Source organism: Streptomyces sp. NC-S4 (genome assembly GCF_054353315.1).
Window position 1 is genome coordinate 675249 of the sequence record NZ_CM135937.1, and the last position, 230686, is coordinate 905934.

At 72.4% G+C, this 230686-nt stretch carries 155 protein-coding genes, 2 pseudogenes and 1 riboswitch (2 of these 158 only partly in view); of the genes and pseudogenes, 63 read left to right on the forward strand and 94 right to left on the reverse strand.

Annotation, left to right across the window (positions count from 1 at the left end; all coding sequences use genetic code 11):
- From ACXNSR_RS02850 to ACXNSR_RS02885, 8 genes are all read right to left on the reverse strand, one after another.
- A protein-coding gene (locus tag ACXNSR_RS02850; protein WP_458643545.1) for a type I polyketide synthase crosses the window boundary here: on the reverse strand, positions 1–2299 show its beginning. Its footprint begins 13334 nt before the window's first position; only the first 2299 of its 15633 coding nucleotides appear in the window; its start codon is at positions 2297–2299; its stop codon lies beyond the left edge, outside the window.
- Positions 2300–2570: 271 nt separating this feature from the next.
- The gene (locus ACXNSR_RS02855; protein ID WP_458643546.1) at positions 2571–7610 is read right to left on the reverse strand and encodes a type I polyketide synthase; all 5040 of its coding nucleotides are present in this window, start codon (positions 7608–7610) and stop codon (positions 2571–2573) included.
- 123 nt (positions 7611–7733) lie between these two features.
- Positions 7734–27794 (reverse strand): type I polyketide synthase, encoded by a 20061-nt coding sequence (locus tag ACXNSR_RS02860; RefSeq protein WP_458640545.1) that lies wholly within the window; start codon positions 27792–27794, stop codon positions 7734–7736.
- Positions 27795–27818: 24 nt separating this feature from the next.
- A complete protein-coding gene (locus ACXNSR_RS02865) occupies positions 27819–38159 on the reverse strand; it encodes a type I polyketide synthase (protein WP_458640546.1) in 10341 nt (3446 codons plus the stop codon).
- A 90-nt stretch (positions 38160–38249) separates the two neighbouring features.
- Positions 38250–72761, reverse strand: coding sequence for a type I polyketide synthase (locus ACXNSR_RS02870; RefSeq protein ID WP_458640547.1), 34512 nt, complete (start codon positions 72759–72761; stop codon positions 38250–38252).
- Positions 72762–73025: 264 nt separating this feature from the next.
- On the reverse strand, positions 73026–74576 hold the full coding sequence (locus tag ACXNSR_RS02875) for a PH domain-containing protein (protein ID WP_458640548.1): 1551 nt from the start codon (positions 74574–74576) through the stop codon (positions 73026–73028).
- Positions 74573–75073: a PH domain-containing protein gene (locus tag ACXNSR_RS02880; protein ID WP_376161986.1), complete on the reverse strand. Its 501-nt coding sequence runs from the start codon at positions 75071–75073 to the stop codon at positions 74573–74575. The genes ACXNSR_RS02875 and ACXNSR_RS02880 overlap by 4 nt, the downstream gene beginning before the upstream one ends.
- A gap of 64 nt (positions 75074–75137) precedes the next feature.
- Positions 75138–75653 (reverse strand): hypothetical protein, encoded by a 516-nt coding sequence (locus ACXNSR_RS02885; RefSeq protein ID WP_458640549.1) that lies wholly within the window; start codon positions 75651–75653, stop codon positions 75138–75140.
- 166 nt (positions 75654–75819) lie between these two features.
- Here ACXNSR_RS02885 and ACXNSR_RS02890 point away from each other — a divergent pair, with 166 nt between their 5' ends.
- On the forward strand, positions 75820–77118 hold the full coding sequence (locus tag ACXNSR_RS02890; RefSeq protein WP_458640550.1) for a sensor histidine kinase: 1299 nt from the start codon (positions 75820–75822) through the stop codon (positions 77116–77118).
- On the forward strand, positions 77111–77743 hold the full coding sequence (locus ACXNSR_RS02895; RefSeq protein WP_328786500.1) for a response regulator transcription factor: 633 nt from the start codon (positions 77111–77113) through the stop codon (positions 77741–77743). The genes ACXNSR_RS02890 and ACXNSR_RS02895 overlap by 8 nt, the downstream gene beginning before the upstream one ends.
- A gap of 52 nt (positions 77744–77795) precedes the next feature.
- Here ACXNSR_RS02895 and ACXNSR_RS02900 read toward each other — a convergent pair whose 3' ends face one another.
- The 4 genes from ACXNSR_RS02900 to ACXNSR_RS02915 all read right to left on the reverse strand — a co-directional run bounded on the left by ACXNSR_RS02900 (position 77796) and on the right by ACXNSR_RS02915 (position 83985).
- On the reverse strand, positions 77796–80699 hold the full coding sequence (locus tag ACXNSR_RS02900; protein WP_458640551.1) for a helix-turn-helix transcriptional regulator: 2904 nt from the start codon (positions 80697–80699) through the stop codon (positions 77796–77798).
- Between the two features lie 206 nt (positions 80700–80905).
- Positions 80906–81670, reverse strand: a complete 765-nt coding sequence (locus tag ACXNSR_RS02905) for a thioesterase II family protein (protein ID WP_458640552.1) — start codon at positions 81668–81670, stop codon at positions 80906–80908.
- 477 nt (positions 81671–82147) lie between these two features.
- On the reverse strand, positions 82148–82813 hold the full coding sequence (locus tag ACXNSR_RS02910) for a response regulator (protein WP_458640553.1): 666 nt from the start codon (positions 82811–82813) through the stop codon (positions 82148–82150).
- On the reverse strand, positions 82810–83985 hold the full coding sequence (locus tag ACXNSR_RS02915; protein WP_458640554.1) for a sensor histidine kinase: 1176 nt from the start codon (positions 83983–83985) through the stop codon (positions 82810–82812). Before ACXNSR_RS02915 ends, ACXNSR_RS02910 begins: the two co-directional genes overlap by 4 nt.
- 401 nt (positions 83986–84386) lie before the next feature.
- Between ACXNSR_RS02915 and ACXNSR_RS02920 the strand changes: the two genes are divergently transcribed.
- A complete protein-coding gene (locus ACXNSR_RS02920; protein WP_458640555.1) occupies positions 84387–84671 on the forward strand; it encodes a hypothetical protein in 285 nt (94 codons plus the stop codon).
- A gap of 110 nt (positions 84672–84781) precedes the next feature.
- On the opposite strand, the gene ACXNSR_RS02925 is transcribed toward ACXNSR_RS02920, so the two are convergent.
- The 10 genes from ACXNSR_RS02925 to ACXNSR_RS02970 all read right to left on the reverse strand — a co-directional run bounded on the left by ACXNSR_RS02925 (position 84782) and on the right by ACXNSR_RS02970 (position 98629).
- On the reverse strand, positions 84782–85681 hold the full coding sequence (locus ACXNSR_RS02925) for an alpha/beta hydrolase family protein (protein WP_458640556.1): 900 nt from the start codon (positions 85679–85681) through the stop codon (positions 84782–84784).
- Positions 85678–86637, reverse strand: coding sequence for a ferritin family protein (locus ACXNSR_RS02930; RefSeq protein ID WP_458640557.1), 960 nt, complete (start codon positions 86635–86637; stop codon positions 85678–85680). The genes ACXNSR_RS02925 and ACXNSR_RS02930 overlap by 4 nt, the downstream gene beginning before the upstream one ends.
- Positions 86638–86741: 104 nt before the next feature.
- Positions 86742–87734 (reverse strand): phosphatidylglycerol lysyltransferase domain-containing protein, encoded by a 993-nt coding sequence (locus ACXNSR_RS02935; protein ID WP_458640558.1) that lies wholly within the window; start codon positions 87732–87734, stop codon positions 86742–86744.
- Positions 87731–88219, reverse strand: a complete 489-nt coding sequence (locus ACXNSR_RS02940; RefSeq protein ID WP_458640559.1) for a hypothetical protein — start codon at positions 88217–88219, stop codon at positions 87731–87733. The genes ACXNSR_RS02935 and ACXNSR_RS02940 overlap by 4 nt, the downstream gene beginning before the upstream one ends.
- The gene (locus ACXNSR_RS02945; protein WP_458640560.1) at positions 88219–88665 is read right to left on the reverse strand and encodes a type II toxin-antitoxin system RatA family toxin; all 447 of its coding nucleotides are present in this window, start codon (positions 88663–88665) and stop codon (positions 88219–88221) included. The genes ACXNSR_RS02940 and ACXNSR_RS02945 overlap by 1 nt, the downstream gene beginning before the upstream one ends.
- 1 nt (position 88666) lies before the next feature.
- The gene (locus tag ACXNSR_RS02950) at positions 88667–89941 is read right to left on the reverse strand and encodes an aspartate aminotransferase family protein (protein ID WP_458640561.1); all 1275 of its coding nucleotides are present in this window, start codon (positions 89939–89941) and stop codon (positions 88667–88669) included.
- A gap of 43 nt (positions 89942–89984) precedes the next feature.
- Entirely contained in the window at positions 89985–91163 is a 1179-nt protein-coding gene (locus ACXNSR_RS02955) for an acyl-CoA dehydrogenase family protein (protein ID WP_458640562.1), read from the reverse strand.
- Positions 91160–92767, reverse strand: a complete 1608-nt coding sequence (locus ACXNSR_RS02960; RefSeq protein WP_458640563.1) for an aldehyde dehydrogenase family protein — start codon at positions 92765–92767, stop codon at positions 91160–91162. The genes ACXNSR_RS02955 and ACXNSR_RS02960 overlap by 4 nt, the downstream gene beginning before the upstream one ends.
- Before the next feature lie 5 nt (positions 92768–92772).
- Entirely contained in the window at positions 92773–95511 is a 2739-nt protein-coding gene (locus ACXNSR_RS02965) for a beta-ketoacyl synthase N-terminal-like domain-containing protein (protein WP_458640564.1), read from the reverse strand.
- Positions 95504–98629 carry a non-ribosomal peptide synthetase gene (locus tag ACXNSR_RS02970; protein WP_458640565.1) on the reverse strand — a complete coding sequence of 1042 codons (3126 nt, stop codon included), beginning with the start codon at positions 98627–98629 and terminating at the stop codon, positions 95504–95506. The genes ACXNSR_RS02965 and ACXNSR_RS02970 overlap by 8 nt, the downstream gene beginning before the upstream one ends.
- 724 nt (positions 98630–99353) lie before the next feature.
- Between ACXNSR_RS02970 and ACXNSR_RS02975 the strand changes: the two genes are divergently transcribed.
- The 3 genes from ACXNSR_RS02975 (at position 99354) to ACXNSR_RS02985 (ending at position 102285) form a co-directional block, all read left to right on the forward strand.
- Positions 99354–100193, forward strand: a complete 840-nt coding sequence (locus ACXNSR_RS02975; RefSeq protein ID WP_458640566.1) for an alpha/beta fold hydrolase — start codon at positions 99354–99356, stop codon at positions 100191–100193.
- Positions 100194–100202: 9 nt separating this feature from the next.
- On the forward strand, positions 100203–100976 hold the full coding sequence (locus ACXNSR_RS02980; protein ID WP_458640567.1) for a thioesterase II family protein: 774 nt from the start codon (positions 100203–100205) through the stop codon (positions 100974–100976).
- A gap of 133 nt (positions 100977–101109) precedes the next feature.
- Positions 101110–102285 (forward strand): PucR family transcriptional regulator, encoded by a 1176-nt coding sequence (locus tag ACXNSR_RS02985; protein ID WP_458640568.1) that lies wholly within the window; start codon positions 101110–101112, stop codon positions 102283–102285.
- Between the two features lie 24 nt (positions 102286–102309).
- On the opposite strand, the gene ACXNSR_RS02990 is transcribed toward ACXNSR_RS02985, so the two are convergent.
- Positions 102310–102555, reverse strand: a complete 246-nt coding sequence (locus ACXNSR_RS02990) for a DUF1272 domain-containing protein (protein WP_458640569.1) — start codon at positions 102553–102555, stop codon at positions 102310–102312.
- Between the two features lie 46 nt (positions 102556–102601).
- The gene (locus ACXNSR_RS02995) at positions 102602–104077 is read right to left on the reverse strand and encodes an aldehyde dehydrogenase family protein (RefSeq protein WP_458640570.1); all 1476 of its coding nucleotides are present in this window, start codon (positions 104075–104077) and stop codon (positions 102602–102604) included.
- Between the two features lie 497 nt (positions 104078–104574).
- On the opposite strand from ACXNSR_RS02995, the gene ACXNSR_RS03000 reads away from it, so the two are divergent.
- Positions 104575–105195 carry a TetR/AcrR family transcriptional regulator gene (locus tag ACXNSR_RS03000; protein ID WP_458640571.1) on the forward strand — a complete coding sequence of 207 codons (621 nt, stop codon included), beginning with the start codon at positions 104575–104577 and terminating at the stop codon, positions 105193–105195.
- A 239-nt stretch (positions 105196–105434) separates the two neighbouring features.
- Here ACXNSR_RS03000 and ACXNSR_RS03005 read toward each other — a convergent pair whose 3' ends face one another.
- Positions 105435–106751 (reverse strand): ABC transporter permease, encoded by a 1317-nt coding sequence (locus ACXNSR_RS03005; protein ID WP_458640572.1) that lies wholly within the window; start codon positions 106749–106751, stop codon positions 105435–105437.
- Between the two features lie 203 nt (positions 106752–106954).
- Here ACXNSR_RS03005 and ACXNSR_RS03010 point away from each other — a divergent pair, with 203 nt between their 5' ends.
- Genes ACXNSR_RS03010 through ACXNSR_RS03020 form a run of 3 tightly spaced genes read left to right on the forward strand, consistent with a single transcriptional unit; the run spans position 106955 to position 109094 of the window.
- Complete coding sequence (locus ACXNSR_RS03010) at positions 106955–107596, forward strand: TetR/AcrR family transcriptional regulator (protein ID WP_458640573.1); 642 nt, start codon at positions 106955–106957, stop codon at positions 107594–107596.
- A gap of 46 nt (positions 107597–107642) precedes the next feature.
- Complete coding sequence (locus ACXNSR_RS03015) at positions 107643–108308, forward strand: hypothetical protein (RefSeq protein WP_458640574.1); 666 nt, start codon at positions 107643–107645, stop codon at positions 108306–108308.
- A gap of 45 nt (positions 108309–108353) precedes the next feature.
- Positions 108354–109094, forward strand: a complete 741-nt coding sequence (locus tag ACXNSR_RS03020) for a DUF1775 domain-containing protein (RefSeq protein ID WP_458640575.1) — start codon at positions 108354–108356, stop codon at positions 109092–109094.
- A 69-nt stretch (positions 109095–109163) separates the two neighbouring features.
- On the opposite strand, the gene ACXNSR_RS03025 is transcribed toward ACXNSR_RS03020, so the two are convergent.
- From ACXNSR_RS03025 to ACXNSR_RS03035, 3 genes are all read right to left on the reverse strand, one after another.
- A complete protein-coding gene (locus ACXNSR_RS03025) occupies positions 109164–111098 on the reverse strand; it encodes a copper resistance CopC/CopD family protein (RefSeq protein WP_458640576.1) in 1935 nt (644 codons plus the stop codon).
- 269 nt (positions 111099–111367) lie between these two features.
- Complete coding sequence (locus ACXNSR_RS03030; RefSeq protein WP_458640577.1) at positions 111368–111733, reverse strand: darcynin family protein; 366 nt, start codon at positions 111731–111733, stop codon at positions 111368–111370.
- A complete protein-coding gene (locus ACXNSR_RS03035; RefSeq protein ID WP_458640578.1) occupies positions 111723–112640 on the reverse strand; it encodes an NAD(P)H-binding protein in 918 nt (305 codons plus the stop codon). The genes ACXNSR_RS03030 and ACXNSR_RS03035 overlap by 11 nt, the downstream gene beginning before the upstream one ends.
- A gap of 106 nt (positions 112641–112746) precedes the next feature.
- Here ACXNSR_RS03035 and ACXNSR_RS03040 point away from each other — a divergent pair, with 106 nt between their 5' ends.
- On the forward strand, positions 112747–113694 hold the full coding sequence (locus ACXNSR_RS03040; protein WP_458643547.1) for a LysR family transcriptional regulator: 948 nt from the start codon (positions 112747–112749) through the stop codon (positions 113692–113694).
- Positions 113695–113743: 49 nt separating this feature from the next.
- On the opposite strand, the gene ACXNSR_RS03045 is transcribed toward ACXNSR_RS03040, so the two are convergent.
- Both ACXNSR_RS03045 and ACXNSR_RS03050 read right to left on the reverse strand, forming a co-directional pair.
- Entirely contained in the window at positions 113744–115282 is a 1539-nt protein-coding gene (locus tag ACXNSR_RS03045; protein ID WP_458640579.1) for an SDR family NAD(P)-dependent oxidoreductase, read from the reverse strand.
- 70 nt (positions 115283–115352) lie between these two features.
- Positions 115353–115769, reverse strand: coding sequence for a hypothetical protein (locus ACXNSR_RS03050; protein WP_458640580.1), 417 nt, complete (start codon positions 115767–115769; stop codon positions 115353–115355).
- 224 nt (positions 115770–115993) lie between these two features.
- Here ACXNSR_RS03050 and ACXNSR_RS03055 point away from each other — a divergent pair, with 224 nt between their 5' ends.
- Together ACXNSR_RS03055 and ACXNSR_RS03060 are read left to right on the forward strand one after the other, a co-directional pair.
- Positions 115994–116446, forward strand: coding sequence for an acyl-CoA thioesterase (locus ACXNSR_RS03055; RefSeq protein WP_458640581.1), 453 nt, complete (start codon positions 115994–115996; stop codon positions 116444–116446).
- Positions 116447–116470: 24 nt separating this feature from the next.
- Positions 116471–117409 (forward strand): hypothetical protein, encoded by a 939-nt coding sequence (locus ACXNSR_RS03060; protein ID WP_458640582.1) that lies wholly within the window; start codon positions 116471–116473, stop codon positions 117407–117409.
- A 4-nt stretch (positions 117410–117413) separates the two neighbouring features.
- On the opposite strand, the gene ACXNSR_RS03065 is transcribed toward ACXNSR_RS03060, so the two are convergent.
- The 3 genes from ACXNSR_RS03065 to ACXNSR_RS03075 form a co-directional block, all read right to left on the reverse strand.
- On the reverse strand, positions 117414–120044 hold the full coding sequence (locus tag ACXNSR_RS03065; RefSeq protein ID WP_458640583.1) for a helix-turn-helix transcriptional regulator: 2631 nt from the start codon (positions 120042–120044) through the stop codon (positions 117414–117416).
- An 85-nt stretch (positions 120045–120129) separates the two neighbouring features.
- The gene (locus ACXNSR_RS03070) at positions 120130–120624 is read right to left on the reverse strand and encodes a hypothetical protein (RefSeq protein ID WP_458640584.1); all 495 of its coding nucleotides are present in this window, start codon (positions 120622–120624) and stop codon (positions 120130–120132) included.
- A 6-nt stretch (positions 120625–120630) separates the two neighbouring features.
- A complete protein-coding gene (locus ACXNSR_RS03075) occupies positions 120631–120909 on the reverse strand; it encodes a hypothetical protein (protein WP_458640585.1) in 279 nt (92 codons plus the stop codon).
- Positions 120910–120919: 10 nt separating this feature from the next.
- Here ACXNSR_RS03075 and ACXNSR_RS03080 point away from each other — a divergent pair, with 10 nt between their 5' ends.
- Positions 120920–121699, forward strand: coding sequence for a DUF6461 domain-containing protein (locus ACXNSR_RS03080; protein ID WP_458640586.1), 780 nt, complete (start codon positions 120920–120922; stop codon positions 121697–121699).
- Positions 121700–121719: 20 nt separating this feature from the next.
- Here ACXNSR_RS03080 and ACXNSR_RS03085 read toward each other — a convergent pair whose 3' ends face one another.
- A complete protein-coding gene (locus tag ACXNSR_RS03085) occupies positions 121720–122706 on the reverse strand; it encodes a DUF5937 family protein (protein ID WP_458640587.1) in 987 nt (328 codons plus the stop codon).
- A gap of 64 nt (positions 122707–122770) precedes the next feature.
- Here ACXNSR_RS03085 and ACXNSR_RS03090 point away from each other — a divergent pair, with 64 nt between their 5' ends.
- The gene (locus ACXNSR_RS03090) at positions 122771–124024 is read left to right on the forward strand and encodes an MFS transporter (RefSeq protein ID WP_458640588.1); all 1254 of its coding nucleotides are present in this window, start codon (positions 122771–122773) and stop codon (positions 124022–124024) included.
- A 76-nt stretch (positions 124025–124100) separates the two neighbouring features.
- Here the strand turns inward: ACXNSR_RS03090 and ACXNSR_RS03095 are convergent.
- Positions 124101–124313: pseudogene (locus ACXNSR_RS03095) on the reverse strand (DUF3291 domain-containing protein); the annotation flags it as partial.
- A 272-nt stretch (positions 124314–124585) separates the two neighbouring features.
- On the opposite strand from ACXNSR_RS03095, the gene ACXNSR_RS03100 reads away from it, so the two are divergent.
- The 6 genes from ACXNSR_RS03100 to ACXNSR_RS03125 all read left to right on the forward strand — a co-directional run bounded on the left by ACXNSR_RS03100 (position 124586) and on the right by ACXNSR_RS03125 (position 133005).
- On the forward strand, positions 124586–126025 hold the full coding sequence (locus ACXNSR_RS03100; RefSeq protein ID WP_458640589.1) for a purine-cytosine permease family protein: 1440 nt from the start codon (positions 124586–124588) through the stop codon (positions 126023–126025).
- Between the two features lie 135 nt (positions 126026–126160).
- Positions 126161–128107 (forward strand): hypothetical protein, encoded by a 1947-nt coding sequence (locus ACXNSR_RS03105; RefSeq protein WP_458640590.1) that lies wholly within the window; start codon positions 126161–126163, stop codon positions 128105–128107.
- A 64-nt stretch (positions 128108–128171) separates the two neighbouring features.
- Positions 128172–129224 (forward strand): GRAS family protein, encoded by a 1053-nt coding sequence (locus tag ACXNSR_RS03110; RefSeq protein WP_458640591.1) that lies wholly within the window; start codon positions 128172–128174, stop codon positions 129222–129224.
- Between the two features lie 148 nt (positions 129225–129372).
- Positions 129373–131145: a protein kinase domain-containing protein gene (locus ACXNSR_RS03115; RefSeq protein WP_458640592.1), complete on the forward strand. Its 1773-nt coding sequence runs from the start codon at positions 129373–129375 to the stop codon at positions 131143–131145.
- Positions 131123–131761: a hypothetical protein gene (locus tag ACXNSR_RS03120; RefSeq protein ID WP_458640593.1), complete on the forward strand. Its 639-nt coding sequence runs from the start codon at positions 131123–131125 to the stop codon at positions 131759–131761. The genes ACXNSR_RS03115 and ACXNSR_RS03120 overlap by 23 nt, the downstream gene beginning before the upstream one ends.
- A 161-nt stretch (positions 131762–131922) precedes the next feature.
- Positions 131923–133005 carry a lytic polysaccharide monooxygenase auxiliary activity family 9 protein gene (locus ACXNSR_RS03125; RefSeq protein ID WP_458640594.1) on the forward strand — a complete coding sequence of 361 codons (1083 nt, stop codon included), beginning with the start codon at positions 131923–131925 and terminating at the stop codon, positions 133003–133005.
- A gap of 24 nt (positions 133006–133029) precedes the next feature.
- Here ACXNSR_RS03125 and ACXNSR_RS03130 read toward each other — a convergent pair whose 3' ends face one another.
- A complete protein-coding gene (locus tag ACXNSR_RS03130) occupies positions 133030–133512 on the reverse strand; it encodes a hypothetical protein (RefSeq protein WP_458640595.1) in 483 nt (160 codons plus the stop codon).
- Positions 133513–133923: 411 nt separating this feature from the next.
- Between ACXNSR_RS03130 and ACXNSR_RS03135 the strand changes: the two genes are divergently transcribed.
- Complete coding sequence (locus ACXNSR_RS03135) at positions 133924–134475, forward strand: ribosome-inactivating family protein (RefSeq protein WP_458640596.1); 552 nt, start codon at positions 133924–133926, stop codon at positions 134473–134475.
- A 78-nt stretch (positions 134476–134553) separates the two neighbouring features.
- Here the strand turns inward: ACXNSR_RS03135 and ACXNSR_RS03140 are convergent, their stop codons facing one another.
- Together ACXNSR_RS03140 and ACXNSR_RS03145 are read right to left on the reverse strand one after the other, a co-directional pair.
- Complete coding sequence (locus ACXNSR_RS03140; RefSeq protein WP_458640597.1) at positions 134554–135342, reverse strand: rhomboid-like protein; 789 nt, start codon at positions 135340–135342, stop codon at positions 134554–134556.
- A gap of 80 nt (positions 135343–135422) precedes the next feature.
- On the reverse strand, positions 135423–135947 hold the full coding sequence (locus ACXNSR_RS03145; RefSeq protein ID WP_458640598.1) for a MarR family winged helix-turn-helix transcriptional regulator: 525 nt from the start codon (positions 135945–135947) through the stop codon (positions 135423–135425).
- A 19-nt stretch (positions 135948–135966) separates the two neighbouring features.
- On the opposite strand from ACXNSR_RS03145, the gene ACXNSR_RS03150 reads away from it, so the two are divergent.
- Complete coding sequence (locus ACXNSR_RS03150) at positions 135967–136986, forward strand: EamA family transporter (protein WP_458640599.1); 1020 nt, start codon at positions 135967–135969, stop codon at positions 136984–136986.
- 19 nt (positions 136987–137005) lie between these two features.
- Here ACXNSR_RS03150 and ACXNSR_RS03155 read toward each other — a convergent pair whose 3' ends face one another.
- Positions 137006–137455 (reverse strand): DUF4259 domain-containing protein, encoded by a 450-nt coding sequence (locus ACXNSR_RS03155; protein ID WP_458640600.1) that lies wholly within the window; start codon positions 137453–137455, stop codon positions 137006–137008.
- A gap of 213 nt (positions 137456–137668) precedes the next feature.
- Between ACXNSR_RS03155 and ACXNSR_RS03160 the strand changes: the two genes are divergently transcribed.
- Entirely contained in the window at positions 137669–138817 is a 1149-nt protein-coding gene (locus ACXNSR_RS03160) for an FAD-dependent oxidoreductase (protein ID WP_458640601.1), read from the forward strand.
- Between the two features lie 60 nt (positions 138818–138877).
- Here the strand turns inward: ACXNSR_RS03160 and ACXNSR_RS03165 are convergent, their stop codons facing one another.
- On the reverse strand, positions 138878–139756 hold the full coding sequence (locus ACXNSR_RS03165; protein WP_458640602.1) for an MBL fold metallo-hydrolase: 879 nt from the start codon (positions 139754–139756) through the stop codon (positions 138878–138880).
- 11 nt (positions 139757–139767) lie between these two features.
- Positions 139768–139835: riboswitch (guanidine-III (ykkC-III) riboswitch) on the reverse strand.
- Between the two features lie 271 nt (positions 139836–140106).
- On the opposite strand from ACXNSR_RS03165, the gene ACXNSR_RS03170 reads away from it, so the two are divergent.
- The gene (locus tag ACXNSR_RS03170; protein ID WP_458640603.1) at positions 140107–140622 is read left to right on the forward strand and encodes a F0F1 ATP synthase subunit B family protein; all 516 of its coding nucleotides are present in this window, start codon (positions 140107–140109) and stop codon (positions 140620–140622) included.
- A gap of 100 nt (positions 140623–140722) precedes the next feature.
- Positions 140723–141907 (forward strand): FAD-dependent oxidoreductase, encoded by a 1185-nt coding sequence (locus tag ACXNSR_RS03175; RefSeq protein ID WP_458640604.1) that lies wholly within the window; start codon positions 140723–140725, stop codon positions 141905–141907.
- Between the two features lie 24 nt (positions 141908–141931).
- On the opposite strand, the gene ACXNSR_RS03180 is transcribed toward ACXNSR_RS03175, so the two are convergent.
- The 3 genes from ACXNSR_RS03180 to ACXNSR_RS03190 form a co-directional block, all read right to left on the reverse strand.
- Positions 141932–142819, reverse strand: coding sequence for a polysaccharide deacetylase family protein (locus tag ACXNSR_RS03180; protein WP_458640605.1), 888 nt, complete (start codon positions 142817–142819; stop codon positions 141932–141934).
- Positions 142820–143018: 199 nt separating this feature from the next.
- Positions 143019–144005: an MsnO8 family LLM class oxidoreductase gene (locus tag ACXNSR_RS03185; RefSeq protein ID WP_458640606.1), complete on the reverse strand. Its 987-nt coding sequence runs from the start codon at positions 144003–144005 to the stop codon at positions 143019–143021.
- A 93-nt stretch (positions 144006–144098) separates the two neighbouring features.
- Positions 144099–145319 carry a serine hydrolase domain-containing protein gene (locus ACXNSR_RS03190; RefSeq protein WP_458640607.1) on the reverse strand — a complete coding sequence of 407 codons (1221 nt, stop codon included), beginning with the start codon at positions 145317–145319 and terminating at the stop codon, positions 144099–144101.
- 302 nt (positions 145320–145621) lie between these two features.
- Between ACXNSR_RS03190 and ACXNSR_RS03195 the strand changes: the two genes are divergently transcribed.
- Positions 145622–146155, forward strand: coding sequence for a hypothetical protein (locus ACXNSR_RS03195; RefSeq protein ID WP_458640608.1), 534 nt, complete (start codon positions 145622–145624; stop codon positions 146153–146155).
- Positions 146156–146534: 379 nt separating this feature from the next.
- On the opposite strand, the gene ACXNSR_RS03200 is transcribed toward ACXNSR_RS03195, so the two are convergent.
- The 10 genes from ACXNSR_RS03200 to ACXNSR_RS03245 form a co-directional block, all read right to left on the reverse strand.
- The gene (locus tag ACXNSR_RS03200; RefSeq protein ID WP_458640609.1) at positions 146535–147131 is read right to left on the reverse strand and encodes a hypothetical protein; all 597 of its coding nucleotides are present in this window, start codon (positions 147129–147131) and stop codon (positions 146535–146537) included.
- A 50-nt stretch (positions 147132–147181) separates the two neighbouring features.
- Positions 147182–147748: a DUF3291 domain-containing protein gene (locus ACXNSR_RS03205; protein ID WP_458640610.1), complete on the reverse strand. Its 567-nt coding sequence runs from the start codon at positions 147746–147748 to the stop codon at positions 147182–147184.
- A 31-nt stretch (positions 147749–147779) separates the two neighbouring features.
- Positions 147780–148499 carry a helix-turn-helix transcriptional regulator gene (locus ACXNSR_RS03210; protein ID WP_458640611.1) on the reverse strand — a complete coding sequence of 240 codons (720 nt, stop codon included), beginning with the start codon at positions 148497–148499 and terminating at the stop codon, positions 147780–147782.
- Positions 148500–148508: 9 nt separating this feature from the next.
- Positions 148509–149759 (reverse strand): anhydro-N-acetylmuramic acid kinase, encoded by a 1251-nt coding sequence (locus ACXNSR_RS03215; protein ID WP_458643548.1) that lies wholly within the window; start codon positions 149757–149759, stop codon positions 148509–148511.
- 5 nt (positions 149760–149764) lie between these two features.
- Entirely contained in the window at positions 149765–151093 is a 1329-nt protein-coding gene (locus ACXNSR_RS03220) for an MFS transporter (RefSeq protein ID WP_458640612.1), read from the reverse strand.
- Between the two features lie 83 nt (positions 151094–151176).
- Entirely contained in the window at positions 151177–152109 is a 933-nt protein-coding gene (locus tag ACXNSR_RS03225) for an ABC transporter permease (protein ID WP_458640613.1), read from the reverse strand.
- Complete coding sequence (locus tag ACXNSR_RS03230) at positions 152106–152996, reverse strand: ATP-binding cassette domain-containing protein (protein ID WP_458640614.1); 891 nt, start codon at positions 152994–152996, stop codon at positions 152106–152108. The genes ACXNSR_RS03225 and ACXNSR_RS03230 overlap by 4 nt, the downstream gene beginning before the upstream one ends.
- Positions 152993–153382, reverse strand: a complete 390-nt coding sequence (locus ACXNSR_RS03235; protein ID WP_458640615.1) for a GntR family transcriptional regulator — start codon at positions 153380–153382, stop codon at positions 152993–152995. Before ACXNSR_RS03235 ends, ACXNSR_RS03230 begins: the two co-directional genes overlap by 4 nt.
- A 76-nt stretch (positions 153383–153458) precedes the next feature.
- A complete protein-coding gene (locus tag ACXNSR_RS03240) occupies positions 153459–154139 on the reverse strand; it encodes a cytochrome b/b6 domain-containing protein (protein WP_458640616.1) in 681 nt (226 codons plus the stop codon).
- Positions 154081–154746 (reverse strand): molybdopterin-dependent oxidoreductase, encoded by a 666-nt coding sequence (locus tag ACXNSR_RS03245; protein ID WP_458643549.1) that lies wholly within the window; start codon positions 154744–154746, stop codon positions 154081–154083. The genes ACXNSR_RS03240 and ACXNSR_RS03245 overlap by 59 nt, the downstream gene beginning before the upstream one ends.
- A gap of 256 nt (positions 154747–155002) precedes the next feature.
- Here ACXNSR_RS03245 and ACXNSR_RS03250 point away from each other — a divergent pair, with 256 nt between their 5' ends.
- The 3 genes from ACXNSR_RS03250 (at position 155003) to ACXNSR_RS03260 (ending at position 158521) form a co-directional block, all read left to right on the forward strand.
- Positions 155003–156229, forward strand: a complete 1227-nt coding sequence (locus ACXNSR_RS03250) for a cytochrome P450 (protein ID WP_458640617.1) — start codon at positions 155003–155005, stop codon at positions 156227–156229.
- A 151-nt stretch (positions 156230–156380) separates the two neighbouring features.
- Entirely contained in the window at positions 156381–156632 is a 252-nt protein-coding gene (locus ACXNSR_RS03255) for an EF-hand domain-containing protein (protein ID WP_392574610.1), read from the forward strand.
- A gap of 137 nt (positions 156633–156769) precedes the next feature.
- Positions 156770–158521, forward strand: coding sequence for a serine/threonine-protein kinase (locus tag ACXNSR_RS03260; protein ID WP_458640618.1), 1752 nt, complete (start codon positions 156770–156772; stop codon positions 158519–158521).
- An 85-nt stretch (positions 158522–158606) separates the two neighbouring features.
- Here ACXNSR_RS03260 and ACXNSR_RS03265 read toward each other — a convergent pair whose 3' ends face one another.
- Complete coding sequence (locus tag ACXNSR_RS03265) at positions 158607–158873, reverse strand: hypothetical protein (RefSeq protein WP_458640619.1); 267 nt, start codon at positions 158871–158873, stop codon at positions 158607–158609.
- 112 nt (positions 158874–158985) lie between these two features.
- Here ACXNSR_RS03265 and ACXNSR_RS03270 point away from each other — a divergent pair, with 112 nt between their 5' ends.
- The gene (locus tag ACXNSR_RS03270; protein WP_458640620.1) at positions 158986–159903 is read left to right on the forward strand and encodes an immunity 49 family protein; all 918 of its coding nucleotides are present in this window, start codon (positions 158986–158988) and stop codon (positions 159901–159903) included.
- Positions 159904–159945: 42 nt separating this feature from the next.
- On the opposite strand, the gene ACXNSR_RS03275 is transcribed toward ACXNSR_RS03270, so the two are convergent.
- Positions 159946–160587 (reverse strand): GNAT family N-acetyltransferase, encoded by a 642-nt coding sequence (locus tag ACXNSR_RS03275; RefSeq protein WP_458640621.1) that lies wholly within the window; start codon positions 160585–160587, stop codon positions 159946–159948.
- A gap of 387 nt (positions 160588–160974) precedes the next feature.
- On the opposite strand from ACXNSR_RS03275, the gene ACXNSR_RS03280 reads away from it, so the two are divergent.
- The 3 genes from ACXNSR_RS03280 to ACXNSR_RS03290 all read left to right on the forward strand — a co-directional run bounded on the left by ACXNSR_RS03280 (position 160975) and on the right by ACXNSR_RS03290 (position 163246).
- Positions 160975–161637 carry a deoxynucleoside kinase gene (locus tag ACXNSR_RS03280; RefSeq protein ID WP_458640622.1) on the forward strand — a complete coding sequence of 221 codons (663 nt, stop codon included), beginning with the start codon at positions 160975–160977 and terminating at the stop codon, positions 161635–161637.
- 149 nt (positions 161638–161786) lie between these two features.
- Positions 161787–162158, forward strand: coding sequence for a hypothetical protein (locus ACXNSR_RS03285; protein WP_458640623.1), 372 nt, complete (start codon positions 161787–161789; stop codon positions 162156–162158).
- 104 nt (positions 162159–162262) lie between these two features.
- The gene (locus tag ACXNSR_RS03290) at positions 162263–163246 is read left to right on the forward strand and encodes an IS481 family transposase (protein ID WP_458640624.1); all 984 of its coding nucleotides are present in this window, start codon (positions 162263–162265) and stop codon (positions 163244–163246) included.
- A 24-nt stretch (positions 163247–163270) separates the two neighbouring features.
- Here the strand turns inward: ACXNSR_RS03290 and ACXNSR_RS03295 are convergent, their stop codons facing one another.
- Both ACXNSR_RS03295 and ACXNSR_RS03300 read right to left on the reverse strand, forming a co-directional pair.
- The gene (locus ACXNSR_RS03295; protein WP_458640625.1) at positions 163271–164989 is read right to left on the reverse strand and encodes a hypothetical protein; all 1719 of its coding nucleotides are present in this window, start codon (positions 164987–164989) and stop codon (positions 163271–163273) included.
- Between the two features lie 50 nt (positions 164990–165039).
- Positions 165040–165297, reverse strand: coding sequence for a hypothetical protein (locus tag ACXNSR_RS03300; protein ID WP_458640626.1), 258 nt, complete (start codon positions 165295–165297; stop codon positions 165040–165042).
- Positions 165298–165497: 200 nt separating this feature from the next.
- On the opposite strand from ACXNSR_RS03300, the gene ACXNSR_RS03305 reads away from it, so the two are divergent.
- Positions 165498–165854 (forward strand): hypothetical protein, encoded by a 357-nt coding sequence (locus ACXNSR_RS03305; protein WP_458640627.1) that lies wholly within the window; start codon positions 165498–165500, stop codon positions 165852–165854.
- A 58-nt stretch (positions 165855–165912) separates the two neighbouring features.
- Here ACXNSR_RS03305 and ACXNSR_RS03310 read toward each other — a convergent pair whose 3' ends face one another.
- The 8 genes from ACXNSR_RS03310 to ACXNSR_RS03345 all read right to left on the reverse strand — a co-directional run bounded on the left by ACXNSR_RS03310 (position 165913) and on the right by ACXNSR_RS03345 (position 171284).
- Positions 165913–166239 carry a hypothetical protein gene (locus ACXNSR_RS03310; protein ID WP_458640628.1) on the reverse strand — a complete coding sequence of 109 codons (327 nt, stop codon included), beginning with the start codon at positions 166237–166239 and terminating at the stop codon, positions 165913–165915.
- 139 nt (positions 166240–166378) lie between these two features.
- Entirely contained in the window at positions 166379–166672 is a 294-nt protein-coding gene (locus tag ACXNSR_RS03315; protein WP_327732956.1) for a DUF6342 family protein, read from the reverse strand.
- A 235-nt stretch (positions 166673–166907) separates the two neighbouring features.
- Positions 166908–167852, reverse strand: a complete 945-nt coding sequence (locus ACXNSR_RS03320) for a nucleoside hydrolase (RefSeq protein ID WP_458640629.1) — start codon at positions 167850–167852, stop codon at positions 166908–166910.
- Positions 167853–167999: 147 nt separating this feature from the next.
- A complete protein-coding gene (locus ACXNSR_RS03325) occupies positions 168000–169343 on the reverse strand; it encodes an MFS transporter (protein ID WP_458640630.1) in 1344 nt (447 codons plus the stop codon).
- Positions 169340–169987, reverse strand: coding sequence for a helix-turn-helix domain-containing protein (locus ACXNSR_RS03330; RefSeq protein ID WP_458640631.1), 648 nt, complete (start codon positions 169985–169987; stop codon positions 169340–169342). Before ACXNSR_RS03330 ends, ACXNSR_RS03325 begins: the two co-directional genes overlap by 4 nt.
- Positions 169988–170135: 148 nt before the next feature.
- Entirely contained in the window at positions 170136–170459 is a 324-nt protein-coding gene (locus ACXNSR_RS03335; protein ID WP_458640632.1) for a hypothetical protein, read from the reverse strand.
- Between the two features lie 245 nt (positions 170460–170704).
- Positions 170705–171001 carry a hypothetical protein gene (locus tag ACXNSR_RS03340; protein WP_458640633.1) on the reverse strand — a complete coding sequence of 99 codons (297 nt, stop codon included), beginning with the start codon at positions 170999–171001 and terminating at the stop codon, positions 170705–170707.
- A complete protein-coding gene (locus ACXNSR_RS03345) occupies positions 170994–171284 on the reverse strand; it encodes a hypothetical protein (RefSeq protein ID WP_458640634.1) in 291 nt (96 codons plus the stop codon). The genes ACXNSR_RS03340 and ACXNSR_RS03345 overlap by 8 nt, the downstream gene beginning before the upstream one ends.
- Positions 171285–171549: 265 nt before the next feature.
- Between ACXNSR_RS03345 and ACXNSR_RS03350 the strand changes: the two genes are divergently transcribed.
- Entirely contained in the window at positions 171550–172155 is a 606-nt protein-coding gene (locus ACXNSR_RS03350) for a hypothetical protein (protein WP_458640635.1), read from the forward strand.
- Between the two features lie 19 nt (positions 172156–172174).
- Here ACXNSR_RS03350 and ACXNSR_RS03355 read toward each other — a convergent pair whose 3' ends face one another.
- The 4 genes and pseudogenes from ACXNSR_RS03355 to ACXNSR_RS03370 all read right to left on the reverse strand — a co-directional run.
- Entirely contained in the window at positions 172175–172798 is a 624-nt protein-coding gene (locus ACXNSR_RS03355; protein ID WP_458640636.1) for an ABC transporter permease, read from the reverse strand.
- A gap of 72 nt (positions 172799–172870) precedes the next feature.
- Positions 172871–174355, reverse strand: coding sequence for an MFS transporter (locus ACXNSR_RS03360; protein ID WP_458640637.1), 1485 nt, complete (start codon positions 174353–174355; stop codon positions 172871–172873).
- Positions 174356–174539: 184 nt separating this feature from the next.
- Positions 174540–175118 carry an RlpA-like double-psi beta-barrel domain-containing protein gene (locus tag ACXNSR_RS03365; RefSeq protein WP_458643550.1) on the reverse strand — a complete coding sequence of 193 codons (579 nt, stop codon included), beginning with the start codon at positions 175116–175118 and terminating at the stop codon, positions 174540–174542.
- 99 nt (positions 175119–175217) lie between these two features.
- Positions 175218–175469, reverse strand: a pseudogene (locus ACXNSR_RS03370) (hypothetical protein); the annotation flags it as partial.
- 788 nt (positions 175470–176257) lie between these two features.
- Here ACXNSR_RS03370 and ACXNSR_RS03375 point away from each other — a divergent pair.
- The 5 genes from ACXNSR_RS03375 to ACXNSR_RS03395 all read left to right on the forward strand — a co-directional run bounded on the left by ACXNSR_RS03375 (position 176258) and on the right by ACXNSR_RS03395 (position 183600).
- Positions 176258–177508 (forward strand): esterase/lipase family protein, encoded by a 1251-nt coding sequence (locus tag ACXNSR_RS03375; RefSeq protein ID WP_458640638.1) that lies wholly within the window; start codon positions 176258–176260, stop codon positions 177506–177508.
- Between the two features lie 470 nt (positions 177509–177978).
- Positions 177979–179454 (forward strand): xanthine dehydrogenase small subunit, encoded by a 1476-nt coding sequence (locus tag ACXNSR_RS03380; RefSeq protein WP_458640639.1) that lies wholly within the window; start codon positions 177979–177981, stop codon positions 179452–179454.
- Entirely contained in the window at positions 179451–181865 is a 2415-nt protein-coding gene (xdhB, locus tag ACXNSR_RS03385) for a xanthine dehydrogenase molybdopterin binding subunit (protein WP_458640640.1), read from the forward strand. The genes ACXNSR_RS03380 and xdhB overlap by 4 nt, the downstream gene beginning before the upstream one ends.
- A gap of 1 nt (position 181866) precedes the next feature.
- Positions 181867–182829 (forward strand): xanthine dehydrogenase accessory protein XdhC, encoded by a 963-nt coding sequence (gene xdhC / locus ACXNSR_RS03390; protein ID WP_458640641.1) that lies wholly within the window; start codon positions 181867–181869, stop codon positions 182827–182829.
- A 264-nt stretch (positions 182830–183093) separates the two neighbouring features.
- A complete protein-coding gene (locus ACXNSR_RS03395) occupies positions 183094–183600 on the forward strand; it encodes a hypothetical protein (RefSeq protein WP_458640642.1) in 507 nt (168 codons plus the stop codon).
- A gap of 43 nt (positions 183601–183643) precedes the next feature.
- On the opposite strand, the gene ACXNSR_RS03400 is transcribed toward ACXNSR_RS03395, so the two are convergent.
- Complete coding sequence (locus ACXNSR_RS03400) at positions 183644–184345, reverse strand: GNAT family N-acetyltransferase (RefSeq protein WP_458640643.1); 702 nt, start codon at positions 184343–184345, stop codon at positions 183644–183646.
- A gap of 127 nt (positions 184346–184472) precedes the next feature.
- A complete protein-coding gene (locus ACXNSR_RS03405; protein WP_458640644.1) occupies positions 184473–184838 on the reverse strand; it encodes a hypothetical protein in 366 nt (121 codons plus the stop codon).
- A 361-nt stretch (positions 184839–185199) separates the two neighbouring features.
- Here ACXNSR_RS03405 and ACXNSR_RS03410 point away from each other — a divergent pair, with 361 nt between their 5' ends.
- Positions 185200–185736 carry an NUDIX hydrolase family protein gene (locus ACXNSR_RS03410; protein ID WP_458640645.1) on the forward strand — a complete coding sequence of 179 codons (537 nt, stop codon included), beginning with the start codon at positions 185200–185202 and terminating at the stop codon, positions 185734–185736.
- 95 nt (positions 185737–185831) lie between these two features.
- On the opposite strand, the gene ACXNSR_RS03415 is transcribed toward ACXNSR_RS03410, so the two are convergent.
- Complete coding sequence (locus ACXNSR_RS03415; RefSeq protein ID WP_458640646.1) at positions 185832–186404, reverse strand: TetR/AcrR family transcriptional regulator; 573 nt, start codon at positions 186402–186404, stop codon at positions 185832–185834.
- Positions 186405–186550: 146 nt separating this feature from the next.
- On the opposite strand from ACXNSR_RS03415, the gene ACXNSR_RS03420 reads away from it, so the two are divergent.
- Complete coding sequence (locus ACXNSR_RS03420; RefSeq protein WP_458640647.1) at positions 186551–187342, forward strand: SDR family NAD(P)-dependent oxidoreductase; 792 nt, start codon at positions 186551–186553, stop codon at positions 187340–187342.
- A 71-nt stretch (positions 187343–187413) separates the two neighbouring features.
- Here ACXNSR_RS03420 and ACXNSR_RS03425 read toward each other — a convergent pair whose 3' ends face one another.
- The 3 genes from ACXNSR_RS03425 to ACXNSR_RS03435 all read right to left on the reverse strand — a co-directional run bounded on the left by ACXNSR_RS03425 (position 187414) and on the right by ACXNSR_RS03435 (position 189811).
- A complete protein-coding gene (locus ACXNSR_RS03425) occupies positions 187414–188583 on the reverse strand; it encodes an alanine--tRNA ligase-related protein (protein WP_458640648.1) in 1170 nt (389 codons plus the stop codon).
- 229 nt (positions 188584–188812) lie between these two features.
- Complete coding sequence (gene cutA, locus ACXNSR_RS03430) at positions 188813–189142, reverse strand: divalent-cation tolerance protein CutA (protein ID WP_458640649.1); 330 nt, start codon at positions 189140–189142, stop codon at positions 188813–188815.
- 54 nt (positions 189143–189196) lie between these two features.
- Entirely contained in the window at positions 189197–189811 is a 615-nt protein-coding gene (locus ACXNSR_RS03435; RefSeq protein ID WP_458640650.1) for a dihydrofolate reductase family protein, read from the reverse strand.
- A gap of 167 nt (positions 189812–189978) precedes the next feature.
- Between ACXNSR_RS03435 and ACXNSR_RS03440 the strand changes: the two genes are divergently transcribed.
- Together ACXNSR_RS03440 and ACXNSR_RS03445 are read left to right on the forward strand one after the other, a co-directional pair.
- The gene (locus ACXNSR_RS03440) at positions 189979–191238 is read left to right on the forward strand and encodes a DUF2716 domain-containing protein (protein ID WP_458640651.1); all 1260 of its coding nucleotides are present in this window, start codon (positions 189979–189981) and stop codon (positions 191236–191238) included.
- Positions 191239–191364: 126 nt separating this feature from the next.
- A complete protein-coding gene (locus ACXNSR_RS03445; RefSeq protein ID WP_458640652.1) occupies positions 191365–191931 on the forward strand; it encodes an HPP family protein in 567 nt (188 codons plus the stop codon).
- Positions 191932–192095: 164 nt separating this feature from the next.
- On the opposite strand, the gene ACXNSR_RS03450 is transcribed toward ACXNSR_RS03445, so the two are convergent.
- Positions 192096–193421, reverse strand: coding sequence for a hypothetical protein (locus ACXNSR_RS03450; protein WP_458640653.1), 1326 nt, complete (start codon positions 193419–193421; stop codon positions 192096–192098).
- 473 nt (positions 193422–193894) lie between these two features.
- On the opposite strand from ACXNSR_RS03450, the gene ACXNSR_RS03455 reads away from it, so the two are divergent.
- The 6 genes from ACXNSR_RS03455 (at position 193895) to ACXNSR_RS03480 (ending at position 201234) form a co-directional block, all read left to right on the forward strand.
- The gene (locus ACXNSR_RS03455) at positions 193895–195115 is read left to right on the forward strand and encodes a cytochrome P450, cyclodipeptide synthase-associated (RefSeq protein ID WP_458640654.1); all 1221 of its coding nucleotides are present in this window, start codon (positions 193895–193897) and stop codon (positions 195113–195115) included.
- 100 nt (positions 195116–195215) lie between these two features.
- Positions 195216–195608 (forward strand): nuclear transport factor 2 family protein, encoded by a 393-nt coding sequence (locus ACXNSR_RS03460; RefSeq protein ID WP_458640655.1) that lies wholly within the window; start codon positions 195216–195218, stop codon positions 195606–195608.
- Between the two features lie 53 nt (positions 195609–195661).
- On the forward strand, positions 195662–197659 hold the full coding sequence (locus ACXNSR_RS03465) for an AAA family ATPase (protein WP_458640656.1): 1998 nt from the start codon (positions 195662–195664) through the stop codon (positions 197657–197659).
- Between the two features lie 113 nt (positions 197660–197772).
- Positions 197773–199299 (forward strand): MFS transporter, encoded by a 1527-nt coding sequence (locus tag ACXNSR_RS03470; RefSeq protein WP_458640657.1) that lies wholly within the window; start codon positions 197773–197775, stop codon positions 199297–199299.
- Between the two features lie 64 nt (positions 199300–199363).
- A complete protein-coding gene (locus tag ACXNSR_RS03475) occupies positions 199364–199804 on the forward strand; it encodes an SRPBCC family protein (protein ID WP_458640658.1) in 441 nt (146 codons plus the stop codon).
- Between the two features lie 65 nt (positions 199805–199869).
- Positions 199870–201234: a carotenoid oxygenase family protein gene (locus tag ACXNSR_RS03480; RefSeq protein ID WP_458640659.1), complete on the forward strand. Its 1365-nt coding sequence runs from the start codon at positions 199870–199872 to the stop codon at positions 201232–201234.
- Between the two features lie 122 nt (positions 201235–201356).
- On the opposite strand, the gene ACXNSR_RS03485 is transcribed toward ACXNSR_RS03480, so the two are convergent.
- The 4 genes from ACXNSR_RS03485 to ACXNSR_RS03500 form a co-directional block, all read right to left on the reverse strand.
- A complete protein-coding gene (locus ACXNSR_RS03485) occupies positions 201357–202730 on the reverse strand; it encodes a M20/M25/M40 family metallo-hydrolase (protein WP_458640660.1) in 1374 nt (457 codons plus the stop codon).
- Positions 202723–203172, reverse strand: coding sequence for a hypothetical protein (locus ACXNSR_RS03490; RefSeq protein ID WP_458640661.1), 450 nt, complete (start codon positions 203170–203172; stop codon positions 202723–202725). The genes ACXNSR_RS03485 and ACXNSR_RS03490 overlap by 8 nt, the downstream gene beginning before the upstream one ends.
- Positions 203169–204644, reverse strand: coding sequence for an APC family permease (locus ACXNSR_RS03495; RefSeq protein ID WP_458640662.1), 1476 nt, complete (start codon positions 204642–204644; stop codon positions 203169–203171). The genes ACXNSR_RS03490 and ACXNSR_RS03495 overlap by 4 nt, the downstream gene beginning before the upstream one ends.
- 160 nt (positions 204645–204804) lie before the next feature.
- Positions 204805–205161, reverse strand: a complete 357-nt coding sequence (locus ACXNSR_RS03500; RefSeq protein WP_266600693.1) for a carboxymuconolactone decarboxylase — start codon at positions 205159–205161, stop codon at positions 204805–204807.
- A 185-nt stretch (positions 205162–205346) separates the two neighbouring features.
- On the opposite strand from ACXNSR_RS03500, the gene ACXNSR_RS03505 reads away from it, so the two are divergent.
- Complete coding sequence (locus ACXNSR_RS03505; protein WP_458640663.1) at positions 205347–206186, forward strand: alpha/beta fold hydrolase; 840 nt, start codon at positions 205347–205349, stop codon at positions 206184–206186.
- Here the strand turns inward: ACXNSR_RS03505 and ACXNSR_RS03510 are convergent.
- Positions 206183–207061 (reverse strand): NmrA family NAD(P)-binding protein, encoded by an 879-nt coding sequence (locus tag ACXNSR_RS03510; RefSeq protein WP_458640664.1) that lies wholly within the window; start codon positions 207059–207061, stop codon positions 206183–206185. The two genes, ACXNSR_RS03505 and ACXNSR_RS03510, sit on opposite strands and share 4 nt — an antisense overlap.
- Positions 207058–207498 carry a nuclear transport factor 2 family protein gene (locus tag ACXNSR_RS03515; RefSeq protein WP_458640665.1) on the reverse strand — a complete coding sequence of 147 codons (441 nt, stop codon included), beginning with the start codon at positions 207496–207498 and terminating at the stop codon, positions 207058–207060. Before ACXNSR_RS03515 ends, ACXNSR_RS03510 begins: the two co-directional genes overlap by 4 nt.
- 94 nt (positions 207499–207592) lie before the next feature.
- Between ACXNSR_RS03515 and ACXNSR_RS03520 the strand changes: the two genes are divergently transcribed.
- Positions 207593–208204, forward strand: coding sequence for a TetR/AcrR family transcriptional regulator (locus ACXNSR_RS03520; protein ID WP_458640666.1), 612 nt, complete (start codon positions 207593–207595; stop codon positions 208202–208204).
- Between the two features lie 69 nt (positions 208205–208273).
- Here ACXNSR_RS03520 and ACXNSR_RS03525 read toward each other — a convergent pair whose 3' ends face one another.
- Positions 208274–209191, reverse strand: a complete 918-nt coding sequence (locus tag ACXNSR_RS03525; protein WP_458640667.1) for a LysR family transcriptional regulator — start codon at positions 209189–209191, stop codon at positions 208274–208276.
- A 72-nt stretch (positions 209192–209263) separates the two neighbouring features.
- Here ACXNSR_RS03525 and ACXNSR_RS03530 point away from each other — a divergent pair, with 72 nt between their 5' ends.
- Positions 209264–210766, forward strand: a complete 1503-nt coding sequence (locus ACXNSR_RS03530) for an aminotransferase class I/II-fold pyridoxal phosphate-dependent enzyme (RefSeq protein WP_458640668.1) — start codon at positions 209264–209266, stop codon at positions 210764–210766.
- Between the two features lie 16 nt (positions 210767–210782).
- On the opposite strand, the gene ACXNSR_RS03535 is transcribed toward ACXNSR_RS03530, so the two are convergent.
- From ACXNSR_RS03535 to ACXNSR_RS03545, 3 genes are all read right to left on the reverse strand, one after another.
- Positions 210783–211097, reverse strand: coding sequence for an SHOCT domain-containing protein (locus ACXNSR_RS03535; protein WP_458640669.1), 315 nt, complete (start codon positions 211095–211097; stop codon positions 210783–210785).
- A gap of 24 nt (positions 211098–211121) precedes the next feature.
- Positions 211122–211595, reverse strand: a complete 474-nt coding sequence (locus ACXNSR_RS03540) for a DUF6325 family protein (protein ID WP_458640670.1) — start codon at positions 211593–211595, stop codon at positions 211122–211124.
- A gap of 120 nt (positions 211596–211715) precedes the next feature.
- Positions 211716–212369, reverse strand: a complete 654-nt coding sequence (locus tag ACXNSR_RS03545; RefSeq protein WP_458643551.1) for a GAP family protein — start codon at positions 212367–212369, stop codon at positions 211716–211718.
- Positions 212370–212642: 273 nt separating this feature from the next.
- Between ACXNSR_RS03545 and ACXNSR_RS03550 the strand changes: the two genes are divergently transcribed.
- From ACXNSR_RS03550 to ACXNSR_RS03560, 3 genes are all read left to right on the forward strand, one after another.
- On the forward strand, positions 212643–213443 hold the full coding sequence (locus ACXNSR_RS03550; RefSeq protein ID WP_458640671.1) for a YhjD/YihY/BrkB family envelope integrity protein: 801 nt from the start codon (positions 212643–212645) through the stop codon (positions 213441–213443).
- 91 nt (positions 213444–213534) lie between these two features.
- Positions 213535–214962 carry a DUF2252 domain-containing protein gene (locus ACXNSR_RS03555; protein WP_458643552.1) on the forward strand — a complete coding sequence of 476 codons (1428 nt, stop codon included), beginning with the start codon at positions 213535–213537 and terminating at the stop codon, positions 214960–214962.
- Positions 214963–215052: 90 nt separating this feature from the next.
- Complete coding sequence (locus tag ACXNSR_RS03560; protein ID WP_458640672.1) at positions 215053–216699, forward strand: MFS transporter; 1647 nt, start codon at positions 215053–215055, stop codon at positions 216697–216699.
- Here ACXNSR_RS03560 and ACXNSR_RS03565 read toward each other — a convergent pair.
- Complete coding sequence (locus ACXNSR_RS03565; RefSeq protein WP_458640673.1) at positions 216694–217998, reverse strand: hypothetical protein; 1305 nt, start codon at positions 217996–217998, stop codon at positions 216694–216696. The genes ACXNSR_RS03560 and ACXNSR_RS03565 overlap by 6 nt on opposite strands.
- A gap of 333 nt (positions 217999–218331) precedes the next feature.
- On the opposite strand from ACXNSR_RS03565, the gene ACXNSR_RS03570 reads away from it, so the two are divergent.
- The gene (locus ACXNSR_RS03570; RefSeq protein WP_458640674.1) at positions 218332–218964 is read left to right on the forward strand and encodes an alpha/beta hydrolase family protein; all 633 of its coding nucleotides are present in this window, start codon (positions 218332–218334) and stop codon (positions 218962–218964) included.
- A 52-nt stretch (positions 218965–219016) separates the two neighbouring features.
- Complete coding sequence (gene helR, locus ACXNSR_RS03575) at positions 219017–221179, forward strand: RNA polymerase recycling motor ATPase HelR (RefSeq protein WP_458643553.1); 2163 nt, start codon at positions 219017–219019, stop codon at positions 221177–221179.
- Here helR and ACXNSR_RS03580 read toward each other — a convergent pair.
- A complete protein-coding gene (locus tag ACXNSR_RS03580; protein ID WP_458640675.1) occupies positions 221166–222638 on the reverse strand; it encodes a glycosyltransferase 87 family protein in 1473 nt (490 codons plus the stop codon). The genes helR and ACXNSR_RS03580 overlap by 14 nt on opposite strands.
- Before the next feature lie 112 nt (positions 222639–222750).
- On the opposite strand from ACXNSR_RS03580, the gene ACXNSR_RS03585 reads away from it, so the two are divergent.
- Together ACXNSR_RS03585 and ACXNSR_RS03590 are read left to right on the forward strand one after the other, a co-directional pair.
- A complete protein-coding gene (locus ACXNSR_RS03585; RefSeq protein ID WP_458640676.1) occupies positions 222751–223893 on the forward strand; it encodes a molybdopterin-dependent oxidoreductase in 1143 nt (380 codons plus the stop codon).
- Complete coding sequence (locus ACXNSR_RS03590; RefSeq protein WP_458640677.1) at positions 223893–224312, forward strand: hypothetical protein; 420 nt, start codon at positions 223893–223895, stop codon at positions 224310–224312. Before ACXNSR_RS03585 ends, ACXNSR_RS03590 begins: the two co-directional genes overlap by 1 nt.
- A gap of 55 nt (positions 224313–224367) precedes the next feature.
- On the opposite strand, the gene ACXNSR_RS03595 is transcribed toward ACXNSR_RS03590, so the two are convergent.
- Genes ACXNSR_RS03595 through ACXNSR_RS03605 form a run of 3 tightly spaced genes read right to left on the reverse strand, consistent with a single transcriptional unit; the run spans position 224368 to position 226354 of the window.
- Complete coding sequence (locus tag ACXNSR_RS03595; RefSeq protein WP_458640678.1) at positions 224368–225024, reverse strand: class I SAM-dependent methyltransferase; 657 nt, start codon at positions 225022–225024, stop codon at positions 224368–224370.
- A complete protein-coding gene (locus ACXNSR_RS03600) occupies positions 225021–225641 on the reverse strand; it encodes a TIGR04282 family arsenosugar biosynthesis glycosyltransferase (protein WP_458640679.1) in 621 nt (206 codons plus the stop codon). The genes ACXNSR_RS03595 and ACXNSR_RS03600 overlap by 4 nt, the downstream gene beginning before the upstream one ends.
- Entirely contained in the window at positions 225638–226354 is a 717-nt protein-coding gene (locus ACXNSR_RS03605) for a glycosyltransferase family 2 protein (protein WP_458640680.1), read from the reverse strand. Before ACXNSR_RS03605 ends, ACXNSR_RS03600 begins: the two co-directional genes overlap by 4 nt.
- Positions 226355–226477: 123 nt before the next feature.
- Here ACXNSR_RS03605 and ACXNSR_RS03610 point away from each other — a divergent pair, with 123 nt between their 5' ends.
- Together ACXNSR_RS03610 and ACXNSR_RS03615 are read left to right on the forward strand one after the other, a co-directional pair.
- Positions 226478–227368, forward strand: a complete 891-nt coding sequence (locus ACXNSR_RS03610; protein WP_458640681.1) for a response regulator transcription factor — start codon at positions 226478–226480, stop codon at positions 227366–227368.
- Positions 227361–228473: a sensor histidine kinase gene (locus tag ACXNSR_RS03615; RefSeq protein WP_458640682.1), complete on the forward strand. Its 1113-nt coding sequence runs from the start codon at positions 227361–227363 to the stop codon at positions 228471–228473. The genes ACXNSR_RS03610 and ACXNSR_RS03615 overlap by 8 nt, the downstream gene beginning before the upstream one ends.
- Before the next feature lie 13 nt (positions 228474–228486).
- Here ACXNSR_RS03615 and ACXNSR_RS03620 read toward each other — a convergent pair whose 3' ends face one another.
- The 3 genes from ACXNSR_RS03620 to ACXNSR_RS03630 all read right to left on the reverse strand — a co-directional run.
- Entirely contained in the window at positions 228487–228720 is a 234-nt protein-coding gene (locus tag ACXNSR_RS03620) for a hypothetical protein (RefSeq protein WP_458640683.1), read from the reverse strand.
- Positions 228721–228879: 159 nt separating this feature from the next.
- Positions 228880–229944: an NAD-dependent epimerase/dehydratase family protein gene (locus tag ACXNSR_RS03625; protein WP_458640684.1), complete on the reverse strand. Its 1065-nt coding sequence runs from the start codon at positions 229942–229944 to the stop codon at positions 228880–228882.
- Positions 229945–230040: 96 nt separating this feature from the next.
- Positions 230041–230686 carry the final stretch of a serine hydrolase domain-containing protein gene (locus ACXNSR_RS03630; RefSeq protein ID WP_458640685.1) on the reverse strand. The gene runs 767 nt beyond the window's last position, so 646 of the gene's 1413 nt are visible here — the last part of the coding sequence; its start codon lies beyond the right edge, outside the window; it ends in the stop codon at positions 230041–230043.

The following is a 230686-nucleotide window of genomic DNA, read 5'->3' on the forward strand; positions in this document are numbered from 1 at the left end:
TGAGCGGCGAGTGGAAGGCGTGGCTGACGGTGAGGCGCTTGGACTTGCGATCGGGGAAGGCCTCCAGGACGGCCGTCGCGGCGTCCTCGTCACCCGCGATGACCACGGACTGGGGGCCGTTGACGGCCGCGATGCCGACGCGCTCGGTCAGCAGCGGCAGGACCTCGTCCTCCGACGCCTGGACGGCGATCATCACGCCACCTGCGGGCAGCGCCTGCATCAGACGACCGCGGGCAGCGACCAGCGTGCAGGCGTCGTCGAGCGAGAGCACCCCGGCGACGTGTGCGGCCGCGATCTCACCGATCGAGTGACCGGACAGGAAGTCCGGCTTCAGGCCCCAGCTCTCGACGAGGCGGAACAACGCCACCTCGACCGCGAACAGCGCCGGCTGGGTGTACTCCGTACGGTCCAGCACGGCCGCGTCGTCCCCGAACAGGACTTTCTTCAGGGGCAGTTCGAGCTGCGCGTCGAAGTTCGCACACACGGCGTCCAGGGCCTGCGCGAATACCGGGTAGGCGTCGTACAGTTCGCGCCCCATGCCGAGGCGCTGGCTGCCCTGTCCCGTGAACAGGAACGCCAGCTTGCCCTCGGTGGCGCTCCCCTCGACCACGTCGGGGGACTGGCGGCCCTCGGCGAGCGCCGCGAGCCCGGCCAGCAGTTCGCCCCGGTCCTGGGCGACGACCGCCGCACGGCGGTCCAGGGCGGCCCGGGTGAGCGCCTGCGCGCAGGCGACGTCCTCGAGACGGAGGCCGGGCCGGGTCGTGAGGTGGGCGTGCAGTGCGGCTGCCTGCGCCCGCAGCGCGGGCTCGGTCTTGCCGGACAGGACGACGGGCAGGACGGGCGGCACGGCAGCCGGCTCGCTCCCGGGGAGGACGCCTTCGGCGGCGTCGGCGTCGGCGTCGGTCTGCCGGTCGTCAGCGGCTCCGGCAGGGGCCTCGGCACCCTCGAGGATGATGTGCGCGTTGGTGCCGCTCATACCGAACGAGGAGACGCCGATCCGGCGCGGCCCGCCGTGCTGCGGCCAGGGGCGCGCCTCGGTGAGCAGCGACACCTCGCCCGCCGACCAGTCGACGTGCGGGGTCGGCTCGCTCACGTGCAGGGTGCGCGGCAGTACGCCGCTGCGCATCGCCATGACGCTCTTGATGACTCCGGCGACGCCGGCGGCGGCCTGCGCGTGGCCGATGTTGGTCTTGAGGGAGCCCAGCCACAGCGGCCGGCCCTCGGGACGGTCCTGGCCGTAGGTGGCGATGATGGCCTGCGCCTCGATGGGGTCTCCGAGGCCGGTTCCGGTGCCGTGCGCCTCGACGGCGTCCACGTCGGCGGGCGTGAGCCGGGCGTTGGAGAGCGCCTGGAGGATGACGCGCTGCTGCGAGGGGCCGTTGGGCGCGGTCAGACCGTTGCTGGCGCCGTCCTGGTTGACGGCCGAGCCGCGGATCACGGCCAGCACGTGGTGGCCCTTGCGGCGGGCGTCGGAGAGCCGCTCCACGAGGAGGACGCCGACGCCTTCGGCGAGGCTGAAGCCGTCGGCGTCCGGCGAGAACGCCTTGCAGCGGCCGTCGGTGGCCAGACCGCGTTGCTTGCTGTAGTCGATGAACGTGCCGGGCGCGGACATCAGGGTGGCGCCGCCGGCGAGGGCGAGCGAGCACTCTCCGTTGCGCAGCGCCTGCACCGCGAGGTGCAGGGCGACGAGCGAGGAGGAGCAGGCGGTGTCGACGGTGACGGCCGGGCCTTCGAGGCCGAAGGTGTACGAGAGCCGGCCGGAGGCGACGCTCGCCGCGTTGCCGGTTCCCAGGTAGCCCTCGACGTTCTCGGAGGAGCTCAGCAGGGCCGTCAGGTAGTCGTGGTTGCTCGTGCCGACGAACACGCCGACCTGCTTGCCGCGCATCGAGGTCGGGTCGATGCCCGCGCGCTCGAAGGCCTCCCACGAGGTTTCCAGGAGGAGCCGCTGCTGCGGGTCCATGGCGAGGGCCTCGCGCGGGGAGATCCCGAAGAGCGACGGGTCGAACCGGGCGAAGTCCTGGACGAAGCCGCCCTGGTTGGCGTAACTGGTGCCCGGGTGCTCGGGGTCCGGGTGGTAGACGGTCTCCATGTCCCAGCCGCGCTCGACCGGGAAGCCGGTGATGGCGTCGACGCCGTCGACGACCAGCTGCCACAGCTCCTCCGGCGAGGTCGCGCCTCCGGGATAGCGGCAGCCCATGCCGACGATGGCGATGGGGTCCTGGTTCCGGGCCTCGATCTCGCGCAGCCGCTGACGCGTCTGCTGCAGATCCGCTGTCGCCAGCTTCAGGTAGTCCCGCAGCGTCTCTTCATTCGCCATTTAACGCAACCACCCATTTGCAGCAGACGGCATCAGAAAACTGAGTGCAGAGCCGAGAATGACATCGGAAATGCGGCCGCTCCACTTTGCCGATGGAAGCGACTGCTCGGTGGCAGGCTATTTCCGCTTCAATCTCCCCTACAACCCCTAACTGCCCCCTACGCACCCCTGGGTGGAGGAGTGCGTAGGGGGCAGTCGACCCCCGGTCAATTAATCAGGGGGCGGGCCATCTTCACCAATATTCAGCAAGCCGTCAATAACGTCCGAGGCCCTCATTGATGAACGCGAAAAGCTCCTCGTCGCTGGCGTCCTGGAGCTGCTCCGCATCGTCGCGGGCGGCGTCCGGTGCGCCGGCCGCGCCGTCGGGGCCCAGGCCGGTCGCGGGGCCGTCCGCGGCGGTCGTGCCGGAGTGCCGCCCGGCCGGGTCGTCACTGTCGTTCCACCTGGCCAGCATCGACTGGAGCCGCATCGTCACCCGGGCCCGTACGACGTTGTCGGCGGTGCCGCGTTCGAGTACGGCCTCCAGCTTGTCGAGCTCCTCCAGCAGCGGGGCCCCTCCCGCCACGGCGTCGGGCACGATCCCGGCGCGCAGGAACGCGGCGACGGCGGCGGGGGTGGGGTGGTCGAAGACCAGGCTGGCCGGCAGCTTCAGGCCGCTCACCGCGCCCAGGCGGTTGCGCAGCTCGACGGAGGTGAGGGAGTCGAAGCCCAGCTCCTTGAAGGCCCGGCCGGCCTCGACGGCCGTGAGGTCGGCGTGTCCGAGGACGGCGGCCACGGCCGTACGGACCAGGTCGAGCAGCAGGCGCTCCTGCTCGACGTCGGGCAGCCCGGCGAGCTGCGCGCTGAGCGGCACTCCCCCGGCCAGGTCCTCGGCGGACTCCCGTTCCGCGCTCTCGACGACCCGCCGGGCCTCGGGGAGCTCCAGGAGCAGCGGCCGCGGCCGGTCGGCGGTGAAGGCGAGCGTGAACCGCTTCCAGTCCATGTCGACCAGGGTCAGCGTGGTCTCGTCGCGGTCCAGGGCGTGCCGGAGCGACGCCAGCGTCCGCTCGGGCGCCATCGCGATGATGCCGTGGCGGCGCATCCGGTCGCCCGCCGCGCTGTCGTCCCCGGCCGCGCTGCCCCAGGGGCCCCAGGCGAGGGAGGTGGCGGGCAGCCCGGCGGCGCGCCGGTACTCGGCGAAGGCGTCGAGGAACGCGTTGCCGGGTGCCTGGTTGCCCTGGCCGGGGGCGCCGAAGGTGGCGGCGAAGGAGGAGAAGAGGACGAACGCGGACAGGTCGAGGTCGCGGGTCAGCTCGTGCAGATGCCGCGTCGCGTCCACCTTGACCCGCAGGACGGCGGCCACCCGCTCGGGCGTGAGCGTCTCGATGATGCCGTCGTCGACGACCGCCGCGGCGTGGATCACCGCGGTGAGCGGCTGGTCGGCGGGGACGGAGGCGAGGAGGCCGGCGAGGGCTTCGCGGTCGCCGACGTCGCAGGCGGCGAGCGTGACCCGGGCGCCGAGGGCCGTCAGTTCGTCGCGCAGCCCGTCCGCGCCGGGCGCGTCGGCCCCGCGGCGGCTGGTCAGGATCAGGTGCTCGGCACCGTTCTCGGCCAGCCAGCGCGCCACCTGCGCGCCGACGACGCCCGTACCGCCGGTGACCAGCGTCGTCCCGGCCGGACGCCACTCGCGCACCGCCGGGGTCTCCGCCAGCCGGGCCCGCACGAGACGTCGTACGAACAGGCCCGAGGCCCGCACTGCCACCTGGTCCTCGGCGGCGTCCCCGGCGAGGACCCCGGCCAGCCGGTCGAGGATCCGGTCGTCCACGGCGTGTTCGGTGCCGGGCAGATCGATCAGGCCGCCCCAACGGCCCCCCTGCTCCATGGAGGCGACGCGGCCGAGGCCCCAGATGAGCGCCTGGTCCGGGTCCGCGATCCGGTCGGTCCGCCCGGCGGCGACCGCGCCCCGGGTGACGCACCACAGCGGCGCGGCCACCTCGGCGTCACCGAGTGCCTGGGAGAGCGCGAGCCCGGCGGCAAAGGCCCCGTCGTCGCCGAGGGCGAGGAGGGACAGCACCCCGGCGGGGGCGGGCGCCCCGTCCGTGGCGGCCTTCAGGGCGTCGGTCAGCGCGTCCCGGGAGGCCGCGTCGGCGGCGGCGGTGACGGTACGGACCTCCGCGCCGCGCTCGGCGAGCGTACGAAGGACAGCGGCGGCCGTGTCACCTGCCCCGGCCCCGGCCTCGGGCACGACCACGAGCCAGGACCCCGAGAGCCGGGGCTTGGCCGCGGCATCGGTCTGCGGCTTCCAGGTGACCCGGTAGCGCCAGCCGTCGACCGTGGACTGCTCACGGCTCTGCCGCCGCCACGAGGACAGGCCGGGCAGGACCGTGCCCAGCGAATGGATGGCGTCGGGGGTGTCAAAAGCCAGGGCCTCGGCCAGCGCCGTGACGTCCTCGCGTTCGACGGCGTCCCAGAAGCGGGCGTCCATCACGCTCTCGCCGGTCACTTCACCGACTTCTGCCGGCGCGGCCTCGGGCCAGAACCGCTGCGACTGGAAGGCGTAGGTGGGCAGGTCCACGCGCCGGGCGCCGGTGCCCGCGAAGACGGCGTCCCAGTCGACGGTCACGCCACGGACGTACGCCTCGCCCAGGGAGATCCAGAACCGCTCCAGACCGCCCTCGTCACGGCGCAGGGAACCCAGGACAGCGGCCTCGCGACCCGCGTCCTCGACGGTCTCCTGCATACCCACGGTCAGCACCGGATGCGGACTCGACTCGATAAACACACCGAAGCCCTGGTCGAGGAGGCTGCGAGTCGCCCGCTCCAGCTCGACCGTCTGACGCAGGTTGCGGAACCAGTAACCGGCGTCCAGCTCGGTGCCGTTGACCCACTCCCCCGTCACGGTCGACAGGAACGGAACCTCCGCCGCCCGCGGCACGATCGGGGCGAGAAGGGTGTCGAGCTCCTCGCGGAGGAGTTCTACCTGGGCGGAGTGCGAGGCGTAGTCCACGGCGATCCGCTTGGCACGGACCCCATCCGCCTCGCACGCGGCGAGCAGCTCGTCCAAGGCCTGGGCCTCACCGGAGACCACCACGGAGGAGGGGCCGTTGACGGCGGCCACGGAGATCCGCTCCTCACCCCACGGCGCGATCCGCTCCCGGACCTCGGCAGCGGGCAGCGGGACGGAGACCATGCCGCCCAGACCCGCCAGCACCCGGCCGATCGCCTGACTCCGCAGAGCCACCACCCGGGCCGCATCCTCCAGGGACAGGATCCCCGCCACACACGCAGCCGCGATCTCACCCTGCGAATGCCCGATCACCGCACCCGGACGCACACCAGCCGACCGCCACACCTCCGCGAGGGACACCATCACCGCGAACAGCGCCGGCTGCACCACATCCACCCGGTCAAGGGAAGGCGCGCCATCGGCGGCCCGGAGCACATCCACCAACGACCAGTCGGTGAAGGGCTCCAGCGCCTTCGCACACTCCCCCACCCGGGCAGCGAACACCGGCGAGGACTCCAGCAGCCCCGCTGCCATGCCCAGCCACTGCGAGCCCTGACCCGGGAACACGAGCGCCGCCTTCCCACCGACGGCAGCCCCGGTGACCACACCGGCCGCCAGCGCACCCGAGGCCACCGCGGCCACACCGGCCGCGTGATCGCCGAAGACGACCGCCCGGTGATCCAGCCCCGCACGCGTCGACGCCAACGACCAGCCCACGTCCACCGGATCAATGTCCGGCGTCTCCGCCAGCCAGCCCGACAGCCGCTCCGCCTGCCCCCGCAACGCCCCCGCACTCTTGCCCGACAGCACCCACGGCACCACCGGCATACCAGAGCGTGCAACCGGCTCAGCCGCCTCCGCATCCGCCTCGGGGGCCTGCTCGACGATCACGTGCGCGTTCGTCCCGCTGAACCCGAACGACGACACACCCGCACGACGCGGGTGCGTCGTCTCGGGCCATGCCGTCTGCTCCGTGAGCAGCGCGACCGTGCCGGACTCCCAGTCCACGTGGGGCGACGGCTCGTCGATGTGAAGGCTCTGCGGGAGCACACCGTGCCGCATGGCCAGCACCATCTTGATCACACCGGCCACGCCAGCCGCGGCCTGCGTGTGCCCGATGTTCGACTTCACCGACCCCAGCAGCAGCGGCTGCTCGGCCGGGCGGCCCTGCCCGTAGGTGGCCAGCAGCGCCTGCGCCTCGATCGGGTCACCCAGCGACGTGCCCGTGCCGTGGGCCTCCACCACGTCCACCTGATCGGCGGACAGCCGGGCGTTGGCCAGGGCCTGGCGGATCACGCGCTGCTGGGACGGGCCGTTCGGCGCCGTCAGGCCGTTGCTCGCACCGTCCTGGTTGATCGCCGTACCCCGGACCACGGCCAGCACCGGACGCCCGTTCCTGCGCGCGTCGGAGAGCCGCTCCAGGAGCAGGACGCCCACGCCCTCCGCCGGACCGAAGCCGTCGGCTCCCGCCGCGAACGCCTTGCAGCGGCCGTCCGTGGACAGTCCGCGCTGCTTGCTGAACTCCACGAAGAGCCCAGGGGTGGACATCACGTGTACGCCGCCCGCGACGGCCAGCGAGCATTCCCCGGCCCGCAGCGCCTGCACCGCCAGGTGGAGGGCGACGAGCGAGGCCGAGCAGGCGGTGTCGACGGTGACGGCGGGGCCTTCGAGGCCGAAGGTGTAGGAGAGCCGCCCGGACAGCACGCTGGAGGCGTTGCCGGTGCCGAGGTGGCCCGCGTAGTCCTCCGCCGCCTCCAGGAGCGGGGTGAGGTAGTCCGAGCCGTTCATACCGACGAACACGCCGCACTGGCTGCCGCGCAGCAGGTTCGGGTCGATGCCGGCCCGCTCGAACGCCTCCCAGGAGGTCTCCAGGAGCAGCCGCTGCTGCGGGTCCATCGCCATGGCCTCTCGCGGGGAGATCCCGAAGAAGTGGGCGTCGAACGCGGAGGCGGCGCTGAGGAACCCGCCCTCGCGAGTGGTCGAGGTGCCCGGGTCGTCGGGGTCTTCGGAGAAAAGGTGGTCCAGGTCCCAGCCGCGGTCCGTGGGGAATTCGGTGAGGGCGTCGCCGCCGGTGGCCAGCAGGTCCCACAGTTCCTCGGGCGAGCTCACGCCGCCGGGGAACCGGCAACTCATGGCCGTGATGGCGATGGGCTCGTGTGCCTGGCTCTCGATGTCCCGAAGACGTCCGTACGCCTCATCGAGATCCATCGTGACCTTCTTGAGGTATTCGCGGAGCTTTGCTTCGTTCGCCACTGGCGCTTCACCTATTCGCGTGATCGAGACCGTGGAGGACTCAAGAGAATTCAGGGGAGTTCAGAGGAGTTCAGGGGAGTTCAGAGGAACCCGAGGATATTTGAGGAAATTCGGGAAGCCGGTGGCCGTACCGCCGGAACAGGGGTTCCGGCGGTACGGCCTGGGGGTGGCTGGGGTTCAGCCCTGGCCGAACTTCTTGTCGATGAGGGCGAACAGTTCGTCGTCGCTCGCGTCCTCGATCGCGTCGGCCGCGCTGTCGCCGTCCGTCCGGCGGGCGTCGTTCCACTGCGCCAGCAGGGTCTGCAGGCGCACCGCGACGCGTGCGTGGGCCGCGTCGTCGCCGGCCGCGTCGGACAGTTCCGTCGGGTCGAGCGAGGCGAAGGTGCTCTCCAGGCGGTCGAGTTCCTCCAGTACGGAGAGCTTGCGCCCGCCCGTGTCCTCGGGTGCGACCTCGCTCAGCAGCTGCCGGGCGAGGGCGGCCGGGTTCGGGTAGTCGTAGACGAGGGTGGCCGGCAGCCGGAGCCCGGCGGCCGCGCCGAGCCGGTTGCGCAGTTCGACCGCGGTCAGCGAGTCGAAGCCCAGCTCCTTGAACGCCTGCTCCTCGCCGACGTGTTCCGCCGACTTGTACCCGAGGACGGCGGCCACCTGGCCCCGCACCAGGTTCAGTACGGTCCGCTCCCGTTCGGCGGCCGACAGCTCGGCCAGCCGCTGCGCCAGTGTCGGCTCGCCCGCCCCGGTGGCCGCGGTGGCCTCCCCGGCACGGTGCGCGCCGGGTGCCGTGGCCGCCGCCCGCCGCTGCCGTACCGGGGTCCGGACCAGACCTCGGAACATCGGCAGGATCCCGCCGTCCGCGGCCCGGGCCCGCAGGGTCGGCAGGTCGATCCCGACCGGCAGCAGGACCGGCTCGTCGTCCGCCGCGAGGGCCCGGTCGAAGAGTGCCAGGCCCTCCCGCGCCGACAGCGGTGCGACACCGCCGCGTGCGGCGCGTGCCCGCTCCGCCTCGGTGAGGCGACCCGCCATGCCGCGTTCCTCGGCCCACATGCCCCACACCAGGGACAGCGCGGTGAGACCGTGGGCCCGCCGGTGCCGGGCGAGGGCGTCGAGGAAGACGTTCGCCGCCGCGTAGTTGGCCTGACCCGCGCCGCCGAGGGTGCCGGCGGCGGCGGAGAAGAGGACGAACGCCGACAGGTCGAGGTGCCGCGTCAGCTCGTGCAGGTGGAGCGCCCCGTCGACCTTGGGCCGCAGGACCCGGTCCACCCTCTCGGGGGTGAGCAGGTCCACCACGCCGTCGTCCAGGACGGCCGCGGTGTGCACGACCGCCGTCAGCGGACGCTCGGCCGGTACGGAGTCCAGCAGCGCGGCCAGCGCGTCCCGGTCGGCTACGTCGCACGCCGCCCACGTGACCTCGGCACCCAGCGCGCCGAGCTGCTCGGTGAGTTCGGCGGCGGTGTCGGTGTCGGCGCCCCTGCGGCCCGTGAGCAGCAGGTGCCGTACCCCGTGTTCGGCGACCAGGTGGCGGGCGAGGAGCCCGGCGAGTCCACCGCCGGCCCCGGTGACCAGAACGGTGCCGCGCGTGTCGATGCGGGACACCGCGTCGCCGTCGGCCGGCGACTGGGCGCCGACCCGGGCGAGACGGGGTGCGTACAGCGCTCCGCCCCGTACGGCCAGTTCGGGTTCGTCGGACGCGAGGGCGCCCGCGAGGGCCCGGCCGGAGACGTCCGCGTCATCGAGGTCGACGAGGACGAACCGGTCGGGGTGCTCGGTCTGCGCGGCGCGCAGCAGGCCCCACACCGGGGTGTGGGCGAGGTCGCCGGCCTCGGCGTCGGTGTGGGCGGCCACGGCGCCCCTGGTGACGACGGCCAGCCGCGCGCCTGCGAACCGGCCGTTGTCCAGCCAGCCCTGCACGGCCGCGAGCGCCCGGTGCGTCACGTCGCGTACTTCCTGCGCGAGGAGGGCGCCGGCCTGCTCGGCCGTGCTGCCGGTGGCCGTCATGAACGGCAGGACCACGGTGTCGGGCGCCGGCTGCCGCCCGGCCGTGACGGCCTCGTCGAGTGCGGCGAGGTCCTCGTACGTCGCGACGGGGACGCCCGCGCCCCCGAGGGCAGCGGCGAGGAGCGACTGGCCGACGGCGTCGCCACCGTCGGCGTCGCCGATGACCACCAGGGTCGCGGCGGCCGGCCGGGCCGGCACCGGCGTACGCATCCAGTCGAGCCGGAACAGTGCGTCGTGCGCGCCTCGCGGGGCCACCGTGAACCGCTCGACGTCGATGTCCCGGGTCACCAGGGCTTCGACCGACGCGACGGGCGCACCCTGCTCGTCGGCCAGCTCGACGGACACGGTGTCCGTGCCGTCGGGGGTGATCCGCAGGCGCAGCGTGTCCGCGCCGGCCGCGTGCAGCCGTACTCCGTGCCAGGCCAGCGGCTCGCGACCGGCGGCGCCCACCGCCGCCAGCGCCTGCACGGCGGTGTCGAGCAGCGCCGGGTGAAGGGCGAACCCGCCCGCCGGGGGCTGCGGTTCGCCGGACAGCCGTGCCTGCGCGAAGACCTCCTCGCCCCGCGCCCAGACCCGGGTCAGGGTCCGCAGAGCGGGCCCGTGGTGGAGCCCGGCCGCCGTGAGCCGGTCGTAGAGCGCCTCGGCGGAGACCTCCTCGGCGCCGGTGGGCGGCCACGGCCCGGTGGCGGCGGTGTCGGCCGTTTCACCGGTCGCCGTGAGGAAACCGGTGGCGTTCCGGGACCAGGCTGCGCTGTCCGGGCCGTCGCCGGCGGCCGCCTCCGGGCGGCTGTGCACCTGTACGGAGCGGCGTCCGTCGTCGTCCGCGCCGCCCACGGTGAGCCGGAGCTGTACGGCCCCGTCCTCGGGGAGCACGAGCGGCGCCTCCAGGGCCAGCTCCCGCACCTGCCCGCATCCGGCCTCGCCTCCGGCCCGCAGGGCCAGTTCGACGAAGGCCGCGCCGGGCACGACGACCGAGTCGGCCACGACGTGATCGGCCAGCCACGGGTGCGTACGGCGGGAGAGCCGGCCGGTGAAGAGGAACCCGCCCGTGTCCGGCAGCTCGACCGCGGCGCCGAGCAGGGGGTGCCCGGCCGGCTCGACGCCGAGCGAAACGGCGTCCTCCGGCACGACGAACGAGTCGACCCAGTAGCGCTCGTGCTGGAAGGCGTACGTGGGCAGGTCGACGCGCCGGGCGCCGGAACCGGAGTAGAAGGCCGGCAAGTCGACGGTGACGCCGTGGGCGTGGGCCCGCCCGAGGGCGGTGACAAGCGTCTCGGCTTCCGCCCGACCCTTGCGGAGCAGGGGCACGAAGGCGGCGTCCTGCGTGACGCAGTCCTGGGCGAGGGCGGAGAGCACCCCGTCCGGGCCGAGCTCGACGTACGTGGTGACTCCGGCGGCCTCCAGGACGCGGATGCCGTCCAGGAAGCGGACCGCCTCGCGGACGTGGCGGACCCAGAAGTCGGCGGAGCCCATCTCGTCGGTGACGAGGGCACCGGTCAGGTTGGAGACGACCGGGATACGGGGGCTGCAGTACGCGATCCCCTCGGCCACCTTGCGGAAGTCGGCCAGCATGCCGTCCATGTGCGGCGAGTGGAACGCATGGCTGACCGTGAGCCGCTTGCTCTTCCGGTCGGGGAAGACCTTGGCGACGGCCTCCGCCGCGTCCCCGTCACCGGCCACCACGACCGACTCCGGACCGTTGACCGCCGCGATGCTGACACGGTCGTTGAGCAGCGGCAGGATCTCGTCCTCCGACGCCTGCACCGCGATCATCACGCCGCCGGAAGGCAGCGCCTGCATCAGGCGCCCACGAGCCGTGACCAGCGCGCACGCGTCCTCCAGGGACAGCACGCCCGCCACATGGGCAGCGGCGATCTCACCGATGGAGTGACCGGACAAGAAGTCCGGCCGCACACCCCAGCTCTCCACGAGCCGGAACAACGCCACCTCGACCGCGAACAACGCCGGCTGGGCGTACTCCGTACGGTCCAGCAGCTCCGCTTCCACGTCGAACAGTACGTGCTTCAAAGGCAGTTCGATGTGCGCGTCCATGTGGGCGCAGATCGCGTCCAGCGCGTCCGCGAACACCGGGTAGGCGTCGTAGAGCTCGCGGCCCATCCCGATCCGCTGGCTGCCCTGCCCGGTGAAGAGGAACGCCACCTGCTGTTCGGCGCCCGCCACGCCACGGATGAGTGCGGCGGCGGAGTCGCCCGTCGCCAGCGCGGTCAGGGCCTCGCGGTACTCCTTCCGCTCCCCCGCCACGATCACGGCGCGGTGGTCGAGCAGCGCCCGGCCGGTCGCGAGCGAGTGGCCGACGTCCACCGGACGCGGCTCGCCGTCCCCGGCGAGGTGGGCCAGGAGTCGAGCCGCCTGGTCGCGCAGGGCGGCTTCGGTCCTGCCCGACAGGATCCACGGCCACGTGCCGGGGCTCGTGGCCTCCACCGTCTCGGGGGCCTCCGGTGCCTGCTCCAGGATGGTGTGCGCGTTCGTACCGCTCACGCCGAAGGAGGAGATGCCGGCCCGGCGCGGACGGCCGGTCTCCGGCCATGCGCGCTGCTCGGTGAGGAGGGCGATGTCGCCCGCCGTCCAGTCGACGTGCGGGGTGGGCTCGTCCACGTGGAGGGTCTGCGGGAGCACCCCGTGCTGCATCGCGAGCACCATCTTGATGACACCGGCGACACCGGCAGCGGCCTGCGTGTGCCCGATGTTGGACTTGATGGAGCCCAGCAGGAGCGGCTGGTCGCCCGGCCGGTCCTGGCCGTAGGTGGCCAGAAGGGCCTGCGCCTCGATCGGGTCACCGAGCCGCGTACCCGTACCGTGGGCCTCCACTGCGTCCACGTCCGCCGCCGACAGACCGGCGCTGGCCAGGGCCTGGCGGATGACCCGCTGCTGGGAGGGGCCGTTGGGCGCGGTCAGACCGTTGCTCGCACCGTCCTGGTTGACGGCCGAGCCACGTACGACGGCCAGGACCGGGTGACCGTTGCGCCGGGCGTCCGACAGCCGCTCCACGAGCAGCATGCCGACACCCTCACCCCAGCCCGTACCGTCCGCCGCCGACGCGAAGGCCTTGATACGACCGTCTGCTGCGAGCCCGCCCTGTCGGCTGAACTCGACGAACGCCCCAGGCGTGGACATCACGGTGACACCGCCGGCCAGAGCGATCGAGCACTCGCCGCTCCGGAGCGCTTGCACCGCGAGGTGCAGGGCCACGAGCGAAGCCGAGCACGCGGTGTCGACGGTGACGGCCGGGCCTTCGAGACCGAACACGTAGGAGAGCCGCCCTGAGACGACGCTCGCAGAGTTGCCGGTGCTCATGAACCCGTCGCCGCCGTCGGCGGAGTTGAGGACGAGCGACAGGTAGTCCTGGCCGTTCGTCCCGACGAACACGCCGGCCTGCGTACCGCGCATCGACGACGGGTCGATCCCGGCCCGCTCGAAGGCCTCCCAGGAGGTCTCCAGCAGCAGGCGCTGCTGCGGGTCCATCGCGAGGGCCTCGCGCGGCGAGATCCCGAAGAAACCGGGGTCGAACTGCGCGACGTCGTAGAGGAATCCACCCTCACGGGCGTACGAGGTGTCCTGCTCGGACCTCGTCCCGAACAGTGACTCGGCGTCCCAGCCGCGGTCGGCCGGGAACTCGCCGATGGCGTCGCCGCCGGTGGCCAGCAGCTGCCAGAGGTCCTCGGGGGTGCGGACACCGCCGGGGAAGCGGCAGCTCATCGCGACGATCGCGATCGGATCGTCTTCCACAGCCCTCGCCACCGGGGCGAGGGCCGCCACCTCGGCTTCCGTGCCGAGCAGTTCGCCGAGCAGGTGTTCCGCCAGGTCGGCGGAGGTCGGGTAGTCGTAGATCAGCGTGGCCGGGAGGCGGAGCCCGGTGGCCGCACCCAGGTGGTTGCGCAGCTCGACGGCCGTCAGGGAGTCGAAGCCGAGCTCCTTGAACGCCCGTCCCGCGCCGACGCTCTCCGCGCCGGCGTGGCCGAGGACCGCGGCGACCTCCTTGCGCACGAGATCGAGCAGCGCCCGGTCCCGCTCGGCGGCGGAGAGGCCCGCCAGCCGCCGCCCGAGGGAGTGGCGGCCATCGGGCGTCCTGTCGCCGGGCCGGCTTTCGTCGCCTTCGCCCACGCGCGGGGCGAGGACGTTGCGGGCCTCCGGCAGTTCGGCGAGGAGGCTGCTGGGGCGCACGGCGGTGAAGCCGGGGGCGAATCGGCCCCAGTCCACGTCCACGACGGTGATGGCGGTGTCGTTCGCGCCGAGGGCCCGGTGAAGGGCCTCGATGGCCGACTCGGCGTTCATGGGCGGCACGCCACCCCGCCGCATCCGGGCATCCAGCGCACCGTCGGCGGCCATACCGCCTTCGGCCCAGGGACCCCACGCGATCGAGGTCGCGGCCAGCCCGGCGGCGCGCCGCTGCTCGGCGAGGGCATCGAGGTAGGCGTTGGCCGCGGCGTAGTTGGCCTGACCGGCGGTACCGATGGTGCCGGTCATGGAGGAGAAGAGTACGAATGCGGAGAGCTCGATGCCGAGCTCGACGGTCAGCTCGTGCAGATTGAGGGCGGAGGTCGCCTTCGCGCGCAACACGCTCTCGAAACGCTCGGGCGTGAGGGCGTCGAGGACACCGTCGTCAAGGATCCCGGCGGTGTGGACGACCGCCGTCAGCGTGTCGGCCTCGGCTTCCAGGAGCGCGCGCAGAGCGTCACGGTCGGAGGCGTCACACGCCACGACCGACACCTCAACACCCAGCCCGGACAGCTCCGCCACCAGCTCAGCGGCACCCGGAGCGTCAAGACCACGACGGCTCGTCAGCACCAGACGCTCGACACCCGCACCCGCCAGCCAACGTGCAACCCGGCCACCCAGAGCACCCGTACCACCCGTCACCAGAACCGTGCCGGACGGCGTCCACGAGTCCGTGCTGCTGCCGCTCGCGGCGCGGACCAGCCTGCGCCCGAACACCCCGGACGACCGCACAGCAACCTGATCCTCACCAGAGCCGGCCAGCACAGCCACCAGACGGGACATGGCCCGCTCGTCCCACACCTCGGGCAGATCGACCAGACCACCCCAACGCTCGGGCAGTTCGAGGGCGGCCACACGGCCCAGGCCCCACACCTGCGCCTGAACCGCCGACACCAGATGATCCGACCGGCCGACGCTGACCGCACCACGGGTCAGGCACCACAGCGGCGCCTCCACCCCCGCATCACCCAACGCCTGCACCAAACAGGCAGACGCCACGACACCCGCAGTCTCATCCAGAGCCAGCAGCGACACCACACCCGCAACAGAACTCACACCGGACAACAGCCGAGCCAGAGACGCACGATCGGCGTCAGCCGCGACAACAACTCGCCGGACCTCAGCCCCACCCGCAGCCAGCGCATCCACCACACCAGCAGCCAGGGACTCGTCCTCGCGCGCGACGACTACCCACTCGCCGCCCAGCGTCCCGCCCGACACAGTCAGAGGCTTCCACGACACCCGGTAGCGCCAGCCATCGATGTCCGACCGAGTGCTCACGTCACTGCGTCGCACGAGAGCCGTCTCCGGCCAGTACCGCCGACGCTGGAAGGCGTACGTCGGCAGGTCAACGCGCCGCGCACCCGTTCCGTAGACCGACTGCCAGTCGACGGCGATCCCACGGACATGGCTCTGTGCCAGAGCGGCCATCGCCGTCTCGGTCTCAGGACGGCCCCTCCGTACGACGGGAGCGAACGCCGCCTCGCCGGCGCTGAGGCACTCCTGGCCGAGAGCCGAGAGCACCCCGTCGGGGCCGAGCTCGACATACGTCGTCACTCCCGCGCCCTCCAGGACGCTCATGCCGTCGAGGAAACGGACGGCCTCGCGGACGTGTCGCACCCAGAAGTCGGGCGAGGCCATCTCGTCGGTGACGAGGGCACCGGTCAGGTTCGACACGACCGGGATACGCGGGGCGCCGAACGACAGCCCCTCCACGACCTGCTGGAAGTCGGCCAGCATGCCGTCCATGTGCGGCGAGTGGAAAGCATGGCTGACCGTCAGCCGCTTGGACTTGCGATCGGCGAACGACTCCACCACGGCCGTAGCGGCGTCCTGGTCACCGGCGATGACCACCGAGCGCGGGCCGTTGACCGCCGCGATGCTCACCCGGTCCGTCAACAGCGGCAGGACCTCGTCCTCCGAAGCCTGGACGGCGATCATCGCCCCACCACCCGGCAGCGCCTGCATCAGCCGTCCGCGAGCCGCGACCAGCACGCACGCGTCCTCCAGCGAGAACACCCCGGCGACGTGCGCGGCAGCGATCTCACCGATCGAGTGACCGGACAGGAAGTCCGGCCGCACACCCCAGCTCTCCAGGAGCCGGAACAACGCCACCTCGAGGGCGAACAGCGCCGGTTGCGTGTACTCCGTACGATCCAGCAGCGCCGCGTCGTCCCCGAACAGGACCTCCTTCAGCGGCAGTTCGAGGTCGAACCGCTCGCACACCGCGTCGAGGGCCGCCGCGAAGGCCGGGTGGGCCTCGTACAGCTCACGCCCCATACCCAGCCGCTGACTGCCCTGCCCCGTGAACAGGAAGGCGACCTTCCCACCGACCGGAGAGCCCTTCACCACGCCCGCCGACGCGTCCCCCGCCGCCAGCGCCGCGAGGCCGGCCAGCAGACCCTCACGGTCCGCCGCCACCACCGCCGCACGGTCCTCGAAGGCGGTCCTGCCGACCGCCAGCGACCGGCCGACGTCGACCGGACGAAGAGCGGGGTCCGCGAGCAGTCGCTCGCGGAGGCTGTGGGCCTGGGCGCGGAGTCCCGCGTCGCTCTTCGCCGAGATCACCAGCGGCAGGGGTCGGAGGGCCGGATCGACCGCCCCGGCGTCCTCGGACACTTCCTCCGCCTGCGGCAGCGGCGCCTGCTCGATGATCGTGTGCGCGTTGGTGCCGCTGAAGCCGAACGAGGAAACACCGGCCCGGCGCGGGCGCCCGGTCTCGGGCCACGCGCGCTGCTCGGTGAGCAGCGTGATGTCACCCGCGGTCCAGTCCACCTGCGGCGACGGCTCGTCAATGTGGAGGCTCTGCGGAAGCACCCCGTGCTGCATGGCCAACACCATCTTGATCACGCCCGCCACACCGGCCGCGGCCTGGGTGTGACCGATGTTGGACTTGATGGAACCGAGCAGCAGCGGCTGGTCCGCGGCGCGGTCCTGGCCGTAGGTGGCCAGCAGCGCCTGCGCCTCGATGGGGTCACCCAGGGTCGTGCCCGTGCCGTGGGCCTCGACCGCGTCGACCTCGGCGGCCGACAGACCCGCACTCGCCAGAGCGGCGCGGATCACGCGCTGCTGCGAGGGGCCGTTGGGCGCGGTCAGACCGTTGCTCGCACCGTCCTGGTTGATCGCCGAACCCCGCACCACCGCCAGCACCGGATGCCCGTTGCGCCGGGCGTCCGACAGCCGCTCCACGAGCAGCATGCCGACACCCTCACCCCACCCCGTACCGTCCGCCGCCGCCGCGAACGCCTTGATACGGCCGTCTGCGGCCAGGCCGCGCTGGCGGCTGAACTCGATGAACGTGCCGGGGGTCGACATGACGGTGACGCCACCGGCCAGCGCCAGCGAGCACTCGCCGTTGCGCAGCGCCTGGATCGCCCAGTGCAGGGCCACCAGCGACGACGAACACGCCGTGTCGATCGTCACCGCCGGGCCCTCCAGCCCGAACACGTACGACAGTCGGCCGGACACGACACTGGCGGCGTTGCCCGTGCCCAAGTGCCCCTCGAGGCCCTCCGGTTCCTCCAGCAGGACGGAGAGGTAGTCCTGGCCGTTGGTGCCGACGAACACACCGGCCTGGCTGCCGCGCAGCATCTCGGGGTCGATCCCGGCCCGTTCGAAGGCCTCCCACGAGGTCTCCAGGAGGAGCCGCTGCTGCGGGTCCATGGCGAGGGCCTCGCGCGGCGAGATCCCGAAGAAGTCGGCGTCGAAGTCGGCGGCGTCGTAGAGGAAGCCGCCCTGACGGGCGTACGAGGTGCCCTGCGCGCTCGGGTCGGCGTCGTACAGGGCGTCGAGGTCCCAACCGCGGTCGAGGGGAAGGTCCGAGATCGCGTCGGAGCCGGACGCCAGCAGCTGCCAGAGGTCTTCGGGGTTGCGCACGCCGCCGGGGAAACGGCAGCTCATCGCGACGATCGCGATGGGGTCGTCGGCGGTTGCCGTGGCCACCGGGCCGGTCGCCACCACCTGTGCGCCGAGGAGCTCTGAGAGCAGGTTGGCGGCGAGTGCGGCCGGGGTCGGGTAGTCGTAGACGAGTGTGGCCGGCAACCGCAGTTCGGTGACCGCGCCGAGGCGGTTGCGGAGTTCGACGGCGGTGAGCGAGTCGAATCCGATCTCGCGGAAGGCCCGTCCCGGCTCGACGTCCTGGGCACCGGAGTGCCCGAGGACCTCGGCGACCTGCGTGCGCACGAGGTCGAGGAGGAACGGCTCGCGGTCGCCGTCCGACATGCTCCGGAGGTGCGCGGCGAGCGACGAACCCGAACGCTCGGTACGGGTGCCCGTGGGCTCGGAAGCGCGGATGACGGCCTCGGCCTCCGGCAGATCGGTGAGCAGCCTGCCGGCGCGTACGGCCGTGAACCCGGGCACGAACTTCGCCCAGTCGAAGTCGACGATCGTCAGCGCCGCGTCGTCGGAGCCGACGGCCTGTCGGAGCGCGGTGATCGCGAGATCGGCGTTCATGGGCGGGACACCGCCCCGGCGCAACCTGGCCTCGAGGGCCTCGTCGGCGGCCATACCGCCGTCGGCCCAGGGACCCCACGCGATCGAGGTAGCGGCCAGCCCGGCGGCACGACGCTGCTCGGCGAGGGCGTCCAGGTACGCGTTCGCGGCAGCGTAGTTCGCCTGACCAGCCGCGCCGATCGTGCCGCTCATGGAGGAGAACAGCACGAACACGGAGAGCTCGATACCGAGCTCGACGGTCAGCTCGTGCAGGTTCAGCGCCGAGGCCGCCTTCGCGCGCAGCACGCTCTCGAAACGGTCGGGGGTAAGGGCGTCGAGGACACCGTCATCCAGCACACCAGCCGTGTGCACGACCGCCGTCAGCGTGCCGGCCTCGGCCTCCAGCAGCGTACGCAGGGCGTCACGGTCGGAGGCGTCACACGCCACGACCGACACCTCAACACCCAGCCCCGACAGCTCCGCCACCAGCTCGGCGGCACCCGGAGCCTCAAGGCCCCGACGGCTGGTCAGCACCAGACGCTCGACACCCGCACCGGCCAGCCAGCGCGCGACCCGGCCACCCAGAGCACCCGTACCACCCGTCACCAGAACGGTGCCGGACGGTGTCCACGAGTCCGTGCTGCTGCCGCTCGCGGCACGGATCAGCCGACGCCCGAACACCCCGGACGACCGCACAGCAACCTGATCCTCACCAGAGCCGGCCAGCACAGCCACCAGACGGGACATCGCCCGCTCGTCCCACACCTCAGGAAGGTCAACCAGACCACCCCAACGCTCGGGCAGTTCGAGGGCGGCCACACGGCCCAGACCCCACACCTGAGCCTGAACCGCCGACACCAGACGATCCGAACGACCCACACTCACCGCACCACGGGTCAGGCACCACAACGGCGCCTCCACCCCCGCATCACCCAACGCCTGCACCAAACCAGCCGTCGCCGCAACAACCCCGACCGACTCGTCCAACGCGAGCAGCGACACCACACCAGCAACAGAACCCACACCGGACAACAGCCCAGCCAGAGAAGCACGATCAGCGTCGGCCTCAACGACCACCCGGCGGACCTCAGCGCCGCGCCCGGCGAGCGCACCCGACACAGCCGCGTCATCCGCGCCATCGGAAGGAACCACCACCAGCCACAGCCCCGACAACCGCGCACCAGCGCCCATGGCATCCGTCAGCGGCTTCCACGACACCCGGTAACGCCAGCCATCGATTTCGGACTGCTCCTGGCCCTGCCGACGCCATGCCGACAGCGCGGGAACGAGGTCGCTGAAGCGTGCGTCGCCGTCCACCTCCAGTTCGGACGCCAGCGAGGTGAGATCGCCGCGCTCCACGGCCTCCCAGAACCTGCTGTCCACCGCGTCCACGGCGGGCGCGGCGGCCACGACCGCGCCGGACAGGATCGTCTCCGGCCAGTAGCGCTGCCGCTGGAAGGCGTACGTCGGCAGCTCCACCCGCCCGGCGCCCGTACCGGCGAAGAAGGCGGACCAGTCCACCTCCACACCCCGCACATGAGCCTGCGCCACGGCAGTGACCACCGTCTCCGGCTCACCACGCCCCGAACGCAGGACAGGTACGAAGGCGATGTCCGCGTCACCGGTCAGACAGTCCTGGACGAGCGCGGACAGCACGCCGTCCGGGCCCAGCTCCATGAACGTCGTCACGCCGGCCGCCTCCAGCGCGCGGACGCCGTCGAGGAAGCGGACCGCCTCACGGACGTGCCGCACCCAGAACTCCGCCGAACCCATCTCGTCCGAGACGACCGCACCGGTCAGGTTCGACACGACCTGAATACGCGGGGCCTCGAACGACAGCCCGTCGACCACCCGGCGGAAGTCCTCCAACATGCCGTCCATGTGCGGCGAATGAAAGGCGTGACTGACCATCAACTTCTTGGACTTGCGGTCGGCGAACGCCTCTACGACTGCCGTTGCGGCGTCCTCGTCACCGGCGATAACCACCGCCCGGGGGCCGTTGACGGCCGCAATGCTCACCTGGTCCGTCAGCAGCGGCAGGACCTCGTCCTCCGACGCCTGCACCGCGACCATCACACCACCGGCCGGGAGCGCCTGCATCAGTCGGCCACGCGCCGCCACCAGCGCACACGCATCGTCCAGCGCGAACACACCGGCCACGTGCGCGGCGGCGATCTCACCGATCGAGTGACCGGACAGGAAGTCCGGCCGCACACCCCACGACTCGATCAGCCGGAAGAGCGCCACCTCAACGGCGAACAGGGCCGGCTGGGTGTACGCGGTCTCGTCCAGCACGGCAGCGTCCGAGCCGAACAGGACGTCCTTCAGCGGCAGTTCGAGGTGGGTATCCATGCGGGCGCAGATCGCGTCCAGCGCGTCCGCGAACACCGGGAAGGCGTCGTAGAGTTCACGGCCCATCCCCAGCCTCTGGCTCCCCTGCCCCGTGAACAGGAACGCCAGTCCACCACCCGACACCGCGCCCCGCACCAGCCCCGGCACCTGCTCGCCGGCGGCCAGGGCCGCCAGGCGCCCGAGGAGGGTCTCGCCGTCCGACGGTGCGCCGATGAGGACCGCTCGGTGTTCCAGCGCGGCGCGGTGCGTCGCGAGGGAGAGGCCGAGGTCGAGTGCGCCCCGGGTGCCGGACTCCGCCAGTGCGTCGGCCGCGGCCGGGTGCAGGCGTTCCGCCTGGGCCCGCAGGGCGGACGCGGTGCGGCCGGAGACGAGCCACGGCAGCACCGGGAGCCCCGGCCCGGCCGGGGGCGCGGGCATCGGTTCGCCCGTGGGCAGCGGTGCCTGCTCGATGACGGCGTGGGCGTTGGTGCCGCTGTAGCCGAAGGACGAGATGCCCGCCCGCCGCGGGCGCCCGGTCTCGGGCCACGCGCGCTGCTCGGTGAGGAGCTCGATGTCTCCGGCCGACCAGTCCACGTAGGGGGTCGGCTCGTCGATGTGGAGCGTCTGCGGGAGGATGCCGTTCCGCATCGCCATGACCATCTTGATCACACCGGCGACACCGGCCACGGCCTGCGTGTGCCCGATGTTCGACTTCACGGAGCCGAGCAGCAGCGGCCGGTCCGCCGGCCGGTCCTGCCCGTACGTGGCCAGCAGTGCCTGCGCCTCGATCGGGTCCCCGAGCCGCGTACCCGTGCCGTGTGCCTCGACGGCGTCCACGTCCCCGGCGGTCAGACCGGCGTCGGCGAGGGCTTCGCGGATGACGCGCTGCTGGGAGGGGCCGTTGGGGGCGGTCAGGCCGTTGCTGGCGCCGTCCTGGTTGACCGCCGTGCCGCGGACGACCGCGAGGACGGGGTGGCCGTTGCGGCGGGCGTCCGAGAGCCGCTCCAGGAGCAGGAGGCCGACGCCCTCGGACCAGATCGTGCCGTCGGCGGCCGCGGCGAACGCCTTGATGCGGCCGTCCGAGGCGAGTCCGCGCTGGCGGCTGAACTCGGTGAACGCGCCCGGCGTGGACATGATGGTGACGGCGCCCGCGAGGGCCATCGCGCACTCGCCCCGGCGCAGCGACTGGGCCGCGAGGTGCAGGGTGACGAGCGAGGAGGAGCAGGCCGTGTCGAGGGTGACCGCCGGGCCCTCCAGGCCGAAGGAGTAGGAGATGCGGCCGGAGACGACGCTGGCCGCGTTGCCGGTGCCGAGGTGGCCTTCGAGGCCGTCGCCGTCGTTCAGCCAGAGCTGCAGGTAGTCCTGGGCGTTCGAGCCGATGAACACGCCCGTGCGGCTGCCGCGCAGGCCGGTGGGGTCGATGCCGGCGCGCTCGAAGGTCTCCCAGGTGGTCTCCAGGAGGAGCCGCTGCTGGGGGTCCATGGCGAGGGCTTCGCGCGGGGAGATCCCGAAGAAGGCGGCGTCGAAGTCGGCGGCCTCGTGGAGGAAGCCGCCCTCGCGGACGTAGCTGGTGCCCTCGCGGTCGGGGTCGTCGCTGTAGAGGGTGTCGAGGTCCCAGCCGCGGTCGGCGGGGAAGGCGGTGATGCCGTCGCGGCCTTCGGCGAGCAGACGCCACAGGTCCTCTGGGGAGGTGATGCCGCCGGGGAAGCGGCAGCTCATCGCGACGACGGCGATCGGGTCGTCGTCGTCCGCGGCGCGCCCGTTCGCGGCGGCCGGGCGCCGGGCCGGGAGGCCGCCCCGGCCGGCGTCGGCGCCCGGGTCGGCCGCGAGGTCGCCGACCAGCTCCTCGCGGAGGTACTGCGCGAGGGCGGTCGCCGTCGGGTAGTCGAAGACGAGGGTGGCGGGCAGTCGGCGGCCGGTGGCCTCGCCGAGCAGGTTGCGCAGTTCGACGGCGGTGAGCGAGTCGAAGCCCAGCTCCTTGAAGGACCGGCCCGGCTCGACGGCGGCGGCGCCCGGGTAGCCCAGGGCCGCGGCGACCTGCTTGCGTACCAGGTCGAGCAGCGTACGGTCCTGCTCGGCGGCGGGAAGCCCCGCCAGGCGCTGCCTCAGGCCGGACGCGTCGGCCGCGGCGGCCGCACCGCCCGCGTGCCGGCGGGTGGGCACCCGTACGAGTCCGCGCAGCAGCGGGGACAGGGTGCCGGCCTGGGCCTGCGGGCGCAGCCATGCGAGGTCGACGCGCATCAGGACCGGGGCGGTCTCGTCGAGCCGGTGCGCGAGGTCGAAGAGGTCGAGGCCCTCCGCGGAGGTGAGCGGGGGCAGTCCGCCGCGGGTCATGCGGCTGATGTCGGCGTCGGTGAGGCTGCCGGCCATGCCCGCGCCGTCGGCCCACAGGGCCCAGGCCAGGGAGGTGGCGGGGAGCCCCAGGGACCGGCGGTGCTGGGCGAGCGCGTCGAGGAAGACGTTGGCGGCCGCGTAGTTGCCCTGACCGGCGCCGCCGAAGACGCCGCCGATGGACGAGAACAGCACGAAGGCGGAGAGGTCGAGGTCGCGGGTCAGTTCGTGGAGGTTGACGGCCGCGTCGGCCTTGGGCCGCAGGACGGCCGACAGGCGCTCGGGGGTGAGGGAGGTGATCACGCCGTCGTCGAGCACACCGGCGGTGTGGATGACGGCGCCGAGCGGGTGCTGGGCGGGTATCGCCGCCAGTACGGCCGCCAGCGCGTCCCGGTCCGCCACGTCGCAGGCGGCCCAGGTCACCGAAGCGCCTTCGGCGGCGAGTTCGGCGCCGAGCCGCTGTGCCTCGGGGGTGGATCCGCCCCGGCGGCCGACGAGGAGCAGGTGCCGTACGCCGTGCTCGGCGACGAGCCGGTGGGCGATCAGGCCGCCGAGGAGGCCGCCGGCGCCGGTGATCAGCACGGTCGACTCCGGCGCGTACGCCGGGCCGGAGCCGGCCGCGCTCGGCTGGTCGGGGGTCTCGCGGGCCACGCGGGCGAGACGGAGCGCGTGGAGGGTGCCCGCGCGTACGGCGAGCTGCGGCTCGCCCGCGGCGAGGGCGGCGGGCAGGGCGCGTACGGAGTCCTCGGCGCCGTCGGTGTCGATCAGCAGGAGCCGGTCGGGGTGCTCGGACTGCGCGGAGCGCAGCAGGCCCCGGACGGCCGCGTGGACCGGGTCGCAGGCCGTTGCGGCGTCGGCGCCGGCCGCGACGGCGCCCCGGGTGAGGACGACGAGGCGGGTGCCGGCGAACCGGTCGCCCGTGAAGGGCTCCTCGCCGAGCCAGGTGCGGGCGAGGGCGAGGGCCCGGTGCGTGGCCCGGTGCACGGCCTCGGCGGAGAGCTCGGGGGTGGCCGGGCCGTCCGCGTCCGCGTCGGCGGCGGTGGCGGTGGCCTGCCCGAAGCCGACGAAGACGGCCTCCGGTACGGGCGCTCCGGCCTCGACGGCCGCCGCCAGCTCGGCCAGGTCGGCGTAGCCGGGGATCGCGTCGGCCGTGGGAAGGAGGGCGGCCGGGAGGAGGGCGGCCGGGGCCATCGGGCCAAGAGCGGCCCACCGGCCGCCGGCCGGCGTACCCGGGGCGTCCGCGGCGGCGGGCAGTGCGGTCCACTCGGTGCGGAACACCGACTCGTGGTAGGCGGTGCGCGCCGCCTGGACCTGTTCGGCCGACACGGCCCGCAGGACGAGCGAGTCGACGGTCGCGACGGGCCCGCCCGTGGAGTCCGCGATCTCCAGGCGGACGCCGTCGGTCCCCCGGGGCGTGAGGCGCACGCGCAGGGCGTCGGCCCCGGTGGCGTGGAGGGTCACTCCGCTCCACGCGAACGGGAGGCGGCCCTCGCCCTCGGTGCCGCCCAGGACGCCGAGGCCCAGCGTGTGGAGCGCGGCGTCCAGCAGGGCGGGGTGGAGGCCGAAGTCCCGTGCTGCGGAGGCGGTTTCCTCGGGCAGGGTGACCTCGGCGTAGACGCTGTCGCCCTGCCGCCAGGCCGCGGTGAGGCCGCGGAACGCCGGGCCGTAGCCCATGCCGACGTCGGCGAGGTCGGTGTAGAGGCCGTCCGTGGCAAGGGGCTCGGCGCCGGCCGGGGGCCACTGCACGGGCGCGAAGCTCGGCGGGGCAGAGGCGGGCGTGTGGGCCAGTACGCCGCCGGCGTGGCGCGTCCAGGGCTCGTCGGCCGCGCTGTCCTTCGGGCGGGAGGAGAGGCCGAAGGCGCGTCGGCCCGTGCCGTCGGCGTCGGGCGCGCTCACGTACATCTGGAGCTGGACGCCGCCGCGTTCGGGCAGGATCAGCGGCGCTTCGAGGGTCAGCTCCTCGACGAGGTCGCAGCCGACCTGGTCCCCGGCCCAGATCGCCAGGTCGACGAAGGCCGTGCCGGGCAGCAGGACGCTGCCCATGACCTGGTGGTCCACCAGCCAGGGATGGGTGGTCGGCGAGAGCAGGGCGGTGAAGACGAAGCCCTCGGAGTCGGCGAGCGCGACGGTCGCGCCGAGGAGCGGGTGTGCGGCCTCGTCGAGCCCGGCCGCGCCCACGTCACCGGCCCGGGTGCCCGGCTCGATCCAGTAGCGCTGCCGCTGGAAGGCGTAAGTGGGCAGGTCGTCGACTCGCTGGGCCTCGGGGGCGGAGAAGAAGGCCTGCCAGTCGACCCGGATCCCGTGGGCGTGGGCCCGGGCGAGTGCGGTGACGAGGCTCTCCGCCTCGGGGCGACCCTTGCGCAGCACGGGGACGAGGACGGCGTCCTGCGTGACGCAGTCCTGGGTGAGGGCGGAGAGGACGCCGTCGGGGCCGAGCTCGACATACGTCGTCACTCCCGCGCCCTCCAGGACGCTCATGCCGTCGAGGAAGCGGACCGCCTCGCGGACGTGTCGCACCCAGAAGTCGGGCGAGGCCATCTCGTCGGTGACAAGGGCACCGGTCAGGTTGGAGACGACCGGGATGCGCGGGGTTCCGAACGACAGCCCCTCCACGACTTGCCGGAAGTCGGCCAGCATGCCGTCCATGTGCGGCGAGTGGAACGCGTGGCTGACCGTCAGCCGCTTGGACTTGCGGTCGGCGAACGCCTCCAGCACCGCCGTAGCGGCGTCCTCGTCACCCGCGATGACCACCGAGCGCGGACCGTTGACCGCCGCGATGCTCACCCGGTCCGTCAACAGCGGCAGGACCTCGTCCTCCGAAGCCTGCACCGCGACCATCACACCACCGGACGGCAGCGCCTGCATCAACCGGCCACGCGCCGCGACCAGCACGCACGCGTCCTCCAAGGACAGCACACCGGCGACGTGCGCGGCCGCGATCTCACCGATGGAGTGACCGGACAGGAAGTCCGGCCGCACACCCCAGCTCTCCAGGAGCCGGAACAACGCCACCTCGAGGGCGAACAGCGTCGGCTGCGTGTACTCCGTACGATCCAGCAGCGCCGCGTCGTCCCCGAACAGGACCTCCTTCAGCGGCAGTTCGAGGTCGAACCGCTCGCACACCGCGTCGAGGGCCGCCGCGAAGGCCGGGTGGGCCTCGTACAGCTCACGCCCCATCCCGAGACGCTGGCTCCCCTGCCCCGTGAACAGGAAGGCGACCTTCCCACCGACCGGAGAGCCCTTCACCACCCCCGCCAGCGCCTCGCCCGCCGCCAGCGCCGCGAGGCCGGCCAGCAGACCCTCACGGTCCGCCGCCACCACCGCCGCACGGTCCTCGAAGGCGGTCCTGCCGACCGCCAGCGACCGGCCGACGTCGACCGGGCTCTGCCCGGGGTGCTCCCCGGCGTGGGCCAACAGGCGCTCCGCCTGCTCGCGCAGGGCGTCCTGGCCCTTGGCCGACAGGAGCCAGGGCACGACCCTCGGCTCCGGTCCCGCGTCGCCGTCGGTCCGCTCCAGGGCCCGGTCGGCCTCCGGCGCCTGCTCGATGATCGTGTGCACGTTGGTGCCGCTGACGCCGAACGCGGAGACACCGGCCCGGTACGGGCGGCCGGTCTGCGGCCACGCCCGCTGCTCGGTGAGCAGCGAGACCGCGCCCTCCGACCAGTCGACGTGCGAGGTCGGCCGGTCCACGTGCAGGGTCTTGGGCAGCACTCCGTGCCGCATCGCCATGACCATCTTGATGATGCCCGCGATGCCGGCGGTGTTCTGGGTGTGTCCGAGGTTCGACTTCAGCGAGCCCAGCCACAGCGGCCGGTCCGCCGGGCGGTCCTGGCCGTACGTGGCCAACAGCGCCTGCGCCTCGATCGGGTCGCCCAGGGTCGTGCCGGTGCCGTGTGCCTCGACGGCGTCGACGTCGGCGGGGGTCAGGCGGGCGCTTTCGAGGGCCTGGCGGATGACGCGCTGCTGGGCGGGGCCGTTGGGCGCGGTCAGTCCGTTGGAGGCGCCGTCCTGGTTGACGGCCGAACCGCGTACGACGGCCAGGACGCGGTGTCCGTTGCGGCGGGCGTCGGAGAGGCGTTCCACCAGCAGGACGCCGACACCCTCGGACCAGCCGGTGCCGTCGGCCGCCTCGGCGAAGGACTTGCAGCGGCCGTCGGCCGACAGTCCGCGCTGGCGGCTGAACTCGACGAAGACCTCCGGGCCGGCGAGGACGGTGACGCCGGCGGCGAGGGCCAGCGAGCACTCCCCCTGGCGCAGGGCCTGGACGGCCATGTGCAGGGCGACGGAGGAGGACGAGCAGGCCGTGTCGACGGTGGCGGCGGGACCTTCCAGGCCGAAGACGTAGGCGAGGCGGCCGGAGACGACGCTGGAGGCGGTACCGGTGAGGAGGTGCCCCTCGACCCCGTCGGGCAGCTCGTCCGAACCGGCGCCGTAGGCGTTGGCGGACGCGCCGACGAACACGCCGGCGCGGCTGCCGCGCAGGGTCGCCGGGTCGATGCCGGCCCGTTCGAAGACCTCCCAGGTGGTCTCCAGCAGCAGGCGCTGCTGCGGGTCCATGGCGAGGGCCTCGCGCGGGGAGATCCCGAAGAAGGAGGCGTCGAACTCGGGTGCCTCGTAAAGGAATCCGCCGTGGCGGGCGTAGGTCGTGCCGGGGTGGTCGGGGTCCGGATCGTACAGCGACTCGACGTCCCAGCCGCGGTCGGCGGGGAAGCCCGATATGGCGTCACCGCCGCTCTCGACGAGCTTCCACAGGTCCTCGGGCGAGCTGATTCCGCCGGGGAACCGGCAGCTCATGCCGACGATGGCGATCGGTTCGCGGGAGGCGTCGGTGAGCTCCTGGTTCCGGCGGCGCAGCCGCTCGGTTTCCTTGAGGGAGGCCCGCAGCGCTTCAACGACTTTTTCGTTCGGGGTGGTCATCACTTACTCCGCACTTCGGGCACGTCAGAAGTTGCTGTTGCTGGTGGTGTTGCCGGGGGTGTCCTCGTCGAGGCCGCCACCGCCGTCGAGGGCGAGGTCGAGGAGGTCCTGGAGGTCCATCTCGTCGATGGACCCGCCCGGGTCGGCGGTGGCGCCCGCACCGGTGTCGGTGTCGGGGGCGTCGGGTCCGGCGAGCCGCAGGAGGGTGTCGAGGAGTCCCGCTTCGCGGATCCGGCCCATCGGAATGGTGGCCAGGGTCCGGCGCAGTTCCACGTCCTGCGGGTCGGTGTCGAGGTCCGGGGCGGCCGCGGCGCCGCCGCCCTCGGGGAAGAGGGTGCGCAGCAGGTGGCGGGTCAGGGCCTCGGGGTTGGGGTAGTCGAAGACGAGGCTGTACGGCAGCCTCAGGCCGCACGCGGCGCCCAGGCGGTTGCGCAGTTCGACCGCCGTGAGGGAGTCGAAGCCGAGGTCCTTGAAGGCCCGGTCGGCCGCGACGGCGTCCGCGGACGGGTGGCCGAGTGCTGCCGCCGCGTGCTCGCGCACGAGGTCGAGGAGCGCCGCGCCGCGATCGTCCCCGGACAGTTCGGTGAGCTTGCGGAGTACGGCCGCGGACGGGTCGGCGGTCGCGGACGTGGCCGTGCCGGGGGCCTGCTCGCGCAGGGCGGCGCGTACCTCGGGCAGGTCGCCGACGAGCGGGCGGGGCCGTGCGGCGGCGAACACCGCGGCGAACCGCTCCCAGTCGACGGAGGCCACGGTCACCGCCGCGTCCCGGCCGACGAGGGCGCGTTCCAGGGCCAGCAGGTTCGTCCGGGGGTCCACGGGCGTCAGTCCGCGGCGGCTGAGCTGCTCCTCCGCGTCGCCCTCGGTGGCCATGCCGGCCTCGGCCCACGGTCCCCAGGCGATCGCCGTGGCGGCGAGGCCGCGGGCCGCGCGGCGTTCGGCGAGCGCGTCGAGGAAGGTGTTGGCGGCCGCGTACGCCCCTTGGCCGCCGCTGCCCCAGACACCGGCGATGGAGGAGAACAGGACGAACGCGTCGAGGGAGTCCGGTGCGTCGAACAGCGCGTCGAAGTGGACGGCGCCTGCGGTCTTGGCGGTGACGACCCGGGCGAACCCGGGCAGGTCGGTGCCCGTGCCGGGCGGCTGGGAGGCGCCCGCGGCGTGTACGACCGCGCGGACGGGGGTGCCGTCGGCGGCCAGGCCCGCGACGAGTGCTTCGAGCGCGTTCCGGTCGGTGACGTCGCAGGCTGCCAGGGTCACGGCCGCGCCGAGCGCTTCGAGTTCCGCGCGGATCTCGCCGGCTCCGGGCGCGTCGGCGCCGCCGCGGCTGACGAGGACGAGCCGCTGGGCACCGCGTTCGGCGAGGCGGCGTGCAACCTGGCGGCCGAGCGCGCCGGTGCCGCCGGTGATGAGCACGGTGCCGGCCGGGGTCCACCGCGGTGCGGGGCCGACGCCGGTCGACGGGGCGTGGACGAGGCGTCGTACGAACGGGCCCGCGGCGCGGAGGGCGAGCTGGTCCTCGTCGCCGGCGCCGGTGAGTACGGCCGGGAGCCGGGACAGGGCGCGCCCGTCGCTCGCCTCGGGGAGGTCCACGAGTCCGCCCCAGCGGTCGGGGTGCTCCAGGGCGGCGACCCGGCCCAGGCCCCAGACCTGGGACTGGGCGGCGCCGCCGAGCGTGTCGCCGGGGACGGCGGCGACGGCGTCACGGGTGACGCACCACAGGGGTGCGTCAGCGCAGCCGGCCGGACCGTCGGGGCCGGTGAGTACCGAGACGAGGGCGGCCGTGAGGGCCAGGCCGACGGGGACGGCCGGGTGCTCGGGGTGCGGGCGCTCGTCCAGTGCCAGGAGCGACAGGACGCCGGTGACCGGTCCGTCGGCGGCCGCCCCGCGCAGCGCCTCGTCCAGGTGCGTACGCAGCGCCGCCGGGTCGCCGTGGGCGACGTCGAGCGGGAACGGCAGGATCCGGGCTCCGTCGCTGCTGATGCGGTCGGTCAGCGCGCGGACCCACGGGTCCGCGGCCTGCGCGGCGGGTACGGGCACGAGCCAGGTGCCGCCGACGGTCGCGGGGGTGCCCCGGTCCTCGCCGGACCACGGCTGCCAGGTGACGCGGTACAAGAGGGAGTCGGCCCGTTCCTGTGCCCGCTGCTCGCGCCGCCAGGCGGACAGGGCGGGCAGTACGGCGCTGAGCGGCTGGTCACCGTCGATGGCGAGCTCGTCGGCGAGCGCTGTCAGGTCGGCCCGCTCGACGACGTCCCAGAACCGGGCGTCGGTCTCGTTTCCGGCGGAGCCGTCCTGGGCCGGGCCGGTGCGCGCGGTGGCGGGCTCGGGCCAGTGGCGGCGGGACTGGAAGGGGTAGGTGGGCAGGTCGACGCGGTGGGCTCCGGCCGCGGTGGCGGCGAAGTACGCCCGCCAGTCGACGGTGACGCCGTGGGCGTGGGCCTGCGCGAGGGCCGCAGTAACGGCCTCCGCCTCGGCGCGGCCCTTGCGGAGCGCGGGCACGAAGGCGGCGTCCTGCGTGACGCACTCCTGGGCGAGGGCGGAGAGCACCCCGTCCGGGCCGATCTCGACGTACGTGGTGACTCCGGCGGCCTCCAGGGCACGGATGCCGTCCAGGAAGCGGACCGCCTCGCGGACGTGTCGCACCCAGAAGTCGGCGGAGCCCATCTCGTCGGTGACGAGGGCACCGGTCAGGTTGGAGACGACCGGGATCCGGGGGCTCCCGTACGCGATCCCCTCGGCCACCTTGCGGAAGTCGGCCAGCATGCCGTCCATGTGCGGCGAGTGGAACGCATGGCTCACCGTCAACCGCTTGGACTTGCGATCGGGGAACGCGGCCGCGATCGCGGTCGCCGCGTCCTCGTCACCGGCCACCACGACCGACTCCGGACCGTTGACCGCCGCGATGCTCACCCGGTCCGTCAGCAGCGGCAGGACCTCGCCCTCCGACGCCTGGACTGCGATCATCACGCCGCCGGAAGGCAGCGCCTGCATCAGACGCCCACGAGCCGTGACCAGCGCGCACGCGTCCTCCAGGGACAGCACGCCCGCCACATGGGCAGCGGCGATCTCACCGATCGAGTGACCGGACAGGAAGTCCGGCCGCACACCCCAGCTCTCCACGAGCCGGAACAACGCCACCTCGACCGCGAACAACGCCGGCTGGGCGTACTCCGTACGGTCCAGCACAAGGGGGTCCGACCCGAACAGGACTTCCTTCAGGGGGAGTTCCAGCTTGCCGCACACCTCATCCAGCGCGGCGGCGAACACCGGGTACGCGTCGTACAGTTCACGGCCCATCCCGATCCGCTGACTGCCCTGGCCCGTGAACAGGAACGCCAGCCCGCCCCCGGAGAGCGTCCCGCGGATCAGCCCCGGCGTCTGCTCGTCGGCCGCGAGGGCGGCGAGCTGGCGCAGCAGACCGGTACGGTCGCCTGCGGCGAACGCCGCCCGGTGTTCGAGGCCCGCTCGGCCGGTGGCCAGGGAGTAGGCCAGGTCCGGGAGGCCGGAGCCGTCCTCGGCGACGGTCTCCTCGACGACGGTCAGCAGTCGGGCCGCCTGGGCGCGGAGCGCCTGCGGGTTCCTGGCCGACAGGACGTACGGAACCGGTCCGGCGGCCGAAGCCGGCGCCGTCGGGCGGTCCGTGGGCTCCGGGGCCTGCTCGATGATCGTGTGGGCGTTGGTGCCGCTGATGCCGAACGAGGACACCGCCGCGCGCCGCGGTCGACGGGTCTCGGGCCACGCCGTGGTCTGCGTCAGCAGGGCGATGTCACCGGCCGTCCAGTCGACGTGCGGGGTGGGCTCGTCCACGTGCAGGGTCTGCGGGAGCACCCCGTGGCGCATGGCCAGCACCATCTTGATCACGCCCGCCACTCCGGCCGCGGCCTGGGTGTGACCGATGTTCGACTTCACCGAGCCCAGCAGCAGCGGCTGTTCGGCCGGCCGGTCCTGGCCGTACGTCGCCAGCAGGGCCTGCGCTTCGATCGGGTCGCCGAGACGGGTACCCGTGCCGTGGGCCTCGACCGCGTCGACCTCGGCGGCCGACAGACCCGCGCTCGCGAGGGCGGCGCGGATCACGCGCTGCTGCGAGGGGCCGTTCGGAGCCGTCAGACCATTGCTCGCACCGTCCTGGTTGATCGCCGAACCACGCACGACCGCCAGCACCGGATGCCCGTTGCGCCGGGCGTCCGACAGCCGCTCCACGAGCAGCATGCCGACACCCTCACCCCAGCCCGTACCGTCCGCCGCCGCCGCGAACGCCTTGCAGCGGCCGTCGGGGGCGAGCCCGCCCTGGTGGCTGAACTCGCTGAACGTCCCGGGCGTCGACATCACCGTCACCCCGCCCGCGAGCGCGAGGGTGCATTCACCGCCCCGCAGTGCCTGGATCGCCCAGTGCAGGGCGACCAGCGACGAGGAGCAGGCCGTGTCGACGGTGACGGCGGGGCCCTCCAGGCCGAGGGCGTAGGAGACGCGGCCGGACATGACGCTGCCCGCGTTGCCGGTCATCACGTGGCCGAGGACGCCGTCCGGGTCGTCGGAGCGCTCCAGCTGGGCGTCGTAGCCGCCGTACGAGGCACCGACGAACACGCCGGCCCGGGTCCCGCGCAGCGACGAGGGGTCGATGCCCGCCCTCTCGATGGCCTCCCAGGAGGTTTCGAGGAGCAGGCGCTGCTGCGGGTCCATGGCGAGGGCCTCGCGCGGTGAGATGCCGAAGAAGTCGGCGTCGAAGGAGTCCGCGTCGTGGACGAATCCGCCCGCGAAGGTGCGACGGTCGTCCTGTCCGGCGTACAGCTCGGCGGTGTCCCAGCCCCGGTTGCCGGGGAGTCCGGCGATCGCGTCGCCGCCGGTCTCGACGAGGTGCCACAGCTCCTCGGGGCTGCGGACGCCCCCGGGGTAGCGGCAGCTCATGGCGACGATCGCGATGGGGTCGTCGGCGAGGGCCGCGGCGGCGCCGGGCATGGCGCCCGCATCCACGCCCGCGTCCGCGTCCGCGTCGTCGGTGGCTCCGAGGAGTTCGGTCCGCAGCTGCCGGGCGAGAGCGGTGGGCGTGGGGTGGTCGAAGACGAGCGTGGTGGCCAGGCGCAGCCCGGTGGCCGCGCCGAGGCGGTTGCGCAGTTCGACGGCGGTCAGCGAGTCGAAGCCGAGGTCCTTGAACGCCTTGGCGGGCTCGACCTGTTCGGCCGAGGCGTGGCCGAGCACGGAGGCGACCTGCGCTCGTACCAGGTCCAGCAGGGCGCGGTCCTGTTCGGGGCGGGTGAGGCCGGTCAGCCGTTCGGCGAGCGGGGTGCCCGCGTCGGTACGGGTACGCGCGGTGCGGCGTCCGGCCGCGCCGAGGAGTTCGCGGAACACGGGGGCGACGGGGCCGGGTGCGGCGGCGTCGCGCAGGGCGGCGGGGTTGAGGCGGGCGGGGACGAGGGCGGGCCGGCCGCAGGCCAGCGCCGCGTCCAGCAGGGCCATGCCGTCGGTGGCGGTCAGGGCGCCCACGCCGTGCTGCTCCATGCGTCGCAGCTGCGTCTCGTCGAGGCCGGCGGTCATGCCGCTGGCGTCGGCCCACAGGCCCCAGGCGAGGGCCGTGGCCGGCAGGCCCTGGTGGTGGCGGTGCTGGGCGAGGGCGTCCAGGAACACGTTGGCGCAGGCGTAGTTGGCCTGGCCCGCGCTGCCGAGGGTGCCGGCGATGGCGGAGTAGAGGACGAACGCCGTCACCGGCAGGTCGCGGGTGAGCTCGTGCAGGTGGAGGGCGGCGACGGCCTTCGGCCGCAGGACGGTGTCCAGGCGCTCGGGGGTGAGGGATCCGAGCACGCCGTCGTCGAGGACGCCCGCCGTGTGGATCACCGTGGTGAGCGGGTGCCCGGCGGGGATTGCGGCCAGGACGGCGGCGAGGGCGTCACGGTCGGCGGCGTCGCACGCCGCCCAGGTGACCTCGGCGCCCAGCGCGGCCAGTTCCGCGGTGCGTGCGGCCGCGCCGGGCGCGTCGGCGCCGCGGCGGCTGAGCAGCAGCAGGTGGCGTACGCCGTGGGTGGTGACGAGGTGGCGGGCGACGATCCCGGCGAGGCTGCCGGAGCCACCGGTGATCAGGGCGGTGCCGTCCGGGTCGATGACGACGGCGTCGGCCGCCGGGGCGGCGGCGGGCGGGGTGCGGCGCAGCCGCGGTACGTGGACGGCCCCGTCGCGCAGCAGTAGCTCGGGCTCGCCGGAGGCGAGGGCCGCGGCGAGGAGAGCGGTCTCGTCCGGGTTGGCGGCCGGGTCGGCGAGGCCGGCCGGGTCGTGGACGTCGGCGAGGAGGAAACGGCCGGGGTTCTCGGTCTCCGCCGAACGCAGCAGCCCCCGGACGGCGGCGTACGGGAGGTCCTCGCCGCCTTCGCCGGGCCCGGCGACCGCGCCGCCGGTCACGACGACCAGGCGGGACGCCTCGAACCGGGTGTCGTCGGACCAGGCGCGCACGAGGGCGAGCGCCCGGTGCGCGGCCTCGCGCAGGGTGTCCTCCGTGAGGGGGCCGCTCCGGCGCGGGAACGGCGCCAGGACGTACGCCGGTACGCGCAGGCCCGCGTCGACCGCCGCGCCCAGCTCGGCCAGGTCTGCGTAGCGGGCGGCCGGGCCGAAGCCGGTGGGGCCGAGGACGGCCCAGCCTCCGGGGGGCTCGGCCGCGACGGCGTCCGACCGGAGCGGCAGCGGCAGCGGCAGCGGCACCCAGTCGAGCTGGAACAGCGCCTCGCGCAGGACGGCCGGTACCAGCAGCGGGGCGCCGGTCGTCCCGGTGGTCCCGCCCGTGAACGGCTGCGGGGCCAGTCGGCCGACCGTCGCGACCGGGTCGCCGAGGTCGTCGGCGAGGTCCAGGGCGAACGCGCCGTCGGCGGCGGGCCGGATACGGACGCGCAGGGCGCCCGCGCCCTGCGCGTGCAGGGTCACGTCCGACCAGACACTGCCCGGCCCGACACCGGGGCCCGGGCCCGGGCGGTCGGCGTACGGGAGTGCGAGGGTGTGCGCCGCGTGCGCGGCGGCGTCCAGCAGCGCCGGGTGCAGGCCGAAGTCGGCCGCGTGCGGCCGCTCCTGCGGGTCGCTCTCCGGCAGGCGCACCTGGGCGAAGTACGCGCCGTCGAGGTGCCAGGCCGCCTCGACGGTGGTGTGGAGGTCGTCGGCGGCGATGGCTTCCGCCCCGGCGGGCGGCCACGCGGCCAGGTCGAAGGCGGTGGCCCGCGCGGCGGGCGCGAGGGTGCCGTGGGCGTGGCACGTCCACCCGGCGTCGCCGGTGGCGTCGTCCTCCGGCCGGGCGGACACGGTGAAGGTACGGCGGCCCTGCTCGTCGGGGCTCTCGACGAGCACCTGGACGCGGACGCCGCCGTCGGCGGGCAGCGCGAGCGGCGCGTCGAGCACCAGCTCCTCGACGTGCCCGCAGCCGGCCTGGTCGCCCGCGCGTACGGCGAGTTCGACGAACGCGGCGCCCGACAGGACGGCCGTACCGGCCACGGTGTGGCCGGCGAGCCAGGGCTGGGTGCGGAGCGAGAGCCGGCCGGTGCACAGGACCTGCTCGGAGCCGGCCAGGGTGACGGCCGCGCCGAGCAGCGGGTGCGCGGCCGGGTCGAGTCCGGCGACGCTGACGTCACCGGCGGGCGCGGCGCCGGGCTCCAGCCAGTAGCGCTCGTGCTGGAAGGCGTAGGTGGGCAGGTCGACGCGCTGGGCGCCGGTGCCGGCGAAGTACGCCTGCCAGTCGACGGTGGCGCCGTGGGCGTGGGCTCGGGCGAGGGCGGCGAGGGCCGTCTCGGGTTCGGGCCGGCCGGCGCGCAGCGCGGGGACGAAGGCCGCGTTCTCGCCGGTGACGCAGTCCTGGGCGAGCGCGGACAGCACGCCTTCCGGGCCGAGTTCGACGTAGGTGGTGACTCCGGCGGCCTCCAGGGCGCGGACGCCGTCGAGGAAGCGGACGGCGTCGCGGACGTGGCGGACCCAGAAGTCGGGCGAGGCCATCTCGTCGGTGACGAGGGCGCCCGTCAGGTTGGAGACGACCGGGATGCGGGGGCTGTCGTACGTCAGCCCCTCCACGACCTGGCGGAAGGCTTCGAGCATGCCGTCCATGTGGGGCGAGTGGAAGGCGTGGCTGACGGTGAGGCGCTTGGTCTTGCGGCCGGCGAACGACTCGGCGATCGCCGTCGCGGCGTCCTCGTCACCGGCGATGACGACCGACTGCGGGCCGTTGACGGCGGCGATGCCCACCCGGTCGGTGAGCAGCGGCAGGACCTCGTCCTCCGAGGCCTGGACGGCGATCATGGCGCCGCCCGCGGGCAGCGCCTGCATCAGACGGCCGCGGGCCGCCACCAGCGTGCACGCGTCGTCCAGGGAGAACACGCCTGCGACGTGCGCGGCGGCGATCTCGCCGATGGAGTGGCCGGAGACGAAGTCCGGCCGCAGGCCCCAGGACTCGAGGAGCCGGAACAGCGCCACCTCTACGGCGAAGAGCGCGGGCTGGGCGTACTCCGTACGGTCCAGCAGTGCCGCGTCGGCCCCGAACAGGACTTCCTTCAGAGGGAGTTCCAGCCGTGCGCACACCGCGTCGAGGGCGTCCGCGAACACCGTTTGGGTCTCGTACAGTTCGCGGCCCATGCCGGGGCGCTGGCTGCCCTGGCCCGTGAACAGGAACGCGGTGCGGCCCTCGGCGACGCTGTCCGTGACCAGGCCGGTGGCTTCCTGGCCGGCGGCGAGCGCGGCGAGGGCGGCGGCGAGGTCGTCGTCCGTGCGGCCGAGGAGCACCGCGCGGTGTTCGAGGGCGCCGCGCGTGGTGGCGAGGGAGTAGCCGAGGTCGAGGGCCGGGGCGGCGCTGTCCTGGGCGCGGGCGGCGATCAGGCGGGCGGCCTGGGCGCGCAGGGCAGCGGCGCTGCGGGCCGACAGCGTCCAGGGGAGCACGGCGGGCCTTGCGGCGGCCGGGGCGGGGGCCTGGGAGGGGGCCGGGGCGGGCGTCTCGCCCTCCGGGGCCCCACCCTCCGCTCGCTCCTCCTGCGGGGCCTGCTCGATGATGGTGTGCGCGTTGGTGCCGCTCACGCCGAAGGCGGAGACGGCCGCGCGGCGCGGGGCCCCGGTCTCGGGCCACGCCATGGACTCGGTCAGCAGCGACACCGCTCCGCTCGACCAGTCGACGTCGGGGGTCGGCTCGTCGATGTGCAGGGTCCGCGGCAGCACCCCGTGGCGGATCGCCATGACCGTCTTGATGATGCCGGCGACACCGGCGGCGGCCTGCGTGTGGCCGATGTTGGACTTGAGGGAGCCCAGGCGCAGCGGCCGGCCCTCGGGGCGGTCCTGCCCGTACGTGGCCAGCAGGGCCTGCGCCTCGATGGGGTCCCCGAGCCGGGTGCCCGTGCCGTGGGCCTCGACGGCGTCGACCTCGGCGGCCGACAGCCGGGCGTTCTCCAGGGCCTGGCGGATGACGCGCTGCTGGGAGGGGCCGTTGGGGGCGGTCAGGCCGTTGCTGGCGCCGTCCTGGTTGACGGCGGAGCCACGGACCACGGCGAGCACGGGGTGCCCGTTGCGGCGGGCGTCCGAGAGGCGCTCCACCAGGAGGACGCCGACGCCTTCGGACCAGCCGGTGCCGTCGGCGGCCGCCGCGAACGACTTGCAGCGCCCGTCGGCGGCGAGGCCGCGCTGGCGGCTGAACTCGACGAACACGTCCGGGGTGGGCATCACGCACACGCCGCCGACCAGGGCGAGCGTGCACTCGCGCTGGCGCAGGGCCTGCCCGGCCAGGTGCAGGGCCACGAGGGAGGACGAGCAGGCCGTGTCGATGGTCGCGGCGGGCCCTTCCAGGCCGAGGACGTAGCTGACCCGGCCCGACAGCACGCTCGTCGCGCCACCCGTCAGGAGCAGCCCTTCGAGCCCCTCCGGGACCTCCCGCAGGTCGGCCCCGTACCCCATCGCGCCCGCGCCGACGTAGACGCCGGTACGGCTGCCGCGCACGGACGCCGGATCGATTCCGGCCCGCTCGAACACCTCCCAGGAGGCTTCCAGGATCTGGCGCTGCTGCGGGTCCATGGCGAGGGCCTCGCGCGGCGATATGCCGAAGAATCCGGGGTCGAACACGGTGGCGTCGGTGAGGAATCCGCCGCCGGTGTTGTAGAAGGTGCCCTTGCGGTCGGGGTCGGGGTCGGCGAGGGAGGCAATGTCCCAGCCTCGGTCCCCGGGGAATCCGGTGATGGCGTCACCGCCCTCGGCGACCAGCCGCCACAGGTCCTCGGGGGAGCCCACTCCGCCGGGGAAACGGCAGCTCATCGCGACGATGGCGAGGGGCTCGTGGGCGTCCTGCTCGACCTCCTGGAGACGGCGGCGGGCCCGCCGCAGCTCCGTGGTCATCCACTTCAGGTTTTCGAGAAGCTTTTCTTCGTTCGCGCCGGCCACTGGAACGTCACCTCCTGGAGAAATGCGGAATGCATACGGGATTCGGAATCGGCTGGGAAAGCCGATCGGGCATCGGATCGGGCATCAGGTTCAGGCTTTTCCGAATTCGTTGTTGATGATGTCGAAGAGGTCCTCGGCGGACGCCGATTCGATGGCGTCCTCCTCGTCCTCCAGGGCGTGGGCCGCGGCCCGGTCCGTCCCGTGCCAGTTCGCCAGGAGCGCTTCGAGGCGCGCCGTCACACGGGCGCGTTCGGCGGCGTCGTCCTCGGGGACCGACGTCAGGAGGAACTCCAGCTTGTCGATCTCCGCGAGCGCCGGGAGCGCGGGCGCCGTGTCCCCGCCGAGGAGTTCCGCGCGCAGGTGCGCGGCCAGGGCGGCGGGCGTCGGGTGGTCGAAGACGAGGCTGGCGGGCAGCCGCAGTCCGGTGGCGGAGCCGAGGCGGGTGCGCAGTTCGACCGCGGTGAGCGAGTCGAAGCCGAGCTCCTTGAAGGCGCGCCCCGCCTCGACCGAGGCCGCCCCGTCGTGCCCGAGGACCGCGGCGACGTGCGTACGGACCAGGCCGAGCAGGCTCCGTTCGGCCTCGTCGGTGCCCATGCTCCGCAACTCGGCCACCAGACGGGCCGGTTCACCGGCGCCGTCTCCCGCGGTGGCGGCATCGGCGCCGATGCCGGAGCCGACGCCGTGCTGCTCCGCCGCGAGTACGCGGCGTACCTCGGGGAGGTCCGCGATGAGCGGGCGCGGCCGGGCCGCCGTGAAGGCCGGGACGAACAGCTCCCAGTCGACGTCGGCGACGGTCACGGTCGTGTCGTCCGCGTCCAGCGCCTGCTGGAGGGCGGCGATCGACAGCTCCGGGGCCATCACCGGCAGGCCGCGGCGACGCAGTTGCAGGGCTGCCTCGTCGTCGGCGACCAGCCCGCCCTCGCCCCACGGACCCCAGGCCACGGCCGTGGCCGTCAGCCCGCGGTCCCGGCGCCGCTGCGCCAGGGCGTCGAGGTGGGCGTTGGCGGCCGCATAGGCGGCCTGGCCGCCGCTGCCCCAGACGCCGGCGATGGAGGAGAAGAGGACGAAGGCGTCCAGCTCCGTGTCCGCGAGCAGCTCGTCCAGGTGCTCGGCCCCGGAGACCTTCGCGGAGAGGACGGCGGCGACATCGCCCGCGCCGGCCTCGGCGAGCGGCGCGAACTGGCCGACGCCCGCCGTGTGGAAGACGGCCGTCAGGCCGGGGCCGGAGGTGTCGTCGCGGAGCGCGGCGAGCAGTTCGCCGACGGACTCCCGGTCGGCCACGTCGCACGCGACGGCCGTGGCCCGCGCACCGAGCGCGGAGACCTCCGCGACCAGGGCCTCGACCCCGGGCGCGTCGGCGCCGCGGCGCCCGACCAGCACCAGGTGCTCCGCGCCGTGTGCGGCGAGCCAGCGGGCCACGTGCGCGCCGAGGGCGCCCGTACCGCCGGTGACCAGGACGGTGCCGCGGGGCCGCCAGGGCGCCCGCTCCCCCGCTCCGTCGCCGCTGCCGGCGGCCGCCGGGGCGGCGGCGTGCCCGATGCGGCGTGCGAGGAGACCGGCGGACCGAACGGCGAGCTGGTCCTCGTACGCGTCCTTCCCGCCCGCGAGTACGGCGAGCAGCCGGTCCAGCGCCCGCGCGTCCGGGCTGCCGGGCAGGTCCACCAGACCGCCCCAGCGCTCGGGGTGCTCCAGGGCGACCACCCGGCCGAAGCCCCAGGTCTGCGCCTGGGCGGCGCTCCGGACCCGGTCGGACGGGCCGGTCGCGACGGCCCCGGTGGTCACGCACCACAGCGGGGCGTCGACCCGGGCGTCACCGAGGGCCTGTACGAGCGCCCCGGCCAGCAGCAGCCCGGCCGGCGCCGCCGGATGGGCCGGGTGCGGGGCCTCGGCGAGCGCCAGCAGGGACAGCACCCCGTCGGCGCGGTTCCCGGCGAGGGCCGTACGCAGCCGGTCGGCCACTGCGGCCCGGTCAGTTGTGGCCGGGTCCAGCGCGACTTCCCGTACGTCTGCGCCGCGCGCCCGGAGGGCGTCCGCGATCCCGGGGAGCGCGGAGCCGGCGCCGGCGCTGGCCGCCGCGGTGACGACCAGCCAGGTGCCGGTGGGGCGAGCGGTGGCGTCCGGATCGCCGAGCGGCTTCCAGGTGACCCCGTAGCGCCAGCCGTCGACGAGCGACCGCTCGGCGCGCCGGCGCCGCCAGGCGGACAGCGCCGGCATCAGCGCGCTCAGCGGCTGGTCGGCATCGATCTCAAGGGTTGCCGTGAGGGCGGCGAGGTCCGCGTTGTCGACGGCCTCCCAGAACGCGGCGTCCACCGCACCACCGGCCGTGCCGACATTGGACTCGACCGCCGCGGGACGGGGAGCCTCCTCCAGCCAGTAGCGCTTGCGCTGGAAGGGGTAGGTGGGCAGGTCGACGCGGCGGGCTCCGGCCGCGGTGGCGGCGAAGTACGCCCGCCAGTCGACGGTGACGCCGTGGGCGTGGGCCTGCGCGAGGGCCGTGGTGACGGCCTCCGCCTCGGTGCGGCCCTTGCGGAGGGCGGGCACGAAGGCGGCGTCCTGCGTGACGCAGTCCTGGGCGAGGGCGGAGAGCACCCCGTCCGGGCCGAGCTCGACGTACGTGGTGACTCCGGCGGCCTCCAGGACGCGGATGCCGTCCAGGAAGCGGACCGCCTCGCGGACGTGGCGGACCCAGAAGTCGGCGGAGCCCATCTCGTCGGTGACGAGGGCACCGGTCAGGTTGGAGACGACCGGAATACGGGGGCTGCAGTACGCGATCCCCTCGGCCACCTTGCGGAAGTCGGCCAGCATGCCGTCCATGTGCGGCGAGTGGAACGCATGGCTCACCGTCAGCCGCTTGCTCTTCCGGTCGGGGAAGACCTTGGCGACGGCCTCCGCCGTGCCCTCGTCACCGGCCACCACGACCGACTCCGGACCGTTGACCGCCGCGATGCTCACACGGTCCGTCAGCAGCGGCAGGACCTCGTCCTCCGAAGCCTGGACGGCGATCATCACGCCGCCACCCGGCAGCGCCTGCATCAGACGCCCACGCGCTGCCACCAGCGCACACGCATCGTCCAGCGAAAGCACCTCGGCAGCGTGAGCGGCCGCGATCTCACCGATCGAGTGACCGGACAGGAAGTCCGGCCGCACGCCCCACGACTCGATGAGCCGGAAGAGCGCCACCTCGACGGCGAACAGGGCCGGCTGGGTGTACGCGGTCTCGTCCAGCACGGCAGCGTCCGAGCCGAACAGGACGTCCTTCAGCGGCAGTTCCAGGTGGGCATCCATGCGGGCGCAGATCGCGTCCAGCGCGTCCGCGAACACCGGGAAGGCGTCGTAGAGCTCGCGGCCCATCCCCAGTCGCTGGCTGCCCTGTCCGGTGAACAGGAACGCCGTGCCACCGGAGGCCGCCGCCGTTCCGCGCACCAGGCCTGCTGCCTGCTCGCCGGTCGCGAGGGCCTTCAGCGCGGCGATGAACTCTTCCCGCTCCCCCGCGACGACGACGACCCGGCGCTCAAGGCCCGACCTCGACGTCGCCAACGAGTAGCCCACGTCGCTGGGTTCGAGCAGCTCGTCCGACGCAAAGTGCGCCTCCAGACCCTCGGCCTGGACCCGCAGAGCCGCCTCACTCTTTGCAGACAGCACCCACGGCACGTGGCCGGAACGCTGCTGCGCGTCGGCGTGCGCAGACTGCTCGACGTCCGGTGCCTGCTCGATGATCGTGTGGGCGTTGGTGCCGCTGAAGCCGAAGGAGGAGATGCCGGCCCGGCGCGGACGGCCGGTCTCGGGCCACGCTCGCTGCTCGGTGAGGAGGGCGATGTCGCCCGCCGTCCAGTCGACGTGCGGGGTGGGCTCGTCCACGTGCAGGGTCTGCGGAAGCACCCCGTGCTGCATCGCGAGCACCATCTTGATGACACCTGCCACACCTGCAGCGGCCTGCGTGTGCCCGATGTTGGACTTGATGGAGCCGAGCAGGAGCGGCTGGTCGCCCGGCCGGTCCTGGCCGTAGGTGGCCAGCAGGGCCTGCGCCTCGATCGGGTCGCCAAGACGGGTACCCGTGCCGTGGGCCTCGACCGCGTCGACCTCTGCGGCCGACAGACCCGCGCTCGCGAGGGCGGCACGGATCACGCGCTGCTGCGAGGGGCCGTTCGGAGCCGTCAGACCATTGCTCGCACCGTCCTGGTTGATCGCCGAACCCCGCACCACCGCCAGGACCGGGTGACCGTTGCGCCGGGCGTCCGACAGCCGCTCCACCAGCAGCATGCCGACACCCTCACCCCAGCCCGTACCGTCCGCATCAGCCGCGAACGCCTTGATCCGGCCGTCCGCCGCCAGCCCCCGCTGACGGCTGAAGTCGATGTAGGCACCCGGAGACGACATCACGGTCACACCACCGGCCAGCGCCAGCGAGCACTCACCGCTGCGCAGCGCCTGGATCGCCCAGTGCAGGGCCACCAGAGAAGCCGAGCACGCCGTATCCACCGTGACCGCCGGGCCCTCGAGACCGAAGGCGTACGAGAGGCGACCGGAGACGACGCTCGCCGCGTTACCCGTACCGAGGAAACCCTCGATGCCGTCCGGAACGGTGTTCAACGTCGTTCCGTAGTCCTGCCCGTTGGTGCCGATGAACACGCCCGCCTGGCTGCCGCGCACCGAGGACGGAGCGATACCGGCCCGCTCGAAGGTCTCCCAGGTGGTCTCCAGGAGGAGCCGCTGCTGGGGGTCCATGGCGAGGGCCTCGCGGGGCGAGATCCCGAAGAAGTCGGCGTCGAAGTCGGCCACGTCGTACAGGAAGCCGCCCTCGCGGGCATAGAACGTGCCCTGCTGGTCCGGGTCCGGACTGTAGAGGCGGTCCAGGTCCCAGCCACGGTCGACCGGGAACTCACCGATGGCATCGCCACCGGTCGACAGCAACTGCCACAGGTCCTCGGGGGTACGGACACCACCGGGGAAGCGGCAGCTCATCGCGACGATCGCGATCGGATCGTCATCGACGGTCTTGACCGTCGATGTCACCGGACCGGTGATCTGGGCCTCGGTCCCCAGGAGTTCGTCCCGGAGGAATCCCATGAGGGCGGAGGCGGTCGGGTAGTCGAAGATCAGCGTGGCCGGCAGGCTCACACCCGTGGCCGCACCCAGCCGGTTGCGCAGCTCGACCGCCGTGAGCGAGTCGAACCCGAGCTCCTTGAAGGCACGTTCGGCACCGACGGCGTCAACGCCGTCGTGCCCCAGGACCGCCGCCACGTGAGTACGGACCAGACCGAGCAGCTCCCGCTCCAGCTCCGCCGCACCCAGACCGGCGAGCCGGCCGACCGGCGATGCGGTGTCGCCCGCGGCACGAGCCGTGGGCCCGGCGGGCCGGATCTCGGACAGCTCGGCGAAGAGCGAGCTGGGACGCACGACGCTGAAGGCGGGTGCGAAGCGCTCCCAGTCCACGTCCGCGACCAGCAGGGCCGCGTCGGCGGATGAGGCAACGCTCTGTCGCAGCACGGCCATCGCCGTGTCCGGGGCCATCGGCGGCAGACCCTCACGCCGCATCCGCGCGTCCAGCGCCTCATCAGCGGCCATGCCGCCCTCGGCCCACGGACCCCAGGCGATCGAGGTCGCGGCCAGCCCCGCGGCACGACGCTGCTCGGCGAGGGCGTCCAGGTACGCGTTCGCGGCAGCGTAGTTCGCCTGACCAGCAGCACCGGTCACGCCGCTCATCGAGGAGAACAGCACGAATGCGGAGAGCTCGATGCCGAGTTCGAGGGTCAGCTCGTGGAGGTTGAGCGCCGAGGTCGCCTTGGCCCGCAGCACGCTCTCGAAACGCTCGGGCGTGAGGGCGTCGAGGACACCGTCATCCAGCACACCAGCCGTGTGTACGACCGCCGTCAGCGTGCCGGCCTCGGCCTCCAGCAGCGCACGCAGGGCATCCCGGTCGGAGGCGTCACACGCCACGACCGACACCTCAACACCCAGCCCGGACAGCTCCGCCACCAGCTCAGTGGCACCCGGGGCGTCAGCGCCGCGGCGGCTGGTCAGCACCAAGCGCTCCGCACCGGCCCCGGCCAGCCAACGAGCCAACCGGCCGCCCAGAGCGCCCGTACCGCCCGTGACCAGAACGGTGCCGGAAGGCGTCCAGGAGTCCGTGCTGCCGCTCGCGGCGCGGACCAGCCTGCGCCCGAAGACACCGGACGACCGCACCGCAACCTGGTCCTCACCAGCAGAGGCCAGCACACCCACCAGGCGGGACATCGCCCGGTCATCCCACACCTCGGGCAGATCGACCAGACCACCCCAACGCCCCGGAACCTCCAGAGCGGCCACACGCCCGAGACCCCACACCTGAGCCTGAACCGCCGACACCAGACGATCCGACCGGCCGACGCTGACCGCACCACGGGTCAGGCACCACAACGGCGCCTCCACCCCGGCATCACCCAACGCCTGCACCAAACCAGCCGTCGCGATGACCCCAGCCGACTCATCCAGAGCCAGCAGCGACACCACACCAGCAACAAAACCCGCACCAGACAGCAGCTCAGCCAGAGCCGCACGGTCCGTACCAGGCTCTACGACAACCCGCCGAACCTCGGCACCACGCGCGGCCAGCGCATCCGCCACAGTCGTGTCATCCACGCCCGCAGCAGCAACGACCAGCCACAGCCCCGACAACGGCGCACCGGTCCCGGCATCCGTCAACGGCTTCCACGACACCCGGTAGCGCCAGCGGTCCACCTCGGACTGGGTCCGCAGGCCACGGCGCCAGGCCGAGAGGGTCGGCAGGGCCGGCAGGACCTTGTCCCAGGCGTTCTCGCCATCCATCTCCAGCGTGGCGGCGAGCGACTCCAGGTCCTCGCGCTCCACGGCGTCCCAGAAGCGAGAGTCCACCTCGTCGGCGGCGCCGCTCCGCGCCGGCCCCGCCATCGGCAGCCAGTAGCGCTGCCGCTGGAAGGCGTACGTCGGCAGATCGGCGTGTCGGGCACCCGAACCGGCAAAGAACGCCTGCCAGTTCACCTCAAGGCCCCGAGTATGCGTCTGCGCCACTGCCGCGACCGTCGTTTCGGTCTCGGGACGTCCTGCGCGCAGGACCGGCAGGAAGGCAACGCCCTCGCCGGCTACGCACTCCTGGCCCATGGCCGAGAGCACACCATCCGGACCGAGTTCGAGGTACGTCGTGACCCCGGCGTCCTCCAGTACGCGCATGCCGTCGAGGAAGCGGACCGCCTCGCGGACGTGTCGCACCCAGAAGTCCGCCGAGCCCATCTCGTCGGTGACGAGGGCACCGGTCAGGTTGGAGACGACCGGGATGCGCGGGGCGCCGAACGACAGCCCCTCCACGACCTGGCGGAAGTCGGCCAGCATGCCGTCCATGTGCGGCGAGTGGAACGCGTGGCTGACCGTCAGCCGCTTGGACTTGCGATCGGCGAACGACTCCACCACGGCCGCAGCGGCATCCTCGTCACCGGCGATGACCACCGACCGCGGACCGTTGACCGCCGCGATGCCCACCCGGTCCGTCAACAGCGGCAGGACCTCGTCCTCCGACGCCTGGACGGCAATCATCACGCCACCACCCGGCAGCGCCTGCATCAGACGGCCACGGGCCGCCACCAGCGTGCACGCGTCGTCCAGGGACAGCACCCCGGCCACGTGCGCGGCCGCGATCTCACCGATCGAGTGACCGGAAAGGAAGTCCGGCCGCACACCCCACGACTCGACCAGGCGGAAGAGCGCCACCTCGACCGCGAACAGCGCGGGCTGGGTGTACTCGGTCCGGTCCAGCACAGCCGCGTCATTGCCGAAGAGGACTTCCTTCAGCGGCAGTTCGATCCGCTCGCAGATCGCGTCCAGCGCCGCGGCGAACACAGGGAAGGCGTCGTACAACTCGCGCCCCATCCCGAGGCGCTGGCTCCCCTGGCCGGTGAACAGGAAGGCGATCTTCCCGCCGGCCGTCGAACCGTTCACCACGGCTGCGGTCGAGCGGCCCTCGGCCAGCGCCTCCAGTGCGGCCAGCAGGCCCTCACGGTCCGCGGCGACCACCGCCGCGCGGTCCTCGAACGAGGCCCGGTTGGCCGCCAGCGACCACGCGACGTCGACCGGGCGCGCATCGGGCGCGGCCAGTACGTGGGCCTGGAGCTGACGCGCCTGCGCCCGAAGGGCGTTTTCACCCTTCGCCGAGAGCACCCAGGGCACGACCGGCAGCGGCGTGACGTCGGCAGGTGCCTCCGCCGGCTCCGTGGTGGTCGGGGGCTGTTCGATGATGGTGTGGGCGTTGGTACCGCTGATGCCGAACGACGAGATGCCCGCGCGGCGCGGACGGCCGGTCTCCGGCCAGTCGGTCGCGTCGGTCAGCAGGCTGACGTCACCGTCCTCCCAGTCCACCTGGGGCGACGGTGCGTCCACGTGCAGCGTCTGCGGAAGCACCCCGTGCCGCATCGCCATGACCATCTTGATCACACCGGCAACACCGGCCGCGGCCTGCGTGTGCCCGATGTTCGACTTGATGGAGCCCAGCAGCAGGGGCCGGCCCTCGGGGCGGTCCTGGCCGTACGTGGCCAGCAGCGCCTGCGCCTCGATCGGGTCACCGAGCCGGGTACCCGTGCCGTGCGCCTCCACCGCGTCCACGTCGGCGGCCGTCAGACCCGCGCTGGCCAGGGCCTCGCGGATCACCCGCTGCTGCGACGGACCGTTCGGGGCCGTCAGGCCGTTGCTGGCGCCGTCCTGGTTGATCGCGGAGCCCCTGACGACGGCCAGGATCGGGTGCCCGTTGCGGAGGGCGTCCGACTGGCGCTCGACGAGCAGCATGCCCGCGCCCTCGGCCCAGCCCGTACCGTCCGCGGCCGCCGCGAAGGACTTGCAGCGGCCATCGGCCGACAGGCCGCGCTGACGGCTGAAGTCAACGAAGGTCTCCGGAGTCGCCATGATCGCGACGCCACCCGCGAGAGCCATGTCGCACTCGCCCTGGCGCAGCGCCTGGATCGCCCAGTGCAGGGCCACCAGGGACGACGAACACGCCGTGTCCACCGTCACCGCCGGGCCCTCAAGACCGAACGCGTACGAGACGCGGCCCGAGGCGATGCTGCCCGAGTTTCCGGTACCGAGGTAGCCCTCGACGCCCTCCGGCAGCTCCTCGCCGTTTCCGTAGCCCGTCGCGTAGTCGTGGTACATGACGCCGGCGAAGACGCCGGTACGGCTGCCGCGCAGGGTGGCCGGGTCGATGCCGGCCCGCTCGAAGGCCTCCCACGAGGTCTCCAGGAGGAGCCGCTGCTGGGGGTCCATGGCGAGGGCCTCGCGCGGCGAGATCCCGAAGAACGCCGGGTCGAACTCGGCAGCGTCGTGCAGGAAGCCGCCTTCGCGGGTGTACGAGGTGCCCACGTGGTCGGGGTCGGGGTGGTAGAGCGCCTCGACGTCCCAGCCGCGGTCGGACGGGAAGGCGGTGATGCCGTCGCCGCCGGCGGCGACGAGCTGCCACAGCTCCTCGGGGGTCCGCACGCCGCCGGGGTAGCGGCAGCCCATGCCGACGATGACGATCGGGTCGTCGGTCAGGCCCACAGCGGCCCGAACGGGCGTCGACAGCCCGCGCGCACCCGCCGCATCAGCGGAACCATCGGTCACCGCGAGCTCGGAGAGCAGGTGCCGGGCCAGAGCGGCGGGAGTCGGGTAGTCGAAGATCAGCGTCGGAGGAAGCCGCAGTCCGGTCTCCGTCTTGAGTACGTTGCGCAGTTCCACGGCCGTGAGGGAGTCGAAGCCGAGGTCCCGGAAGGCCCGTTCGGCGTCGACCGCCTCGGCGCCGGTGTGGCCCAGGACAGCGGCCACGCGCCCGCACACCAGGTCGAGCAGCACGCCCTCGTGCTCCTCGACCGGCAACGCCAGCAGACGGGCCACCAGGGGCGAACCGGTCTCGGAGCCGCCGCCTCGCCGCTCCACGGTGCGCCGCACGGGCACTCGTACGAGGGCACGGAGCAGGGCCGGCGTCGAACCCGCCGAGACCGCCTGCGCCCGCAGCACCGCGAGGTCGAGGCGGATCGGCAGGGTCACCGCCGAATCCACCGTCATCGCGGTGTCGAAGAGAGCGAGCCCCTCGTCGGCGGCAAGTCCATCGACGCCGTCGCGGGCGATGCGTCGGAGGTTGGCGTCGTCAAGGCTCGCCGCCATGCCACCGGTACTACCGCTGCCACTGTCCTCCTGCGGGGCCCACAAGCCCCAGGCCAGCGCCGTGGCCGCCAGGCCCTCGGCCCGTCGCTGCTCGGCCAGGGCCTCCAGGAACGCGTTCGCGGCAGCGTAGTTCGCCTGCCCCGCCGCACCGAACGCGGCAGCAGCACCCGAGAACAGGACGAACGCAGACAGGTCCAGCTCCCGGGTCAGCTCATGCAGGTTCCAGGCCGCATCCACCTTCGGCCGCAGCACGTTCGCGACCCGCTCCGGCGTCAGGGCGGACACAACACCGTCGTCCAGAACGCCCGCGGTGTGCACCACGGCCGTCAGCGGGTGCTCAACCCGAACCGACGCCAGCAGCGCAGCCACCGCATCCCGATCCGCGAGATCACAGGCGGCAAACTCCGCCCGAGCACCCAACTCCGCCAACTCCGCAACCAGCGCGTCTGCACCTTCGGCAGCAGCACCCCGCCGGCTCACCAGCAGCAGACGCTCAACACCATACGAAGTCACCAAGTGCCGAGCGAACAACCGCCCGAGACCACCCGTCGCACCGGTCACGAGAACCGTCCCCGACGGGTCGCCGAGCTCCACCGGCGCCTCGGCCACACTGTCCGCCGACGGCACGCGCACCAGACGCGGCACGCTCACCACACCCGCGCGGACCGCCAGCTCCGGCTCACCAGCCGCCAGCGCGGCAGGAATCGCCACCACCGACACCGCGTCCAGATCCGGATCCAGATCCAGCATGACGAGCTGGCCGGGGTTCTCCGACTGCGCCGAACGCAGCAGACCACGCACCGCGCTCCCCGCCAGATCCCGGACACCCGAACCGGCACCGACAGACACCGCACCCGACGAAACCCACACCAGCCGCGAACCCGCGAACCGGTCATCCGCCAGCCACCCCTGCACAAACGCCAGCGCGCCATTGACCGCGCCGTGCACCGACCCGACGGTGTCCTCGTCCACGTCGGCCGCGGACGGCAGGACGAACACCGCATCCGGAGCAGGCTCACCCGCCTCCAGCGCCGAACCGAACGCCGCCACATCGGCGTACTCGGTCACCTGAACACCACCCGCGCCGCCCAGGCCGACCTCGTCCCGGCCCAGTACCGCCCACCGCAGACCAGCGGACGTTACCGAACCGATCGCGGCCGGCTCCCATTCCACGCGGAACAGCGACTCCAGATGACCGGCGCCCACCACATTGACCTGATCGGCGGAAGCCGGGCGAAGCGTCAGCGACTCCACGGCCGCCACCGGCCGCCCCGTCTCATCCGCGACCAGCAGGCCCAGGGTGTGCCGGTCGTCCGGCGAGTGCGGAGTCAGGCGCATCCGGAGCGAGTGCGCGCCCACGGCGTACAGCGAGACACCAACCCAAGAGAAGGGCAGCATCGCGCCGACGCCTTCCGCGGCGGACTCGCCGTGGCCGATGGCATGCAGACCCGCGTCGAGCAGCGCCGGGTGCAGCCCGAACCGCGCCGCATCCCCACGCCCGTCCTCCGGCAGCACCACCTCGGTGAACAGCTCGCCACCACGCCGCCAGGCCGCCTTCAGGCCCTGGAACAGCGGCCCGTAGGCCATTCCGTTTTCGAGCAGCTCCGCGTACAGCCCGTCGACGTCCACGGGCACGGCGCCCGACGGCGGCCACACCGCCAGCTCACCGAACTCCAGCGAGGCCTCCGGACGCGCACCAGCCGCAAGCACACCCGACCCGTGACGCGTCCACGGCTCCTCAGCCAGCGCGTCCTGACGTCGGGAGTACACGCTGAACGCCCGACGCCCGGGCGCCATGGGCGCCTCGATCACGAGCTGGAGCTGCACGCCTCCCCGCTCGGGCAGAACGAGCGGCGCCTCCAGCGTCAGCTCCTCCACCACATCGCAGCCGACCTCGTCGCCGGCGCGGATCGCCAGCTCCACGAAAGCCGTGCCCGGCAGCAGCACGCCGCCGTGGATCGTGTGATCGGCGAGCCACGGGTGGGTCTCCACGGACAGCCGACCGGCGAGGAGCACTCCCTCGGAGTCGGCGAGCGTCACCGCCGCGCCCAGCAGGGGGTGCCCGGCGTCACCCAGCCCCATCGCCTCCGGATCCCCGGACGCGAACGCGGCCGCACTGGGCCAGAACCGCTGACGCTGGAACGCGTACGTCGGCAGGTCAACCCGCCGCGCACCCGTGCCGACGAAGTACGCCGTCCAGTCGACGGTGACGCCGTGAACGTGAGCCTGCGCGAGGGCCGCCGTGACGGCGTCGGCCTCGGGGCGGCCCTTGCGGAGGGCGGGGACGAAGACAGCGTCCTGCGTGACGCAGTCCTGGGCGAGGGCGGAGAGGACGCCGTCGGGGCCGAGCTCGACATACGTCGTCACTCCCGCACCCTCCAGGGCGCGGATGCCGTCGAGGAAGCGGACCGCCTCGCGGACGTGCCGGACCCAGAAGTCCGCCGAACCCATCTCGTCGGTGACGAGGGCACCGGTCAGGTTCGACACGACCGGGATACGCGGGGCGGCGAACGACAGCCCCTCCACCACCTGGCGGAAGTCGGCCAGCATGCCGTCCATGTGCGGCGAGTGGAAAGCATGGCTCACCGTCAGCCGCTTGGACTTGCGATCGGCGAAGAACTCCGTAATCGCGACCGCCGCGTCCTCGTCACCGGCGATGACCACCGACCGCGGACCGTTGACCGCCGCGATGCTCACACGCTCGGTGAGCAGCGGCAGGACCTCATCTTCCGACGCCTGGACGGCGATCATCACGCCGCCGGCCGGGAGCGCCTGCATCAGCCGGCCACGCGCCGCCACCAGCGCACACGCATCGTCCAGCGAAAGCACCTCGGCAGCGTGCGCGGCCGCGATCTCACCGATCGAGTGCCCGGACAGGAAGTCGGGCTTCGCACCCCAGCTCTCCACGAGCCGGAAGAGCGCCACCTCAACGGCGAACAGGGCCGGCTGGGTGTACGCGGTCTCGTCCAGCACGGCAGCGTCCGAGCCGAACAGGACGTCCTTCAGAGGCAGTTCGAGGTGGGCATCCATGCGGGCGCAAATCGCGTCCAGCGCGTCCGCGAACACCGGGTGGGTGTCGTAGAGCTCGCGGCCCATCCCCAGTCGCTGGCTGCCCTGGCCGGTGAACAGGAACGCCGTGCTGCCAGGGGCGGCCGGCGTTCCGCGCACCAGGCCTGCTGCCTGCTCACCTGCGGCGAGGGCGCGCAGCGCGGCGAGGAACTCTTCCCGTCCCTCCGCGACGACGACGGCCCGGCGCTCCAGGGCCGACCTCGATGTCGCCAACGAGTAGGCCACATCGGCGGATTCGATTAGCTCATCCGACACGAGCAGCGACTCAAGGCGCTCGGCCTGGACCCGCAGGGCCGCCTCAGTCTTTGCGGACAGCACCCACGGCATGACCCCACCGGGCCGCTCCTGCAACTGCGCGGACGCCTCGGCGTCGGGCGCGTCCGGTGCCTGCTCGATGATCGTGTGGGCGTTGGTGCCGCTGAAGCCGAAGGAGGAGATGCCGGCCCGGCGCGGACGGCCGGTCTCGGGCCATGCGCGCTGCTCGGTCAGGAGCTCGAGGTCACCCGCCGTCCAGTCGACGTGCGGGGTGGGCGCGTCCACGTGCAGGGTCTGCGGAAGCACCCCGTGCTGCATGGCCAACACCATCTTGATGACACCCGCCACACCGGCCGCGGCCTGCGTGTGCCCGATGTTCGACTTGATGGAACCCAGCAGCAGCGGTCGTCCGTCGACACGCTCCTGGCCGTACGTCGCCAGCAGGGCCTGCGCCTCGATCGGGTCACCGAGCCGCGTACCCGTACCGTGCGCCTCCACCGCGTCGACCTCTGCGGCCGACAGACCCGCACTCGCGAGGGCGGCGCGGATCACGCGCTGCTGGGAGGGGCCGTTGGGCGCGGTCAGGCCGTTGCTCGCACCGTCCTGGTTGATCGCCGAACCCCGCACGACCGCCAGGACCGGGTGACCGTTGCGCTGCGCGTCCGACAGCCGCTCCACGAGCAGCATGCCGACACCCTCACCCCAGCCCGTACCGTCCGCGTCGGCGGAGAACGCCTTGATACGGCCGTCCGCCGCCAGCCCCCGCTGACGGCTGAAGTCGATGTAGGCACCCGGAGACGACATCACGGTCACACCACCGGCCAGCGCCAGCGAGCACTCACCGCTGCGCAGCGCCTGGATCGCCCAGTGCAGGGCCACCAGAGAAGCCGAGCACGCCGTATCCACCGTGACCGCCGGGCCTTCGAGACCGAAGGCGTACGAGAGGCGCCCGGAGACGACGCTCGCCGCGTTACCCGTACCGAGGAAACCCTCGATGCCCTCGGGAATGGATCGGAACGTCCCGTCGTAATCCTGGCCGTTGGTGCCGATGAACACGCCCGCCTGGCTGCCGCGCACGGCGGCGGGATCGATGCCCGCCCGTTCGAAGGTCTCCCAGGTGGTCTCCAGCAGCAGACGCTGCTGGGGGTCCATGGCGAGGGCCTCGCGGGGCGAGATTCCGAAGAAGTCGGCGTCGAAGTCGGCCACGTCGTAGACGAAGCCGCCCTCACGGGCATAGAACGTGCCCTGCTGGTCCGGGTCCGGGCTGTAGAGGCGGTCCAGGTCCCAGCCACGGTCGACTGGGAACTCACCGATGGCGTCGCCGCCGGTCGACAGCAGCTGCCAGAGGTCCTCGGGGGTACGGACACCACCGGGGAAGCGGCAGCTCATCGCGACGATCGCGATCGGATCGTCGTCCACCACCGTGGCCACTGGACCAGTGATCAGGGCCTGAGTCCCCAGCAGTTCATCGCGAAGGTAGGCCATGAGGGCGGAGGCGGTCGGGTAGTCGAAGATCAGCGTGGCCGGCAGGCTCACACCCGTGGCCGCACCCAGCCGGTTGCGCAGCTCGACCGCCGTGAGCGAGTCGAACCCGAGCTCCTTGAAGGCACGCTCCGCACCCACCGCGTCAACGCCGTCGTGCCCCAGGACCGCCGCGACGTGCGTACGGACCAGACCGAGCAACTCCCGCTCCAGCTCCACCGCGCCCAGACCGGCAAGCCGGCCGACCGGCGATGCGGAGTCATGTGAGGCGGGGTCGGCGGAGCGGGTCTCGGCCAGGTCCGCGAAGAGCGTGCTGGGGCGTGACACGGTAAATGCGGGCCCGAAGCGCTTCCAGTCCACGTCCGCGACCAGCAGGGCTGCATCCCCAGAGACAGCGCTCTGTCGCAGCACGGCCATCGCCGTGTCCGGGGCCATCGGCGGCAGACCCTCACGCCGCATCCGCGCGTCCAGCGCCTCGTCGGCGGCCATGCCGCCCTCGGCCCACGGGCCCCAGGCGATCGAGGTAGCGGCCAGCCCCGCAGCACGCCGCTGCTCGGCGAGGGCATCCAGGTAGGCGTTCGCGGCAGCGTAGTTGGCCTGACCGGCCGCACCCGTCACGCCGCTCATGGAGGAGAACAGCACGAACGCGGAGAGCTCGATACCGAGCTCGACCGTCAGCTCGTGCAGGTTCAGCGCCGAGGTCGCCTTGGCCCGCAGCACGCTCTCGAAACGCTCGGGGGTAAGGGCGTCGAGGACACCGTCGTCGAGGATCCCGGCGGTGTGCACGATCGCCGTGAGCGTGTCGGACTCGGCCTCCAGCAGCGCACGCAGGGCGTCACGGTCGGAGGCGTCACACGCCACGACCGACACCTCAACACCCAGCCCCGACAGCTCCGCCACCAGTTCGGCGGCACCCGGAGCCTCAAGACCACGACGGCTCGTCAGCACCAGACGCTCGACACCCGCACCGGCCAGCCAACGCGCGACCCGGCCACCCAGAGCACCCGTACCACCCGTCACCAGAACCGTGCCAGACGGCGCCCACGAGTCCGTGCTGCCGCTCGCAGCACGGACCAGCCTGCGCCCGAAGACACCGGAGGCCCGCACCGCAACCTGATCCTCACCAGAGCCGGCCAGCACAGCCACCAGACGGGACATCGCCCGCTCGTCCCACACCTCGGGCAGATCGACCAGACCACCCCAACGCTCGGGCAGTTCGAGGGCGGCCACACGGCCCAGACCCCACACCTGCGCCTGCACGGCAGAGACGAGACGGTCGGAACGACCCACACTCACCGCACCACGGGTCAGGCACCACAACGGCGCCTCCGCCCCCGCATCACCCAACGCCTGCACCAGACAAGCCGTCGCCGCAACAACCCCGGCCGACTCGTCCAGGGCGAGCAGCGACACGACACCTGCGACGGCGCCCGCGCCGGACAGCAGATCCGCCAGAGCCGCACGATCCGTACCCGACTCGACAACAACCCGGCGGACCTCAGCCCCACCGCTGACCAGTGCATCCACCACACCAGCAGCCAACGACTCGTCCTCGCGCGCGACGACGACCCACTCACCGCCCAACACCGCCCCGCCAGACACGGTCAGCGGCTTCCACGACACCCGGTAACGCCAGCCATCCACCTCGGACTGGGTCCGCAGGCCACGGCGCCATGCAGAGAGGGCCGGCAGGACCGTGCCCCAGGCGTTCTCGTCGTCCATGTCCAGCGTGCCGGCGAGCGACGTGAGATCCTCGCGCTCCACCGCGTCCCAGAAACGGGAGTCCGCGTCGAAGCCGGAGGTGTTCCGCGCCGCGCCCGCGATCTGGAGCCAGTAGCGCTGCCGCTGGAAGGCGTACGTCGGCAGCTCCACCCGCCCGGCGCCCGTACCGGCGAAGAAGGCGGACCAGTCCACCTCCACACCCCGCACATGAGCCTGCGCCACGGCAGTGACCACCGTCTCAGACTCACCACGCCCCGAACGCAGGACAGGTACGAAGGCGATGTCCGCGTCACCGGTCAGACAGTCCTGCGCGAGCGCGGACAGCACACCATCGGGACCGATCTCGACATACGTCGTCACTCCCGCGGCCTCCAGGGCGCGGACCCCGTCGAGGAAACGGACCGCCTCACGGACGTGCCGGACCCAGAAGTCGGCGGAGCCCATCTCGTCGGTGACGAGGGCGCCCGTCAGGTTGGAGACGATCGAAATGCGGGGAGCCTCGAAGGTCAGCCCCTCCACGACCTGGCGGAAGTCCTCCAGCATGCCGTCCATGTGCGGCGAGTGGAACGCATGGCTGACCGTCAGACGCTTGGTCTTGCGGCCCTGCGCCTCGAACGCCTCCGCGATCGCGACCGCCGCGTCCTCGTCACCCGCGACCACAACGGCCTGCGGGCCATTGACCGCCGCGATGCTCACCCGGTCCGTCAACAGCGGCAGGACCTCGTCCTCCGACGCCTGCACCGCGACCATCACACCACCGGACGGCAACGCCTGCATCAAACGCCCACGCGCCGCCACCAACGCACACGCGTCCTCCAGCGAGAACACACCGGCCACATGCGCGGCCGCGATCTCACCCACCGAGTGACCGGCCACGAACGCCGGCTTCACACCCCACGACTCCACCAGCCGGAACAACGCCACCTCAACCGCGAACAACGCCGGCTGGGTGTACGCAGTCTGGTCCAGCACAGCGGTGTCGCTGCCGAACAGGACTTCCTTCAGAGGCATTTCGAGATCGAACAGCTCGGACACCGCGTCCAGCGCGGCCGCGAACACCGGGAAAGCGTCGTACAGCTCACGCCCCATCCCCAACCGCTGGCTGCCCTGCCCCGTGAACAGGAACGCCATCTTCCCGGGGACGGGCGAGCCCTTGATCAGCGCGGCCGAGCGGCCCTCGGCCAGCGCCTCCAGTGCGGCCAGCAGGCCCTCACGGTCCGCGGCGACCACCGCCGCGCGCTCCTCGAACGACGCCTTGCCGACCGCCAGCGACCACGCGACGTCGACCGGCCGCACATCCGGCGCGGCCAGTACATAGGAACGGAGCTGACGCGCCTGCGCCCGGACCGCGTCCTCGCCCTTCGCCGAGAGCACCCAGGGCACCGCCGGAAGCAGCACGGCCGCTTCAGGTTCCGCCGGCTCTGTGGTGGCCGGGGGCTGTTCGATGATGGTGTGGGCGTTGGTACCGCTGATACCGAACGACGAGATACCCGCGCGGCGCGGACGGCCGGTCTCCGGCCACTCCACCGCCTCCCTCAGCAGGCTGACGTCACCGTCCTCCCAGGCCACCTGGGGCGACGGCGCGTCCACGTGCAGCGTCTGCGGGAGCACCCCGTGCCGCATCGCCATGACCATCTTGATCACACCGGCGACACCGGCCGCGGCCTGCGTGTGCCCGATGTTGGACTTGATGGAGCCCAGCAGCAACGGCCGGCCCTCGGGGCGGCCCTGCCCGTACGTGGCCAGCAGCGCCTGCGCCTCGATCGGGTCACCGAGCCGCGTACCCGTGCCGTGCGCCTCCACCGCGTCCACGTCCGCCGCCGACAGACCCGCGCTCGCCAGGGCCTCGCGGATCACCCGCTGCTGCGACGGACCGTTCGGCGCCGTCAGACCATTGCTCGCACCGTCCTGGTTGATCGCCGAACCGCGCACCACGGCCAGGATCGGGTGCCCGTTGCGGAGGGCGTCCGACTGACGCTCGACGAGCAGCATGCCCGCGCCCTCGGCCCAGCCCGTACCGTCCGCAGCCGCCGCGAAGGACTTGCAGCGACCATCGGCCGACAAACCGCGCTGACGGCTGAAATCGATGAATGTCTCCGGGGTTGCCATGATCGCCACGCCACCGGCCAGTGCCATGTCGCACTCGCCGTTGCGAAGCGCCTGGATCGCCCAGTGCAGGGCAACCAGGGACGACGAACACGCCGTGTCCACCGTCACCGCCGGGCCCTCAAGACCGAAGGTGTAGGCAATCCGGCCGGAGGCGATGCTGCCGGCGTTGCCGGTGCCGAGGTAGCCCTCGACACCCTCCGGCAGCTCGTCCCCGCTACCGGCACCGTCCCCGATGCCGACGCCCGTGACGTAGTCGTGGTACATGACACCTGCGAAGACGCCCGTACGGCTGCCGTGCACGGACACGGGGTCGATGCCGGCCCGCTCGAACGCCTCCCACGAGGTCTCCAGGAGCAGGCGCTGCTGCGGGTCCATGGCGAGGGCCTCGCGCGGCGAGATCCCGAAGAACGCCGGGTCGAACTCGGCCGCGTCGTGCAGGAAGCCGCCCTCACGCGTGTACGACGTACCGGCATGGTCGGGGTCGGGGTGGTAGAGCGCCTCCACGTCCCACCCGCGATCGGACGGGAAGGCGGTGATGCCGTCGCCGCCGGCGGCGACGAGCTGCCACAGCTCCTCGGGAGTCCGCACACCGCCGGGGTAGCGGCAGCCCATGCCGACGATCACGATCGGGTCGTCCGCGACGTCCAGGGCGGACCGGACGGGCGTCAGCCGCCCGCGCACACCGCCCCGCTCGGCGGACTCGGCCGACTCGGCGGTCACTGCGAGCTCAGCCAGCAGGTACCGGGCCAGCGCCACCGGCGTCGGGTAGTCGAAGACCAGGGTCGGCGAGAGTCGAAGCCCGGTCTCGGACTTCAGTACGTTGCGCAGTTCCACGGCCGTGAGGGAGTCGAAGCCGAGGTCCCGGAAGGCCCGTTCGGCGTCGACCGCCTCGGCACCAGTGTGGCCCAGGACAGCGGCCACACGCCCGCAGACCAGGTCCAGCAGCACGCCCTCGTGCTCCTCGACCGGAAGCGCCAGCAGACGGGCCACCAGCGGCGAACCGGCCTCCGAGCCACCGGCTCGCCGCTCCACCGTCCGGCGGGCCGGCATCCGGACGAGAGAACGCAGCAGGGCCGGGGTCGAACCCGCCGAGACCGCCTGCGCCCGCAGGGCGGCGACATCGAGGCGGATGGGTAGCATCACCGCCGAATCCACCGCCATGGCGGAGTCGAAGAGGGCGAGCCCCTCATCGGCGGCCAGCGCCCCGACGCCGTCGCGGGCAATACGTCGGAGGTTGGCGTCGTCAAGGCTCGCCGCCATGCCACCGGTACTACCGCTGCCAGTGCCCGCCTGCGGAGCCCACAGACCCCAGGCCAGCGCCGTGGCCGCCAGGCCCTCGGCCCGTCGCTGCTCGGCCAGGGCCTCCAGGAAGGCGTTCGCGGCAGCATAGTTCGCCTGCCCCGCCGCACCGAACGCAGCCGCCGCACCCGAGAACAGCACGAACGCCGACAGGCCCAGATCCCGGGTCAGCTCATGCAGGTTCCAGGCCGCATCCACCTTCGGCCGCAGCACGTTCGCGACCCGCTCCGGCGTCAGGGCGGACACAACACCGTCGTCCAGAACGCCCGCGGTGTGCACCACGGCCGTCAGCGGGTGCTCAACCGGAACCGACGCCAGCAGCGCAGCCACCGCATCCCGATCCGCGAGATCACAGGCGGCAAACTCCGCCCGAGCACCCAACTCCGCCAGCTCCGCAACCAGCACGTCTGCACCTTCGGCAGCAGCACCCCGCCGGCTCACCAGCAGCAGACGCTCAACACCATACGAAGTCACCAAGTGCCGAGCGAACAACCGCCCGAGACCACCCGTCGCACCGGTCACGAGAACCGTCCCCGACGGGTCGCCGAGCTCCACCGGCGCCTCGGCCACACTGTCCGCCGACGGCACGCGCACCAGACGCGGCACACTCACCACACCCGCGCGGACCGCCAGCTCCGGCTCACCGGCCTCCAGCGCGGCAGGAATCGCCGCCACCGACACAGCGTCCAGATCCGGATCCAGATCCAGCATCACGAGCTGGCCGGGGTTCTCCGACTGCGCCGAACGCAGCAGACCACGCACCGCGCTCCCCGCCAGATCCCGGACACCCGAACCGGCACCGACAGACACCGCACCCGACGAAACCCACACCAGCCGCGAACCCGCGAACCGGTCATCCGCCAGCCACCCCTGCACAAACGCCAGCGCAGCGTTCACCGCCGTATGAACGGAGCCCGCGGCGTCGTCGCCACCCAGCACGTCAGCAGACGGCAGGACGAACACCGCATCCGGAGCGGGCTCACCCGCCTCCAGCGCCGCACCGAACGCCGCCACATCGGCGTACTCGGTCACCTGAACACCACCCGCGCCGCCCAGACCGATCCCGTCCCGGCCCAGTACCGCCCACCGGAGCCCCGCGGGAGCGGCAGGAACCGTCGGCTCAGACACCCATTCCACGCGGAACAGCGACTCCAGATGACCGCCGCCCGCCGCATTGACCTGGTCAGCGGAAGCCGGGCGAAGCGTCAGCGACTCCACGGCCGCCACCGGCCGCCCCGTCTCATCCGCGACCAGCAGGGCCAGCGTGTGCGGATCGTTCGCGGAGTGCGGGGTCAGGCGCATGCGCAGCGAGGACGCGCCCACGGCGTACAGCGAGACACCTGCCCAGGCGAACGGCAGCAGCGCACCGGAGCCGGCCTGCTCGCCGGGCTCGCCGTGGCTGATGGCGTGCAGACCCGCGTCGAGCAGCGCCGGGTGCAGCCCGAACCGCGCCGCATCCCCGCGCCCGTCCTCCGGCAGCACCACCTCGGTGAACAGCTCGCCACCACGCCGCCAGGCCGCCTTCAGGCCCTGGAACAGCGGCCCGTAGGAGACACCCTCCTGAGCCAGGTCCGCGTACAGCCCGTCGACGTCCACGGGCACGGCGCCCGACGGCGGCCACACCGCCAGCTCACCGAACTCCAGCGAGGCCTCCGGACGCGCACCAGCCGCAAGCACACCCGACCCGTGACGCGTCCAGGACTCCTCGGCGAGGGCGTCGCGGCGACGCGAGTACACGCCGAACGGACGACGGCCGGGCTCGATGGGCGCCTCGACGACCAGTTGGAGCTGCACGCCTCCCCGCTCGGGCAGAACGAGCGGCGCCTCCAGCGTCAGCTCCTCCACCACATCGCAGCCGACCTCGTCGCCGGCGCGGATCGCCAGCTCCACGAAGGCCGTGCCCGGCAGAAGCACGCCGCCGTGGATCGTGTGATCGGCGAGCCACGGGTGGGTCTCCACCGACAGCCGACCGGCGAGGAGGACGCCTTCCGAATCGGCGAGCGTCACCGCCGCGCCCAGCAGGGGGTGCCCGGCGTCACCGAGCCCCATCGCCTCCGGATCCCCGGCCGCGAACGCAGCCGCACTGGGCCAGAACCGCTGACGCTGGAACGCGTACGTCGGCAGGTCAACCCGCCGGGCGCCGGTGCCAGCGAAGTACGCCGTCCAGTCGACGGTGACGCCGTGAACGTGAGCCTGCGCGAGGGCGGTGACGAGAGTCTCGACCTCGGGACGGCCGCTCCGGAGGACCGGGGCGAAGACGGCGTGGTCGATCTCGACCAGGCAGTCCTGGGCGAGGGCGGAGAGCACCCCGTCCGGGCCGAGCTCGACGAATGTCGTGACCCCAGCGGCCTCCAGGGCGCGGATGCCGTCGAGGAAACGGACCGCCTCACGGACGTGCCGCACCCAGAAGTCCGCCGAACCCATCTCGTCGGTGACGAGGGCACCGGTCAGGTTGGAGACGACCGGGATGCGCGGGGCGCCGAACGACAGCCCCTCCACGACCTGGCGGAAGTCCTCCAGCATGCCGTCCATGTGCGGCGAGTGGAAAGCATGGCTCACCGTCAGCCGCTTGGACTTGCGGTCGGAGAACGACTCGGCGATCGCCGTCGCGGCGTCCTCGTCACCCGCGATGACCACCGACCGGGGGCCGTTGACGGCCGCGATGCTCACCCGGTCCGTCAGCAGCGGGAGGACCTCGTCCTCCGACGCCTGGACGGCGATCATCACACCACCGGCCGGCAGCGCCTGCATCAGACGCCCACGCGCCGCCACCAAGGCGCACGCGTCGTCCAGCGAGAACACCCCGGCCACGTGCGCGGCGGCGATCTCACCGATCGAGTGACCGGACAGGAAGTCCGGCCGCACACCCCACGACTCGACGAGCCGGAACAGTGCCACCTCGACCGCGAACAACGCCGGCTGCGTGTACTCCGTACGGTCCAGCCCAGCCACGTCGTCCCCGAACAGGACCTCCTTCAGCGGCCTGTCGAGCACCGCGTCCATCTGTGCGCAGACGGCGTCCAGCGCGTCCGCGAACACCGGGAAGGCCGCATACAGCTCACGGCCCATCCCCAGCCGCTGGCTCCCCTGCCCCGTGAACAGGAAGGCGGTACGGCCGTCGCCGGCCGTGCCCGTGGTGATCCCGGGCGCGGACTCGCCGTTGGCGACGCGTCCGAGTGCGTCCCGCAGGACCTGGGCGTCTTCGGCGGGCAGGACGAGGGCGGCGCGCTGGTCGAGGTGCGCGCGGCTCGCGGCGAGGGAGTACGCCAGGTCGACCGCGTCCACGCCGTCGTCCTCGGCGGCGTCCAGGTACGCGGTGAGAGCCGCCGCCTGCGCACGGAGGGCGCCCTTGGTCTTGCCGGAGAGGAGGTACGGCAGGACACGGCCCGGTCGTACGGTCGGCTGCGCGTCGGCGCGCGCCGGCTCCTCGGACTCGGCGTCGGCGTCGGGCGCCTGCTCGATGATGGTGTGGGCGTTGGTGCCGCTGATGCCGAAGGAAGAGACGCCGGCTCGGCGCGGGCGCCCGGTCTCGGGCCATTCCACCTGCTCGGTCAGGAGCTCGACCTCGCCCGCCGTCCAGTCGACGTGCGGGGTGGGTGCGTCCACGTGGAGGGTCTGAGGAAGCACCCCGTGCCGCATGGCCAGCACCATCTTGATGATGCCCGCGACACCCGCCGCGGCCTGGGTGTGCCCGATGTTCGACTTCACGGAGCCGAGCAGCAGCGGCCGGTCCGCCGACCGGTCCTGCCCGTACGTCGCCAGCAGCGCCTGCGCCTCGATCGGGTCACCGAGACGGGTACCCGTACCGTGCGCCTCCACCGCGTCCACGTCCGCCGCCGACAGACCCGCACTCGCCAGAGCCTGGCGGATCACCCGCTGCTGCGACGGACCGTTCGGCGCCGTCAGACCGTTGCTCGCACCGTCCTGGTTGATCGCGGAACCACGGACCACCGCCAGCACCGGGTGCTCGTTGCGGCGCGCGTCCGACAGACGCTCCACGAGCAGCATGCCGACACCCTCACCCCAGCCCGTGCCATCGGCGGCCGCGGCGAACGCCTTGATCCGGCCGTCCACCGCCAGCCCCCGCTGACGACTGAAGTCGACGAAGTTCTCGGGCGTCGACATGACGGTGACGCCACCGGCCAGCGCCAGCGAGCACTCGCCGTTGCGCAGGGCCTGGATCGCCCAGTGCAGGGCGACCAGCGACGACGAGCACGCCGTGTCGACCGTCACCGCCGGGCCCTCCAGCCCGAACACGTACGAGACGCGGCCGGACATGACGCTGCCCGCGTTGCCCGTGCCGACGTGGCCCTCCAGGCCGTCCTGTTCGCGGGCGACGAGCGAGAGGTAGTCCTGGCCGTTGGTGCCGACGAACACCCCGGCCCGGCTGCCGCGCAGCGACGACGGGTCGATACCGGCCCGCTCGAAGGCCTCCCACGAGGTCTCCAGCAGCAGCCGCTGCTGCGGGTCCATGGCCAGGGCCTCGCGCGGCGAGATCCCGAAGAAGTCGGCGTCGAACTCCGCCGCTCCGGCGACGAAACCGCCCTCGCGGGTGTACGAGGTCCCCGGCTGGTCCGGGTCGGCACTGTAGAGGCGGTCAAGGTTCCAGCCGCGGTCGGCCGGGAACTCGGCGACCGCGTCCGTACCGTGCGCGAGTAGCTGCCACAGGTCCTCGGGGGACGCGATGCCACCGGGGAACCGGCAGCTCATGGCCACGATCGCGATCGGGTCGCCGTCGACGGCCGCGGCGACGGGCAGCAGGGCTCCGGAGACGGGGACACTGCCGACCAGTTCGTCACGGAGGTGGTCGGCCAGCGCGGCGGACGTCGGGTAGTCGTAGATGAGCGTGACGGGCAGCCGCAGCTCCGTGGCCGCGCCGAGGCGGTTGCGCAGCTCGACAGCGGTCAGGGAGTCGAACCCGAGCTCCTTGAAGGCGCGTTCGGCGCCAACGGCGTCCACACCGCCGTGTCCGAGGACGGCCGCCACATGCGTACGGACGAGGTCGAGCAGCTCCCGCACCTGCTCGGCGGGGGCGAGCGCGGCAAGTCGCCCGGAGAGCGTGCCCGGAGCGTCCGCGTGGGCGGTCGCCCGGGCGGCGTCGGCCTCGGCCGCCGCGCGAGCGGCGCGTACCTCGCTCAGCTCGCTGAACAGTTCACTGCGGCGTACGGCCGTGTGGCCGGCGAGATACCGCTCCCACTCGACATCGGCCACCGTGATCGAGGCGTCCTCGGCAGCAACGGCCTGCCGGAGCGCACGGATCGCCGGCCGGGCGCTCATGGGCGGCACACCGTCCCGGCGCATCCGGGCCTCAAGGGCCTCGTCGGCGGCCATGCCGCCGTCGGCCCAGGGACCCCAGGCGATCGAGGTAGCGGCCAGCCCGGCGGCGCGCCGCTGCTCGGCGAGGGCGTCCAGGTACGCGTTCGCGGCAGCGTAGTTGCCCTGGCCGGCGGTACCGATGGTGCCGGTCATGGAGGAGAACAGGACGAACGCGGAGAGCTCGATGCCGAGTTCGAGGGTCAGCTCGTGGAGGTTGAGCGCCGAGGTCGCCTTCGCCCGCAGCACGCTCTCGAAACGCTCGGGCGTGAGGGCGTCGAGGACACCGTCATCGAGGACCCCTGCGGTGTGGACGACACCCGTCAATGTGTCGGCCTCGGCTGCGAGCAGTGCCCGCAGGTCGTCCCGGTCAGCCACGTCACACGCGACGACCGAAACCTCGATTCCCAGTTCCGCCACCAGCTCGGCCGCACCCGGAGCATCAAGACCACGACGGCTCGTCAGCACCAGACGCTCGACACCCGCACCGGCCAGCCAGCGCGCGACCCGGCCGCCCAGAGCACCCGTACCACCCGTCACCAGAACGGTGCCGGACGGCGCCCAGGAGTCCGTGCTGCCGCTCGCGGCGCGGACCAGCCTGCGCCCGAAGACACCGGACGACCGCACAGCAACCTGGTCCTCACCAGCAGAAGCCAGCACACCCACCAGGCGGGACATCGCCCGCTCGTCCCACACCTCGGGAAGGTCAACCAGACCACCCCAACGCCCCGGAACCTCCAGAGCAGCCACACGGCCCAGACCCCACACCTGCGCCTGCACGGCAGAGACGAGACGATCCGAACGACCCACACTCACCGCACCACGGGTCAGGCACCACAACGGCGCCTCCACCCCCGCATCACCCAGCGCCTGCACCAGACCAGCCGTCGCCGCAACAACCCCGGCCGACTCGTCCAGGGCGAGCAGCGACACGACACCTGCGACGGCGCCCGCGCCGGACAGCAGCTCCGCCAGAGCCGCACGATCCGTACCCGACTCGACAACAACCCGGCGGACCTCAGCCCCACCGCTGGCCAGTGCATCCACCACACCCACGGCCAACGACTCGTCCTCGCGCGCGACGACGACCCACTCACCGCCCAACGCCGCCCCGCCAGACACGGTCAGCGGCTTCCACGACACCCGGTAACGCCAGCCATCCACCTGCACCTGCTCCTGCTGCTGTCGGCGCCATGCCGACAGAGCCGGGACGAGTTCGCTGAGGCTCGTGTCGTCGTCCACGTCCAGTTCCGCCCGCAGAGACGGGAGATCTCCCCGCTCCACCGCGTCCCAGAACCGGGCATCCACTGCGTCGGCAGCCGGCTCTGAGGCGACGGCGGCGGACAGGATCGTCTCCGGCCAGTAGCGCTGCCGCTGGAAGGCGTACGTCGGCAGCTCCACCCGCCCGGCGCCCGTACCGGCGAAGAAGGCGGACCAGTCCACCTCCACACCCCGCACATGAGCCTGCGCCACGGCAGTGACCACCGTCTCAGACTCACCACGCCCCGAACGCAGCACCGGAAGGAACGCAACGTCCGCGTCACCGGTCAGACAGTCCTGCGCGAGCGCGGACAGCACACCATCCGGACCGATCTCGACATACGTCGTGACCCCGGCGGCCTCCAGGGCGCGGATGCCGTCGAGGAAGCGGACGGCGTCCCGGACGTGTCGCACCCAGAACTCCGCCGAACCCATCTCGTCGGTGACGAGGGCGCCGGTCAGGTTCGACACGACCTGAATATGCGGGGCCTCGAACGACAGCCCCTCAAGCACCCGGCGGAAGTCGGCCAGCATGCCGTCCATGTGCGGCGAGTGGAACGCGTGGCTGACCGTCAGCCGCTTGGACTTGCGATCGGCGAACGACTCCACCACGGCCGCAGCGGCATCCTCGTCACCGGCGATGACCACCGAGCGGGGACCGTTGACGGCCGCGATGCTCACGCGGTCCGTCAGCAGCGGGAGGACCTCGACCTCCGACGCCTGGACGGCAATCATCACGCCACCACCGGGCAGCGCCTGCATCAGACGGCCACGGGCCGCCACCAGCGTGCACGCGTCGTCCAGGGACAGCACCCCGGCCACGTGCGCGGCCGCGATCTCACCGATCGAGTGACCGGACAGGAAGTCCGGCCGCACACCCCACGACTCGACGAGCCGGAACAACGCCACCTCGACCGCGAACAGCGCGGGCTGCGTGTACTCCGTACGGTCCAGCCCAGCCGCCTCGTCCCCGAACAGGACCTCCTTCAGCGGCACTTCAAGCTCGGAGTCAAAGCGCGCGCAAGTCTCGTCCAGCGCATCCGCGAACACCGGGAAGGAGTCGTACAGCTCACGCCCCATACCGAGGCGCTGGCTCCCCTGCCCCGTGAACAGGAACGCCAGTCCACCACCCGACACCGCACCCCGCACCAGCCCCGGCACCTGCTCGCCCGCGGCCAGGGCCGCCAGGCCCGCCGTCAGCGACTCACGGCTCTCGGTGTCCGCGACCAGGACCGCGCGCGTCTCGAACGTGGACCGGCCGGAGGTAAGGGAGTACGCGATGTCGGCGGAGGCGGCCTGCGGGTTCTCGGCGAGCCAGGAGGCGAGCTGCTGGGCCTGGGCCCGCAGCCCGGCAGGGTCCTTGCCCGAGACGGAGAAGGGCAGGACCGGGGTGGCGGAGCCGGTGCCGTGACCGGCTGCCGGCGCCACCTCCTCCGCCGTCGGCGCCTCTTCGATGATCGTGTGCGCGTTCGTACCGCTCAGGCCGAAGGAGGAGACGCCGGCTCGGCGCGGGCGCCCGGTCTCGGGCCATTCCACCTGCTCGGTCAGGAGCTCGACCTCGCCCGCCGTCCAGTCGACATGCGGGGTGGGCTCGTCCACGTGCAGGGTCTGCGGAAGCACCCCGTGCCGCATGGCCAGCACCATCTTGATGATGCCCGCGACACCCGCCGCGGCCTGCGTGTGACCGATGTTCGACTTCACGGAGCCGAGCAGCAGCGGCCGGTCCGCCGACCGGTCCTGCCCGTAGGTGGCCAGCAGCGCCTGCGCCTCGATCGGGTCACCGAGACGGGTACCCGTACCGTGCGCCTCCACCGCGTCCACATCCGCGGCCGACAGACCCGCGCTCGCCAGAGCCTGGCGGATCACCCGCTGCTGCGACGGACCGTTCGGCGCCGTCAGACCATTGCTCGCACCATCCTGGTTGATCGCCGAACCACGCACCACCGCCAGCACCGGGTGACCGTTGCGGCGCGCGTCCGACAGCCGCTCCACGAGCAGCATGCCGACACCCTCACCCCAGCCCGTGCCATCGGCGGCCGCGGCGAACGCCTTGATCCGGCCGTCCACCGCCAGCCCCCGCTGACGACTGAAGTCGACGAAGGCATCAGGAGTGGACATCACGGTCACGCCACCGGCAAGCGCCATGGTGCACTCGCCCTGCCGCAGGGCCTGAACGGCCAGGTGCAGGGCGACGAGCGACGACGAACAGGCCGTATCGACCGTGATCGCGGGGCCTTCGAGGCCGAACACGTACGAGAGACGGCCGGAGACGACGCTCGCCGCGTTGCCCGTGCCGACGTGCCCCTCCAGGCCGTCGGCTTCACCCGCGACCAGGGAGAGGTAGTCCTGGCCGTTGGTGCCGACGAACACCCCGGCGCGGCTGCCGCGCAGCGACGACGGGTCGATACCGGCCCGCTCGAAAGCCTCCCACGAGGTCTCCAGCAGCAGGCGCTGCTGCGGGTCCATGGCCAGGGCTTCGCGGGGCGAGATCCCGAAGAAGCCTGCGTCGAACTCGGCGGCGTCGTAGAGGAAGCCGCCTTCGCGCGTGTACGAGGTCCCCGGCTGGTCCGGGTCCGCATCGTAGAGGTGGTCCAGATCCCAGCCGCGGTCCGCCGGGAAGTCGGCGACCGCGTCCGTGCCCTGGGCGAGAAGCCGCCACAGGTCTTCCGGAGTCCGTACCCCGCCGGGGAAACGGCAGCTCATCGCCACGATCGCGATCGGATCGCCGTCGGCCGCCACGGAGACACCCTGGGGAGCGTCGGCCTTCGGCGCGCTGCCCACCAGCTCCCCGCGCAGGTACTCCGCGAGGGCCATGGAGGTCGGGTAGTCGTACACGAGGGTGGTGGGGAGCCGCAGCGCGGTGGCCGCGCCCAGCCGGTTGCGCAGGTCCACGGCGGTCAGGGAGTCGAACCCGAGCTCCTTGAAGGCGCGTTCGGCCCCGACGGCGTCCGAGCCCTCGTGCCCGAGGACGGCGGCGACGTGGGTACGGACGAGGCTCAGCAGCTCCCGCTCCTGCTCGGCGCGAGGCAGCTCGGCCAGCTTCGCGAACGCGGCACCGGCGACGTCGGCACCCGTGACCAAAGTCCCCTGTCCGGTGGCGGCGGTACCTTCCGGGCCGCCGGTGACGAAGTCGTCGACCAGCGGGTTGGGGCGGGCTCCCGCCACGATCGCGGAGAAGCGGTCCCAGGTGATGTCAGCGACGGTCAGGGCGGTCTCTTCGGCGCCAACGGCTTGAGCCAGCGCGGCGATCGCGGCGTCGGGGGCCATCGGCGGCACACCCTCACGCCGCATCCGCGCGTCCATGGCTTCGTCGGCGGCCATGCCGCCGTCGGCCCACGGGCCCCAGGCGATCGAGGTCGCTGCCAGCCCTGCGGCACGCCGCTGCTCGGCGAGCGCGTCCAGGTAGGCGTTCGCGGCGGCGTAGTTGGCCTGACCGGCCGCGCCGATCGTGCCGCTCATGGAGGAGAACAGCACGAATGCGGAGAGCTCGATGCCGAGCTCGACGGTCAGCTCGTGCAGGTTCAGCGCCGAGGTCGCCTTCGCCCGCAGCACGCTCTCGAAACGCTCGGGGGTAAGGGCGTCGAGGACACCGTCATCCAGCACACCAGCCGTGTGCACGACCGCCGTCAGCGTGCCGGCCTCGGCCTCCAGCAGCGTACGCAGGGCATCCCGGTCGGAGGCGTCACACGCCACGACCGACACCTCAACACCCAGCCCGGACAGCTCCGCCACCAGCTCGGCGGCACCCGGAGCCTCGAGGCCACGACGGCTCGTCAGCACCAGACGCTCGACACCCGCACCGGCCAGCCAACGCGCGACCCGGCCGCCCAGAGCACCCGTACCACCCGTCACCAAAACGGTGCCAGACGGCGCCCACGAGTCCGTGCTGCCGCTCGCGGCGCGGACCAGCCTGCGCCCGAAGACACCGGAGGCCCGCACCGCAACCTGATCCTCACCAGAGCCGGCCAGCACACCCACCAGGCGGGACATCGCCCGCTCGTCCCACACCTCGGGCAGATCGACCAGACCACCCCAACGCTCGGGCAGTTCGAGGGCGGCCACACGGCCCAGACCCCACACCTGCGCCTGCGCGGCAGAGACGAGACGGTCGGAACGACCCACACTCACCGCACCACGGGTCAGGCACCACAACGGCGCCCCCACCCCCGCATCACCCAACGCCTGCACCAGACCAGCCGTCGCAACAACCCCGGCCGACTCGTCCAGAGCCAGCAGCGACACCACACCAGCAACAGAACCCGCATCAGACAGCAGCCCAGCCAGGGCGGCACGGTCGGCGTCGGCCTCAACGACAACGAGGCGGACCTCAGCCCCACGCCCAGCCAGCGCATCCACCACACCCGCGGCCAGGGACTCGTCCTCGCGCGCGACGACGACCCACTCGCCGCCCAACGCCGCCCCGCCCGAGACGGTCAGCGGCTTCCACGACACGCGGTAACGCCAGCCGTCCACCTCCGACTGCGTCCGCACCCGTCGGCGCCATGCCGACAGGGCCGGGACGACCTCGCTCAGCGGCTGTTCGCCGTCCGCGTCCAGTTCGAGCGCGGCGGCGAGCGCGGCCACGTCCTCGTGCTCGACCGCGTCCCAGAAGGCGCTGTCGGCCGGGTCCGCCCGGTGCGCGGGCGCCGTCTGCGACTCGGCTGCGGGGGTGCGGGCGTTCATCCAGTAGCGCTGCCGCTGGAACGCGTACGTCGGCAGCTCCACGCGCTCCGCGCCCGTACCGGCGAAGCAGGCGGACCAGTCGACCTCCGCGCCCCGGACGAACATGCGGGCGACGGCGTCGAGCAGTGTGGCGTTCTCGGGGCGGCCGGCGCGCAGCGCGGCGGCGAAGGCGAGGTTGGCGGGGTTGGCGGGGTTGGCGGGGTTGGTGGTGTCCTGCGGGTCGGTGACCAGGCAGTCCTGGGCCATGGCGGTGAGGACGGGGTCGGGACCGAGTTCCAGGAAGGAGTCGGCGCCACGGGCTTCGAGGGTGCGTACGCCGTCGAGGAAGCGGACGGCGTCGCGGACGTGCCGGACCCAGTGTTCGGGGTTGGCCAGTTCGGCGGCGGTGGCGGTGGTCCCGGTGAGGAGGGAGACGACGGGCAGGGTGGGCGTGCCGTAGGCCAGGACCTGCGCCACGCGGCGGAACTCGTCGAGCATGCCGTCCATGTGCGGCGAGTGGAACGCGTGGCTGACCGTCAGGCGCTTGGTCTTGCGGCCCTGCGCCTCGAACGCCTCCGCGATCGCGACCGCCGCGTCCTCGTCACCCGCGACCACAACGGCCTGCGGGCCATTGACCGCCGCGATACTCACCCGGTCCGTCAACAGCGCCAGGACCTCGTCCTCCGACGCCTGAACCGCGACCATCACACCACCGGACGGCAACGCCTGCATCAGACGCCCACGCGCCGCCACCAACGCACACGCGTCGTCCAGCGAGAACACCCCGGCCACATGCGCGGCCGCGATCTCACCCACTGAGTGACCGGCCACGAACGCCGGCTTCACACCCCACGACTCCACCAGCCGGAACAACGCCACCTCGACCGCGAACAACGCCGGCTGGGTGTAGGCGGTCTGGTTGAGGAGAGCGGCCTCGGGGGTGTCCGCCTCGGCGAACAGGACGTCGAGCAGCGGGTGTTCGAGCTGTTCGTCGAGGTACCAGGCGGCGTCGTCGAGGGCGTCGGCGAACACCGGGTGGGTCTCGTACAGTTCGCGGCCCATGGCCAGTCGCTGGCTGCCCTGACCGGTGAAGAGGACGGCGAGGCGTCCCGCGGCGGGGGCTCCCTGGACGACGGCGGGGGCGTCGGATCCGTCGGCGAGGGTGTGCAGACCGCGCTGGAGGGCGGTGCGGTCGTCGCCGAGGACGACGGCGCGGTGTTCGAAGCGGCCGCGGGTGGCGGCGAGGGAGTGGCCGATGTCGTGGGGGGTGGCGTCCGGGTGGGCGTCGAGCCAGTCGCCGAGGCGCCGGGCCGTGGCGCGCAGGGCTTCCGGGGTCTTGGCGGACAGTGCCCAGGGCAGCGGACCGGACAGCGGGCCTGACAGCGGACCGGCGGCCTCGTCCCCGGGTTCCTGCGAGCCCTCCGTCGCGGATGCGGACGGCTGGTCGGCCGCGTCCTGTGCGTCGTCCTGCGCACGGTCCTCGGTCGGCGGCTCCTCGATGATGGCGTGGGCGTTGGTGCCGCTCATGCCGAAGGAGGAGACTCCCGCGCGGCGCGGGGCGTCGGACGTCGGCCAGTCGACGGCCTCGGTGAGGAGGGAGACGGCTCCGGCCTGCCAGTCGACGTGCGGGGTCGGCGCGTCGACGTGCAGGGTCCTGGGCAGGACGCCGTGGCGCATCGCCATGACCATCTTGATGACGCCGGCGACGCCGGCGGCGGCCTGGGTGTGGCCGATGTTCGACTTCAGGGAGCCGAGCCACAGCGGCCGGTCGGCCGGGCGGTCCTGGCCGTAGGTGGCCAGCAGTGCCTGTGCTTCGATCGGGTCACCGAGCCGCGTACCCGTGCCGTGTGCCTCGACCACGTCCACGTCGGCGGACGTCAGGCGGGCGTTGGCCAGCGCCTGGCGGATGACGCGCTGCTGGGCGGGGCCGCTGGGCGCGGTCAGGCCGTTGCTGGCGCCGTCCTGGTTGATGGCGGTGCCGCGGACGACGGCGAGGACGTGGTGGCCGTTGGCGCGCGCGTCGGAGAGGCGTTCCACGAGCAGCATGCCGGCGCCCTCGCCCCACGCCGTTCCGTCGGCGCCCGCCGCGAAGGGCTTGCAGCGGCCGTCGGGGGCGAGGCCGCGCTGGCGGCTGAAGGAGACGAACGAGCCGGGGCTGGCCATGATCGCGACGCCGCCGGCGAGCGCGAGGGAGCACTCGCCGCTGCGCAGGGCCTGGACGGCGAGGTGCAGGGCGGCGAGCGAGGAGGAGCAGGCGGTGTCGACGGTGACGGTGGGGCCTTCGAAACCGAAGGTGTACGCGATGCGGCCGGAGGCGACGCTCGCGGCGTTGCCGGTGACGAGGTAGCCCTCGAATCCGTCGGCGGCGTCTTCGAGCCGGGGGCCGTATTCCTGCGTCTCCGCGCCGACGAACACGCCGACCTGGCCGCCGCGGAGTCCGGCGGGGTCGAGGCCGGCCCGGTCGAACGCCTCCCAGGAGGTTTCGAGGAGCAGGCGCTGCTGGGGGTCCATGGCGAGCGCTTCGCGCGGGGATATCCCGAAGAACGCGGCGTCGAATTCGTCGGCGTCGTGGAGGAATCCGCCTTCGCGGGCGTACGTGGTGCCGGCCCGGTCGGGGTCCGGGTCGTAGAGCGAATCGAGGTTCCAGCCGCGCCCGGTGGGGAATTCGGAAATGGCGTCGATGCCGGCGGCGACGAGTTCCCAGAGCGCTTCGGGGGAATGTACGTCGCCGGGGAAGCGGCAGCCGATACCGACGATGGCGATCGGTTCGTCGCTGCTGACGGCGGCGGTGACGGGTGCCTCGGCGGGGGTGGTCAGGCCCAGGAGCAGGGCGTGGATCCGGCGGGCGAGGTGGACGGGGGTGGGGTGGTCGAAGGCCAGGGTGACGGGCAGGCGCAGGCCCGTGCCGGCGACGAGGCGGGCGTGCAGGTCGACGGCGGCGAGCGAGTCGAAGCCGAGGTCGAGGAAGGAGCGGTGCGGGTCGAGGGTGGCGGGTGCGGTGTCCCGCAGGGAGGCGGTGACCAGGGAGGACACCCAGTCGAGCAGCGCGGTGTGCTGTTCGTCCCCGGTGAGCCCGGCGAGGCGCTCCCGCCACTGATCGCCATTGTCCGAGGCGTTGTCCGAGGCGTTGGCCGTGGTGTCGTCCGTGCCGTCGTCCGTCGCGTTGCCCGTGGTGTCGTCCGCGATGCCGTCCGTAGCGCTGTCGGCGCAGCCGGATTCGGATTCGCCCTGGGTTTCGCCGGCCTCGGAGGCGCCGTCGATTTCGGCAGCGAAATCCTGGGAATCGTTCAACATCGCGCGCTCCATCACTCCGTGCAGAGAAACCTAAGACCAGAGTTGACCCTGGCACGGGAGAGCTTCCACAGAAACCCCTAACGCCCCCCTAGGGGCCCCTATGCGGTGGCCCTTCGGAAGGCGTCGTCATTCTGCGAGCGCGATCAATCATATTGCCCTCGACGTACGGGCAATTGCAAGGATTCTGTTGTCGTACGAAGACGGAGGGGCGGTCGTCAGGACCGCCCCTCCGTCTCCCGGGGGTGCGCCAGTTGGTTCTTGGGGTCAGTGGCCGGCGGGCACCCGTTCGATGAACGGGGCGAGCAGGCCGGGCACCGTCTCCTCGGCGAAGGCGAGGCCGTCGCCGACGCGTACGTCGCGGACCTTGTAGACGCCGTTGCCGACGGCGGTGGCGGCTCCCAGGGTGAGCAGGCCCGCGCGGCGCTGGAAGACCGAGCGCGTGATGGACCAGCCGATGATCCCGTCCCGCTGCACGGCGACGGTGCGGCGGGTGAAGGTGCCCGCCCGGGTGACCAGGTAGGGGCCGTGGACGGCGTGGCCGAGGTTGCGGTAGGCGTCGAAGGCGAAGGCCACTCCGGCGGCGAACAGCACGACCGCGGTGATCCAGCCGGTGTGCACGAGGACCGGGGTGAGCCACAGGCCGAGGCCGACGAAGGGCGCGGCGAGCAGGACGGACCAGATCAGGGCGCGGTTGATCCTGCGGCGCAGGGCGGCGCGGGGGTGCGGCGCGAGCTCCGCCGCCGTCGTCGGGGAGACGGTCTCGCCGAGGACGTCGGCGGCGATCCGGCGGGCCAGGGCCAGGGGTACGGGCGGGGTGAGCCGGCTGCGGCTGCTGTTCTCGTCCTCGTCGCCGAGGCCGCTGGCGACGGCCTTCAGGCGGGCTCCCCCGGCCCAGCGCAGCAGCAGGGGTTCGGCCACTTCGGCGCCGCGCAGCCGCTGTTCCTCGATGCTGACGGAGCGGGTGACGAGCAGGCCGCGGCGGACGCGGAGCAGGCCGGTCTCCGGGCGGTCGAGGCGGTAGCCGCCCCAGCCCTCTATGAAGGTGGCGGTCGATCCGGCGACGCCGATCACGACGATGACGAGGAGGGTCACGAGGATTCCGTACCAGAGCGGTACGGACCCGAAGCGGTCCTCGATGTCCTTGACGATGCCGAGTTCCAGGGGGTCGATCTTCATCTCGTGCAGCGTGCGGTAGACGCTGCCGACGGCGATGAAGACACCGCCGACGCCCCAGAGGGTCAGCGGCGCGTACCGCAGCCACGCCCAGTCGAGTTCGGCGAGGGTGGCGTCGGTGTCGGGGTCGGCGGTCGCCAGGCCCTGGCGGGCGTGGCGCAGTTCGCTCAACTGACTGCGCAGCGCTTCGGCGTCGCGGACGCTGAGGCCGTCCAGGGACAGGCCGCCGCCGGAGGTGGCCTGGTCACCGGTGGCGACCTTCAGGGAGGTGAGGCCGAAGATCCGGTGGAGGGGGTTGGCGGTCAGGTCGACGCTGCGGATGCGGTCGACGGGGATCGAGCGCTCGCTGCGGAAGAACCATCCCTTGTGGAGCTCCACGCGGTCGTCGGTGACGCGGTACCGGGTGGTGAGGAGGCGCATCGTGCTGATGCCGGAGATGACGAGGCAGGTGATGAGGAACGAGGCGAGGGTGATCAGGACCTGGAGGTTGATCTCGCCGCCGGTGATGACGGTGGTGGCGGCGAAGGTGGCCAGCGGTGTGGCCACCACGCTCAGGTTGACGAGGAACAGGCGCGGGTTGAGCCGTCCCCACGCGTCGTGGTCGGCGTGGTCCTGGTGTCGGACCGCGGTGTCCGGTGTCACGTGGCGTCTCCCGGTACGGCCTGGGTGGACCGGGTCAGCTGCTCCACGAGTTCGGTGGCGGTCCGGTGGTCCAGTCCCTTGATCTTCACGGCGCCGGCGGAGGACGCGCTGGTGACGGTGATCCCGGAGAGGCTGAACAGCTGCTGGAGCGGGCCGCGGAGCATGTCGACGGTCTGGACGCGGGACAGGGGGACGACCCGCCACCGCTGCCAGAGCCATCCCGAGGCGGCGTAGACGGCCTCGTCGGTCATCTCCCAGCGGTGCACCCGGTAGCGCCAGATGGGCATGATGCCCATGTAGAGGAGTCCGGGGACGAGCGCGACGAGGAAGAGGGGGCCGAAGACGAAGCGCGCCGGGGAGATGGTGAGCCAGAGCACGCCGAACACGAGCGGGAGCGGCAGGGCGAAGAGGGACGACTGGAGGGTCCACCAGCCGATGGCGCGGCTTTCGACGCGGTTGCGAGGCGGACGGAGCCTCAGTTCTTGGTTGTCTAGCACTGCTTCACCCTGGTTCCTGAAGGATCTTGAATCGTCGCGGGATCGTCGCGGAGTCGTCGTGGGGTCATCGTGTGATCGTCGCGGTCCGTACGGCACGCAGCCGGGACAGGAGGACGGCTGCCCGGGCCGTCACCATCGACAGGGACAGCAGGGCGAGCGAGCTGATGAGGACCTCGCTGCCACTGAGTTGGTAGTCGGTGGTGAAGCGGTTGATGCGTGCGCCGAACCAGTGCTCGCAGCCGTAGGCGAAGAGGATCTGGGCTCCGCAGAGGCAGACCCAGACCGCCGCCTGGCCGGACCCGCCGGTGGTGCGGATGTCGCCCGCGGGGTCCCGGTGGGCGGTGAGCGGGGAGCTCGCGACGAGTCCGCAGATGACCCCTACACCTATGGCGGCGAGGTGCAGCGACGTGTCGTTGCCCGCCGTCGGAAAGGATCGGACGCACGCGCCGGTGACGATGGCGGCCACCAGTGTGGGGCCGGCGATCCTCACGGCGGTGATGCGCCGGTTGCCGGAGTCGGTCGCGAGGATGACGGCCAGGATGGTCCCGCAGGTGATGAGTGCCGTCGTGAACTGCCCCACGTGACCGAACCCGCCCTTTCCGCACTGCCTCGAAGTCCGTTGTCGCGGTTCTCCTTCCGCTGGTTCCAACGTAGGCGGGGCGGCCCGGCCGGGGGACGACCGATCGGTGGGACCGGCTGTCAACCGATCGACGGACACCGGCGAAGCTCGTGGTAGGACTGGTTCCGTGCACATAGAAACTCAGCCGGAGGTCGCGCGGACGGCCGCGAACTACGGTCCCGACTCGGGAAGCCGCTGGTTCGGTCTGTGGGACGGCTATTTCGCCGTCTCCTACCTCGTCACCGTCATTCTGCTGTTCACCTCGGCGGAAAGCCAGACCCACCGGGCCCTCGCCGTCGGTGCGCTGACGCTGATCGTGCCCTGGTACGCGGGGCTCGGCCGGAGGCTGATGGTCCACCGGACGTCGGGCCGGCGGAACATCGTCTTCTCCGCCGGGCTCCTGCTGTTGTTCGCCTCGTCCACCGTGCTCGATCTCGCGGGTTCCTTCGCGCTGTTCGCGGTGGTCCCCATGCTCATGATGAGTCTGTCGGTGCCGCCCGCGATCGTGCTGGTGGTGCTGGCCAACCTGTGGCCGGTGACGGTGGTGTGGCTGCGGGGCGGGGAGTTCGATCCGCACATCCTGTCGGTGCTGCCCATCTCGCTGCTCGGCATCGGTGTGTCGGTCCTGCTCGGCCTGTGGATCACCCGGGTGGTGCGGCAGAGCGCAGACCGGGGCGAGCTGATCAACGAGTTGCGGCGCAGTCGGGAGCGGGAGGCCCGGCTGTCGCACCAGGCCGGCATCTCGGCCGAGCGGGAGCGGCTGGCCCGGGAGATCCACGACACCCTGGCGCAGAGCCTGACCAGCATCATCAGCCTGGTGCAGGCGGCCGAGTCTGAGGTGGTGGACAACCCCGAGCGGGCGCGGTCCCGGCTCGGGCTGGCCGGCCGGGTCGCGCAGGACAGCCTGGCCGAGGCCCGCGGTTTCGTCTCCGCGCTGACGCCGCCGTCACTGCGGGAGAGCTCGCTGGTGCAGGCCGTACGCCGGCAGGCCGACCTGCTGATGGAGGAGACGGGGCTGGCGGTGCGGTGCACGGCCCGCGGCGAGGAGCAGCCGCTGCCGATGGCGGTCAGCGTGGTGCTGCTGCGTTCGGCGCAGGAGGCGTTCGCCAATGTGCGCAAGCACGCGACGGACGCCCGTAGGGTGGACGTCCTGGTGGCGTACGCGCCGGAGGCGGTGCGGCTCGTGGTGCGTGACGACGGCGCGGGTTTCCGGGCCGGCGACGGGCCGCGGGACCAGGAGCCGGCGGACGGCGCGCCGGAGCGCGAGCCGGACGGCGGGCGGAACGGTTTCGGGTTGCGCGGGATGCGCGCCCGGGTGGAGGAGATCGGCGGAATGGCACAGGTCAGCAGCAGCCCGGGGGCGGGCACGGTCATCGAGGTGACGGTGCCGCTCGCCCCGGTGGAGCGGGGGTCGGCCGATGAGTGAGCGCGAACCGATCGGGGTGTTGCTCGCCGATGACCACCCGGTGGTCCGGGAGGGCCTGAGCGCCATGCTGGAGCTGGACGAGGGCATCCGGGTGGTGGGACAGGCCGGTTCCGGTGAGGAGGCGGTGCTGCAGGCCGCACGGCTGAAGCCGGACATCGTCCTGCTCGACCTGCGGATGGGTGCGATGGACGGGGTGGCCGCGACCGGGCACATCCTGCGGGAGTCGCCGCGCAGCCGGGTGGTCATCGTGACCACGTACGAGGACGACGCGGACATCCTGCGCGCGGTGGAGGCGGGCGCGGCGGGCTACCTGCTCAAAGGCAGCTCCCGTGAGGAGCTGGTGCAGGCGGTGAAGGCGGCGGCGCGCGGTGAGACGGTGCTGACGCCGTCGCTGGCGCCGAAGCTGTTCCGGGCCCGGGTGGTGGAGGCGCCGGTGCTGTCCGAGCGGGAGCGCGAAGTGCTCCAGCTGGTCAGGCAGGGCATGACCAACGCGGACATCGGGCGCCGGCTGTTCATCAGCGAGGCGACGGTCAAGACGCACCTGCTGCGGTCGTTCAAGAAGCTGTCGGTGTCGGACCGCACGGCGGCGGTGATGGCGGCCCTGGAACGGGGCCTGCTGTCCTGAGGGGTGGGCCGGCCCCGGCCGCCCCCTGGCCTGTCCGGGGGCGGCCCGGCTGTCAGGCGATGCCCGGCAGGCTCAGGTCCCACAGCCGGGCGGGCAGGTCCCGGCGGCGCTTGACCTGCAGCTTTCGGTAGATCCGGGTCAGGTGCTGCTCGACCGTCGAGACGGTCACGTACAGCTTTGTGGCGATCTCCCGGTTGGTGTGGCCGCGCGCCGCGAGCAGCGCAACCCGTGCCTCGGCCTCCGAGAGCGACTCGGACAGGGTCTCGGCCTCCCGGGCGGGTTCGGCCTCGCGTCCGGCCGGCGCGGCGACCGCCTCTCCGTCGCCCTGCCCGGGGGTGAACTCCTGGCACAGCGGCTGCGCCCCGCAGGACTTGGCGACGTGCCAGGCCTTGCGTACGAGCATCCGGGCCCGGTTGAAGTCCCCGGCGGCGCGGTAGCCGCTGCCCAGCTCCCCCAGCGCGCTGGCGAGCTGGAGCCGGTCCTCGCCCTGCTCCAGGGCCTCCACGGCCTCGGTGAGGCGCTTGAGGCGGTACGTGAGGTCACCGCTGGTGCGGGCGAGCGCGTACAGCAGGGCGCCGCGCGGCCGGCTGCCGGCCGGGCCCGCTTCGCGCTGCCGCTGCTGCTCCACGTACTCGCGGGCGCGCGGCATGTTGCCGATGGCCAGCCACGCCTCGGCGGCGTCCAGGCGCCAGGGCGCCAGTTCCACGGCGTCCATGCCCCAGGCCTGCATCAGTTCCCCGCAGGTGAGGAAGTCGCGCAGGGCGGCGTGGTAGCGGCCGGTGGCGAGGTGGCAGCGGCCGCGTGCCCGCAGGTAGTGGAGGCCGAACTGGGTCTCCAGCATCTTCTCGGGCAACGGCTGTTCGAGCAGGCTCATCGCCTCGTCGAGGTTGCCCATCCGGGTCTCGGCGTCGATGAGGACGGCCAGCGGCAGCGCGATGCCGACGCCCCAGCACTGCACGGATATCAGGGACATGGCCTGGCGGGCCTGGGCGGCCGCGCCCGGCAGGTCGCCCTGGCGCAGGGCGACCTCGGCCCGGACCACGCCGAGCGCCGCCTGCCAGGTCGGTGTGTTGCGGGCGGAGCACTCGCCGAGGAGCCGGTCGGTCCAGGTGAGCGCGAGGTCGAGGCGGCCGGCGTAGACGAGGGTCAGCGCGGCGATGACGAGGGGGGTGAGGGTGCGGTCGCTGAGGTGGTAGCGCTGGAGCACCCGGGTGGCTTCGGCGACGGCCGCCTCGCCCTGGCCGCCGCGCAGCGCGGTGCGCATGGCCTCGACGGCCGGGACGTGGGCGTCGTCGGGCATGTCGTAGGAGGCCGTGCCCGGCGCCGTGACGGTGGCGTGCGTACGCGGGTCACCGGGCCGGGAGGGGTGCGCGGGCCCGTCGGTCGCGAACACCTCGCGGACCGGGGGGCTGACGAGCGAGAGCCAGCTCTGCGCGGCGGCGAGGGTGCCCGTCTCGTACGCGAAGGGCTGCCCGGCGTCCAGGGCCTTCTGGGCGGCGCTCTGCAGGCGGCGGACGGCTTCGCCCGCCTGCCGGGCCTCGCCCATCCAGGCCAGGCAGGTCACGGCGTGGAGGAGGTCGCGGTCGGTGAGCCGGCCGGCGAGGAACTCCCGGGACAGCTGGCGCAGGTGGCCTTCGGCGGCGACGGGGCTGCTGCGCCAGACGATGCTGACCAGGCGGGATTTCAGCGCGGTGCGGCTGGGGCCTTCGGGGCTGGAGTCGACGGCCAGTTCCCCGCAGCGCAGTGCGAGTTCGGGGTCGTCCTCGACGAGGGCGTATTCGGCGGCCTCCTGGAGGACGGGGATCGCCCACTCCTCCACCTGTTTGCGGGCGGCGAGCAGGTGGCGGGCGACGTCGAGGGCGGCGGCCCCCTCCTGGTGGAGCAGTCGTGCGGCGCGCTGGTGGAGCACGGACAGCGCCCCGGGCGGGGTCGCGGCCAGCACCGCGGTACGGGTCGCGCTCTCGCGGAAGGCGTCGCCGCGCAGGATTCCGCAGCGGCCCAGGTCCTGGACGGCCAGTTCGGCGGTCTTGATGTGGACGTCGGTGATGCGGCTGAGCAGGAGGGGCGGGCAGGCGTCGCCGAGGACGGCGATGCCCCGGGCGACGGCCAGCATCTCGGGGTCGCCCCGGTGGAGGCAGTCCAGCACGGCGCGCTCGAAGGTCTCGGCGGGGACGAGCGGCTGGAAGGGCTCGCTGTCGCCCAGGGCCGCGACGCCGTCCTCCAGCAGTGCCTTGATGAGCAACGGGTTTCCGCCGGTGGTCTCCTGGCAGTCGGCGGTGACCCGCTGGGCGGCGGCGGTGGAGAAGTGGCCGGCCAGCATGCGTGCGGTTCCGTCCGCGCTGAGCAGGGACAGCCGGATGCTGGTGCAGTTGGGCTGGCGCTGGAGTTCGGCGTGGAAGGCGAGCTGGGCGGGCAGCAGCCGTACGGCCTCGGTGAGGACGATGAGGACGCCGGCCTGCCGGACCCTTCGGGCGAGGCACAGCAGGAACGCGCGGGAGAGTTCGTCGCCGTGGTGGACGTCGTCGACGGCGATGACGACGGTGCGGTCGCGGGCGATCCGCAGGAGCGAAGCGCAGACGTACGGGAGGATCCGCATCCCGGCCTCGACGCCGCCGGCGGTTCCGGTCGCCGGGTCCTGGGTGTCCGTCACCGTGGTGCCGAGGCTGTCGAGCAGGGCGGTGGACTCGGCGTGGACGCCGGGCTCCAGGGGGGCGATGCTGTCGAGGATGCGGCGCAGGATGCCGAAGGGGAGGTAGCGCTCCGCGCGGGAGCCGGCGGCCTCCAGGACCAGAGCGCCGTCCGCGATGGCCTGTTCGGTGAAGTGTTCCAGCAAGGTCGTCTTGCCGGCGGCGATGGGCCCGCTGATGACGGCGACGCGTCCGCGGCCCCGCCGGGCGCTGGCGAGCAGGTCGTTCAGTGTCTCCCACTGCTTCTCGCGCTCGGCGAGCCTTGCCACCACTGCGTTCCCTTCCCCCGGGATGTCTGAACTTGCCCTGCACTGCACTGCGTCGCGCCTCCTTGGGCCCCTGCCCCTCGGGCGGGGACGGGTCCGGGGCGGGTCTGCTCCTCCGGTGCGGGGAGGGCTCTTCGACCCGGCCTCGGGCCCCTCTCGTGCGTTCACTGCCGGGTCGGCCGCCGGTCGTGCGGCGTCCCGGCGGCGGCTCAGCCCTTTCGGGTGGCCGCTGCGAGCTCCTCAGAAACGATCTTCAGGATCTGCGCCTGGTGCTGGGCGAGGAAGAAATGGCCTCCGGGGAAACGGCGGATGTCGAATCCGCCGAGGGTGTGCCCTTCCCAGGCTTCCGCTTCCTCGCCGCTGGTCCGCGGGTCGGACTCGCCGGTCAGCACGGTGATCGGGGTGTTCACCGTGTCCTGCGGCGTGGCGCGGTACTTCTCGATCGCGGTGTAGTCACTGCGAATGGCGGGGAGCACCATGCGCAGGATCTCTTCGCTGCCGAGAATCGCGGCCTCGGTTCCGCTGAGTTCCCGCATTTCGGCCACGATGCCGTCGTCATCGCGCAGATGCACGGTTTCGGGGCGGAAACTCGACGGTGCACGGCGGCCGGAGGCGAAGACACGGACGGGGGTGATGCCGTGGTCGCGTTCCAGCCTGCGCGTCACCTCGAAGGCGAGGACGGCGCCCATGCTGTGGCCGAAAAGGGCCAGCGGGCGGTCCACCCAGGGAAGAATTGCGCTGGTCAGGGCGTCGGCGTAGACGCCGATGTCGGTGATCCCCGGCTCGTGCCGGCGGTCCTGGCGTCCGGGGTACTGGACGGAGAGGACGTCCACCGCCGGGGCCAGCGCCTGTGACATGGGGAAATAGAAAGAGGCGGATCCGCCGGCGTGCGGCAGGCAGACCAGTCGTATCGGGCTTTCGTCCGCGGCGTGATAGCGACGGATCCAGCCATCGGCATTCTGCTTGTCGATCAAGGGGATGAAGACTCCCTGTTCCGGTGCGGAAGTGGCATGCGGGTTCGAAGGTTCGAACTCTTTCACCACTTCCGTACGCGCGTGCTCCGTTGCCCCCATGTCTAGCAGAGCGTCAATGCCGCCAGTACCCCTACATTGGACCCCTAGCCCGTCCGTTTCCCGTGGGCGGCCCTCATCATTTGCCGACAGACCCCGGGCAGTACGGGTCAGTTGCCCGCTCGTAGGTGCCGGTCCGGCACTGGGCCGCTACGCGCACGTCTGCCTGGCCGGGCTGCGCTCCCATGCCGAAGATGACCTGGATGCGGACGGCCTGGCCGCACTGGACACCCTCCTGGACCGGAACCACCCGCTCGGCATCACGCGCCGCGGCGACCTGAGCGTCCGTACGAGGCGCACCACCCGGATCGCCCGCCGCCCGTAGGCCGACCGGCCCGAGCGCCTTGCCGCGCCCGGGGTGGCGGCCGGTCCCGCGTCGTGTCAGGCGAGCTGGGCGTCGTGGGCGATGATGGCCACCTGGGTGCGGTTCGCCGCCTCGAGCTTGGTCATGATCCGTCCGATGTGGACCTTCACGGTCGACTCGCTCAGGTACAGGTCGCCGGCGATCCCGGCGTTGCTCAGGCCCCGCGCAACCGCAGCGGCGACCTCGCGTTCCCGGTCGGTGAGCACGGTCAACCGGCGACGGGCCGTCTCCGCGGCGTCGTTGCCGGAAAAGGTGCTGAGCAGCCGCTTGGTGATACGCGGCGACAGCATCGCCTCGCCGCGTGCCAGGACGTGCACGGCACGGGCCAGTTCCCGGGGCGGCGTGTCCTTGATCAGGAAGCCCGCCGCGCCCGCGCGCAGCGCCGCGTGGACGTACTCGTCGAGGTCGAACGTGGTGAGCACGCCGACGGCGGGCGGGTCGGGTGTGGCGAGCAGTCGTCTGGTGACCTCCAAGCCGTCGACGCGGGGCATCTGGATGTCGGTGAGCACTACGTGCGGGCGGTGCCGGGCCACCAGGTCCACGGCGGTGTCCCCGTCGCTGCCCTCGGCGACCACTTCGATCTGCGGGTCGGCGTCGAGGATCATCCGTACGCCGCTGCGGACGAGTTCCTCGTCGTCCAGCAGGACCACCTTCACCGAAGCGCCGGGCTGGTCATCCATCATGCGGGCTCCTTGGCGACGGTGGATACGAGCGGGAAGGCTGCGTGGACACGGTAGCCGCCCTCCGGGGTCGGGCCGGTATGGAGCGTGCCCTGGACGAGTGTGACGCGTTCCCGCATGCCGAGCAGGCCGTAACCGGATCCGGGCACGGCATGGCCGGCCGGGCGCTTGCCGCCGCGTCGATTGGTCACGGTGAGCTGCAACTCGTCCTGCTCGTGCACGAGACGGACGTCGACGCGGGCGTGCGGTGCGTGTTTGGCGGCGTTGGTGAGGGCTTCCTGGGCCACCCGGTGGACGGCGCGGCGCACTGCCCCCGCGACCAAGGGGAGTTCCACGGCCGTGTGCAGGTGGATGTTGCCGCCGGCGGCAACGCAGTCGCGCACCAGCGCGGAGACGTCCGCCTGCACGGAGCCGTCCGCCTGCACCCCTCGCACACCGTCCGACGACTCTTGCCGGTCGTGGCGCAGGACGTTCAGGATCTCGCGCAGCTCCGTCAGGGCTTGGGCGCCGACATGCCGGATGACCTCGGCGATCTCGATCGTGCGCTCATCCGTGGCGGTCACGCTCAGCGCGCCCGCCTGCAGGGCCATGGTGCTGACGCGGTGGGCGACCACGTCGTGCATCTCCCGGGCTATTCGCCGGCGCTCGGCGGAGACCGCCCGCTCGGCGAGCAGGTCGCGCTCCCGCTCGGCCTGCCGTGCGCGTTCACGCAACGCGGTCAGCAACGTCTGCCGCTGGCGCATCCACAGCCCGCCCAGAACAGGGAGGGCCAACCAGGTGGGTGGAAGCAGGAGTTGGTAGAGGACACCGTCCTCCGGCGTCGGATCCCAGGCAACGGTCACCGTGCCGGCCGCGGTGAAGAGAAAGGACAGCAGGGTACGCAAGCGCCATCCCCATTGCCGGGCCACCGTGTAGCACACCACCATGGCCGGGAAAGCTCCCCAGCTCCAGCAGAACAGCGGCATCGCCACCACGGGCAGCCACGGGAAGCGACGGCGTACCAGCAGGGTCGGCAGAGCGACGAAGAAGACCAGGAGCCTCCAGGGGCTGCCTCCGGCGGCAAGAGCCGGCACCGTGCATCCGGCCACCACCCCGATGTCGAGGGCGAGATACGCGGGTCTGCTCTCCCACCAGGACAGCCAAGGGCGGTCCGGTCGGGCGGCGAAGATCTTCACCGGACCGGATCCTAGCCGGACGCGCCGGACCGTCACACGTCCCGTCGGCAGAACAGGACGCCAAGGCGATCGACAGCGTCGCGTTCCGTGTCACCCCGGCCAGCGCCAGACCCACCGGTGCGCACAGCACCGCGCTGCTGCGCCGACGCACTCGGCGGCGGGACCGGTGAGGAGGCGAGCACGCTCATCGGGGCATCGATCGGCCGGGCAGGACCGGTACGACTTTCGGGTGACCCGCAACGAGCTGAAAGAAGAACGTGAACGGCGACATCGCCGGGTGACGATACGGCGGTCGAACGGAATGGCCCGGCTCAACGCCCAGCACCGACCGACACGCACCAATGCCTGGTCAACACTCCATGGAGACCGGCACGCAGCACGAAGACAAGGAGTCAACCCCCATGCGTCATCGCCTTGCCGCCATCACCCTGACCGCCGCCCTGGCCGGCGGTGCCCTGCTCGCGGCAGTACCCGCACAGGCCACCCCCACCCAGCAGACCGGCACCGCAGCCGCAGCCGCCAAGCCCCGCCACGACATACCCGCGCTGCTCCATCACCTGGAGTACCTGTACAACAAGGCCGTACACCTGGACCAGCTCGGCCAGCACGCAGACGCCGAGCGCACCCGCTCCGAAGCCGCGCTGCTGAAGGCCCTGATCGACAACCTCATCAAGTCGGGCGGCTGACCCGGCGCCGGTCCCGGCAGCGGGGTGGGGCCTCGCATACGGTCACCGCTCTGTGTGTCCGCGCACCACACCGCGGGCGCGGACCCCGGCCGGGGTCCGCACCCGCCGGGTCAGGCCGGACCGGGGTGCTCGGAGGTACGGCGCAGCCAGGTGGTGAGGTGCTGTGCCATGCCCTTCGCGTCGCGTGCCCAGCGGGTGTGGCCGCGCAGGGCCGGATCGGCCGGGGTGTGGTGGACGCGTTCGACCGCGCAGTCCGCGAGGCGGTCGCACAGGGCGTCGACCGCCGTCGGCGGGGCCAGGGTGTCGGCGGCGACCGACACCGCGAGCACGGGCAGCCGGACCTTGGCGAAGGCCGCCTCGTAGTCCATGTCGGCGCCGGTCGGCTCGAACCTGCCGGTGCGTCCGATCCTGGCCCAGTCGCGCATCACGGCGCCGGACTGGCGGCCGCCGAAGCCGAGCCGGTGCCCGGGGTAGTAGCCCAGGACGACACCGAGGAGCGCGGCCAGTTGGGTGCCCAGGAGGACGCCGACCCGACGCAGGCCCCGGAAGCTCCGGTGGTGCACGGTTCCCGAGGCGACCAGGATCAGCCCGTCCACGTCGGCCTCCGGCCGGGCGACGTACAGCAGGGACACCTGGCCGCCGATGCTGTGGCCGAGGAGGTGCACGGGCGTGCCGGGCGCGAAGAGCTCCCGGGCCGTCCGCACGAGCCGCGGCCAGTCCTGGGCGGCGAAGTCCTGGTACCCGTGGCGCGTGCCGCGCCCGGAGCGCGGGACGGACTTCCCCTGGCCGCGCAGGTCGGTGGCGACCGTCGCGCAGCCCTGCCGGGCCAGTTCCCCGGCCAGCGGCGCGTAGTACGACGCGGAGACGCCGAGGGCCGGCCAGAGCAGCACCACGGCCTGCACCGGGCCGGACTCCGGGCGGGTCACCTGCGCGACGATCCGGCCCCGGCCGCCGGAGTCGTCCGTCCAGGGGACGACGAGCTCGTCGGTGGTGGTCCGCCGCTCCGTCATCCGACGGCCCCGTCGAGGAGCATGTACCGCAGCCGGGTGTCCTGGGTGCGCGCCGACCAGGACTCGGCCATGACCATGCGCTCCTCGACGGTGGTGTCGACGAGCCGCCGGCCCTCCCAGACCTCGTAGTCGCCGAGGAGTCCGGCCGCGTCCCTCAGGCCCTCCTGGAAGAGGGTTTCGCGCCGGTGCAGGACGCGCTCCATGGGCAGGTTCTCCCACAGCCGGCGGCCGCGGCGGATGATGTCGAGGAGCCGGCCCTGCTCCTCGGGGTGGTCGGTCAGGTGCTGCCGGACGATCGCACTGCCCACCGCCAGGTGCCGGATCTCGTCCATGTTGGCGCCCCGCTCCACGAGGGCGGCGCCCGGGTCGAGCCGGCGCCACTTGCGCTCGCTGAGCTCGGCGGCGGGTGCCAGGACGCCCTCGACCAGCACGGTCAGGACCAGGACGCCGCCGTAGAAGTCGCCCTGGTCGCGCAGGACGGTGAGACCGAACTCCTCGAGCGGGTCGAGCACGTCGGCGGCGGCCCGGCCGGCCGCCTGCTCGACGGTCCGGGCCAGGTCTTCGGCGGGCACCCCCAGGGTCAGGAGGTGGTCGCGGAACGCCCGCGCGTGCCGCGCCTCGTCGACCAGCTGGGTGGTGAAGAACTCCAGGCAGGCCGAGTCGGGCGCGTGGTGGACGAGGAAGCCCAGGGCGCGCGTCGCCTTCTCCTCGGCGAGGTGGCGGAAGGCGAACTCGTCGATGACGGCGTCGCGCAGCGGGCCGGCGGAGCGGACGAGGTCGGTCGGCCCGGGGTCCTTCACCGTGCCGTCGTTGAGCCGGCGCAGCATCGTGCCGGCGACGTGCTCCAGCCAGTACGGCAGATCGCACTGCTGCGGGGTGAGTTCGAGGTCGGCGGCCCCTTCCAGGACGCTGGGCGCCCGGTCCCAGTCGGTCTCGACGGGCTGGTGTTGCGACATGGGTTCCTCCGGATCGGTGGAGCGAGAAGAGCGAGAAGAGCGAGAACGGGGAGAAGGGAGCGAAGGGGGCGAAGGGGGATTGCTCGGGGGGCCGAAACCAGCCCCTAGAGCGAGTTGGTGATGCGCAGCAGGTTCCAGACACTGCCCGGCGTCGGGCCGCCCTGGAACGCGGCGAACTCCGGTTCGACCACGTGCGGCGCCCACTTGAGCTTGAACGCCTCCTGTGTGCGCGCCGGATACACGGCCTCGCCGTGCTCGGCGATCAGGCGCAGGGCCCGGGCGAGTACCGGTGACGCGGACGCCGGGGCGTGGGTGTCGGACAGTCCCGCGAAGGGTGTGAGGCCCAGGTGCAGCCAGCGGACGCCTTCGGTCCGGAACCGTTCGAGCGCGATGAGGTTGATCAGTTCCACCGTGCCCACGGGCGCCGCCGGGGAGCGGCGCGTGAGGTCGTACAGGTAACCGGGCCTGGTTCCCCAGGCAGGGGAATACGTGACGTAGCCGACCGCGCGGCCCTCGACGCGGGCGACGAAGGTCCGCCGCAGGGGCGCGGCGAGCCCGCCGCGCTCCCCGATGAGGAAGGCGAGTTCCTTCACGTGCCGCCCCTTGGCGCGCAGCCATGCCGCGTCGATGGCGTCCAGCTCGGGCTGCGGCGCCAGGGAGTCCTCCTCCACGACGACCACGCCCTCGCGGCGGGCCCGCGACACGTTCTGCCGCACCTTGGCGAGGGCCTTCCCGCGTACGGTGAAACGCCCCAGGTCGATGCTGTACGACGTACCGATCTGGTTGACGCGGAAGCCGTGCGCCTCGTACCGGGCGACGTCGTCGGCGCGGAGCTGCGCGGCCGTCAGGCGCGGGGGCCGCCGGCCTCCCCCGGCCAGTTCCCGCAGCAGCTCCTCCAGCAGCAGGTCCCGGTCCGCCGGGGCCGCGAACGGCCCGGCGAACTGGACGGTGTGCCGGCGGCCACGGCGGTACGCGACGACCCCCGGCACGCTCTTGCCGGGCCGGCGGATCGTGCCCGTGTTGAGCGCGAGTACGCCGCTCGGGTGGTCCGCGTGGGCGGCGACGAGACCGAGCGCGTCCGTCGCCGGCGCCGTCACCGGGCCCCGCTTCCCGCCGCGCCCACCGCGTCCGCCGCGTCCATGGACCGGTGCAGCTCCTTCTCGAAGGTGGCGAAGGCCGGGTGCACCTCGGGCTCGAAGGGCACGCTGAACGGCTTGAAGAAGTTGCCGAGCAGCCCGCGGTCGCCGCACAGGTGGATCGGGACGGCCAGCAGTGCCCACTCCGGGCCCACCAGCCACGCCCACAGGGCGACCACGGCGCCCGCGGTCAGCCAGCTGTGCATGGTGTTGTAGAGGACGTAGTACGCCTTGGGTACCGGCCCGCCCCTGGCCCTGCGGTGGGCCAGGGCGCCGGGCAGATAGCCGAGGACGTCGATGTAGGCGAACAGGGCGACGGCGACGGGCCAGCGCACCTCGTCCCAGTGGGCGACGAGCAGTCCGGTGCTGAGCAGCAGGCCGACGGTGTACTCGGCGCGCAGCAGCCGGAAGGTCGTGCGGGTCTCGAACCGGTTGACCGGGTCCATCAGGCCGCCACCTCCTGCCCGCCGATCAGGGCGTGCAGGATGTCGCCGATGGTCGACCGCAGGACCCGTTCGGCGACCGGGTCGACGATGTTGGCGAGGGTCGGCAGCCCGAAGTCGAACTCGGCGCCGAACTCCACCCGGCAGCCCGACGCGTGGGGGCTGACCCGCCACTGGCCGTCGAAGGTGTCGAAGTCGCCGCGCGTCTGCCGGAAGGAGATCGTCATCGTGGCGTCGTCGAAGACGTCCTCCTCTTCCCACGCCAGGACGCCGCCCCGGAAGTCGACCTCCCAGTCGCTGTTGAGGGCGCCGCCGCCGGCGTCCGGCCGGACGCTCACCCGGCGCACGGTGTCGACCAGGTCGGGGTAGCGCGCGAAGTCACCGATGCGGGCGTAGGCGGCCTGCGCCGTGACGTCCGGGGAGTAGTGGGTCAGGTGGACCGACCGCATGTCAGGAGGTTCCCTTCTGGGTGGGGAAGCGTTCGCCCAGGGTCCGGGCCGCTTCGAGCAGTGCCGCCGCCAGCTCCTGGACCTCCGCCTCGTCGAGCACGGCGGGCGGAGTGAGGCGCACCACCGCGTGGGCGTTGAGCGAGTGGTTGACGATGACGTTCCTGTGCAGGAGTTCGAGCAGGAACTCCCCGGCCAGGCCCGGGTCATGGAACTCGACACCGATGAGCAGGCCCGCACCGCGGACCTCGCGCACCAGGTGCGGGCAGTGCGCCGCGACGGCCGTCCGCAGCGCGGACAGGATCCGCTCGCCGAGCGTGCGGGCCCGGTCGACGAGGCGTTCCTCGTGGATCGTCGCGACCGCCGCCTCCACGGCCGCCATCGCCACGGGCGCGGCCGAGAACGTCGAGGTGTGGATGAACGGGTCGCGGTCGAAGGGGGCGAAGGCCTCCTCGGTGGCGACCGCTGCGGCGACCGGGATCACCCCGCCGCTGAGCGCCTTGCCCACGAGCAGGACGTCGGGCACGACGTCTTCCCGGTCGGCGCCCCACCAGGCGCCGAGGCGCCCGAGTCCGGTCATCACCTCGTCCAGGACGAGGAACGCGCCCTGCCGGCGGCAGATGTCGCTCACCTCGCGGAGGTAGCCCTCCGGCGGGATCACCACGCCCGCCTCGCCCTGCACCGGCTCCAGGATCACGACGGCGTCCGAGGCGTCGGCGCCGAGCGCCCGCGAGAGGGCCGCCGCGTCCCCGTACGGCACGTGCGTGGTCGCGGGCAGCAGGGGCAGGAACGGGGTGCGGTAGAGGTCGTTGCCGGTGGCGGACAGGGCCCCGAGCGTCTTGCCGTGGTAGCCGCCTCGCATGGCGATGACGCGGTACCGGCCGTGGCTGCGGGCCAGCTTCAGCGCCGCCTCCACGGCCTCGGCGCCGGAGCCGCAGAAGTGCATCCGGTCGAGGCCGGGAGGGGTGAACCGGGCCAGCGCGGCGGCGGCACGTCCGGCCGCGGGGTCGAGCAGCATGCGGGTGGACAGCGGGTGCGTACGGATCTGGCGCTCCACCGCCGCGACCACGCGCGGGTGGCAGGCGCCGGTGAGGAAGACGCCGTAGCCGCCGCAGTTGAGGAAGGAACGGCCGTCCTCGGTGAGCACCCGGGCCCCGGACGACGACGCCTCGACGTGACCGCCGAACATCTCGCCCAGCCGGCCCCGTCCGCTGCTGAGATGGGTCTTGTACAGGTCGGCGGTGCTCCTGCCGCCGGCCGGGGCGTCGCTGCCGCTCATCGTTGCCTCCTGGGTCGGTCTCGGCGGTGGGGCGGGCGCGGCGTCATGCGATGCGCAGCGGCGCGCCGGCGTGGTGGTCGAGCAGCGCCTCGGCGCTCGCCGACCGGGACGGCGGGTGGAAGGCCAGGGCCCGGCTGACGGCCAGCAGATGGCCCACCTCGGGCGAGGTAACGAACCGGACCCCGCCCAGGAGCTCCGCCGCCTGGTCCGCGGCCCGGACCAGCAGTTCCTGTACCGCGAAGCGCGCGGTCAGCGCCGCGGCCAGCTCCGGGTTGCCGATCACCCCGGAGTCCACGACGCGCGCCACGTTCTCGGTCAGGCCCGCGGCCGCCTCGACGGCGACGAGCACGGCGGCGCGGTCCGTCGCACTGCCGCGGCCGGCCCGCAGCGCGGCCTCGGCGAGCCGGCCCACCGCACCGGTGTAGGCCGCGGTGACCAGCAGCTCGAACCAGACGAACCCGACGGTCTGGAGGGTGTCCAGGCCGGTGCCGAGCTCGACCTCGGGGCGCAACATCAGCTCCTCGGGGACGTGGACGTCCTCGAGGACGACCTCGTCGCTCTCCGCGCCCGCCAGATACGGCACGCCCCAGAAGGGGCTGCGGGTGATGCCCGGCGAGGCGGCGGGGATCAGGGCCACGCCCAACTGCGAGGTGCCGTCGGGCTGCTGGATCGCCACGCCGGCGGTGAGCAGGTCCATGGACCGCGACAGGCTGCAGGGCTTCTTGGAGCCGTTCACCACATAGCCGCCTCCGGCCGCCGCCGGGCGTGCCGTCACGGCGGAGTCCAGGATGCCGGCCCCGGTGCGGCCCTCGGCGAAGCCGGAGGCCACGAGCAGCCCGTCCCGGGCGATGCCTTCGATCAGCATCCACTCCAGGCCGCCGGCATCGCTCGACGCGACCAGGGCGACCAGGGACGCGACGGAGAAGTTGTGCATCGCGGCGGCCACGGCCAGGGACGGGGAGAGCGCGCCGAGCGCCCGTGAGACCCGTACGGCCTCCAGGGCGGTCGCGCCCCCGCCGCCGTACTCCCGCGGTACCAGCAGTCCGGCGCCGCCCGCCCTCTTGAAGGCGGCGAGGCCGGGGCTGCCGGGGCTCTCCAGCTCGGCCAGGGGGCGGTCGCGCAGTTCCTCCGCGAGGCCGGGCAGCGCCTTGGCGCAGGCCTCCCGCGCCGTTTCCATGCAGCGCAGCGCGGACGGGTCGTGGTGCGTGGTCGTGGGGGTCATTGGTCCTCCTCGGAGGCAGGGGCGGCGAACACCGCGTCGGTGGGCCGGATCCCGGATGCGATGCTCACTCCCTGCACATGACTGGTGCGCAGCGCCGGGTAGTTGGCCTCGCCGCCGGGGCCGCCGGTCAGACCGGTGCCCCCGTGGGTCGGCAGGACGGGCAGGAACCCGATGTGGGAGTCGTTGACCTTCAGCAGGCCGCCGTTGCGGACCCCGCGGACGAAGCCGTCGACGACGTCGGCGTCCCGGGCCCACAGCGAGTTGCGCAGCCCGTACGCGTTGGAATTGACGAAGTCGACCACGGAATCGAGGAGTTCGGCCTCGGGGATGTCGTCGGCCACGATGACGGGCAGCAGCGGGAAGAAGGTCTCCTCCCGGACGGCGCGCACGTTCCGGGCCGCTTTCAGGCCATCGACGCGCACCACCGTGGGTTCCACGAAGACGCCGCCGACCGGGTCGGGTACGCCGTCCAGGCCGAGCCGTCGGCCGCCCGTGACCACCGTCGCGCCGAGCTCGACGGCGTCCCGCAGGACCTCCTCGTACGCCTCGGTGCGCCGCACCGGGGACAGCAGCGCCGCCGGTTCCTCGGGCAGGCCCGGACGGATGGCGCGCACCCGCTCGACGAGGCGTTCGAGCAGCGCGTCGGCGACGGCTGGGTGGACCACCGCACAGTTGGGCACCATGCAGATCTGCCCGGAGCCGTAGAACGCCTCGGCGAGCGCCTCGGCCGCCAGGTCCACGTCCACGTCGTCCCAGACGACGCAGGTGTCGTTGCCCGCGAGTTCGAGCACCGGCTTCTTGCCGTGGGCCACGCACTCGGCGCCGAAGGCAACGCCCTGCTCGCTGCCGCCGAAGTACATGATGTCGTCCACGTGCGGGCTCTCGAGCCACTGCCGCAGCGTCTGCCCGGCCTCGGAGCAGACCACCGAGAGGGTCTCCGGCGGGGCGCCCACCTCGCGCAGGGCGGGGACCAGCAGCTCGTGGGCGATGCGCAGCACCCCGAGGGGGGAGCTCAGCGGGGCGCGCACCACGAGGGCGTTGCCGGCCGCGAGCGCCCACACGCCGAGGACGCTGTTGGCGACGGTCGCGTTCTGCGGCGGGTTGAGGCACACCACGCCGTCGGCGACCCGGCGGACGATCAGTTCGCGGGGGCCGAGCACGGTGCGGTGTTCCAGCTGCTGCGCCATGTAGGCGCGGGTGTGCGGACCGGTGTTGGCGATGATGCCGGAGGTCTCCCACTCGGCGAGGGCCCTGGGATGTCCCTCCGCGATGAGCAGTTCGACGATGTCCCCGCGCTTGCGCCGGGTCAGCTCGTGCACCTCGGCGACGAACCGGAGCCGGGTGTCGAGCGGAGCGGCGGCCCAGGTGGGCACCGCGCTGACCGCACCGCGCAGCGCCGCCTCCACGTCGGTCGCGTCACCGACCGCGCAGCGCCCGATGACCGATGCCGGTGCCTCCTCGGGTGCCAGGCGTCCCTGCTCCAGGTCCCGCTTGACGCGGATGGAGCCCATCATGTCGGTGAGCATCGCGGAGGCGCGGACCGTGTAGACCCAGCGGTCCGACGGGATTTCCTGACCTGCGACGTACGAGCCGTAGGAGTACACGCGCCTCACCGTTCCCCGGCCGCGTCGGCCGCGTCGGCCGCGTCGAAGGCGGCCACGGCGGTGTCGAACGCCTCGGCCAGCGTGGTGAGCCGCTCGCCCGGCTCGAACATGGAGAAGTGGTCTCCCCGGACCTTCGCCTCCGTCACCGTGCCGGTGACGTGGGCCTGCCAGAGGGACTTGTCGACCAGGTTCATGCGCAGGGCCGTGTCGAGGTCCAGCGTTCCGCCCGCCTCTTCGGCGCGCAGCAGCACGATGTCGCCCTGGAAGGCGCGGTCCGGGTAGTGGCCCTTGAGCAGGTCGTAGTTGTGCTTCCAGATCCGGAAGAACCCCTTGTCCCGCAGGACGTCCACGTCCAGCGCGCTGTCCCCGACCGCGTCCAGGAGCAGGGGGAAGGCGTCGGCGAACTCCTCGTCGGCCAGTTGGCGGCCCACGTAGGTCTCGGGCGGGTAGCTGTCGAGCAGGACGAGCGGCTCGACCTCTTCTCCCGCGGCCTGCAGCTGCAGGGCCATCTCCAGGGCGACGTTGCCGCCGAAGGAGTAGCCGCCCAGCCGGTAGGGGCCGGTGGGCTGTTCGCGTCGTACGCGCTCCAGGTAGAGGGCGGCCAGTTCGCGCAGGGTGCCCGGCGGGTCCTGGGCCGGGAAGGACAGCGCGCGCAGCGGCACTGCCGAGCGCGAACGGTCCACCAGGCCGGCGTAGACGAAGTTGGTGCCGCCCGCCGGGTGCACCAGGTGCAGGGCCCGGCCCCGGCCCTCGCGGAAGGTGATCACGCCGCGTTGGGGGTCCTGGGTCCCGCTGAGGGCGTCGTGGAGCCAGCCGGCCATCTGCGCGGGGGTGCGCAGGGCGGAGAACACGTCGAAGTCCAGTTCGAGGCCGAACTCCTCGGCCAGCGCCGCGACGACCTCGACCGCGAGCAGGGAGTCCCCGCCGAGATCGTAGAAGTCGTCATCGGCGGAGAGGTCGGGGACGTCCAGGCGGGGCGAGACGATCGCGAGGACCCGTTCGAGGACCGTCCGCGCGCCGACGGCGGCCGGCTCCGGGGCGGTGCCGGCGGCCGGCGCGGCGGGCCGTACTCCGCGCGGGGCGTCGGGTTCGATCCAGTGCCGCTGCGGGTCGAGCGGATGCCCGGGCAGCGTGACCTTGCGGCGGGCGGGACCGTGCCACGCGACGGGCGTGCTGCGCGGCTCGTCGCCGGCGATGAGGGCGGCGAGTTCCAGGCGGACCTCGTCGAGGGTGGAGGCGGTGAAGCTGTGCTGCACGGGGAGCCGGGACCGGCCGGCGAACAGGGTGTACGCCAGGTCGGACAGCTCGGGGACGTCGGGGCCGTCCGCGATCCGGTCCGACAGGGCCCGCGCCAGGCCGCGCAGGGCTTCGGAAGTACGGGCGCTGATCACCACCGGGTAGGGGGCGCCGGGCTCGGGCGCGGGGGGCTCGGCGCCGACGGGCGGTGCGGAGAGCACGCAGTGCGCGTTGGTGCCGCCGAGCCCGAACGCGCTGACGGCGGCAGCCTTGAGCGGATCACCGGTGTAGCGCACCGGCTGTGTGGCGACGGTGTAGGGCAGTCTGTCCCAGGCCAGGTGGACGTTGGGCCGGGTGTGGTTGATCTGCGGCGGTACGGTCTGGTGGAACAGCGTGAGCGCGGCCTTGATGAGACCGGTGACGCCGGCCGCCGCGTCCAGGTGGCCCAGGTTGGCCTTGACGCTGCCGATCAGGCAGCCCGGGGCGGGGCCACCGACGGCGGCGTGCGCGGCGGCCAGCGAGGTGACCTCCAGTGGATCACCGACGGCGGTGCCGGTGCCGTGCGCCTCGACGTACCCGATGTCCGCCGGGTCGATGCCGGACGCGGCCACGGCGGCACGGACTACGGCCTGCTGGCCCGCCGTGCCGGGCGCCGTGAAACCGATCTTGTCGGAGCCGTCGTTGTTGACGGCGATGCCCCGCACGACCGCGTAGACGCGGTCGCCCTCGTCGATGGCGTCCTGGAGCCGCTTGAGGACGACGACACCGCAGCCGTTGCCCTTGACGGTGCCCGAGGCGTCCGCGTCGAAGGGCCGGCAGTGGCCGTCCCGGGACAGGATGCCGCCCTCCTGGTGGGCGTACCCGGAGGTCTGCGGGAAGGTGATGCTGACACCGCCGGCGAGCGCGGCCTTGATCTCCCCGCGGGCCAGCGCCGCGCAGGCCAGCTGCACCGCGGTGAGGGAGCTGGAGCACGCGGTCTGCACGCTCATGCTCGGGCCGCGCAGGTCGAGCTTGTACGAGACCCGGGTGGCCAGGAAGTCCTTGTCGTTGCCGAGCAGGACGGGGTAGCTCAGCGCGGCGTCGGCGTACTCGTCCGAGCGCAGCACGTTGGCCAGGAGATAGCTGCTCAGGCTGGAGCCGGCGAACACGCCGATCGGGCCGTACTCGGGTCCCGGCGGGGTTCCGGCGTCCTCCAGGGCCTCCCAGGCGCAGGTGAGGAAGACCCGGTGCTGGGGGTCCATCAGCTTGGCGTCCCGCTGCGTGACACCGAAGAACGCGGCGTCGAACAGGTCGGCGTCCTCCAGGGCGGCGCCCCGTGTCACGTAGTTCGCGGTCGCGGCGCGCTCCGCCGGGACGCCGGCCGCGCGCAGTTCGCCGGCCGAGAACTCGCGCACGGCCTCGCGGCCCTCGACGAGTAACCGCCACAGTTCGGCGGTGCCGGGGGCGCCCGGGAAGCGCCCCGCCATGCCGACGATGGCGATCGCGTCGTCCTTCGTACCGTTACTCATGTGTGGTCCCCCGTATCGATTCGATGTGCGCGGCGAGGCGGCGCACGGTGGTGTGGGTGAAGAGTTCGATCATCTGCAGGTCGGCGGCGTCCAGCGCCTGGACGAGCAGCTGGTGCACCTGGACCACGTGCATCGAGGTGCCGCCGATGTCGAAGAAGTTGTCGTCCGTGCCGAAGCCGTCGGTGCCGAGCACCTCGGCCCACACGGCGCGCACGGCCGAGGCGGTGTCGTCTCCGGACGCCACCGCGCCTTCGGCGGGCCGCGCGCCGGCCGGCCGCGCCGCGGGCCACGGCAGGGCGGCGGTGTCGACCTTGCCGTTGACGGTCAGCGGGAGCGCGTCGGTCCGCACCATGCGCGAGGGGAGCATGTAGGAGGGCAGCCGCAGCCATACTTCGTGGCGGAGCTTCTCGTCGGCCGGCATGTCGTCGCCGGTGACGAAGGCGACGAGGGCCGGGTGCTCGGGGTCCCGCTCGTCGAGGCGCACCGCGCACTCCTGCACGCCGGTGACCGCGAGGAACGCGGACTCGACCTCGCCGAGCTCGATCCGGAAGCCGCGCAGCTGGACCTGCTGGTCGATGCGGCCGAGGTGGATCAGCGTCCCGTCGGCGCGTACGACGCCCAGGTCGCCGCTGCGGTACAGGGGCCGCCCGTCCACGACGGGGAAGCGCTCGGCGGTCAGCTCCGGACGGCCGAGGTACCCCTGGGTCACCCCGGCGCCGCCCACGACGATCTCGCCGGGCACGCCGGGCGGGCAGACGTGGCCGTCCTCGTCCACCACGCTCACCGTGAGGTGCGGCAGCGGGCGGCCGATCAGGGACGCGGTCTCGGTCTCCGCCTCCGCGCGGGTCACGGCGTGGTAGGTGACGTGCACAGTGGTCTCGGTGATCCCGTACATGTTGACCAGCTGGGCCCGGTCGCCCATGACGTCGTACCAGGGGCGCAGCGAGGCGTACCGCAGCGCCTCGCCGCCGAAGACCACGTGCCGTACGGCGAGTTCCCGCCCGTCGCCGGGGCGCAGCACCTTCAGCAGCTGGCCGAAGGCGGACGGCGTCTGGTTGAGGACGGTGACCTGCTCGCGGACCAGGAACCCGCGGAACTCCTCGGGGGACTTGGCGACGGTCTCGGGGACGATCGCCAGCCGGCCACCGTACAGCAGGGCGCCGAAGATCTCCCAGACGGAGAAGTCGAAGGCGTAGCTGTGGAACAGGCTCCAGGTGTCCTGCGGGCCGAAGCCGAACCGGTCCTCGCTGGCGCGCAGGAGTGCCATGACGTTGCGGTGCGTGACCTGGACGCCCTTGGGCTTGCCGGTGGATCCGGAGGTGAAGATCACGTACGCGACGTCGTCGGCGGACCGGCCGCGGGGCTCCTCGCCGGACTGCGCGGCCGTGTCGAGCGTGTCGAGCGTGCTCGCGGCGTCCAGCCACCGGGCCGGCGCCTGTGGCCAGCGGTGCTCGTCCTCGATGACGGGAAGTCCGTCGGGGAAGGCGTCGAGGATCCGGCCGATGCGCGAGGCGGGCGAGTTCGGGTCGAGGGGCACGTAGGCCTTGCCCGCCTTGAGCACACCGAGGATCACGGCGATCAGCTCGGGGCCGCGTCGCATGGCGACGCCCACGTACGGGCCGTCGGCCCGCGCGGTGACGGCGGCGGCGACCTGGTCCGACAGCTCGTCGAGGAGTCCGTAGGTGAGGGCGGTGCCCTCGTGGACCACGGCGGTCCGCGAGGCGTGCTCCGCCGCCGTCCGCTCGAACCAATCCGCGAGCGAGACGGGCAGTTCCTCGTCGGTCACCGGCCGGGCGTCGGCGTTGACCAGGCCGGCGAGGGCCTCCTCGGCGGCGGGGGGCAGGGCGGGGATGCCGGTGAGGAGGCGGTCGGGCTCGGCGGCCGCGAGGGCGACCACGTGCCGCATGACCTCCAGCGGCCGCGTGGTCCAGTGCTCCTCGGAGCACTCCGCGTTGATGACGAAGCGGTCGCCGAGGTCCTCCACGTTCATCGACATCGGGTACTTCACCAGCCGCCTGTGCAACGGCAGTTGCTCAACGGTGCAGCCGTCGAGGGCGAACGCGAGCGGCTGGCGGTAGTACGTGAACGTCTGGTCCACGCGCAGCGGGCTGCCCGCCGCCTTGGGGCACACCTCGTGCACATGGGCCGACAGGTCGAAGTCCTGGTGGCGCAGCATCTCGGACTTGGTGGCCTCCGCCCAGCGGCACAGGTCGGCGAAGGTGCGGTGTGCGGTGAGGTCGCAGCCCAGGGGCAGGGTGTTCACGTAGTAGCCGAACGCCGCGCGCTGGCGGTGCCCCCGGCGGTTGGCCACGGGGATGCCCACCACCGGGTGGCGGCCGCCGGTGGTGCGGGCGTACGTCAACAGGTAGGCGGAGAGGAAGAACGTGAACGGCGTGCAGCCGAGCTCCTCGGCGCGCCGGCGCACCAGGTCGCTGAGTTCCGGTCCGAGGTCGAGCCGGCGCTCCTCGCCGAGCAGTGTCCCGTCGGCCGCGCGGTGACCCAGCAGCCGGTCGTCGCCGAGGCCGTCGAGGTGGCCGAGGCGCTCGCGGTAGAAGGCCAGCGCCTCTTGGCGGGCGGGCCTGGGCTCGACCACGAGGGACGGGGCGTCCCCCACGGAGTCGGGCAGTTCGGCGTCCGGGTCCGCGTACAGCCTGCCGAGCAGGTTGATCAGGTTGAAGTGGCTGTAGCCGTCGGCGACCAGGTGGGAGAAGAGCATCGACACGTAGGTGCCGTCCGCCGCCTGGTGGATGTGGAAGTCGTACTGCTTGGGAGCGTCGGGCGGCAGCGGAGTGTCGGCCAGGGCCGTCAGGCGCCGGGTGGTGGGCCCGGCGCCTTCGCCCGGCAGGGTGGTGACCGGGACGAGGTCGTCGGCCTCTCCGGCATAAGGCCGGTACACGGCGCGCACGACGCCGTCGCGCTGCTCGAAGGTGGTGTTCAGCGCGCGGATGCCCGCGGCGAGCCGGCCCAGGGCCCGGCGCAGCCGCGGCAGGTCGGGCTCGCCGGTGATGCGGAAGGCCGCGGCGAGGTTGTAGGAGGCGTCCTGCGGCGACAGCAGGGCATGGGTGAACAGTTTGAGTTCGGCCGGTGTGGCCGGGTGGTGCACAGCATCGATCTGCATTGGTTCCACACCAATCAGGACTTCGGTGTCATGGACGTTCGCGGCATGAATCTGCGTGCGTGACAGCCGCCTTCCGGAAGGCAGGCGGATTCCGCACGGAAATGAGGTTCCCGGCGCGTTTCGCGACCGACGGAACAAAAGGAAAAGGCAATGCCGGGAATGCGGCGCGCTCAGCGGCGCCGGCGAGCCGGCGCAGGGCGGGACGTCAGTGGCGCGACGGGCCCGAGAGGCGGGCACATGCAGGATGCGTCGCGTGTGGTGGGCAGGGCCCGATGGCTCGCTCGATCATGTACTCCCCCGTGGCGTCTGATCACTGTCGCAGTCGAAGCACCAGGTGGGGCTGGTGCCGGCGGACTGCCTACGGTCGTTCCGGGGGCGGTGCCCCAGCGGGGCCGACCACCGTCCAGAACGAGACGACGCGTTCCAACCTAGGAGCGGGGCGACGCTTCGTCAAGTTGCGTTCGGATCAACGCCCCGCAGATGCAAGGTGGTTGGCGGGGCGTGAGGCAACCCTCCCCCGAAAGCTGTTGCGCGGAAGTTACCCGCGGGTTAGCGTGCGTGAGTTGCCGACGGTAACTCTTTTGACGCCGGTCGGAGTTCCACGAAATTCCGGGCGGTTTCCATGTGCGGCCCGCGCTGTCGAAGCGAGCGCACCATCTTCCCTCCGCAGACCGGTGAGGCGCCGGCATGTGCCCTCACGGCGAGAAGACCAAGGGAGCGTTGTATGTCCGACGAATGGCGCGCGGCCGACGGCTGGCGCCGACTGCCGGAGGAACCGGGAATGTTCACCGCGGGACCGGAAGACGGCGTACCGCTCGTCCTGGTCCACGGGATCCGGCTGTCCGCGTGGATGTGGCAGCCGTACGCCGCCCGGCTGACCCCCCGCTTCCGCATCACCGCGTGCGACCTGCCCGGCCACGGCACCCTCAGAGGAGAGCGGTTCACGCTGGAGGGCGCCGTCGACCGGGTCGCGGCGGCCGTCGAGGAGGCCGCGCGCAGCACCGGACGACGCCCCTGGGTGGCCGGCGTCTCCCTCGGCGGGTTCACCACGCTGGCCTACGGCGCCTCGGACCTCTGCCGGGCGGCCGGACTCCTGGTCAACGGCGCCACGGCAGGTGCCGGCGGCCGGGTGACCCGGGAGTTCACCGCCATGTCCCGGTTGATCGAGCGGGTCGGCGGCGAGCGCGCCACGCGGCTCAACGAGGCGGTCTTCCGCCGCCTCCTGCCCGACGAGACGGCCGCGGCCGTCGTGCACGGCGGACTCGCCATGGAAACCTTCCCCGAGGTCGTCGCCGACCTGGCCCGACGGGACTTCCTCGCGCTCGCCCGCGCCTGCACCACCCCCGTCCAGTTCGTGAACGGCCGCCGGGACCGCAGGTTCCGCGCCGACGAGCGCGCCTTCCTCGAAGCGGTGCGCGCCGACGGCACACCTGCCGGACTGGCCCTCGTACCCGGCGGCCACATCAGTTGCCTGACCCATCCCGACCAGTACAGCCGAATCCTGTTACGCGGCCACACAGAGCTGACCCGGCTGGCCGGGTGCTCCGGCCCGGCAGGGAAGTAAGGAGTCCTCATGAGCATCTGGATGCGCACCCTGTCATCGGTCACCGGCCTCCCGGAGGCACGCGTCCTCTGCCTGCCGTACGCGGGCGGCACCGCGTCCGCCTACCGGTCGTGGGCGTCCCTGATGCCGCCGTCCGTGGAACTGCAGGCCGTCGAACTGCCGGGCCACGGGCTGCGCCTCGCGGAGGAGCCCGGCCGGCGGGCCTCCGAGGTGATCCACCCGCTCGCCCAGGAGCTGGCCCGCGAGCACGCACGGCTGCCGGTCCCCCGGACCATCCTGTTCGGCCACAGCATGGGAGCCCTGCTCGCCTACGAGCTGTGCCGGACGCTGTGCGAACGGGGCATGCCCCCGGCCGCTCTCGTCGTGTCGGGCCTGTGCCCCGCCGACCGCCTCGACCGCAAGGCCAACGGTCTGCTGGCCGAACGCAAGAACCTCCTGCTGGACCACATCCGGCAGCTCGGCCAGACCCCGCCGGAGGTCCTCGAGTCGGCCACCATGCGCGAGCTCGTCCTGCGTCCGGCCCGGGCCGACTTCGAACTGCTGGCGCACGCTCCCGCCCCCGCATCGACCCCGCTCGACGTGCCCGTGCTCGCCCTGGCGGGACGCCACGACCCCCTTCATCCGCCGCACCGCGTCGCCGAATGGGAGCGCCACACGGAGCAGTGGCTCGGCCTGCGGGTGCTGTACGGGGACCACTTCTTCCCCTGGCAGAGCGAGGACGCGGCCTACCTCCTGAACGAACTGGCGCGTACGGCCGCCGCCCCGGCGGCGGCGACCCGCTGACCGGGCGGTCGCCGGGTTCGCCCGCGTGCTGCGCGATCCAGCTCACACGGCCCCCGCGTCACATCGGCGTCTGCCGGCACCGCGACACGGGTAGGGTCCACGGGAGCCGGAGATGATCATGTAGAGGGGGCCTGTGACCGTGGACCTGGCCACGACGGACCAGCAGCCGGAACCCGGCCGGACGGCGGCAGCGGCCGTGGCCGCTCACCTGCGGGCCGACATCGCGCGGCTGGCGGCCAAGGCAACGGCCGGGATCCTGGAGCAGATCGACAGCTTCCGCGGCCCCGACCTGCCCCGGGCCGACGTCGACGCGCACGTACGGTTCTTCCTCGAAGCCGGCATCCGTGCCCTCGGTGCGGGACGCACCGCCGCCACGGAGGCCGAGCTCGAGGCGGCGCGCGCCTACGGGGCGCGCCGCGCCGCGGAGGGCGTGCCGGCCGAGGACGTGCTGCTCAGCTTCTACGTGGCCTTCCGCGCGGTGTGGGAGGAGTCCGGCGACGTCCTCGCGCAGCGGGACGACCTCGGCGAACTGCTGCCGGCCATGGAACGCACGATGCTGTGGGTGCAGTACATCACCAGCGAGGTGGGCGCCGGGCACCGCGAGGCGCTGGCGGGCGCCTCGATGGCCCGGCTGGCCGCGGGCCGCCGGCTTGCCGAGGCGCTCGACGACCCCACCGTGCCGGAGAGTGAACTCCACACGGCCCTGGAGCGGCTGGGCTTCGACCCCGTGGGCGACTTCCAGCTGTGGGTGAGCCGTCGGACCGCCGACGCGTCCCGGCTCCGGGAGATCCAGTCACGCCTGGACGAGGGACCGGGACGCTTCGTCGTCCTGGACACCCCCGGTGAGGTCGTCGTCATGGGACAGGACCGGCAGCCGGCCGCCCGGGCCGAAGCAGCTCTCCTGGAGGACGGGGGCGGACCGGTGGGTGTCGGCCTGGTCCGCTCCGGCCCCGCCGGGGCCCGTCGCAGCATCGGCGACGCCCGCCGTGCCCTGCGCGCGGGCGGCGGACGCCCGGGAATGCACCGCTACGCGGACATCTGGCCCTTCGCGTTCATCGCCGACATCGGAGCGGGACACGTCCCGCTGCTCGACGACGCCCTCGACACGGCCCGGTCACATCCCCATCTGGCCGAGGCCGTGCGGGAGTTCGCCGATCACGGCTTCTCGGTGGCGGCGGCCGCCCGGATCCTGAGCGTGCACGCCAACACCCTCAGGTACCGCCTGGACCGCTGGCAGGAGCTGACCGGCCTGGACTGCCGGACCTACACGGGGCTCATCACCTCGCGTGCGGCCGTGGAGCTCGCCTGAGCCCCACGGCCGCACGCCCGGGCCTCACGCCCGTCCGGCGGTCCTGCGCGCGAAGCGCCGCACGCGGTCGGGGAAGCGGGAGACGATCGTGGCCGTCCCGGTCGTCCGGCGCGGCCGGGCCACCAGCTCACCCTTGCAGTTGGGGCACACCTCGGCGAAGCCGTGCGCACAGCGCGGGCACCAGGTGCACTCGTAGCTGCAGATGAACGCCTGGGCGTCCCGGGCCAGTTCCTGCGTGCAGCCCATGCAGCGCGGACGCATCCGCAACATGTCCTTCTCCTCCTCGGTCGTAGGGAGTCCGGAAGTCACCGGTGGATCAGCGGGAGTTGAGGAATGTGATCAGGCGCTGCAGGCGCTGCACGTCCTTCGGGCCGCGCGCGTACGTCGACACCGCGAGCGGCGCGTCGAACAGCTTGCGGGTCACCGCCTTGGGCACGGTGAACTCCCGCAGTCCGTCCGGGCCGTGGATCCGCCCGAAGCCCGAGGCGCCCCGTCCGCCGAAGGGCAGCGCCGGCACGGCCGGGAAGGACAGCACGTCGTTGACGCTCACCATCCCGGTCCGCATCCGGTCCGCCAGACGGCGTGCGTCGCGGCGGGCGAAGACGGCACCGCCCAGGCCGTAGGCGGAGTCGTTGGCCCGCGCGACGCCCTCCTCCGCGTCCGCCACCCGGTTCACCACGAGCACCGGCCCGAACGTCTCCTCCCTTACGGCCGCGGAGTCCTCCGGCACATCGGCGAGGACGACCGGCCCGAGGACATGCGGCGGCCGGACCGACTCGGGACCGCCTACCACCGCCCGGCCCCCGCGGGCGAGGGCGTCGTCGATGTGCCGCCGGATCACGTCCAGCTGCCCCGGCATGGTGACGGGGCCGAAGTGCGCGTCGGCCTGCAGCTCCCGGGCGCGCTCGGCGCAGCGGTCGAGGAAGCGCTCGTAGACCGGGGCGGCGACGTAGACCCGTTCGATGCCCGCGCAGGACTGTCCCGCGTTGCTGCACGCGCCCCAGAGCGCAGACTCCACCGCCGCGTCCACGTCGGCGTCCGCCGCGACCACGAGCGCGTCCTTGCCTCCCAGTTCGAGCAGGACGGGGGTGAGCGACGGTGCGCAGGCGGCCAGGACGCGGGCGCCGGTGCGGGCGGAGCCGGTGAAGGCGACCTTGTCGACCCCGGCCGTGGACAGGGCCGCTCCCGTGCTCCCGTCACCCGTGGCCAGGTGGAGGACCTCATGGCGGGGCACCGCCTCCGCGAACGTGTCCACGAGCCACGTCCCGATGGCCGGTGTGTACTCACTGGGCTTGAACACCACGGCGTTTCCCGCGGCGAGCGCGTAGGCGATGGAGCCGATCGGGGTGTGCACCGGATAGTTCCAGGGGCCGATCACGCCGATCACGCCGAACGGCCGGTACTCGAGCGTCGAGTACTGGTTGGCCATGAGCAGCCCCGAGGGGACCCGGCGCCGGCCGAGGACCCTGCGGGAATGGCGCGCGGCCCAGTCCAGATGGGCCAGGGCCGCCGCCATCTCGACCAGGGCGTCGGCCTTCACCTTGCCGTTCTCACGCTCCATCAGCGTGATGATCTCCGGCAGGCGGCGGGCCATCACGCGGCGCCAGGCGAGCAGGAGCGGCCGTCGTCCGGAGTGGCCGAGGCGGTCCCACGCCTCGGAGGCCCGCCGGGCCCGGGCCACCTTGTCCCGCACGGTGTGCTCGTCGTCCACGGGGAAGGAGCCGATCTCCTCGCCGGTGACGGGGTTGAGCGAGGCGAACCGCGGGGGCGTGCCCGTGTCGATTGCCGTCATAGGGGTGCTCTGCCTTTCAGGAAGGAGGGAAGCCGCAGAACCACGGCGACTGCCGGGACGACACCTTGACTGTGCTGTGGCACGGACCTAGCCTAAAACGAAACGATCCGTTCTGACCAGAGAGTTCCGGAGACTTGCTTGTCGCCCCAACAGGCCTTCATATCGGCGGAGTTGCCGTAGAAGCAGCGCCGGTCGGCGGCGGTGAACCTCCAGGGTCGAGCAAGCCACCGGGGCGGGCGGACCCGCGGCGGCACGAGGGCGGATCGCTGCACCCCGCAGCACCGACGAGAGCAGACAGAAGCGAACCGAGTACGGCGGCGGCCGGACGCCCCGCCATTCGGGCCCGCCGCGCCCGGGTGGTACAACCGTTGTCGACCGCCTCGGCCGACGCACGTCGTACGGCCACGCGCCGGCCGGCCCTGGCCCCGACCAGCCGGACACCGGCCCCGTGGCCACCTGGTCCGCCGAGGCGGCCCGAGAGTAGAGGAGATCCCGGTATGGGGGACAAGCGCACCCTGCACAGCGTCATGGCCTCGTCCGGCCTGCAACGCCGAGACCTGGAGGCGAGGAAGAGGATCCTCGCCTCCACGCTCAAACTCCTCAAGAAGGAGGGATACGCGAACCTCACGATCGGCGAGGTGGCGACGGACGCGAAGGTGGGCAAGGCCACGCTGTACCGGTCCTGGCCCGGCAAGGCGGAGTTGGTCCTCGACGCGGTGCGCACACGGCTCAAGGACGTCCCCGTCGACGAGACCGGGAACTCCACGGAGGAGATCCTGGCCGTCGCCCGTCAGGCCCTGGCCGACTTCTTCTGCTCACCCGAGGTCCAGGTGATCCTTCCGGCCCTGATCGCGGACTCCGCCCGCAATCCCGAACTGCAGCAGCACCTGCGCGAGGACATCATCGAGCCCCGGCGCGCCCGCGCGCGCACCGTCCTCGAACGCGCCATCGAACGGGGCGATCTGCCCGCCGGCACCGACATCCCCATGCTTCTGGAGATGTGGGCGGGCGCGATGATGTTCCGCAGCGTCTTCTACGGCTGCGCCTTCGACGGGGACGCCATCGAGCGCATGGTCACCGCCACCATGTCCTCACCCCCGCGGCTCCCGGACGCCTGACCCCGACGGGCGGTACGGATGCGTCTCCCGGGGCGACTTGCTACGTCCCCATCCTGCCAGCCGCGCCGGCCACCGCCCATTGGGAAATCCCCGAAACCTCACCGGCCACTTCCGTAACTTCCACGACCCGCTCGGGGCGGCAGGTGGCCGACCGACTCGGGGAGGCCCGGCCCGACGCATTCGCGCGTCGGACCGGGCCTCCCCATGTCACCTTCGCAGAACGGGACTTCGGCCGGGCCTCACGACGGAACCGGCACCGGCTCCGATACGGGCGCCGGGCGGCGCTGGAACTCGTGCTCGGCCGCGCGGTGGTAGCCCCTGCGGTCGTACCAGCGGCTGACGCCCAGACCCAGCGCCAGGGCCCCGAGGCCGTAGCCGGCCACCACCAGCCACGCCCCGGCCGAGACGTCACCGCTGCGGAAGAACAGCAGCGTACGTGCACCCGCGGCGATGTGACGGGCCGGCAGCAGGGCGCCGAGGGTGTCGAGCGCGCCGGGCAGCGCCTCCACCGGGAGCGCCGCTCCGGACAGGGGGATGCCGACCAGCGTCAGGAGCAGGAGGGCGACCACCTGACCCGGGGCACCCAGGGCGGCGAACAGCGCCAGCGTGACCAGTGTGACCGAGGCGCAGGCCGTGCCCCCGAACAGCACCAGCTGCACGCCGTCCGACGGGTCGAGGCCCGTGATCCACAGGCACAGCAGCGCGACGACCGAACCCGCCGCGAAGCCCATCACGGCGGCCGGCAGGGACTTGGCCAGGAAGGTGGTCGTCCTGGTGATGCGAACGGCGGGCCGCTGCCGCCGGCGGGGTCCGACCTCGAGGGGGACGTACCCGAGCCGGGAGTCCACCACCATCGTCAGCAGGGACGCCGGCACCAGCCCGGAGACGAGCAGCGCGATGGCGAAGTACAGGGGGGCGGCACCCGATGCCGACCCGCCGGGCGCACCGCTCGTGCTCCGGACGGTCTCCTTCACCTCCACCGGGTCGCGCAGCAGGGCCAGGAAGCCGGCGGACGGGTCGGCGGCGGAAGCCTTCGCCGGTGCGTGCAGCTGGGCCATGAGCTCACCGCCCACCTGCTGGGACACCTGCGTCGCGGCCTGCCGCAGGGCCTTGTCCGCCATGGAGGCCGCGATGCCGGCGGTTCCGGTGTGGCCGACGATCTCCAGCGACGGCCGTCGGCCGGCCGGACCGGGGCCGCCGAGCAGGGCCAGCGAGCACTGGCTGAAGTCGGCGGGGACGACGAGAGCGGCGTACGCGTCCTGGTCGTCCAGGGCCCGCTCGGCCTCCGCACGCGTGGCGGCCCGCTGCCATCGCACCCGGCCGTCGTCCGCGCCCTGCATGATCCTCCCGGCGACCCGGTCGCCGAGGTTCACCGCGCCCGCGGGCCCGCCTGCGCCCCGGTCCTCCGTCACCAGGACCACCGGGAGATCGTGCAGGTGCTTCTCGGGGTCGGCCGCGGGTCCCAGATAGCTCAGGGTGGCCACGGCGGCGACCACGCACCCGAGTAACGTCAGGGTCCAGGCCAGGGGTTGTTTCCATATCGTCGAGGCCCGCATGGGGAACCAGCTTTCCTTGGTCGGTGTGGCGTGCTGTCGAGGACTTGTCCTCGGGGGTGTGCCGCGGCCCGATCCGCTCCCGCACGCACGGTCCGGGGTGCCGTGGAGTCTTCAATGCAACGCAACGGTGCGTTGCGATATTAGGAGCAGAGCACCCACGACTGCAACGCGGCGTTGCGTTTTGCTTGATACGGTGAGCCGCGATGACGGACGACACGCGGAAACCGAGCAAGGGCGGCCCCCGCCGCCGTGACGAGATCTTCGCGGCCTGCCTCGACCTGCTGGCCGCGCACGGTTATGACCCGCTCACGATCGAAGGTGTCGCCCAGCGGGCGAACGTGAACAAGACGACCATCTACCGTTGGTGGCCGTCCAAGTCCGAGCTGCTGCGCGACGCCCTGCTCAACTCGGGCCTGCTCTCCTTCGATCTGCCCGACACGGGCAGCCTGGCGGGCGACCTCACCAGCCTCGGCGCCCGGGTCCAGGACCTGCTCGCGGACGAGCACAAGCGCGCGGTCGTCGAGTCCGCCCTCGTCGGCGCCGTCCGGCACCCCGCCATGCGCGACCTCGTCTCGTCCTTCCTGGAGGACCGCCTCGGCAGGCACCAGCCGATCTTCGTACGGGCCGTGGCCCGCGGCGAACTCCCCGCGGACTTCGATCCGGCCCTCCTCGTCGACGCACTCGCCGGAGCCCTGTGGCTCCGGATCCTCGTACGCCGCCAAGGTGTCACCGAGGACTTCGCCCAGCAGACCGTCACCCTGCTGATGAACGGCGTCGCCGCGGCGGGAGGAGCCTCCGCGAACGCGTCGCTGCGCCCCGCAGCGGCAAAACTGCTCCGCAATTGACAGTTGGGACCTGAGGTCGGCCGGACCCCGTGGATGATGGCCCGACATGGCCGAAGCCTCTGCCCAGACGCGTTCGTGTCCGCAGCCTTCGAGGTGGGGCGGACGCCGGCTCCGGGCTGGCGTCTTCACCCTGCTCAGCTCCGCTCTGGCGGTCGTCGGCCATCACCTCTCCTCGGAGGATCCGCTGTCCTGGCGGCGGGCGGCCATGGGTGCGGCGGTCGTCTTCGCGCTCTCGGTGCTCGCGGCCCGCCCGGGCCGCCCCGGGTGGCACGTGGTGATGGCGACCGGGGCCGCGCAACTGCTGCTGCACCGCGCCCTGTCGGTGCACGCGGCAGGTGGCGGGCACACCGGGGCGCACGGCAGTCTGCCGGGGACCGGACGCGCGGCACACCACAGCACGTGGACGATGACAGCAGCCCATTGCGTGGCCGCATGCGCGATGGCCCTGCTCATGCACTGCGCGGACCGGACTCTGAGCCGTCTGCCGGAGGCCATGGGCCGGTGGGTCCAGGCGGCGGTCGCGGCGGCCGTCGCGGCTTTCGGCGTCCGCAGTCGGCCAGGGGCACGGTTGGCGCTGCGGACCGTACCCATCGTGCCGGACGGCATGGCCGTGCCGCCGACGGCGGCACGGATGCTCTGTCACGCGGTGGTACGTCGGGGGCCTCCCGCCGGACGTGCAGGAGACGTTCCCCTGATCCCGGCGGGCTCTTGACCTCCACGGTGAGGCCCGTCCCGCGTGCCGAGAGGTTCCTCCATCATGAACAGGTCACACACCCGGCTCCAGCCGCACGGACTGGGCCTCGCGGCCGTCGGCGCCCTGGTGCTCCTGGGCGTCGCCGCCGGTCCTGCCGCCGCGCACGCGGAGGTCACGGCCTCCGACCCGCGTGCACTCGCCGAGAACGTCACGCTGTCCTTCACTTCCGAGGCCGAGTCGGAGACCGCGGGTATCGCGGAGCTGCGGGTGGTGCTGCCGAAGGGCATCGCTCCGGACGCCGTGGCGGTGAAGGACGCTCCCAAGGAGTGGAAGCTGACGGCCACCCCGGACGGGTACACGATCGGCGGCCCGGCTCTGGCCACCGGTACGGACGCCGAGTACAGCATCACCGTACGCCAGCTGCCGGACGAGAAGTCCTTGGCCTTCAAGACCCTGGAGACCTACGGCGACGGAAAGGTCTCCCGCTGGATCGAGGTGCCCACCAACGGCGAGAAGGTCGACAACCCTGCCCCCGTGCTCGACCTGAAGGCCGCAGCCCCAGGGGCCCGGCCGATCGCTCCCAGCCCCTCGCCGACACCGACGGCAGGTTCTGTCGCCTCCCCCGTTCAACCCTCGTCGGAGGCTCCCGGGGCTCCGGTCACGTCCACGAGCGCCCGGGCGACCGGTGAGGAGGAATCGAGCGGCAGCACGGGAGCCGTCGCCGGTGTGATCGCCGCCGTATTGCTGCTTGCCGCCGCCGGCACCTTCTGGTGGGTACGCCGCAACCGCCGCCAGGCCGGCTGAGAGCTGCGGGTCCTGCGGCGCGGCCGACTCGGCCGCGCCGCAGTAGGACTGCGACGACGGCCTGCTTCGCTACGCGCCCGATACCGGCGTGATGCGGACGGTCTCGCGCACGGTCACCTGGTCGATGTCGGTCGTACGCACCGTGATGTTCAGGGTCCACTCCCCCGGCATCGGCAACCGCAGGTCATATGCGGCCCAGAACCCCTTCTGGTTCTTGAGCTTGGCGTCCAGCGGGCCGATTCCGAGGGCGTCCTGGGTGAGCGTGAGGCGGAGTTCCGGGACTACGGCGAGGCCGCCGTCCGCGGTGAAGACGACGGCTTCGACCGTGTTCTCGCCGACCTGCCCCGGCGTCAGCGTGATCTGCACCGTGCCGCGGTGGTTGGCCTTGCCCATGTCGAAGGGCACGGTGACCACCTTCACCCGCGGTTCCTCGGCGGAGGCCGCCGAGATCTTCTCGCCGACGGCGCGGCTGGGCTGGGTGCCGGTGAGGAGGGTGGTGATCGCCAGGACCAGGACACCGAGCACGGCTTCGACGGCGACCGTGCGACGCAGGCTCCGCCGGTACCCGTCGGCCTCGGGGACGGGCGGCCCGGTTTCGTCCCGCACCTCTTCCCCCGCCGGCACGGCGGACACGCCGTCGAGGTGGCTCACCCCGGAGGACGCGGGTGCCCCGACCGTTCGGCCGGCCGGCACCCGATCGGGGGCGGGCACCGACAGCGTCTGCCTGGCCAGCGTCTGCCTGGCCGACGACAACGACTCGTGGAGGAGTCGGGCCGTCCAGCGGCGGGAGAAGGAGGCCGCCCACAGCACCAGGACCACGACGGCGAGCTTGACGACGAGGATCTTGCCGTACGCCGTGGTGGACAGCGCTTCCCAGGAACCGACTTGCCGCCAGGACTGGTACACCCCCGTGCCGACCAGGACCACGACGGCGCGGAAGGCCAGCTTCGAGAAGCGGCCGATCGCGGCCGCGGGGATGTCCTGGCTTCCTGGATCGCGGCGCCGCAGGAGGAGCAGCAGGGTGAGCAGACCGCCCAGCCAGACCCCCATGGCCAGCAGATGCAGTACGGCGACCGGCATGGCCAGTACGACCTGTACGCCGGCTGAGGCGTGTTCGACCGCGGCCCAGGTGACGGCCAGGGCCACGGCGAGGAGCACGCCGGTCCTGCGGACGGGGGCCCCGAGGTCCTGGGGCTGTGGTCCGTCATCGGGGCCGTGGAGCCGCAGGGCCACACGTCGGAGCGCCAGGGCAGCCACCGCCAGGAGCACGAGCCGTGCGATCAGCGCGCCGCCGGGCCGCCCGGTGACGGTCCTTCCCAGCTGGGCCGGGTCGAACACCGAAGTCACCTGACCGGCCGTCTCGTACGGACCGCGCAACAGCAACAGGACCGCCGTGGACGCCGCCAGCGCCAGCCATCCGACCCACAGCAGTCTGCGCACCGGTCGATGCGCGCCCGCGGCGGGCCAGCACAGGAGGACGAACGCGGCAGCTCCGACGAGGAGCGCCAGCCCCCCGTAGGCGACGTAACGAAACGCGCTGTGCAGGCGACCGACCGCCGTGTCGTCCGGTGAACCGGTCGCCACCACGGCGGTCGTCGCGGACGGCTCGCCGATCGAGAAGACGAACGCGCCGGAGATCGGGTGGCCATCGGCGGAGACGACCCGCCACGCCACCGTGTAGGTGCCCCGGGGCAGCTTCCCGGACAGCTCCACCCGTGCGGTGTTCTCCTTGCCGTCCACATGCTGTGCGGGGCGCGGGTTCACACGCTCGTTCTGCGGCGACAGCACCCTCAGTGCTTCGTCGGGAAAGCTGACCGACTCGGTGAAGGTGAGCGTGACGTGTTTCGGATCCTGCTTGAGGACCGAGCCGTCCGCAGGGTCGGAGCCGCTGAGGCCGGCATGCCCGAAGGCCGTGCCCGCGCCGCCGAGGAGCAGGGCGCACAGAGCGGCGACCAGCGTCAGGAGGGTCGCCGACCTCCTCAGGGGAGGTGATCCAGTAGGCATGGGGAACAGTCTCCGAACCGTCGGACGACATGTGTCACCTGGGGCGACGGGGGCGGACTCCGGCAGGCCGGTGCTGCTGGAGAGATGTGGACGATAGTGCCGCCGGCCGGACGGCTGCGCGGTTCTAGCAACTTCGGCTAAAGACGGCGCGGAAGTCGCAGCTCAGGCCGCCTTCCCTGTATGGGTGCGAGTCGCAGGCCCCACCCCGGTCGCGCCGGCCGCCGGTGCCGCCGCCCAGGGCGGCGGCACCGGCGGCCGGAGGGGTCCCGTCAGGTGGCGAAGGTGGCCACCGGCTGCAGGCCGTAGGTGCGGGCGTAACCGTTCTCGGTTCCTACGAGCAGGTCCACGACCTCGAAGTAGCGGTCCCAGAAGGGGGTTTCGCGCAGCGCGTCGATCAGCAGCCGGTAGGCGTCGTGGTCGTCCGCCTCCCAGACCCAGATGTCGGTCACCCTCGCCGAGTAGAACTCCGTGTCGTAGAAACGGGAGCGCACGCCCTGGGTACGGGCCTCGATGACCGGAGCGACGTGTGTGGTGAAGGCGTGGACGCGTTCGGCCACGGTCATCGCCAGCCATTCGGGTGTGGTCTTGACCAGCATGAACGCGGTGACCGGTGGCTCGGTTCGGTCAGCGGGCATCGGCTGCCTCCGGCGTGGTGAGGACGGCGGGCTTGAGGGTCTGCGCGCACCACTGGGCGAAGCCGGTGGCCGGTCCGGCCTGTACCGAGCGGGCGACACCCGAGTCCAGGCCCCGGTCCTTGGCGCGCTTCATGTCGACCATGCCCTCGACGAACGTCTCGTTGAGGCCGTGGGCGAGCATGGCGGACCGCATGTCGTCGAGCGATTCGCGCTCGTAGCGGACCGGACGGCCCAGTTGCTCGCTCATGATGCGGGCCATGTCGTTGGGCGACAGGTCTTCGGGGCCGAGCACCGGCACACTGCCGACGCCGGTCCAGGAACGGTCCAGCAACAGCCCGGCCGCCGTCGCGGCGATGTCGGCAACGGCCACCAGCGGGGCCGGACGGTCCGCGGCGGCGGTGTCGGTGAAGACGCCGTGCTCGCGGATCGAGTCGGTCTCCTCCAGCAGGTTCTCGAAGAACGACGCATTGGCCAGGGCGCGGTAGGCGACCCCTGTGCCGGCGATCAGGTCGTCCATCGCCAGGGAAGCGCTGACCAGCCCGGCCCGGCCGGCCTGCGGGGTGCCGCGGCCGAGCGCGGAGACGCCGACGACACGGCCGACGCCGTGGGCGGCGAACGCCCGCGCGGCCGGGCGGGTGAAGCCGCTGTACGCCTCCTCCGGCGTGAGCGAGGCGTCCGGCGGAACCAGCCAGAAAACGGCGTCGGCCCCGGCGAAGGCGCGCTCGACGGTCGCGGCGTCGCCGTGCGAGCCGGTGACCACCTCGACCGCTCCGCGCACGGCCTCGGGGATCCGGGCGGGATCACGGGCCACGACCCGCAGCTCCTCTCCGTGTGCGGGCGCGGCCTCGACCAGCAGGGACAGCAGCCGACGGCCGATGTTCCCGGTGGGGGCGGTGATGACGATCATGAAAACCTCGTGGTCTGTGTCGGATCGATAAGGCCCCCTCATCGTGCGAAGGGCTCCCGCATTGCCACAATGGGAACTTCAGCAACCAATCATTGCCCGAAATGGAATAACGCCGGTGAGCAGCCCAGTTCCGAACCTCGACGCCAATCTCGTCGTCGCCCTCGACGCCTTGCTGACCGAGCAGAGCGTCACCCGTGCCGCCGCGCGGCTGCGCACCTCCCCCGCGGCGATGAGCCGCACCCTGGCCCGGCTGCGCCGGGTGCTCCAGGACCCGCTGCTGGTGCGCGCGGGGCAGGCGATGGTGCCCACGCCCCGCGCCGAGGCACTGCGGGACGAGGCCGCGGCGGTGGTGCGGCGGCTGGAGGCACTCCTCACCCCGAGCGGCAGGGTCGACCCCGCCGCCCTGCGGCGCACCTTCACCGTCCAGGCATCGGACCTGGTCGGCGCGGCACTGGCGCCGGGTCTGCTCGGGCTGGCCCGGGGTCGGGCGCCGGGCGTATCGCTGCGGGTACTGGCCGAGGAGTGGGAGGCGGGCCCCGCGCTGCGTGAGGGCCGGGTCGACCTGGAGATCGGGGCCATCGACCACGTCGACCCGGAGACCCGGGTCGAGGAGCTGGTCACGCTGCGGTTGTCGGCCGGAGTGCGGGCCGGGCACCCGCTCACCGAGGGAACCCTGACCCCCGCGCGGCTGGCCGCGGCCGAACACGTGGCGGTGAGCCGCCGGGGGCGCTTCACCGGCCCGCTGGACGCGGCGCTGGCCGAGCAGGGACTCGGCCGCCGGGTCAGCGCCGTTCTGCCCGGACATCTGGCGGCGATGGCGCTGGCCGCGGCGGGCGACGCGGTCTGCCTGGTACCGACCGCGCTGCCGGGCGAGCCCCCCTCCCCGCTCGGCGACGCGGCGCACACGATGGGACTGCGCCTGCTGGACATCCCGCTGCCCCTGCCGCCGCTGACGATCGGCATGGCGTGGCACCCGCGTCACAGCGCCGACGGAGCCCACCAGTGGTTGCGTGACGCCGTACGCCGAGTCCTCCGCCCGGACCGGGAACGCTGACGGCGCAGGGCGGGGGGCCGAGGGCGGTTCGCCCCGACTGCCGCCCCGGTCACCAGTCGGCGTGCCGGTAGTCCTTGAGCAGGACGCCGTGGATGGGGCTGCCCGCCTGCCCCTGCACGATGGGGTGGTAGACGCGCGCGGCGCCGTCGATGACGTCCAGGGGCGGACGCCACCCGGTGGCCGCGTGCCGCTCCCGTGCGGGCAGCGGCTTCTCGTCGGTGACCCAGCCGGTGTCCACGCTGCAGGTGTGGATGCCCCGGGCGGCGAGGTCCGTCGCACTGGTGCGGGTGAGCATGTTGAGCGCGGCCTTGGCCATGTTGGTGTGCGGGTGGCCGCTGGTCTTGTTGCGGGCGGCGAACTGGCCCTCGACGGCGGATACGTTGATCAGGTAGCGGCGGGGGTGCGGCGACGCCTCCAGCAGGGGCAGCAGGCGGTCGGCGAGCAGGAACGGTGCGACGGCGTTGACGAGCTGGACTTCGAGGAGTTCGGCCGGTTCCACCTGGCCGAGCCGCAGGGTCCAGGAGTTCTCGGCGCCCGTCTCCTGCAGCAGCCCCGCCTCATCGGTGCGCTCCTGCGGGTCCGGGTGCGGGTTCGGGTCCGGGTACGTGGCGAGGGCGCCCTCGGCCGCGCTGCGTGGGCCTGCCGGGGCGTGGGACGTCCGGGGCCTCGAAGCGAGTTCCGCAGTCAGGGGGAGGGCCGCGGCATGTGATCCGGGAACGGTGAATCCCGGGGCGGTCCAGATCTCCGGCGCGGTGGCGGGCCGGTCCGTCCCGACGGCAGCGGCTTCCGCCTCGACCAGCGCACGGTAGGCCCTGGGGGACCGGTGCAGCGTCTGGGCCGCGTTGTTGACCAGGATGTCCAGGGGCGCGGCCCGGCCGAGCAGGTGGTCGGTGAGGGCGAGGACCTGCCTGGGGTCGCGCAGGTCCAGCGCGGCTATCCGCAGTCGGTGCCACCAGTCGGCGGCGCCCGGCGCCGCGGCGAAGCGGCTCGCCGCGTCGTGGGGGAAGCGGGTCGTGACGGTGAGTTCGGCCCCGTCGCGCAGCAGCATCAGGGCCAGGTGGAAGCCGATCTTGACCCGCCCGCCGGTGAGCAGCGCACGCCGGCCGCTCAGATCGGTCCGGGCGGTGCGCCGGGTGAAGTTGTCGTCCGCGCAGCCGGGACACAGCTGGCCGTAGAAGTGATGGACCTGCCGGTAGTGGTTCTTGCAGACGTAGCAGCGTTGTGGGCGGTTGAGCAGCCTGGGAGGGCCTTCGCCGTCCGGTGCGCGGCCCGGCGGTCGGCGGGTCACCGCGCCGGAACCGGTGTGCAGCTGTACGTACTCGTGCACGGACAGGCCGGATCGGTGCGGGGTGTCGGCCGACAGCGGGGCGTCCATGATCCGGTCGGGTGCTCCGGTCGCGGTGCCGGCCAGCAGCTTCGCGTCGGCCGCCGCGCGGACGGCCCGTCTCGCGGTACGCCGGCGGTGTCGCCCGTCCCGGACGAACTCGCTCGCGGCCTGTTCCAGCAGACGGCGCCGCTCGTCCTCCAGAGGCAGGAGGCGCGCCTGGTGCAGCAGGTCCAGGCAGGCCCGTATCGCTTCGTTCTCCATGGGGTACCCCTCCGTGTGGTGTGCGTTCGGCAGCGGAACCGGAGCGCCCGGAGGCGTCCGTGGGTGCGTATCAGGCCCGGGGCGCCGGGAAGGCGTCGAGGGCCGCGCGGAGGGACTGTTCGTACTGGGAGCGGGAGAAGGCCAGGACACCGAGGGAGTCGTGGTTCCAGTCCCGGGAGTTGTTGCGGAAGCCCGACCACGTCACGGTGGTGTCCGTGACCGTGATGTGCGCCGTCAACGCCCAGCAGTCGTCGATTCCGCACGTGCACGACAACAGCATCGTTTCGCCTTCTTCGGCGCCGTGGGGCACGCTGTCGGGTTCGCCTCCGAGCAGATGCCCGAGGGACAGGCGGGCCGGATACGTGTACGCGCCGGCGAGCAACGGAGAGGGGTCCGGTGCGAACTCCGCGGCTCGCTCGGCCTGTTCCGCGAGCGCGTCGGGGAGCTCCGCCTTCCGCACCAGTTCCAGGAACGGAACCCCGTCCACCCGGAATTCCAGAACAAAGGGCGTTCCGCCCCGGCCTTGCCCCCCGCAGGAGTGGGGGGCCGCACGAAACTCGATCGAATGCATGCCGGTCACATTAGCCGGTACGCGATCCGGTGCGCGGTTTCGCATTCGGTCGGCCGAGTTGAGTACCGGCTACTCATGCGGACCGCCCGGCTGCGGTGGTCATCTGTGACCGGACGTCGATTCACAAGGGGGAACCGGTCATGCAGGAACTGCCCGCCGAAGCGGGGCACACCCAACTGGTGCAGGTACATCTCGACGACCTGGACTTCCTGGGTATGGTGCACAACTCGCGCCACGCGCTGTTCGTCGAACGGGCCATCACGGCCTATTGGCAGGAACAGGGATGGAGCACCGATCCCGATCGCTCGCGGTACGTCGACGCCCTTCTCGTCGTACGCGAATTCCTCGTCACGTACGACGAGCCGATTCGGGGCACGGGGGACGTGGGCGTGTGGTTCCGGATATCGCGGCTCGGCCGAACCAGCGTGAGGTACGAGTTCCAGGTGAGATCGGCAGACGGATGCCGCGTTCATGCCCACGGTCATCGGGTGCAGGTCCGGCTCGACCCGGAGACGCTGAAGCCCCTCGCCTTCAGCGACGAGCTGCGCGAAACCGCCCACGGTCTGATGCAGGAACCGGCCCGGGCTGAGTAGGCACTGCTCACGACACCCGGCCGCGTGCGCGCCAGACTCCAACCCGTACGCCTGGCGTCCACATCGACCGATCCGCGCCAGTGGTTTCAGAACAACCCCGAGGAGCGTCTTCCCTACATGCTGAAAAGAAAGTCTTCTGGCGCGGCCCTGGCAGCGGCTGCCCTCTTGGGAGAAACGTATTCCGCGTATTCGGTCTTCTCCGTCCAGTACAGCCCCGACATACTATGGTCGGTCGGCGCGATCATCGTGGTCTTTTCATTGAGCCTGACGCTCTCGGTGATTCTCGCCATACGCGGGATGGCCTTGATGGGCACCGCGTCCGTCGTCGCGACCGGACTGGGACTGCTGGCTTCGGGGATCGAGCGCGGTGAAACGCTTCAGACAGCCATGGGGGCGGTGTTCATCATCGCCGGCTCGTCGTTCATGTTCCTCCAGGCGAAGTTCTCTCCTCTCTCCCTGTACGGGCAATGGGCTACTGCGGCGGTCGTCGGCGAGGGGGTGAGGGAGCGTCGTACCCGGTTGTGCCGCATCACCGATCTCGATGAACGCCTCCTCCCCCTGCTGGAGGACACGGTGCACAAGTACTCGCTGGGGGACCTCCGCGCCGCGACGAAACTGTGCTGCGAGACCCGGTATTCGGATGACGGCGTACTCCCGCGCGGCGCATACGCCGGGCCGGCTCCCGTGGTCGAGGCATGCCTTCTCACCGAGCACATGGTCCTCGTTCTGATCGGATACGCCGAAGTGCGCGGGGTCGCCTTGGTGGGGAGGCTTCAGCAGACCATGGTGAGCGAGGCGTCCCGCCAGGAGAGCGGTGCGGCAGAGCGTGACGTATACGTCAGGTCGGCGTGGCTGGATTCCGCCGAGTCTTCCAGCTATCCCTTCCCCCTCGACGACAGTGCGGCCGCCGGGGAGTTCATGGAAGGGTTCCGTGAACTGCTCGCCGCGACCCGGCACACCTGACGGGTCATGGAAGCAGCCGGTCCGTCAACTCCTTGCGTGTGGTGATGCCGAGCTTGTTGTAGATGCGCTGCAGGTGGTTGTCGACGGTACGTACGGAGATCGTCAGCACACCGGCGATGTCCTTGCTGAGCATGCCCCGGGAGGCGAGCAGCGCGATTTCGCGCTCTCTCCCGGTGAGCTGCACGACAGCTTCACGGGCCATGAGAGCAGGGGTCCTCGCTCCCTCGCAGCGGGCCGCGAGTTCCTCTGCGCGGACGGCGGCGGCGCTGGCCCGACGGCTCTGCCCGGCCGCCCTCAGAAGGGCGGCAGCGGTGCTCGCCGCCTCGGCGGCCAGCAGGTCCGCTCCCATGGTCCCCAGCGCGTCCGCGGCGGCGAGCAGCCCTTCGGGGTCGCGTGCGGACCAGGCGACGGCAAGATCGGCTCGGGACCGGTGGAAGTTCCCGGTGCGCTCCGCCGCGATCTCGGTCAGCCGCCCGGCGGCTTCCCCCGCGTTCCCGAGCCGGACGAGATCGGTCAGCAGAATCGCCTCGGACGCTGTTTCCCCGCGCTCGAACGCCTCCTTTACGGCCTCCGTCAGAACGGCTCGTGCGCGGGTCAGCTCACCGCGGGCGACGTACAGCCAGACCTCGCCGAGCCTCTCCTCGGGGAAGAACCCCGCGGCGGGCAGCCGGTCGCGTTCGGCCAGGGCCGCTTCCGCCGCTTCGCAGTCTCCCTGCAGCGCGGCGGCCGCCGCCAGACCCGCCAGTGCCATCGACAGCACGACCGGGGTGTGCGGGCGGGACGCTCGGGCCACCTCTGCGAACCAGCGCCGTGCCTGGGCCGGGTGTCCGGCAGTCCATGCGCCACGAGCCAGATAGAAGGCCAGGAGACGGCGATCCGCTGTCACACTCGCGTCCGTGAGGCCCGCGAAGGCCCGCTCACCCACCTCCTGGGCCTCGGCCAGGCGACCGCTCTCCGCCAGGGCGAGGACGAGAACCGCCCGGAGGGCCACCTCGTCCGCGGCCGTGGAGCGGGTTTCGTCGACGGCCGAGCTGAAGGCGATGGCACGTCGGATCCAGCCCTCGGCCTCCTCCCCGCGACCCGTGACCGCGAGAGCCGTGGACCTCGTCATGGCGGCCCACAGCCACGTCTGGGCGTCCGGTGCCCGCGCGCCCTCCGGTTCGAGGTCCGCGCTCAGCGCGAGGCTGCGCCTGACGTCTCCCACGGTGAGCGCGCTGGCGGCTTCGTTGACCCGCAGGACGTACAGGCCGAGTGGGCTGGTGACCCGGGCACGGGCGGACTCGATGACGTCGAGGACGTCCGCGTAGGGCACTCCCACCCCCCACAGGAGGTTCTGCGTCCGGAGCGGCAGCGCGGACAGGACTTCCTGTTCGGTCGTGGCCATGCCGTCGGCCTCGGACAGCACGTGCTCGGCCTGCTGGAAGTCACCGGCCTCGTACAACGTCTTGCCCAGCAGCAGCTGGACCTGGAAGCTCTGGTGCTCCTGCGGGATCGCCCGGAGGAGATCGAGCGCGCGGGGGTACTCGCGGGCGTGCGCGGCCAGGACCGCCGCGCGGACGAGCAGAACCGGGTTGGCCGTGCCGGTGGCCGCGAGCTTGTAGGTGGCGAGGTGGACCGCGTCCTCCCGGCGACGGGCCCCGCTCCGCTTCAGCAGATGGACCTGCCGCAGCAGGGTGTCCCTGCGGCACTGCGCCGTCATGTCGGCGCGCAGCACCTCGCCGTAGAGGGGGTGGGCCAGCCGGACCGCCGTGCGCCGTTCCTCCTGGACGACGACGATCAGCCCCGACTGCTCCAACTGGTCCAGGGCCTGCGGTTCGGCGTCCATTTCCAGGTGTCCCAGGGACAGCGGCTCGCACAGGGACAGGACATTCAGTACCTGTCGGCCGGCGAGTGGGGCGACGGAGAGCCGGGAGCGGATCAGATCGGTCAGGCGCCGCGTGCCCGGCAGCCGGTCCGCGGTCATGTCCCAGATCTCGCCGTCGCAGGTCAGCACCCCGGCGGCCACTGCCCCCACCACCAGCTCCCGCAGGTAGAGGGGGTTTCCGCCGCTGTTCGACAGGAGGTGGTTGACGGCGCTCCTCCCGACGGGCCCCTCCAGGACCTGTTCCAGCACCGTCACGACCTGCTCCCGGGTGAACCCGGCGAGGTCCACCTGCCGCACCGCGTCCCCGTGCCCGAGCGCGGCCACCGCGATCGCCTGGCTTTCTCCCGACCGGACCGTTCCCAGCAGGAAGACGACCCCGGAGTCCATCAGCTGCCGCAACAGCATCGCCGAGGTCGCGTCGAGCAAGTGGACGTCATCGACCAGGACCACCATGCGGGGGCGCGCCGCGCCGGGCTGCGACAGCCGTCGGGCCACGCCGGCGAACCCCGAGACCGGGTCGGACAGATCGACGCCGTCGGGCAGCAGATGTGCGATGGCGCCCAGGGGGACCGACGCCGCCGCCGCGGTGGCAACCGCCCTGCCGGTGCGGTGCCCGAGCGCGGCCGCACGGTCCAGGCACTCCTCCGCCAGCCGGGACTTGCCCACGCCGGCCGGCCCGAAGACGAGGAACCCGGCGCTACGGGGTTCCGACACGACCTCGTCGAAATCCTTCAGCTCGGCGTCGCGGCCGACCAGCGGCCAACGCTGCACCGCACCGTTTCGATTCATTCCTCAGCCCCCACTGGCGGATCATATCCGAACGCGTGTGTGCCCGGCCGGGGCTCGGGCGGTGCGTTCACGGGGCAGGCCCGGGCGCTGTCGGTCGGCGATGGGCGAGATGTGCGCGGTCACGGCGGACCGCGCCGTGGACCGAACCCATACGAATCAGGGTGGACAGCAGATGACATTCGGCATTGCATTTCACATGCGCCTCGGATTCCCCTCCGTGGACGAGTTCGAGGCGTGGCGTGAACAGATCCTCATCGAGCAGCGAGCTCGGCTCGAACCCCTCCCCCGGTTCTCGGAAAGGTTCGATCCGTTCGACGAGGACCTGCTGACGGATCTCGTCGTCGAGGGTGCCTCGACCCTGGAAGAGGCATTGGACGAGCTCCGGCAGGTCGGCCATGAGATCACGGCGGATGACATCAGGGAATGGCGGCCGGCAGTGGACGACGAGGGAAATCCCGGCGTCCATCTCCTGGAGGCCCGGAAGCTGGGGCGGGACTCCCGGGTCGCGGCTCTCCTGGATCACCTGCGCGTCAATCCGTCCCCGAGCCTGTTGCGGGTCCACGGCGTGTCATTGCACGACCATGCCGACATCGTCGCGAGCGGGGCCTTCCGCGACTATGACACCTATTGCGAGTACCGCCTTCCGCTGATCTTTGCGGGGACTTCCGCCAAGGAGTTCGGCGGTGCGGGTCATGTGTCGTTCTTCGGGGTCGAGGACATGGAGCCCGTGGCCCTGTTCGTGGATTTCCATCCGGGCGCCGTCGAGATGCACGAACCCGACGCCCAGGATGTGGCCGTCCGGAGCCTGCACGAACGTCTCGCGGGCACTGTCAGAGGCGTCGGGCACACTGCTTCGTATGAACTCGGTGACCGCACACGACTACGCCTGGATCCGCACCTCGCCGCTCTTGCGCCACATGGTGGAGAGCGGGTACACCCTGACGCTGATACGAGGTCGGAGCCCGCAGGAAGTGCTGCGTGCGATGGAGGCGGAGCCGCGCGGCACCGGGGAGGGCACGGCCGGGCTGATCGAGGCGAATGACACTCACCGTGCCGCGTCGGACTACGACTACTGGGACGAGTCCTACGTCGCGGGCGCCTTCAAGGTCCCAGCAGGGAAGGACGACTGGACGGTGGTCCTCGGCTTCGACGGTGGCCTCGGGGTGCCGTGTGCGCGGACGCTGTCGGAGGGCGGCCGGGTCGTGGCGCACTCGAGCAACGGCGGCAAGCCCATCGATCTCTTCCACTGGTTCGAGGACGGTGAGCTCCGTACGACGTTCGAGGGCCCGTCGGCGCGCGAAGGAAGCAGTCGCGATGAACTGGTGCCCCTGTTGCGGGAGGTCGGCTTCCCGCTGACTCCCGAAGGAGAGCACGACGAGAACGCCCTGGCTGTTGACGGGAAGGCTGCGGTCCTCGCGCTGGCCGAGAGCCTCACCGGCATACGCGTCACCGAATCCCTCCTTCAGGACGCCACGTACGAACTGGGACTCGTCCCCGAACAGCCCGCCGAGGAGTGGACCTACGAGGAGATCGCGGCGGCTTCCGACCGCGCACGGGCGGAGGCGAACGCGCCGGTCGTGATCACCTGTGACGAGCCCCTCGCCCAGGATCGTCCGGAGCGCAGGACGGGCGAGTAGCGAACGCGCGCACGGCCGCCTCAGCGGTACATGGCTTCGCCCCTGGCCGTTCTGGCGTAGAGCACGATCCGCCCTGTTCGGTGGGGTGCGATGAGGCCGGCTCGGGCGAGCCTGTGCAGGTGTGCGGATACACCGCCAGGGGCCAGTCCGGTTCGCTCGGCGAGTTCCAGCGTACTGGCCGGCGTTTCCAGGAGGTTGAGGAGAAGGGCGCGGGTGGAGCCGAGCGCGGGGGCCAGGTCGGTGGTGTCGGCGGGTGCTTCCCAGAGCGATCCGATGCCGCGGACGGGATAGCGGATCACGGGGGTCCAGGGCTCCGACGTCTTGAAGTAGAGCTTCGGCCACGCGAATGCGGACGGCACCAGGACCAGACCGCGCCCGTCGAGCGACCGGTGCGGATCGGGGCGTCCTGCCTGCCGGCCGGCGATCCGCAGGGTTGCGGTGGCCCGGTCGAAGGTCAGATCGGGGTGGAGGTCCGCGAACATCGCCGCCGGTCCGCGCTCGGTCAGCGAACGCGCCCGGTAGTGGATGTCGGACTCGAGGAGGGCCCGGATCCTCGGCCAGGCCGGGTCCAGGGTGCGCTGCCAGTAGCGGCGCAAGTCGTCGACGATCGCCTCGAGTTCCCTTCCGGGGGCGTGGAGCATCGGTGCCAGGCCGGCGGGCAGATCGTCGCCGAACGCCGCGGCCAGGTCTCGGCGGACGACATGGGAGGGGGTGCGGCGCACCTCGTCGAGCTCGTCGTCGAGCGCGGTCAGGGGCGAGCGCGGGGTGGGGGCGAGGAACCCGGGAAGGTGGTCGGCCGGACCGGCGGCGATGTCGCGCGCCGGGGACGTCCCGGGTCCGGTGAGGAGCGGGTCGTGGCGGTGGTCGGAAAGCCACGGCATGTGGATCGCGTGGCGTGCCGGCCGGGTCAGTGTCCTGATGGATGCCAATAGCTCCCAGGCCGGCGATACGGCCCACCGCAGCTGGCTCAGATCGGCCGCACCCAGGGACAAGGTGAGCGTGGACATCACGAGGATTCACTCTAGCGTGAATCCGTTGAAGCCACGTGACGAGTCCCGAAGGCTGCCCGCCATGACAGAGACAGCTACGGCAACCACGACGGGAACGGCCACCGCTCCGAAGGACCGCGTTCGGTATCTCACGGCGTCCGGGGTTGCGTTGTGGGGTTCCCAGATCGGCCTGGTGGCCATTCCGCTGACGGCGGTCACCGTTCTGAACGCGGGGGCGGGATGGACCTCGCTGTTGCGGACCGCGCTGACGCTGCCCTTCGTGATCCTCGGACTGCCGGTCGGCGCGTGGCTGGACCGGGTGCGGCGCCGTCCGGTCATGATCGGCGCGGACCTGGTGCGGGCGGCTGCGCTGATGACCGTGCCCCTTGCCGCGTGGTTCGGGCGGGTGACGATGCCCCACCTGCTGGCGGTCGTGGTGGTTCAGGGGGTGGCGACGGTGTTCTTCGACCTGGGCACCCAGAGCTTCGTCAAGGATCTGGCTCCCGGCGCCCTGCTGGCACGCACCAATGCGCGCCTGGCCACGATCACCCAGACTGCGGTCATCGCCGGTCCGCCCCTGGCCGGATGGGCGGCCGGGCTGCTGAACGCGCCCATGGTGCTGCTCGTCGCGGCGGCGGGATACCTGTGGTCCGCGGGATGGCTGTCCACACTCACCACGCACGAGCGTCCGGCCCCCGGCGCCCCCCGACGGCGCCTCCCGCACGAGATCCGCGAAGGCATCATGTTCGTCGTCCGTCAGCCCGTGCTGCGTACCGTGGTGATCTCCGGTTCCATGGTCAACATCGGCATCGCCGGCGTGCTGACCCTGCTCCCGGTGCTCACACTGACCGAGCTCGGCTGGAGTGAGGGGTCCCTCGGGATGTTCCTCGGCGCGGGCGGCGTCGGTGGCCTGATCGGTGCCGTGACCGCCGTCGGGCTGGCCGACAGGCTCGGTGCGGGCCGAGCCGTCCTGCTCGTCGGAGTCACCGTCGCGCCCCTCGCCTTCGCCATCCCCCTGCTCGACCGGCCCGTGCCCGCCCCCCTCGCCGCCGCCGGGTGGGCGCTGGTCATGCTCAAGGTCGGCTTCGACTCCGTTCTGATGATGACCTTCCGGCAACACGTCACCCCCGCCGGCCTCATGGCCCGGGTCAACGGCACCATGCGCGTGCTCTTCACCGGCGCCGTCGCGCTCGGCTCGGCGACGGCTGGTGCTCTGGCCGCGACCAGTGGCATCCGGTGGGCACTGGGAGCCTTTGCCGCCTGCCTTGCCGGTGTGTGGATCCCGATCGCTCTGTCGCCGGTTCGGCGGATGACTGCCTTCGGGACCGGACCGTAGCCCGGCCTCATGGCACCAGTCGGTCGCTCTTCGGCCCGATGCCCGTGACCCTGGCCGGAGTTCCGTCCGGGTCGAACGGTACGGCGAACTCTCCCCACGCACCCCAGTCCGCCTCGAAGAGCATGCCCTGGTCGCCGCCTGCCGTTTCGGCACGACCGAGGTACCCGGGGTGCCGGCTGATCTTCCCGTAGACGGCTTCACCGCTTTCGTAGAACTCGCGCGTGAGAGGTCCGGGATCGACGAGAGGTGTCTTCAGGACGCCGAACGTGTACAGAGCAAGATGGGGCATGCGTCTCTCCCTGGTCGGGGGGTGGCTCAGCCTGCGGGAACTCCGGTGCGACCGTGGGTGATCGCCGGGGACCAGGTGAAGGTAGCCGCTTGTGCGGACCCTGTCGAAGTTGCGTTTTCCCTGCACCCGTGGCCTCTTCGACGCCCGTCACCGGGATGAGTAGCGCTTGCTCATGTGCCGGGGATCCGGGGCCCGGTTGACTCCTCCGTGGCAGCCGGCCGCCCCGTCGCGGTACGGCCGCTCTTCCCGGCTCTGAGCGCAAAGGAACCCCTGTGCACGACCAGCAAGCCCCGCGCCGCGGTCTCACTCTGCTGACCGCCCCCGAGACGCGGTCCATCGACTACATCCCCGCGGACGAACGTCACGGCAAACTCTGGCACCAGGGCCCGTTCTGGTTCTCCGGCAACTTCGTACTGACCACTCTCGTCATCGGATTCATCGGGCCCTCGATCGGCCTCGGCCTGGGCTGGTCGGTGACGGCCGTGGTCCTCGGGGCCTGCTTCGGCACGTTGTTCATGGCGGTCCACGCCAACCAGGGTCCCCGTATGGGCCTGCCTCAGATGATCCAGTCCAGAGCCCAGTTCGGGGTCCGGGGAGCCGTCGTACCGTTCACGGCCGTCATCTTCGTCTACCTGGGTTTCAACGTCTTCAACACCGTACTCGCGGCCCAGGGACTGGCACGGACCATCGGCGGTGGCCCCTGGCTGTGGTACCCCGTCCTGGCCGTGGCGTCGGTGGTGCTGGCCTTCGTGGGCCACGATCTGATCCACTTCGTACAACGCGTCCTGACCGGGCTCCTCGTCCTCGTGTTCGGGGTGCTCACCGTCGGAACCGTCGTCCAGTGGTGGGGCGCGGCGCCGGTCGTCGCCCCCGAGACCGGCAGCACGTGGACATCGTTCCTGACCGTCTTCGCGGCTGCGGCCGGCTACCAGATCAGCTATGCCGTCTACGTGTCGGACTACTCCCGTTACCTGCCCGCGGACTCCGACCCCCGCGCGGTCATCTGGTGGACGTACGCGGGTGCGGCCGGCTCGGCGGTGTGGCTGATGTCCCTGGGTGCCTTCGTCGGCAGCCGCATCCCGTCCGACGACGCCGTCACCGGCCTGCTCCGGACCGGTAACGGCATCATGTCGGGCTTCGGCTCACTCGCCGTGCTCGTATCGGCTCTGGCCCTGATCAGCGTCATGGGCGTCAACACCTACGGTGCGATGCTCACAACGGTGAGCGCGGTGGACGCCTTCCGGCCGAACCGGCCGACGAGCCGTCTGCGGGCCGCCGTCGTCATATCCGTCGGCGCCGTGGTGCTCGCGGTCGCCCTGTCCCTGCCCGACGACTACCTGGCCGGCTTCAGCAGCTTCGTCCTGCTGATGCTCTACTTCCTGGTCCCGTGGACCGCGGTCAACCTCGTCGACTATTACGCCATCCGCAAAGGCCAGTACGTGATCGGTGACATCTTCGACGACCGGGGCGTCTACGGACGCTGGTCCTGGCGCGGCCTGGTCTCGTACGTCATGGGGCTCGTCGCGATGGTCCCGTTCTTCTCGACCACCTTCTTCCGCGGACCGGTCGCGGAAGCCATGGGCGGCGCCGACATCTCCTTCGTCGTGGGGCTGCTGGTGAGCGGTGCCCTCTACGCGGTGTCGGCCGGAAGGCGCGATGCCGCGTCTCCCCCGGGCGGAGGCCGTACGTTGAAGTCCGTAGGGCGCCCCTGAGCCTTCGGCACCCCGCCGGACGTGCCCGCCGGATCGTGAAGCACGGCAAGAAGGAATCAGGCAATGCCCGTAGATCGCACAGATCCCGTAAGTCCCGCAGAAGAGCCTGCCGATCCGGCCGCCCTGATCGATGACGTGAACTCCCGCATCGTGCGGGCGCTCGGCGCACACGACCCTGCCGAGCTGCACGCGGCCGCGGCGGGCACCGGTATCAACGTCGGTGAAACCCATGCCGGTCGCCTCTGGACGGGCGGTGTCCGGCCCCTGGCTGAGTGCTATCCGACGGGCGAGGCGTTCATGGCGGCGCTCACGGACGGCAGTCCCGCCGCCATGAACGCGGCCATCGAGGTCCTCGCCGCCGTCGAGCCCACCGCGGCCATGGTGTTCGCGCTGGAAGTGATGCGGGTCGATCTCGACGGTTTCACCTTCGGGCACCACCGAGTCCCCTTCGAACTCGTGATGCGGGGGCGCGCCGAGAAGATCATCAAGCGCGATCCCTCCTCGGCGTCACCGGAGATCCTCCTCGGCATGCTCCGCCGCCGGTCACTCGCTCCCGGTGAGATCCCGAAGGGCAGGATCGCGGACATACCGATCTCCGGCCTCCTCGCCTGCGTGAGCGGCGGCGCGCTCCGCTTCGACCAGGCCGAGGAAGCAGGTCTCTTCAGCGGGCATCCGGCCCTTCGAGAAGGCGCGGGGCTGCTCGACGCACTCCTGAGGACGCGCTGGTTCACCGAGGCGGACGGCCCCGATGGAGACCTCGCGGAATGGCTCGCCGACCGCCTGGCGGCAGCCCGCCACACACCTGCGGTTCCCGCGTTGCGCGAGCTGTTCACTCGGCGTCGGCGGTTCCTCCCCGCCGTCGGCCTGCATCTGCTCGAGATCGGGACGCCGGAGGCCCTCGAGGCGGCGGCCTCGCCCCTGTCGCTGGAGGGCGTCCCGATCAACGACTATGCCCGCCTCGACCGCCAGACGACAGCGATCGACGCGCTGCTGCGCGCCGGTCCCTCGCGCGCCTTCGACGTCCTCGCCCGTCTGTTCGAGGAGCAGGTGCTCCGTTCCGGCGACATCCGGAGCGAGTCCGCCAGGACCGTGCTCGAAAAGCTCACGCCCGCGCAGGCTGCGGCCGAGCCCCGCTGGATCGAACGATCCCTGATGGCCGCGCCGGACCGCGAGCTCGGCGCGACGGCGCGAGCGCTCCTCGACCGGCTCGACCCCGGACTCGTGGCCGAGGCCGCGGCACGCGTGAAGAAGCATCGGCGGAAAGCAGCGGCCGGGAGCAGGGTGAAACCACCGGAGGGAAGTCTCGTCAGCCGCTATCTCGCCGGTGAGCACGAGCGGGTGTGGGAGGAACTGGCCGCACTCGACCGGAGACCGCCGAAGGCACTCGCCGCGCAGGCCGAGGCCGTCGCGATGGAGACGATGGAACGGGTGCGGTGCGGCCTGGCGGCCGTCGTCGAAAGACTGCACGCCGGGGCGTACCCCTTCCACGAGAAGGCGCGCGCCCTCGTCCCGCCCCCGCTCGACGCGCTCCGCTCCGTACAGCGGCTGGAGGGCCTCACGGGCGGACCCCTGCCGCTCTCGCTGCGCGCCTTCTATCTCGTGGTCGGCTCCGTGGACCTGTCGGGCAGTGAGGACGGGCTCCGCCACGACCCCGGCGAGCACGGCCCGAAGCCGAAGAGGGGCGCGATCGTCGACGTCCCGGAGACGTATCCGTTCACGTACCTCTCGCACTTCGATCCCCTCGTCGTCCTTCCCCTCGAAGAGGCCGTCGCCGAGGCGGAGGCCTGGGCCCGCGAGGAGAGGGCACGCGTCGGCATGAGGGCGCCGCTGGACCTGACGATCGGTCCCGGTCCGTCCTTCAAGGCGAACCCCTGCGACGCGCAGCCGGAGCCCGTCGACACCGTTCGCCTCCCCGGGCCCTTCGCGGACGCGGAGCTTCGCCGCGGGCGCGGTGGGACCGTCCCGTTCGTCGAACACCTGCGGAGCTGCCTCGCGTGGGGCGGATTTCCCGGCCTGGCCAGCACGAGTGTCCGGCCGCATGCCGCCCTGGACGCGCTCGCGCAATGCGTCGCCCCCTTCTGACCACGCCGAGCCTCGCCTTCCATCGACCTCCATCGACCTCCATCGGCCTCCATCGAAAGACGACATGAGCGACGTGTACTCACTCCTCGAGAAGGCGGCGGCCGCCGCCGAGTCCGGCGAACTCGACCTGCTCGCCGCGTTCTTGGAAGAGGCGGGCGAGTTCTCCGAGGACAGCCCCGGCCTGAGCGACTACTTCCTCGCCGGTCTGGCCACCCGCCTCGGCCGGGACCGGCCCGCCAATCTCTACCTGCGCAGCGAGGGCATGCCCCAGATCGACCTGTTCTACCTGATGCACCAGCACCTGCCCTTCCTGCGTGCGGGGAAGCTCGCCAACGATGCCCTGCTGGAACACTGCGTGGACCGGCGGGAGGCCACCGTGCTCGCCCTCGGAATCGGTCAGGGCCGTCAAGAGCTGGACCTGGTCACCCGCGCGGGGCTGGAGCGAGTGACCGTCATCGGTGTCGACGTCGCCGCGCCGAGCCTCGACGCGGCCGGCCGGGCCCTGAACGGACCGGAAGTGCCCGCCGGAACCCGGGTCGACTTCCATCCGGTTCTCGCCGCGAGCGAGGACGTGGACGAGAGCGTGTGGGCGATGGTCGAGCGTTCGCCGCGTCCGCTGCTCGTCACGGCCTCCTTCGCGCTCCACCACATGAGGAACCACTCGGGTGAACCGGACGCACGCACGGCACTCTTGCGGCGACTGCGCGCGCTGGAGCCGGCCGCGGTGGCGCTGTGCGAACCCGACAGCGATCACCACCTCGTCCCGTTGCGGGTCAGGTTGGCGAACGCCTGGCACCACTACGGCACGGTGTTCGCCGCGATCGACGCCACCAGTGCCACCGACGCCGAGAAGCACGAGATGAAGCGGTTCTTCGGCCGCGAGATCGCGGATGTCGTCGGCGCCACCTGCGAGACCACCCGCTACGAACGGCACGAGCCGACGCGCACCTGGCTCGACCGCCTGACCGCCTGCGGTTTCACACCCGTCCCCCTGCCACAGCCCTCTGCCGAGCAGCCGGCGGGCTTCACGACCACCGCCCGTCCCACCCACCTCGAACTGGCCTACCAGCACACCTCCGTCGCCGCCGTGATCGTGGCCGTGCCGCACGCCGGGTGAGTACCGGTTGCTCACGCGCCTCGGCACGGCCCACCGGTTGACTGGCCGCAGCGGCCGGTCGGCCGCTGCGGATGCGGATGCGGTGGGAGGCGTGCTCCCGGGCGCGCACGACGACGATGCAGGCGAGGGAACAGTGAACAACGGGGACATGGGTTCGACTCGGCAGTGGGAGGTTCCCGGCTACATCCACGGCAGGGAACTGGGCGCCGGGGCCTGCGGGAGGGTCGTCGAAGCCCTGGACCAGGCCTCCGGCGCCCCGGTGGCGATCAAGTATCTGACCCACGGCGCGCGCGACGCCTTCCGCGCCGAGGCCCGTGTGCTGATGGGGTTGCGGTCACCGTACGTGGTACGGATCGACGACTACGTCGAGCACCTCGAAGGTGCCGCGATCGTCATGGAGTTGGTGGACGGCGTCTCGCTCAGGACGCTGCTGCGCCAGGAGGGCCCCACGGGTCCCGAGGCTGCCCTCACCGTGCTCAAGGGCTCGTTGCTCGGCCTCGCCGCAGCTCACGAGGCCGGACTGGTGCACCGGGACTACAAGCCGGAGAACGTTCTGGTCGGCCTCGACGGCTGCTCCAAGCTGGTGGACTTCGGGATAGCGGTGGCCAGCGGGGACGCGTCCGACATCGCCGGCACCCCGCCCTACATGGCTCCCGAGCAATGGACCGGGCGCCCGGTCACCCCCGTCACCGATGTCTACGCCGCGACGGCCGTCTTCTTCGAGTGCCTCTCCGGCTCCAAGCCGTACCCGGGCACCACCACTGCCGAACTGGCGGTCCAGCACATCGAGGCGCCCATACCCGACGACAGGGTCCCCGAGCCGCTGCGCCCGCTGATCCGCCGCGGCCTGGCCAAACGGGCCGTGGAACGCCCGCCGAGCGCGGCCGCGTTCGTCCGAGAGCTGGATGCGCTGGCGGCCGGTGCGTACGGGGAGGACTGGGAGGTGCGGGGGCAGCGCAGAATGGCCGCGCTCCTCGTGCTCCTGTCGATGCCGGCGCGCTCCACGGACGGCGCCGCCACCGGGGCGACGGACTTCGCGGACACCACCCTCGCCACGACCACCACCGCGAGGGCGACGGCACCGTCCACGGGACAGGGGGCGGCGGCGTCGGATCCGCCGCGATCCCGGGGCCGCCTGGCCGGCCGGCGCCGGTCGACGGCCGTCGCCGCGTCCGCAGCCCTGCTCCTCACCGGAGTCCTCACGCTGTCCGCGCTCGCCGAAGGGGACGAGGAGGAGGCCGGCGCCACAGGTTCCGCTCCGCACTCCGCCGACGCGGTCGGCGACGCTCCCGAGGCCGCCGGCTCGACCGTCACGCCCGGCGTGCCCGGCTCCCCGTCCGGCACGCAGCCCACGGGGCCACGCTCCACCATCGCGCCCGGTACCGAGCAGTCGGGTACCGCTGCCGGTCCCCCGGCCGGCGGCGGGACCGACAGCGGCACGGAGGGTTCCACGGCGGCCGTGGGTTCGCCGTCCGCTCCGGGGGCAGGATCCGCTTCCACGGAATCCGCAGCACGGCCGACGCCCTCCGCCACGAGCGCGGCCCCCGCGACGCCTCCCGTCGCACCGCCCGTGGTCTCCCCCACTCTGCGGGTGCTGGCCGTGTCCCTGTCCCAGCACGGCTGCTCCGGAAAGTTCGGCACCCAGGCGGTCGCGTCCGTGAAATCCGACGGCGCCTCCACCGGAACGCTGGTCCTCACCTGGTTCCACAGCAACACCCGGGGCCTGGGCCCCGTCGTGGCGACGGACAGGATCACCATCCCCGCCGGGCAGACCTCGTTCAGCCATACGTACGCCCACACGTTCGGACCCGGCGACCCCTACCCGTACTGGGGTGTCCAGGTGTCGAGCAACCCGGCGGGAGCGACGGGCAACGGTACGTACAAGGTGCTCTACGCCGATGACTGCAACCCGATCCTCTGAGCCGGCCATGGACCACGGACCGTACGACGAAGAGCTCACCGTCTTCCTCCCCCGCTCGCACCCGGCCGACGAGGCGACCAGCGCCACCCTCCTGGACGACGCCGCCTGGGGCATGCCGTCCGTCGAGAAGGACGGCGGCCGGGGAGACCTCACGGCGCTGTGGCACGGCACCGTCCCGGAACCCCCGGGCGCGCCGCACACCGCCGGTGCCAGGCCCGGGCGCGGCGTCCGCCGGGGCGGGCTGGTCCTGGCGGGGGCGGGGCTGGCGGCCGTGTTGCTCCTCGTCCGGCAGCAGGGCGGCGATCCCCTGTCGGTGACGGGAGTCACCGTTCGTCCCAGCTCCTCGGCCATCGGCTGCGACGGCGTCGTCACGGTGTCGGCGACGATCCGCACCAATGGGGCGGGCGGCACGGTGAGCTACCGCTGGCGCCGCAGTGACGGCACGGTCACCAGCCCGGTGCAGCAGCCCATCGCACCGAGAACGCGACTGACCGAGGTCACTCTCCTCTGGGCCTTCCACGGGCCGGGCTCCATGAAGGCCACCGCTGTGCTCGAGGTGCTGTCGCCGGAATCCGCCCGCGCCGAGGGCTCCTTCACCTACACCTGTCACACGTGATCGCGCGTCGGGGCCACGACGTCCGCTCCGAGCGGTGGGGCCGTCCGGGTGGGGGACCGACAAGCAGAAACGATCACGTGTGCGGCGCGGCCGGACGACCGTACCTGAACCGGCAAGGATCGACCGACCGAGAACCTCTTTCTTGGGAGGAGAAGGACTTCATGAGCAGCAGCACCGAGATCCAGGCACCCTCCGGGCTCCTGGCCGACATCAGGCATCGATCCGACGGCGACCACCGGATGTTCGGCATCCATCTGCGGTGGCAGATCGGTGACAACCAGCCCGACCACGGAACCTGGCCCCCGCCGGCGGACTGGAACGAGGGCGACGCTCCCTACCCGCACGTCTACGAGGTGTGGATCAACGGTGAGGCGCGCCAGACGGTGTTCCTCCACTGGCCGTCCTGGGACTGGTCACCGTCCAACTCCCACTGGGTGGACCTGGGCGAGGAGCCCGACGCCCAGTACCGGGTGAAGATCCGGGCCGAAGTCGACGGTTCGTTCACCCCGTTCACGAACGAGGTCACCGTGGCCGCGGCCGCTTCGGCGGCCTGGACCGCCCCTCGGGCACCCCGGGGCGCCCACTCCGGCGTCGCCCACAACGCTCCGCGGCACGGCACGATGAACGACCCGCGCAGCCGGGCCGCCGCCGCCATCCGGGACGAGGACCCTTCTCCGATCTGTGCGAAGGCGCGGGCCGAGAACACCAGCACCACCTGGCAGGAGGTGCTGCCGGGAGCCGACCGGATGCTGGCCGACTACCCCTGGAACAACGCCCTGCGCTATCTGGAGTACCGGAAGTTCTTCGAGGGCAGCACGGTCGCCTCCACCGGGAACCCGGCGTTCGCAGGTCTCGACCTCGCTCCCCGTCCGGATCTCGGTGACTGGCCCACGACCCGGCTGGAAGCCTCCGCCGCACGTCACACTTTCTCGTACGACTACATGGCCTATCACACGGACGAGACGTGGTCGCACCGCTGGTTCATCACCCGCGAAGGGTGGGACCCCGGCAACGGACTCTCGTGGGAGGACCTGGAGCCCGTTCCGTTCCTGATCGAGATCCAGGGGGCACCGCGGGAGGAGGACTCCACCCGTTGGGAGTTCGCCACCCTCCCGTCCCGGTCCGGGCGGGCCGCGATCGTGCACGTCTGGGGCGGTCATGGCGGACCGGACACCCCGGACGGCGGCAACGGCCGCAAGACCGGCGAGTTCTTCCTGTCCGTGTGCGACGTGGAGTTCCACTGACGCCACCCGGATCCGCATGCCCCGTCAGGGGGTCCGTTGTTCGCCCGGCGGTGGCACTGCCACCGCCGGCCCCTGAACGGCGCCCCCTCCGGGAGATTTCCGGGCCCGGCGGCGCGGGAACGCGGCGGCGCCGGCCAGGACGACGGCAAGGCCGGCCAGCACGCGGACCAACACGTTGAGGGACGAGGAGACGTACTCCACCGCTGACCCGTCGGAGTAGACACAGGCGTTGCGAAGAGGCCAGTACTCCTGTTGCGGGCCCGCCAGTTCGGCGCCGGAGGCGTTTCGGTCCTCGCACAACTCCGGGAAGGGCCCGCCCAAGGTGACGGAGTACCAGCCGTAGCAGTACACGGCTGCCGCCGAAGCAGAGAGGATCAGAGCGAGAACGGCACAGAATTTGGCCGGCGGCAGGGGGCGGTTGTTCAACAGGAGCACGGCGATCACGATGCCCGCTCCCGCCGTGGCCACACTGAGGAGCAGCAGTATGCCCATCAACAGCAGCGGCACTGTGTCACCTTCTCTTCGTTCTTCTCTACGGTGGTCGAGCGTACATGCGGAGCCCCTCGACCCGCGGGAAGAGGCTGGTCGGCGACCGTCTAGCGGCGCCTTGCTCCGTCTTCAACCCGGCCTCGGGCAAGCCTCGTTGGGCTGCAGGTGCGGCCGTCCGGGCTGCTGGGAGCGCACGCCGATTTCTTAGCATCACAGGCCAATAACGCTCTTGACTGCCGCCCGGACGACTAAAAAGGACCGCATCGAACCGAACCCGGCGCCGACGGGGTACGACCCGTCGGCGAAATTTGGCGAAGGTGGTGATGTGCATGCGTGAGTGCAGCAGGATCAAGGCGATTGCGGTCAGATCCGTCACGGGAATCCCGCGTACTGGAACTCTCCCCCGATAGGCCGCCCATGCTGATACCGATGCTGTTTTCCCCGGCGCTCGCCACGGCAGACGAGTACCGATCCCTGACGTCGACCATCCGGTCGAAGGCGCAGGATGCGCAGGGATTCTTCGGCGGAGCCGGGCGCAAGGAGGGCGAAATGCCCTACCTCCCCCTCCACGTCCAACTGCGCGGCCTGTTCATAGAGCTCTATATCGAGCTCCGCCCACGCAATACGAGCCTCCGGATAGCCGGATTCCGGAACATCTTCGAGAACGGTCAGGCCCCGCCGGAAGCGTACGTCCGCCATGTACGGGACGCGGCCGCGCCGCCGGGCCTGCGCCGCACGGAGGCCCTGCCGTTCGGCGGAGGCCGGGCCGACCTGGAGAGGGCCGCCGCCGTTCGGCGTTCGGGCGTCCTCCTCGGGCGCCGGCCCTTGAGCGACGCGGTCATCCGGCTGCACCAGAACCGCGATCCGCGGAGCACCGCTCACGGAATGCTCGTGCTCTCGGAGATGCTGTGCGAAGCCGCCCGGTACCCGGCCCTCGCCGATGCGATGTCACGTATCTGGATGACCGGGGGGCGGCTGTAGTGCGCAGCCCGTCCGCGAATCCGAGCACCGCCAATCACCCTGAGCGCAGTACCGGTCCGCCGGCCGGGGCGCCGGAGTTCAGGCCGAGGGGGGCGTCCGCGTTCCGGCTGCCGGTGGCGACGTCCGCTGCGGTCCGGAGCCGCTCGGAGTGCGCGACGGACCGGCGGTGGCGGCCACCGCGCGGACCCGCCTCCGCCTGAAGGCCGGGACGCACAACAGCGCGAACCCGAGGACCACCGCCACCAGATGGCCGACGGTGGTGAAGTCCGGCAGCGGCCCGCTCCAGTCGGCTCCGCCGAGCGGCCAGGCGAGGACGAAGGCCGCCCAGGGGAGGCGGCCCCACCGCGGCAGGGCGAGCGTACCGATCGCCAGCACGGTCTGCGCTCCGTAACTGACCCCGTAGTCCAGGGCCTGCCGGACGGCCGTCGGATACCAGCCGTGCCGCAGCGCGACGGTGATGACGGCAGCGGTGAGCAGGGTGGCGGCGACGTGCCCGCCGAGGAACACGGCTGCGGCACGCGCCTTCCCCCACCGGTGCTCCACCCAGGCCAGGGAGCAGCCGACACCGAGGCCCAGGGTGATGAACGTACCCACGAAGTCGGTGGAGGCGACGTCCGTGAGCGTGCCGTCGAAGAACAGCGCACTGCCGAGCAGCGCGCGCAGCGGATGGTCCTGGAGGTTGTCCAGGTTGGTGCTGACGTAGCCCAGCACGGTGGCCGCCCGTTCGGTGGACAGGCCGTGGCCGACCCAGGCGTGGCTCGCCAGGAGCAGGCATACGTAGGCGAGGGTCAGCGGCGCGCGGCGCGGGTACCCCCGCACGGCGCGGAGCAGTCCGTCCGAAGGGCCCCGCGGTGACTGAGAGTTCATACCGTGGCATTCTCCAGGTCGGGCCGGGCGCGGGGATCGGCGGGTGCCGGCAGCCGTCCCGGCCGGAGCCCGCCCCCGCGTCAGCCCTCCAGGCGGGACAGCCAGGTGGCGAGCAGCGTTTCGAGTGCCGCGGCCTCCTCGGGCGTCATGAGGTCCAGCAGGCGGCGTTCGTTACGCATGTGGTCCGTGAAGGCCCGGTCCACGAGGTCGCGCCCGGCCGGGGTGAGGGCGACGATCCGGCCGCGCTGGTCGTCGTCGGAGCGCCGGCGGGTGACGAGCCCGGACCGTTCCAGGCGGTCGATCCGCTTGCTCATCGCACCGGTGGTGACCATGGTGTGCGCGGCGAGCTCGCCCGGCGCCCGTTCGTAGGGCTCACCTGCGCGGCGCAGTGCGCACAGGACGTCGAACTCCCCCTCGCCGAGGCCGTAGCGGCCGTAGACGAGGTCGAGTTCCGCGCCGAGCCGGCCGGCGAGGCGGTGCAGCCGGCCGATCACGCCCTGTGGGCCGACATCGAGGTCGGGCCTTTCGCGGCGCCAGTCGGCCTGGATCCGGGCCACCCGGTCCAGCGGCGGACCGTGCTCCGCGGACGACACATTTGCTTCCATGGAAGCTATATTACCTTCCATGGAAGCAAATGCGCGCTGGGTGGCGCTGACCGCGGTGGCGCCGGTGGCCTGGGGAGCCAATTACTTCGTCACCCATGAGTTCCTGCCGGCGGACCACCCGCTGTACGGGGCCGCCCTGCGGGCGCTGCCGGCCGGCCTGGTACTGCTGGCGCTGTGCCGCCGGCGGCCGCACGGCGCGTGGTGGGGGCGGTCCGCCACACTCGGGCTGCTCAACGTGAGCGTCTTCTTCTTCCTCGTCTTCACCGCTTCCCAGCTGCTGCCGACGAGCGTGGCCTCGACCGTCATGGCGGTCTCCCCCTTGATCATGATGCTCGCCGCCTGGCCCCTGGTCGCCGAGCGGCCCAGCACCGCCCACCTGGCGGGCGCCGTGATCGGGCTGGGCGGGGTGTGCCTCATGCTGCTCGGGAGTGCGGGCGGGATCAGCCTGCCGGGTGTCCTGGCCTCGGCCGCGGCAGTGCTGGTGTCTTCCGTCGGCCACGTCCTGGCCAAGCGGTGGAACACCGGCTCCGCGGGCGTCGGCGGCGCCGGTGTGCTCGCCTCGACCGCTTGGCAGCTCACCGCTGGGGGCCTGCTCCTGCTGCCGGTGGCCGTGGCGGTGGAGGGAGCCCCGCCGCCGGTTTCCCCGTCGGCCTTCCTCGCGTTCTGCTACGTCGGCCTGGTCGCCACCGCGCTGGCCTTCGCCGCCTGGTTCGCCGGTCTTCGTCGCCTGCCCGCGGGCACGGTCGGCCTGATAGGGCTGCTGAATCCGGTCACCGGCGTACTGCTCGGGACGGTGGTCGCCGGGGAGGCACTGACGGCCCGACAGCTGTGCGGACTGGCGCTCGTACTGGGCGGAGTCGCCCTCGGCCGCCCCCGGAGCAAGGGCGGACGGACGGGCCGCCCCGGGTCCGCCAGGAGGCCTTCGCGGCGTCGGAGTCCGGGCGCGAGAAGGGTCCGTCCCAGCCGGTCGGGCCAGGTCGTCCCTTTCGGGTCTTGCCGGGCCCGCGGCGTCCGGCAAGATCCGAAAGAAACGGCCTGAACGGCCTGGACGGCCTGGCTCAGTCCTGGGCGAGCGGGGCGGTCGGCGTTCCCCCGGAGGATGCGGTCGAGAGGACCGTACGGATCCGGACGATGCCGGCCCGCCAGGGGCCGCGGCCGTCCCGGTCGGTCTCACCCCACAGTTCCATGAGCTCGGACGGTTCGGTGACCACGCGGTCGAGGGCCCGGGCGGCAAGGCCACGCAGCTCGGTGGAGAGCCGGGGCACGGGCAGGTCCGGCCCGTACGCGGTGGTGACGGGCTCGCCACCCGGGCACTGGGCGGCGACCAGGGCCGCCGCTGCGACCGCCTCCACCGCGATGTCCTGGTCGAGGTGGTCACGAGTGCCGATGGCACGGAGGAGGGCATCCCGGATGATGCCCTCGCGCTCGCCCTCGGGTGCCTCGTCGAGGTCGCCGGAGAAGTCCGCCGCGGTGTCGTTGTCGAAGGGGCCGACGTCCCAAGTACCCATGGATCTCTCCCGCTCGTGGTGCTGTACGGGCATCCTGCCGGACACCACTGACATGCCGTGACCGACGGTGGTCCAGGTCGAGCGGGGCGGCGTGTCGGTCATCTGTCGGTGGCTGCCCGGTTCGGCGTCGGTGGCCTGTCGGTGAGCTCCGGGAGTGTTTCCCCCAACCGGCCGTCCGGAGCTCACCGGGCGGCCCCGATCTCCGGAGTCACCATGCAAACGCACACGCACACGCACACGCCGGTCACGGTCATCGGTGCCGGACTCGGCGGTCTCACTCTGGCCCGTGTCCTGCACGTCCACGGAATCCCGGTCACGGTCTACGAGGCCGAGTCCTCCCCGACCGCCCGCGCCCAGGGCGGGTTGCTCGACATCCACGACTACAACGGACAGCTCGCCCTTCAGGCGGCCGGCCTGATGGACGAGTTCCACGCCATCGTCCTGGAAGGCCGCCAGGCCATGCGGGTCCTCGACACCGACGGAACCGTCCTGCTCGACCAGGCCGACGACGGCACCGGCACACGCCCCGAAGTGGAGCGCGGCGCGTTACGGCAGATCCTGCTCGACTCGCTCCCTGCCGGCACCGTCCGCTGGGCGCACAAGGCCGCCGGCGCCCGCACCCTGGGCCGCGGCCGCCACGAAGTGACCTTCACCAACGGCACCACCGTCACCACCGGCCTGCTGGTCGGCGCGGACGGCGCCTGGTCGAGGGTCCGGCCACTGGTATCCACCGCCACACCCCAGTACACCGGCACCTCGTTCGTCGAGACCTACCTCTTCCACGCCGACACCCGCCACCCTGCCGCCGCGAAAGCCGTCGGCGGTGGAATGCTGATCGCACCCGCACCCGGCCGGGAGATCTTCGCCCACCGGGAATCCGGCGACACCCTCCATGCCTACGTGGCGCTGACCCGGCCCCAGGACTGGTTCGCCGCCGTCGACTTCACCGACACCACCACGGCCACCGCCCGGATCGCCGCCGAATTCGACGGCTGGGCACCGGAACTCACCGCGCTGATCACCGACACCGACACCGCACCCGTCCTGCGCCCCCAGTACACCCTGCCGGCCGGACACCGGTGGGACCGGATACCGGGGGTCACCCTTCTCGGCGACGCCGCCCACCTCACACCCCCCAACGGCGAAGGCGCCAACCTCGCCATGTACGACGGCGCCGAACTCGCCAACGCCCTCGCCGCCCACCCCGACGACCCCGAGACCGCACTCACCGCATACGAACAGGCCATGTTCCCCCGCAGCGCCGAACCCGCCACCTTCGAGGGCGGAGAAGTCCCGGGCATCGACTCCGAACACAACACCGCCCAAGCCCTGATCAACATGATCACCGAGAAGAGCCGATGAGCCGCTCGGGGTCCCGATCCGACGCGGGCCAGGACTCCGGCCGGGCCATCCGAGCGCGGTTCAGTCGTCCGGGCAGATGACGAAGAGCGGAAAGGCCTGGCGGCGGGGACGGCTGCCCATCCCGTCGAGTGCGGCGCGGATCTCGCGCAGGTGGTCGGTGGTCATCTGCAGTGGGGGTTCGTGGGGCTGGTAGGTGGTGCGGACCGGGTAGTCCACGCCCGGTTCGGTGGTCATCTCGATGTGGCAGCCCATGACGTGGGTGACCGGTCTGCGTTCGCAGAACCCGATCAGGCGGTCGATGGTCCGGGTGAAGGCCTGCCAGTCCTGGATGTAGAGGCGGCCCGGATAGACCGTGTCGCCGGTGAGGAGGAACCCGGTCCACGGGTCGTAGAACGTGACGGCCGCCTCGTGGTGCCCGGGGGTGGCCAGGCACTCGAGGCGGCGGCCTCCCAGGTCGACCCTCGCCGTGGCGGTGGGGTTCTCGTCGAATCCGAAGTACTTCCAGGCCGTGGGGAGGTCCGCCGCGACCACTGTGGTGTCGGGGCGGTCGGCGAACTGGCCGTCGCCCGCGATGTGGTCGCCGTGGGCATGGGTGTGCAGCACCAGCAGGTGGTAGTCCCGGCGGGGGTGGCGGGCGAGCCAGCCGTCGACGAGCCGGTCCACCACCGTACGCAGGGGGAAGAACTCGCTCGAAGCGGTGGCCCCGGTATCGATCAGCACTGCCCGGTCGTTGCCGAACAGCAGGAAGAGGAACGGCGCTTCATAGTTGATCGCCATGTTCTGCCGCAGGATGACCGTGTGTTCGTCGTACTCATGGACCTGGATGTCCGGGTCGGTGTTGTGCTTGGACGACGGCGAGCCGTGGATCCAGCGGACGTCCAGCTCGCGAGGCCGGGGATCCGGGTTGTCGAAATCGATGAGGAACGTGCCTGCGGCCATGACGCCTCCTGAGTGCGTCGTCTTGGCGGGCCGGGTACGGCGCACATCTCGTCCGGGGTGGGCACCTGTGAGCCTCCGGCGCGACGCTACCACGGCCATCGATCCACGGATCCGCTGCCGGGCGCCCGTGCGGCGGCACAGCTCGCCCCGCATCCGTTCCATGGGCAATGGCGGTGTTCTTCGGCGAGAAACCGCGGCAGGGACAAGCGAAATCCATTCGCCGTCAATTCGCCCGGTCCCGCGCCGCGACAGCTGACGTCAATTCATATCGATTATCGGACAGGTGATTTCAGGCCATGGAGGCGCCGTAATTCGAAGCGGTTCCGATAGCGGGCCGCTACGATTCGATCATGGGACCCTTGAAACCGAATCTCATTGAACTCATAGTCGGCCTCATCACCTTCTCCGTGGTCTTCGCCGCACTGGCCAAGGTCCTCCTTCCGAGGATCGACAGGACGCTCGCCGAGCGCGAGGAGATCACCTCGGGCCGGCTGGAGCAGGCCGAGGCGATCCAGCGGGAGGCGCAGCACATTCGGACCGAGTACGAGGCCGAGTTGAGCGCTGCCCGTCATGAGGCCTCTCGGATCCGCCAGGCCGCACACGAGGAGGGCCTCGCCCTCCTCGCAGCCGTCCGCACCGAGGGACAGAAGGTGCGTGAGGAAATGGTCGCCGCCGCCGGCGTGCAGCTGGAGGCCGACCGGGTGATCGCCGAGGCGGAGCTCCGCGAGCACGTCCTCGGGCTGGCCACCGAACTGGCGGGGCGCATCATCGGTGAGCCGCTCACCGACATCGACCGCGCCCGCGCCGTCGCCGACGAGTTCTTCGCCGGGACCGAGGCCGGGACCGGGGCCGACACCAAGGGCTGAGTCCACGGCCGCTCCCGCGCACCGGGACCGGGACCGGGACGGGCGCGTGCTCCGTCACCCCACCGTTCTAGAGTGGGGGCCCCGAACGGAGAGGTTGGCCATGACGAACCGTCACGCGGTGGTGGTCGGAGCCGGAATCGGCGGCCTCACGAGCGCCGTCGCGCTGCACCGCCGGGGCTGGCGCGTCACCGTCTGCGAACGCGCTCCCGAACCCCCGGTCACGGGCGCCGGGATCGGCCTCGCCCCCAACGCCCTGCGCGCGCTCGACGCCGTCGGCGTCGATGTCTCCCGTGCGATCGGCGGCGCCGTGCCCAAGGCGATGGGCGTGCGCCGCCCCGACGGCCAGTGGCTGACCCGGGCGGACACCGCGGACATGGCGGCCCGCTACGGCATGGCACCCCTCGCCGTTCCGCGCCCGGCCCTCACCGCCACCCTCGCCGCCGCCCTGCCGCCCTCGGCCCTGTGCTACGGCACCGAGGTGACCGGCGTCGACGACGCCGAGGGCCGTCCGACCGTCCGCACGGCGGCGGGCCCGGACCTTTCCGCCGATCTGGTCGTCGCCGCCGACGGCATCCACAGTCCGCTGCGCCGCGCGCACTTCCCCGCGCACCCCGGACTGCACTACATCGGTGAGACGGCCTGGCGGACCATCGTGGACGCCCCGGACCTGCGGATACCTGCCATGAGCGAGACGTGGGGGCGGGGGGAGCGGTTCGGGGTGACCCCCCTCGTGGACGGCCGCTACTACCTCTACGCCACCGCGGTCGTCCCGCCGGACACCCGCTTCGCCGACCCGCGCACCGAACTGCGGCGGCGCTTCGGCGCATGGCACGATCCCGTTCCGGCCCTGCTGGACCGCGTCGGGCGCCTCGACGCCGCCGACGTCCTGCGCAACGACCTCTACGATCTGGCCGCGCCGCTGCCGTACCTGCACCACGGCCGGATGGCCTGGCTGGGCGACGCGGCCCACGCCATGGCCCCCAATCTCGGCCAGGGCGGCTGCCAGGCCATCGAGGACGCGGTGGTCCTCGCCCGTCTGCTGCCCGCCGGGGAGCGCGGCGACGGCGGGGACACGGCCGTCCCGGCCGCCCTCGCCGCGTACACCGCCGCCCGCCACGCCCGCACCGACGCCGTGCGGCTTCGCGCCCGTCGCGTCGGACGTCTGGGCGTCCTGCGCAATCCGGTCGCGGTGGCCGTCCGTGATCTCGCGGTCCGGGTCACCCCGGCCCGGCTGGCCCTGCGCGGCATGGACGACCTCTTCAACGGGTTCCGCCTCCCCACATAGCGTGAGGGGCGGTCCCGGACGGCCTCAGGCCGTGCGGGCCGGGAAGGAGAAGCCGTAGCCCTGCTCCTTGAGCCAGGGCAGGTACTCCTTCAGCGCGGCGACGGTCTCGCTGCGGTCGCCGCCGCCGTCGTGGAAGAGGACCGTCGGCTGCTGGGGGAGCTTGCCCTCCACGGCGGCGAGGATGGCCTTCAGGCCCGGCCTGTTCCAGTCCTGGGGATCGACGCTCCAGCCCAGCGGCCGCATCCCGCTCGCGGCGGCGATCGCGCGGCTGTCCGGGGTGAAGGCTCCGCCCGGCGCGCGGTAGTAGGTGACCGGGACCCCGGGCACGGCCTTCTCGATCATGGCCTTGCCGTCGAGGATCTGCTGCCGCTGGTAGGCGACGGGCTTGTGGTCCATCGTGACGTCGTGGTCGACGGAGTGGTCGCACAGCCGGTGACCGTCGGCGGCGACCGCGCGCACCAGCTCCGGGTACTTCTGCGCCTTGGTGCCGATCATGCAGAAAGTGGCCTTGACGTGGTTCTTTCGCAGCGTCTCCAGGACCTGGGGCGTCCAGCGGGGGTCCGGACCGTCGTCGATGGTGATCGCGACCTGGCGGCCCGCGCCCTCTGCCAGCCGGGAGATCCCCAGCGGGACCCCGGCGGCGCTCCGGGCGGCACCGTGGGCTGCGCCCTGGGCGGCGCTGTGGGCGGTGCCCTGAGCGCTGTGGGCGGTGCCCTGAGCGGCGCCCTGGGCCACGTCTGCGGTTCCGGCCGGTGCGGAGTGGCCGGAAGGGGGCGCGTCGGGCGTGCGGACCACCGAGCCGTCGGTGGCGGCGTACGCCGGGGTGCCGGCTGCCGCCAGGAGGCCGAGGAGGCCGGCCGCAGTGACGTACCCCGCCCGTCGACGACGTGCGGAACTGGTGGTGATGCGCATGGACGTGCTCTTCCTTTGCCCTCAGCCCCCGGATCTCGCTGGTCGGTCCAGGCTAGGTCATCCGTTTGGAGCCCCTACTCGACCAAATGGCCCGTTTTGTGTGGTTCAGGGCACAGGGGAGCCCGGGCGGAAGACCGACGACCTCGGTGTGCCAACGGCTCTGGCGGCTTCCGCGGAACGGCGCCACCTGTGAGCAGTGTCACGGCGCGGTCGTGGCTCCGCAGTGCTCTCGGACGAGCGCGTACGAGGCGATGCGATCACCGAGGTCGTGGACGGGCGTGGTCAGCATCAGCTCGTCCGCCCCGGTCTCGGCCACCAGGTGTGCGAGCCGCTTCACGACGGTCTCGGGAGTGCCGACGGCCTGCTGGGCGCGGAAGCCCGCCAGCGCCTGCCGCTCCTGCTCGGTGAAGGGGTGGACGGCCGCCTGCTCGGGGGTGGGGAAGGGCATCCGGCTCTCCCCCTTCAGGAGGCCGGCCTTGACGACGTTCATCGGGCCGGCCCGCCGGACGGCTTCCTCCTCCGTCTCCGCGCACACCGCCTCCACGCACAGCAGCACCCGGGGCCGCTCGCACCAGCGGGACGGGGAGAACGCCGACCGGTAGGACTCCAGAACCGCACGGGTGTTGTCCGGGCGGATGTGGTGCGCGACCGCGACCGGCAGGCCGAGTTCCGCCGCGAGCGCGGCCCCTGCGGGGCTGGAGGCCAGCAGCCACGGCTCCGGCAGCGGCCCCAGTGCCACCTCGTCCACCAGGAACGAAAGGATCGCGGCCACGTCGTCCCGGTACTCGGCGTCCGTCGCCGGGCCGGCGCCGCGGCGCAGCGCCCGCGCGGTGGCGTCGTCGAACGTGCCGGGGCCTCGGCCGATGCCGAGGTCGATGCGGTCCTCGTGCAGGGCTGCCAGCGTCCCGAACTGCTCCGCCAGCGTGATGGGGGCGTGGTTGGGCGCCAGTACCCCGCCCGAACCGAGGCGGATGGCCGAGGTCGACGCGGCGGCGTGCGCCGTCAGTACGACCGGTGGGAACGCGCCGATCGCGGGAGAGTGGTGGTGCTCCGCGTACCAGATGCGGTGGTAGCCGAGGTCCTCCAGTCCTCGGGCGAAGGCCGTGGTGTCCCGGAGGGTGTCGGCGGCCCGGGTGCCCGTTTGCACCATCGCGACTTCCAGCGCTGAAAGGGGTATGTCGAGCATGGCGCCAGCATAGGGATCGCGGGTGGCGGCGCGGGCGGGCGTGATCGTTTTCGCGCCACGCCGCCACGCCGCAACCGGATTCGTCGTTGCGGCTCAGTGCTCCTTGAGCAGGGCGCAGACGAAGTTCTCCTGCACGGTGCGCAGTCGGGCCAGCAGCGCGGGCTTGTTGCCCTTGCTGGTCTGGGTGTTGATCGAGAAGGTCAGCGACCGGGTGCCGTCGGGCGAGGTGGCGGCGAGCTGGGTGTATCCGGGGAAGTTCCCGGTGTGGCCGTAGAGCACTCCGCAGCGGGTGGTGTACTGGAAGATCGCCAGCCCGGCGGCGTTGGTGCCGGGGCCGGCCGGCTCCGAGGAGTCGCCCGGACGGAAGGTCAGTTGCTCCTTGCGGGTCGGCGCGGACAGCAGGGCGGGACCGCCGTAGGCGCGGATGAAGGCGCCCAGTTCCCTGGGGGTGGAGACGATGCCGCCGGAGGCCCAGACACCGGAGGCGCCCACGGCCTCGCTGATGTCCTCCGGTTCGGCCGGCGGCTGGACGTCGTAGCCGTGCAGGTACGGCCGGGGGAGCCGGTAGCCCAGGGGCAGGCTGGTGCGGCGCAACCCCAGCGGGCGGTACACGAGCTCCTTGAGGAGGTCCTCGTAGCGGCGGCCGGTGACGGCCTCGGCCATGAGCGCGACGGCGATGTTGTCCGAGTTGGAGTACTCGTACAGGGAGCCGGGGACGAAGCGCAGCGGCTCGTCGGCCACGAAGTCGAGGAGGGTGCGGGGGTCGAACACGTGGCGCGGGTCGGCGGTGAGGATCTCCAGGAACCCGGGGTCGGCCGAGTAGTCCGGCAGGCCGCTCGTGTGCTGGAGGAGCTGGCGCAGCGTCACCGCGTGCCAGGCCTCGGGCTGGTCCGGCAGCCGCTCGCCGATGGTGTCGTCGAGGGAGAGCAGGCCCTGGTCGACGAGCCGGAGGGCCACGGCCCCGCTGAAGGCCTTGGCGATGCTGGCGATGCGCATGTGGTCGTCGGGGTGCGGTGGGCGGCCGGTCGCGATGTCGCCGACACCGGCCGTGTACACCTCCGTACGGTCACCGCGGGTGAGCATGGCGATCACCCCGGGAGGGCCGTCCTTCTGGGCGACCAGCCCGTCGAGCTGCCGCTGCAGACGCTTGTCGTGGCGCCGGTCGCTGTCGCCCGGGCCCGGGTCACCGGCCGCCTGGGCGGGCTGCAGGAGCCCTCCGAGTGCGGCGGCGGTCAGGGCGGCGGCGGACAGCCCGGTGCGGAGACGGCTTCGGCGGGCGCGGGCACTGGCGCGGGCGCGGGCACGGGTCGGCATCTACGTGGCTCCTGGTGTGCGCGGGGACGGCCGGGGCGGGCGGCACCCGGCCCGGCCCAGCAGTAGCAGCCCGGGCGGCCCGCCGGGGCAGCGGCGCGCGCCGACACCCCCCGGTTGGCTGCGCAAGTCGCCGTCGGACCTGGGTTCTGCTTCCGGTGGTGACCACGGCGCACCGCGCGAGTTGCGAGCGGCGTGCCCACCGGAGCGCGCACGAGGCAGCTGCTCCCGCCCTCGCGGGGATGGTCCCGGCGCGGACCGACCCCGTGGGAGGGGCGACTTCCGGGCGAGGTCATAATCTCGCCATGAACATGCTTGCCGTGCGGGCGTCCTTGGCGGCTCTGCTCGTGGGAACCGGCCTGAGCGGGTGTTCCTTTCTCAGCCCCGAGACGTGTGAGGGAACGGCGGCGGCCGTGGCCGAGCTCGACCGGCTGCCCGCGCTGGAGCTGCGTCCGCAGGGGGCCGTGGCCTTGGACGGCGTCCCGGGGGCCGAGGCCCACTGCGTCGACGACACCACGGGCGCCTGGCTCACCGCGGAGCGCTTCTACGCGTACGACGGGACCAGGAACGACGTGCTGGAGTACTACGGCCGGGAGGCGCCGGCGGCGGGATGGCGTCCGGTGGGCGACCTGGACACGGGGTCCGACGGTCGGCGGGTCGTCTTCTGCTTCGAATCCGCCGACCGGCCGAGCCTGACCCTCTCCTTCACCTCTCCCGAGACGCTCCGCGAGATCTACGGGACAAAGCCGCACCCGGCGGAGCTGCTCGGCGTCAACGCCAGGACCTGGTACTGGTGGTCCACCGAGGCGGATCGCGACGGATCGGGCATGGACTGCTAGGCCGTCTCTTTCGGATCTTGTCGGCCGAGCCCGCGGCGTCCGGTGCCGTACCCGGCAAGGCGGAGGTGTGCACCGCGTACTGGACGTACCCGGGCGCCCCGACAACGCGGCCGGGTGCGGTGCCGGGCGTCGCGGGCCCGGCAAGATCCCAAAGAGACGGCCCAGGGGGTGTTGTGACAGGCCTGGTCACGTGGTCGACCGGCTGTCGGACCTGGACGGCCCGTACGGGCTCACCCGGGCTGCGACGGAGGGGTTCAACCTGTTGGAAAGGGGGTCCGTAGCGGACGGCAAGCTCGTCGTACCGCGTGGCGACCGTGCGGTGCCTCTTGAGGCGGTCGATCCCGCACTCGACGTCATGGCGCTCGCCGAGTCTCCCCGCTCAGCGAAGACCGAGCTTCTCGCGTTCGGCGTCGATCAGCTCCGCCATGAGTTCCTCGGGGTCCACCGCGTACGCGGCGTCGTCGAGGGCGTCGTGGTCCTGGGTGCTCAGCGGCAGGCCGAGCCCGGCGAGTTCGGCGGCCAGCTGTGTGAACGCGGTTCGTTCGCCGGGCTCGTCCTGGTAGCTCGCCTGCTCGGCGGCGCACCCCTCGGTCAGGGTGGGGCCGGCCAGGCGCCGGAGGGTGAACTCGGTGTCCAGCTCTATGAGGTGCCAGGCCCGGTCCGCGGGTTCGTCGGGGTGCAGCCAGTAGCCGACCCACCCCTTCCCGCCCTTCGCCACGAGCTTGACGTACTTGGCCATCTCCGCGGCTCCGGCGTTGACGGCCCGCATCTCCGGGTCCGCGAGTTCCTCTTCGCTCAGATAACTGGTGTCCAAGAACGGGTGGAGCTCTCCCGCCTCGAAGAAATCGAGGTCGAGCAGGCGGGTGAAGTCGGTGCGGCCCTCCCACTGCGCCACCAGCAGCACGCGCAGATCGGCGGGTATCGGACGGCCGTCCAGCCGATCGCGGGAGAACTCGGCGAGCCGTTCGTCGTACATGTGCCCTCTCCTGAGGTTCAAGCAAGATCCTCGCGTCAACGTAACAGCGGTCAGAACAGGTCCTGGACGACAGCGGTGTCCCCGGACGGCACCAGCCTCGTGGTCCGGGCGGCCGGTTGGGGCTGCGCCGACGGTACGGCCCGGTGGTGCTCGGCGGCCTCGGCGGCGGTGTGGGCGGAGGCGAAGGTGAACGCGCGCGGGGAGGGCCCGTGCGCCCGCAGGTCGGCCAGCCGCTCCAGGGCCTCGGCGACGGTCGGCCGGTGCCCGGCAGGGACCCACCAGAGCACCAGGTGCGCCTCGACGTGCCGCTCGAACCATTCGCGGCGCCGGCGCATCACCTCCAGGTGCCCGCTGCGGTAGGAGAAGTCCCACAGGGCCTCCCGGGTCTGCCACACCGACAGGTTGACGACGACGTCCTCCCCCGCCGGACGCAGGCCGGTGGCATCGGCCGCCCCCTCCTCCACCAGCCGCCACACGAAGCCCGGCGCGCCGTCGGCGGCGGCGTTGACCGGATCGAGCATTTCGACGAACGGCGCCATGCGCGGGTCGTCGAAGGGGTGGAGGAGCGTCGCGACGTTGAGCTGGGCGAGATGGGCGGCGTGCTCGGATGCGGTCATGCCCTCATCCCAGCACGGCGCCCTTTCTATGTCAACGCTCATTGTTTTTAGAAGTCTCGATCACCACGCAGCACTCCCCCGGCCGAGCGTCCATGCGGGCCCGGACGGGACCGTCCACGCCGAACAGCCCTTCCAGAAGTGCGAGGTTCATGCCGCAGACGAGCGGCGGGAAATGCTCGGCGACCGCATGGAAGGGGCAGTTGCGCATGCGGACGACAGGCACGGCCGCCCCGCCCCCGCCGCCCCCTCCCCCCTCACCGCCTCCTCCGTCCTCACCGTCTCCTCCACCCTCCAGGTACGGCTCGTAGCCGCGGCCGGCCAGCAACTCCATGGCCTCCCCGAGTCCGCCGCAGGGCGTCGCAGAGCCTCGCAGGGCCTCACCCCTGCGCCCCGCGGCCGCGCGCAGCACCGCGTCCAGCCCTGCCTCCTCGGCGGCCTCGGCGAGGAGTTCCGCGGCGGTGAGGTAGTCGCGGGCGGGCAGCGACACCGACCGCTCGGCCCGCGCCCTCGTGTACACCTTGGCCGGCCTGCCGGCCCCCGGGCCCGTGCGACCGCTCAGGCGGCGACTGCCGCTCTCCAGCAGTCCGGCCTCGGTCAGCCGGTCCAGATGGTGCGCGGCGAGCGTGCGCGCCACACCGGCCGCCTCGGCGGCCTCGTTGCGGCCGACCTCCCGTCCCTGCGCCGCCACGTACTCGTAGAGACGGCGCCGCACCGGGTCCTGCAACATCGCGATCGCATCGATATCCTTCACACGGCCATTCTAGGAACAACGCACATTGGAATTAGAAGGGCCGACGGTCAGCCCGACCGGCGCCGTGGCCGCAGCCGTCGCCGGTGGCCGCGGCAGGCGCAGGCCCGGACCGCCGGGCGTGATCGAGCCGAGGACGCTCGCGTGCCGGGCACCGGTGCACGAGGGGACGGTGCCCGGCAGTCCGTGCGCGGTGAGCCAGCCCAGAACGGCGAAGGCGTACGCCTCCTTCGCCCCCGCGGGCAGGCCGAGTTCGTCCGAGGACCGCACCGCACACCCGCCGGCCCCGCGGGCGTCCAGTTCCTCCCGCAGCCAGTCCATCAGCACCGGGTTGCGCGTCCCGCCGCCCGACGCGATCACCTCGGTCGCCCCGAAGGGCCGGATCGCGTCGGCGACGGTCCGGGCCGTCAGCCGGGTCAGCGTGGCGACGACGTCCTCGACGGGCAGCGGCGCGCACGACTCCAGTGCCGCGCGCAGATAGGCCAGGTGGAAGAGCTCCTTGCCCGTGGTCTTCGGCGCGGGAAGGGCGTAGTACGGGTCGTCCAGCAGCCTTCGCAGCAGTGGCGGATGGACCGCGCCCCGCGCGGCGAGAGCGCCGCCCGCGTCCATCGTGTACGCCTCGCCCGAGGCGTTGCGCCCCGCCAGGGCGCGCACCGCCGCGTCGATCAGCGCGTTGGCGGGGCCGGTGTCGAAGGCCAGCGGTTCTCCCCCGGCCCCCTCCGCCCCGCCCGGCACGACCGTCACGTTCCCGATCCCGCCCAGGTTGAGTGCGACCGGCACCCCGGGCCGTCCCCGCAGCCACATCACGTCGACGATGCTGACCAGCGGCGCCCCCTGCCCCCCGGCCGCCACGTCGCGGGTGCGGAAACCGGAGACGACGGGCCGGCCGGTCGCCTCGGCGATCCACGCCGCCTCGCCGATCTGCAGCGTGCCGTGCACCCGGCCGTCCTCGGCCCAGTGGAAGACCGTCTGCCCGTGCGAGGCCACCAGGTCGGCCCGTCCGTCGCACAGCTCCTCGTCCGCGCGCACCGCCGCCGCAGCGAAGGCCTGACCGATGCGGGTGTCGAGCCGGCACATCGTGGCCAGGTCCGCCCCGGCGGGCGGCAGCGCCCCGGCCAGGTCCGCCCGCAGGTCGTCGTCGTAACCCGTGCTGATCATCCCGAGGGGTGTGAGCACCAGCGTGTCGCCGTCGAGGGAGAGGTCGGCGGCAGCCGCGTCGATCGCGTCGTACGACGTGCCGGACATCATCCCGACCACGCGCAGGGCGCTCACCGCAGCGCCCGCTCGTGGTCGTCGCCGCGCAGGGTGAGCAGGGCGGCGACACTGACCACGCAGGTCGCCGCGGCGTACCGGCCGGGGACGTCGGCGTTCCCGGTCCGTGCGACCACCTCGGTGATGATCAGCCCGGCACAGCCCGAGAACACGGCGTTGGACAGCGCGTACGCCAGTCCGAGCCCGGTGCAGCGCACCCTGGCCGGGAACATCTCGGCCAGCATCGCGGGCCCCGGACCCGCCATCAGGCCGACGCCGGCCCCCGCGGCGAACAGCGCCGCCCCCTTCGCGTACCCCGGCGCGCCGGGGTCCTGCACCAGGTGCAGCAGCGGGAGCGCGAGCACGGCGATCAGCAGGGCCCCCGCCACCATCACCGTCCGCCGCCCGAGCCGGTCGCTCAGCCTGCCGGCGGGCAGGATCGACGCGGCGAACCCCAGGTTCGCCAGGACGGTGCCGAGCAGGGCCCGCTGGAAGGTGGTACCGAGCGTGCTCTGCAGGTAGGAGGGCATGACCACCAGGAAGGTGTAGCCGGCCGCCGACCAGCCCATCATCCGCCCGACGCCCAGCACCACGGCCCGCGCCGTCTCCCCGGGGCGCGGCCGCGGCCGGGGGCCGCCTTCGGGCCCGAGGGCGGGCGGTACGGGCGTCCGCGGCTCGTCCGGGGGCAGCCGCAACCGCAGCCGCAGCGCGACGAGCCCCATCGGCAGGGTCAGCAGGAACGGCACCCGCCAGCCCCACCCGTGCAGCTGCGACGTGGTCAGCACGCTCGCCAGGACCACCGCCACGGCGGCGCCCGCGAGCAGGCCGAGCGCGACCGTGAACGACTGCCAGGCCCCGTACCGGCCCCGGCGGCCCGGTGGTGCGCACTCCGTCATGACCGAGACCGCCCCGCCGAACTCCCCTCCGGCCGACAGCCCTTGCAGGATCCGCAGCAGCGTCAGGAGCCACGGCGCGGCCGCGCCGATCGAGGCGTACGTCGGCAGCAGGCCGATCATCGCCGTGGCACCGGTCATCAGACAGACGACCAGGACGAGCGCGGGCCGCCGGCCCACCCGGTCGCCGAACCGCCCGAACACCGCGGCCCCGACCGGCCTGAAGAAGAACGCCAGGGCGAACGACGCGTACGCCCTGACGAGCCCTTCCACCTCGCTGCCGCCGTCCGGGGTGAAGAACTGCGCCGCGATGACGGTGGCGAAGCAGCCGTAGATCCCGAACTCGTACCACTCGATGAAGTTGCCTACGGATCCCGCCACCAGCGCCCGGCGCGCGTCGTCCGGCCGGACCGCCGCAGGAGGCCGCACCGGACCGGGGACGGGTGTGGTCATGGATCAAGCGTGCTGACCGCGGGACGGCTCCACAAGTGCCGTCCGCCATCTGCCGTACACCGCGCACCGTGCCCGTCGCGGACTCAGGCGCGCCGGGCGCCCACCAGCCGGAAGGCGGCGAACAGCGCGACGCCGGCCACGGCCAGGACCAGCGAGCTCTCGATGAGCTGCGTCGGCCAGTAGTGCGAGACCGGGTGGAACTCCGCGTACCAGCCGGTGACGTCCATGTCCGCCGGGCAGTCGCTCAGGCTGCGGGTCCGCTCGAAGCAGGCGTACTCGGGCAGGCGCTCGCCCGTGGAGGTGAGCAGCCCCGTGTCCATCATCAGGGAGTCGCCCGGGAGCAGCTTCGAGAGGTTCCCCTGCAGCGGCATCGTGCCGGTCCGCACGGGGAGGATCGACCACCGCAGCGTGCCGAGGACCAGCAGCACCACGCCGGTGAGCACCCCGGTGACCGCCATGGCCACCAGTGTCCGCCGGACCAGCTGGCCGACGAGCACGCCGAGGGCCACGCCGAGCAGGCAGTAGGCGGCGAGTACCGGGCCGGAGGCCTCGTACGTCCCGCGGTCCGCCCAGTGGAGCTGGTAGGTGCCGGCCACCCGGGCCCAGCCGATGCGGTAGACCCCGGTGAGGGCGATCGCGCCGAGCACCGACGCGGCTGCCGCCACCACGGCCTTCGAGCCGAGCCAGGCCTTCGGGGTGGTCGACTGGGTGAGGGCGAGCCGCCAGGTGCCGCTCTCCAGCTCGCGGGCCGTCATGGGCCCGGCCACGAAGGCCCCCACGAGCAGCGGCAGGAACAGCAGGCCCGTACCGGCGTACTGCACGGAAAGCCGCAGCAGCAGGTAGCCGTCGTTCGTCCACGCCGTGCCCGCCCCGTCCGCGTACGTGTCGCCTGCCCAGGCGCGCATGGCGACCACGGCGGCCAGGCAGACGGCCACGACGGCCGGCAGCGCCCACAGCACGTGCCGGTGCCGGCGGGCGGTGACCCAGTACGGGCCCCTCAGTATCGTGCCGCTCATGCCTGTACCCCCGTCGTCGTGGCGAGGGAGTCCTGGGCGGTGAGGGAAGGGGCGTCGGGGGAACGCAGATGGGCGAGCAGGATTTCCTCCAGGCTCGGACGCTCCGTCTGCCAGACCTCGCTGTCGACGGGCCCCCGCGGGCGGACGAGGGCGGTGAGCCGGCGGCCGGTCGTGCGGGCTTCGACGACGGTGTGGGCGGCGAGTCGGGCGGAGGCCGCGGCGGGGCCGGTGAGCAGCCGGTGTGCCTCGCCGACCGCGTCGATGGGGCCGCTCAGGCGGATCCGGCCGCGGTCGACGAGCAGGAGGTGGTCGCACGCGCCCTCCAGCTCGGTGAGGATGTGCGAGGACATCACCTGGGTGGTGCCGTTGTCGGCGGCGTCGGCCATCAGGGTGCCCATGAGCTCGCGCCGGGCGAGCGGGTCGAGGTCGGCCATCGGCTCGTCGAGCAGCAGCAGGTCGGGGCGCTTGCCGAGGGCCAGGGCCAGGGCCACGCGGGTGCGCTGCCCACCGGAGAGCGCACGGACCTTGGTGCGCGGGTCGAGCTCCCCGGCCTCGACGATCCGCTCCGCCGTCGCCGCGTCCCAGCGCCCCGGGTTGAGCTCGCGGCCCATCCGCAGGGTCTCGCCGATGGTGAACTCCGGGTAGAGGGGCTTGTCCTGCCCGACGTACGCGAGCGTCTCGCGCGGCACGGTGCGCAGGGTGCCCTCAGTGGGGAGCGCGAGGCCGGCGGCGAGGCTTAACAGCGAGGATTTCCCGGCGCCGTTGGGCCCGACGAGCGCGCACACCCGGCCTGCGGGAAGGCGGAAGGAGCAGTCGCGCAGCGCCCAGCCTCCCCGGCGTCCGTGGCGCAGCCCGAGGCCCTCTGCCTCGATCACGGTTTCTGTCATGCTCGGCCGTCCCCCTCGAAGTGTTGTTCCAGTACGGATGTGAAGAGTGCGGCCACGTCGTCGCGCTCCAGGCCGGCCTCCCGGGCCCGCCGGGCCCAGTCGGTGAGTTCGGCGCGCAGCGGAGACTCGGCCGGGGCGCTGCCCAGGGACTTTCGGATGAAGGTGCCCAGCCCGCGCTTCGCCTCGACGAGGCCTTCGCGTTCCAGTTCGCGGTAGGCCTTGAGGACGGTGTTCGGGTTGATCGCGGTGGCCTCCACGACCTCCCGCGCCGTCGGCAGCTTGTCGCCCGGCTCCAGCAGGCCCAGGCGCAGCGCCTGTTTGGTCTGCTGGACGATCTGCACGTACGTGGCGATGCCGCTGCGCCGGTCGATGCGGTATTCCAGCACCCCTGCATCACCCTTTCACTAATCAAGTAGTGAAAGGGTGATGCAGGGGTGGGGCCGCTGTCAACTCAGGCCGGGATCAGGGCTCTTCGTCCCTCGCCTCGTCCTTCAGCCACAGCGGGTGCTCCCGCCGCGCCCAGGGGCGCTCGACGGACCCGGTACGCATGCCCCTGCGCGCCTCCGGGTCGGCGAGCGCCATCCTGATGTGCCCGGCCAGTACCACCCCTATGGCCAGGGCCAGCCAGTCGTGCACGAAGGTGGCGCTGGTGCGCCAGATCAGGGGTGTCAGGTGGGTGAACCACATCAGCAGACCGGTCGCCAGCATCACCAGGACGGCTCCTGCGATCCACGACGCGTAGATCTTCTGGCCGGCGTTGAACTTCCCCGCGGGCCGGGATCCGCGCCGGTGGTCGCGTTGCCGCACCGCGCGCAGCCACCTCCTGTCGTGCGGTCCGAAGCGGTTCAGCCTGCGCAGATCGGCCCGGAAGGCGGGAGAGGCGAGACCGGCCAGGAACGGCGCGGGCAGCAGGATCCCGGCCCATTCGTGGACCGTCACCACCAGGGCCCTGCGGCCGACCAGTTCGGCGAGCTGCGGTACGTACAGCGCGGCCGCGGTCGCCACGCACAGCAGGGTCAGTGCGGCGGTCGCGCGGTGGACCCAGCGTTCGGCACGGGTGAACCTGGGGACCCGCCGGGCCGGTTCAGACCGTGGGGGTGTCACTGCGCCCGTTGGACCCGCCGACCCAGGCGTCGACGTCATAGCCCCGCTCCTCCCAGTAGCCGGGTCGCACCTCGGAGGTGACGGTGATCCCGGAGAGCCATTTCGCCGACTTGTAGAAGTACATCGGCGCGACGTAGAGCCTGACCGGGCCGCCGTGCGAGTGGCTGACCGGCTCGTCCTGCATCTGCAGACAGACCAGCACGTCGTCGCGCCGGGCCTGCTGGAGCGTGAGGCTCTCGCTGTACGCGCCGTCGAAGCAGGTGAAGCGGATCGCCCTGGCCTCGGGACCGACACCGGCGGCGTCCAGCAGCAGCGACAGTCTGACGCCGGAGAAGGGGGTCCCGGGGACCCGCCAGCCGGTGACGCACTGCACGTCCCGCACGACACGGGTCTGCGGCAGCGCGCGCAGGGCGTCGAGGGTGTACGTCGCGGGGCGCTCGACCAGACCGTCCACGGTGAGCCGGTAGTTCTGCTCGTTCTTCCGCGGCACGGAAGTGGCGACGGAGTAGTAGCGGAAGCCACCGCCGTTGGGAAGCAGCCCGGTGAGCCCGGTCGGATCCTTGTCCGAGGCGGCCCCGAGGAAGGACTCGATCCCGCGCTGTACGTACGGCGCGGCGACGAGGCCCCCGGCGCCGAGCCCGAGCATGCCGAGCACCAGCCGGCGACCGACGGGGGTTCCCTCGAAGTCGGGGTGGTCTGTCGTCACCCCTCGATTCCAGCACCCCGGGATGCCGGACACCAGGCGGATCGGGGCGACGTCAGACTTCCGTCACAGTTCAGGGGCGGGCTCGCGGAAGGCGCCCTACCGGGCCGGGCGGGTTTCGGGCAGGATGACCCGGCGCACCGGAGGCCGCCCGCGGCGGTGGCCCCCGCCCGGTCCCGACCGTGATCCGGAGGTCCCAGTGGCTCGGCCCGACGACCAGGCACGGCGTGACGAGCTGTACCGCGACCCCTATCCGCTCTACGACCGTGCGCGCCGGACCGAGGGGCTGATGTACGTCCCCGAGTTCGACGCGTGGCTGGTGGCGCGCGACCAGGACGTACGGGAGGTACTGCTGCGCGCGGAGGACTTCTCCTCGGCCAATGCGCTGCTGCCGGACATACGGCTCTCGGAGGCGGCGCTCGGCGTCCTGCCGCGGGGGTTCGGCCCCCGGCCCACCGTCGTCTCCAGCGACGGCGCGGCCCACCGGCGGCACCGGGCCCCGCTGAACCGGGGGCTGTCGGCCGCCCGGGTGGCGGCGCTGCTGCCGTACGCCCGTACCTGCGCGGAGGAGCTCGTCGACGGGTTCGCGGGGAACGGTCGCGCGGAACTGGTCGAGGCGTACGCCCGGCGGCTGCCCGGGATGGTGGTCGGACGGCTGATCGGACTGGACCCCGCCGACGTGCCCGCGGCGGTGCACGGCGGCTACCGGGCCGAGGAGCTGCTGTTCCGCCCGCTGTCGCCGGAGGAGCAGGTGGCCGCCGCCGAGGACGTGGTCGCGCTCCAGCACCTGCTGGACGGGTACGTCCGCGAGCGGCGCGAGCGCCCCCGGGACGACATGTGCTCGACCTTGGTGGCCGCCCTGGCCCCCGGTGACGCCGAGCTCACCCTCGAACAGCGCCACGAGCTGGTGACGAGCCTGCAGAACCTGCTGATCGCCGGATTCCTCACCACGAGCGCCCTCATCGCCACCATGCTGCTGCACCTGCTCGGCGACCGGCGGCAGTGGCGGACGCTTCGCGCCGATCCGTCCCTGATCCCGGCGGCGGTGGAGGAGGCCGTCCGCCACGACACCGCCATCCAGGCCTTCCGGCGGACCACCACCCGGCCGGTGACGCTCGCCGGGACGAAACTGCCCGCGGCGGCCACCGTGCTGGTGGCCTACGGCTCGGCCAACCGCGATGAACGAAGGTACGAGCGGGCCGCGGAGTTCGACATCACCCGGTCCGGGAACCGGCAGCACCTCGCCTTCGGGTACGGCACCCACGGCTGCCCCGGTTCCCGACTGGCCCGCGAACAGCTCGGCCTGACCCTCGACCTGTTCCTCCGCCGCATGCCGGAGCTGCGACTGGACCGGGACCGTCCAGGGCCGCGGATGAAGCCGACGCTGATCCACCGCTCGCCGCAGGCCCTGCACGTCACCTGGTGACGCGGGGGGAGAGGGAGCGGGAGTCGGCCGTGCACGCCCCGCTCCGCCGAAACCGCGGCCGGCGGGGCAACCCCGCACGGGCCCACGACGTCCTCACGTACAGGACGCGCCGCCCGAGAGACGGTGCGTGTACCGCTGAGAGGACCACGTGATGAGTGAGAAGGCCCGGCGCCTGTTCGACGCCCTCGACCTCGACCAGGACGGCACGCTGACCCGCGCCGAGGTCATCGGCGCCCTGCGCTCCAAGGGTCCGACCCTCGCGGCGCAGGGGGCCATCCCCTTCTGGGGCGTCGGGGACACCGACGACTCCTCGGCGCTCTTCGACGCGGCCGACCAGAACGGCGACCGCGTGCTGAGCTTCGAGGAGTTCGCGGCCGTGGTCGACCGGCGCTTCGGCTGGTAGCGGCGGAGACGGCCCGGCCGTCAACTCCCTGAGCCGGCCCGTCGGTCCGGGGCGGGGCCGCCCCGGCATTGGGTACCCTCACGGTTGACTTCGTGGCACCGGCAGGTGCTGGATCGCCGCATTCGGAAATGGGTCCCATGGGCAGCGCACCTTCCGCCGACTTCTTCCAGCCGCTCACGGCGGACGACCCGGCCGTCGTGGGCGGCTACCGCTTGGCGGCGGTGCTGGGCTCGGGCGGCATGGGCAAGGTCTACCTCTCCTACACACCGGGCGGCCGGCCCATCGCCATCAAGGTGATCCGGCCCGAGTTCAGCGAGGACCCCGAGTTCCGGCGGCGCTTCCAGCAGGAGGTGCGGGCCGCGGAGCGGGTCCAGGGCCTCTACACCGCCCCGGTCATCGACTCGGACACCGACGGCGCCCAGCCCTGGCTGGCCACCGCCTACGTACCGGGCCCCTCGCTCGCCCACGCCGTGGCCCGGCACGGCGCGCTGCCTGTGCGCAGCGTGCTGCTGCTGACCGTCGGGGTCGCCGAGGCGCTGCACGTCATCCACGGCGCGGGCATCGTCCACCGGGATCTGAAGCCCGCGAACGTGCTGCTCGCCTCCGACGGGCCGCGCGTCATCGACTTCGGCATCGCCCGGGCGGCCGACTCCACCGCCCTGACGAGTACCGGCGTCAGCGTCGGCACGCCGGCGTTCATGGCACCCGAACAGGCCTCGGCCGGCACGGTCACCCCCGCCACCGACGTCTTCGCCCTGGGGCACATCGCGGCCTTCACCGCGATCGGGGCGTCCGTCTTCGGCGACGGGCCCTCGCACGCGGTGCTCTACCGGATCGTGCACGAGGACCCCGACCTCAGCGCCCTGCCCGAGCAGCTGCGGCCGGTGGTGACCCGCTGCCTCAGCCGCGACCCGGCCGACCGGCCGAGCCTTGCCGAGGTCATCGAGCTGTGCAACGCGGCTTCGGAGACCCCGCTGCGGCAGGGCGAGGACTGGCTGCCGCACGCCGTCGCCGGTTCCCTCACCGAGCGGCTCCGGCTGCCCGCTCCGGCTCCGGCTCCGATCCCGGTTCCGACCGAGGTCTCGCCGCGGCCCCAGGACCCGGCCCCGGCCGCGCCCGGCCACCCACCGACCGAGGTGGCGGCCGCCGCGCCGACGCAGACGGCCCCGGCCCCGGGTCCCGTGCCGCCGGGTTACCGGACACCGCCCCCGTACCCGCAGCCCTCGTACCCGCAGCCCTCGTACCCCCCGGGCCACAGCACGCCTGCGCCGTTCCACGCCCGGGCGTTCGTTCCCGGTCCGCCCGGCCCACCCGGTCCACCGCGTCCCGGGCGGACGGGGCTGATCGTGGCCGGGGCGGTCGCGGCGGCGGTCATCGGGCTCGTGGTCCTCGGATCCCTGCTGCCCGACGGCTCCGACAAGGGCGGCGGCGACCGGGCGGCGGGCGCTTCGCAGAAGCAGCCCGACCCACAGCCGGTCTCGTACCAGGGCATCGAGGTACCCCAGAACCACCAGTTGATGTTCGCCGACAACCCGCCGCGCCCCGCCGAGGAACCGACCGGCGCCGGGGTGCTCTACGGACACGCGGACCTCTTCTACTTCCGGGACACCCTGTTCGGGGACGAGAAGTTCGGTACCACGAACGGCAAGCTCGTCCTGCTGAACAACTCCGAGAAGGGCTCCCTGGAGACCTGCCGCGCGGTGACCCGCTTCACCGAGAAGATCGGCCTCGACCAGCTCACCGACGGCTCGCAGGTCTGCCTGCTCAGCAAGGCCGGCCACATCACGCTGGCGACCTTCCGCGGCAGGTCGGGCGTGAAGGAGGAGACCAGGTTCATCACCGTCGACCTGACGGTATGGCGCAACGCCGGGGCCGCGGCGAAGGACTAGGTCGTCTCTTTCGGATCTTGCCGCGCGCCGCCGCGGGCCCGGCAAGATCCGAAAGAGACGGCCCAGGGCCGCATCGGGCGACGCGTCACGCCGTCCGGCGTTTCCTCAGCTCGGCGAGCCACGTACGCAGCTGCTCGTCGTCGTGCAGGAAGGCCCCGCCCGCGTCCGCGGGAAGGTCGATTCCGTGCAGGAGGCTCAGCGCCCACCAGGAGGTGTCGTCCCACTCGAGCCCGTCGTCGGCCACCCACCGCGCGGCCCAGCGGTCGGCCTCGTCCCTGGTCAGACGGCCCTCCACGAGCGCGACGAAATGCTCTTCGATCTGCTCGGGCGTCGGCCGGCGGTCGGCATCCATGTCCTGACCGTACATGCAGGTCGGACGTTGGCCGACGGATCGGAGAGGATGGCTCCTCGAAGATCGGCGACGGGGGCGGCAGGAACTCCGCCGGCTCTGTCCGACAGCAAGGATGGCAACCGTGCGGGACATAACGCGTCATGGGATCGGCGACGAGCGGATGCGCCGCGCCCTGGAGGACATCGGCGGGCGGACCTTCGGCCGCTGGCACAGACTGCGTTACGACAGCCTGTCCATCAAGGGGATCCAGGAGATGGGCGACGAGCTCCTGGACCACGTCGGCGCCCTCACCCTCCAGGATCCGCAGTTGGAGGGTGCGCCGGGCCGACTGGCGCTGCGTACGGCGGCGGAGTGCGCGCTCGGTGTGCTGACGCTCGGAACGTGCCCCCACGGGGACTTCGAGGTCTTCTTCCCCCTCGTCGACGAGGAGCTGAGCAGTGATGACTTCGCCTTCGGCGACGCGGTCGACCAGGCGCCCACGGCGCAGGTCTGGGTGGACGCCTTCGCGCTGAGCGTGATCACCGGTCTCGTCCGGGAACAGGCCCGGGTGATCGGTCCCCTGCTGAAGAAGGACTACGCCCCGATGTTCCACTCGGGACTGCCGCACTCGCCCCTGAGCTCGGTCTCCGACCCGGCCGAGCTCGCCGAGATGGACGCGCTCTGCGCCTACCTCCACCTGGTGGAGAGGCCCCGGTCGCCGTGGGTCGCCTCCGAGGTCCCGCCCCTGCGGAAGCCGGACGCGCAGGAGCGCTCCGCGGCCGCCGCGCGGCTCGACGAGGCGGGCACGCCGACCGCCGACCAGCGGCTGCTGCGCGTACTCCTCGACGACGACCAGCCCGCGTTCGAGCGGGCCCTGACCGGCCGCCTCCTGGAACACCGCGACGGAGCCGGTCCGGATGCCGCGCCGAGGACGCTGCTGCCCGTCACGGCCATCGCCCTGGCAGCCCTCGCCGTACAGGCCCACGGCTGGGAGCTGAACGTGCGCTCCGGCTACCTGCCTGCGCACCTGCTGGACGCCCCGAGCCGGTAGGGAAGGGCCCGTACGCATCCGGCCCCGCTCGAACCGCTGCCGTCAGCGGCTGCTCTCGGCCGCCACGGCGGCCGGGAGTACCGCGGGGCGGTCGAGGAACGCGAGCACGGCGCGCTTCTCCGGGAGGTACACCTCGGGCAGGTCGATCTCCGGGAGGGTGATCTCGCCCTGCCGGACGAAGCCGAGCCGGTTCAGCAGGGCGACCGCCTTGGCGTTGGAGGCGTCGGGTTCGGCCACCGCGCGCAGGACGGCCGGGTCGCGGAAGGTGAACCGGATGAGGGAGCCGATCAGGGTCCTGCTGAATCCCGGCCGGGGCCGGCCGGTGATCGGGGCCAGCATCAGGTGGACGCCGATGTCGCCCTCCCGCACCGCGTAGCACTCGCTGACCCGGTCCTCGGTGGGCTCGTACGTCTGGAAGAGGGCCACGGGCTCGTCGTCGAGCCGGACCATGAACGCGTGGTGCGTGTCGCGGCGGTCCACGTCCTCGTAGATCTCCTGGACCAGTTCCCGGCTGGCGCCGTTCATGCCCCAGAACTGCGCGCGCTCCTCCACGACCCAGGAGTGCAGCACGGCGGAGTCCGCGGCGGGGTCGACGGGGGTGAAACGGACCGTGCCGAAGCCTTCGACGGTCTCGGTCAGGACGTCCGCGCGCGGGGAGACGAGGGAGGTGGACTCGGGTCTCATACGGTTCCGTTTCTGCTCGGTGGGCAAGGGTCGGCGAGGGGGCGGGAGGCGCTCGCGCGGCCCGGAAATTAGGGTGCCCTAACTATAGACATCTCCAGAAAGGGCTCCGGAGGGGGGCGGCGCCCTGGCCGATGGGAGGCTGATCATCACTTAAGATTCAAGGCGGCCGTTGGGCTGCGGCTCGTCGCTCCGCGCGGCGGCTGCGGAACGGTCGGGCCGACCGGTCGAGGAGACCAGCCTGAGTCAGGGTCCTGGTCCGGACGGCGACCACATGACGCTGATCATGAAGATCCCGGGGAATCGCGAGACCGCCGGCGTGCGTCTCAGTGGTGTGGGGCGCACGGCCCACCCGCCCACGAACAGAAGACCCCCAGGGAGAAGTGAGGTATGCCAGTGATCTGCGTCGGAGGCATGATCGGCATCGGCAAGACGAGTGTGGCCGAGCTGCTCGCCAAGGAACTGGGCAGCGACGTCTTCTACGAGAGCGTGGACGACAACCCGATCCTTCCGCTCTTCTACACGGCGAGCCCCGAAGAGATCCAGGCGAAGCGCTACCCCTTCCTGCTGCAGCTCTACTTCCTCCAGACGCGGTTCGCCTCGATCAAGGAGGCGTACAAGCAGGGGGACAACGTCCTCGACCGGTCCATCTACGAGGACTGGTACTTCGCCAAGGTCAATCACGACCTGGGCCGGATCAGCTCCCTCGAGATGCAGGTGTACGAGGGCCTGCTCGGCGAGATGATGCGCGAGATCGACGGCCTGCCGTACCGCAAGGCACCCGACCTCATGGTCTACCTCAAGGCCGACTTCGAGACGGTGCTGCACCGCATCGGGCTGCGGGGCCGCGGTTTCGAGCAGGACGAGAGCCTCGTCGAGTACTACCGGACGCTGTGGTCCGGCTACGACGACTGGGTGCACAAGCACTACTCGGCCAGCGAGGTCCTCGTCATCGACATGAACCACACGGACGTCGTGAACAGGCCCGAGGACGCGGCCCGCGTGGTGCAGGAAGTCAAGGACACCCTGGCGAAGGTCGCGCACCGGCGCTGAGCCCGCCGTGGCACGGGGCTGCGCTGTTCGAGCGCGCCCGCTGCCTCCAAGTGCTTGCCGGGACGGTCGAACTCGTCGACGATGCTTCCGAGCCACGGCCTTCCGGATCCCACCGGGCCCGGCCGGGGCAGGGGAGAACAGGGGAAACCGTGACAACGAACAGCAATCCGAAGAAGCGCCCGATGGCCGCGGCGGCGCTCGTCCCGCTCTTCGTGCTCGCCGGCCTGCTGCTGGGCCCCGCGGGAACCGCCTCGGCGGCCGCTCCGGCGGTCCGGCAGGCTCCCGCCGCCGCGTCGCTCCAGCAGGGCGGCCTCCGGGCCGGCGGTGGCGTGGCAACCGCTCTCCAGGCACCGATGTCGTCCCAGGTCCGGGCGACCACCGGAAGCAAGAAGGGCAAGAAGAGCAAGAAGAAGAAGAAGAGCGGGCTGTTCAAGAAGCTCCTGATCGTCGTGGTCGTCGTCGCCCTGCTGCTCGTCGTCCTGTACGTGGTCCGCCGGGCCCTGCGCCGCAGGTCCGCCTAGGTGTATTGACCCGTAGCGTTGTTAACGGGTCCAGGTCTTGATCATGGCGAAGACCTCCGGTGTGGTGGAGGTGTCTAGGCTCCACACCACACACGGAGGTCTTCGTGTCCCACCGTAATGCCCGGCTGACCGTGCACGGAAGGCGGATCCTGGTCGAACGTGTCCTGTCCGGGCGTCCGGTCGCGCACGTGGCGGCCGAGATGGGTATATCCAGGCCCACGGCCCACAAGTGGGTCCGCCGCTGGCGGGCCGAGGGCGAGCCCGGACTGCACGACCGTTCCAGCCGGCCCGGCCGCACCCCGCACCGCACTCCCGCAGCGGCCGAGGCCGAGGTCTGCCGCCTGCGGACCGAACGGAAACTCGGCCCGGCCCGCATCGGCCCGATCCTTGGCCTTCCCGCGTCGACCGTGCACAGGATCCTGGTCCGTCACGGCCTGAACCGGCTGTCCTGGCTGGACCGGCCCACCGGCGAACCGGTCCGCCGCTACGAACGGGCCCGGCCCGGCGAGCTGGTCCACGTCGACATCAAGAAGCTGGGCAACATCCCCGACGGCGGCGGCTGGCGAACGGTCGGCCGCACGGCCGGCGACCACAACCGGCAGGCCACCACCACCCAGCGCAGAAGCAGCACCCCCGTGATCGGCTACAGCTACGTCGACTCGGCCGTCGACGACCACTCCCGCCTCGCCTACAGCGAAGTCCTCACCGACGAGCGCAAGGAGACCGCCGCCGGCTTCTGGCAGCGCGCGAACGCCTTCTTCGCGGCCCACGGGATCACCGTCGAACGCGTCCTGACCGACAACGGCTCCTGCTACAAGTCGAAACTGTTCACCCAAGCCCTGACCACGGCCGGCATCGCCCACAAGAAGATCCGCCCGTACCGGCCCCAGACCAACGGCAAGGTCGAACGCTTCAACCGCACCCTCCTGGACGAATGGGCCTACCTGCGGCCCTACACCTCCAACCAGGAACGGACAGCAGCCCTGGCAGACTTCCTCCACACCTACAACCACCACCGCTGCCACACCGCACTCGACGGACACCCGCCCATCAGCCGAATCAACAACGCTACGGGTCAATACACCTAGGCCGTGTAAGGGCCGCGGGGGGCGCTACGGAAGCGCGAGCACCCCGTCGATCCGTGCGCGGACGCCCTCGTCCTGGAGGACCCCCCGGTAGTCCCAGTACTCCGAGTGCCGGCGGTCCGCTGCCCGCAGTGCCGTGAGTGCTTCCCGGACCGGTGGAGCGAGACGTCCGTGGCGGGCGAGCGCGTCGAGGGCCGTGGTCAACAGCCAGCGCCACTGCCCGTCGGCGGCGTACGCCAGCACCGTCGCCTCGGCCTCCGCCGGTTCCGGCAGCGGCGGTTCCCACGGCCGCGGGTACGGCGCGGGCTCCTCGCCGGGCAGCAGCGGGTTCTGCCCCCAGGCGTGGAGCACCTCGCGCAGGTCCTGGACCAGCCACCCCGCGCGGGAGACCTCGTCCCGAAGGGCTTCCCGTACGGCGGGCAGAAGCACTCCGGCGTGTGCGCGCAGCGGCCGCAGGACGTCGGCGACGTCCGGCCGCCGCGGCTCGCCAGGGATGAAGGCGCGGCCCTGTACGTCGCGGTAGGGCGCGACGAGCCGGTCGACGAGACCGGGCAGGGCGCGCGGGTCCCCGATCCGGGTCAGGGCCCACCGGGCGTGGTCACCGACGGTGCCCTCGAGGTTCTTCGATTCCGCGGGGTCGTCGAGGAGTGCGGCGAGCCGGTCGGCGTGCGGGGCCGCCCTGTGGCCGAGCACCGCCGTCAGATGCGTGGCCCGGTAGCGCACGTCGTCGTCCGGGTCGGCCAGCAGCCCGGTCGCCAGCGGCAGCACGGCCGCTGCGACGGAGGGCCGGGCCAGCAGCAGTCGCCACGCCTGGTCCAGCGCGCAGCGGCGCAGCTCCGCGTCGCCGATCCGGCTCCCGGCCTCGGCCAGCGCCGTCACGAACGAGGTCGCCACCGTCACGTCGGTCTCCAGCAGGTCCACGACCCAGGCCACGACGTCGTTGCGCTCGTAAGGGACTTCGCAGTCCAGGGCGTACCAGACCTCCCCGAACTCCGGGGCGAGGAGGGGATCGGTGAGGATCTCCAACAGCATGGGGTAGGCACGCTGTGCCGCCTGCGGATCCAGCGGTGCCGCGGCGATCACGGCCGCCACCCGCAGCACCGGGTCCTCGCCATGGAGGAGCCCGTCCAGTACGGCCCGTACCTCGGCGCCCTTCGACTCCGTGGAGTCCTCGTCCGCCGCGGCCCGGCCCAGGGCCAGCAACAGGGCCACTTGGACCGAGAGGTCCGTCTCCTCGTACCACCGCTCCAGCAGGGGCCCGGTCCGGTCGGCGATGAGGCGCAGCGCGGCCCGCCGCACCCCGGGATCCCCGTCGTCGAACAGCCTGCGGATGCGGGGCCACTGCTCCCACCAGGCCGCCGCCCGCGCGGAGTCGGCTTCCCCGGCCTCGCCGTCGCGGTCGCCGTCGCAGGCCAGGTGAGTCAGCAGATCGACCAGATCCGGCCGTACGACCGTTTCCGGGTCGAGGGCGAGATCCACCAGGAACGGCAGCGCGGCCGTGCCCACTTCGGTGAACCGCCCAGGGGCCAGCAGGAGATCCTGCAGATCGCCGTACGCCCGTTCCACGGCCTCCGGCCCGGTGGTGGCGTCCGCCCGGGCGATCCGGCGCAGCGCCTCCGGCACGTCGGTGGCCGGACGATCGGGCCCCACCCCCTCCAGCGCCCGCCAGTCCACCACGTCCAGCGCCTCCCACATGTCCCCCGCCTCGCTCCCGAACACCCGTCTCCCGTCCGGGAATCCTGCCATCACGGGAGGCGGGTGAGGGTGGTTCCGGCGGGCCCAGGCCGCGCCGCGCGTCAGTTGTCGCCGGGGCCGGGCAGCCGACGGAGTTCGAGCAGGGCCACCGAGATCTTCACTGCGGTGGAAATCGTCAGGGCCTGGAGGAACGGCATACCCGTCAGCCACAGGGCCACCATCATGACCGTGAGCACCAGGAAAGCCGGAAGCAGATTGGTCCGCCTGATCGCGGTCCGCAGGTGTCCGGCTCGGCTCGGATGCTGATCCAGCGCATCGATCGGGCGCGCCTCGACGCCCTCCTCTTTGGCATGCGGCATTGGCTCGTGCCCTTCCTCGTCTCCTCGTTCTCGTATCCGGGCACGAGCCTCGGGTCCGCCCGGGCGGACTGCCACTGCTGCCACCCGCCCCGCCGCCATCCGACGTACAGGTTCACCTCACCGGCCCAGATCCGCGGCGCGCTGCGGGCCGGCCGAGGCCTTGGTGAGGAGCCGGTACGAGCCGGGTAGCCTTGGGGATCATGATCGCGAATCAGTGCCGTGCGACGACGAAACGGGGCGGACGGTGCCAGGTCCAGGCGCGCCCGTCGGGTCTGTGCCACACGCACGATCCGGTGGTGCGGTGCCGGGTGCTGAACGCCAGGGGAAAGCCCTGCACGATCGCGACGGGTGGCGGTCCGTGCGACCGGCACCGGGGACAGCAACAGGCCTCCGTCGAAGCGGCGCTGGCCCTGGTCACGCTCTACGAGTCGGCCGGAGCCGACCCCCTCTTCGCCGTCGCGGAACCCTCCTCGCCTCGCGGGACAGCGAACGCCGGAGAGCCGGTGCGCGCTCAGCTGTCGCAGGCGTTCGTGGCCCGCACCATCAACCTCGGCTGATCCGCGCCGCCATCCTCTCCGCTCAGGACGTCACGTCCGGATTCGTTCCGACGGCGAGTCAGGCTCCGACGCTGTCGGCGAGGAGCGTGACCGGAGGACGTCGGCGAGCTGCCGGCCCGGCCGCGCGGCGATCGGGTTCGGGTGCCTGCTGTGTGCTCGCGGTTCGCCGCGACGGCCCGCACTGCTTCGCCCGGCGGGGCGGCAACCCGGCCGACGGCAGGTGCTCGCGCGCGGGCTTGGCCGGCTCGGCGTAGAAGCTGCGGTCCTGGGCCTTGAGGACCTGGGCACGAACGGCCGGCAGTCCGGTGCGGGCCTCGGGCCGGTCCTGGACGGGGCCGGTGGTCCGGACGCGGGCGGCCGCCTCGGGGGCCAGGAACGCGTACACGTACGGGGCGGCTGCCCGTCAGCCCCGGGCGGAAGGGCGGTGCCACGATGACCGACCACAGCGTGAGGATTGCCAGGGGGCGGGAAGGGCTTGCCCCGCCCCCTGGGTCATCGGTCGAGCCTGGATGCCTCGACGCTGCCTAGTACGACAGGTCCTTCTGCTCGGTGATCAGGCGACCGGCGATGTGCAGGTTGCCGTCGGAGTCGAGTACCGCGATGACCTTCTTCGTGGAGCCGTGGTGGGTCGTGAAGTAGATCTTGTCCGCCTCCTGTGAGGTGGAGTAGTTCGTGTTCACCGAAAGCTCGATGCTCACCGGAGAGCTGATGAGCACGTCCTTCGAGGTCGGGGTGATCTGGTTCTGGCGCAGTTTGATACGGCCGTGGTTGTCGCCCTCGTCCCAGTCCGACGCCACTCCGAGATCGATCTCAGCCATGAGGTTTCCCCTCCAGTTCCGGCGGGCCGTTTCCTCCTGGCGGGCTCCGACCGCGTCGTTCAGTACACGAAGCCCGACAAGACGCGCCCACTCCCGAGTGAAAGAACTTCCTCGGTCGGATGACATATGACATCACCCGAACCGAGGAGGAGCCTACGCAGCCACGTCACCCGGCGAGGGCAGATTCCGAAACTGTTCACTTCGTATTAAAAACTGACCATTATGGTCAAGTCGATCACCGGATCCCCGCGCCGAGGGCCGCGACGGCGGCGACCATCCGGTCCCAGAACGGGCCGGTCTCCAGGGTCACGGCCACGCGCGCGTTGTCCGGGCGGCCCGTGGAGCGGTGCAGGTCCACCACGGTGGCGCCGCGCGTGTACCGACCGTGCAGCTCCACGGCGACGTGGGCGTCCACGCAGTGCACCAGCCCGGGATCGATGACCCGGGCCACCGCCACGGGGTCGTGCAGCGGTGGACTGGGGAACCCCCACAGCTCGCGGTACGTGGACCCGAAGAAGGTCAGCAGGTCGGCGCAGATCCGCCCGAGGGGCGTACCCAGGGCCGTGAACCGGGCCACCACCTCGGGCGTGGCCAGTGCCTGGTGCGTGACGTTGAGCCCGCACATGGTGACCGGCACCCCCGAGCGGAAGACGATGTCGGCGGCCTCCGGATCGGTGAGGACGTTGAACTCGGCGGCCGGGGTCCGGTTGCCCCGCTCCGTCGAGCCGCCCATCAGGACGATCTCGCGGATGCGGGAGGCGTCCTCGGGGTACCGCATCAGCAGCAGGGCGATGTTGGTCAGCGGCGCGGTCGGGACGAGGGTGACCGGTTCGGGATGCCCGGTCAGCAGCCGGTGGATGAGGTCCACGGCGTGTTCCGGGACCACGTCCACCGTGGGTTCCGGGAACATCGGCCCGTCCAGTCCGCTGACCCCGTGCACGTCGGCGGCCACGCCGAGCGGCTGGACGAGCGGCCGGTCGCAGCCGGCCGCGAGGGGGACGTCCGTGATCCCCGCGACCGTGCAGACCCGCCGGGCGTTGAGGGTGGTCTTGTCGAGGGTCTGGTTGCCCGCGACCGTGGTGATGGCCAGCAGGTCCACCGCCGGGTCCCCGGCGGCCAGCATGATGGCGAGGGCGTCGTCATGTCCGGGATCGCAGTCGATGATGATCGGGACGGGCACGTCACTCCTGGCGCTGCGGGGCGTGGAACTCCAGTGTGCCGCCGGTCCGGTGCCCCCACCACACCGCCTCGCCCGGACAGCGGGCGCAACACCCCTCGCACCCTCGGCCCCCACGGTTCCGCGAACGCCGGCGCGGGCACGGGCGGGTCACCGGTCAGCCTCGCCCCGGGTGGCCGCGAGCGGCTGAGGCGGCGTCGGCTCCGGAGCCGACGGTGCGGGACCGCTGCGGCGGAGCCACAGGAGGGATCCCGCCAGCAGTACGGCGCCTCCCAGGAGCCAGGGCACCGGGCCCGGCCGGAGGGCTCCGACGACCAGTCCGGTGAGCGCTCCCACCAGTTGCAGGGCGAGGGACTGGACGGACAGCGCGGTGGCCCGGCCCGCACTGGTGACGCGGCGGTGCAGGATGTCGTTCTGGTTCGGTCCCGCCGCGCCGAGTCCGAGGTAGACCAGGCCGTAGCCGACGACCGAGAGCGCCAGGGCGCCCGTGCCGGTGGACGCCGCGGTGGCGGCGAGCAGAAGCAGCCCGCCCGCGCCGGCGCCGAGGCTCACCATGACCGCGCGCTCGCCGCTGCCCGCCGTCCGGGCGGCCAGCGGAGCGAGCCGACTGCCGACGGCGGAGCAGACGAATCCGGCGCACGCCAGTCCGGCGAAGAGCACCGCTCCCGACTCCGACGCGCCGGCGTGGGCCGCAGCGCGTCCCGGCATGAGCAGTTCGATCACGACCAGCGCACTGCCGGCCGCACCCGCGCCGAGGAACACCCGGCGGACCGGCGCGTCCCGACCGCCCAGGCGCAGTCCGCCCGCGACCGTGGCCGGGATGCCTCGCAGTACGTCACCCGGGGAAGCCGCCGGCCGGGGCGGCTCGGGCAGCGAGGTCAGGACGTACAGCACGAAGGCGATCTCGACCGCCGCGCCCAGCAACAGCGGTACGGAAAGGGGCACTACCAGCCCGGACGAGGCTTCGCTCAGCCGGGCGCCGAGGTCGGGACCGACTCCGAGCAGCCAGGGGAGGGCGCCGCCGAGCAGGGTTCCCGCGGCGAGCGCGGCGGAGGTGGCGGAGGAGCCGCCGGCCAGGCCGGGGCGCAGATCTGCGTCGGGCCCGGAGTCCGCGTGGACGGTGTCGACGTACCAGGCTTCGGCCGGACCGCTGGACAGGGCACGGCCCGCGCCCATCAGCACCATGCCCAGGGCGAGCAACCAGGGGGCGGAGCCCAGTCCGACGAGGGCAAGGGCGGTCATGTTCAGCAGGCCCGCGGCCACCAGGACGGCGCGCCGTCCCAGGACGTCGGCCAGTCCTCCGGTGGGCAGTTCGAGTGCCGCGGCCGTCAGCGAGTGCGCGGCGAACAGGCCCGAGATCGCCGCCATGGTCATGCCGCGCTGGGTGAGCAGCAGGATCAGGGGGGCGAGGCTGAGGCCCAGCGGCAGCCAGAAGAGCGCGCAGACCGTGATGTAGCGGCGGCGTGCGGTGGGCAGGTCGAGCGGCCCGGTCATGGGGCGACCTCGGCGTCCGTCGCCGTCGGGCCGCAGCGGTCCGGCTCCGCGCCGGGGCCGCGCGGCGCGCGGGGCAGCCCTGCCGTGAGGAGTACGACCTGCGCCGCGCGGGGATCCCCGGCGTCGCGGGCGGTCAGTTCCTCGAGCTTCAGGGAGAACGCCTCCCAGAGTTCGGTGAGGGATTCGGGTGTCAGACGGGGCATCAGGTCGCTGATCCCGGAAGGCCCCGCCCACTCCCGTGGCAGGCGTCCGTCGGCGACATCGGCCTCGTGCCCGACGAGAGAGGCCTCCAAGTGCTCGATCTGGGCCCTGCGGGAGAGGCTGAGCAGGGCGCGGGTGTCCGGTGAGGATTCCGCCATCGACCTGTTGCTCCAGGCCGTCACGGCGTGCACCGCCCGCCAGCGCCGCTCCCGGCCGTCCCGGTGCTCGGCCTCGGCAACGAACGCGTATTTCGCCAGGACGCGCAGGTGATAGCTGGTGGAAGCGGACGACTCCCCGGTCCTGACTCCGAGCTCGCTCGCGGTCGCCGGGCCGTCCTGCCGCAGCAGCCCGAGCAGCCGGATGCGCAGCGGGTGGGTGAGGGCCTTCAGGGCTGCGGCGTCCTGCTCGGGATCGAGTACGCGTCTCTGCTCTTCGCTGACCATCCGGGGAGGCTAGAGCCCGCCGGAGGCTTTCCAAAAGTACTTTTGCAGAAGTTCTTTGGGGAAATGGCCGGATCCGTGGGATCCGCTTCGGGGCACGGGAGCGGGCCGCCGCCACGCCACCTGGGAGGCAACGGCCCGCGACCGGGAACTACTTGCTGATGATCTCGCCGGTCCACTGACCGGCGGCACGCTGCATCAGGGCCTCGTTGCTCAGGATCTGGGTCCCGGGTACGGCCGCCATGCCGATGTCACCGGCCGGCGCCGCGCCGTTGTGGGAACCGACGGTGTTGTCGTGGCCGGCGTTGAAGACGTCGTCGCCGGCCACCTGGCTCAGGTCGCCGAAGACGATCGAGTACGTGTTGCTGACCGGTGCGTAGACGGTGAAGGCGTCGTCGGCGGAGGCGGCGGACGCGCCCGCCAGGAGAACGCCACCGGCGGCGAGAGCGGTCAGGGCGCAACGGATCGATCGCACGAGTACTGCCTTTCGTGGAGGGGTGGTCGAGCAGTGCGAAGGTAGGCCGCTCCACGCGGCGAGACCCCGTACCGGCCGCCGCACGGCCCGAGTCCATCCGTACGGCGCAGCAGACGGGGCCTCGGGGGGCTCGTACTCGGCGCGGACGAGTGCTCCGTGTCCGTGGACGCCGTTGTCGACGGATCCCGTCCGACCTGCTGAACCGGCGGCCCGCGGGCGCTCCCGCCCTTCCGGACTCCGGGGGTTCAGTACAGCAGGACGCGGGTCACGATCACCCGCGGCGGGACCGCGTCCTTGGCGATCACGTACTCGATGATGCCCAGCGCCCCGTCCTCACCGAGCGGCAGGAGTCGGCACTCCGGCCAGTCCTGCGCCGCCGTGCTTCCGTCGACGAGTCCTCGGGTCTCGCCGATCTCCACCATCGCGGCCACGATCGGGCCCATCGCCCAGGGCGGCAGCGTCGGGTCGGTCATGAAGGCGGTGACGTCCTCGGACAGTACGCACGGCAAGCCTTCGGAGCCGTCGTCGAAGGCCTCACTCAACGGGCAGTCCCGCCGCCCGTCGCCGGTCGAGCATGTCCTGGACGGCGACCGTCGGCATCGTTCCCGCGAGTGCGGACTCGACCCGGCGCCGCCTGCCCGCTTCGGATTCGAGCATCGCGCGGCCCCACCAGCGCAGCAGCACGCCCTTCGCCTCTTCCGGCCGGGCGGCGAGGAGTTCGGCGTAGAACTCCTTCGCGGCCTCCGGCGGCAGCGCGTGGGCGATGCCCCTCGCATTGCGCGGGACTCGCTCCGGCTCGTGCCGGTGAATCGGCTGTGCGGTCATCGCCCGCCCCTTTCCCTCTGCTCAGAGTCTGCCCTGCCGACGCCCTCGCGGTCGACCGTCCGGGCGGCGGAGGACGCGGCACGGAGCCGGCGCTTCGCTCCCCGGGCCCCCGGTGCGCCGACCAGGCGTCGCATCGCGGCCGTTCGTCCGCGGAAACCGGTGCGGAGGTCGAGTCCGGCGTACGGTCGACCGACCGGCCGAGCCTCACCGGGCGGGGCCGGTTCTCCTCTCCTCCTCGACGTCCGAACCGAACGGGAGCCCGCCGATGCGCCTCTACGCACAGACTCCAGCACGTCGGAACCGCCAGATCCTCGCGGACCTGATCGCCGTGGTCCTGATCGCCGCGGCCGTGTGGTTCGCCCTGGCCGTCCGCGACGCCATCATGCTGCTGGCCGAGCCGGGGCGGCGGGTCGAGAGCTCCGGCGACAGCCTCGCCGCCCAGCTCGACAACGCGGGCGACGCGGCCTCGAACGTGCCGTTCGTGGGCGACCTCCTGAAGAAGCCGCTCCAGTCCGCCGCCGACGCCAGTACCGGGATCGCCGACGCCGGACAGTCGCTCCAGGACGCCGTCGGTCAGGTGGCCGACCTGACCACGCTGGCCCTGATCGTGGTCCCGGTGGCCGTCGTGCTCCTGTTGTGGCTCCCCGCGCGCCTGCGCTGGATCCGGCGCAGCATCGTCATCCGGCGCCTCCTCGACGCCCCCGGCGGCGCCGACCTGCTCGCCCTGCGCGCCCTCACCGGCCGGCTGGGCGACCTGGCGGCGCTCCCCACACCTGCGGGCGGTCTGGCCGACGCTTGGCGGCGCGGGGACCAGCACGTCATCGCCGGCCTCTCCGAGATCGCGCTCAGGCGGGCCGGCTTGCGGCCCTGACGGGTGACGGGGCCGGGCGTCAGGCGCGGTGCTGTCCCGGGAGGGAGCGGAGGCGGCGGTGTTCGAGGACTGCGGCAAGTACGTAGGCCCCGCCGCCCGCGACGGCCAGGACCCAGTAGAGGCCGGATGTGCCGAGCGAGAGGGCCGCGGTGGAGGTCAGGGCGAGCCAGATGCCGAGGCCGTAGTGCAGCAGGTTGCGGCGTACGGCGCCCTCGGCGAGGTAGAGCAGGCCGACGATCAGACCGGAACCGGCGGGCCAGAGGACGGACTGCAGTTCCGGCTGGTCGAGCGCGGATGTGAGGCCGGTGATGGCGAGGAACAGGGCGGTGAAGGCGGCGATCCAGGCGGCGCCGAGCAGCTTGCCGGAGAGGATCTCCTGTGGGGTGGCTCCGCGTTGTGCCCGCAGGGCGGCGGTCGTGCTCAGGACGATCCCGGCCGCGAGCCCGCCTCCGAGGAGCGTCATGGGCAGCGGGCCGGGCAGGTCGAGCATGGGGGACGCGCCCCGGGAGACCGCGGCGGCGCCGTGGCCGAGGACGTAGGCGAGGCCGAAGCAGAGGTAGGCCGCGCGGTTGTCGACCTCGCGCGGGAGACCGGTGGGGTGGGCATGGGTGCCGGGCGGCGGAACGGTTGCGGAGCTGGACAAGGTGGATACCTCCATATGGAACGGTGGGGCGGACGGGACGAGACCGACCGGCCCGTCGGGTCCGAATCCGAATCAGGTGGCCGGTGCGCGATCGGGTGCCCGGTCCTGCTGCGGTGGTACGCGGCGGGTGCGGCGTGCGCGCCGGGACGCGCAGGTGAGCAGCGGCACGGCGAGGAGTGCGGTGGCGGCCAGGATCGTGGCGGAGACGGTGAAGGCGGCCCGGTATCCGGCGGTGAGGGCTTCCAGTGGTGGCCGGCCGGTGGGGGCGTGGGCGGTGACGGAGCCGGCCAGGGTGGCCAGGGCGGCGAGCCCGATGGCGCCGCCGACCTGCCGGGTGGTGTTCACCAGCCCGCCGGCGAGTCCCGCGTCCTGCCGGGGTACGCCGTCCACGGCGAGCGCGGTGAGCTGGACGAAGGCGATGCTCAGGCCGAGTCCGACCAGGACGCTCGGCCCGAGGACGTCGACGAGGTAGGTGCCGTCCGCCCGCATCCACGACAGCCACAGCAACCCGGCCGCCTCGGTCAGCAGGCCCGCGATGAGGGTTGCCGTGGCGCCGATGCGGCCCGAGATGCGCGGTGCCACGACGGCGCCGAGCATGTTCGCCATCGCGAGCGGGAGTTGGCCCGCCCCGGTGGCCAGCGGGCTCATGCCGAGGACCTGTTGCTGGTAGAGCGGCAGGAAGAAGAACAGGGCGATCCAGACGGACCCCAGCAGCGCCATCAGCACATTGCCCGCGGCGACCCGGCCGGTCGTGAACAGCCTGGGCGGGATCAGGGCGTCGGGTCGGCGGCGTTCGACGAGGGCGAAGAGTGCGAGCAGTACGACGGCCCCCAGGAGGGCGGTCAGCACCCCGGCGTCCGTCCAGCCGGTGGCGCGTGCGGTGGTCAGCGCCCAGACCAGGCAGGTCAGGGCGAGGGTGACGGTCGCGGTACCCAGCAGGTCGAACCGCCCGGATCCGCGGTCGGCGGCCCGGGGAACGAGCGTCGCCACGGCGAGGAGGACCAGCACCGTCCCGAGCGCCACGGAGTGGAAGACCCAGGGCCAGCCCCACGCCTGGGTGAGCACACCGCCCAGCAGCACGCCGCCCGCTCCCCCGGCGCCGGAGACCGCGCCCCATACGCCCAGGGCTCGGCCCCGGCCGGGGCCGGGAGGGAACAGGTTCATCGCGAGGGCGAGCGCGGCGGGGGCGACGGCTGCGGCACCCACGCCCTGCACGGCACGGGCGGTGATCAGTACACCGGCGGAGGTGGCCAGCCCCGCCGCCAGCGAGGCCCCCGCGAACACCGCGAGGCCGGCGAGCAGCACCCGGCGGCGACCGAGCAGATCGCCTGCCCGGCCCCCGGCGAGCAACAGCGCGCCGAAGGCCAGGCCGTAGGCGTTGACCACCCAGGTGGTCCCGCCGTCCGACAGGCCCACTCCGGAACGGATCTGCGGGAGCGCCACGTTCACGATCGAGGTGGCCAGCATCACGGTGAACTGCGCTGCGGCCAGGGCCGCGAGTGCGGTCCCCTGGCGGGGTGGGGCGGTGGGCCCGCCCTTCGTACGTCCGAGGTTCATGGCGCACAGACTCGATGCGGACGGTGTCCACTCTCCATGCCCGGCGGGGGCGATGACGGTTCAGTCCTGTCCGCCGCTGTCCACTCGGCGGGCGGAATCCCGCGTCGCCGGGCCGACACTACGGCGGGGACGGCATGCACCGTGCCCCGCCGTAGCCTCCGTGGCCCGAACGGGCTCCGGTCGCTCAGCCCACGCGTTCGATGCGTGCCCGCCGGATCAGGTTCTTGCCCGGCTCACGCACCTTCTCGAACGCCGCATTGTTCAACAGCACACAACTACCCGACGGACCGTTCACCGCCACCGTCGTCGACTGACCATTGTCCAAATTGGTCACCTTCAGCTTCGTCCCCACCGGGAACGTCCCACTGCTCGCCGCCGGCGCACCACCCTCACCCGACAACGTCACCGTCGACCCCGGACACACCACCTCACCCGTCGCCGCCGGCACCTGCGCACCCCCCGGAGGGGCCGCCGAAGCAGCAGGAGCAGCAGGTGCCGCCGGAGCCGCCGCAGCACCCCCACCATCCACCCGCTCGATCCGCGCCCGCCGGATCAGATTCTTGCCCGGCTCACGCACCTTCTCGAACGCCGCGTTGTTCAACAGCACACAACTACCCGACGGACCGTTCACCGCCACCGTCGTCGACTGACCATTGTCCAAATTGGTCACCTTCAGCTTCGTCCCCACCGGGAACGTCCCACTGCTCGCCGCCGGCGCACCACCCTCACCCGACAACGTCACCGTCGACCCCGGACACACCACCTCACCCGTCGCCGCCGGCACCTGCGCACCCCCCGGAGGGGCCGCCGAAGCAGCAGGAGCAGCAGGTGCCGCCGGAGCCGCCGCGGCACCCCCACCATCCACCCGCTCGATCCGCGCCCGCCGGATCAGATTCTTGCCCGGCTCACGCACCTTCTCGAACGCCGCATTGTTCAACAGCACACAACTACCCGACGGACCGTTCACCGCCACCGTCGTCGACTGACCATTGTCCAGATTCGTCACCTTCAGCTTCGTCCCCACCGGGAACGTCCCACTGCTCGCCGCCGGCGCACCACCCTCACCCGACAACGTCACCGTCGACCCCTTGCACACGACGTCGGGTTCGGCGGCATTGCCGATCGCCATGGTGGCGGTGACCCCGCCGATCACCAGGGTTCCCGCGACGGCGGAGAACACGAACTTCTTCTTGAGACTCATGGTCCGTTTCCGGGACACGTGACACTCCTCGATCCGATGGACGTTGCCCCCCCTGACGTCCTGCATACGGCGGACTTCCCTGCCGAGTTCAGACCTGTTGCCTTTTTACGAATCGGGCCGTGAGGAGGTTTGGAGCGGTGCGCAGCGGCCCGCCACGGGGCGCACGGATCAGGGGAATCCGTTCAAAAGTGCAGGTCAGAACACCAATGCCGATGGGCGTCGACGAAAGCGCGGCACTCGTACCGCAGCTCTTGACCGACACGGGGCGAGGGGGCCAAAAGGCACCTTTAAGGTTCGGTTGATCCGCCCTTAACACTTCCCCGGAGCTGCGGCCGCCGGCGTCGGCGGCGCCGGCCGACGGGGCCCGTACGGGGTGTGCGCGTCCTGCGGGCCGTATCGGAGCAGCATCATCGTTTCTTCCCTTCCGCCCCTGTGGCCTGCACCGGAGGCACGTTCCACGTACGAGTGACTTGGTTGGGATTCGGTGGTTTTGGGACATCGGCTTCGGGATCATGATTCCCGCTCTGCATATGACGGTGGCATCAGGCCTTCGCCGTGCGCAGGACGCCCCCGGTGCCGGGGGCAGGCGGTACCGCACACCGGACGCAGGGTCGTGCCGTCGGTTCCGGGTCCGTGCCGCCAGTCGCGGCCCCACCGGTGCCGCGGCTCGGCCGCACCACGAATCAGAGGAGCCGGACCACATGTCCATGCCTGTTGTGAGCATCTGGGACAACACCGTCCCGGGCGCCCAGCCCCACCACCCCCGGGCGTCCGCGTGGGACGACGTCTGGCCCCTCACGGGGGGAACGGCCTGGGTGTTCTTCAGCAGCCCGGACCAGACCCGGGTCAAGAAGCCGGTCATCCTCTCCGACGGCTTCTCCTCCGGGAAGAGCGATCCCGACGCCCTGTGGAACGGCCTGGAGAACGGCGAGTACCCCTTCATCTCCAAGCTTCGGGAGGCCGGCTTCGACCTGGTGCTCCTGGGCTTCGACGAGCGGTCCGCGTCGATCATCGACAACGCCGACGTGGCGATCCAGTGCATCGAGAAGACGATCGCCGAACGCGACGGGTCCGCCAGGCTGACGGTCGGCGGATTCAGCATGGGCGGGCTGGTCACCCGATACGCCCTCGCCAAGATGCACCACGACGGCGATGACCACGAGACCGCCACCTACCTCTCCTACGACACCCCGCACAGCGGTGCCTGGCTGCCCATCTCGGTACAGGCGTTCGCGCACTTCGTGAAGGACAACTGGGGCGACCTCCCCGGATTCGGCGAGCTCCTCGGCAGTTTCTCGCGGATGGTCAACAGCCCGGCCGCCCGGCAGCTGCTGCGCTGGCACATCGCGACCGTCTCCGCGGAGGCCCGCCAGGACAGGGCCCGCACGGACTTCCTCGCGGAACTGGAGCGGGTGGGCAGCTGGCCCCCCGGCGTGCGACGGCTCGGGGTCGCCAACGGCACGGGCACCGGTGCCGGGAACAACATCCCGGCCGGCGTGACGGCGATGCGCACCACCGGCGCGGAGCTGACGGGGACCCGCCTGGACACGCAGGACACGGGCGAGCAGGTCGTCGCCGTCCTGAAGAAGACCGGGGCCGCCGGGATCCAGGTCACCACCAGCGGTCTGCCCGACATCGACGGCGCTCCGGGCGGCCTGTTCCCCGAAGCCCTGAACCTGCCGGGCCGGCCCGCCAACTTCGGAACCGCCGCCATGCTGGCCGGACTCCTCGAAGGCGAGCCGGCGGAACTCACCTACAACGCGACCACGTTCGTTCCGAGCGTCAGCGCCGTCGCGGCCGGCGAGATCGACGACCTCGACATGCTCCACAGCAAGATCGACCCTGCCGACAGCGAGCTCGACCACTTCATGTGCGCGAGCGACAACCAGGGACACACGGTGATGACCCTGGAACTCGGCGAGTGGATCATGGAGAAGCTCCAGAACCCCTGACCTGCGGCCGGTGGGTGCGCCGGGTGCGGATGCCCCGGCGCACCTCTGCCGGCCGGGCCTGCCGGCCCTCCGCCGCAGCCCGGCCCCGCCCCGGCCGTTCGGCGGACCCGTACGGCGCCTCCGCACGGCGGCTTGACCGATGGACCTGCGGCAACGTAACTTCGAGCGGACCGGACCGTGAGCTGATGGAAGGAGGCGGAGTCGGATGTCGATCATCTCCGAACTGCACCGCCCCGCCCACCAGATCGCCTGGACTCCGGGTCTCGTAGCACACGGCTGCTGAACAGCCCTCTTCTCCGGCGTGCCCTTCTGTGGCCCCGGCATCTTTCGATTTCACACACCGCCTGCGGCACGTCGTCGCGTGCCGAGTCGCGCTCCGGATTCTCCCGGGTTGCGCCAGCGAAATAGAAAGCCCCTGAAATGGCTACTAGCATAATCAGCTCGACCATGCACCGAAATGAGGATGTGCCATGGTAGCGGCGCGGATCACGGTCAACGGGAAAGAAACACCGCTTTCACCGGCTGCACCGCACACCACGGTGCTGGATCTCCTGCGCGAGCGCGGCCTCACCGGTACGAAGGAGGGCTGCGCCGAGGGCGAGTGCGGCGCCTGTTCGGTCCTGGTGGCCCGTCCCGGCGTGGACAAGCCCACCGACTGGGTGGCGGTCAACGCCTGTCTGGTGCCGGCCGCGGCACTCGACGGCCAGGAGGTCATCACCTCCGAGGGTCTCGCCACGGTCGGCGAACCCGGCACGCCGCCCACGCTGCACCCCGTGCAGCAGGAGATGGCGGTCCGCGGCGGTTCCCAATGCGGTTACTGCACACCGGGGTTCATCTGCAGCATGGCCTCCGAGTACTACCGGCCCGACCGCTGCGCGCACGCGGAGGAGGCCGACGGCGGCGACGCCCACGCCGACGCCGAGCACGGTCCCAACGGCTTCGACCTGCACTCGCTGAGCGGAAACCTGTGCCGCTGCACCGGTTACCGTCCGATCCGCGATGCCGCCTTCGCCGTCGGGGCGCCCGCCGAGGACGACCCGCTGGCGCAGCGTCGCGAGCAGTCCCCGCCCGAACCCGCCGCCACCGCCTACACCCAGGACGGCAGCACGTTCCTGCGGCCGGGCACCCTCGCCGAAGCGCTGCGGCTGCTGCGCGAGCGGCCCGAGGCCGTGGTGGTCGCCGGCAGCACCGACTGGGGCGTGGAGGTCAACATCCGCTCCCGTCGGGCGAGTTGCGTGGTCGCCGTAGACCGGTTGCCCGAACTCCGTTCGCTGGAGGTGGAGTCCGGCCACATCGAGATCGGGGCCGCACAGACGCTCACCGAGATCGAGCGCCGTCTCGACGGAAGCGTCCCGCTGCTGGCGGAGCTGTTCCCGCAGTTCGCCTCGCGCCTCATCCGCAACAGCGCCACCCTCGGCGGCAACCTGGGTACCGGCTCCCCCATCGGTGACAGCCCGCCGGTACTGCTCGCCCTGGAGGCGTCCCTGGTGCTCGCCGATGCCGACGGCGAGCGCGAGGTCCCGCTGGCCGAGTACTTCACCGGCTACCGGCAGAGCGTGCGCCGTCCCGGCGAGCTGATCCGCGCGGTGCGCATCCCGCTGCCGCTGTCGCCGGTCACGGCCTTCCACAAGATCGCCAAGCGGCGCTTCGACGACATCTCCAGCGTCGCGATCGCCTTCGCCCTCGACATCGAGGACGGGATCGTCCGCAAGGCACGCATCGGCCTGGGCGGCGTGGCCGCCACCCCGATCCGTGCCCTGAGCACCGAGGCCGCCCTGGAAGGCAGGGCATGGACCGCGGAGACCGCCCGGGACGCGGCCCGGGTGCTGCGGGGCGAGGGCACGCCGATGAGCGACCACCGCGCCAGTTCCGTCTACCGTTCCGCCATGCTCGGCCAGAGCCTGCTGAAGCTGCACGCGCAAACCACCGAGGCGGTGTCTTCATGAGTCATTTGTCCGAGCGTCCCGAGAAGCCTGTGGTCGGCGTCTCCATGCCGCACGAGAGTGCCGTGCTGCACGTCACCGGCACCGCGCTCTACACCGATGACCTGGTGTACCGCACCAAGGACACGCTGCACGCCTACCCGGTCCAGGTCATGAAGACCCGGGGCCGGATCACCGCGCTGCGGACCGGGCCGGCACTCGCCGTGCCGGGCGTGGTGCGCGTGCTGACCGTCGCCGACGTACCCGGCGTCAACGACGCGGGCATGAAGCACGACGAGCCCCTGTTCCCCGACGAGGTGATGTTCCACGGTCACGCGGTCGCCTGGGTGCTCGGCGAGACCCTGGAGGCGGCCCGGCTCGGCGCGGCGGCCGTCGAGGTGGAACTCGACGAACTGCCCTCCGTCATCACGCTGAAGGAAGCGATCGCGGCCGAGAGCTTCCACGGTGCCCGGCCCGTGATGGTGACCGGTGACGTCGACGCCGGCTTCGCCGACTCGGTGCACGTGTTCACCGGCGAGTTCCAGTTCTCCGACCAGGAGCACTTCTACCTGGAGACGCACGCCGCGCTGGCCTACATCGACGAGGCCGAGCAGGTGTTCATCCAGAGCAGCACCCAGCACCCCTCGGAGACCCAGGAGATCGTCGCGCACGTCCTCGGTCTGCACAGCCACGAGGTGACCGTGCAGTGCCTGCGGATGGGCGGTGGCTTCGGCGGCAAGGAGATGCAGCCGCACGGCTTCGCGGCCATCGCCGCGCTCGGCGCCAAGCTGACCGGCCGGCCGGTCCGGGTGCGGCTCAACCGCACCCAGGACCTGACGATGTCCGGCAAGCGGCACGGGTTCCACGCCGACTGGAAGATCGGCTTCGACGCCGACGGCCGCATCCAGGCGCTGGATGCCACGCTGACCGCGGACGGCGGCTGGAGCCTGGACCTGTCGGAGCCGGTCTGCGCCCGCGCGCTGTGCCACATCGACAACACGTACTGGATTCCCAACGCGCGCGTCGCCGGTCGCATCGCCAAGACCAACAAGGTCTCCAACACGGCCTTCCGCGGCTTCGGCGGACCGCAGGGCATGCTGGTGATCGAGGACATCCTGGGCCGGGTCGCGCCGCTGCTCGGCCTGGACCCGATGGAGCTGCGGAAGCGCAACTTCTACCAGCCGGGTCTCGGTCAGGCGACCCCGTACGGCCAGCCGGTCCCGCAGGCGGAACGTATCGCCGGAGTCTGGCAGCAGGTCGAGGAGAACGGCGGTGTCGCCGACCGCAAGCGCGAGATCGCCGCCTTCAACGCCGCGCACCCGCACACCAAGCGGGCGCTCGCGATCACCGGCATCAAGTTCGGCATCTCGTTCAACCTCACTGCCTTCAACCAGGCCGGCGCGCTGGTGCTGATCTACAAGGACGGCTCCGTCCTGATCAACCACGGTGGCACCGAGATGGGCCAGGGCCTGCACACCAAGATGCTGCAGGTGGCCGCGACCACGCTGGGCATCCCGCTGCACAAGGTGCGGCTGGCCCCCACGCGTACCGACAAGGTGCCCAACACCTCGGCCACTGCCGCCAGTTCCGGGGCGGACCTCAACGGCGGTGCGGTGAAGAACGCCTGCGAGCAGTTGCGCGAGCGGCTGCTGCAGGTGGCCGCCAGCCAGCTGGGGTCGAACGCCTCCGACGTGCGCATCGTCGATGGTGTCGCCCGCACCCTGGGCAGCGACAAGGAACTGGCCTGGGACGACCTGGTGCACACCGCGTACTTCCAGCGCGTTCAGCTGTCGGCGTCGGGCTACTACCGGACCGAGGGGCTGCACTGGGACGCGAAGGCCTTCCGGGGCTCGCCGTTCAAGTACTTCTCCTACGGCGCCGCCGCGGCCGAGGTGGAGGTGGACGGCTTCACCGGTGCCTACCGCATCCGCCGGGTGGACATCGTGCACGACGTCGGCGACAGCCTGTCCCCGATGATCGACATCGGTCAGGTCGAGGGCGGTTTCGTGCAGGGCGCGGGCTGGCTGACGCTCGAGGACATGCGCTGGGACACCAGTGACGGGCCGAACCGCGGCCGGCTGCTGACCCAGGCCGCGAGCACGTACAAGCTGCCGAGCTTCTCGGAGATGCCCGCCGAGTTCAACGTCACGCTGATGGAGAACGCCACCGAAGAGGGCGCGGTGTACGGCTCCAAGGCGGTCGGTGAGCCTCCGCTGATGCTGGCGTTCTGCGTGCGCGAAGCGCTGCGGCAGGCCGCTGCGGCGTTCGGGCCCGCCGGGGTCAGTGTGGAGCTCGCGGCCCCCGCGACCCCGGAGGCGGTCTACTGGGCGATCGAGGCGGCCCGCGAGAAGAACGCCGACGTCCCGGGCGGCGACGGCCATTCGCTGGGCGGCAGCGGGATCCGTACCGACACAAGCGCTTTGAGCAATGCCTGACATGACCTGGATCGCCGCGGTCACGCGGTTGCGAGCACGCCGGGAGCCCGGCGTGCTCGTGACCGTCGCGACCGTGCGCGGCCACGCGCCCCGTGGGGCCGGTGCCAAACTCGTCGTGGGACAGACCGAGACCTGGGGGTCGATCGGGGGCGGCAACATCGAGGCCGTCGCCATCGACCGGGCCCGCCAGCTGAACGTCGAGCCCGATCCGCAGCCGGAACTGATGGAGTTCGCCCTCAACGACAAGGTCGTCGGACCCCACGGCGTGCAGTGCTGCGGCGGCGCCGTCAGCCTGCTCCTCGAACCACTGCCGGTGGTTCAGGCAGTGGCCGTCTTCGGCGTCGGGCACGTCGGACTGGAGCTGGCCCGCATCCTGGCCCGCCACAACCTCGATCTGCACCTGATCGACACCCGCTCCGACATGCTCACCGAGGAGCGGCTCGGGGTGCTCTCGGATGCGGTGGCGCAGATCCACGTCCACCACACGCCGCTGCTTCCGGAGGAGGTGCTCGCCGAGCTGCCGCCCGGCGCGCACGTCCTGATCATGACCCACGATCACGCCGAGGACGCGGCGCTGTGCGACGCCGCCTTGCGCACCGCCGGTCTCGGCTCGATCGGGCTGATCGGCTCGGCGGCGAAATGGGTGCGGTTCCGCAAGCGCCTGGCCACCGAGGGCGGTCACGACGCCGCCACCATCGACCGGATCAAGACGCCGATCGGAATGACGGAGATCACCGGTAAGGAACCCGCCACGATCGCGGTGAGCGTCGCGGCGGACCTGCTCCGGACCTTCGAACAGGACCGCCCCGGGGCGGTACCGGACACGGTCGCCGAGGTCCCGACGGCCCCCGCGGTCCGCGAGGCGGTCCCCAGGGTCCGTGAGGTCCCGAAGGCCCCAGCGGCCCCTGCGGTCCGCGAGGTCCCCGGGGTCCCCGGGGTCCGCGTGCGCTCCGGTATCCGCTAGGACGTTCTTTCGGACCATGCCCGGCCCGGCCCGGTGCGAAAGAAGCGGCCCGGTGAGCGAAACCCGGTTCGCCGGTGCGACCAACGGGCGCGGACCGTCGTCTTCTGGGGTGACGGTCCGCACCGAGGGGGAGTTTTGCATCAGCGTTCAGGTCGTGTACTCGTGATGACTGCCGCCGCGTTGGCCTGCCTGGCCGGGTGCGGCGGCGGTGCGCCTTCCGGCGGACCCGCGCCCGGGTCCCGCTCGCCCTCCGACCCCGCGCACGTGGTCGCGTACCGTGCCGGACACACCGCGGGCAAGGCCGTCTACGACTCCGACGGGAAGGGCGCGGCCGTGCGCGAGACCGTATGGGGCGGCTGTACGCGCCGGGCCCTGCAGGCCGGCGGCGACGCCGAGACGGATCGTGGCTCCTGGGTACGGGGCTGCCTCGACGGCGTCGCCAACGCCCCCGAGCGGTTACCCGCCGGCCCCGTGACCCAGCGGACCCCGGATGCGGAGATGCTGGAGCGGTTCCGCGCCTCGGCGCGCACCAGGGGTGAGACGCGGCAGGTAGACCACGTCCGCGTGCTCGCCGTGGCCCAACTGACCGAGCACGACTACGACGTCGAGTTGGGCACGGACTATCCGGCAGGCTCCGCAACACCCGGACCCGAAGCGCTCGCCCGGAGTTTCGTCGAGTGGTGGGACGGCGATCACGGCCGGGCCGGTACCGCCAGGAACGTGCTGGTCCTCGGGGCGGACGGAGCGAGGCTGACCGCGCAGCGCATCTGAGGGGCCGTGGTGGTCGGCGGACACGGCACCGCCGCGATCGGCCTCAGAGCGTCGGGCCGCGCCCGGACGAGCCGTGGGAGGGGCCCTGGCGGGTCGTGCGTCCGCCCGTGCGATCGGGGTCGCGCCACATCGGCCAGAAGGTCGGCCCGCCGTCCGGGAGCCGGATCTCCGCGGTGACGCGGAAGCCCAGCTTCTCGTAGAAGGGAAGGTTCGTGACGTTGCTGGACTCCAGGTAGGCGGGCTGCCCGAGCCGGTCGCAGGCGGCCAGCTGCTGGGCGAGCAGCGCCGACCCGATCCCCATCCCCTGCAGTCCCCGCTCCGTCCCCACGGACGGCAGGTACCAGTGCGGCAGCTGCGGATGGGCCTCGTACATGGTGTGCTGGACCTCCCCGGCCCGCCGCATCCCCCGCAGGCCGAAGATGGCCGCGTAGCGAGGGAGCGCCGCCGACTCCCGTACCAGGGAGGGCTTCCAGCGCCCGGGCCCCGACCAGAGCGCGGCCGCGAGCAGTCGGCCCTCGCCCGTAGCGGCGACCCGGACGGCACCGGCGCGGGGCCGCTGCTGCCGCTGTGCCAGCCGGAAGTAACGGGCGATCCCGCGTTCCCGGTCGGCGGCGGGAATCAGCCACGCCATGACCGGGTCGTCGGCGAAGGCCCGGGCCAGGAGCGCGGCGACCGCCCCCGACTCGGCCGGGCGGGCGAACCGGATTCCGTACCCGGCCAACGGCGGTGCTGGACGCGTGCTCATGGGGCCACGGTAGGCAGCCGGGGCGGGCCGGTCCGCCCCCGCGGCGCGGGACACGCCGTACGGGCCACCCGCCCGACCCGACCGGGGCCCGCCCGGCAGTACGGTCGGGCACGGCGCCCGCGCGGGGTCAGGAGGTGCGCTTCAGGGTCCAGGTGTTGGCGTTGAAGCTGGGGACGGCGGAGTAGCGACAGCCGCTCGAGTAGTAGGTGTTGGTGATGGTCCAGCCGGCGGGCGGCCACGTGGACGCACAGGCGTTGACCTGGGTGCCGACCGGATAGCCTCTGAGGTCCTTGATCTGCTTGGTGTTGGGCGTGAAACCGGAGCCACAGCCGCCGCTGTTCCACCACTGGGCGTCCACCCAGCCGTCCGGGGTGAGCGTGCTGGAGCACATGGTGAGCGTGTCGCCGGGGGCCGCCGAGGCGGGGCTCACGGCGATGGCGAGCGCGGTGACGGCCATGGTGGCCAGAGCGGCGGCGTGACGTATGCGGATCACGGGACGTTCCTTCCTGGGCGCGCCGGGATCACTGCCGTCCATCGGCAGGTGTACCGGGCACCGGGTCATTGCTATCCGACCGGCCCAGACTCCAGAAAGTCACCTTTTGGGCATAACTCGGCGACGCTTTAGAGCCTCCCCGGCACTCGGCTGCGAAGCCCTTCAGTGCCATGCCTCCCTGCCGTCGGTGGCCGAACGGTCCTGGACCGGCTCCCACTTGCCGACGCTGCGTCAGCCCCGCGCACCGCAGAGTTCCGGCCGCCGTCCGTGGTCGCGGGGACGGCACCCGGATCCCATTCCGTTCGGGCCGGTTGGACGCGTGATCTGGGCCGGAACCCGCCCTGGTAAGTAGGATCAAGGAATGTCTGACACGACCGAAACTACGCCCGGCTGGCTGAGCAGCGACGAGCTGGAAATGGCCCGCGCCCAGATGCCGATCCTTTACGTCGAGGCCGTCCCCGTACGCGTGGACGACACCGGCGAAGTCACCACCATCGGACTGCTCCTGCGGATCGGCACGGACGGGGCGATCAGCCGGACACTGGTGTCCGGCCGTGTCATGCACCACGAGCGGATCCGCGACGCGCTGCTCCGCCACCTGGAAAAGGACCTGGGCCCCGTGGCGCTCCCCCGTATCCCCGCTTCCCTCCAACCCTTCACGGTGGCCGAGTACTTCCCCACGGCGGGCATCACGCCCTACCACGATCCTCGCCAGCACGCGGTGTCGCTCGCCTACATCGTGCCGGTCACGGGTGACTGCCGCCCGCGTCAGGATGCCCTGGACCTGGTCTGGTTCAGCCCGCAGGAAGCCCTCTCGGCCGCCGTTCAGGGCGAGATGCCGGGTGGTCACGCGGCACTGCTGAAGCAGGCGCTCGCGCATGTGGGGTACACGTACTGAAGTCGCCGCGCACTCCGCGCGACGCTCCGCACCGGGCTCCGGTCGCTGTCGGCATCCGTGGCGGCGCGACCGGACCCGGTCCCGCACTCCCCCGGTTACGAGGTCTGCGCCGGGGCGAGCTTCGTGAGGACCAGCAGCGTGTCGACGAGGTCCTCGGCGGGGGCGCCGGTCGCCAGGCGGCGCAGTTGCTGTCCGAAGACCAGGGCCACGGCCGCGGCCGCCAGGCGTTCGGGGTCCGTGACGCCGAGCTGGGTCAGGATCCGGGTGGCCAGCAGGTCGTAGGCGGCGAAGCACTCGGTGGCGGCGGCGCGCAGCCGTTCGTCCCGGCCGGCCTGGACGTACAGCTCGAACGGCGCGATGTGGCGGCTGTCGAAGGCGTTGCCGCCCGCCACCTGCGCGACGACCTCGGCCGCCTGCCCGATGTCGAACTGCTCGTCGGTGCATTCGTCGGCGAGCGCCGTGAAGTGCCGTGTCTCCTCGGCCACGAAGTGCAGCAGGCTCTCGCGCAGCAGCTCGTGCTGGGTCGCGAAGTGGTAGGTGACGGAGCCGAGGGAGACTCCGGCCTCCTTGGCGATCCGCCGGTTGGTGACAGCGGCGATGCCGTCCTGCCCGATGATCCGCAGTACGGCGTCGATGATGCTCTGGCGGGTGTCGGAGGCATGGGACATGGCGTAATTCTGCCCCATCGGCCGGCTCGGCCGGCCGGGCGGCGCCGGGGAGTTGGGGACGACGAGGTGTGGACAGGGAGCGGCGCCGTCCATACTGTTCGTTCGAACGAACAGTTGAGGATCTCGCCAGCCGCACGGGAGTGCTCGTGGACATATCCGGATCGAACGTTCTGCTCACCGGCGCCACCGGAGGCATCGGCGCCGCCCTGGCCGCGCGCCTGACCGCGCAGGGGGCCCGTCTCACGGTCACCGGGCGGCGGGAGGAAGCCCTCAAGGCCACCGCCGACGCCTGCGGCGCCCGCACCGTGGTCGCCGATCTGGCCGTGCGGTCCGATGTCGTCCACCTCGCCGAGAGCTGCGCGCAGACGGACATCCTCGTGGCGAACGCCGCCCTGCCCGCCAGCGGAGACCTCCTGGAGTACGCCGAGGACCAGCTCGACCGCGCCCTCGACGTCAACCTCCGCGCGCCCGTCGTGCTCTCCCGGCTGCTCGCGGAGCACATGGTGGGCCGCGGGCGCGGCCACATCGTGCTGGTCGGCTCCATTTCCGGCAAGGCGGCCACCAAGTCGACCTCCCTGTACAACGCGACGAAGTTCGGTCTGCGCGGCTTCGCGCTCGCCCTGCGCCAGGAGCTCAGGGGTACGGGAGTGGGGGTGTCCCTGGTCCAGCCCGGCTTCGTCCGCGACGCCGGGATGTTCGCGGCCACCGGTGCCACCACGCCGAACGGCATCAGGACCGTCACCCCCGGCCAGGTCGCCGACGGGGTCGTACGAGCCGTCCGCCGCGACCGGTGCGAGGTCAACGTGGCGCCGCTGGAGCTGCGGCTGCTGAGCGCCGTCGCCGGGCAGTTCCCCGGGTTCGCCGAGCGAGTCCAGGCCCGTATGGACCTCGACGGGTCCGTGCGACAGATCGTCGAGTCCCAGCGCGCACGCCGCTAGGCCGTCTCTTTCGGATCTTGCCGGGCCCGCGGGACGCCCCGGGCCCCCTCGGAGGGCCTGGGGCGTCGTCGTCACCCGTGGTGCAGCAGGCTCGTCACCAGCTCGCGCGGCAGCCCGTGGGTGTCGTGGAGGTAGTGGAAGTCCTCCTCGGTCAGCGGGCCCCGGAACCGGGGGCGGGCGAGCACCTGCCGTCCTCGGTCCAGGAGCCGGCGGAACCGGCGCTCCTCCTCGCGCAGGATCCGGTGTACGTCGCCCGGGTCCAGGTCCTGCCGGAAGTGGTCCAGGGTGTGCCGGACCAGTTCGTCCGGCAGGTCCTCGACGCCCCGCGAGGCGTCCTCCCGCCACAGGACGGTGAGCATCCGTCGCACCAGGCGTCGCAGCACGTAGCCCTGCCCGGTGTTGGCCGGGCGCACACCGTCGCCGAGTACCACGACGGCCGAGCGCAGGTGGTCGCAGACCACGCGCAGCGACCGTTCGTCCAGGGACCACAGGGCCGGTACGAGGCTGCGCCAGGGGTCGAAGACGTCGCACTCGAACACGGAGGGCTTGCCCTGGAGCAGGGAGGCGAGCCGTTCCAGGCCCAGGCCGGTGTCCACGTTGCGCTGGGGAAGGGGAACCAGCGAACCGTCCTCGAGCCGGCGGTGGGTCATCGTCACGTGGTTCCACACCTCCACCCAGCGGTCGTCGCGGGTGGGCGTCGACTCGGGCGGGCCGTCGCCGTTCCACAGGAAGATCTCCGAGTCGGGCCCGCACGGTCCGACGGGCCCGTTGGACCACCAGTTGTCCTCCACGGTGAGTTCGACGGGGACTCCGAGCTTCTGCCACAGCTCCTGGGAAGCGGTGTCCGGTCCGGTCCGGTTGTCGCCGGCGTGGACGGTGGCGTACAGCCGTCCGGGATCCACTCCCAGTCCCTCGGTGAGGAGCCCGTATCCCCATTCGAGACTGAGCGGGCCGTCGTAGTCGCCCAGCGACCAGGTGCCGAGCATCTCGAAGACCGTCAGGTGGGTGGCGTCGCCGACCTCCTCCAGATCCGTGGTGCGCAGACAGCGCTGGACGTTGACCAGGCGTTTGCCCAGCGGGTGTGGGCGGCCCTCCAGGTACGGAGTGAGCGGGTGCATGCCGGAGGTGGTGAAGAGAACGGGGTCGCCGGGCGGTGGCAGCAGCGTCGAGCCGACGATACGGCGGTGCCCGCGCTCCTCGAAGTATTCGACGAACGTGCTGGTCAGCTGCTCGGTGTTCATGGTGGTGACTCCTTCGCGTCGAGCGGGAGGGGCACCGGAGAACGGACCGCGAAGTCTCCGACCGGGGGCGAGGGCGCCACGGCATGACCGACGGACCGTTGTCCGGTCGCCGGGGAGAGGGGAAGGTCAGGCGGCGGCAACCGGCGAGCTGGTCGCTCGCGCGGTCGCGGTGGTGCTGGGGCCGGTGACGTTCATGCGGCCAACCATAGTGCGGGGCTGCCGCCGGTGTTCAGGAATTTCGCGCCGTGGTTTCCCGCACCGCCCACGCCAGGTACTCCTGCGAGGTTCCGGCGGTCGGGAGCACGATCCACTGCGGCACCTCGTACGGGTGCCGCTCGTGCACCCACGCCCGCAGCTCGTCGACCCTCTCCGTGGTCGTCTTGAAGGAGAGCCGGTACTCCCGCTCGTGCTGCACGGCGTCCTTCCACCAGTAGAAGGAAGTCATCCGCGCGTCGACGTGCACCCCGGCCGCGAGCCGGGCCTCCACCGCGGCCCGCGCGATCTCGTACGCCTTCGTCTCGTCGTCCACGGTCGTCTGCGCGATCACGATGCTCGCCACGTCGGGGTCCTCCTGGGTCGGGTTCCGCCACCCTACGGTCGGCGCCGGCCCTTCCTAGTGCTGGGGCAGGTGGGTCCTGGCATCCTCGTACGTCCCCTCGCCGGGTGCTGCGGCCACGGCGTAGAAGAGGTTCAGCACACCGGTGCGGAAGGTCTCGGCGGACACCAGCTCCAGCGGGATCGACGGCGCGTTCTCCTCGAACAGGCGCATGCCGTCGCGCACGGCGATCGGGTGCAGCAGGAGGTTGAGTTCGTCCAGGAGCCCGGCCGCCAGCAGCTGACGGACGACGGACACCGAGCCGCTGATCCAGACGGGTGTGTCCGCGCCCGGCTCGTTCTTCAGCGCCGCGACCGCTGTCGCGAGGTCGCCGACGAGCAGTTCGGAGTTCCGCCAGGTGAAGTCGTACGGGGCGTGGGACACCACGATCTTGCGGGCGTCGCCGAGCACCTCGGCGAACGGGGCGTCCTCCCCGCCGGCCGCTTCGCGGTCCGGCCAGGCGCCCGCGAAGCTGTCGTACGTCCGGCGTCCGAGCAGCAGCGTGTCGGCCCGGCCGAGGGTCGCGTCGACGGCCGCGCCCATCTCCTCGTTGAAGTAGGGGAAATGCCACTGATCGGGAGCCTCGACAACACCGTCGAGCGAGATGAACAGCTGCGCCTTGATCTTCCTCATACCGGTCTCCGGGGGGCTGATGGTCGGGCCGTCCGCGTACGCCCCCATCCAAGGGCACGCGGCGGCCGGGCGCCGCACGACGCCCCGGCGGCCCGGTGCGGGCCGTGGGAACTGTGGGGACGGCGGGGACGGTGGGGACGGTGGGGACGGCACGTAGGCTCCCGATCATGGACATGGGTGAGCGCTGGGCGATGTACGACGGGCTGCGGGGCCGGGTCCCGCGATGGCATCCGGTCGGGGTGGTCGTCGAGGCCGACGGACCGGTCGTGCGCCGCCACTACGGGACGCACGGCACGGCCGAACACACCCCGCTCGCGGCGGGGACGGACCCCTCCGCACTGGTGCGCCGTCAGCAGGAGGCCTTCGCGGAGCGCTGTGAGCCGGTGGAGTGGAAGGTGTACGCGCACGACTCGCCGGACCTCGGCCCCGCGCTGACGGCAGCGGGGTTCACCCCGGGCTGGGAGCGCTCCGTACTGCTCGCCGCGCCACTGCCCGGCGAGCGGCCCACCGCCACGGGGGAGCCCCGGGTGGGAGTGCACGACCTGTACCGGGTGCGGGACCAGGCCGGGCGGACCCTGGAGATCGCCGTGGCCTCCCCCGGCCCCCACGCGACGCCCTACGCCGAGATGATCGCCGACGGCTCCTCGGACGAGGGCGACGTCCTCATCGAGGTCCTGCTGGAGGACGGCGTCGTCGTCGCAGTCGCCTGGGCCCACGCCGACGAGGGACCCTTCACCCTCGTCGGCGGGCTGACCGACGACGAGGCGGACTTCGTCAAGGCATGTACCGACCACTGGCGCTTGCAGAACCTGCTCGGGCAGCCCCTCCTCGCCGAGGCAGAAGGTCCCCTGCGCGAAAGCCTGCTGGAGGCCGGCTTCACGGAAGTCACCACCGTTCGCTCCTACCACTGGCGCCCACCGGGCACCCCCGAGCACACCCGCCCCGCTCAGTTCCTCGACGGGCTCCACGACGACGGTCCGCTGTGGGACCGCTTCTACGCGGACTTCGACTTCAAGCCGAGCACCACCTACCGGCCCGCGATCACCGAACCCGTTCCCTCCGCCGTCTGGCACCTGCACGCCCACCACCGGCCGGTCCAGGACGTCCTCGAACGCATCGACGCGATCGTCCGGCGCGGGCTGCTCACCGCCACCGAGCCCGGGGAGTCGGTGTACTGGCTCGACTGGCAGCACGACGGCTACCGCTACGACCCCCGGCGCACCGACGCCCCGGGACGGCCGCCCCGCCCCGGGCTGGGCACCTACCCCAACGGCGACTACTACCTCCACCTCACCGACGACCTGCGCCTGGGCACCTTCGGCCACCCCTGGGAACAGACGCTGACCGTCTGGGGACCCGACCTGCTGGCCGCCGTCGAACCGGAACTGACCGAGCTCCTCGGGGAACCGGTCCGGCGCCGCACCTGACCGCACGGCACCTGTCGCACGACGGCGTTGTAGGGCGGTGACAGACCGGCGGTACAAGGTGTCCGCCGGGGCGACCCCTCCCGTCGTTCCACCGACCCGTGTACCGCCCCGCAAGGAGCCGCCTTCGTGAACGCTGACTCCGTGCTGCCCCGACGGCGCGCGCCCGGTCCCGGGGCGCCCCGCGCGAACGTACCGCCCCCGGGGCGGCGTGGACGCCGACGCCTCGCCCGGCAGGGCGCGGCAGCGGCCTTCCACGGCGTGGGCGCGGTCACCGCCGCGCTGCTCGTGCTCGCGGCCATCGGGACGGTGATCGGCGAGCCGGTGCTCATACCGTCCCTTGCCGCCAGTGCCGGAGTCCTGCACAGCACCCCCACCCTGCCCGTGGCCCAGCCCCGGAGCGTCGTCGTCGCGCACCTGCTGGGTGCCGGCGCCGGGTACGCGGTCCTGGTGCCGGTGGGGAGCACCCCCTGGAGTGCGGCGCTGGCCGGGGGGTTGACGTTCGCCGCCACCACGCTCGCCCGGACCCCGCACTCGCCCGCCTGCGCCACCGCAGTGGTCGTCGTGCTGCAGGCCCCGGCGCCCGCACGGTTCGTCCCCCTGCTGTTCGGCGCCACCGTGGTCCTCGTCCTCGCCGGTTGCGCCGCCTCCCGCGTACGCCGGGGAGCGGCCCGCTACCCCGTCCGCTGGTGGTAGCCGCAGCACACCCGGCGATGAGCGTTCACTTCCATCCCATCGCAACGAACGACGTGCCGCACGTTGCATTGCCTGCGCGGTCGCCGTCCCGTACCGCTCGGTGCTGGTCACGGTCACCACCGCCGCCCCCGACCGCAGGGGCTGCGGACCGGCGCGCGGGGCCGTCAGGGAGCAGCGACGTACACGACCTGGCTCACGGCGTTCTCGAACTGCGGCGCGCCGGTGTAGGCCGCACGCCAGTAACCCGCCCCCGCCTGAGGGGCGGTGGTGGAGAAGGCGAAGCCCTCACCGTTCCACCTGGCGTCCGGCACGGTGGCAACGGTGGTCCAGCCGCCCTTGCCGGTGGCGGAGTACTGGATGTTCACCGGGATCGTGCCCGGCGTCGAGTTGCCTTCGAACTCCATGCTGCCGCCGACCTCCACGGTCGCGGCATCGGAGCGGGTCGCGGTGAGGGACCGGAACGCGGCGGGCTGCACGACCATGATGTCGACGCTCGCCTGGGCGTCGGCCAGGAACAGGTCGTCGCTGCGCCAGCCGACCGCGATCGAGGAGTTGCCCCAGAGCGGCTGGGTCGCCGGGAAGAGCGCGTTGCCGCCGGCGTCCGTGGTGCGCTGGACGAAGTCGCCGAAGGAGTTGGAGCCCATCGTCTTGCCGGCCAGCGGCTGCCAGCCGGTGGGCGAGTTCCAGAGCAGGGTGGCGCTGGTCGAGTTCACCGTGCCCTTGAACGGGACCTTCCGCTCGCTCGGGGTCTCGACGATCTTGGTGGCGGTCTTCTTCACCGTGATCGGGAAGGTCTTCGAGGAGGACTGGTTGTAGAAGACGTGGTTCGGGTCGTACTGGAAGGCCGCCTCGATGCGGTTCTGGTACTGGTCGGTGACCGGGAGCGTGGCGGAGAAGCTGCCGTCCGCCGCGGTCGTCACCTCCGCGTACTCCATGTACGAACTGACCGCCACGGTCAGCCCGCCCATCGGGGTGATGGCGCCGGAGCCCGGCCACTGGCCCATCAGGTGACCGCTGATGGTGACGCTTCGGTGCTGGTAGTCGACCGTGGTCCGGTCGACCTTCGTGTCCTTCATGTTGGTCTGCACGGCGTAGTAGAAATAGCCCACGCCGGCCGCGGAAAGCGTGTCGCCGCCCTCGTCGGAGGCCGACACGTCGATGCGGTAGCTGCCGAGGTCCGGCAACTGGATGCGCCCGCGGTTCTTCCACGTACCGTTCTCGGCGGTGCCGGAGGCCAGTTCGAAGTTCCCCACCGTGGCCACGGTCTGCTGGGTTTCCATCGAGTACAGGCTGACCTTGACGTTCTTGACGGCGCTCGGCGCGGTCAAGGACAGGACGATCTTGCCGTTGTTGGTCCAGTCGTTGTGAGCTTCCTGGACCGTGATGCCGGTGAATCCGCTGTCCGCGTGCGCGGCCGTGGTGCCGCCCAGTACGAGACTCCCGGCGGCCAGCGCTGCGGCACAGGCCAGCAGGGCACGACGAGTTGCCATTGTTCCCCCCTTGTACACCGCTGTGTCGCCGACCGGCGATCAGCAGACGGACGCTACCAGTGCCCCCGCCCCGCCCTCCAACGGAATACGCGGGACGTGGCCGGGTCCGGTCAGGCGTCGCCCCGGCGTCGTCCTCACCCGCCACGAGTACGCCGCGGAGCCGACGGCGAGCACGAACAGCGGCGCCCGGAGGACGGCCCACCACGGCCGCCGCACGCCCCCCATTCCTGCGGATCTTAGGCCGGTTTCCACCCATTGGCCGGACATATGGTCGCCCCAACAGGCGCAACCCATAACGCCGTTCACGCGTCTTGCAGGCCGGACGGCCTGCCTGCGCGCCCTCTCCCGTTCACGGGAGGGGGCGCGCAGGCGGCGTCCCGGCCGGAACCCCTTCGGCCAGGACCAGGGCACGGGCTCCGCCGACCCCCGCCCCTGTTCCTTCCACGCGTTGCGCAGTTCGAGAGGTCTTCACCATGACCGTGGTCGATAGCGGTTTCAGCGTCCTGTCCGAGGACTTCGCCGCCGCCCCCCACCGCTACTTCGCACAGCTGCGGGAGCAGGCTCCGGTGCACTACGAACCGGCGATCGACAGCTACTTCCTCTCCCGCTACGAGGACGTGAAGCGGGTGCTGACCGACCATGAGGCGTTCAGCACCGAGACGCTGCAGGTGCGCGCCGAGCCGGTGATGCGCGGGCCGGTCCTCGCCCAGATGACCGGGGCCGAGCACACCGCCAAACGAAGAATCGTGGTCCGTGCCTTCACCGGACCGGCCCTTCAGGACCAGATGCGCGTCATCCGCGCCACCGCCGCCGAACTCATGGCCCCCTTCCTCCCCCTGGGCCGGATGGACCTGGTCAACGACTTCGGCAAACCCTTCGCCATCCATGTGACGCTCGAGGTCCTGGGCCTGGACCGGAGGGACTGGCCGCAGGTGGCCGCCTGGCACGGCGGGGTGGCCGAGTTCATCACCGCCCTGACCCTCACCCCCGAACGCCGCCGCCACTGCATCGACTGCGCCGAGCAGTTGGAGGCGTACCTCCTCCCCGTGATCGAACAGCGGCGCCGCGATCCCGGCGACGACCTGATATCCAAGCTCTGCACCGCCGAGTTCGACGGCATCGCCATGAACGACCGCGACGTCACCGCCCTGATCATCAACGTCCTCGCCGCAGCCACCGAGCCCGCGGACAAAACCCTGGCGCTGCTCTTCAAGCACCTGATCGACCACCCCGAGCAGCTGGCACAGGTGCGCCGGGACCCCGGCCTGCTGGCCGCCGCGATCGCCGAGACCCTGCGCTACACTCCGCCGGTCCAGCTCGTTCCCCGCCGGGCGGAGCAGGACACCGTGTTCGCCGGCACCACCGTCCCGGCGGGTGCCACCGTCTTCTGCATGATCGGCGCGGCCAACCGCGACCCGGACGCCTTCACCGCCCCGGACACCTTCGACATCCACCGCCCGGACCTGAGCACCGCCCGCTCCTTCACCGGGGCCGCCCAGCACCTGTCCTTCGGTGCCGGACTCCACCAGTGCGTCGGCACCGCCTTCGCGCGCGCCGAGATCGAGACCGTCGCCGCGATCCTCCTGCCCCTGCTCGACCGGGTCCGCCACAGCCCCGGCTCCCGGTACCAGGAGGCCGGCCTCTACACCCGGGGCCCGCTCGCGCTGTCCCTGGACTTCACCCCCGTCCACTGACGCGGCACCGGTCGTGACCGACGTACCCGACCGGCACACCCGACCGGCGTCCGCCCCTCCCCGTCCGAACACCCCCCACTCCCCTCAGGCGAAGACGACCATGACATCGACCGACATCACCCGAGCCATCGACGATCTGCTGTTCACCCCGGGGCTCGACCTCGCCGAAGCCATCGACCGGCATTTCACCCCCGACTACCGCCAGCGCACCAACGGCGTGTGGAGCGACCGGGCCTCCTTCACCCAGCACATGACGCGCCTGCGCTCCCTGATCCGCAGCGGGCACATCGAGGTCCACGACGAACTCCGCGACGGACCGCGCTACGCCGACCGGCACACCGTCACCCTCGTCCACCACGACGGCCACACGTCCCGCACCGAGGTCTACCTCTTCGCCGAACTGGCCCCCGACGGCCGCTTCCGGCGCGTCGAGGAGACCACCCTCCTGGTCGCCGGCGACCCCGACGACCGGAACATCGGTCTCGTCAGGTGAACCCCGATCACATTCCGCTGCCGGAACCAAGACAGGGAGCCGCCATGGTGTCCGTGGGAGAAAGACTCAGCAGAGCGCGCGTACGGGCCTTCGTCGGCCGGGACGAGGAACTCGGCCGCTTCGGCGAGGCGTTGGCGGGCGATCCGCACGCGCCGTTCGCGTTCTACGTGTACGGGCCGGGCGGGATCGGAAAGTCGACGCTGCTGCGGCGACTGGCGGATCACGCCCGGGCGGCCGGACGGCTGCTCGTCGAGCTCGACGGCCGGTTCGTCAGCCGGGACCCGGCCGATTTCGAGCGCGCCGCCGGACCGTTCCTGGACGTTCCGGGCACGGTCCTGTTCGTGGACTCCTTCGAGCACTGCCAGTGGCTCGAGAGCTGGCTGTGGCACCACTTCCTGCCCCGCGCCGCGGACGACACCCTGGTCGTCCTGGGCGGCCGGCGCGCCCCGCAGCCGCAGTGGGCCGCCGACCCCGCCTGGTCCCGGCTCCTGCACGTGAGCGAGCTGGAGCCGTTCTCCGCGGAGCAGGCCCGGAGCCTGCTGGTGGCGGCGCAGATCCGGCCCGAACTGCGCGACCGCGTGCTGCGCTTCGCCGGGGGCAACCCGCTGGCGCTGTCGCTGGCGGCCGCGGCCGGGTCGGAGGGCTGCGGCCGGGAGGAGATCTGGGCCCCGACCGCGGACGTGTTGCGCACCCTGCTGGCGGGGCTGATCGGGGAGGTGCCCACCGCGGCCCACCGCCGCGCCCTGGAGGTGGCGGCCCAGGCCCACTCGACCTCCGAGGAACTGCTGGCCGCGGTCCTGCCCGCGGAGGACGTCCATCCGCTCTTCTCCTGGCTGCGGGACCTGCCCTTCATGGAGTCCACCCTGCGGGGGGTGTACCCGCACGACGCGGCGCGCGAGACGCTGGCCGCCGACCTGCGCTGGCGGGCGCCCAACGCCTTCGAGGCGATGCGCCAGCGGCTGGCGGACGAGTACCTGCGCGTCCTGCGCGAGGCGCCCGAGGAACGGGTGTGGACCGTCACCGACGATCTCTTCTACCTGTTCCGGGAGGGCGCGACGCTGGCCCGGCTGCGCTCCTGGTCCCGCGAGGACGAGGTCCACGACCGTCCGCTGCACCCGGACGACATCGATGTCATCCTGCGCATGGCCACCGAGACGGAAGGGGCCGCCTCCGCGGACCTGGTCCGCTACTGGGCGCAGCGCCAGCCAGAGGCGTTCAGCGTCTACCGGCTCGTGAGCACGGGCCGGATCGTGGCGTTCACGGCGCGGCTGGTCCTGCCGTCCCCTCCCGACGCCCAGGACCTGGCCACCGATCCCGTCGTGGCCGCCGCCTGGCGGTACACCGAGGCCACCGCGCCGGTGAGCCCCGGTGAGCACATCGGCGTCAGCCGCTTCTCCATCTACCCCGAGCAGTACCAGGTGCCCTCGCGCGTCATCGACCTGAGCAGTTCCCGGGCCCAGGCGGAGGCGGCCAGGGCCCGCGGGCGCGCCTACGGTTTCGCCGTCTTCCGGGACGCCGAGAACTGGGCCGAGCGCGTCAAGGGCACCCTGGTGGACACGGGCGCGCGGCCGCGGGTCGGTGAGTACACGTACGGGCTGTTCGGCGTCGACTGGCGCCGGCTGCCGGTGGAGTCGTGGCTCATGCACTTCATATCGGCCACGGAGGTGCCCGCCGCCCCGGCCGGTCCGTCGCCCGTCTCGCGCACCGCGTTCGACCAGGCCGTACGCGAGGCGCTGGCGCACTGGCGTGATGCGGACGCGTTCGCCGCCTGCGCCTTGATGCGGACCCGGCTCGCGGCCGACCTGGGCGATCCTGTCGGGGAGTTGCGCGCCCTGCTGCGCCGGGCCGTCGACGACCTCGGACTCGACCCGCGCGGGGTGCGTGCCCGCGAGGCCCTGACGGCGGGCTACTTCTCCGGTGCGCCCACCCAGGAAGCCGCCGCCCGGCGCCTGGGGCTTCCGTACGGCACCTACCGCCGCCATCTGCGCCAGGGCCTGGACCTGCTCTGTGAGGCCTTGTGGCGGAAGGAGTTGCACGACCCGCGCCGGTGACGGCGGACGCGCGCCCACGGCTGGGCCGGGTGGACAGGTGCGGACAGGAGTGGACAGTGGCCACTCCTGTCGGGCCTGGATAGTGGACAGCGTCCGCGCCGAGTCTGTGCGACATGAACGTTGCACTCACGCAGACGGGCCGGGCAGCGGGCCGGGCCCCCGGGGCGGGAGCGGTGCTCGCCGCGCTCGCCGCGGCCCAGTTCACCGTCATGCTGGCCACCTCGATCGTCAATGTGGCGCTGCCGCAGATCCGTGCGGGGGCCGGCCTCTCCGACGGTGGGACCACCTGGGTGGTCAACGCCTACGGTCTGGCGTTCGGGGCGCTGCTCCTGGCGGGCGGACGGGTCGCCGACCTGCTCGGCCGCCGCCGGGTGCTGATCGCCGGGCTCGCCCTGTTCGCCTCGGCTTCGCTGGCGGCGGGGCTGGCCACCTCCGCCGGCGTGCTGATCACGGCCCGGGCGGTGCAGGGCGTAGGCGCCGCCGCGATCGCACCGGCCGCGCTCGCGCTGGTGATGGACCGGTTCCCGCCCGGCCCCGGGCGCGGCAGGGCGCTGGGCGTGTGGGGAGCGGTCTCGGGCGCGGGGGCGGCGGGCGGCGTGCTGCTGGGCGGTGTGCTCACCCAGGCGTGGGGCTGGCCCTGGATCTTCCACTCGGTGGCGCTCGGGGCGGGGTCGGTACTGGCCGCCGTGGTGGCGCTCGTACCACGGGACGCCTCGGCAAAGGCCGGCGGACACGACGAGCGGCGGCGCGGGCGGTTCGATCTGCTGGGCACCGTCACCGTCACCCTCGCCCTGACCTGCCTGGTGTGGGGGCTGACCACCGCACGCGGCGCCGGCTGGTCCGGCGCCCGGGTGCTGGGTTCCCTCGGCGCCGCCGCGGTACTGCTCGCGGCCTTCTGCGTGATCGAGCGGCGCCGGCCGGACGCGCTCGTACCGCCCAGGCTGTTCACGACCGGCCGGGTCGCCGCGGGCAATGTGCTGATGGCGCTGCTGGGGTCCGTGTGGATCGCCCTGTTCTTCTTCCTGCCGCTCTACCAGCAACAGGTCCTCGGCATGAGCCCGCTGGCCACCGGAGTGGGCCAACTCCCCCTCGCCGTCGCGCATATGATCGGCTCCGCTCTCGCCCCGCGTGTCGCCCGGGTCATCGGTGCCACCGCGACCGTCACCGCCGCCCTGCTGACCGAGGCGGCCGGGTTGCTGTGGCTGTCGTGGATGCGGGCGGACGGCACCTACCTCGTCGACGTCCTCGGGCCGAGCGTCCTGGTCGGACTCGGCCTGAGCGTCGCCTTCGTCCAGCTCACCGCGCTCGCTGTGGACGGCGTACCCCGGCAGGACGCGGGACTCGCCGGCGGGCTGGTGAACACCACCCGGCAGGTCGGCGGCGCCATCGGGCTCGCCGCCCTGGCCACACTGGCCGGCTCCGTCACCGCCCACGCCCCCACCGGCCGGCCACCACTGGAAGCCCTCACCGCCGGATACCGGGCCGCCTTCACCGTCTCCGCCACGATCCTGGCCGCCACCGCACTCCTGGCGCTGTTCCTCACCCGCCGCACCGGGGCGCGTACCGCGACCGCCACCACCGCCCGACCGGCCACCGGCCCGGGAGCCCCGCCGCTCTCCGCCGTCCGGCCGGACCGGTAGCCCGACCACAACCGCTTCACCGACACCGACACCGACACATCTCATCCAGACAGGAAGTACAGTCATGGTCACCATCGACGAGACCGCTCCCGTGATCGTCCGCCTGAACACCTTGATCGACGCCCCGCTCGCGACCGTGTGGGAGCTGCACACCGACGTCGCGGCCTGGCCCTCGTGGAACACGGACATCGAGCGGACGGAGGTCGACGGACCGCTGCTGCCCGGCCGGTCCTTCAGGTGGCTCACCCACGGGCTGGACATCACCTCCACGGTGCGGGAAGTGGACCCCGGGAAGCGGATCGTCTGGGGCGGGACCGTGCAGGGCATCACCGGCATCCACGTGTGGGCCTTCGAACAGTCCGAGGCCGGCGTCGTCGTGCGCACGGAGGAGTCCTGGAGCGGCGCCCCGGTCGACGCAGAGACCGAAGCACTCGGCAAGGCCCTCCACGACTCCCTGGTGGGCTGGCTCTCCCACCTCAAGAACCGTGCCGAGCGGGCCGCCTGACCGAGCAGCACATCCGCCTCTCCACATCTCCTCCCATCCACTTGTCCACGAAAGGCATTCCCGCCATGACTACCACCCCGCCGTACCTGACCGGCCACTACACCCCCGTCGCCGAGGAGGTCTCCGCCGCCGAGCTCACCGTCGAGGGCACGCTGCCGCCCGAACTGACGGGCCGGATGCTGCGCAACGGGCACAACCCGAAGCCCGGTGTCACCCCCACCCACTGGTTCAAGGGCAGCGGCATGGTCCACGGCATCCGGCTGCGTGACGGGCGCGCCGAGTGGTACCGCAACCGCTGGGTCCACACCCCCGCCCTCGACGGCGCCCCCTACATGACCGAACACGGCCCCGACCTGACCGCCAGCGTCGCCGGTACCCACATCATCGAGCACGCCGGCCGCCTCCTGGCCCTGTGCGAGGCCAACCTCCCCTTCGAGCTCACCCCGGACCTCGACACCGTCGGCGCCTACGACTTCGACGGCAAACTGCGCACCGCCATGACCGCGCACCCCAAGGAGGACCCCGTGACCGGGGAACTCCACTTCTTCGCCTCCTCGCCCTTCCCGCCGTTCCTGACCTACTACGTCTCCGACACCAAGGGCGCCATCACCCACAGCGCCGAGGTCCCCGGAGCGACCGCCTCGCTCAAGCACGACTTCGCCATCACCCGGCGCCACGTCGTCTTCATCGAGGGCAACGTCACCTTCGACCACACCGAGACCTCCGGCATCCCCTACAGCTGGAACGACCACCAGCCCTCCCGGATCGGCGTCATGCCCCGCGGCGAGGACGGCGCCCGCCACATCCGCTGGTTCTCCATCGAGCCCGGCAACATGCTCCACGTCTCCAACGCCTACGAGGACGGCCAGGGCCGCATCGTGCTGGAAGGCCCCACCGTCGACCGCGAGGGATTCCGGCTCTCCTGGAACTGGTGGGTCGGCGCACCCGGACGCAGCAGCGAGCCCCTCGCCCGCTCCTACACCCGCCGCTGGGTCCTGGACCTGACCGCCGGGACCGTCGACGAACAGATCATCGACGACCTCCCCGTCGAGTTCCCCACCCTCAACGAGGACTACCTCGGCGCCGAGAACCGCTACCAGTACGCCATCTCCTTCCCCGACGAGAAGGGTTTCGGCGGCTACGGCATCGTCAAGTACGACCGCACCACCGGCGCCCGCCGCATCCACCAGGTCGGCGACGCCCGCCTGCCCAGCGAAGCGGTCTTCGTCCCCGCCGCCGGCACCAGCCGCGAGGACGACGGCTACCTCCTCACCGTCGTCTCCGACCTCAAGCAGAACGCCTCGCAGCTCCTCGTCCTGGACGCCGCCGGCCTCGATCGCATCGCCACCGTCCACCTCCCCCACCGCGTCCCCGCGGGCATCCACGGCTCATGGATCCCCGACACCGCCCTGGAGGGCGCCGCGGGCTGACCCCGGGCGGGGATGCGGTGCCGCTCCGCCGCGCCGCATCCCCACCGCCCGCCAAGAACGGCCCTTCCCCCGGGGCCGGTTGCCGGAGCCGCGAGACGTCGCGGCTCCGGCTTTCCGCCGTGTCAGCGCGCCGACGCGTAGCCGAGGAGGAAGAGCGCCTCGACGAGGGCCATGTTGCGGATCTCGCTCGGATCGACGCTCTCGTCGGGCGCGTGGATCAGGCAGCGGGGCTCCTCCACCCCCATGAGGATGATCTCCGCGTCCGGGCAGGTTCCGGCGAGCACGTTGCACAGGGGGATGGAGCCGCCCTGGCCGAGGAACTCCATCGGGCGCCCGTACGCCTGTTCCATGGCGCGTCCCATGGCCCGGTAGGCCGGCCCGTCGGTGGCCGGCCGGAACGGCGAGCCGGTGCCCTCCTTCTCCACCGATACGCGGGCGCCCCAGGGCGCGGCGGCGGTCAGGTGCGCGGTGAGGGCGGCCAGCGCGGCCTCGGAGGCCGTCCCCGGTGGCACCCGCAGGCTCACCCGGGCCCGTGCCTTCGCCGGTACGGCGGCGGCGGAGCCGACCACGGGCGGGCAGTCGATGCCGAGCACCGTGACGGCCGGCCGCGCCCAGAGCCGGTCCGCCACCGAGCCGGAGCCGGTGAGGCGTACCCCGTCCAGGACGGAGGCGTCGGCCCGGAACTGCTCCTCCTCGTACGGCACTCCGGTCCAGGTACCGGTGCAGTCCAGGCCGTCGACGCGGGTGCCTCCGTCGGCGTCGCGCAGGGTGGAGAGCATCTGGATCAGGGCCGCCAGGGCGTCGGGGGCGGGGCCGCCGAACATCCCCGAGTGCAGGTCGCCGCGGAGGGTGCTGACGGTGACGACGACGTTGGCGAGGCCGCGCAGCGCGGTGGTGGCGGTGGGCCGGCCGACGGCGGCGTTGCCGGTGTCGCAGATGAGGAGCGCGTCGGCGCAGATGTCGCCCGGGTGCGCGGTCACGTACTCCTCGAGCCCGCCGGTGCCCTGCTCCTCGGACCCTTCGGCGACGAACTTCAGCCCCACGGGCAGCGCGTCGCCCAGGGCCCGCAGCGCGGTGAGGTGCATGACGATGTTGCCCTTGCAGTCGGCGGTGCCGCGTCCGTACCAGCGTCCCTCGCGCTCGGTGAGCGTGAACGGCGGAGAGGTCCAGGCGGCTTCGCCGAGCGGGGGCTGCACGTCGTAGTGGCAGTACAGGAGCACGGTCGGGGAGCCCGCCGGGCCCGGCCGGTGGCCGAGGACGGCGTGGCTGCCGTCGGGGGTCTCTTCCAGGTGTACGTCGATCAGGCCGGCCCCGGTGAACGCGTCGGCCACCCACCGGGCGGCCCGCTCGCATTCCTCGGGAGGGAACTGCCGGGGGTCGGCCACCGAGCGGATGGCGACCAGTTCGGCCAGGTCGGACTTGGCGCGGGGCATCAGGTCATCGATGCGCCGGGCGAGGGCGTCGGCGTCCGGCGTGCCGGTGGTGGGGTCAGCCATCGCCGTCGCGCCTCACCGTCTGCTCGGTCTTCAGGTCCGCGATCTGCTCCTGGATGCGGTGCAGGGTGTCGGGGCAGTAGACCTTCAGCACGAGCGCCTCCGCCTGGACGGCACGGCGGTCGGCGATGACCGGGCGCTGGCCGGGTCCGGTGGCCCCGTTGGAGAGGTTGATCTTCCACAGGGCGGACTTGAGGGCGGAGGCGGGGTCCTCGCAGACGATGCCCCCGTCCTCGCCGAGCGCTCGGGCCAGGGTTTGGGGGTCGGGCCGGGTGAATCCGGCGGCGACCAGTTCGTCCGTGAGCTGGTTGGCCTTGTCCAGGGCCTGGTTGGTGGACCGTACGGCCTTGTACTGGATGAGCCCGATCACGACGAAGGCGACGAGCAGGACGATCGCGCCGATGTGGATCCACCGGTGCTGGGAGGCGAAGCGGGTGGGGCTCATGCCACGTCTCCCGTCGACTCGGCGGCCGCGGTGCGCCAGCTGGGCTTGCGCATCCGCAGGCACAGCCAGGGGATGACCACCCCGAGGAGCAGCAGGCCGCCGCCGACGATGGCGACGTAGGCCCAGACGCTGCCGCCGCCGAACTGCGAGGACGGCACGAAGCCGATGACCATGGCCGCGGCGGAGGCGAGGAAGCCGGTGACGCACACGAGGCCCAGGGCGGGGGCGCGGTAGCCGCGCGGGTGGTCCGGCTGGAGTTTGCGCAGCCGCACGGCCGCCACGAACATCAGCAGGTACATGATCAAATACACCTGGGTGGTGATCACCGAGAAGATCCAGTAGACGCTGGACACGTTGGGGATCAGCGCGTACATCAGCGCGATCACCGTGGTGACGATGCCCTGGGTGACGAGGATGTTCTGCTGGACGCCGTGGCTGTTGAGCTGTTGCAGGAACGGCGGCAGGTAGCCCTCTTGACGCGAGATCAGCAGCAGGCCCTTGGACGGGCCGGCCAGCCAGGTGAGCATCCCGCCCAGGGAGGCGGCCACCAGGGCCACCGCGGCGATCGGGGTCAGCCAGCCGATGTGGAAGTAGGAGAAGAACGCGTCGAAGGCCTGCATGACGCCCGCGGTCAGTGACAGCTGGTCGGCCGGGACCACCCAGCTGATGGCGAGGGCCGGCAGGATGAAGATCAGCAGCACCATCCCCATCGCGAGGAACATCGTCTTGGGGAACTCGCGCGGTGGGTCCTTCAGCGAGGAGACGTGGACCGCGTTCATCTCCATGCCCGAGTAGCTCAGGAAGTTGTTGACGATGAGCACCAGGCTGGCGAGGCCCGTCCAGACGGGAAAGATGTTCGAGGCGCCCATCGGGGCGGCGGACGGGTTGCCCTGGCCGAGGAACACGATGCCGAGGATCACCAGCAGGGAGCCCGGGATGAGCGTGCCGATGATCAGGCCCCAGGAGGCGAGCCCGGACAGCGCCTTCGTGCCCTGCGAGGACACCCAGACGCCCGTCCAGTAGAGGACGACGATCACGATGGCCGTGTAGACGCCGTTGGAGGCCAGGGCCGGATCGATGACGTACGCCAACGTGCTCGCGACGAACGCCAGCAGGCTGGGGTAGTAGAAGATCGTCATGGCGAACTGGCACCACACGGCGAGGAACCCGAGCGGCTTCGACAGTCCCTCGCTCACCCACCGGTAGACGCCGCCCGACCACCCCGACGCGAGCTCCGCCGATACCAGCGAGGTCGGCAGCAGGAACACGATCGCGGGTACGAGGTACAGGAACACGCAGGCCAGGCCGTACACGGCCATAGTGGGCGCCGCGCGGAGGCTGGCGACGGAGGCCGTCGTCATCATCGCGAGGGTCACCCACGTGAGGGTGGGGGTGCCGGTCCTGGCCGATGCGGCCTCGGTCGTCCTGCCCTGCGGGCGATCCTCCGGAAGGGGGGCATCCATGGCACTCAAGTGGGCCTCCGGGTCGACAGGGTCGATCCCGTCAAGGCTCACCCGTCTCCGCGCGGCGGGCGAGCCGGCTTCGGCCGTCCGGAGGAACGGCGGCCCCGGACCTGCGCCTGCCGTCTCCCGGCACCGGGAGACGGCAGGCGCAGGTCCGGCCGGAAACGGCTCAGGACTTGTGGCGGCTCTCCTCTTCGGCGGCGGCCATGGCTTCGGCCTCGCTTTCGAGCATGGCTATGGCGACGCCGAACGCCTGGGCTATGTGGCCCGCGGCCGACATGACGCGCGCGGTGCCCACGACGGGCGCGATCGCGACGAGCACGTCCTGCAGCTGCTCGACGGTGAAGTCGGCCTTGACCGCGGGGCTGATGTGGGCGAGGTAGGAGATGGCCGGGGCGTCCATGGCGACGAGGGCGGCGATGCGGGTGGTGATGAGGGTCTTCTCGTCCATGCTGCAGTGTTCGATGGAGTCGATGGTCATCGCGGCGAGCGTGTCGAGAACGGGAGCGTCAGACCTGGTGGCCATGTCGGAACCGCCTTTCGGTGCTGAACTGAGCCGGACGCGCCGACCCCGGCCGCGGGACCAGGGGCGTGCCCGGCGGGTTGCCGTTTCAGCGTAGGCGTCGCCCGGGGCCCCCGCCCGTTGGGCTGTCCGGGCGAATACCGGCCTCCCGTCCGTGGGCATCATGGGAGGTGCGAGGAGGAACGACGATGGCCGAACGCATGATCCGGGTGGACGGCGTCGAGCTGTGCACCGAGTCCTTCGGCGATCCGCAGGATCCGCCCGTCCTGCTCATCATGGGCCTGGGTGCCTCGATGCTCTGGTGGGAGGAGGGCTTCTGCCGGATGCTGGCCGCGGGCGGACGCTTCGTGATCCGCTACGACCACCGCGACACCGGGCGGTCGGTCACCTACCCGCCGGGCCGCCCCGGCTACACCACCGCGGACCTGGTCGCCGACGCCGTCCGGGTGCTGCGCGCCCACGGGATCGCCGCCGCGCACGTCGTGGGCGTCTCGGCCGGAGGGGCGCTCGCGCAGCTGCTGGCGCTCGCCCACCCCGGCCGCGTCCGGTCGCTCGTCCTGATCAGTACGTCCTGTGCCGTGCCCGGCGAGCGCGGGCTGCCCCCGCCGACCGAGGAGTTCGTACGGTTCGCCTCGGCCGCCCACGCCGACGGGCGGGACGCCGAATCGGTGATCGACGACCAGGTCGCCTACGCGCGCGTGCTCGCGGGCGGGCGGCGTCCGTTCGACGAGGCCGCCGTCCGCGGCCTGGTCCGCCGCGACGTCGAGCGCGCGCACGATTTCGGCGCGGCCCGCAACCACGACTCGGTCGCGGAAGGCAGGGTCGCGCGGGCCCCGCTGTCCTCCATCGCCGTACCCGCGCTGGTGATCCACGGGACCGCCGATCCGATGTTCCCGCTCCGCCACGGTCAGGCACTCGCGGAACGGATCCCCGGAGGACGGCTGTTGGCTCTCGAGGACGCCGGACACGGCGTCGAGCGAACGGACTGGCCGACGATCGTCGCCGCGATCCTCGAGCACACGGCTTAGGTCGCGCTCCCCGCCCGGCCGGAGAGCTCCCGCACGGCAACCGTCCGGAAGTCGTGCGGCGGGCGGCCGGTGAGACGGTGGACGGTGTCCGTGGTGCGGTCCTCGGCCCCTTCGGCGATGGACCGGTCCATCGCGGCCAGCATCGTGGCGAACTCCGGCGGGATGACCGAGGCCAGGCGGTCGCGCACGGCCTCGTAGGTGAGGTGCTGGTGGACCACCCGGCGGCCGCTGACCTCGGTGAGCAGTGCGGCGATGTCGTCGTGGCTCAGGGCCTGCGGCCCGGTGAGGACCAGGTCGGTGTCGGGCGCGCGGTCGTCGGTGAGGGCGCGGGCCGCCACTGCGGCGATGTCGTCGGCGTCGACGAATCCGACGCGGCCCGTCCCGGCCGCGGTCCGGATCACGCCGTCGGCGCGGATGCTGTCGGCGTGGGCGTGCGTGCCGGTGAAGTTCTGCATGAACCAGGAGGGGCGCAGTACCGCCCATTCGTCGAACAGGCCGGGCAGGGCCCGGTGCACCTGTCCGACCGCGGGGCCGCCCTCGGTGATGGCCGAGGAACTCAGCAGTACGGCGCGCCGTACGCCGGCGGCGCGGGCCCGGTCGAGGAAGGGCAGCATGACGGCCGCCGGGTCCGGGTCGCCGACGGGCGGGACCAGGTAGACGCGGTCGGCCCCGGCGAGGGCGTCACCGAAGCAGGTGGGGTCGTACCAGTCGAAGCGGACCGGCTCGGCGCCCGGGAGCGGCGCGGCCCGGCGGCTGCCGGCCCTGACGCGCCGGCCGGCGGCGACGAGCTGTGCGGTGGTGCGGCTGCCGGTGGTGCCGGTGGCTCCGATGACCAGGGTGGTGCCGGTCGGGGTGGTGGGGGCGGTGGCGGTCATCGGGCGCTGCTCCTCGTGGGGGCCGTCGGGAAGGCCGCTCCGGGTTCGTGGACGGCGAGGGGGTTCCAGTAGTCGCGGTAGGAGGTGAACTGCCCGTCCTGGACGGTCACGACGGCGATGTAGGTCATGTCGAAAGGGCTCCCGGTCGCGACCAGACGGCCCACCCCGCGCATCTCGACCACGATGGTCTCCGGGTCGGTGGTCTCGTGGATCCGCAGGTCGGGGAAGTCGTGCAGGTCGATGTGGTCGGGATAGTCGCGCATGTAGGCGGCGATGGCCTCCCGCCCGTCCAGCCGCCGGGGCCAGTCCGGCGGGGCGAAGGGGAACTCCATGCTCCCGTGCTCGGCCCACAGGCCGACCCAGGAGGCGATGTCCTTGTCCAGGAGCAGGCGGAGGCTGTGGCGGTACAGATCCGGGGGTGGGGTGGTCGCGGGCACGACGGTTCTCCGTCCAATACAATACGGACCGACGGTCCGCTTCTCTTCCGAAAGATACGGACCGCTGGTCCGCTTTGCAACCGGAGGGAATCCGATGACCGTCGAACGCAAGCCGCGCAAGGACGCGGTCCGCAACCGGGCGGCCGTCTTCGCCGCCGCCGACACCCTCTTCGCCCAGTGCGGCAGTCCCGAGGAGGTGACCATGGCCGACATCGCGGCAGCGGCCGGAGTCGGCAAGGCGACGCTCTTCCGCGCCTTCGGGGACCGCAACGGACTGATCCGCGCGCTCTACGAGGCACGGCTCGAACCGCTCGGGGAAGCGGTCGAGCGCGGGCCCCGGCCGCTGGGGCCGGACACACCGGCGGCCCTGCGCGTACCGGCCCTGCTCGACGCGCTCCTGTGCTTCAAGCTCGACAACCGCCACCTCGCCCTGGCCCTGGAGGGAAGCGGCGCGGACAGCCCCTACCGCACGGAGCACTACGAGTACTGGCACACGCTGCTCCGGGACCTGCTGCGGCTCGTCCCCGGTCCGGCCGACACCGACTTCGCCGCCCACGCCCTGCTCGCGGCCACCCGGGCCGACCTGGTCGCTTATCTGGCCGAGGAGAAGGACGTGGCGCGTGCGGAGCTCCGCGCCCAGCTGGCGAGCTTCACCACGGCGGTCCTCGACGCCCGAGCGGGGCGGGGGCCGGCCGCCGCGCCATGAACGCCGCTTCCACCCGCGGCGGCGTCCGGGAGATCGGCCGATGGCGCGGATCCGCCGCAGCCGGTGGGGTCAGGCCGCGGCCCAGCGGTCCGTGATCAGCGCGGCCTGCTCCCGCAGTGCCCCGATCAGTTCCTGGGCGGCACCGGCCGAGGTGGACCGCAGTACGGCGACGCTGATCTCCCGGGCGAGATCGGGTCGGGCCAGGCGGCGGACCACCAGGTCGGGCCTGGGATGCCCCAGGGCGAGCCGCGGGACGAGGGCCACGCCCGTCCCCGCCGCCACGAGGCCCTGGACCACCGCGTAGTCGTCGGTACGCATCACGTGCAGGGGCTCGTACCCCTCCTGCCCGCACGCCCACGCCAGCACGCGGTCGCAGGGATCGTGCGGGTCCGCCGCGCCCACCCACGCGGTGTCCCGCAGTTCACCGAGGGACACCTGCTCCCGCGCCGCGCAGGGATGGTCCTCCGGCATCACCAGGAGCAGCGGATCGGACAGCAGCGGGTGGACTTCGAAGCTCTCGTCGAGGTCGAGGCCGTCGCCCGGCTGCGAGAAGACGAGAGCGGCGTCGAGCTCCTTGGCCCGCAACCCGCGCAGCAGCAGGGGGAGCTCGCCTTCGGTGAGCGAGATGTGGACGCCTTGCTGGTGGAGCCGCTTGACCGCGGGAGCCAGCAGCAGGGCGCCCGCCGTGGGGAACGTACCGATGTGGAGGGTGCGCATACCGCGCTCGGCCAGGTTGCGTACCTCCAGCTCGGCGTTGCGCAGGCGGTCGAGTACGGCTTCGGCGTGCGGCAGCAGGGCTTCGCCGAGCTCGGTCAGTGTGGCTCCGCGCGGTCCGCGCCGGACGAGCCGGGCGTTGAAGTGGGCTTCCAGGGCGGCCAGATGGTGGGTGATCGTGGGCTGGCTGTAGTGCAGTGCGCGGCCGGCCGCGGCGAGCGAGCCCTCCTGTGCGATGGAGCGGAGCACCTGGAGCTGCCTGACGTCGAGCATATAGACAGGGTATGGAGGGGTAACGAAAAGTCCACCGTTCCTCAATGGCCGGACGGCTGTCACGCTCCGGGGGTGAACATCAGAACGACCGATCACCGCACCCCCTCCCCCACCCGTCCCGGCGCGGGCCAGCTGTCCGCTCCGTACGCCGATGCCGTACTGGGCCACGCGGGACGGGACTGGCTGAGACTGAACGTCCCCGGTCATGCGGCGGCCCCCGGATCGGACCTCGCCGGCTTCTTCGGCCCGCGGATCACGGCCCTGGACTTCCCGCCCCTGCTCGACGGCATCGACCTCGGCCCGGACACCCCGCTGGACAGGGCGCTGGCGCTGGCCGCCGAGGCCTGGGGCGCACGGCGCACCTGGTTCCTGACGAACGGCGCTTCGCAGGGCAACCAGATCGCCTCGATGCTCGCCCCCGCCCTGGGCCGCACGCTCGTCGTGCAGCGCAGTGTGCACTCCAGCGTGATCGACGGGCTGGTGCTGTCGGGCATGGACGCCGTCTTCGTCCAGCCGTCCGTCGACCCGGAGCAGGGCATCGCCCACGGCGTGACCGCCGAGGACGTGGCGGCCGCGCTCGCGCGGACGCCGGACGCGGCCGCCGTGTACATCGTGTCCCCGAGCTACTTCGGCGCGGTGGCCGACGTCCGGGCCGTCGCGGACACCGCGCACGCCGCCGGGGTGCCGCTGATCGTCGACGAGGCGTGGGGATCGCACTTCGGTTTCCATCCCGCCCTGCCCGCGAACGCCCTCTCCCTGGGCGCCGACCTGGTGACGTCGAGCACGCACAAGCTGGCGGGCAGCCTGACGCAGTCGGCGATGCTCCATCTGGCGGAGGGCCCCTTCGCGGACCTGCTCGAACCGCTGGTGGACCGGGCGTTCCGGCTCGTGCAGTCCACCAGCGCGAGTGCGCTGCTGACGGCGTCGCTCGACCTGGCCCGCAGGAGCCTGGTCACCGGCGCCGACGCTACGGGCAGCTCGGTCGAAGCCGCGGAGAGGGTGCGGGGCGTCGTACGGGCGCTGGGCCGCTTCACGGTGGTGAGCGACGGGTTCCACGCCTTCCCCGACATCGTCGGGGCCGACCCGCTGCGCATCGCGATCGACACCCGCGCCGGCGGGATCACGGGCCACGAGGCCCGGCTCCGGCTCTTCCGGGACCATCGGATCATGGTCGAAGTGGCGACCGACGCGGCGATCGTCGCCGTGATCGGCGCGAGGTCCGTGCCCGACACCGACCGGTTCGTGGAAGGGCTGCACACGCTGCCCTCGCCGCTCACCACCGACCCGGCCGGCGCCGCGGACCGCATGCTGCGGCTGCCGGAGCCCGGGGCGGCGAAGCTCACCGCCCGCGAGGCGTTCCTGAGCCCGGCCGTGGTCGTGGCCGCGCGGGAGGCCGTCGGGCGGATCTCCGCGGACACCCTGGCTGCGTACCCGCCGGGCATCCCCAACATCCTGCCCGGCGAAGTCGTCACGGCCGAGGCCGTCCGGTTCCTCCGGCGGACCGCGGAAGCGCCGAACGGCCATGTCCGCGGCGCACTCGACCCGGGCGTGACGCGCCTGCGCGTCGTCGCCTGAGCCACCGGCGCCCGGCCTAGCCCAGCAGTCGGCGCTTCTGCTCGGCGAACTCCGTCTCGGTCAGCACGCCCTGTTCCTTGAGGGTGCTGAGCTGCTTCAGCTGCTCGATCCTGGTGGTCATGTCGTCGGCCGGCGGCGCGGCGGCGGGCGGCGGGGGCGGCGGGGCCGCCGCCTGCTGCTGGGCCTGCTGCTGGGCCTCCATCTGGGCCTGCTGCTGGGCGTCCTGCTGCGCCCAGCGGCCGCCCTGGCGGCGGGACACTCGGTTGGACACCGCGGTGGCGGTGCCCGCGATGACGGCGGTGCGGGCGACCCCGCGAAGAAGTCCGGGCATGATGCTCATCTCCAGGCTGTGTGGCTACTCTCCGGCGGACGGGTCCTCCAGGGCGTCCAGCGACGCCAGCAGGGCCTGCACGGGGATCCGTCCGGCGGCCACGAGCTGCGCCCCGCCGCGTCGCAGGGCACGGGCGAAGGGCGCCGCCCAGGTGTTCTCGTACACGATGACCCCGGCCGAGCTCCCGGGTTCCAGGGCGGCGGCGGCCTCCTGGATGTCGCCGCCGTCGAGCAGACCGGACGACGCCCCTTCGAACACGGTGAGGTCGATCTCGCCGCCGAGGTCCTGCAGCTCGAGCGCGGTCACCGTGCCGTCCTCCTCCTTGCGGACGAAGGCGAAGTCGAAGATGCGGATGATGCCCCGGTCGACGAGGTCGACGAGGATCGGGAACCCCTCGCCCGTCATCCGGTTGCCCGGGAACTCGACCACGATGTAGTCGACCGGGCCGAGTTCGTCGATGTCGCCGAAATCGGCTCGCGGCTCGGTCTCGCCGCTCATGGCAGCTCCTGTCGGGAGAGGGGGGAAAGGTCTTTTCATTCCAGCACGCCGCCCGCTCCCCCGCACGTCTGGCCGCCCCGGTCGGCCGGTCGGCCCATGGGCCGGTCAGCGGTCAGCCGGTCAGCCGGTCAGCTCGTAGATGCTCTGCGCGGTCAGCCACAGACCGAGCAGCAGGCAGACGAACACGATGGCCTCGTCCTTGTGCCCCTCCATCCACGCACGCATCCGCAGCAGCCGGGCCTGTGCGGCCTCCGGCGCGAACACCATGTACAGCTCCGCGGCCAGCAGGCTGGAGCTGGCCAGCAGGCAGAAGCCGAACAGCGCGATGAACGTGGTCGCGTGCGAGGTGTCGGCCTCGATCACGGTCGTCGCGCCCGCCGCGACCATGCCCCACGGCTGGATCAGCACCGCCAGGCCCGCCGCGGCCCACACCGAGCCGACGTCCACGCGGGAGGGTTTCGGGGCGGTGTCCCGGGCGGCCGCCTTCTCCTTCCTGCGGCGGTAGCGGCGCACCCCGTAGACCACCAGCCCCACGCCGATGGCCAGCTTGAGCGCGAGCGCCGCCACGCCGGGCGGGGAACGGGGCGCCGGAGGCTGGCCGCCGGTCAGCGCCAGCACGATCGCGATCACCGCGATGAGGTTGGCCAGCCACGCCAGGATGAAGGCCAGCCCCTTCCACACTCCTCTGGGCGAGGACACCACGAGGATGAACGCCATCATGGGCAGCGGGTAGAGGGCGATGGCCAGCGCGATGAGCATGAGGTCGAGGACCATGGCGCCCCAATCGTGCGACGACATACGACACTACGCACCGGACCGGGCTCCTACACCTTTTGCCCATCGAGATGCCGCCCCGGTCTTCGTCCACCAACCTGGACCAAGACGAAGGAGGCCCGCCATGACGACGACCCGGCATCCGCCGTCCGTGCCGTACGCCGCTGCGGGCCGCTGATGTGGTCGGAGCGCAGGGCACGGTGGCGTGCGCGTTCCCGGGAGCTGGCCGCGGCCGCCAAACGGACGCAGGTGCGGGCCGAGACCCGGTTCCCCGTGATCACCCATGTCACGGAGCGCATGATCGGGGTGAACATCTTCGACTCCGCCACCCGACTGGCCGCCCAGTGCTTCCTGACCGCCGTGCCCCTGCTCTTCGTCGTCGCCTCGTTCGCCCCGGAGGGAGTACGCGACCAGCTCGTCTCCTCCGTACGCACGATGTTCGGGCTCACCGGCCAGGCGAGCGATCAGCTGACCGCCGTGTTCGACGGCTCCGGCGAGGAGGACATCCGCAACGCCGTGGGAGCGGTCGGCGCCGTGATCGTGCTGCTGTCGGCGACCGCGGTCAGCCGTGCCATGCAGCGGCTGTGCAAGCGTGCCTGGCAGATCCCCCGGGGCGGGACGCGGGTCGCGATCTGGCGCTGGTTCGCCTGGATCCTCGCCTGGATGGTCCTGCTGATCTTCCAGGGGCCGGTCCGTGACGGGTTCGGGCTCGGCCTCTGGCTCGGGATCCCCCTCACGCTCCTCCTCCAGACGCTGGCCTGGTGGTGGAGCCAGCACCTGCTGCTGGGCGGGGTGATCCGCTGGCCCCCGCTGCTGCCCGGCTCGCTCATCACCGCCGCCGCCGTGACCGCGCTGTCGCTGGGCGCACGGTTCTACATGCCGAACGCCCTCAACCGGGCGCTCTCCACCTACGGGTCCACCGGCTCGGTGTTCGTCATCCTGTCGTGGCTGATCGTGCTGTGCGTGGCGGTCGCCATCGGCATCACCCTGGGCGCCGCGCTGGCGCAGGAGCCGTACCTGGCGCGGCGGCTGGGCAGTCCGGTGCAGGGCCGGCTGCGGCAGGAGAGTCCCTGAGGGACCGTACGGACGCCCGCGAAGCACCGGGGCGGGGTGGGTGCGATGCTGGGGGCAGGGGTCCTGGCGGCCGGGAGGTCCGACGATGACGATGCGTGACACGACCGCGGCCCCGACCGCGACGGACGGCGGCCCCCGGCTCTCGCCCAGGGACCGGGCCGTGAACGGCCGGGCCGCCCGGGCAGCCGCTCCGAGATCCGCCCACGGAGACTTCGAGCCCTCGTCCGACCGGGCGGATCCGATGGACGTCATCGAGCGGCAGTCCGCCACCCGGCTGCAGGAGCTGGTGCCGATCCGCTACGGGCGGATGGCGGAGTCGCCGTTCCGTTTCTACCGGGGTGCCGCCGCGATCATGGCCGGTGACCTGGCCGGCACACCCGACTCGGGTATCCGTGCCCAGCTGTGCGGCGACGCGCACATGCTGAACTTCCGGCTGCTCGGCTCCCCCGAGCGGAACCTGCTGTTCGACATCAACGACTTCGACGAGACGCTGCCCGGACCGTGGGAATGGGACGTCAAGCGGCTGGCGACCAGCCTGGTGATCGCCGGGCGGGAGAACGGCTTCTCCGACGGCGAGCGCGCGTCGATCGTGACGTCGGCGGTGAGCAGCTACCGCGAGCAGATGCGTGCCTTCGCCGGGATGCGCACCCTCGACGTCTGGTACGCGCGGGTGGACGAGACGCACCTCCAGGCGCTGGCGGAGGGCTCGCTGCACACTCGCGGACGCAAGAACGTGTCCGAGGCGCTCAGCAAGGCGCGCGGACGCGACAGCCTGCAGGCGTTCGAGAAGCTGACCGAGGTGGTCGACGGCCGGCGCCGCTTCGCCGCCGTGCCTCAGCTGATCACGCCGGCTTCCGAACTGCTGCCGGGGCAGGAGCAGGATTCGGTCGAGGACCAGATCAGGGAAGTCGTCGGACGGTACAAGCTCAGTCTCCAGTCGGACCGCAAACACCTCCTGCAGCAGTACTCCATCGTCGACATGGCCCGCAAGGTGGTGGGCGTCGGCAGTGTCGGCACGCGCTGCTGGATCGTCCTGCTGCTGGGCCGCGACGGCGACGACCCGCTGATCCTGCAGGCCAAGGAGGCCGGTGACTCGGTGCTCGCCGCGTACGCGGGCCCCAGCGAGTACGCGACCGGGGGCGAACGGGTCGTGGCCGGCCAGCGGCTGATGCAGGCCGCGAGCGACATCTTCCTCGGCTGGCAGCAGACGCACGGGCTCGACGGCCTCGAACGGAGCTTCTACGTGCGTCAGCTGCGCGACTGGAAGGGCATCGCCGAACCCGCCCGGATGGTGCCGCGCGGTATGCGGGTCTTCGCCGGACTGTGCGGCGTGACGCTCGCGCGGGCGCACGCCCGGTCCGGCGACCGGATCGCCATCGCGGCGTACCTGGGCCGTAGTGGCGCCTTCGACCAGGCGCTCGTGCGGTTCGCGGAGAGCTACGCCGACCTCAACGAGCGCGACCACCAGCGTCTGGTGGACGCCATCGCCTCCGGACGGGTGACCGCCGTCGCGGCCTGACGGGCTCGGCCCGACCGGCTCTTCGGCCAGTCGGCTGACACGGCGGGCGAGGTGCCCGGGTGCCTCGCGCGACCGTGGCACTCTGCGCGCATGACAGCGGCGAAGGCAGGACCGGCCGGGACGGCCGGGAACGCGGGGAACCCGAAGCTCATCCTGCTGACACTCGCGGCCGGGCAGTTCCTGATGGCCCTGGACAGCTCGGTGATGAACGTCTCGATCGCCACGGTGGCCGAGGACATCGGCACCACGGTGAGCGGCATGCAGGGCGCGATCACGGCCTACACGCTGGTGATGGCGATGCTCATGATCAGCGGTGGCAAGGTCGGCGCGCTCATCGGCCGCAAACGGGCGTTCATGATCGGCTGCGTCATCTACGGACTCGGTTCCCTGACGACGTCGCTGGCCCCGAACCTGACGGTCCTGCTGCTGGGCTGGTCGTTCCTGGAGGGGGTGGGAGCGGCGCTGATCCTGCCGGCGATCGTGGCGCTCGTCGCCTCGAACTTCGGCAAGGCGCAGCGGCCCGCCGCCTACGGCCTGGTCGCGGCGGCGGCAGCGGTGGCGATCGCGGTGGGACCGCTCATCGGCGGCGTCGCGACCACCTTCTTCTCCTGGCGCTGGGTGTTCGCCGGTGAGGTCGTGATGGTCCTCGCCATCCTGCTGCTGGCCCGGCGGATCGCCGACGCGCCCCCGGAGCACCGGCCGCGGATCGACGTGCTCGGCGCGGTCCTGTCGGCTGCGGGCATCGGACTGTTCGTCTTCGGCATCCTGCGGACCAGCGAGTGGGGCTGGTTCCGGCCCAAGGCCGGGGGGCCCTCGTGGTTCGGCGTCTCGCCCGTCGTCTGGCTGGTGCTGGCCGGGCTGATGCTGGTCTGGCTGTTCTTCCGCTGGGAGGCACGCCTGGCGGCGCGGGGTACCGAACCGCTGGTCGACCCGGAGCTGTTGAAGAACCGTCAGCTCTCCGGCGGGCTGACGATGTTCCTCTTCCAGTACCTCGTACAGATGGGCGTGTTCTTCGTCGTCCCGCTCTACCTGTCGGTGGCGCTCGGCCTGTCCGCCCTCCACACGGGGGCGCTGATCCTGCCGCTCTCCATCACGCTGCTCGCCGCCGCGGTCGGGGTCCCGAAGTTCATCCCGAACGCCTCGCCGCGGCCCGTCGTGCGGTGGGGAATCCTGGCGATGTTCGCCGGCGCGGTCATTCTCATGGCGGCCCTCACCCCGGATTCCGGGGCAGGCGTCGTCACCGTGCCCATGCTGCTCATCGGGCTCGGGATCGGGCTGCTCGCCTCACAGCTGGGGGCCGTCACCGTGTCGGCCGTACCGGACGAGAAGAGCGCCGAGGTCGGCGGCATCCAGAACACCGTCACCAACCTCGGCGCCTCGATCGGCACCGCCCTCGCCGGGTCGATCATGATCGCCGTGCTGACGAGTTCGTTCCTCGCCACCATCGACCAGAACCCGGCGGTCCCGGCCGACGTCAAGACCCAGGCGCACACCGCCCTCGCCGGCACGGCCCCGTTCCTGTCGGACGAGCAGCTCAGCGAGGCCCTCGAAGCGGCGGGGACGGACCCGGTGGTGGCACAGGCCGCGCTCGACGCGAACGAGGAGGCACGGATCGAGGGTCTGCGGGCAGCGCTCGCCCTCCTCGCCCTGGCGGCGCTGCTCGCCCTCTTCTTCACCCAGCGCATCCCGGCGGCCCAGCCCGCCGCCGCGCGCGGCCCGGCCGACGGCCCGTCATGACGGGTGCGGGCTCGGGGTCGTCCCCTCGGCGGGGGCGGACGTGTCCTCGGCAAGGAAGTCCGTGACCGCGAGCGCGAAGAGCAGGGCGAGGGCGAGGCCCACGACCACCCAGCCGGTGGGGTAGGACCACAGGATGTAGACGAGGACGGCGATGGCCACCAGGCCCCAGGTGAACCAGGAGCGGTGACGCCGGATGAAGGGGCCGACGGGGCCGGTGCGCAGGCCCAGGCGGTCGGCGGTGGCACGCGTGGCGACGATGCCGGAGTGCCAGATCTGGCGGGCCGCCGTGGCGTACTTGCCGGGGCCGGAGAGCCAGGCGGCGAGGGCGATCACGATGCCGAGGACCACGACCATGCGGATCGTCGTGCGCAGCAGCCGGATCATCGCGTCGTAGACGGAACCGGCCGCGGCCTGGGAGACCGTGTCCGGGAGCGCGTTGAGGTAGACCGTACGGAAGACGGTCAGCCCGAGGCCGAGGACGGCGACGGAGAACGCGACCGCGAGGGCCGCGGTGACCAGGATGCGGCGCCGGTGGGCGGAGAGCAGGACGCCCGCGGCGACGAGCAGCACGGCGATGATCGGCAGCCACACACCGAGGATCTGGAGGAGCCGGAAGCCCGTCTTGACCCGGCCGATGTCGTTGGACTGCACGACGGTGAAGTCGGTGTGGATCTCGGGGATCTTGCCGGCGACGGTCATCCCGGCGTCCACGAGCCGTGTTTTCACCTGGTCGATCACCGGCGCGAGGTCGATGGTCACCGCGTCGTTCTTGATCTGCACCGCGCCGTCGCCGCTGCCGGTGAGGGCTTTGACGAGCGAGGTGTGGATCGTGCGGTTGGCGTTGGTCCAGATCGTCTCGAACTGGTCCGAGGCGATGACGTCCTGCGCCTTCTCCTTCACGAAGCTGCTGACCGCGCCCTCCAGCGAGCTGCCGAGCTTGCCCAGCGCCTTCTGGAGCAGGGGCCGCTGGTCGGGGGCCACGTCCTCCAGCAGGGTTTCGAGGTCGAGGTGCTCCATGAGGGCGGCCGTGACCCGGTTCGCGGCGGCCGCCTGGACGTCCGGGTCGGAGGCCAGCGGGGCGACCGTGGCGACGTAGCGGTCCGTGTTCCCGACGATGCTGGAGGTCCAGGACGCGACGATGCCCAGCGGAGCCAGCACACAGCCGATGATGATCAGGAGGGCGGACAGCAGCGACTTCATCCGGTGCTTGGGTGGGGTCCGCTGAGCGGCTTCCGCTTCCAGGGCGGCGACCCTGGCCCGCAGTGCCGCGAGTTCGCCCGCGCTCTCGTCACCCTGCATGGCTGACCTCCTACGGGGTCGGGAGCCGTGGATCCCGGAGGATCGGTGGATGACGCCGTACCTGCGCCGGAGCAGACGGTGGCGGCTCCCCGTTGCCCCACAGCCTGCCCCGGCGCGCCGGGAGCGGCATCCGCAGTTCGGCCGTACGAATGAACGCGGCGGGGCGGACGGCGGAGGACTCCGCTCAGCAGGGGCCCGGGCTCCGGTCGTCCGCGGCGCTGCCGTCGGTGCCGTCGATGCCGTCGATGCCGGTCTCGCCCTATGCCGAGCCCGGCCGCTTCAGCGAACACGACGTCACCGTGGCCACCGGCCCGCTCGCGGTGTCCGGGCACGATGAGCGTCCCCCACGACCGGGCTCCCGGCCCCGGCGTGGTGCTGCTCGCCGGCCGCGGGACGACGGTGCTGCGCTTCGACAAGGCGACCTACGCCCACCGTGATGCGGCCGCGGCAGCGAACCTGACGATGACCCAGGAGTACGTGCCGCATGCCGTGGAGGCGGTCGGCCTGCTCCGCAGCCACCGCTCGGTGGACCCCGGGCGGGTCTTCGTCCTCGGCCACAGCATGGGCGGCAAGGTCGCCCCCGCCGTCGCCGCACCCTCGGTGGCGGGCCTGGTGATCATGGCCGATGACACGCAGCCGATGCACCACGCCGCTGTCCGCGTCGCCGGCCGCCTCGCCACCGTGCTCCCCGATCAGGTCCCGCCCGCGGTCGTCGAAACCTTCCGGCGGCAGGCCGCCGAGCCACGGCAATACCGAAGGATGTTCCTCAACCCCCGGTTGACGAGGGGAGACGCCCGTACGGAACGGACGGTCGGGGAAAGGGGAGTACCCACTCCTTTCCACTCTCAAGTTATAACGCACCGGGGGGCTTGCGGCAAGGCCCCACTCGTCCCGCAGAATCGCTCCTCGAAGCCAGGACCTGCGAAAACGGGAGATCCCCATAGTGCGTGCGCTGTTGTCGGTTGACGGGTCGTTCGATGAGTTCGCGGGTGTACCCCCGCAGATCGGAGCTGCTGATATCACTGCCCTGACCACCAGTGCGTTCGACCTTCCCGCCCGCCTCTCCCCCAAGGCCGACCCGGCGCTGATCGGCGGCGACGAGAAGCACTTCGCGGCCGTCGCGCGGAGCCTGGAAGAGACGATCGCCGAGCTGTCCGACCGTTTGGAAGGCCTGCGCCGGGCTCCGGGCGGCCTGGGCCGGGAGGCGATGGACCGGGACGTGGAGATCCACCGGCTGACGGGCCGTCTGCGGGCGCTGCGGCGCTTCGGGTTGGACCTGTGCCTGGGGCGGATGGTCCGTGAGGACGACCCCGAGCCCGTGTACATCGGGCGGCTCGGCCTCACCGACGGCGCGGGGGGCCGGCTGCTGATCGACTGGCGCTCGCCCGCGGCCGAGCCCTTCTTCGCCGCGACCCACGCCGGCCCGATGGGTCTGGCGAGCCGCCGCCGCTACCGCTGGACCCGCGGCCGGATCGGTGACTACTGGGACGAGGTGTTCACCGCCGACGGGTTCGAGGGGCACGCGGCGCTCGACGACCAGTCCGCCTTCATCGCCGGACTGGGCGCCAGCCGGTCGCCGCGGATGCGTGACGTGCTCGCCACCATCCAGTCCGACCAGGACGCCATCATCCGCGCCGGTTCGCGCGGCGCCCTCGTCGTCGACGGCGGTCCGGGCACCGGCAAGACCGTCGTGGCGCTGCACCGCACCGCCCACCTCCTCTACTCCGACCCCCGCCTCGGTCACCGTCGGGGCGGCGTGCTCTTCGTCGGCCCGCACCAGCCCTACCTGTCCTATGTCGCCGATGTGCTGCCCAGCCTCGGCGAGGAGGGCGTGCAGACCTGCACGGTGCGGGACCTCGTCGCCGAGGGGGCCGCGGCCGAGGACGAGGCCGACCCGCGGGTGGCGTACCTGAAGTCCTCCGCGGACATGGTGAAGGCGATCGAGAAGGCCGTCCGGATCTATGAGGAGCCGCCCGCCGAGGGGATGACGGTGACGACCCCCTGGTCCGACGTGTGGCTGAGCCCGGACGACTGGGCCGAGGCGTTCGACGCGGCCGCGGGCACTGCGCACAACGAGGCGCGCGAGCCGATCTGGGAGGAGCTGGTGACGATCCTGCTGGAGAAGCTGGACGACGAGGACCTCTCGCCCGAGCTGTTCGCCAGGTCGCTGCGGTACGACGAGGAGCTGGTCGCCGCGCTCGACCGGGCATGGCCGACGATCGACGCCGCCGACCTCGTCGGGGACCTGTGGTCGGTGCCGTCCTACCTGCGGATGTGCGCACCGTGGCTCGGCCGTGAGGACGTGGCGGCGTTGCAGCGCGCGGACGCCCGGGCCTGGACGGTGTCCGACCTGCCGCTCCTGGACGCGGCGCGCCAGCGGCTCGGCGACCCGGAGTCGGCACGACGGCTGCGGCGGCGGAGCGCCGCGGTGGCCGCCGAACGCGAGCGCATGGCCGGGGTCATCGACGACCTGCTCGCGGCCGATGACGACGGGGAGGGCGCGGTGACGATGCTGCGCGGCAAGGACCTCCAGGACAGTCTGGTCGACGAGGGCGCGCTGCCCGGGGCGGACCCGGACCTGCTCGCCGGACCCTTCGCGCACATCGTCGTGGACGAGGCTCAGGAACTGACGGACGCGGAGTGGCAGATGCTGCTGCTGCGCTGCCCGTCCCGGAGCTTCACCATCGTCGGGGACCGCGCCCAGGCCCGGCAGGGCTTCACGGAGTCGTGGCGGGAGCGGCTGGAGCGGATCGGGTTCGACCGGATCGACGTGGCCTCCCTGAGCATCAACTACCGGACGCCCGAGGAGGTCATGGCGGTTGCGGAGCCGGCCGTCCGGGAAGCCCTCCCGGACGCGAACGTGCCGGTCTCGGTCCGCAGCACCGGCATTCCCGTGGTGCACGGCGACGTCGCGGATCTGGACCCGATCCTCGACCGCTGGCTGGACGAGCACGCCGACGGGGTCGCGTGCGTCATCGGGGCCGAGGGCACCGGGGCCGGCGCCTTCCGGGAGACCTCACGGGTCCGGTCGCTGACCCCCGGACTGTCCAAGGGGCTGGAGTTCGACCTCGTCGTCCTCGTCGACCCGCAGACCTTCGGTACGGGGATCGAAGGAGCGGTCGACCGCTATGTCGCCATGACCCGGGCCACGCAGCGGCTCGTCGTCCTCACGAGTTCCTGACCCGGTCGTACGACGGCCGCGGCCCGCCCCCGGCGCCCGGCCGGCCGGGGCCGCGCCGCCGCCGGAGCGCCGGGGCCGCCAGGATCAGGAGGACCGCGGCGCCGTACGCGGTCGCGCTCAGCGCCGGCCGGTGGCCGAGGACCGGTGCGAGGAGGTAGACGGCCGCGCCGGCGAGGGCGATGCCGAGCCATTCCCAGCGTCCGTCCAGGGCCACGAGGGCGATCAGGATGAGGGCGTACCAGGAGTAGCCGGGGGTGAGGAGGACGAAGGCCCATCCGGTGACCAGGAGGGCGCCGCTCCACGGGCGCCGGGGGTCGCCGCGCCGCATCACGTACAGGGACACGCCCGCCACGGCGGCGAGGAGCACCGGGAACGTCCAGCTGTCGGGCAGGACGAGGCGGAGCAGTGCGTAGCGGGAGCCCGCGGAGGGGTCGTCGTAGCCCTCCTCGGCGACGTAGCCGCCGAGGTAGCCGAGGACGGAGTCGTGCGAGAGCAGCACGTAGGGCAGGTACGCGAGCAGGGTGAAGGCGGCGGCGGGGACCAGGACGGCGGCCGCGTCGCGGACCCGGCGCACCCCGGACAGCGCACCGGGCAGGACCACCGCGGGCATGAGTTTGGTCGCGACGGCGGCGCCGAGGACCAGGCCTCCGGCCGCCCTGCGGCGCAGCCCGCGCTCGGCGACGAGACCGAGGCCGGTGACGGCGAGCAGCACGCCCAGGACGTCCACGTGCGCGTTGTTCACGGCTTCGATCGGTACGGCGGGACACCAGGCCCAGTACGCGGCCCGGCGCGGGTCCAGGCCCCGGCGGCGCAGGATCAGCAGCAGCGCGCCCGTGACGCCCAGGGAGAGGAGCCCGGCGCCGATCTGGAGCGGCTTGTGCCGGGCTCCGGTCGGGGAGAGCCGGTCGACCGCCAGGAAGTACGCCTCGGCGACGGGCGGGTAGATGGTGTGCACGGCGGGCCGGTTGATGCGGGTGCAGTGCGGGACGGGACCGCCGCCGGGAATCGGGGCGCGGTCCGGGCCCGCGCAGTCGGCGCCCGTGGGGAAGAGCCAGGGGTCGCGCAGCCGGGCCGGTCCCGGGTCCTGCGGGGCGTGGTCGTACGGGGAGATGCCGGCCGACTGGACCCGCCCGTCCCAGGCGTAGCGGTAGGAGTCGGTGCTGGTACGGGGCGGGGCCACCAGCCCGGTCGCGGCGACGGCGAGGGCCCCGGCGAGGAGCAGCGGCACGACGCGGCCGGCCGGGACCCTGCGCAGGGCGAGCAGGGCGAGGCCGAACAGCGCCCAGCAGGCCGCGTACCGGAGGAACAGCCCCGTGGGGTCGGTGAAGTAGCCGTCGTGGCGGACGGTGAGGACGAGGGCGGCGGTCAGGGCGACGAGGGCCGCGGCCGTGGCCGGGAGGGGCGGGACGGTCGGGAGGATCCGGACGGTCGGGACGGTCGGGACGGTGCGCGGTTTCACCCCAGCAGCGTTCCAGCAACGGGTCCGCACGTGGCGTCCGCCGTCCCGCACGTCCGCATTCCGTAAGGTGTTCCGCCCGCTCTCGGAGCCGTCGGCGGGGTGTCATGGGCTCATGCCCTTCACTCCGCCCCAAGGCCCGCCGATCACCTTCACGGCGCGGCTGCACGACGCCCGTACCGCGACGGTGATCGGCCGCCTGCTCGGGCTCGCCGTCGTCGTCTGTTTCGCCACCGGTGTGCTCAGCCATTTCCTCCAGCACCCGCCGTCCCGGCTCGCCGACCTGCTGCCGAGCCGCCCGTACTGGGGCTACCGGCTCACCCAGGGCCTGCACGTGGCCTCGGGCATCGCCGCGATCCCGCTGCTGCTGGCCAAGTTGTGGACGGTCTACCCGCGGCTGTTCGCGTGGCCGCCGCTGCGGTCCGTGCGGCACGCGCTGGAACGCCTCTCGGTGGCCGTGCTCGTCGCCGCCGCGGTCTTCCAGCTGTTCACCGGGCTGCTGAACACCTTCCAGTGGTACCCCTGGCCGTTCTCGTTCGTGCCCGTGCACTACGCCGTCGCCTGGCTCCTGCTCGGCGCGCTGCTGCTGCACGTCGCGGTCCAATGGCCGCGGATCCGCGACCACTTCACCCGTCGCTCCCCCGGCACCCTGGCGCTTCCCGAGGCCGACGGGCCGGACCGGCGGCAGCTGCTGGCGGCCGTCGCGGCGGGGGTCGGCGCGGTCACGCTGACCACGGTCGGACAGTCCGTCACCGCGCTCGGTCCGCTGGACCTGTTCGCTCCGCGCAGCCCTGCCCACGGCCCGCAGGGGCTGCCGGTGAACCGTACGGCCGCTGCGGCGCGCGTGACCGGGGCTTCGCTGGCCGACTGGCGGCTGACCCTGGCCGGACCGCGGCCGACCGTCCTCACCCTGGCGGAGCTGCGCGCGCTCCCGCAGCACGAGGTGACCCTGCCCATCGCCTGTGTGGAGGGCTGGAGCAAGTCCGCCCGGTGGACGGGGGTCCGGGTACGGGACCTGCTGGAGCGGGCCGGCGGGGGCCCGGACGCGCGCTGCCGGGTGGTGTCGCTGGAAGTGGCGGGCGCGTACCGGGTGATGGAGATGGGCCGCCTGTACGCGCAGGACCCGCTCACCCTGCTGGCGCTGCGCCTGAACGGCGAGGTGCTGTCCCTGGACCACGGCTACCCGGCGCGGATCATCGCCCCGAACCGGCCGGGCGTGCTCCAGACCAAATGGGTCGGCCGGCTGGAGGTGGCGTGATGGGCTTGCGGTACGCGGTCGGCGGCCTCGGCCTGGCCGTCATGGCCTTCGGCGGCTTCCTGCTGGTGCGGGAACCCGAGCCGTGGCGGATCGCCCTGTGGCTCGCGGGCGGGGTCCTCGTGCACGACGGGTTGATCGCCCCGCTGGTCATCGCGGTCGGGGCGCTCTGCACGGCGGCGGGCCTGCGCCTGCGCGGGGTCCCGCGCGCCGCGCTGGTCGTCGCCGGATCCCTGACGGTGATCGCCCTGCCGCCGCTGCTGCGCCCCGGCGGCGTGGCCAACGCGTCGGTGCTGCCGTTGGACTATCCGCGGAACTGGCTGCTGGCGATGGGCGCGATCGGCGTGCTCATGGCCGCGTACGCGGGAACGCGCGCGTGGGCGCGGGCGCGGCGACGACGCGGCACGGCCCCGCGGTCCTGACACTTGGGGGGAGTCGATGCCGCGCCGGCATCGACTCCCCCTTCGCTTCGCCCTGTCAGCGCCGCAGGTCCACGAAGCTGCGGCCCGCGGCCTGCCAGGCGGTGGACCGGGTCCAGCCGGCGTCAGCGGCTTCGGCGCGCAGGGCGCGGGCGCCGAGCCGGGCCCACCAGAAGGGCGCCCCGTGGCCGCCGCGGCCGTCGTCGACGTGGACCTCCACGCGTTCGTCCACGTCGGCGGTGGTCACCTCGACCAGCAAGGAGCCGTCCGGTGCGGCGAGTCGGGCGGCCCGGCGGAGCAGGGCGGCCGGGTCCCCGCCGATGCCGATGTTGCCGTCGATGAGCAGGACCGTGCCCCACCGGCCCTCGCCGGGCAGCGGATCGAAGACCGACCGGCACAGTGCGCTGCCGCCGGCCCGCGTCGTACGGGCCACGGCCTCGGGGGTGACGTCCACACCGAGCGCCCGGTGTCCGCGTGCGGCCAGGGTGGCGACGAGGCGCCCGGGGCCGCAGCCGATGTCCAGGACCGGCCCCGTACAGCGGGCGAGCACGCCCTCGTCCGCCTCGTCCGGTTCGGCGCACCACCGCTCCACGTCCAGCGGCAGCAGCCAGCCGTCCGAGCGCCGCAGGTAGAGGGGGCCCTGGCCGGCGCGCAGCGCGTCGGCGTACGGGTCGGCCCGCCAGGCGAGGGCGGGTTCGGCGAGCTGGGCGGTCATCGTGTCACCGTGCGGAGGCCGGAGTGCAGGGCGGCGAAGCGGGTACCGGGCACGGCGGCGGCGACCCGCGCCGCGTCGGCCGGGGTGTCCACGTCGCAGAGCTCCGGCAGGTCCCGTACGGCGCGCCCGGAGGCGGTCAGCCGGGCGCGCTGCAGCGCGCCCGTGGTCGGCAGGGACATCGGGACGCCGAGGAGCAGCGCCGGGTCGGGCTCGGCCAGGCCGAGTGCCCAGAACCCGCCGTCGTCGGCGGGGCCGAACCAGGCGTCCGCCTCGCCGAAGTCGAGGCCTCGGGCGAGGAGGTCCGGGGTGACCTGCGGGGTGTCCATGCCGATCAGCAGGGCCGGTCCGGCGGCCCCGGCGAAGGCCGCGGCCAGGCGGGCGTCGAGCCCGCCGGGGCACTGCGGCACGACCTCGATGCCGTGGGGCAGCCAGGGCCCGGGGGCTCCGTCGAGTACGAGTACGCGCCGCCGGGCCGGGGTGTCGAGTACGGCGGCCAGGGTGTCCTGGAGCGCGGCGCGCGCCAGCCCGGCGGCCTGCTCGGGGGTGAAGTGCGGGGTGAGGCGGGTCTTGACCCGGCCCGCGACGGGCGACTTGGCGATCACGAGGAGGGTGCTCATGCGGAAGCCCCCTCGGTGGGTGCGGACCGGATGCCCGGGGGCTCGGCGAGCACCTCGCGCATGTCCCGAACCGCCTGCCAGGTGCCCCGCCAGGTGCCGGTGACCTTGGACTTCCCGGAGCGGGGCAGGTACGGGACGTCGGTCTCGGCGATGCGCCAGCCGGCGTCGGCGGCCCGTACGACCATCTGGAGCGGGTAGCCGCTGCGCCGGTCGGTCAGTTCCAGGCCGAGCAGCGCCTCGCGGCGCGCGACCCGCATCGGTCCGAGGTCGTGCAGTCGCAGTCCGGTACGGCGGCGCAGCATCCGCGCCAGCGCGAGGTTCCCGGCGCGGGCGTGCACGGGCCAGGCGCCGCGCCCCTGCGGTCGGCGGCGGCCGAGCAGCAGGTCGGCCTCGCCCGCGGCGACGCCCGCGGCCATGGCGGCGAGCAGGCCTGGGTCCATGGAGGCGTCGCAGTCGCAGAAGCAGACCAGGTCGGCGCGGGCCGCGAGGAGTCCGGCGTGGCAGGCGGCGCCGAAACCGCGCCGCCTCTCGTGCACGACGGTGGCGCCCAGGCTCCGGGCGATCTCCGCCGAGCCGTCGGTCGAACCGTTGTCGACGACGATGGCGCGCCACCCGGCCGGCACGCGCGCCAGCACCCAGGGCAGCGCCTGCGCCTCGTCGAGGCACGGCAGTACGAGGTCCGCGCGGGGCGGAGCACAAGCTGATGAAGTCACCCTCCACACCGTAGGAATCGGAAGCGGGGAAAAGGGGGCCGCAGACCTTACGAAACTCGGACGCCGTTCCGCGGGAGGGGGTCCGCGCCGCACGGGGGGCCGCGCGGGTGACAGCCTGGGGGCATGGCAGTGAGCAATACGCAGAGTACGAACGAAGGACCCGGGGCCGAGGGGACCGCCCGGGACGCCCGGGGCGGCGCCGGGACCGCCGCCCGGCCCGAACCCCAGCCGGACCCCCGGGCCGGCGCCGAGGGCAGTGTGCTGGTCGTCGACGACGATCCGACCGTCTCGGAGGTCGTGGCCGGGTACCTGGAGCGGGCCGGATTCGCGGTGCGCCTGGCGGCGGACGGCCCGGCCGGACTGCGCGCCGCCGAGGAGCACCGACCCGACCTGATGGTCCTCGACCTGATGCTCCCCGGGATGGACGGCCTGGAGGTCTGCCGTCGGCTGCGCGCCGGGGAGACCGGCGGCCGGCCCGTCCCCGTCATCATGCTCACGGCGCGCGGCGACGAGGACGACCGGATCCTGGGCCTGGAGGTGGGCGCGGACGACTACGTGACCAAGCCCTTCAGCCCGCGGGAACTCGTGCTGCGGGTGCGCTCCGTACTGCGCCGGGCGCGGGCCGCCGCCCCGGCCGGTGCCCCGCAGGAGGGTCCCGGGGGCGGTCCGCGGCTCGCGGTGGCCGGCCTGGTACTGGACCCGGCCGCCCGCCGGGTCCACAAGGAGGGCCGGGAGCTCGCGCTCACCCTGCGGGAGTTCGACCTCCTCGCCTTCTTCCTGCGCCACCCCGGCCAGGTCTGCGACCGGGAGCGGCTGATGCGCGAGGTCTGGGGCTGGGACTTCGGCGACCTGTCGACGGTCACCGTGCACGTCCGGCGGCTCCGCGGCAAGATCGAGGACGATCCGGGGAACCCGCAGCTGATCCGGACGGTCTGGGGCGCCGGTTACCGCTTCGAGCCGGGCCCCGTCTCCGGGGCCGGGTCCGCCTTCCGGACGGAGGACGGCCATGCGTGACTTCCTGCTGATCGCCCTGTACGCGCTCCTCGGCGCGGGCGCCGCCGGGCTGCTCGGGGCCGTGGCGCTGCGGATACTGCGCCGGCGCAGCGTCGCCGTCTCCCTCACGATCGTCGCCGCGGTCGCGGTGACCGCGATGCTCGCCGGAACGCTGACCGTGGCCTGGGCGATGTTCCTGTCCTCCCACGACCTCGCGGTCGTGACCACGGTCGTCGCGACGGCCGCGGCCGTCTCGATGGCCACCGCGCTGCTGCTGGGCCGTCAGGTCGTCCGCCGCTGCCGGGAACTCGTCGGCGCGGCCCGGGTCTTCGGCCAGGAGGGCACGTTCGTGGCGCCGGCCGTGCCCGCGCCCGCCGAATTCGCGGCGCTGAGCCGCGAGCTGGCCCTCACCAGCGAACGGCTGGCCGCCTCCCGCGAGCGCGAGCGGGCCCTGGAGGCCTCGCGGCGCGAGCTCGTGGCCTGGATCTCGCACGATCTGCGCACCCCGCTGGCCGGGCTGCGCGCCATGTCGGAGGCGCTGGAGGACGGTATGGCGGCCGATCCCGCCCGCTACCACCGGCAGATCCGGACCGAGGTCGACCGCCTCAACTCCATGGTCGGCGACCTCTTCGAGCTCTCCCGCATCCACGCGGGCGCGCTGTCCCTCACCCTGACCCGGATGTCCCTCCACGACCTGGTGGGCGACGCCCTGGCCGGCACCGACGCGCTCGCGCGCGAGCACGGCGTACGGCTGGTCGGCGAGGGGGTCGCCTCGCTCCCGGTGGAGGTGGACGGCAAGGAGATGACCCGGGTGCTGTCCAATCTCCTGGTCAACGCCATCCGCCACACCCCGGCCGACGGAACCGTCGCGATCGCGGCCGAACGCCGCGCGGACTCAGTGGTGCTCTCGGTCACCGACGCCTGCGGAGGCATCCCCGAGGAGGACCTCCCGCGCGTCTTCGACACGGGCTGGCGCGGCACCCCGGCCCGGACCCCGCCGTCGGGCGCGGGCCTGGGCCTCGCGATCGTCCGGGGCATCGTCGAGGCCCACGCGGGCCACGCGGACGTCCACAACGTCTCCGGCGGCTGCCGCTTCGAACTGACCCTCCCGGCCCCGGCCGGCTAGGCCGTCGGCGAGGTCAGTAGAACATCCAGGCCGGGGTCAGGTTGCCGTTGATGGTGAACATCACCTCCCCGGCCATGCACGGCGGGTCGATGTTCGCGACGGCGGCGGCCTGGGCGGGGTCGCCGTAGTTGCCCATCCACCTCCATTGCTTGAGCGATCTCTGCGCGGCGATGCGCTGCTTGATCTCGATCCCTTCCTCGACGGAAAGGATCCGGTCGACGGCGATCTCCCCGTTCTGCTTCGCCATACCACTCCTCCTGTTTTCGTAGCTGAACGTAGCCGACGATTACAGAATGTGGCCAACCGTACCGATGTGCTAGCCCCGGGATCGGTGTGTCGGCCCCAGGCGGCGAGGTCTACCTCATCGGCCCTGCGATCGGCGCGGCAGTGCGGAGCGGACGGCCGGTCAGCACGATGTGGATTGACCGGGGTTCGGTGCTCCCGGTGACGGGCTGCGTCCCGGCCCTGCCGGACAGGTGGCCAGTTCGGCCATGCCCGCGGCGAACGGCACGGCCGGGCGCCAGCCCAGTTCGTGGCGCAGGCGCGCCGAGTCGGCGGTGATGTGCCGCACGTCGCCGAGCCGGTACTCGCCGGTGACGACCGGAGCCGGGCCACCGCACGCGGCGGCCAGCGCCCCGGCCATGTCGCCGACGGTCCGCGGGTCGCCGCTGCCGACGTTGTACGCGGTCAGGCCCGCGGGCCCGGCGCCCGCGTCCCCCTCGGCCAGGGCCTCCAGCGCCACGGCGTTGGCCGCGGCCACGTCCCGCACGTGGACGAAGTCCCGGCGCTGTCCGCCGTCCTCGAAGACGCGCGGCGCCTCGCCCCGCGCGAGCGAGGACGTGAAGAGCGCGGCCACGCCCGCGTACGGGGTGTCGCGGGGCATCCCCGGCCCGTAGACGTTGTGGTAGCGCAGCGAGACGACGTGCCCGCCGGTGGCCCTGGCCCAGGAGGACGCGAGGTGTTCCTGGGCGAGCTTGGTCGTGGCGTAGACGTTCCGGGGGTCCGTCGGGGCGTCCTCCGTGACCAGCCCCGGCACCAGGTCGGCGCCGCAGGACGGGCAGGGCGGCTCGAACCGCCCGGCCCGCAGATCGCCCTCCGCGCGCGGGCCGGGCCGGACCGTGCCGTGGGCGGGGCACGCGTAGCGCCCCTCGCCGTAGACGACCATCGACCCGGCGAGCAGCAGCCGCGGTACGCGCGCCCGCGCCATCTCGGCCAGCAGTACCGCGGTGCCCAGGTCGTTGGCCGACACGTAGCCGGGGGCGTCCCCGAACTCCTTCCCGAGCCCCACCTTGGCCGCCTGGTGACAGACCGCGTCCACGCCGGCCAGCGCCCGCGCCACGGCATCCGGGTCCCGTACGTCCCGCCCGTCCTCCGCCAGGTCGAAGGCCACCGGCTCGTGGCCGCGGCCGATCAGCTCGGCGACGATGTGCGAGCCGATGAAGCCCGCGCTTCCAGTCACAAGTACGCGCATGCCCCGACGCTAAGCCGCGTGCGGCCCGGCACGGCGCGTTCCGGGCCGCACGTCACGGATCCGTAAGGACCCGGCCGGCTCCGCGGCTGTGCCAGGTCAGCGGACGGCGCCCCACAGCGGTCCCGGGAGCGCCGCCGTGCTCGGCGGCAGTACGCGCGGAGCGGCCGGGGACTGGGCCGACGGGGCCGACGGGGCCTGGGCCGACGGGACATCGGCGGAGCGGTTCTTCGCGGCCGGGTCCGGGGTGTGCGGCGCGGCGGTGCCGCAGAGGGACCGGTCGCGGTAGTCCACCATGGCGGCGTCGGCCGGGTGCGGGTCGAAGGCGTCTCCGGCCGCGTTGACGCGCTGGTACTTCATCAGGTTGTACCCGATGGCGAACTGACGGCTGCCGTCCGGGCTGGACAGGGCCCAGGTGCCGGCGCCCCAGACTCCCCCGTCGTGGCCCCAGGCCGGGCCGCACGGCGTGTCCATGGTGTAGATGCCGAGGCCGTAGCGCATGACCACGGCGCCCGCCTTGTCCTTGACGTCGACGGTGGTGCGCATCTGGTCCAGCTGGCGGCGCGGCAGGAGGTCGCCGCCCAGCAGGGCGCGGTAGAAGGTGTTGAGGTCCTGCGGGGTGGAGACGAGGGCACCGGCGGTGCCGGCCCAGGTCATGTTGTAGTCGCTGTAGTCGCGCGGCGGGTCGATGAGCCCGTAGAAGCTCTCGTACATGCGGGCGTGGGCGCCGCGGATGCGCGGGTCG

Bases quoted from the DNA above. Each gene is read 5' to 3' on its own strand.
- ACXNSR_RS02860 (WP_458640545.1), bottom strand. From the start codon at position 27,794: ATGACCACCCCGAACGAAAAAGTCGTTGAAGCGCTGCGGGCCTCCCTC.
- ACXNSR_RS02870 (WP_458640547.1), bottom strand. From the start codon at position 72,761: ATGTTGAACGATTCCCAGGATTTCGCTGCCGAAATCGACGGCGCCTCC.
- ACXNSR_RS02895 (WP_328786500.1), top strand. From the start codon at position 77,111: ATGAGTGAGCGCGAACCGATCGGGGTGTTGCTCGCCGATGACCACCCG.
- ACXNSR_RS02910 (WP_458640553.1), bottom strand. From the start codon at position 82,813: ATGATGGATGACCAGCCCGGCGCTTCGGTGAAGGTGGTCCTGCTGGAC.
- ACXNSR_RS02920 (WP_458640555.1), top strand. From the start codon at position 84,387: ATGCGTCATCGCCTTGCCGCCATCACCCTGACCGCCGCCCTGGCCGGC.
- ACXNSR_RS02925 (WP_458640556.1), bottom strand. From the start codon at position 85,681: ATGACGGAGCGGCGGACCACCACCGACGAGCTCGTCGTCCCCTGGACG.
- ACXNSR_RS02930 (WP_458640557.1), bottom strand. From the start codon at position 86,637: ATGTCGCAACACCAGCCCGTCGAGACCGACTGGGACCGGGCGCCCAGC.
- ACXNSR_RS02940 (WP_458640559.1), bottom strand. From the start codon at position 88,219: ATGGACCCGGTCAACCGGTTCGAGACCCGCACGACCTTCCGGCTGCTG.
- ACXNSR_RS02945 (WP_458640560.1), bottom strand. From the start codon at position 88,665: ATGCGGTCGGTCCACCTGACCCACTACTCCCCGGACGTCACGGCGCAG.
- ACXNSR_RS02950 (WP_458640561.1), bottom strand. From the start codon at position 89,941: ATGAGCGGCAGCGACGCCCCGGCCGGCGGCAGGAGCACCGCCGACCTG.
- ACXNSR_RS02955 (WP_458640562.1), bottom strand. From the start codon at position 91,163: ATGACCCCCACGACCACGCACCACGACCCGTCCGCGCTGCGCTGCATG.
- ACXNSR_RS02965 (WP_458640564.1), bottom strand. From the start codon at position 95,511: ATGAGTAACGGTACGAAGGACGACGCGATCGCCATCGTCGGCATGGCG.
- ACXNSR_RS02970 (WP_458640565.1), bottom strand. From the start codon at position 98,629: ATGCAGATCGATGCTGTGCACCACCCGGCCACACCGGCCGAACTCAAA.
- ACXNSR_RS02975 (WP_458640566.1), top strand. From the start codon at position 99,354: ATGTCCGACGAATGGCGCGCGGCCGACGGCTGGCGCCGACTGCCGGAG.
- ACXNSR_RS02980 (WP_458640567.1), top strand. From the start codon at position 100,203: ATGAGCATCTGGATGCGCACCCTGTCATCGGTCACCGGCCTCCCGGAG.
- ACXNSR_RS02990 (WP_458640569.1), bottom strand. From the start codon at position 102,555: ATGTTGCGGATGCGTCCGCGCTGCATGGGCTGCACGCAGGAACTGGCC.
- ACXNSR_RS02995 (WP_458640570.1), bottom strand. From the start codon at position 104,077: ATGACGGCAATCGACACGGGCACGCCCCCGCGGTTCGCCTCGCTCAAC.
- ACXNSR_RS03000 (WP_458640571.1), top strand. From the start codon at position 104,575: ATGGGGGACAAGCGCACCCTGCACAGCGTCATGGCCTCGTCCGGCCTG.
- ACXNSR_RS03005 (WP_458640572.1), bottom strand. From the start codon at position 106,751: ATGCGGGCCTCGACGATATGGAAACAACCCCTGGCCTGGACCCTGACG.
- ACXNSR_RS03010 (WP_458640573.1), top strand. From the start codon at position 106,955: ATGACGGACGACACGCGGAAACCGAGCAAGGGCGGCCCCCGCCGCCGT.
- ACXNSR_RS03015 (WP_458640574.1), top strand. From the start codon at position 107,643: ATGGCCGAAGCCTCTGCCCAGACGCGTTCGTGTCCGCAGCCTTCGAGG.
- ACXNSR_RS03020 (WP_458640575.1), top strand. From the start codon at position 108,354: ATGAACAGGTCACACACCCGGCTCCAGCCGCACGGACTGGGCCTCGCG.
- ACXNSR_RS03025 (WP_458640576.1), bottom strand. From the start codon at position 111,098: ATGCCTACTGGATCACCTCCCCTGAGGAGGTCGGCGACCCTCCTGACG.
- ACXNSR_RS03030 (WP_458640577.1), bottom strand. From the start codon at position 111,733: ATGCCCGCTGACCGAACCGAGCCACCGGTCACCGCGTTCATGCTGGTC.
- ACXNSR_RS03035 (WP_458640578.1), bottom strand. From the start codon at position 112,640: ATGATCGTCATCACCGCCCCCACCGGGAACATCGGCCGTCGGCTGCTG.
- ACXNSR_RS03045 (WP_458640579.1), bottom strand. From the start codon at position 115,282: ATGGAGAACGAAGCGATACGGGCCTGCCTGGACCTGCTGCACCAGGCG.
- ACXNSR_RS03055 (WP_458640581.1), top strand. From the start codon at position 115,994: ATGCAGGAACTGCCCGCCGAAGCGGGGCACACCCAACTGGTGCAGGTA.
- ACXNSR_RS03080 (WP_458640586.1), top strand. From the start codon at position 120,920: ATGAACTCGGTGACCGCACACGACTACGCCTGGATCCGCACCTCGCCG.
- ACXNSR_RS03085 (WP_458640587.1), bottom strand. From the start codon at position 122,706: ATGTCCACGCTCACCTTGTCCCTGGGTGCGGCCGATCTGAGCCAGCTG.
- ACXNSR_RS03090 (WP_458640588.1), top strand. From the start codon at position 122,771: ATGACAGAGACAGCTACGGCAACCACGACGGGAACGGCCACCGCTCCG.
- ACXNSR_RS03110 (WP_458640591.1), top strand. From the start codon at position 128,172: ATGAGCGACGTGTACTCACTCCTCGAGAAGGCGGCGGCCGCCGCCGAG.
- ACXNSR_RS03115 (WP_458640592.1), top strand. From the start codon at position 129,373: ATGGGTTCGACTCGGCAGTGGGAGGTTCCCGGCTACATCCACGGCAGG.
- ACXNSR_RS03120 (WP_458640593.1), top strand. From the start codon at position 131,123: ATGACTGCAACCCGATCCTCTGAGCCGGCCATGGACCACGGACCGTAC.
- ACXNSR_RS03125 (WP_458640594.1), top strand. From the start codon at position 131,923: ATGAGCAGCAGCACCGAGATCCAGGCACCCTCCGGGCTCCTGGCCGAC.
- ACXNSR_RS03135 (WP_458640596.1), top strand. From the start codon at position 133,924: ATGCTGTTTTCCCCGGCGCTCGCCACGGCAGACGAGTACCGATCCCTG.
- ACXNSR_RS03140 (WP_458640597.1), bottom strand. From the start codon at position 135,342: ATGAACTCTCAGTCACCGCGGGGCCCTTCGGACGGACTGCTCCGCGCC.
- ACXNSR_RS03145 (WP_458640598.1), bottom strand. From the start codon at position 135,947: ATGGAAGCAAATGTGTCGTCCGCGGAGCACGGTCCGCCGCTGGACCGG.
- ACXNSR_RS03150 (WP_458640599.1), top strand. From the start codon at position 135,967: ATGGAAGCAAATGCGCGCTGGGTGGCGCTGACCGCGGTGGCGCCGGTG.
- ACXNSR_RS03155 (WP_458640600.1), bottom strand. From the start codon at position 137,455: ATGGGTACTTGGGACGTCGGCCCCTTCGACAACGACACCGCGGCGGAC.
- ACXNSR_RS03160 (WP_458640601.1), top strand. From the start codon at position 137,669: ATGCAAACGCACACGCACACGCACACGCCGGTCACGGTCATCGGTGCC.
- ACXNSR_RS03165 (WP_458640602.1), bottom strand. From the start codon at position 139,756: ATGGCCGCAGGCACGTTCCTCATCGATTTCGACAACCCGGATCCCCGG.
- ACXNSR_RS03170 (WP_458640603.1), top strand. From the start codon at position 140,107: ATGGGACCCTTGAAACCGAATCTCATTGAACTCATAGTCGGCCTCATC.
- ACXNSR_RS03175 (WP_458640604.1), top strand. From the start codon at position 140,723: ATGACGAACCGTCACGCGGTGGTGGTCGGAGCCGGAATCGGCGGCCTC.
- ACXNSR_RS03180 (WP_458640605.1), bottom strand. From the start codon at position 142,819: ATGCGCATCACCACCAGTTCCGCACGTCGTCGACGGGCGGGGTACGTC.
- ACXNSR_RS03185 (WP_458640606.1), bottom strand. From the start codon at position 144,005: ATGCTCGACATACCCCTTTCAGCGCTGGAAGTCGCGATGGTGCAAACG.
- ACXNSR_RS03190 (WP_458640607.1), bottom strand. From the start codon at position 145,319: ATGCCGACCCGTGCCCGCGCCCGCGCCAGTGCCCGCGCCCGCCGAAGC.
- ACXNSR_RS03195 (WP_458640608.1), top strand. From the start codon at position 145,622: ATGAACATGCTTGCCGTGCGGGCGTCCTTGGCGGCTCTGCTCGTGGGA.
- ACXNSR_RS03200 (WP_458640609.1), bottom strand. From the start codon at position 147,131: ATGTACGACGAACGGCTCGCCGAGTTCTCCCGCGATCGGCTGGACGGC.
- ACXNSR_RS03205 (WP_458640610.1), bottom strand. From the start codon at position 147,748: ATGACCGCATCCGAGCACGCCGCCCATCTCGCCCAGCTCAACGTCGCG.
- ACXNSR_RS03220 (WP_458640612.1), bottom strand. From the start codon at position 151,093: ATGACCACACCCGTCCCCGGTCCGGTGCGGCCTCCTGCGGCGGTCCGG.
- ACXNSR_RS03225 (WP_458640613.1), bottom strand. From the start codon at position 152,109: ATGAGCGGCACGATACTGAGGGGCCCGTACTGGGTCACCGCCCGCCGG.
- ACXNSR_RS03230 (WP_458640614.1), bottom strand. From the start codon at position 152,996: ATGACAGAAACCGTGATCGAGGCAGAGGGCCTCGGGCTGCGCCACGGA.
- ACXNSR_RS03240 (WP_458640616.1), bottom strand. From the start codon at position 154,139: ATGACGTCGACGCCTGGGTCGGCGGGTCCAACGGGCGCAGTGACACCC.
- ACXNSR_RS03245 (WP_458643549.1), bottom strand. From the start codon at position 154,746: ATGCTCGGGCTCGGCGCCGGGGGCCTCGTCGCCGCGCCGTACGTACAG.
- ACXNSR_RS03255 (WP_392574610.1), top strand. From the start codon at position 156,381: ATGAGTGAGAAGGCCCGGCGCCTGTTCGACGCCCTCGACCTCGACCAG.
- ACXNSR_RS03260 (WP_458640618.1), top strand. From the start codon at position 156,770: ATGGGCAGCGCACCTTCCGCCGACTTCTTCCAGCCGCTCACGGCGGAC.
- ACXNSR_RS03265 (WP_458640619.1), bottom strand. From the start codon at position 158,873: ATGGATGCCGACCGCCGGCCGACGCCCGAGCAGATCGAAGAGCATTTC.
- ACXNSR_RS03270 (WP_458640620.1), top strand. From the start codon at position 158,986: ATGGCAACCGTGCGGGACATAACGCGTCATGGGATCGGCGACGAGCGG.
- ACXNSR_RS03275 (WP_458640621.1), bottom strand. From the start codon at position 160,587: ATGAGACCCGAGTCCACCTCCCTCGTCTCCCCGCGCGCGGACGTCCTG.
- ACXNSR_RS03280 (WP_458640622.1), top strand. From the start codon at position 160,975: ATGCCAGTGATCTGCGTCGGAGGCATGATCGGCATCGGCAAGACGAGT.
- ACXNSR_RS03295 (WP_458640625.1), bottom strand. From the start codon at position 164,989: ATGGCAGGATTCCCGGACGGGAGACGGGTGTTCGGGAGCGAGGCGGGG.
- ACXNSR_RS03300 (WP_458640626.1), bottom strand. From the start codon at position 165,297: ATGCCGCATGCCAAAGAGGAGGGCGTCGAGGCGCGCCCGATCGATGCG.
- ACXNSR_RS03305 (WP_458640627.1), top strand. From the start codon at position 165,498: ATGATCGCGAATCAGTGCCGTGCGACGACGAAACGGGGCGGACGGTGC.
- ACXNSR_RS03315 (WP_327732956.1), bottom strand. From the start codon at position 166,672: ATGGCTGAGATCGATCTCGGAGTGGCGTCGGACTGGGACGAGGGCGAC.
- ACXNSR_RS03325 (WP_458640630.1), bottom strand. From the start codon at position 169,343: ATGACCGGGCCGCTCGACCTGCCCACCGCACGCCGCCGCTACATCACG.
- ACXNSR_RS03330 (WP_458640631.1), bottom strand. From the start codon at position 169,987: ATGGTCAGCGAAGAGCAGAGACGCGTACTCGATCCCGAGCAGGACGCC.
- ACXNSR_RS03345 (WP_458640634.1), bottom strand. From the start codon at position 171,284: ATGACCGCACAGCCGATTCACCGGCACGAGCCGGAGCGAGTCCCGCGC.
- ACXNSR_RS03350 (WP_458640635.1), top strand. From the start codon at position 171,550: ATGCGCCTCTACGCACAGACTCCAGCACGTCGGAACCGCCAGATCCTC.
- ACXNSR_RS03360 (WP_458640637.1), bottom strand. From the start codon at position 174,355: ATGAACCTCGGACGTACGAAGGGCGGGCCCACCGCCCCACCCCGCCAG.
- ACXNSR_RS03375 (WP_458640638.1), top strand. From the start codon at position 176,258: ATGTCCATGCCTGTTGTGAGCATCTGGGACAACACCGTCCCGGGCGCC.
- ACXNSR_RS03380 (WP_458640639.1), top strand. From the start codon at position 177,979: ATGGTAGCGGCGCGGATCACGGTCAACGGGAAAGAAACACCGCTTTCA.
- xdhB (WP_458640640.1), top strand. From the start codon at position 179,451: ATGAGTCATTTGTCCGAGCGTCCCGAGAAGCCTGTGGTCGGCGTCTCC.
- xdhC (WP_458640641.1), top strand. From the start codon at position 181,867: ATGACCTGGATCGCCGCGGTCACGCGGTTGCGAGCACGCCGGGAGCCC.
- ACXNSR_RS03400 (WP_458640643.1), bottom strand. From the start codon at position 184,345: ATGAGCACGCGTCCAGCACCGCCGTTGGCCGGGTACGGAATCCGGTTC.
- ACXNSR_RS03410 (WP_458640645.1), top strand. From the start codon at position 185,200: ATGTCTGACACGACCGAAACTACGCCCGGCTGGCTGAGCAGCGACGAG.
- ACXNSR_RS03415 (WP_458640646.1), bottom strand. From the start codon at position 186,404: ATGTCCCATGCCTCCGACACCCGCCAGAGCATCATCGACGCCGTACTG.
- ACXNSR_RS03425 (WP_458640648.1), bottom strand. From the start codon at position 188,583: ATGAACACCGAGCAGCTGACCAGCACGTTCGTCGAATACTTCGAGGAG.
- ACXNSR_RS03435 (WP_458640650.1), bottom strand. From the start codon at position 189,811: ATGAGGAAGATCAAGGCGCAGCTGTTCATCTCGCTCGACGGTGTTGTC.
- ACXNSR_RS03440 (WP_458640651.1), top strand. From the start codon at position 189,979: ATGGACATGGGTGAGCGCTGGGCGATGTACGACGGGCTGCGGGGCCGG.
- ACXNSR_RS03450 (WP_458640653.1), bottom strand. From the start codon at position 193,421: ATGGCAACTCGTCGTGCCCTGCTGGCCTGTGCCGCAGCGCTGGCCGCC.
- ACXNSR_RS03455 (WP_458640654.1), top strand. From the start codon at position 193,895: ATGACCGTGGTCGATAGCGGTTTCAGCGTCCTGTCCGAGGACTTCGCC.
- ACXNSR_RS03460 (WP_458640655.1), top strand. From the start codon at position 195,216: ATGACATCGACCGACATCACCCGAGCCATCGACGATCTGCTGTTCACC.
- ACXNSR_RS03470 (WP_458640657.1), top strand. From the start codon at position 197,773: ATGAACGTTGCACTCACGCAGACGGGCCGGGCAGCGGGCCGGGCCCCC.
- ACXNSR_RS03475 (WP_458640658.1), top strand. From the start codon at position 199,364: ATGGTCACCATCGACGAGACCGCTCCCGTGATCGTCCGCCTGAACACC.
- ACXNSR_RS03480 (WP_458640659.1), top strand. From the start codon at position 199,870: ATGACTACCACCCCGCCGTACCTGACCGGCCACTACACCCCCGTCGCC.
- ACXNSR_RS03485 (WP_458640660.1), bottom strand. From the start codon at position 202,730: ATGGCTGACCCCACCACCGGCACGCCGGACGCCGACGCCCTCGCCCGG.
- ACXNSR_RS03490 (WP_458640661.1), bottom strand. From the start codon at position 203,172: ATGAGCCCCACCCGCTTCGCCTCCCAGCACCGGTGGATCCACATCGGC.
- ACXNSR_RS03500 (WP_266600693.1), bottom strand. From the start codon at position 205,161: ATGGCCACCAGGTCTGACGCTCCCGTTCTCGACACGCTCGCCGCGATG.
- ACXNSR_RS03505 (WP_458640663.1), top strand. From the start codon at position 205,347: ATGGCCGAACGCATGATCCGGGTGGACGGCGTCGAGCTGTGCACCGAG.
- ACXNSR_RS03510 (WP_458640664.1), bottom strand. From the start codon at position 207,061: ATGACCGCCACCGCCCCCACCACCCCGACCGGCACCACCCTGGTCATC.
- ACXNSR_RS03520 (WP_458640666.1), top strand. From the start codon at position 207,593: ATGACCGTCGAACGCAAGCCGCGCAAGGACGCGGTCCGCAACCGGGCG.
- ACXNSR_RS03525 (WP_458640667.1), bottom strand. From the start codon at position 209,191: ATGCTCGACGTCAGGCAGCTCCAGGTGCTCCGCTCCATCGCACAGGAG.
- ACXNSR_RS03535 (WP_458640669.1), bottom strand. From the start codon at position 211,097: ATGCCCGGACTTCTTCGCGGGGTCGCCCGCACCGCCGTCATCGCGGGC.
- ACXNSR_RS03540 (WP_458640670.1), bottom strand. From the start codon at position 211,595: ATGAGCGGCGAGACCGAGCCGCGAGCCGATTTCGGCGACATCGACGAA.
- ACXNSR_RS03545 (WP_458643551.1), bottom strand. From the start codon at position 212,369: ATGGTCCTCGACCTCATGCTCATCGCGCTGGCCATCGCCCTCTACCCG.
- ACXNSR_RS03555 (WP_458643552.1), top strand. From the start codon at position 213,535: ATGCGTGACACGACCGCGGCCCCGACCGCGACGGACGGCGGCCCCCGG.
- ACXNSR_RS03560 (WP_458640672.1), top strand. From the start codon at position 215,053: ATGACAGCGGCGAAGGCAGGACCGGCCGGGACGGCCGGGAACGCGGGG.
- ACXNSR_RS03565 (WP_458640673.1), bottom strand. From the start codon at position 217,998: ATGCAGGGTGACGAGAGCGCGGGCGAACTCGCGGCACTGCGGGCCAGG.
- ACXNSR_RS03570 (WP_458640674.1), top strand. From the start codon at position 218,332: ATGAGCGTCCCCCACGACCGGGCTCCCGGCCCCGGCGTGGTGCTGCTC.
- ACXNSR_RS03585 (WP_458640676.1), top strand. From the start codon at position 222,751: ATGCCCTTCACTCCGCCCCAAGGCCCGCCGATCACCTTCACGGCGCGG.
- ACXNSR_RS03590 (WP_458640677.1), top strand. From the start codon at position 223,893: ATGGGCTTGCGGTACGCGGTCGGCGGCCTCGGCCTGGCCGTCATGGCC.
- ACXNSR_RS03595 (WP_458640678.1), bottom strand. From the start codon at position 225,024: ATGACCGCCCAGCTCGCCGAACCCGCCCTCGCCTGGCGGGCCGACCCG.
- ACXNSR_RS03600 (WP_458640679.1), bottom strand. From the start codon at position 225,641: ATGAGCACCCTCCTCGTGATCGCCAAGTCGCCCGTCGCGGGCCGGGTC.
- ACXNSR_RS03610 (WP_458640681.1), top strand. From the start codon at position 226,478: ATGGCAGTGAGCAATACGCAGAGTACGAACGAAGGACCCGGGGCCGAG.
- ACXNSR_RS03615 (WP_458640682.1), top strand. From the start codon at position 227,361: ATGCGTGACTTCCTGCTGATCGCCCTGTACGCGCTCCTCGGCGCGGGC.
- ACXNSR_RS03620 (WP_458640683.1), bottom strand. From the start codon at position 228,720: ATGGCGAAGCAGAACGGGGAGATCGCCGTCGACCGGATCCTTTCCGTC.
- ACXNSR_RS03625 (WP_458640684.1), bottom strand. From the start codon at position 229,944: ATGCGCGTACTTGTGACTGGAAGCGCGGGCTTCATCGGCTCGCACATC.